Origin of the sequence: Leptothoe sp. ISB3NOV94-8A (genome assembly GCF_043421595.1) — a bacterium.
GTDB classification, from domain to species: domain Bacteria; phylum Cyanobacteriota; class Cyanobacteriia; order Phormidesmidales; family Phormidesmidaceae; genus Leptothoe; species Leptothoe turfae.
This window is the reverse complement of record NZ_JAXSQW010000002.1, coordinates 230,687-461,372: the sequence shown is the minus strand read 5'-3', so window position 1 is coordinate 461,372 and position 230,686 is coordinate 230,687. Positions and strand designations below refer to the sequence as shown.

The window sequence follows — 230,686 nt, the reverse complement described above, 5'->3', positions numbered from 1 at the left end:
ATGCATCGCCTAAAACACGGGATGAGTTCAAACGATGCATGGTAATCGAGGGGAATGCTTTCGAGCGAGCAAGGCGTTTCTATCTCTTTTGTCAGATGAGTTTTAGCAATGGTGGCGGGCGCTGGAGCAGTGGCACGAGTGAGGAGCGATTGCGCCTGGTGCAAAGCCAGGACTGTGATTATCTAATGGCCGTTTCTCAACGATTGGCAAATGTACAAATCACGCATGATTTGGCTGAGGTTGCGATCTCAAAATACGACAGTCCAGAAACGCTGTTCTATATTGATCCGCCCTACGTGCAGAGTACGCGCGGCAGTAAGGACACACGTCACATTAATGGAGCCCCCAGACGGCAGTATGCCTATGAAATGGATGATGACGGCCATCGGCAGCTAGCTGAGCAGCTGCACTCGGCTAAAGGAATGGTGGTGCTCAGCGGTTATGAGTCTGCTCTTTACGCTGAACTGTATCCCGGCTGGCGCTGTGTCAAGAAGCAAATCCAGACTCGTCAGGGATTACGGACGGAATGCCTTTGGCTTAAGCCCACTGCGGGTGAACGGATCTATCTGCCTTTATCCTTTGGCGACAAGTGTGTTTGGGCTCCTAGCTTAGTTAGAGCTGACGGTTTGATTGAGATCCATGCTCATACAAACGGGGAGCCGATCACGGCGTACCACCTCTGGAATGCTGTGACATCAAAAAACTGTCGACAGCAGCCTCCGACTACAGCAACGTCGGTAATCACTGACAGCAGTAAGTCTAAGCACCGAAAGCATAATCAGAAAGGGCAAGCTAGCGGCTGGCTGGAGACTCGCACTGGCAATCGAAAACGGAAGACGCCGAGTATCAGCTACTACTACCGGTGGGATTCTCCCCAGGGTCGGATTACCGAGTACGTAAGTACTTCAAAACTGTCTGAAGTGTCCCGAATGCTGGCGGAGAACTGCCCAGCGCTGGAGATATTGAGATATGTGGTGAAGGGCAAGAAAAAGCTTTCAAAATCAGTTCAGAGCTTATTAGGTAATAGTAGAACTGCAGGAGTGTAGACAGCTTTTTTAGATTCTATCCAGAACAAACAGAATTATTTTTGTTAATTACCTACGGATTTATTGCCATTCAAAATTAATATTCTGAGAAAACTTTTTTTCTGGTGATTCACAGAATCTTTACCAGAATTCGGGGAAATGGCTGTGACTTTTTTTTCTCAGCACTTTGCATAATATGGGAACTGAGAAAAAAAAATTTTCCATGACTGAGCAGAATTCTACCGTTGAGCCCCAGATTTGTCCGACTGTCTTGCAGGACCAGCTTGGTATTAAAAAGGATGCTTACTATGCTTATCTGAAGCATTTGGGTATCACGGCTGAGAAGGATTCTACGGGTAAGGCATTTCTGAATTCTGAGCAGGAAAAATTAATTCGAGCGCTCCGTAAGCATGTGGTTGCTGGTGGAAAGATTGAGGCTTTCAAGGTTGATGAGCAACCGACAGCGCTGGCTATTGCCGATGGAGGCGAATTGGGACAGGTCACTGAGCAACCCGTTGAGGAAATCAATCCAGCCCAGGGGTTAGATATGGAAGCGCTGTATCTGGAGGCTTCTGAGCTTTCGGCTCAGCGGCTCACGGCAGGGCAACAGGTGGTGATGGCGATGGCTAGCCGCATGACCTATGAGGATTTGCATCCTACCGCTAAGGCTAAGGTTGACCATGTGCGGACGGTCACTGTCCCAAAGTTCAATGCTCAGGAGGTGGCGGAAAACCTTCTGAATCAATGCCGCCAGCAGATGCAGGTGGCTTAGGGCAGACAACCGAGGGGTTTAAGCATGTGTGCGCTGCTATCGATTCGGGTAGCAGCGTTTTGGTACTGGCTGAGTTGGGCATGGTGGGGACGATGCCCCAGGACCTGGCCAAGCATTATGGGGGTGAGTATGAGATCGCAACCGCTATTTATAAGGGCAGTGGTAAGAAGTTTTTCGTCTCCATAGCTGAACAGTTAGATATCCCAACGACTGAGCCGAGGTACAACAAGGAGGGTGAGCCAGTTGGTGAAAAGGCAATGACCATGGATGCGCTCAAGGATGAAATCGCTGAAAATATTGGCTCTCAGACGTTGCTGATTTTCCCTGAGGCAAAGCGGTTGACGACGGGGGTGAGGTATTGGTTGGAGGATGCGATCTCAAATGGTGTAAAGGTCATCTGCTTTGCAGCGGCGAATCCTGGCCGGGATATTTTCTTGGAGATGCTGGAGGTTGAGTTAGAGCTGCCCAGCGATAAGTTGATCCGCGAGACAATGCAGGCCGAGGCGGAGCGGATGGGGTTGCAGTTGAGTCGGTCTCGGTTGGCGGAGCTGCAGCCATTGGCCGGACGGAATCCGATGCTGGCACGGAAGGTGATCCGTAATGAGCGGCTTGGATTGAATCGGGAGGCTAGCCTGCAACATACTCAGTACGTGGTGATTATGCCGATTTTGATCGCCTGTTTGATGGCGTTTGGAGTGGTGCGATTTATTGGGATGGGGACGCGGAATAAGAGCCTGTATATTTTTGGTGGTGTGGCGTTGATTGCGGGGATGACTTTCAAGCAGGTAGGCCAAGTGAGAGGGGCACGGAAGCGTTTGGGGCAGTAATAGAGATATGTGAGCTAACATTCAATCTGCCGAGCGATATAGCAGCACATGCAAGATTATTTCAAGCCTCAGAAAATAGTTGCAGACTATCTTTACTTCTACTATCGAGGCAAAAAATTCTCTGGAAAAGGGGTTACTGAGTGGAATCCTGAAACAGGGTTTGAATTAGATATATTCCTTTCACAAAATGCAGGGTTAGAAAGGGTTGAAGCAAGAGGCCTTCGTGTTTCTGAACCCTCAGATTTTTGTTCCATTCGGATTTGGACCGATGATTTTGGCTGGGCAATCGTCCCAAATTTTCCAATACAACGTTATGAAACAGATTTATTAGGATCAGGAAAGTATTTTCCCATTAGGTTTAACAGAATGTATTTTTGTGAGCCTGGAGGGAACAGCCTAGTAGCTGACACTCATTGGACCGGAAATTGCTTATTTCGATTGAAAGGAAGAAACTGTTTTTCCGATCAGATGCGTATCGAAACAAAGATAAAAGGACAACTTCTCAAATCACAAGGAGGGCAAGGTTTTCTGTATGAAAAAAACAACTATAAAGTCATAGGATATTTTATAGAAGAAGACCTTTTTTATCTTACTTGGCGTTTACCGAAGAGTGAATATACGAAAGGCCAAGCCTGGAAATGGCCCCTTGGGTTTCAAGAAGCTCTTCAAATCTGGCTTGGCAAGACAATTTCCCTTTTGAAAAGAGAAATGAACCGCAACACTCATAAATTGATTGAGTTTAGGCAAGATGTAGAAGCTCTGTCTTTAGGAGATTTTCGGCTTATTGCTGCACCTTCAGTTCAGAACGAAGCAATAATTGCATTAGCTAAGTTTTTCTGTAAGGAAGAAGTAAAAACAGAGGTAGAGGTTTGTCGCAATATTTTTAATCAAGTGATGGATGCTAATCAGCAAAGATCACAAGCCGCCCAGGAGCTACTAGTGGCAACTACATTAGAAGCAACCATTAGAACCCTGTACAATGTCCCAACTAGTGGACAAGATAATTCCCATGGTCTGGTACAGCAAAGATTAAAAGGGCAATTCAAAGGAACTTATCTATCTAAAGATTGGACTGCACACTGTGAACGAGCCCTTGAAGCGTTTAAGCGTTTGAGACTTCGTAATGCTCATCCTGATTGGTTGGACACTTTAGGTGATCCAGCCGAGGTTGAAAAGGTGAGAGAAGCAGTGGATGACATGTTGTATTTATGCTGTTTTTACGGTTACATGATTCTTGCGATAGCAGGTTTTAGAATTGAAAATCCTGGGTTTCCTACTCCTCATCAGCAATGGGGTCCATTGTTTGTTGTCTCGATGTCAGATGATCTAGATGATTTTTCTTCTTTTAAAGAAGTGTCAAAGGATAGTGGTTACCATGCAAAAATGATGGCTGCTAGGAAGCATCTAGCATTGTCGAAACAGGCATCAACAACCTCTTCTTCTGCAATGTCGGAAAAACAGTCTGATCTGAGTTCGTAACCCCTCGGATCTCAACCTAACCCCCATGCCTGGGCAACTTAGAGCTATTCAACACAGACAGCTCTAGGCCAATGATGGCGATTACCCACGCTGCGATCGCAACCGCAGGCGCTTCCTTATTCCTAGGTACAGCGGCCCCTCTACCTTTAGGGTTGGCAGTATTAGGCTCTCAGCTGCCCGATATCGATACCACCACCAGTCTGATCGGCCAAATCTGCTTTCCCATCAGCTCATGGATTGAAGACCGCTATCCCCATCGATCCATCACCCATTCCTTAGTGGCCACGGTCACGCTCACTGCGATATCCCTAGGAATAGGGTTTGCGCTAGGGGCAATAAAACCATGGCTAGCGTTGCCATTGGGTCATGTGTTGGCCTGCTTTGCCGATTGCTTCACCCGTCAAGGAGTCCAGCTATTTTGGCCGGTTCCAGTGTGGGCCATCAGCATTGGCAATCCTAAACGCAGAATCTGTACAGGTGGCCCCGGTGAATATTGGGTACTCTCCATTGCCATCGCGATTTTGGTCACTGGCCTATGGCTGGCAGGTGCAGGTAGTGTGCAAACCCAGGTAAATCAAGGTTTGGGACTGCGAGATGGTGCGATCGCAACCTATAACCATAATGCAGCCACCGCCGAGGTATATGCCGATATTATCGGCGTATGGAGTCATGACCGTACAGACGCCACTGGCAGCCATTTGATTCTCGGCAATGAAGGCTCGGAATTTATCGTCACAGATGGTCAAGGTGTTTATAAAACAGGTGAAAGTATCATTGCTGAAAAGCTCACGACTAAGGCAGGTGAACTAACACAGCGATCAACAAAGACTCTCACACTGAATGATCAAGACATAGCTACAGCGTTGGGAAATCTGATGAATTCCTATCCTGGTAACAGGATTTATCTCAGCGGTTCGATTGTTGTTGATTTTCCAGAGGAGATCCAGATTGTTAGCGACGGGCGGCAGCTGGAAATCATAGCCGTATCTGGTGAATCCGTGACGCTTATTATCACCTTAGGAAATAGGCGTCCCCTGAGCGGAGTCGAAGGGGCGCTGGTTGGGGTGTAGCTTCGACTTCGCTCAGCTAGCAGAACATATTGAGCATCCAACTATCTAGACAGCCAACTATTCAAATAGCCGACTAAACCCTCTCCACCCGCCAGGATGTTGCGCGACAAGCTAGAATCCAGGCCGAGCTAGATACCTACGGCCATCTAAAACAGCGCCGCCTGGAAGGGGGCCAATCTTGAACGTCAACCGCGATACCCACGGCATCATTACTAACAAAGACTTAAACGCCCAGGGATAGGTCCGTTAGCATAGACCCACACCCCACAAACTAACCCCATGACCAGTATCACCCTCAACCTTCCTGACACCGCCTTCTCGGCCCTACGCAAAACACCTGACGAATTTGCCCAAGAAATGCGTATCGCTGCCGCTGTCAAATGGTACGAACTGGAACAAGTTTCCCAAGGCAAAGCTGCCGAAATCGCAGGATTAACCCGTGCTGACTTTATCCAGGCACTTTCGCGCTATCAGGTATCCCCGTTTCAGTACACCGAAGCTGACTTAATCCAAGAACTCAATAATGCCGATTAAACACGTCATCATTAATGCATCTCCTCTGATCACTCTCTACAAAAGTAAACTCGCTGACCTATTGCCTCAGCTATTCGGTCAGGTAAGCGTCCCTCCTGCTGTATGGCGTGAAGTAACCGCTTGCAAAAACGACTTCGATTTCTGCGCCAATTTGACACTGGCTCCGGTGACTATACCCAAATCCGCCATCAACTGCTGGATAACTTCACCGTTGATGACATCTTTAACCAAATCGAGCAACGACGCAGTCAAGACAGCGGCATGTCTGGTTCGTAAGACTCAGCACTGCTACACAATAGTTCTCAAACCGCTATGGCAATCCCAAAACTAACGGTATCCTAGAGCCAAAGCCAACTTACGTCACGATGAAGCTGCTCGAACTAAAAAAACGAGTTTGGAACGCCTGGACCCGGTTTAACGAGGCCAGTGGTGTGGTGACGCAGTCCAAAAACTACGTTCAAGACGTCAAACAATTTGGGGACCGTCGCTATAAAGTCACCTGGATTAAGGCATTAGCTCATTTCTCTGCCCAGGTCAGCTACGAAAGCTGTTTAGATGCCTACATGCTGGTATTAAACAGTTTTAATTTCACCCCAGACCGTTGGGACTATGAATCTCGTGCCGATATTCTAGATGCGTTTTTGATGTATCCCGATGGTCTAGAGCTAATCAAAACAGGATTAGAACAACTTTTAGGATTTACACCCCAGGAACAGAACAAAGCCCATGGCTTTTTTGAATTGGTGGAAGAACGAGGCACCCAACCAGGAAGAGACCGCCTCCCAATTAGATTTGAGCGGAAACTCACAGGCGCTTATTCCGCCGCGTAAGCGGGTGGATGGGGCCCTGGTAAATCGGCGGTTTAATAAGTCGTTACAAGCTATCTTGTTGTATTCGTGGGGGAGTAAGAAACCTATGGAATATTCCTAGCAGACGTCCTCCAAAAACAGGCTGGCTGATGATTGGTGGAACACTGCTTGTTGGATTACTATCCCTAGGATTTTTTGCAGGCGCTATGCATTTTGGAATCATTTACTCTGCTGAACACACATCTCTTGCGAGTGTTCGTAGCTGTCTCTTTTGAGGATATAACACCTTTATTTTATCAGCCATTATTGGGGCGTATACCTGTTTCTCAGCGATGCGAGCGCGTCAATAAACTCTTTTCACAACAGTAGCTCTAGTCATGATTAAAATTAATCATCAGGTCCAGATACAAGAGTTGCAACAGGTGATGCGCTATATTTTGGCAGCAGCGAACAACGCTCTGGTCATCTAAATACAAAGATAGGGCGTCATGATACTTCGCAACAATTTTCTGTCAAGTTATGTCAATCAACAAAAATATGTCAGCATCCAATTTAATGACAGAGGAATTATTGAAAATTAGCGGTTGCTAAATAGCGATTGCCTCCTTATGCGACCACACCATTCTAACGTTAGTTATCAAACTAAAGAAAATATTTATTCAACTCATGTTTAATTTTACATTAGATATCTTAAATGAATTCATATACGACATAATTAGTGGAAGAAGTGCTGACAATAAAAACACATCCATTCGAACTTTGATATCTCTATATGACTCAATCAAACATATTGAAGTCAAATCAGAAAAATTACTCCTAGTATTTGAAAAATATAGCAAATCGCCTCAAAATAATTTTGACGTTTCTATGCTCAGGGTAGCAATTCGAAATTTTTCATCGGTGACATGTGACTTTTCTGAACGCTTTCGAAGAGTTGAGAGATCGCTGCCACTCTCTGCTACAGAATCAACTAAAACCTTTCGAAATATTGGTCATAAAACAGTTACTTGTAGAAGTTTAATAGAAATCACAACTCCTGATATTTGCTTTGATAGTTCATTACCTTTAGCACAGCAAAAGTATCTATTTAGGGCATTAGACTACGCAAAGTATAACTTCTCTACCCATAAGGTTCAGCAACAATGGAGTGAGTTGCTGACACAAGCAAGAGCAGAAAAGAAACCGCTTTGGAAGTTAGATGATGAAGCCTCAAAAGAGGTTAATCAACAAAAATGGACAAGTGAGTCACGCACATACTCACGGTATGAAGGTACACAAAGAGATAACACGATGCGTTACGTCGTTCCCTTGGTGAAAATTAATGAGAATGTAGTAAGAACCGTATTCGGCTTCAAGATTTTAAGTTTTACTGATATTGAGAAATTAAACCAAGAAATTCAAACTGGGAGAGAAGGATTAGAAAGTTTACGAATAAGAATAAAAGAATTAGAATATTTTCTGTCAGAGAACTACAGCATATCCGATTTTTTCTGATACTTTTTTGTAGACGGTAGTGGATAAGCCACATTTGCTAGCGGCACGGCTGTCGGAACCGGCGCTGCGGTTTATTGCGTTGCGGGATGTAGTGGTGCCGTTTTAGGGGTGGGGGGTGCATCGCACTTCCCAAAGGCCTTCTGTCCACTTAAGCAGCCGCTGTATAGAAAGGTGATGGTAGTACAGGGTAAACCTTGAAAACATGTCGAAAGACTTTCTCTGCAGTTTCCTTAACCTCGTCGTCGGTATAGCTATCAACAGGTAGGCCAGTCTTATCACTCCACAGAAAATCTTCATTCGCAAATACGGCAATCGCCTCTACAGCGAATACCTCCAATGGCTAGAAGGCCAACACCAAACCCAGCAAAAGTTAGAACCCATCAACCCAGAACCCGAAACCCCAGACCAGCGCCTGCAACGTTACCAAATGCTCTGGCAAAGTCCCACCTGCCGCAAAGGCGTCCGCACCGCCATCCAAAATCACCCCGAATGGCATCTAGAAATCGGCCCTGATGGTCCACGGTTCCAGCAGTCCAAGACCCAAGCCCCATAAAATCCCGTTATCATTTGAAAGCCACATATATCAAGACAACCGACCAGGCCAGTGCTGCGGAGTATCCCATGAATACCCAGCTGATCGACTCCCTCATCCAAGTCATTGAATCCCTCACCCCCGAGGAAAACAAGCTGCTGCGCACCAAACTCCATGCCCGCACCATTCAACAAACACCTGGCGTCTGTGGCGGCCAAGCCCGCATCCGCAACACCCGCATCCCCGTCTGGACTCTCGTCTCCTTCCATAAACAAGGAGCCGACACCGAAGAACTCCTACTCAACTACCCCAGCCTTATCCCTGCAGACCTCGACGCCGCCTGGGCCTACTATCAAGAAAACCAAAACGAAATCGACCAAATTATCCAGGACGACCTAGTCCATGGTTGATCTCTACTCCAACGAAAACTTCCCCATCGACATGGTGGTCCTCCTCCGCAATCTCGGCTACGACGTCCTCACCTCCTACGACGCAGACCAAGCCAACCAAGGCATACCCGACGCAGACGTCCTCACCTACGCCACCAAAAATAATAGACAATCCTGTAATGGAACCATCAAGAATGCTTGTTCGTCTTTCCATACAGTTGCTATTTACTGCAAAACAATGCAAAGACTAATAAAGTTTGGCCTAGCTGCTCTTGGAGTAGCTACGGCTAGTGGTTTTTCAACTCAAGCTCAAGCAGGCGTAATTTTTGATAATGCCGTGTTGGGTGATAATGGCTTCCTCGACAGGGGGAGTGTAACTAATGCGCTAATAAGCGATTTTAATTTTGGCGTTTCAGCAGCCGATGATTTCCGCTTAAGTGACGGCAACAACATTATTACGGATATTCATTGGTTTGGTACCTACAATGAAATTCCAGAAGTAGATAACTTTACGATTGAAATCTATGAGGAGGATGCGGCCCCTGGACCTACTCCCTTCTTTTCACTCAATCTCGGTGATGTGGGACGACAACAAGAGACTGAACTGAGTTGTTGCGGTCTAGCCGGCTTTGATCCTGTATTCAAGTATTCGGCTAGGATTCCAGCTTTAGAACTCACCCCGAATGATACGTACTGGCTTTCGATTAGAAATGAGAATTGGGCCTGGTCTTCTCCCTTTGGTACCCCTGGAAATGCTCATAGCCGACGGGACGGTGGGGAGTGGGTAAATATTGATTCAGAAGCAGCTTTTTTCCTGACCGATGATTTTGTGGAGGACGGTCCTACGTCTGTTCCCGAGCCTCTCGGTTTAGTTGGCATGACAATTTTGCCGTTATTAGGGCTGAGCCTGAAACGTAAAAAGTGAGTAAGGTTTCTGTTTCTGAAGACTGCTCAGAATTAATGATGTAATTCGCAGTATATGCCAGAAAATGGGGGACACTGCCGCCACCAGGGGCGTTGGCTCAGAAAGGAGATGAGTATACGACCCGGAAGCCAATATTACGGGTACGGCCCATTGACCCAAAATAATTGCGATTAGCGGACCGACACTTATTAGGACGATAAATCCATGAGCCTCCACGTATGACACGAAGGGATATTCTTTCCTCCGTATCCAGCAGCCAAGCACTACCATCCGTAGGGGCATTGTTATAGTTCTCGTGCCAATGATCCTGACACCATTCATAAACGTTCCCATGCATGTCACTGAGACCAAAACCATTGGTTACATCAAAGTGATCTACTGAAGTTGTTCCAGGAGAGTATTGAGCTTTGGGACCATATGGATATTTTTTAGGAGCACGGTAGTTTACTAGATCAGGTGTGATTTGGTCACCAAACGCAAAGCGAGTTGTTGTGCCAGCTCGACAGGCATATTCCCATTCAGCTTCGGTTGGCAGTCGATAGGAACGACCTGTATAAACAGAGAGTCGAGAACAAAACTCCACCGCGTCATCCCAAGAGACCTTTTCAACAGGTCGATGATCACCGTTAAAATCAGATGGTTCTGCATAGAGAGTGTGATGATGACGAGGCATGGCTGCCACTAATCTCCACTGAGCTTGAGTGATAGGATACTTCGCCATAAAAAAAGCAGAAATCATGACTTCATGCTGAGGGCTTTCAAAGTCAGTACGCTCCAATTCCTCATCTGGAGAGCCCATAAGGAATTTTCCAGAAGGAATCAACAGCATTTCGAGGGAGATGTGTTGCTCTTCACTAAGCGTTTCTTGATGGCTCTGTTGCTTCATTGGCCACGCAGTTAGTTTTTGCTCTACTTATATTGCTCTACTTATATTTTATCGAGAAGACATCATCGATACTTTCGATGCTGGCAAATTGTGCGGGTAAACGACGCAATCGGGAAAAACAATCCAATACCGCAGAGGATCGGTAAAAGCGATTTTTATTCGCTAGCACGGGGTATGCCTAGACAAGAATGAGATCGCTCAATGACGGCTGGCACTGTCTAGCACGCTACAAGCCATAACAGCAATCCTTAAATTCCAGTCAATGCCTAGCAAGCTACCCATCTAAAGCAGTGAGCCTGGCTTGCCACGATGTTGCACGTCAATCCATGGCCTTGATGCAAATTTCTAATAAAATCATTTTTGTCAAGCTAATTTGCAATTTGTAATAATCTGCGTTACATTAGTTTACATAAGAACAGCCACTTAAAGGACATCGCATTATGTACACCACCATTAACGAATCCGGGCAGCTCAATAACTACGCCACAGAGCCTGAAATGTATCTAGCTTCCTATCCCGCACCTGAGCAACAGCGTCGTTACATGCTCCAGGGGGGTATAGCCGTGTTACTGATCAGCGTACTGATGCTGACTGCGCTAGGCGTTAGCTAGATCACGTAAACAGTACTGATAGTCAACGTGTGATTGATAGTCAACGCTTGACTACTTCACGACACACTTTCAAGTAAGGAGACAAAATTATGTTTGGTATCTTATTAGCTGTCATTATTGTTGGTTGGGTAGCCGCATCCATTATTGGAACCCAAGCCTACTTCTTCGGAGAGCAGTCTAAGCCTATCCACGAACGCAACTGGAACTCTGAAGGCTTTGAGAATCTGGCCAAGCTGGTCACCGGTCGGGAAACTGATTTCAACGAACGTGTTTATCAATTTGGTGGTGATGCTTACACTAGCAAAGCTGCTAACAGCTAATTATGCTAATTTCAAGTTTCACTAAAGTTTAGTTTGAAGGGCATTAGCAAACAGGAGATTTCCTGGGCTAATGCCCTAACTTTTTACAGAATGTCAAACAACCTTTAATTTATGATCTGAGGTAGTCGCCTTGGAGCAATGACATTGTAGAAAAAGTGAGCCTGGCTAGTCTTATTCCTTGGACTCACTACAGTGAGTATTCTGATTAGCCATAAGGTTAAGCAAGGATATTAGGTCTCTACAGAAGTTCTTCTAACTGGCCCAAAACAACCTGTCACAGAAATTCCTCAACGATTCGTAGAGTTTGTCTACGGTGAGAGAATGGCATTACTTTTATCAACAATGCCCCTATTCAACTTGAGCTAAGTCAAGACAGTAGACATTGGGAAGGGATGGTACGCCCTGATGATCAAGGCCTTCTGGTAATGACTGACAAGCTTTCCGAGACTATTCTTGGCTTTGTTGCCATGCCCCCTGTGGAGGAGTAATAGTCGCGATATACAGGAGCGCAGGCATCACAGAGCGGGGGCAGTGCAGAGAGCTGGCGACCAGCATTATTGGGCGTAGCTCATGCTGGGAGTTAAGCATCGGGCAATGACTGTTCGCCCTTCGTGACCATGAACGCGCTCTACCATGGCAACACTCTCATACCAAAATGTAGAGCCGTGGGGGTCAAGCCAGTGGAGCATCACCCAACGATCAAACTCAAACCCTACAGCCACTAAGCCTGTACCACTGATACCGCTCCAGTCTTCATTACGCTGTAGATAAAACGTTCTCGCATAGCCGGCTGTGGTTAAAGGGGCATCCATTGTTTCAACAGTTCGCCCAGGACGTTTATCCTGCATTGCCTTAAAGATTTCAAAGCTAGGAAACATCCCATGACTATGACAAAGACCAAACCAGCTGAGGGCAAACTGACCTGACGGTAATTTTACCCCTGCTGCTATGGGTCTATTGTCCTGGAACACTTGAACGTACTCTAGATGCTGCATAGGGATAGTGCACTCCGAACTCATATCAGATTCACAAACTAGGACAGCAACACTGGCTACCCCAGTTCGTCCCAAAATGCCCATAAAGCGTCAAAACATAACAACTTGATATGAATGAGAATCAAGCTTAAGCATTTCTTTCTACTGTGCTCAATCTAGTAGCCCTCTGAATGCTGGCTCAGAATTTATGGATTGGTACCCATAGTTCACAACATCGGGTATTGCTGAACGCTATAAATAGCAATAGCTATATGCGCAGCCCATGGCTGAAGAGAGTTTTAGCCAAAATAAAACGGTATAGCTTTAATAGCTACACCGTTTTAACTGAAGCTTTGGTCTCAGACTACAGCCTTTGACCTAAATCGGATTTTTTATCTTAGGCAGCAACTTTTTCCTTGAATGCTTTACCTGCAGAGAAGGCAGGTACTGTTGTCGCGGGGATGGTCATAGTTTCACCAGTCTTGGGATTGCGACCTTCCCGCTGTTTGCGATCGCGAGGTTCAAAGCTACCGAACCCCACTAGGGTCACCTTATCACCGCCGGAAACAGCCTCCATAATGGAATCAATGGTTGCGGATACAACAGCATCTGCAACCTTCTTTGAAACACCGGCCTTTTCAGCCACAGTATCTAACAGTTCACCTTTGTTCATAGCAAGAGAAATCAATACTTCCAGGTATTTTTAGCACAGGTCCAAATCGAACACAAGTACTAAATCAACTAAAACGTCCATGATACAGAGGTTTCCGCATCATAAACGCCTTCGTTTTTTAAACTGAGCCTACATTAGCTCAAATTAAACCGGGGTTTTCTGTAAATCAGGTTTTTCTTCAGGTAATATCGCGCCTTCTACGGGGCAAACCTGCAGACAGATACCACAATCAATGCACACATCGAAGTCGATCCAGTACCAGTCAGTCCCTTTCTTATTTTTCTTGGGACCCTCGTGAATACAGGCTACAGGGCAGGCATCAACACAATCAGCAACGCCTTCACAAACGTCAGTAACAATAGAATGGGCCACGGCGCTCCTTGGAATAATTGTTCTTAAAAACGTACATTCATCCAGACAACAGACTTGAAGGATCTACGGATAAATAGTTACATTTGTTTATCTTAAAGGGCGATTGGACTGAGTGCTGGGTGAGTTAGGGTTAATCGGTCAACTTCTCTACCTTGACATCCCCTTGAGCTGATACCCATGCAATATTGGCAACTTTACATTCGGTAGCAAATTGACGTAGCTGGTCCTCGGGTAGGGATGGATCCAGGCTCAGCTCTACTCGGGTAAGGGTATCTGTCTGCCGCAGGGTTTGGGCATGGGTAATGGCAGCTGCGGCAGCTGAGTGGTTAATGGGAACCACTAGCCACTCACTCTCGGCCACTACAGCGGGTAAGTGTGGTTGCAGAATCTGTTGTAGGGTTTCACCATTGAGCACAAAGCCCACACCTGGATAGGACTTGTGGTCAGGGTGGAAGAGGCTCAGTAAGTTATCATAGCGACCCCCCTGACCTACCACTTCACAGGTATGCTCGGTGCGGACCACCGCTTCAAATACAACACCTGTGTAGTATTCAAAGGTTTGCATTAGGCTCAGATCGAGCACGAGCCGAGGCGGATTCTCTAGGGTGTTTTCCAACAGGTCAATCAGATTCTTTAGAGAGCTGACGCTCTGTCGTTGCTGAGCGCTGAGATCAAGCTGGCTAACTTTAGTCAGCACTGAACGGGGCTCCCCGCGTAAATCCATGATATTGAGGGCTAATGCCTTCAGATCATTGGATAGAGATAGGGTTTCTAAGGTGACCCGGTCTAGATTTGCGATCGCCACCTTCACCTGCTGCCGCACCCCAGGCGGAAACGGCTCTAGCAACGAGCTGGTTAAACTCGCTTCACTTAATAACAAATGCCAATGCTCCAGCCCTAATGCCTTCAGGCAATCGGCCATAATCAGCAAGACTTCTACATCGGCCAGGGAGCCGCTCGCGCCCAACAACTCTACCCCCGCCTGGTAAGCCTCGTGCTGCCCGCCCTGGCTACCCGTGGACGACCGTCGAAACACATTGGCATGGTAATAAAGCCGCTGGGGATAGTTACTAATGCGGGTAACTGCAGCCCGAGCGATCGACGCTGTAAGCTCAGGTCGCAATCCCAATCGTTCACCTCGACTGTTGAGCTCGATCACTTCAGACTGTTGAATCGCACCGCCCGCCATCAGTGTATCCATGCTTTCAACGGTCGACGTAATAATCCGTTGATAGCTCCACCGTTGAAAAACGGCCTCAATACGATCTTCAATCCAGCGCTTTTGCGCTACATCTACCGGGAAGAGATCGCGTCCACCCGTGGGGGGTTGGTAGGTCATAGCTTTACTAGCTGCGGTTTCTGAGTGCTATACCAGCTTAAAGCTTTAAGGGGATGACAGACTAGCGCTCCAAACTACTTACGTTTCTTGCCGCCAAACAAACCACCAAACAGGCCACTGCCACCACTGGGCTTTTTAGGTCCCTTACTGGGGCGCTTACCAGTCGAAGGAGCATCCGGGGGAGGATTTCGCCTATTGTAGGTATCTAGTTTCTTTTTCACATCGGCGGCCATCTCGTTATCGGGTTCTAACTCTAGCGCTCGTTTAGCGTGGATACCGGCCATTGTGAGTTGCTTACTACGCATGTACATTCGTCCTAGCTCAGCATGGCATTTGGGATTTTGAGGATGGGCTTTAACGGCTTCTCTCAACTCAATGATTGCCCTTGAGAAATTTCCCTTATACTCAAACTCCTTCGCCCGGTTGATAAAGCTTTCAATCAGCTGGGCACGACGCTCACGGGAAGACATCACCGTTACTGAGCTTTCATCATTGGCAGCCACTCCACCCTCTTGGGTGGAGGGCTGGGGGTCTTTACCCGCCTCAATTTGACCAGGAGCCCCCCCCTGGCGCATTACATAAATAGCGTTGAGTTCGCTAATCTCACCGATGGCATCAACGACATCCTCCAGGGACTCATACTGTTCAAGAGCCAACGGTTTTAGAGCATTACTATAGGCATATTCAATATTGTTACTACTGGCAACTTTCTTAAGGTGATCTGTGGAAAGTGCCAGCAAAGACGGCTGAGATTGGAGCTGCTGCCCCTTGAGTTTCAAACTCACCTTATGTTCCACTGAGGACTTTTCTTGACTGAGGACCTCATAGGCTGGGTTGACCAGCTTAGATAACAATTCGCTAGCCTGCTGCTTCTGTTCGTCAGTGGCAGTTCGCAAACTATCGGGGTGTAGCTTACGCGCAATCTTGAGATAACGCTTTCTCACCTGCTTCGCATCAGCATCTAGAGGCACCCCTAAAATTGCGTGGTGGTCGACTAGATCTAATTTGAATAGTCCGCGGTTTACCTGCATCTTTGCGATCGCTGTTTGTGACAACTTATTTTAGTTTATTCGTCTTGGCATTTAATACCTGTGATGGGATTGACGCCAAACATATGCAGATTGTGTCTAGAAAAACTCATAAATATGAAGATTAGAAATATGAAGGCATTATGCTGGCTTAAACTGCGGCAGTGGCTGTACCTTGGCCAATTCCTGAACAATCAGCTGGTGCAACGGGCCATTGGTAGCCACCAATCGACCGGAATAAATATCAAAGGGACTGCCATCATAGGCACTTAATTGTCCACCCGCTTCTTCCACTAGGACAGCGCCTGCTGCCAGGTCCCAGGGAGATAACCCCCGCTCCCAATAGCCATCCAAACACCCACAGGCCACATAGGCCAAATCAATGGATGCCGACCCTCCTCGACGCACACCCTGGGTGAGATGGGTTAAGTGACAGAATTCCGCATAGTTATTGTCACTAGTTTCTCTACGATCGTAGGCAAATCCGGTCACCAATAAACTGTCTGACAGCTGAGCCGTCGCCGATACTTGCATGGGCTGACGATTGTGGGTCGCACCCAATCCTTTGGCGGCCCGATAGAGGTCATTCAGAATTGGGTTATACACCACACCCACCGTGGGCACCCCAGCCACCAGCAAACCAATGGAAACCGCACACAGAGGGTATTGATGGGCATAGTTGGTGGTACCATCTAGCGGATCAATGGCCCAGAGAAAACGATTATCACACTGCCCAAGTTGACCAGACTCTTCGGCCAAAATGGCATGGTCAGGAAAATGACGTTTGATCACGTTCAGTACGTCTACTTCAGACGCCCGATCTGCTTCAGTCACCAGATCGCCGGACCGTCCTTTTTCTTGGACCGATGACAGATTGCCCCAATATTTCTGCAAAACAGCACCACCAGCCATGGCTGCTTCGGTGGCGACATCGAGAAAACGCCGCAAGTCTTCGGGGGCAGGGGTAGTGCTCATGGGTGGTTTTAGGAATTATGGGGTCGGGCTCTGATGCTCTAATGCGGCTCTTGGGAATCGATAAAGGCAGCGATGTCCGTCTTCGCTAATCATCGTCTAATGGCAAGCCAACCCGCACCTTACCTTTGCCAAAGTAACGGCCAAACTGCTGCTCATAGACTTCGTCTTCGTCTTGGGTTTCAACCTCTAGGTCGGTACGAGGATAGCTGACACAGAGAAGGGCATACCCTTTTTCTCGCAAAGCGGGAGATAGGCCCATGGCTTCTGGCTGATCCACTTCCCCGGACAAGATTCGCACAGCACAGGTAGTGCAAGCGCCATTCCGACAGGAAAAGGGGAGATCCACACCCTGATTTTCTGCTGTATGTAAGATGTAGTGATCGTCAGGCACTTGCGCTGTGTAATGGCAATTTTTCTGACGGTGATGGATAGAAATATTGTGAGTTTGGGTCATTGAACAAAAAAAGAAGCGGTGCCTTGCAATCGTCCCATGAAATACGTCCCACTTTCTGTTAGTATATTTTGGCTACAAGGAATTAATCCTCGTGGCCAAAATATCCCTGGAGAGATGGCCGAGTGGTCGAAGGCGCAGCACTGGAAATGCTGTAATGGGGTGACTCATTCGAGGGTTCGAATCCCTCTCTCTCCGTTGTCTAAATTTTATCTAAATTTGCTTAGTAGTTATCTGCAGGCAATTGCTGTAGACAATTGTAGGCAATTACTGTCTGTAAACAATTTCTGTCGACAATCGTAGGCAATTTCTGTCTGTAAACAATTACTGTCGACTTAGCCGATCCAACGCTAATGTCATGCCGCCAAGGGTAATGAGAATAATGCCAGGCCACTGAATTATCTGTAGAGAAGGCTGGTTAATGAGCGTGAATATCGCCAGCAGGGCAGTCACAATCGGGGTAGCCGCAGCGACTAGGGCTGTCCGTAAACCCCCCACGAGCCTTAAGCCCGTGTAGTGGAAAAAGTAACTAACACCAGCCACCAAACCTAAGGCCAAACCACCTAGCACAAACTGACCGGTGAGATCTTGAGTCACGGCCATAGGGCGTATTAACAAAATAATGCTGCTCAGGATAGCCATGATGCAGTGCTGGATCAGGCCAGCCGAGATGGGGTGGCTCTGGCGACTGTTGAGGCTATTGGTAACTACATACAAAGAAAAAGCGACTGCCGACAATAGGGCAGGTCCGGCATTAGCCAGCGCTAAAGGACGCAGAATTAACACCACACCCATGGCAATGGCCAACATTACCACGCCTCTCAACAAATTGGGGCGATCGCCATTAAGCCACCACAATAGTGGTACTGCCAATAGTGGATAGGAAAACAACAGTGGCGCTGCCACTGCTGGCCCCAAGGTCGCCGCTGCTTGAAACAAAAAAACTTGGGCAAAAAAGTAAAAGACACCGCCGCCGACCAGGGCAAAAAGTCGTGGCCTTGAGCGGATTGATTGACCAACATCACGCCAAACTGAGCGATATAGTTGGGGGGCTAACAGGGCCAAAATCGGTATCAAGATGACTAACTGTAGCCATAGCAGGGTGTTGGCATTGAAGAAATTAAAGGTGTCAAGACCGGTCAACACTAGGTCAAACGCATTGGCTCCCAGACTCAGTGCCCCCACTAGCACCGTTATTGCGCTAAAGCCGAGGGTGGCGATCCCACAGAGCACCATGCCTTTTTTTAAGGTGCGATCGCGCTTTGGTTCATCCACCAAAACGGGAGCAGGGCCAATAGTCTGGCCATCGTAGGATGGCACCACTCGACGGGTAGCACCGGCCACCTGATCAAGGCGAGGACGCTCTACATAGGCACGCCCCCCAACAACATCACTGCCATCCCTCAGGGGGCGATTATCTAACCCACTCGGGAGTGTAGTACCGGCACGGGTTGGCGCTTGCCCCAACTGATAATTGCCCAACTGATCGCTAATACGCGCCACCAGACTCTCTAGAATGACTTCCCCTTGCTGCTCCATAGCTTGCATACGTGTCAGCTGCTGAGCAATGGCGCTCTGATAGCTGCTGAGATCTTGCTGTAGCGCTCTGACACTGCGATTGAGCGTGTCATCCAAAGCATGCAGCCAGTCTTGGCTGGGATTGGGTAATTCTGATGAGTTAGTCACATAGGCATGGAGATCATCGCGGAGGTTTTGAGCGAGTACACGAGCCAGTCGTTTAGCCCAGGCATTTTGCTGAGACAACTCTCGCGTAGATAGGGCAACCTCTGACTCATTCTTAAGAGATTGATAGTCAATATAAAGCTGGTCGTACTCTACACGCAGCGCATCCAGATCGCTCATCAGGCGCTGCTTTTCCGACTGCAAATATTCAATATCTTTAGCCAGTTGATCAGCGAAGTGCCGCTGCAATGCTTGAAAGTCATCATCCAGTGATTGCAGTAGTGGGTCATTCCTGCCCTGGCTATCAGACTCACCCATGTTGCTCCCTCTTATTTATGCTTCACCGACGACAGGAACCTTTTATATGCCACCTATATATCACCCCGAGCGAAGCCATACCCTGCTTTATACCCAAGTTTCGTATTGGTGTCGACACTGTACCAGGCAACCAAAGATAACGGAACAATCGCTTTAATAAAAACGGCATCCAATCCAAAAAGCATCACAACATCTAAACTTGGGAATACAGGTCCTATTTAACACTTAGAGAATCTTAATCCTGAGCCATAACCGCAGCACATTCTAGAACTTTTGGGCATCATATTGACCGTAATAGATATGCGTAGCTTAACTAACAATCTATAAGGTCATCTTTTTTAGAATCGTTTATAAGCGCTTCTTTGCCGTGGGTTGATCCAAAACAAGTTTCATTGCAAAAGTATGGCGTATCTGTAATGCAGGACATGTAATCCAGTTTCGGAGTTGTAGGATTGATAAAATAAAGTTGCGCTATACATGCCCATGGCGTTCGGTTCAAAAGTTTAGCAAGTATTCTGAGGCAGCTGACATCAGGATGAAAAAAATCCTTATTGTTGATGATGACATTACACTACGGTCTGCGTTGACCCGCTATCTGCGAGAGCGAGGCTTTCAAGTGAGCCATGCATCCTCTGGCACGGAAGGACTAGCTTTATTTGAACAAGACCAACCCGACCTCGTTGTCTCAGATGTGATGATGCCTGAGATGGATGGCTATGAGTTCTGTACCAAGCTCAGGGAAATTCGTTCGGGTCAACTCGTTCCCTTTATTTTCCTATCGGGCCGTGGTGAATTAGATGACCGGATTCAGGGCCACTCCAAAGGTGCCGATGACTACATCGTTAAGCCTTTCCATCCTAAGGAGCTGATTGCCAAAATTGATGCTCAGCTGGAACGTTCTCGGCGCATGCATGCTGAAATTATTCGTCTGGTACAGCAGATGCCAGCGCCAGAGTCAGCTCAACCACCGCCGCCAGAACCTCTGCCGTTAACCCCTGCCGAAGAAAAGGTATTTTGGGAAGTTATTCAGGGCTTTACCAATAAACAGATCGGTGAACATTTGTTCATCAGCCCCAGGACCGTCCAAACTCACCTGAGCAATATCTTGAGCAAGCTATCGTTGGAAAATCGCTCCCAGCTAATTCGCTATGCCTTTGAAAATGGCTATCGACCCGCTTCTGACGAATCCAAATAAATAGTTATAACTAACCTGTTTTATCTTGTGCTGCTAAGACATTGTGAGGTAGCCTGAGATTTGGCTCATTATAAAAAAACGCTTAAAACAACGCCAGAGTCTGGTGTTGTAGATGCCCCAACATGACTAATGCATCCGCTGATTCTCCAACGGTTATTCCGATGGACGATGACAAAACGGCTAAGCTTGCCGAACAACTCCGCTCTAATAACTTAAAGCGCCAGTTAAGTGCCGTCACAGAATTAATCAGTGCTGGTGACTCTGGCGTTACCGTCCTCATGGGCTTCCTCAAAGAGGCTAGCGAACCCTCGGTCGCTACTGGTAAAACCTATCAGGTACTCAGCACTAGTGATTCCGTTGCAGCCCAAACCTTTTTAGCGGAAGCCTATCCCAATGGTGTTGTGCCAGCAATCTCTGACAAGGGGGTCGACTATCAGCCATTGCAAGCATTGTTGATTGCCCAAGAATTTGAAGAAGCGGACCGCTTAACGTTACAAAAGCTCTGTGAACTGGCTGGTCCGGCTGCTGTGCAGCGGAAGTGGGTTTATTTTACTGAGGTAGATAGCTTTCCTGTGGTTGATCTACACACCATTGATCAGCTGTGGCGCGTGTATTCAGAAGATCGGTTCGGTTTCTCTAAGCAACGAGAGCTGTGGCTCGGTCTCAACCAGGATTGGAACCGGCTTTGGGAAAAGCTAGCTTGGAAGTCTGACAATATTTGGACTCGCTATCCGGGTGAGTTTGTCTGGGATTTGTCAGCTCCCGTTGGGCATTTGCCACTTTCTAATCAGCTACGTGGGGTACGTATGATGGAGTTTCTGCTCTCTCACCCCGCTTGGAACCCATAAAGAACAATCGTCGCTGACTTCTATGGAACTCACCAACTGCTCGATATAGATCCTCTGGGGTATCGATTAGAAACGTGGGTCCCTGGGCTTCAAGGGCGGTGCGATCGCTAAATCCCCAACTCACAGCCGCCACCGCCACCCCTTGGCAATGGGCGGCTTCAATATCGCGTGTTTCATCACCCACGTAGAGGATCTCCTCAGGTGTTAGGCGATGACGACGCATGATACGGCGTAGGCTGCGGGCCTTACCCAGCAGGCCAATGTTGCCATAGACCTGACTGAACACCTGGCTTAAACCGTGACGTTCTAAAAATGGTCGAATGGTTGAAGGCGCATTGGAACTGGCAATCATAATGGTGTGACCATCCCCTTGTAGCGCCTTTAAGACATCACTCAAATGCTGGAAGATGTGAATCGAGTCAATGTCTTGATTCAGCTCGCGTCTGACCCGACGCATCAGAAACGGCACTTGAAACAGGGGCACATTGGATTGCGCTAATAGCTCAGCTGTACTCAAGGCACGCAGATATTTCAGTCGCTCCGGTGTCGTTTGCGGATAGCCATAGTGGCCTGCCAAGCGGTTAGTAATAGTAACGATCGTCTCCAATGTGTCAGCGATCGTACCGTCAAAATCAAAAATGAGAACGGTCACGCGGGTGTGGTGTAAAAAACAGTCTTGAAAGTAGTTAAGGAATAGCGGTGAAGTGGGGCGGTCCTATATCTATCTATGCCCAAACCTAGAATATGGCTAAAGAAAATACCAAGCCAAGATAGATGGCTATAAATCTTCCATATCCAGGGTGTCCCTTAGTCAATCGTCACCAGTGTAAATGCTCTACCTATAAATACTGTAGCCTCCGGTAAGCTTTATTGTGGTAACAATTATCCTACTGAGAGCAGTGGTGAGCTGATTTAGCCTAAGCAGGCTACGGTGTATACACAAGTCCTGGATACTAGCGTTTGCGGTTGCCTCACCCCCTCTAACTCCCCCTTACCAAGGGGGAGGACCGGAGTTTCCCCCCTTACCAAGGGGGGATTAAGGGGGGTAATGCAGGATTGTGAATCATCTTCCGAGATGTGTGTACACCGTAGGGCTAAGCAGGGGATCACTATTATCGCCAGCGACCTGAGCGAAGAATACTAATAATTAACCAAATACCCAGCAGGGTGGCAGCGGCAAAGAGGCTGGTACTCAACCATTGCAGCTGCACATTGGTTTGATTGCTGGAAATAATGGCAGCACCAATAATCAGGGCGGCAACTACTGTACTAAACGAACGACGGTTGGCCGCTTGCTCGATACTTCGCTGCACGTTAGTGAGGTCTTTGATATTGACATTCCAAGTCAGGGTCTCCTCGCTTAAGCGATCGAGCAGGAAACCAAACTGACGCGGTGCGGACAGGGACAGGTTACGAAATTCTAGCCCCGTTCGCAGTAATGCTTGCAGGGGGTCATCTCCAATCAGCTGCTGGCGGAACAGGTCGACCATTAATGGTCGAATCTCAGCAATCAGATTAATTTGAGGATTAAACTGACGGGCAACACCTTCTAAATTAGCCAGGGACTTGGTAAATAGACCTATATTGGCGGGCCAACGCAAATGATTACGGGTCCCTGCTTCTAAAATTTCGGCAAAGGCTGCCGCTGTATTGAAGCTTTGCAGAGATAAGCCATAGTAGCGGGCTAATAAGCGACTGTAGTCAAATTCTAGCTTCGCTAAATCGACATCCTGGAGCGGCTCTGCCAACTGCAGCGTGAGCTGAGCACACCGTTGGGCGTCGGAACTAACCACGGCTAATACCATCTCGGTCAACGTCGTGCGCGTACGCGGATCTAAGCGACCCATCATGCCACAGTCTAGGAGGGCAATACGACCATCGCTGAGATAAAAAATATTGCCCGGGTGGGGATCGGCATGGAAGAAGCCATCGATAAAATACTGTTGGAAAAAGGCGCGAAACAATAGCCGACTGAGGAGGTTACGGATTTCTGATGGTGCTGGATGGGTACCGATGGCAGCTGATAGAATGGGCTGCCCATCCAGCCATTGCATCACGAGTACTTTGGGCGTGGTCAGGGGCCAGATAATTTCTGGGATGGCCAGCTGATGGGTGTCAAACCAGCGACCTTTAGCCAGGTTTTGACGCAGCTGATCGGTGTAGGTGGCCTCCGTTGTAAAGTCCAGCTCGGCATTGAGGGCACTGCTAAATTCATCGGCCAGGGCAACCACGTTGTAGCGCTGACCAAACTGGGTGGTAGACACCAGCTTGGCTATATCCCGAATCAGCGCCATGTCTCTCCGTACCTGTATATCGATACCAGGACGCTGGATTTTTAGGGCGACGGGCTGACCGTTTTTGAGCACGGCTCGATGGACTTGGCCAATGGAACCGGATGCGATCGCACCATAATCCACCTCTGAAAACACCACATCTGGATCTAATTGTTCCTTAAGAAACACCCGAATTGTCGCTGCATCTACGGGTGGCACCGTCGATTGCAAAGCGCTTAGCGCTTCGATATAAGCTGGTGGCACCAGGTCAGGGCGTGTACTCAGCAACTGCCCAAACTTGATATAAACCGGTCCTAAATCCGTCAAAATATTTCGCAACACTGCCGGGGGCGGAATATCGGGTTCTTCTGAAGCCTTACCCACCAGCAAACGCCGCATATAATCCCAACCGTGGCGTAAAAACACCTCCACAATTTCACCCTGGCGGGAAATAAGATTTGGCGTTAACATGCAGCCCTTCGTTAAAGTAGTGTCGGTTTGATGCTAGCAAAGGGTTATAAGAATTATGAGTTATGAGTTATGAGTTCCCAGTTATTGGTTCGTTGAACTATCTAGTACGCACTGAAAGACGACTCGCACCCAAGGTTCCCAACGAATAACCAATAACCAATAACCAATAACAAACAACTCTCTCCTGCTCCCCTTCTAACCTATGTGGCTACGTAACCTCATCCTCATTTGCACAACGGCGTACCATATCTGGTGTTGTCGCCAAGAAGCTCAAACGCCGCCACCAGGGAAGGTTTATGACATTGGAGATTGCCAGCTCCACCTGTATCGTCGGGGACGATCACGGCCTCATCAACCGACGGTAATTTTGGATCACAGTCTGGGGGGGGTAGAAGGTTATCTGCTAATTGACGAAATTGCTGAATTTGCTGATGTCTGCATTTATGACCGCGCCGGTTATGGCTGGAGTTCTAACAGCCCCAATCCACGCAACAGCAACGAAATGATGCAGGAATTTGAAGCCTTAATGCGCCAAGCGGATATTCGTCCCCCCTATGTGCTGGTTGGGGACTCGTTGGCTAGCTACACCATGCGTCTTTATGCCCATACTTACCCCGACAATGTGGCCGGATTGATTTTGACCGATGGTCTCCATGAAGACGGCATGGCCAGACTACCTGGCAGCCTAAAGCTGATGAAAGCTGTTTTTACGGCGGGCTTTTTGATGTCGGTGGTAGGGTCTGCCCTGGGATTTATTCGAATTATGCAGCAGTTGGGACTGTTCCAGGTGATTAGCCCTCGACTCAGACAGTACAGTCAGGAGCAATTAGCCCCTGTTCTACGTTCCTTTGTACGCCCCAAACATTGGTTTACCATGGCCCGCGAAATGATCAGCCTCAATGCCAGCCATGAACAGCTACGTAAAACAGGAAATTTGGGGTCCTTACCCGTCATTAATATCAAGGCCAGCCACTTCTTTACGCCAGCACCACTCGTCAAACCCTTGCCCCTGGAAACTGCGGATCATCTCTGGACCCAGATGCATCACAATCTCATGAGACTTTCAACCCAAAGCCTCAGCTTGCCCGCCCAGAGTAGTAGTCACTTTGTTTGGGTTGATCAGCCTGAGGCCATGATTGAAGCTATTGATCGGATGTTGCTCAAGTTGCAGAGGGAGCGTCAAAGCTAGAATTTTTCTATTTTTTGAAGGTTTGTAATTCTCCACTCCCTAGTCCCCAAAGCTTGCTAAGGCGAAATAACTATGGGTTAGCGATTACAATAAAACGTGGCTGGTAATAGTTCGTTAGCCTTTACTTCAGTATCGGGGTAAAGGCGCTAGGTCATAGCTAGCCAAAGCTATATATAGTAAGCCTCTACATAGCGGTAACCTGCAATGAGTACACAGCCTGATCGAGTCTTAATTTTTGACACTACCCTACGGGATGGGGAGCAATCTCCTGGCGCGACCATGAATGTCGAAGAAAAGCTAGCGGTGGCTCGTCAGCTGGCTCGGCTCGGTGTAGACATCATTGAGGCAGGGTTTCCCTACGCAAGTCCTGGTGATTTTGAGGCGGTGCAGCGCATTGCCCAGGAAGTGGGAACCGTTGATGGACCAACTATCTGTGGCTTAGCTCGGGCGACTAAACAGGATATCGAAGCCGCTGCTCGGGCAATTGAGCCTGCCAATAAAGGTCGTATCCATACCTTTATTGCCACGTCCGATATCCACATGAAATATAAGCTCAAGAAATCGCGGGATGAGGTGCTAGCCATCACCGATGAGATGGTGCGCTTTGCCAAGGGCTTTACGGACGATGTGGAGTTTTCGCCAGAGGATGCGGGTCGCTCAGAACCAGAATTTTTGTACCAGGTGTTGGAGGTTGCGATCGCAGCCGGAGCCACCACCATCAACATTCCTGACACCGTTGGCTACCTCACCCCCAGTGAGTTTGGCGGCTTAATCAAAGGCATTGCCGAAAACGTACCCAACGTGGACCAGGCGGTTATTTCTGTGCACGGCCACAACGATCTGGGTTTGGCTGTGGCCAACTTTTTAGAAGCCGTCAAAAACGGCGCGCGCCAGCTAGAGTGCACCATTAACGGCATCGGTGAGCGGGCGGGTAACGCCGCCCTCGAAGAGTTAGTGATGGCCATGCATGTGCGTCGGCAGTACTTTAATCCTTTCTTTGGTCGTCCCGCTGACTCAGAAGCGCCCCTGACCCATATCAACACCCAGGAAATTTACAAGACCTCCCGGTTGATCTCCAGCGTTACTGGCATGCTAGTGCAGCCTAATAAGGCCATTGTCGGGGCCAATGCCTTTGCCCATGAGTCCGGCATTCACCAGGACGGCGTTCTGAAGAATAAGCTCACCTATGAGATCATGGACGCCCAAACCATCGGTCTCAACGATAATCTGATCGTGCTAGGTAAGCACTCAGGCCGTAATGCGTTCCGCACCCGCCTGCAGGAACTGGGCTATGAGCTATCGGACCAGGATTTAAACAAGGCATTTTTGCGGTTTAAGGAGCTGGCGGATAAGAAAAAGGAAATTAGCGATCGCGACCTGGAAGCCATCGTCAATGACGAAACCCAACAGGTGGTTGAGCACTTCAAACTTGAACTTGTCCAGGTTTCCTGTGGTAGCAGCGCTCGACCTACCGCCACAGTCACTATCCTCACCCCCAACGGCGAAGAATTAATGGATGCCGCCATCGGCACGGGTCCCGTCGATGCCGTGTACAAAGCCATCAATCGGGTGGTTGATATTCCCAACGACCTGATCGAATACTCCGTCCAGTCAGTGACCGCCGGCATTGACGCCATGGGTGAAGTGACCATTCGGCTGCGCCATAACCAGCACATCTACTCGGGTCATGCAGCGAATACGGACATTGTGGTGGCCTCAGCCGACGCCTACATGCAGGCCTTAAACCGTCTGTACAGCGCCACTCAAGTGGGTGAGTCTCTGCATCCACAGCGGATGGCCGTACCCGCTGGCACTGGCGTTTAGGTCAGTATTACATCACACAAATCCTAAATTACCTTAGGCTCTCCCTTGGCTGAGATTACTCTCAATGCCAAAATAGAGCCTTGGAGTTGCCGTGCGTTGATGTCATTAACGTGGCGACAACCCCAAACCCACGCAGGTAGTAGGAAAAACATGAGCCACCCCACAGCAAAAATTATTTACACCCTGACTGATGAAGCCCCGGCACTGGCCACCTATTCCTTACTACCCATCATCCAAGCCTTTACCCAAGCCGCCAACGTCATTGTAGAAACCAGTGACATTTCTCTGGCGGGGCGGATCATTGCCAATTTTCCAGAAACCTTGACAGAAGCCCAACGTTTACCCGATGCCCTGACTGAACTGGGTGCCCTGGCCAAAACACCGGAAGCCAATATTATCAAGCTACCTAATATCAGTGCTTCTATCCCACAGCTAACGGCAGCCATTAAGGAACTACAAGACAAGGGATATAACGTTCCCGACTATCCTGCCGAGCCCAAAAATGAGGCCGAAGCTGAGATTAAATCTCGCTATGCCAAAGTGTTAGGCAGCGCGGTGAATCCTGTTTTGCGGGAAGGCAACTCAGACCGCCGGGTGGCAGCAGCCGTGAAACAATATGCCCAGAAAAATCCTCACCGAGTTGGCGCATGGGCATTGGATTCTAAATCCCATGTGGCCCACATGGACAGTGAAGATTTTTATGGCAGTGAGAAATCCGTTGTCATTCAAGATGCCGACAGCATCAGCATTGAGCTAGTTACTGAAGATGGTGACATCACAGTCTTAAAAGAGAAAATGACTGTCCTGTCAGGGGAGGTGATTGACGCAGCTGTGATGAGCGTTAAAGCGCTGCGGGCTTTTTATGAAAAAGAGATTGATAGTGCTCAAAAAGAGAACATTCTGCTTTCTCTCCATGTGAAAGCAACCATGATGAAAGTCTCTGACCCCATTTTGTTTGGCCATGCTGTCACCGTTTACTTTAAAGACGTATTTGAAAAGTATGCTGACACCTTTGCCCAACTGGGTGTCAACCCCAACAATGGCCTGGGTGATGTATACGCCAAGATTAAAACATTGCCCGATGATCAACGTGCTGCCATTGAAGCCGATTTACAGGCAACCTATGGCAAGCGGCCTGATCTCGCCATGGTCAACTCCGATCAGGGCATTACCAATCTCCATGTGCCCAGCGACGTGATCATTGATGCATCTATGGCAGCTGCCATTCGTTCCTCTGGCCAAATGTGGGGGACGGATGGCCAGCTTCATGATACTAAGGCCATCATCCCCGATCGGTGCTATGCCACCATGTACCAGGAGTGCATTAGCTTCTGCCAAGAAAATGGAGCCTTTGATGTGACTACCATGGGTAATGTCGCCAATGTGGGTCTGATGGCGCAGAAAGCTGAAGAATATGGTTCCCACGACAAAACCTTTGAGATTCCTGCCAATGGTACCGTGCGCGTGGTAAGTGCCGATGGGCAAACGCTGATGGAGCATGGCGTCGAAAAGGGTGATATCTGGCGCATGTGCCAAACCAAAGATATTCCCATTCAGGACTGGGTAAAACTTGCCGTTAGTCGTGCCAGAGCAACCGGTGCACCTACCGTCTTCTGGCTAGACGAACATCGTGCCCATGATGCAAATATCCTTAAAAAGGTGAAACAGTATCTCCCCAACCACGACACCACAGGTCTGGACATCAAGATTTTGCCACCTGCGGACGCCATGCGTTTCACCTGTGAGCAGATCAAGATTGGCAAAAATGTTATCTCAGTCACCGGAAACGTCCTGCGTGATTATCTAACCGATCTCTTCCCAATTCTTGAGCTGGGTACCAGCGCAAAAATGCTCTCCATTGTGCCATTGTTAGCAGGCGGTGGTTTGTTTGAGACGGGGGCGGGTGGTTCTGCCCCCAAGCATGTACAACAGTTTATTAGTGAAGGGCATTTGCGGTGGGACTCACTGGGGGAATTTCTAGCCTTGGCGGTGACCCTGGAGGATGTGGGGCATAAAACCAATAATGAAAACGCCTTGATCTTGGCTGAAACCCTGAACAAAGCCAATAGCCAATATTTGCAAAATGCTAAGACCCCTTCCCGTAAAGTCCATGAGTTAGATAATCGCGGCAGTCATTTTTACCTGGCCATGTACTGGGCCCAGGCTTTGGCTGAACAAGAGAAAAATTTAGAGCTCAAAGCTAAATTTGCCAAGCTAGCGCAGCACCTGAGGGAAAACGAAGACAAAATTGTTGGTGAACTCAATGCCGCTCAAGGAACATCCATGGATATTGGCGGTTACTATCTGGCAGATGCAGAGAAAACTAGCCAGGCCATGCGCCCTAGTCAGACGCTAAATGCAGCCTTGACAACAGTTTAGCAGAGTACCTGATGTAGGGGCTGTGCCTGGTGCTAGCCCTTTACGGGACCAATCTAATCTGTTTCACCAGGTAAAACATCCAGGCACAACATATATGTTGAGGCTCAATCGTTTGATTTTAGAGCCACATATTTACCGTGAAATTGGCCGACGAGTAGACCATTTGAATAAACTTCAGAGGAGAGGCTTATGCGCCCTTTTCCACGTTTAGTCAGTGTATTGATAAAGCACTGCCAGACATTAGAATCAGGTGCGAAACAACGGGCCTGAACATCTCCTGTAGCAGGATTTGTATATTCCAGGCTATTGCTTTGAATAACAATACGGCTGGGTATATTCAATGTCTTCAACTGCACATGGACAAACGTCCAGGCAGAAAGAATTGCTAAGGTCGAAATACTGCCACCAAATACCGTATTACGGTGATTGATATTGGGCGCTAAGGGTGCCGATAGCAGAACACCGCTGTCATTGATGGAGGCAACAGCTACCGCCATCGCTTTAGACATGGGAATGTGTTCGTGAAGGTACTGTTCTATGGTGATGCAATCAATGGCCATATTATCTGAGGTTTAGGGCTTGCCGTAATGGTATACGGCATTGATCAGATTTTCGGGGGTACCAATATCGAGGTAATGGCCAGTTTCAAAAGGAACAGCCTCTACCCGTAGGTTATTTGCGATCGCACTCACAATCACATCCCCAATTGGCGTTTCAGCATAGTCTGGCATCTCTTTGAGCAGCATCGGAGACTGATCGCCAATCAGCGCCTGACGTTTCGTCTCAACAAACTGGTGGAGAAACTCCGTAAAGCTAGGCCGCCACACAGCAATGGCCCACATATAGGGCAAATGGGTGAGGTTCGACTTTTCATAGATGCCAGAGACGACACCATCTTGATCAAACTCAACCAGCCCCACCTTGTCAGGCTGATCCGTGGGGAACAGACCTAACACCACATCGGCTTGGGTCGTTTGTAACCGAGTTATGAGCTGGGCATAGGCATCAGCTGGGCTAAACAAGATATCGGGAAACCCCATGGCAACAATGGCATCTTTCACAAAAGGATAGGCCTGGTTGAGGCTAAAGGGCACCCCAAAGGGCACATGCACCGTCAAATAGGCCAATCGCATCTTGAGTTGGGAGCCATCACCGAAATAATTGGGAATATCCCACTTACCAGGTCGCAAAATCAAAAAGGACTCTTGCACTCCGCCTTTACCCATGGCCTCCAGCAAATATTGACAGACCACCTTAGGCCGTAGCCCTTTTTCAGCAAGGCTTTGAAAGCCAATGGGGAATAGTTCTTTGCTCATGGATAATGGACTAATGCGGCTACCCTGGCCAGCAGCGGGGAGCAAACCAATGATTCTGGGGGAATGTGCAGTCATGATAGAGTCAGCAATTTGCTATGGACACAGCGTAAACTTGCGACGTGAGATTGCGTCTCAAAGTTCTGGGGCGCAGCAATTACCTGGATTTGATCAAACTGAATGGTGGAGCGCGGCAGGGTGATCGTTTCTGTCAGTGTTTGTTGGGTAACCGCATCAAGGCGGTGATATAACAGGCTGAGATGGGGATCTAGCCTAGGCTGTGGAGCATCGGGAATGGCTGTAACCAGATCTCTCACCAACTGCGTGAAATCAACTGTCTGCTTTAACTGAACATAGAGGGTTTTGGAAAAGTGGGTTTCATAGTTGAGAGTGATGACCTCTAGCTCTATCGGTTGTGTTAATGACAGCCCTTTAACCACGGCTGTCACGGCTAGAGAGGCGGGTAGAGAACCACTGTACAGGGTCACATGGGGATAAAAGGGTTCGGTCTTGAAACGTTCTGCCAAACCATTAATCAGGTCTTGAAAATAGGTTAAATCTGGTTCTTGGGGGACTAACCAAAAGGAATAGTACGATACTGCCATGGCTCAGGGATTCATAGGAGCGATCGCATTGTGGCTGTGCGATCCTCAAGTAAACGTACAGGGCTCAGCGAAACAGTGATTGCGATCGCAATTAAACGTACAGCACTCGGCTAAGCAGCGATAAAGAACACATCAAAAATTTACGAAAAGCTCATAAAAGTAGTTGCCAGAGCCCCTTGACACTTCAGGAATCCTCCAGACCTTCATCGTAGTCATACTGTGAGTTTTAGCCTCACGCGCATTCTAAGCAAATGAAAAAATGAGATTTAACCTTTACTACTTTTACTGGTTCGCCCTTTTATTGATTACAGAGATTTATATCGGCATTTTTGTTAAAGATGACTTTATTCGTCCATACATGGGAGACTTCTTGGTTGTCATCTTGATTTATGCATTTGTGCGAGCATTCTTTAAATACTCAATAAATCTCACCGCCATGGGTGTTTTATTATTTGCGTTTTTAGTTGAGATTCTGCAACATTTCAACATTGTGGACGTGCTTGGTCTCGGGTCTTCTCGCCTCGCTAGAACCGTGATTGGTACATCGTTTAGCTGGGAAGATTTTATTGCCTATAGCCTTGGCATTATCATAGTTTTAGTATCTGAGAAATTTATCGGTCCCAGCCTCAAGAAAGAATCTCCCAGCAGTACTTGAGTTAAGAGCCCGTGTATTACATACATCATCAAAATAGCTTTACGGTCTAACACTTAAAGTATTGTCAGCATTGAGATATGAGTAACCTCAAAAAGGTAAATCACAGTTAAACGTTTGCTCAAGATAGTCCTTGGCTTCCGTCACCACCATACCCGTTCGACGTTGGACTAAATCGATGGCATCCATGTGTCTTCTGTCAGCTAGTAGTTGCTTGAGGTGTTGTTTGACAGGCCCACGTTCGGTAATCGGCAGAGGAGCAACATCAGGGTAGTGATCGATATAGTTTTTCGCCTCTTTGAGACTCCAGTTTGTCACAGTTCTTACCAGCTTAATGGCATCAATCTTGCGCCCTCGCTGCATAAACAGCCGCACACGGTCATTAATATCATGGTGGTCTATATCGAAGGATTCTATAGGGGGTGTAGGATTGCCGTTACCCATGCCCTCGGTGATAGGTAAGGGGGCCAAATAAGGAAAAGCATCTACATACTCTTTAGATTGTTTTAATCCCCATCCTGTTGTAGACCGAATGAGCTTAATGGCATCAAGTTTACGATTCTGTTGCATAAGCGTTCTTATGCGATCTTCGACGTTAGAACTATCAGCAGCCTTTGTTTCAACTGATTGTGTATCCAACGATGTTAGTTCAGAGGGTGCTTCATAGGATATTTGACGCAGCTGTGGAGTAGCTGGCGATGGACGAGATAATGGTGTTGCTGGGTTACCAGATGGGTCTTGGGGTTTGGGTAATTGATAGGTAGAGTCATCAATGGGCTCAGGGGCATTCGAGGCTTTGGTCCCCTGTTTGGGCTGTAGTGCTAGCCAAATGATGATTAGGATAAAGAGTAGTGCGATCGCAATATATATCAGTGACATAACACTCTCTCCTTCAAAGGCCTCAACAACACACATATAGCCTATATCCACTGGCTATTTTAAGTCCCACTATTAACACACAGGCTACGTATAACTCTATCAGCCCACCTGATAGTGAAGCATCAGCACACCATTGTTATAAATTTCCCTGTCAATGAGTTGCAAAGCTGTTTGATTAATTACTCCAGAAAATAGTGGAATACCGTCCCCCATCAAAAATGGGTTTACCTTCAAAATCAACTTATCAATCAGCTTCTCAGACAAAAGTGCTGTCGCTAAAACACCCCCACCACATAACCAGATCCCTTTACCCTCTTCTTGTTTTAATTGCCTAACAGTGTCAGCAATATCCTCTGAAACAAGAACAACATCTGTATGGGGACTCGCGTGCATACTACGAGAGAACAGATATTGTTTCAGATGAGAATAAGGACTGAGCACACCTTCCTGCAAACCAATTTCATAGGTTTTGCGTCCCATCAAAACAACATCAAACCATTTATTTTCAGCATGCACACCCATAACATCACGCAAATGAGAGGGCACAGTTTCGGGGAAGGAGGTAAATACTTCCGTAAGATATTCAGAATCCTGGGAAAAGCCATCGTGGGAACCATCTCTGTGGGCAATAAAACCATCCAGGCTACAGGCTACGTAGTAAGTTAGTTCTCGCATTATGCGTTCCTCCTATTAGATGCACGTCAATTGAGCTAATGTGAGCTGCACAATGTGCAGCTTAGTCAATGCACCTCCTTTAATCGCATCACCATGGCCTAAAACATGGAAGTATCCGTATTAGTGAATCGCCCTATAACAAGGCGATTCCGCAAAATCACTGATTCAATCTTCATAATCTCTCAAACATAGTGATTTCCACAAAAAATACTTCAACTTTAGTAATTTTCTTAAAGTTACTCCCCTAAAGATAGGGGAACTTTTAGATAGCCCTAAAAATTGAATATGAGATATGACAGTCTCTATAGTGCACATTATAAACACTAGCCACAGTCTATATTACAGATGCGTATAGCCCCTGCATAAAATAGCACAAGTACAATCTTCTTTAAAGATTATTCTCTGTCAAGCTATCTAATGCCTTAGCATCGCTCAAATACTTCTGTGCTTCCAAAAAAGTAGAGTCTACAAAGAGAATTAAAATTCTGCTTTGCGGTATAAGTATTGGGGGGTTTTAAAAGAAAAAGTAGTTGTAGATCGATAAACAAGGCAATTTAAAATACAACAAGCCATAGCTTTTCAGCTTCCACTACAGAACACACCGAAGCATCTTACGGGTTCACAAAAATTACTGAGGCGTTGCGTTCCGAAACATGCCCTCATGTTTTTACGCTAAACTCACCCAGAATATCTCCAGGACATGCCTATAAAGTCTTCGTCCTTGACATGCCCTAACACCAAAACAAACAAACAACGATGGGGTCAACCGTGTTAGCAAACTCATCTGCTAGCAGGGGGTTAGCAGGTCATCACTTATGATTGTACATATAGAGAATCTTCAACTACCGTTAGCTTGTGAGCAGCTATTGAGCTATCTCAAAAGTATCACAGCCATGCCATATCAACCCTTTAGATGCGGATTTACGCATCTTTATGAGATTAAGAACTTCCAAAATTTTCGCTTACTAGAAGGGGTCGCTGTTCCATCCCACAGTGATGGCATTGCCGGGTATCGGCCAATATTAATGCTGCATAACCCTGGCAATAGTTACATTGTTCGCGGGACTAGCCAAACGTTTCCCCCACAGCAGCAGGGCACCATGATTGTCTTAGATATCGACGCTCGACACGAAGTGCGCAGCAAAGACCCTAACGGCGGCTTTGGCGCTTGGGCCGGACTAGTATGGGGAAACTGTGGTGAACCCTTGCTGAAAACAGACTGGGAACCCCAAAATGTGGCAGAGCAGGCGAGAAAAGAATTTACCAACTTTTGTCACACTATTGAAAGTTAATTGATTTTGCGTTCTAAGTCAGTGCGCTAGTTAATTTCAATACTTTCAATCATCCAGTTTCCTGGTGAATGGTTAAATGTAGCGACAAAATCAGTTTCACTCCATGGGCTAACTGTATCGATAGCAACGGTTTTAATAGTCTCTGATTGATCGTCTTGTTGAGAACGGATAGTTAAGGTGACATTCTTAGCAGCTGTCAGTCCATTATTCAAGACAGTTCCTCTAATACTGTTGCCGTCCACCCGAGTACCCACTGTCCACAAACTGGAAAGAGTAGTGCCATACAAAGCCTTCACCGATGTCGTTCCTACGGAGACACTAGACCGATTACGATTGGAAAATCGTGGAGTAGCCCCTTCATAGAGTGGAGTCTGTGTTGCAATGGAAGGGCGTTTGACAATACCTTTACAGCTAACCGTTTCCTCAGGTTTAGCCCCATCTTTAAGGTGGCCATACAAATTGCGTCTTAATTCTACAAGTGTCTGACGTTCATCAGGGGTAATCGTTGCAGACGCAATTAACGTACTCGATAATTCTATGGCCTCATACCAGTCTCGATGACAGATAGCTTCTCTCAGATTATTTGGAATCTCTACGTCTAAAACCGCAGCATCAGCACTTTCGGCAGCAGCAGCAGTACCAGCTAACGCTAATAATGAAACAAAAACAGTCGAGGCTTTCATAGTAGAAGAGCTGGAAGAACACTACTTGCTTAAGCATTCAAAAGAACGCAGCAAGCACAGGATTAAGTCTATGAAGATACGATGTGATTGCTGCTTTACGTTCGGAATTGCTTCAAACATCAGCATTGCTGACGCTCGGGATAACTTTAAATGTGAGATACCGTCAAATAGCAATGGATCTAACCGACTCATCCCCTAACTCAGCAATCACAAAAATCTTGTGCACCATCGGCGTGCGCCCCGTGATATAAATATACCCGTAAAACAGCCTAATAAGTTGATAGCGCATCCACTTTTAGTACTGTAACGCTTAATTGCTCACAAGGAAGTTCTATATCACGAGCAGTCTAGGCAAAATCGCTCTTTGCTTACATATCCTTGGCCTACCCTTAACTAATTATTGGCGATTCAACTCTCCATAACAAGAATGTTTGTTAATAGTTCAGCCCTCAGATTAAGGTTCAAACAGTGGAGTGATAGGAGTCCCCGTTAGGGAGATAGTTGGCTCAAGGTCACATAGTCTAATCATCGCTTCCCAATGAGAGGGAAAATCTGGATCGATAAATGTGATTTCAAATCCACCCCAATAGTAGGTGGGTTCACCATTGGCGTCTTCTCTAAAGGTGTCGCAGCGTAGGGAAGAAGACTCTTGCACCCAGTAACCAGAATAGGAACCTCGGCCAGTATACACTCCAGCTAAACCATCTATAAAAACAGTACCGAAACCATCACCATAGGTCCAGATAGCAGTTCTATTTCGTTCGTCTTGATAGATAACGTCATATTCTTCTGTAGACCATTTTTCGTCAGCTATAGCTTTGTGGGGCAACAATGCAGTAGACAGCACAAATGCAGCAAGAAATATAATGCTCTTTTTCATCATAGTGACCTCGATAGATGGCGCAACCAAGCCTAAGTCAATAGGCAGGCAACTGTGGATAATTTTAGCTGTCTTTTGCTAAGAGAATGCAAACTATTGTTGTCAAACATCCCTCCACCGTCCAAATCGAGAAGCCTTACGAGCAAGATCCAATGCAGAATACATCAGCAAACTGGAGGTTGGCTTACAAGAGCTAGAGGAGACAGGTTACTGGTTAGAGAGTTTCCCATATTAGAGATAAAAGCTGGCCCTTGGCTAATAGAAGAGGAACCCGTGATGCCTGATGTAATTTTGGAAGCAGTATTAAAATCTTGTAGAGAGTGCGATCCCACAGCATAGTGTCTCAGTTTTTGGGTTGTCACTCAACAGCAGTGATCAGGTGGGTTTAAAAGCACAACACCCAACCGTCTTCCTGAGGAACATCCTTTCTAATCGTTCGCTAGGACTTGGAGATACGTCTTGTTGTTGGTAATTACCCTTTGAGCATCTTACTCAACAACTTCAGCATGGCTCCCAAAATGTCAGCGATAGGATGTATCAGCTTGACCCGTTGGGTGTTGGGTTGAACGAGACAGAATATGCAACAGCGTTACCTCTTTGTTGTTTTCTCTAGCTGTTTTATCTGCCAGGGAAGCGATGTCATTTCGCTTCAATATCAATATAGCCTGCCTTGAATTCTGTGGGTGTTTTGTAGACCAAAGTTAACAATCTCAGGAAAGAAACGGGGCGCTATGTATCTCCCTGGCTTTGCGAGAAGAGTCGTGTTTAAAGACTTTAAAAGCACAACACCCAACCGCCTTCCTGAGGAACATCCTTTCTAATCGTTCGCTAGGACTTGGAGATACGTCTTGTTGTTGGTAATTACCCTTTGAGCATCTTACTCAACAACTTCAGCATGGCTCCCAAAATGTCAGCGATAGGATGTATCAGCTTGACCCGTTGGGTGTTGGGTTGAACGAGACAGAATATGCAACAGCGTTACCTCTTTGTTGTTTTCTCTAGCTGTTTTATCTGCCAGGGAAGCGATGTCATTTCGCTTCAATGACAATATAGATCATTGTGTTGCCGGTTAGGGGCTTGTAGACCAAAGTTAACAATACCTGAGAGTGTATACTTCTCTCTTTAAGGAGCCCTGGAGTTACCTCTGGGTGAGATTTTGGGTTGTTTTTGCAGGAGGTTAAACCATAAACTTACTCCTGGTTAAGAGATGCAGTCATGTCAGGTAAAACAGGTTTTTGTATAAAATATGTAACCTTCACGAATTTTGATTAAATCACTGATCGATCGGCAGTCTTTTGTGGCACATGCTTCCCGCTGATTGCGTCTTGTTCCATTTCTGCTACGTTGACTATCGATGGAAATGGAGAGGTTCTATGGGTGGAGTCGTCGCGGCGGGCCATGGGAAGACGGCAGCGGCTGCTGTAGAAATGCTGAAGCAAGGGGGCAATGCTTTTGATGCAGCAGTGGCGGGGGTGCTGGCCTCCTGTGTGGCTGAGTCGGTGCTGACATCCCTGGCGGGCGGTGGCTTTCTACTGGCCCATACAGGAGCGGGTGAGCATGTACTTTTTGATTTTTTCACCCAAACGCCTGCTGATAAAACTTTGGAGCATCCGCTAGATTTCTATCCCATCTGTGCAGATTTTGGCGATACGGTGCAGGAGTTTCACATTGGCTTAGGGGCCATGGCTGTGCCAGGGGTGTTGAAGGGGCTGGTGCATGTCCATCAGCGCCTGGGCCGATTGCCCTTAGAGAAGGTCGTTGCCCCAGCCATTTATCTGGCGCGTCGGGGTGTGGTGGTCAATGGGTTTTTGGCCTATGTATATGGTGTGCTTAAGCCTATTTTGCTGGCAACACCCGGGGCGCGAGCGATGTATGCACCCCAAGGTCAGTTATTGAAGGCGGGGGAAATATTGCATATGCCTGCTTTTGCTGATGCCCTGGAGCGTTTGGTAAACCAGGGTATAGACGCCTTTTGGCAGGCCATGGCCGCCCAGGTGACGGCCTCTAAAGGTGGGTATCTGGCGGTTGAGGATTTTGAGCGATACCGGGTAATAGAGCGTCAGCCATTGTGCCTTGACTACCATGGCACTCAGTTACTGACCAATCCGCCACCCAGTGCTGGGGGTGGGCTAATTGCCTGTTCATTGGCGCTACTGGCTGATTGTGAGTTGGCAGGTTACGGTAGCCCTGAGCACCTGCGGTCTCTCAGTCAGGTGATGCGATTTACCAATGTAGCCCGTCGCGATGGCTATGATGCGCGACTCCATCAGTCCTGTGTGGCGGAAGAGTTTTTGTCGGCGGGGCATTTGGATCAGTATCGGGGGCAATTGGCGGATGCGATCGCATCCCTACAGTCGCCCGTTGCCAATAAACTTGGCAGCACCACCCACCTCAGTGTGATTGACGATGAGGGCAACGCCGCCAGTGTGACCACGTCTAATGGTGAGGGCTCCTCCTATGTGCTGCCGGGTACCGGCATTATGGTCAACAACATGCTGGGCGAAGAAGACCTCAATCCCCATGGCTTTCACCAGTGGACGCCTGACCAACGCATGTCGTCCATGATGGCCCCCACCATGGTGCTGCGCGACGGACATCCTTATTTAGTGTTAGGGTCTGGCGGCTCCAACCGCATCCGCACCGCTATTCTGCAAGTGATTTCCAATCTGGTGGACTTTCAGATGCCCCTAGAAGCCGCTGTCGCTGCTCCCCGTATCCATTGGGAAAATGATGTATTTCACCTGGAGCCAGGATTTAATCAAGCGCTGCTAACCCCAATTATTGGCGATGCTAAACCACTCTGGTGGCAGGCTCAGAACATGTTTTTTGGGGGAGTCCATGCCGTGGGTCTGGATGAAAATGGTGTGCTGCACGGTGCCGGAGACAGTCGCCGCAGTGGAGCCGTAGCTGTGGCACAATAGGCTATTGGTCAAAATTTTTGCCTGAATTCCAGTATTTTCTTGAATAGACCCCATGGATAAGCGTCGTTATCACATCACTACGTTTGGTTGCCAGATGAATAAGGCCGACTCTGAGCGCATGGCTGGCATCCTCGATGACATGGGGATGAACTGGACAGAAAACCCATTGGAAGCGGATGTGGTGCTGTACAACACCTGCACCATTCGTGACAATGCCGAGCAGAAGGTGTATTCCTACCTGGGTAAGCAGGCAAAGCGTAAGCAGTCAGACCCCAATGTGACACTGATTGTGGCGGGTTGTGTGGCTCAGCAAGAGGGGGAAGCGCTGCTGCGTCGCGTCCCTGAGCTGGACCTGGTGATGGGGCCGCAGCATGCCAACCGTCTGAGTGACTTATTGGAGCAGGTCTTTAGCGGTAATCAGGTGGTGGCTACCGAGCCGGTCCACATTATGGAAGACATCACCAAGCCCCGACGCGATAGCAAAATTAGTGCTTGGGTAAATGTCATCTATGGCTGTAACGAACGCTGCACCTACTGTGTAGTACCCGGTGTGCGTGGCATTGAGCAGTCCCGCACCCCTGAGGCTATCCGAGCTGAAATGGAGCTGCTGGGTCAGCAAGGCTACACCGAGGTAACGTTGCTGGGCCAAAATATTGACGCCTATGGCCGTGACTTGCCCGGTATTACCCCTGAGGGCCGCCGTCAGAATACCCTCACAGACTTGCTTTACTACGTCCATGATGTCCCCGGCATTGAGCGGATTCGCTTTGCCACCAGCCATCCCCGCTATTTTACAGAGCGTTTAATTAAGGCCTGTGCTGAGCTGCCCAAGGTATGTGAACATTTCCATATTCCTTTCCAGTCCGGTGATAACGATGTACTCAAAGCCATGGCACGGGGCTACACCCAGGAGAAATATCGCCGCATTATCGACACGGTGCGTCGCTACGTGCCAGATGCGGCCATCAGCGCCGATGCCATTGTGGGTTTCCCCGGGGAAACCGAGGGGCAGTTTCAAAACACCCTAAAACTGGTGGAGGACATCAGCTTTGACCAGCTAAATACGGCTGCCTATTCCCCTCGCCCCAATACGCCAGCCGCCCTATGGGAGAGCCAGCTAGACGAATCCACTAAGAGCGATCGACTGCAACGGCTGAATCATCTGGTTTCCATCAAAGCGGCTGAGCGGTCCCATCGGTATGCAAATCGGATTGAACGGGTACTGATTGAAGATGTAAACCCCAAAAATCCCCACCAGGTCATGGGTCGGACTCGCACCAATCGTCTGACATTCTGTGGGGGGGATATCAATGAACTCAAGGGCAAAATTATCGAAGTAAACATTACTGAAGTGCGGGCCTTTAGCCTCACAGGGGAACGGGTAAACGTGTTGGTCGAGGCTTAATCAACTTCCGTTTGTACGAAATTTTGCATCTGAGTTTGAAGTACTAACTTTGGGAATGATCTCAGCGTCTACAGGTAACTTCGGAGGATGTGATGCGAGCTTTACTTCAAAAGTTATTCAATCGGCAGCCCAATAGTGTTAACCAGATGCAGCGCGAGACTTTAGGCAAACGGCCATGGATGCTTTGCAAGAACTGTTGGAGTCTGATGGCGTGGCCGAGAGCGAGTCAAAGTTTATGGCGGATGTTAGAAAAGCATTGACTATGTGAACTCGCTAACTCAAACCATGCTTCCTCGTGTTTATATTCGGTCCCCGGTCGATGATGATTGGTCAACGCTGCTCGATCTACATCAGCGTAGTGCTGACTACCATTCTCCTTGGGCGGAACCGGCCAAAAATGAGGAAGGATGTAGGCGCTATATCCATCGCTGTCACACGGAGCCCTTTGAAGGCATGCTGATCTGGCATGCCGTTGACCATCGCTTGGTAGGGGTGGCCAACTTAAGCCAGATTTTTTACGGCAGCTTTCAAAATGCCTATCTGGGCTATTACGGCAATGTGGACTACGCGGGTCAGGGATTGATGACTGAGGGGGTGAAGCTGGTGCTTAACCATGCCTTTAATTCCCTGAAGCTTCACCGTATCGAAGCGAATATTCAACCGGGCAACACAGCGTCTATTAAGTTGATCAAACGATTGGGATTTGCCCATGAGGGATTCTCACGCCAATATCTAAAAATCAATGGAGAGTGGCGCGACCATGAGCGCTGGGCATTGACGGTGGATAACTGGCTGCGGTAATACCGTTGTGTGATCACTCTCAGATACTTGGATATCAGAATTTGAACTCAGGGGCACCCTAATCAGGGTACGGAACACTATACGGAATACTATTTATTATAAGGATCCTGACGATGGTACAGACCAGTACTAGCCTGCCTGCACAGTTACAAAACCGTAATTACACATTGATCTATGCCCCTACTCAGTTAAAGCGTCTGGGTATGACCCCTGGATTTGACCAGCGATGGCAACAGGCTCGCCCCCAGGTTTTAGAGATTGCTGCACAGTGTCACAGACTAGCACCCAATGGATTAACGGTGTATCGAGGTACAGGCGATACTTTTCAGGCCCACCAAAATGTAAATGTTGAGAACTTTCAGTCCCTGATGGATTCGGCCCCCATGCCAGAGCAGGTGGCGTTGGCTCCAGTCTTACAGACGGTGTTTGATCGGTATTTTGATGAGAAGGCGGCGGGTCAGCAGCCTGCAAATGGTGAGATTGTTTTGATTCTGATGGACAATGAACCCACGGATCGGCTTGCGATCGCAAAACAAATCGTAGCCGCCTCCCAAAAGCTTGACCACAACAATGAGCTGGGCATTGGCTGGGTTCAAGTGGGGGATGACTACATTACTAAAGGGTTTTTAGTGACCCTAGACAACAATCTTCGAGAGAAAGGTGCAAAATTTGACATTGTTGATCACAAGATAATTCAACAGATCGCCTCAGAGGACTTGGTCACATTCCTGATGGGTGTGTTGACGGACTAGTCGTGATGGCGTTTGCACAAATATAATCTCTTTTTTCTTAAGACTCAGACCTGAAACTCAGGCCTAAAACTGAGGTCTATAGTCCAACAAGAAATATAGGCCATCTTCTTGTAGTGAATCGCCTGTATTATCCACATCCACTAGGGGAATACCATAGTCAAGCCGCATGGATAGCCAGGGACTGACGGCCCAACGCACCCCTAACCCCAAACTAGCCAGAAAGGCGGGATCGGGATCGGGGATTTCATTGTTCCAGCCCACTCCAGCTTCAAAGAAAGGCGTCAGTTGCACCTTATTTGGGTCTTTGGTGATCGGAATCCGCAGCTCAATCGAACTGGTAATGGCATTATCAGTGACAATTTGGTTTTGGCTGTAGCCGCGTATGGTGCTAATGCCGCCTAAGCTAAAACGCTCAATGGGTAATAGAGCATCTGGTGTCAGTTGAGCACCGACCCGGGTCAGCATCAAAAATCGAGGAGACACCTGCTTAATCCACTGAAACTGGCCTAGCCAACTAAAGAAACGACCATCAATGCCAGAATCATTGACGGTGGCATCAAACAAGTCTAACCCCACACTAAATTGAGAGCGGGCTGCTAATACTTGAGACTGACTGCGTTTCACCCAGTCTTGATAAAATCGAACCGCACTGACCTGAGAGCGCCCATCTTCAGGACCCAGGGAGAATGAAAATGGAATGTCGTCCAGAATAAAACTGCGGCTACGTTTCCAATCAAAATCTAAGCCCAGCGCAAACTCTTCTGACGGCGTACGCACCAGGGGCTGACGAAATCCAGCGGATAATGTTGTGGTTTCACTGCGAATGTCGATATCGCGGAAGGCATCCTGCACAATGCGGCTATCGCTGTTGCTGGCCCTCAGGCGCAGCGTACCGTCCTGGGCATTCACCGGAACAGAATAGCTCACATCATATAGGTCAAGACCTTCTGTCCTGCCATAGCTAGCATTGAAGCGATCGCCAATACCCAACGGATGACTAACAGACAGTCCTACATTAATACCTTCAGAGCCAATGCTAGGAGAACGATAGTTATCGCCAGCGAAAGAGAGACCAAATGTGTCAGCTTCTTCTAAATCTAAAATTAACAAGCTTTTGCCAGGACCATTGCCCGCTGTTAATTCTGCATTAACCCGCTGTAGCATCGGGTCAACCTGGAGTAACTGTAGCCCTCTCTCTAAATCTTGTTGTCTAAAAGGTGACTCCATGGCACGGGCTAGGCGATCGCTCACATACCCCTTCCGTAAACGATCTAAGCCATTGATCTGGAGTTCTTCGATTTCTCCTTCAATTACCTGAATCTCGACACTACCATTGGTCAATTCCTGATTGTTGGGGACAAATGCGCCAGACGTAATATAGCCTTCGTCCAGGTAGAGTTTGGTGATTCGCGATCGCAAATTAAACAAATCCGATAATCGAATCTCTTGACCTAAATAACAATCAACCTGCTTAGCAATTTGATCTGCTAGCACCGTATTACCAACCACCCTAATCTCAGTAGCCAGAAACGACAGTTCTGAGGTCTCAGCTAAGGGTGGACAGATATCTAAATTTAAGACATTTGGCGGATTGACAGATGGCTGTTCAATTTCTATTGGAACCTCTTCTGGAGACGATGGAACCTCTTCTGGAATCGTCTCTGGAGACGGTAGTGATTGCTCTTCGGGAGATGGAATATTGGGTGGAGGCACAGGCTGTGCAGGGTCAATCGTCTGCGCGGTAACCGATATACCGTAACTCGTAATGGCTAAACAGCTAAAGATGGCGAATACTATGGGAGGGCTATGCACAACCGTATTTGTCCGTACTAAGCAGGATGAATCGTTGCATATCATACGATATTCGCAAGATATGAGCTATTTAGGGGCCTACTATTGTTGAAAAAATTGATGTAATACCTCTATTAAGGGGGGAGCTGGATTTTAGTTAACAGCGCAAGCAGCTCCCAATCGAATCTGTTATGCTCAGATGCCACGGAACTTATCTCACGGAACTTATCTGAACATTGCCGATTTATGCCAGGAACGCTTCTGTTTTGGACAGCAATCGTTTCAGGATCCTGAGCTGACTAGGGGTTTCAATACTTCTATCGTTGCTACATAGCAATGAGATAACTCATTCTCATTGGTTGCTTCCCCGGCCTTACCCATGAGAGAAAATAAGGTTAAAAAAATCTTGCCAGCTCTTATCATGATTGCTGGCATGATTGCACTGTGCTGTGTTGTTTATGCAGAAATATCAACAGGAGATGTGGCTATGTTTCTTGTCGATACTGATTGTTATGATGCCCCATTAATTAGTCGGTAGAGCCCTCAGGTGTTTAAGGGAAAATTATCACTCATCCATTCATCTCCAGCCCCAACCTGGGTCTTTATTTTTGTGTAGTTTCTTAAGGTGACATACAGCCATATATCTGGAGAATCATAACGACGTATTGCAAAAATGTCCCGTCATGCCCATGCCCAAAAGACATCTGATACCCTGAATAACAAACTCGCTTTTGCCTTTTATCCCCAGCTGTTTAAATGCGTTGCTCTGGTTTACGGTTATCTATCCATCGTGTCTATATAGGGCTATGTGCGTTGAGCTTGTGCGTGGCCCTGTGGCTAGGGCATCCGTTTACGAGAGCTGCCCCCATTGCCCAGGCAACGGATGCACGTCAGCTGGTGCAAACGGGGGTTGACTACTATCAAGCTGGTCACTTTAGGGCAGCCATTGACCCTTGGCTTGCGGCCCACAAGGCCTATGCAACTACGCAAGACTTACCCGCCTTAGCCATTGTTAACGAGAACCTGGCACGGGCTTATCAACAAATGGGCCGCACATCGGCAGAAATTAGCCATTGGCAACAGGCCATTGATACCGTTCAAACCCTTGGGGATCGCCAGAAATTAGGGCGATTAATCACTGAACAAGCCCAGGCCCATAGCCGTTTGGGTCAACACCGCCGAGCGATTTCCTTACTCTGTGGCACTGCCTTTAACCAGGGAGATTGTAAAACTGGCAGTGCGCTCCAGATAGCCATTGCATTAGAGGATGGTCTTGGTCAAATTACAGCTTTGGGGAGTTTAGGCGAAGCCTATCGTTCGAGTGGCAATACAGAGGCTGCACAAACCTACCTCACGCAAGGATATGCCTTGAGCCGTGAGATGGGTGAACAATCATTAGAGGCATCACTGCTTAACAGTTTAGGGAATACCTATGTGAACCTGGCTTTGGTAAATTATCGCCGAGCAGAGGAAGCGACAGAGCGCAAAGCTACAAAACGAAGTATCGCTGTATTAAGGGCTAAAGCTGACGATTTCAACGGCCAAGCCATTGCTTATTTTGAAGAAAGCTATGGGCTAGCCACTGGGCAACAGCGAAGCGCAACAGAGTTATTGACGTTGCTGAACCTGATTTCAGCCTATGAAAGGGCGGAGGATAACCATGCTGTTGACCGCTATCGTCAGTTGGCGCTATCGAGTCTCAAGCAGTTGCCCGATTCAAAAGCAAAGGCATTTGCAGCCATTAGACTCGCTGACTTGTTAGATCCGTTAACTGTACGTCAGTCCCAGGCAATTTTAAGCCGTGAACCGCTTTCTGCGGTGACCGAGAAGGAGGCTACGGCACTGTTGGAACAGGCCTTAGCCATTGGCAAAGCAACTGAGAACCCCAGAATTACATCATTTGCCTTGGGGAAACTAGGTACCTTAGATGAACGGGCTAAACGCTATGAAGCTGCGATCGCAAAAACTCAACAGGCCCGTTTAGCGGCGGATCAAGATCGGGCTGCCCAAGATAGCCTGTATCTTTGGGAATGGCAGTTAGGTCGCATCTACACAGAATTAGACCAGCACCGTGAAGCAGAACAGTCTTACAGTCAGGCCGTTGCATTATTAGAAGAAATCCGTAGTGATATCTTGAATGCCAATCGCGATCTACAGTTTGATTTTCGAGATACGGTAGAGCCGATCTATCGGCAGTATGCTGCTCTAAGTCTGGAAAGTGTGCCTAAAGCAGTCACCCTAAATCAGGATGACGTTGCCTTTGCAGAGTTAGAAAAGGTATTGACCACACTAGATTCTCTCAAGGTGGCGGAGCTACAGAGTTACTTTGCCAATGACTGTGTGATTGTGCCTGCCGAAGTGCGAGCTGATGCCGTGGGCCAGAGCCATGCAACGGGGGTTGTGAGCACCGCACTATCTGATGATCAGCTCACGGTGATCATGAGTCTTCCGGGAGGAGCCCGAGAAATTGTGCAAATTCCAGTTGCTTCAGCTGTGGTCGAGGATCAGGTCAATGAATTTCGCCGTAGCTTAGAACTGGGGGCACGGGACTATAGCTTTAATACCGAGCCAGCCCAGCAGCTGTATCAGTGGCTAGTTCAACCGTTTGAGACAGATTTAGCAGATGTAAAAACCCTGGTCTTTGTCAATGATGGACTGCTGCGTAGTGTGCCGATGGCTGCCTTATACGACGGCAGTCAGTTTTTGATTGAAAAGTTTGCAGTGGCGACAACCCCGAGTTTGACCCTGACTACGCCAGAAAAATTAGAACGCCGTGGGTTAAACGCCTTACTGGTGGGGGTGAGTGAACCCTCTGAAGTGCCCCAGCGACCCTTTGCTGCGTTACCTGCCGTAGAGCGAGAGCTGGACTTACTCTCTAAGCAGCTACCCAATACAAAAACGTTATTAAATGACAAATTTTCTATTGATACGCTGCAGGCGGCATTAGTCGCAGACGATTACCGGATCTTGCATATGGCTACCCACGGTACCTTTGGCTTTGCACCGGAAGATAACTTCGTGGTGGTAGGCGCTAAGGATGCAACGGAGCAATACAACGAGACTCTCACCATTGGACAATTGGATCAGTTGATTCGGAATGTCAATGACCCGACCCGAGAGCCCATTGAATTATTGACCCTCACAGCCTGTGATACCGCTATTGGCGGTAATCGGTCTACGTTAGGGCTGGCCGGTGTTGCGGTGCGGGCCGGTGTTCGTAGTGCGGTGGCCACCCTATGGGCCGTCAGTGATGATTCCACCCCTGAGATTGTTTCGATGTTTTACGATCAGCTGCAACAGCCAGCATTAACTAAGGCTGAGGCTTTGCAACAGGCCCAGATAGCCATGTTAAAGTCAGGCGATATTTTGAAAGCCCACCCCTATCGTTGGGCTCCGTTTATCTTGATTGGCAATTGGCTCTAAGGGCTGGTTTTAAAAAGCTGGCTTTAAGGCAAAAGCTGGCTTTAAGGCGCAGTCGCTGCGACGATTTCTAAAATGTCTTGACGGATCTGATCTGACTCTGGTGGCAGGGACATGGCTAAGTCGGTGAGCAGACCGCTGCGGGTTTCTTGTTCGCCTAAGCTTGTTGCTTGGGCAACCTGTGCGATCGCATCGTACCAAACCCCAGCCTGTCCATAGGCTACGGCTCTTTCAGTCGCTGTAGTAGCGGTTGCCAATGCCTGAGAGAGATCAACAGTATCAGGGACCACCTCAAACGACAGCTCCTGTAGCATCGCTTGGGCTGGATACTCAGGATTACACTCAATAATCACCTGCCAACGATATTCCACACCCGTTGATAACGTAGCTACCGAGGGAGGTAGCTGATGGGTCATAAACCCAGCACTATAGGTGAGGCTGCTCTCATAGATGGGAATGGGAATATCGTTCTCATCTGGGGCCAACAGGCGAAAAATAATTGGAAACGTTGCGTCGATTTCAGGTAGATGCCAGACAAATACAGGAGACTCAGATGTAGTACGACCCAAAATTGTATCGGGAGTATTGGGTCCAAAGATGGTAAATGCTGTGGCCGTGGGACCTAAGCAGCCGCCACGACGAGTGCCTGTAGACGTGCGGGGAGCCGATGTGGGCGTTGGATCCGTAGGGGGACGAAAATACGTGCCAGTGGAGGTAATAATGGAATCCCTGTCGATGTCAGCATCATCAGGCGGTGTGAATTCAGCTTGAGCGTGATGATAAGTATCGGTTTCTACGGTGTTAAATTGCGGAGCCCCATCGCTTACAGGTGATAAATACCAACTACTAAGGATAAAAAACGACGTAAACCTTAGCAATGCAGAACGATATTGGGGCGCAATCATAGTCGTAGATGAACTGACCTAAGCAACTAAACGATTTCAACTCTGGGCACACAGTGCTGACGTTGAAGATGTTTGCAGTATTTCCAGAGACGGATACTCCAATACACCAGGGTAATGATTAGCAAAGCTGTACTTAACCACTCTAACCAAACCCACTGCCAACCTAAACGAGTCAGTGTAAAAATTGCAATGTCATCCACAAAGTTTAACAGGAGTAAAAATCCTTTTTGAATTAGATCACTTAAACTGTCGATTTGCATGGCCTTAACTTCCTTACGTCGTTGACTTTACTGTACGGAAGCTGCTGACCAGACACATGCAAGAAACCAGACAAATTCGTTGCCAAGTTTGTCTAACTTCGTGGCAGAAATATGCAACTATCGGCTACTTAAGGCAACCATCGTTGCCAAAGAGGCCGATAAATAGGCCAGCGCAGCTCACAGCAAACACCCTTAGGTTTGTGGTGGGTGCGGTTGAATGTGCCATTGAGACTACGGGCTAAGGTTTCTGCTTGTTTAGTGCCATACCCTCCTAACGTCTTGGGTGCAGACGGTTTAAGGCCGCTCCCATTATCGAGGACGCGAATAACATTGTTGCCATCCTTTTGACGACAGTCGATGGTGAGTCGGGTTGTACCGTGAGCGTATTTCTGAATGTTGATCAAGGCTTCTTCTAAAAAGCGTCCCAAATTTCGTTTTTGATCAATACTCAACTGCTGATCGTCCAGGGGTTCAAAGGCAACAATTTTCAGTATGGGTTCAAAAAACTCTCGATGGCGCTCTAGGGTGATTTGGTATGCTTCGCGCAGTAGCTCGTCTAAGGGCATTTGCAAATCAATGGATTGTTGCCCGGTTAATACCAGCTGGCCTGTGGGCAACAATATTTCCTGACGCATGGTGTCATAGATGTCGCGCAGTTCCCGATTCAGGGTGTGTAGCTCAGGGCGTAGGGTATCTGGGGCTGGCTGGCTTTCTGGCCAGGTGCTGATCATTTTGGCCAGGGTTTGCAGGGGGCCATTGTGAATGGTGTTGTAGGTTTGGTTAATCAGCTTTTGACGATCGTTGAGTTGCGATCGCAACTGAGCCTGGGCTTGATAAAACGGGTACAGTACAGCCGCATTCAATAAAAATGCAGCCACGACGGGGACAACGGGCAGCCACCAGCTCGTCAGCAGCAGCCCGTAGCTGACGAGTAAAATAACGCCGCTGATGACGATAATCACCAGAAAATGCACGGCTGGTTTCCGTTCCCATTGGGCCAGAATCATACCGCCTAAGCCACTGCCCAAAATTAAAAGATATTCAATCCCATCTGGCATCCCACGCAAAAAAGGTCGACCGTCGATGACGGCACTCAAAATTTGGCTAACTGCATGGGCCTGAGCATCCATACCAGGCACCAGGCTGGGAGTAACCCCCGCAATGGCCGCTGAGCTGACAAAGTCCTTAACACTTTCTGCCGTGTAGCCAATGAGCACCAGGCGATCCTGTATTAGCGTTGCTTCTACCTGACCCGCCATCAGGGCTTTATAGGTGATTTTTTCAAACGGTTGAGTCCCCGCTCGAAAATTGATTAAGGTTTGATTCCCGCCTCGATCGGCACGAATATAGCCCCCTGTGTTGCTCTGAAAGCGAGGAATTTCTGTTGATCCAAATCGCATGGTTTCAGGATCGCGCATGCCATTCTCGACGCTGAGGCCATCGTTAGCCAAATAGGAGGACACCAACTGAATGGTGAATGAAAATTGATAGTTTCCCGCTTTGTCGGCTGCCCCTAAAAGGCTCCGTCTTAAGAAACCATCTTGATCGACGAGGGCATCGGCAAACCCTACCTGACTGTCGGGTAACGATGGGGGCGGTGGGACGGTGGCCCGGGGATCGATTTTGTGAATGCCAACAATATTGTCGGAAGATTGTAGCGTTTGGGCCAAAGCTGTATAGCCATCACCCACCGGCTGATCCCGGAAAATATCCAGACCCACTACGCGAGGGCTATAGGATTGCACAGTCTCAAGAAATTCTGATAGGGCTTGATCCGAGATGGGATAATCAAGGGCTGTTTGAATGTCTTCTTCGGTAATCGCAAGTAAGGTAATGCGCGGGTCAGGGGCTTCAGCAGGCCGCCATTTTAGACTGAGGTCTAAGGTTTTCCACTCTAGGGGCTGCAGCAAACCCAGTAGTCTTGTCAAAACAATGAACCCAGTGATAGATAACCCTGGCAAAAGCCTGAGTTGCCAACTAGGAGAAGACCAGGAGACTTTCATCGGTAACTACACTCAGTCCAACAGACCCATCTGACGGGCCTTATTGTAGGTTTGGATGCGAATATTGGTGCCTTCATCAGGATAAACGCCAAGGGCATCCTGCACTCTAGTCCAATAGTGACGGACGGTTCTTTCCGCCACATTCATTTGCTTGGCAATAGCTTTGTCAGTTAAGCCGTTGGTAAATGCTAGCTGTAGCACCTGCAACCATTCGGGTTTGACCTCGATACCCAATCGCATTTCGGGGGGGGTGTAGAGGAGTCCATTCAAAGCCCAGTCAATTTTAATGAGCATTTCAGAACTGGATAGACTTTTGTCGGCAATGGTGAAGCCAGCTTGGTGTTTGTCAATCATGGACTTGAGCCGCACCAGGCTTTTTACATGGGCACTTTGTATGACGAAGTGGAGTGTAGGATGATTTTGCAGTAGCGATCGCAATAAATGTAAGCCCGTCTCAGTCTGGGCTTTATCTCCTTCTCGTTCAGGAATTGATAAATCCATCACTACCAAATCAGGCTGAACATCCTGGATCAAAGCTTCAACCCCATCTGCTTGACCCGTAGTTGCAATGTGCGCATCCGGATATTGAGCTTTTAATACACGGCAGGTGCCCTCTAAGACCGAATCGTGATCATCTACCACCACAAATGTCTTTGTAGATGCTTGAGCCATGTTCCAGTGATCTCCTTGGAGTTACCCATCCTTTATATAGACAAGTGGCCTATCAAAATTAGTTAGATTGTAAAATAAAGAATACGATTAACCCCAGTGCTGCTGGCATCCACACGGTAATTACGACTGATTTAAGTCAGATGTCCGTGATATTTAACATCATGGAGTACCCATTTCAGTCACTCAAATTAACGGTTAGTCATCTGCTGGCCATTGCAGTTGCCCTTTGAAACCGAATTTATCAGTGACAACCTCGAAACGACCTGCTGCTAAGGTATGGAAAATTTCCTTAAGATGTTTTATCTCGGGGGTATTTATCAAAGATTTGCCATCCATAGACGGATAGCCGGGGTATTTCAAGGTCAGAGTGTATCGCTTATGGTGATGCTCTAAGCTTATGGAAAGCTGCTGCGTACAATTTTCCATAGGTATCAGTAATTCAATCAATCCCGTAATCACTGAGAGAATAATCTGATTCTTGTTAAAGGATTGTTCCGGCCAGTCTGATAAAACCTCTAGCTTTACGCTCAGACCGGGTTGAGTGCATTGCCAATTTTGTATCATCAGCTGTAGTGCTAAAGGAAAACTGTCAGCAATAAACGGTGGAGATAGCTGATTACTCAGTTTTTCTAAGTCAGCGTAAAACAGTTGAAAGCGTTCTAACCATTGTTCAGCTTGTTCTGCATCGGGCTGGGTTGTTAACGTGGTTTCTAAATAGCGTCGAAAGGCAAACGTTTCTTGTAGTAAGTTATCCCGAATGGATTCTGCCTGTTTATGGAGTCGGGCGATTTGTTGATCGTGCCACCACTGCCAGGCTTGACGTTGACGTAGCCATCGTTGAATGAAGAGATAGAGTGCGGTTGGCCCTACAAGTGCTTTTATCACAAAAACCTCAACTTACTGATGTAACTCTTTGTTGCGATCGTAACGAGCCCACAAACCTATGATGTTCAGCTTGTGCCCAAGCTCAGTGCTGATTTGAGCCAAGCCCCATTGCCTGTTTCTGCCATGGCCGCTGTCTATTTGTGCCTATGACAGCTTTCTCATCCATAAAATCAATGGTCATGACAAAAACAATAGATGTTTGCAACGGGTGCATACAACGTTTTATTGAGTGACATCTGTCCGTAGCATCGGGCATCAAAAAGCCATGGTAGATTTCTGTTACTGCCGGTTACTGACTTGTGTATGTCAAGCCCTCAATTATATTGGTCCTGCCTGCTAGCAGCGGTTGCAGCCCTTTGGAGTGCGCCAATCCAGGCACAGCTCATTCCAGATCAAACCCTAGGGGCAGAAGGTTCTGTTGTCTCAACTGACGTGTTGGTAAAAGGTGGTCTCGCAGACTTAATTGAGGGAGGTGCTGCACGAGGTCCAAATTTATTCCACAGCTTTGATGAGTTTACGGTCGCTAACAATCAGCGAGTTTACTTTGCCACCCCAGCAGAGATTGAATCAATTTTAAGTCGGGTGACTGGCAACAATCGCTCCGACATTTTTGGCACGTTGGGTGTGGATGGCAGAGCTGATTTGTTTTTAATTAACCCCAATGGCATTGTGTTTGGGCCAGATGTCAGTTTAGATGTGACCGGCTCATTTTATGCAACAACAGCGGCGGCGGTTGATGTTGGTGAGGGTGTGTTTAGTGCTGTTATGCCTGGGCAAAGTCAGCTGCTAGCCGTTAGCCCCAGCGTCTTATTTTGGAACCATCTAACTGATAACTCAGGCGATATCACCAACCGTGGTCAGCTAACAGCGGGTGCAGACTTAGTACTGGCAGGCCAGAATTTGGATCTGGCAGCTCAGGTGGCTGGTGTGGGAGATGTCTCGCTGTTAGCCACCGATATCGTTAAAATTCGAGATACGGCAGACAAGCCATTTATTGCCCTGGCAGGCGGAGATTTGTTAGTGCAGGGCAACCAGCAGGTGGATATTGTTGCGTTAACCCACCCAGACAGTCAGTTATTTTCCTATGGCAATATGGTGCTGCGCTCACCAGGACCCGTTAATGGTGACGCCTACTTTTTTAGTGGTGGTAATTTCCGTATTGAGGACTTAGACAATACTCCAGGTAATTTTAGCAGTCCAGTTGACCCCATTATTCGTAGCCTTGGGGATGTTGAGTTTGATAGTTATAGGGGTAGCTCGCTACATATTCTAGCTGGAGGTTCAGTAACGTTTACGAGTGCAACTATCATAGCTCCCGACCCAGGCACTGCAGGTGTCGATTTTTTGCAAGAAACCATTGAGCTGTCTGATGGAACAATTGTTGAGGTGGATGGTAGTGCACAGCCAACCATTGATATCAGAGCAGGCCTTAGACCAGATGCTGTAGGTGTAATCCCTGCTGAGAATCCATCAGGTCAAGGGATCTTCGATTCATTTGTTGATAGTTTACTTTTGCCAATTAATCCTGTCATAACAGCTAATCCATCTAGCGCTGACATTGAGATCGGGAGTATCAATATTAGTAATCAGCCAAATGGAAACATATTGCTGACAAATCGTTATGAACCAAACACGGCACTACCTGGTGGCGATATTCAAGTTATTGGTAATGACCCAACAGGACTAGGTTTTGCCAAGTTAGGTCTTAGAATTATATCTCCAGATAGTGGTTCCATATTTTTAGACTCACGCAACAATATTACCGTCACTGATACAGATATCACCATATTAGGTGCACGTGGTACTGGAGATATTGTGCTAGTAGCGGATGAAAGTGTCATCTTAGAAGACCTTAGTAGCTTTCTCTCATCAGGCATTTTCAACAATATTGACGTTGGGGAGCAAGGAACAGCTGGAGATATTAGAATTACTGCAAGAAATCTATCGGTGCTAAATGGCGCACAGATAAATAGCAGGCTATTGGGTAATGGTGAAGCCAGCGATATCACTCTCAATATTGAGGATACCGTTCTATTAGAAGGACGGTCTGCCAATCCAATTCTTAGACAACCTAGTGGGGTTATTAGCGGTGTTAGTTCAGGGTCTCAAGGACGTGGTGGCGAGATAAGAATTAATGCTGAAAACTTACTTGTACTTAGTGGAGCACAAATTAGTGCCTCAACTGTTGGTACGGGTAATGCGGGTAATATCCACTTAGAGGTTGAGGAAAATGCTCGCTTCGATGGAATTGACTTTCTAACTAGTGTCGATAGTGGCGTTTTTAACGATGTTCAACAGAATAGCCAGGGGCAAGCTGGTGATATTTATATTAAAGCCGGTAATTTTGAACTTCTCAATGGTGCAACGCTGCGCTCTTCTACATTTGGCATAGGAGATGCTGGAAATATCACTCTCAATATCCGTGAAACTGCTCGATTTGATAGTGATGATTCTGTTATAAATTTTAGTGGAATCTTTGCAAATATTCAATCTGATTCCCAGGGCCAGGCTGGCGAAATCCGCATAGAGGCAAATGATTTAGAGGTTCTCGGCGGCACCATATTATCCGCTTCTAACTTTGGCGGTCTTGGTAATGCAGGCAACGTTATTTTCAATATTCGTGACAACGCTCGATTTGATCAAGCAAGTCAAGCTACAAGTGAATATGCATCAAATGCTCCAGGTCGGGGTGGAAATGTGATGCTGAGTGCAACAAATTTAGACGTTCTTAACGGTGCAGTCCTCAGCACAAATACTTTTGGAAATGGTGATGCAGGTGATGTAATTTTAGATGTCCGTGAAACGGTTCGGTTTGACGGTAGAGACCCTGATCCCATAGGTAGAAGTAGTGGAGCTACTAGCATTATTGCTTTTAATAATGCTAGTAATCTTGTTGGGATGGTTAATGGTGGAGATGTACGGATTAATGCGGGTAGCTTAGAAGTTTTGAATGGTGCTGAAATAAGTGCCGATGTAGATGGTATAGGCAATGGAGGAGATGTTGTTTTAGATATTCGTGGTACTGCTCGAATCGCGGGGAGTTCCCCTCTTACTGGTGTTGCTAGCGGCGTATCTAGTGCTATTACAACAGATGGACAAGGGCAGGCTGGTAATGTTGAGCTTAAAGTTACTAACTTAGAATTACTGGATGGAGCTCAAATTAGCAGTGGTACACAAGGCATAGGTGATGCAGGAGATGTTATTTTAGCTGTTCGTGAGACCGCACGAATTGAAGGTTTTGAAAATCGTCGTGGACCTTTTGGAACAGGCATTTTCAGCAGTGTCGATGATACTGGCAGAGGTCAAGGTGGCAATATTCGACTTGATGCTAACAATCTAATTCTGAATGGAGCCCAGATTGTCAGTGGAATTAGAGGAAGAGGAGATGGAGGAGATATCACTTTAAATGTTCGTGATACTCTGCGCTTAGAAAATAATGATCCTGCCACTAATGCACGTAGTGGTATTTTTAGTAGCTCTATTTCTACCGCAGTAGGTAGTAGTGGTGATATACGAGTCATATCTGACAAATTAGAAATTTTTGACAGTTTGATTAGGGCTAGTAGTGAAGGTGATGGAAATGCTGGGAATATATTCATTATCGTACAAGATGATATTCAAGCTCGTAATGGATCGATAACAACAGATTCTGCATTTAATGCAGGAGGGCAAATTCAAATCTCTTCGAGCAATATTTTTCTATTTGAGAACAGTGATATCCAAACGTTTGTTAACTCTGGTGCAGATGATGGGGGAGATATTGAGATTATCGCTGATGCGTTAGTGGCTTTTGATGATAGTGATATTCTTGCCTTTGCCGCTGATGGGAGAGGTGGCGATATCGATCTAAGTCGCACTGCATTCTTTGGTGAAGACTTTCAGTTTGCCCAGCCAGGTACAGATCCAAGTACTTTAGACGGTAATGGTCGAGTAGATATCAATGCAACAGGGGGGATTGCTTCAGGAACTATTTCTCTAGCAGACGTCAGTTTTATTGAAAACAGCATTACCGAACTGCCAGACGAGCTAGTCAATCCTGAAACTCTGGTTGCCGCCAGCTGCATCGCTCGCGGTAGCGATATCGGTAGCAGCGTGGCCTTTACTGGTAATGACAGCCTACCCCAACAACCTGGCAGTGCTCAAATCACCTACAGTCTTAGTACCGTTCAGCCCATAACAGAGACGATAGCTAATAGTACTTCTATTGCTGAACCACAAAGCCTTTATCGTTTGACTGATGGACGTTTAGTTATCAGTCGTGATTGTCATGATTAGCTGATTAGGATGTTGCCTAGCCCTTACAAGAGGTATGAAAATATCATTAAAAACACTACATTTAACTCTCTGGTTTATTGCAAGTGTGAGTCTCTGGCAACAAGCAATTGCTCAGAATAACATTCTACCTGACAATACTCTGCCAATAGAAGAACAATCTCAAGTTTTAGATACTCCTGTTAATACACCCGGCTCGCCCATTGATACGTTACGACTTATTCAGGGTGGTGCCGAGCGAGGGCAGAATTTGTTTCATAGCTTTTCAGCATTTAATATTGCTGATACTGAGGCTGCTTATTTTATCACGCTTAATCCAGATATTGAAAACATTATTTCACGCGTAACAGGGAATGATACGTCAGATATTTTAGGTTTATTGGGAGCTGTAAAACTTGACAGTTCTTTTATGAGGGAAGTAGTAGATTTATATTTCATCAACCCGAACGGAGTGTTTTTTGGACCTGCATCTGAGTTAGATGTTACTGGTGCATTAATAGTGAGTACTGCCACTGACCTACAGTTTTCAGATGAGGGTATCTGGGGAACTACCAACGCAATGGCTCCTTCATCTCTATTGGTCGTTGATCCATCGGCTTTTTTGTTTAATGATCCTGGAATTAATGGCTCCATTACAAATTTTGGTGATTTACAAGCGGTTCCAGGCAATAAGCTTGTTTTTTTAGGGGGTGATATTAACTTTAACGGTGGTAGCTTGGTTGCTCCTGGAGGCGAAGTTGTTATAGGGGGCATAAAATCTCTTGGAACAATTAGATTAAGTGAAGTTAATAATGCGTCTCAGCTAGACTTTTCTGATAATGCGCAACTATCAGATATTAGTCTTATTGGTTCATCCAGAGTTGGTGGAAGCCAATTTTTTATTGAACCAGACGGAGGTAGAATCCTGGTTAGAGGAGATGACATTACTCTCGATGATGCCTCGTATATTTTCTCTTTTATTTTTGGCCAAGCAGATGGTCATGAAATTGATATAAAAGCCTCTGAATTAAACTTGTCTGATTTTTCTTACATTGAAACGACTCTTATATTTAGTTCAGCTACGGGCGGTTCAATCAATATTGATGCTTCAAACCTAACGCTTGATAATTTTTCGGAAATAAGCTCCGAAGTACTTGGAGATGGCAGATCGGGTGATATTAATATTTCATCAGAGACTGTTGCTATTAATGGACAAAGTTCGATCTCAACTTCAACCTTTGATTCAGGGAACTCGGGCAATATCTCAATTACAGCTTCAGATGTTAATTTGCAAGGAACAACTGAAAATGGTCGATTCTCTAGTGGTATATTTTCGCGGGTTAGTTCCAGAGGCACAGGAGACGGAGGTGATATTTCTGTCGAAGCTGATCGTATTACCATCGTAGATGGTGCAAAAATATCAACAGAAGTTCTTGGTGATGGTCAGGGCGGTGACATTTTTGTTAGTGCCGATGAGTCACTACGGGTTTTAGGTAGATCAAGTTTTGGCCTAACACCCAGTGCCATCTCTGCGAGAACGGAAGGATTAACAGTAGAGGCTAATGCTGGCAGCTTAACAATCTTGACACCAAAGCTAGTTGTGACGGATGGCGCTCAATTATCAGCGTCTACTTTTGGCCCAGGTAATGCAGGGGAATTATTGATTGATGCTGAAGAAATTAAGTTGAGTGGTACATCAATTAATGGATTCCCTAGTGGAGTATTTGCCCAAAGTAATAGGAGTACAGGTAATAGCAGCGATATTTTTATTGACTCTCATGTTTTGGAAATACTCAATGGAGCACAAATATCTGCGGCTGCTCTGGAGGATGGAATACCAGGAGACATCATAATTTTTGGTGAAGATATTACCGTAGATGGAACATCTTCATTTGATCTACCAAGTCGTATTCTGACTCAAACTGATGGTAGTCAGGATGCCGGAAATTTAACCATTATCACTGATAAATTGTCCATAACTGATGGCGGTGAGATCTCTGCAGGGACGGGGTCTGATAGTGAAGGTATGGGTGGAACTATTCTGATTGAGGCTGATCAACTTTTAGTATCTGGCCGATCATCTAGTGGATTGCCTAGTAATCTATCAGCAGCTACCCTTGGGCGTGGTCAAGCGGGTGATATTGAAATTTATTCTGATAACGTGATTGTTGCAAATGGTGCGTTTATTAGCTCGCTCTCATTAGATCAAGGTGATGCTGGTAATATTTTTTTAGATTCTAATTCACTAGTATTACTTCTTGATTCATTTATATCTAGTCAAAGTGTTGGGACTGGTGATGCCAGTAATATAACAATTAACCTCTCAGATACTTTATTTATGGTCGATGGTAGTATCAGAGCCAGTTCATCTCAAGCGGCAGGGGGTATTATCAACATTAATGCTGATCGTGTTCGCTTAATTGGTGATAGTGATATTCAGACTAATGTCGATAGTGGTGTGGATGATGCTGGTAGTATCACCATAGAAGCTGATTCTATAGTAGCCTTTGATGACAGCGATATCCTTGCTTTTGCTGCTGATGGTCGTGGTGGTAATATCACCCTTAAAACTAATGTTTTCTTTGGTGAAGACTACCAACCTAATTCACCAGCACCTTTCGATGAGAATGATCGTGTTGATATCAATGCTACCGGCAGCCTAGCATCAGGCAATATCTTACTGCCTGATGTCAGTTTTATTGAAAATAGTCTCAATGAATTGCCTGATGAGCTTGTTAATTCTGAAACGTTAGTCGCTAATAGCTGTATCGTTCGTGGTAATGATACGGCCAGCAGTTTTGTCTTGACTGGCAGTGACGGGTTAGCCAGTAATCCCAGGTCAGATGTAGTGATCCCACTCTCTCTTGATACTGTTAAACCGATTGCTGATAGTGCAGAGTCATTTAATGGGTCCATACTATTAGAAAGCTCTCCTATCTCTGAACCTAGCGGTGTTTATCAACTAGCAGATGGTCGTCTAGTATTGAGTCAAGAATGTCGCTAAACATTTTGATGTTATTTTGAAAAACGGCTAAAACTATCAGGACTTAGACTTGATGATTGGAATATCCCAACTAGACATAAGTAAACTGGTTGGAATTTGCTAAATTCAGCTGAGAAGCACTTACTCCTTGGATAATACCAATTAGATCATTAACAAAACTGATGCCTGCACCACTAATACCATCGACTCGCACATTAGAAATCGAGTAAGATGCAGCGCTGCCCATCAGCTGGATCGTGTCTGCAATATCGCCAGCAAAATCGTAAACATCAAAATCTTGGAGTACCGCATAATCACTGCGACCTCGGTCATTGTAGAAAACACGACCACTCCCATTTTGACGTTCTCCTAAGACAAAGAGATCTCGATCAGTTGTACTGCCGCTAACTAAAGTATCTCGTTCACCAGTACCCTGGGAAAAATGATTAGTTCCATTTAAATAATCATTACCAGTCCCACCATTCACTAAGTCATTTCCATCACCACCTAACAACACATCGTTTCCTCCACTGCCATAGAGGCTATCATTTCCTCGCATGCCCACTAGTTGATTACTCACAGCGTTACCAATGAGATAATCAGCCCCATCACCAGTAAACACATTCTCAATGCTGTTAACATTAACTGCAATGCCATCTATAAACCCATAGCCAACTGCTAAGTTCACAAAGGTACTAGAGTCTATGGCGGCTGAATTAATGGTATCTATTCCCAAGCCTCCATTAATAGCCCGGCTATGCCCCAACCTGCCAGCATAATCAGAATACTCTTCAGTAAAGATAAATGTGTCATTGACTGAAGTCGTTTTGCCATGAAAAGTGATATCAACATCGTTAATGGTTATAGGAGATGACAGTGAACTGTCGGCATCAAATAGTTCTAATCTCCAGGTGCCAGATGTATCTTCTCCACGAAATGCATGGGAATAAAAACTCCAGCGACCTGTGCCAAACCCCCCAGAAGAGAGACCGTTATTTTCACCACTATTCTGGATCAGCACACTAGATGTCCCATCAGGTGAAATTAAACGCATTGATAGATCACCAAGGTCATCCCATCGGGCAAAGCTTACGTCTACTTCGACAAATTCAATATCGATATTAGTGGCAACTGTTTGACTTAATGCAGTACCGCCAGTATTAATCGTGACAGAGGTATCTAAGAAGTCTCGAAATATGGCAATATCATTGGCGCTCGTTTGGGGGGTATTGAACCAGGTCTCAGCGAGACGTACGGCTGCTTTTGCATCGACTAAGCCAAAGCCATAATCATTGGAAAAATGTAAGCCGCCACCATTCCAATTAGTTGCTGCATTAAAGTTCCATGCATATTCTTCATCCCCACGAGTGCCTGTGCCAACGGCAGAGCCAACATGCCGAGCAGAATAGGCTAAAATCTCTTGGACATCTCGCCATCCTAACCATGGATTTGCTTCAAGCATAAGTGCTACGACGCCAGACACCATAGGAGCTGCCGCTGAAGTGCCATTAAAGTTAGGTCTATAATCACCTGGAGTCTCACCGCTTCTGCCAGTTCGATCTGTGGTTACTACTTCTCCAGGAGTGCCAAAAGCAGATACCAACACTGAAGCGCCATGGGTACTATAGTCAGAAATAAATCCATTCTGATCAACGGCTGCAACTGAAATAGTATGGGGATTGGCATTCCATGAGACAGCGTTGGTATCGTAATTGAGAGCCCGTGAGTTACCGGCTGACTTTATTAAAATTGTGCCTAGTCCATTACGTCCTGCTACGACAGCATTGTCTATGGCGGTATTGAGTGCAGCCATAGTGGCAGGGTTGAAGGGCCTATCAAAGAAGTTAAACTCGCCCCTTCCTGTTCCTAGGCTCAGATTGACAATGTCAGCCTCACGATTTCTGCCGGATGTTTGTCGTAGACCAGACGTATTATCAATGGCAAGCGCTAGTTGTCCAATAAACCGATTAGAGATTAACCCATGGGTCTGAAAACCAAACAGAGTTGAATTGTAGGCTATGCCAACACCACCGATACCATTGTTCGCATTAGCTCCAATAATTCCTGCTACTGCAGTTCCATGGTTTTCGCCATCTACGCCAGTTGGGTCTGTATCATTATTATCAAAATCCCAATCCTTATCAATAGAGTAGTTTTCATCTAAATCTGGATGCGATCGCTGCACAGCATCATCAATAACCGCGACATCAACTCCAGCGCCTGTGTAGTCATCCCAGACATCAACTACATTGAGGTCAAGTAATCCGGGGGTTATGTTCTGAAGATGCCACTGAGTTGAGAAGAGAGGATCAGATGGAATTCTAGCCATGATATTTTTTGTTTTGAGAGCAGTAGATAGAATTTTTTTGTCTATCTGTTTATAAGTTCACAATAAATCTCCTTAAATGTAGAGATATGGAGACTTTAAGTCATTCCTTGTGAAGAGATATGCCATCGTGATTGCATAAACCTGCAAAGCCAATAGTCTGCGTCCTTACATGTTTATGTAATGCCCAAAATTTATCTCAATGAAGACCAAATGAGAAAGACGATACATCTTGTAAAAAGACTAAATCTAACGGACCTACATCCCTAGGCACCACGGTAACAGTTGGTGATTTCGAAACAAATGTAGATGTGTGATTTCTGGGACACAGATTAGCATGCTACATTAATTAATGCGTCACCATTGCTGTTGTTTGATATAATCCTAATTTTTGCACCAAGTCTGTAGAAAACTTGGAGACTGGTCGTTTCAACTCTTGGTTAAAGATGTGTTTCAGTTCTTCATATTGTTGTTTAGCAGAAGCATAGTATCCTCTGGCTACATATACCTTGATTAAATCAAGATGTGTACGCTCGCTATAAGGCTCTGTGCTAACAGCCAGGTGAGCATAAGCAGTAGCTGCAGAAAGCTTCCTCAACTGCAAACAAACTTTAACCAGTTGATGCAAGACCGCTAAATATAGGGTATGTAGATGTTGACGTTCTGAGAGTATCCAATTATCTTCGAACCGACTTAGGAAGATACCGTAATCTTGCTGGATAACTTGCTGTAAATAAATTAATTTTTGCTGAAGCGTACTACAATGATTGGCCTGTTGAATGAGTGTTTTAACGTTTAAGATATCGACATCAAAGTGACGAATATTTAACTTGAGCTTATTTCCTTGACAGATAATGACTGGCTCTTTAGCAGTAAAAAACTCTTGGCTTAAGGCATTTAATGCTATTTGTAGCCTCTGCCTTCTTTCCTCAAGGCTTACATCAGGCCACAAAATTTCTGCAAGCTTTACACAAGGATGTGTTTGCTGGTGAAAGTATAAAAGGTAAGCTAGCAATCTGATGGCTTCAGGTGTTGTCAAGGATTTTGTAACATTGGTGGAGTCTTTTATCTGAAACTCTCCCAGTAGCTTTACTGTCCAAGTGCTCATATCGATGTCACCCCATAAACTATGAACGATTACCTCAAACTGTATAAAACTCCTGTAAGTAGACCGTTGCTGATGTTGCCCAACCTGTATGCAGTTTTGTGTAAGGCTACTGGCCAAAAATGTCATTGAATGTCACAATTCAGCATTCATTTCTAGTGATTAGAAACGGTAGCTTGCACTAAAGTAAAAGCCATCATCTTGAATATTGTCGCCACGATCATCGAGGTCGATGAGAGGTAGTCCATAGTCTAAACGCAGATTTAGCCCATCAACTGGTTCCCACAATAAACCTGTGCCAATACCGGCTAGAAAGCGCTGAGATGCCTGCGGGTTTGGATTATCGTTGTTATTCCAAACTACACCTATATCAGCAAAAGGAATTAACTGTAGAGTTGATTTCCCTTTTTGATTGCGCTCCAAGGTGATCCGGTCTTCCACAGATAATCGAAAGCCATTGTCACCTGTACGCACATTCTGACGATACCCACGTAACGACTCACGACCGCCAATCACAAATTGCTCAGAGGTTAAGAGGCTATCAAATGCTAGTTGTAAATCACCTCGAATGACTAATAGATGGTCATTATTGAGGCGTTGTAGACGTTGAATTTGTCCTAGCCAGCTGAGAAATTGTCCGTCGGGTATATTATCTCCATTTTGAGTTGCATCAAAAATTTCAGTCCCTAAACTAAATTGGGAGCGTAAGCTCCAGATGCCTTGAGAGTCGCGCTTTAAATAATCTTGCCCAAATCGAAAGACGCTAGTACGAGACACACCGTTATCATCAGCTCCAATGCCGATTGGATTAGGCTGACCCAGGATAAACGTTTGGCCATCACGATAGTCAAATGCTAGCGATAATGCAAATTCCTCGCGAGAGTTACGAACTATGGGCTCACGCCAACTGATCTGATAGAACTCATTTTCTCCTTCTAAATCCAGCTGGTCAAAAGGAGATTGTGTTAAGCGAGTATCTCCCCAACTTCCCCTTAATTGGATTGCACCATTTCTAGGACTCACTGGTAAACGATAGGTTACATCCCAGAGTTCAGCTCCGCCTGAAAAAGAACGACCATAATCCAGTTCTAAACTGTCCCCTATTCCTGTGATATTACGATAGCCGAGCTCAGCTTCAATACCTTCGCCACCAACGCTAGGAGGTAAATCGTTGTTGATACTGAATTCTCCATACAATTGATTGGCTTCATCCACAGTGACTCTGAGGATACTTTGGCCAACTCCACTACCAGCCTCAAGCGTTGCTTGGATATTCTTAAGAAGAGGGTCAAAACGCAACAATCGTAGCTGATCTTCCAATGCAAAATAATTGAGAGGAGTGCCAATTCCTAACGTAAGTCTACTGCGAATGTAAGATGGGTGTAAGTGTTTGATCCCCTCGATGACAACATCTTCTATCACGCCCTCGACCACTTGTATCTGGACGATGCCATTTTCAATAGATTGCTCTAGAAGGACAGCTTGTGATGTCAAATAGCCTCTATCTTGGTAAAGGCGAGTGATTTGCTGAGTAACAGCTTGCAAGTCCTTTAAAGATACCGAATTGCCAATGCCAGATTGGATAACCCTATCTAAATCTGCTGTCTCTATAACTGTGCTGCCGAGAACTTCAATTTTCTGTATGCGAAAAGTTATTTCCGAATCTTGAGATTCTTCTGAAGGCAAACGCTCTGTTTCAGGAAGTATTGGCTCGTTTGATGAGTTGTCCAATGAATCAATATCTGGCAGAGATTGCGGAAAACGTTCATCAGGAGATGGTTGTTGAGCAAATTGATCGACCTGCTTCTCTACATTACCTGTACTCAATAGTGCAGGTAATGTAGTAGCTGCTGCTGGAGGTACTATGAATAGAATAGTTGCCAGACTTCCAGGCACCCAAATAAGTTTGGACAAAGCCATTGCATTTCCCCATTTTAATGTGAAATTATTCGATTGATTTAACTTTTATTGTTGGTTTAGCTGCTCGAAATATTGCTCAAATGGCAGTCTTTGTTCAGGTTCTAAAATCTTCCAAATAGCCAAATCACGTTCAAATTCTGATGTTGCTAATTCGGATCGTAGTGATTCAACGTTTTGAAACTGGGTTGTGACTTCAGCTTCAGTTGCAGCTTCACTCACTAATAGGGTGTCAAGCGTATCTGTAGCTGCTAACCATTCAGAATATAGCTGTCTTATCTGAGGGCTATAGTCTTCGCTCACTTCATTGAGCTGAAAAATTTGAGCGTCAGTAAGTCCTAAATCTAAAACTATCGTGGACGAGCTTTGTGCCATTAGAAATGGCTCGCTGTCCTCTTTGAAAGATAGTTGAGTTTCTGCGGATGCTGATATTTGTAAGGGCAAGCTAAAACCCAAAAGAAATAAGCCTGAAATGAAAAAAATAAAACGCATGTTAGTGATTACTTGCAGAGATATATTTCAAACGAAGAAAATAAAGTGATAGGTTAATTGGAATTTAGGAGAAGCTCAGCTCTCCACCTCTCCATCTCTGCATCTCGGATTGCTTGGTCAGTCAATCTGGCAGATTGTCGCTGTCGCCATTCGATAGAGCTTTCATTTTGGGCGATCTCATTGAGTGCCAATGCTTGTAATCCAGGGTTTCGCGCTAATCCAGCCGCTTCACCAACAATTCTGCCAAGAATAGTGTTGTTACCCCCAAAACTTTGAACAATTGAGTTCATGGCTTCGTTCACTGTACTTGTATCTGTTAACGGGCCTGATGCAGGTGCTCCTGTTATAGGATCGGTAATTGCAATACTACCGCCACCGTCAATCACCAGTGGAGCTGTACCACGACTCAGACTAAACGTGCTACCGTTGAGAACGTTGCCGTTGAGGGTGATTTGACCATTGGGTTTTGCATCTAGTAGACGCTCAATGGAAATGCCATTTGTCGCTGTAATATTAATCTCACCTCCTTGCCCAGTTAGTGCAACGGTTTCAACGGTAGATGCACTAAAGGAGCCATTAGTGGCATTAACAATAATGGCTCCACCATTCCCCGTTATTCCAGCAATTGTGCCTATACCGTTGAGACTGATATTGCCATTCGTTGCTGTTAGGTTGACATCACCACCACTGCCCGATGTTGAGAGTAAACCTGTTCCAAATGATGAGTCAATAAAGCCTGCCGTAATATCAGAGGCGGTAATCGAAATATTCCGTGCATTAGCATCTATGGTGTCATTGGGAGACATTGAAAAACTTCCTCCTGCTTCAAAGCTGATAGTCCCTGCACCAGGTTGAAACACAAGGGTCCCTAGCGGTTCAATTGTAATATTGTTGCTGGCTTGAATCACTACATCTGTTGAACCAGGCAAAGCCGAAATCTCGACTTGAGAAATCGTGCTTGGTCCAGCATCTCCTGCTAACACTTGCCCCGTAAAGCCAGTGCTTGTATTACCTGCAGTAATGGTAATGTCAGTTGGATCGAGCAATAATTCCCCTACTGTCCCATTTACGGCTGTTGTATCCACATCACCTGTAAAAATTAGACGATTAGCTCCAGAGACTTCGACAAAGCCTCCATCACCATTGTTATTACCACCGCCAGCATTAATCTCACCGTCGAAAGCTGTTGTGCCGTCGGCCCAGATAATGACTTCGCCTCCATTGCCACTATTAATGGCGCTAGCCGATACTTTACTGCCTGTATCAACAAGTGTGTTAGTGGCAGTTGGCATTGAACCTTGACCTCGATACTCGCCACCAATTAAGGCTGTGCCGCCGCCTGTAGCGCCAGAAACATCCACCGTCGCGTCAATCAGGGCAACCTGTGGGCCAACCACTTGTACTGTACCTCCTGCACCGTTGCTAGAGGCTGCACTAACCGTGCCGCTCACAACGGCAGTGCCTGCTGAATTGGCACCAGCTAGTGTTACCTGGCCATTGGCATCAACGGTTACCTGGGTCGCTAATGGTAGTTCTCCACCGGTAATTAGCGGTGCAAAGGAATCAATGCCTGCATTACTTTGCCAGGCATCAGCGTCAACACCTAGACTCATCACCGCCCCTGCTTGAGAAATGATCAGTTGTCCCCGCTCTGGAACAGCGGCCAGGGTGACAGTGCCTCCAGGAGCATCAACGGTGCCTATATTAATGATGCGATCGCCAGCTAATGTAAGTGTTTGTCCATCGTTAACAGCGAGCTCACCTGAATTCATCACTGTCCCAACTGTAGCTGTATCAAAATTGAGACTTGTGGGGCTACCCATTAAACCAGAATAATCTGCATCACCGATCGCTTCAAAGACATCATCACCAAAGCCAATGCTGTCAGCTGTTGTAGCAACAAAGTCAGCTGGCACATTAATTTGTGCTGTGTTGCCAAAAATAATACCTGCAGGGTTCATCAAATATAAATTGGCGCTACCACCACTGACTTGAACAGTCCCGTCAACAATGGATGGATCGCCGCCTATCACCCTACCAAGAATATTTTGGAGAGCCGGATCAGCCATAAAGTTAGCGACTTGTTCGGTACTTAAGCCAAAATTCTCAAAACTGTGGAATAGATTAGCTCCGTCTCCCGATAAGCTTCCACCAGAAATATCAAATTGGTTGCCATCAGAGAGAACAGTTGTCCCTACTCCGTCATCAGCGCCTGTAATAGATTGGCTGAATCCACGTTGAGTTGTAAATAACAAGCTACCTAAAGTGAGTGCAAATGTAAGGCAAAGATGCTGTCGTTTCATAGTCGGTAATTCTCCTATGGCTGACGATTGGACATGTGAATCGCAAGTATCTAGGGATATTACTGAGGCCTCATTACAAAGCCATTACAGCAATGTCATGTATCCATTACATAGCCCAAACTGTTTTGCAATGTCGCGAATAAAATCAGATATTGGTAAGTTGAGCTCTTGTTGAAAGATTCGCTTGAGTTCTTGATATTGTGAGCGTGCAGCGATTGGACGTCCCATAGCCATATAAGTCCTAATCAGATCTGCATGGGCTTGTTCGGCATAGGAATCTGCTTTCACCGCTAAATGTGCGTAGGCTGATGCAGCGGTTAATTCATTGAGTTCCAAGCAGCTATCTACGAGTTGATGCAGCGTGTCCAAATATATAGTTTGCCAGTAGTGACGTTCAGGCATTATCCAGTCGTCATCATATTGAGATAAAAATGTGCCATAGTCTCTTTGCACAACTTTTTCCAGAATTTTTAACCGTTGGCGAGAATCTGTATAATTCTTTGCTTCGTTAAGTAATGTACTGATTTGCCAAGTGTCGGTAATGAAATATTGGGCGTTGATTTGAACGGTATCACCATTGCTGATAATAATCTCATCCTGTGATGTAGAGAGCTTTTGTCGCAATGAATGTAGTGAAACTCGTAAGCTATTGCGCCCGTTTTCAGGAGAATTCTCAGGCCACAGCATGTCCACGAGTTGTTCGCGAGAATGTCTTGTTTTATAGAAGTAGACTAAAAAAGCCAACAGTTTTGCTGTTTTTTGAGTGCGGAAAGATTGTATTACGCCAGCATAATTCTTTACCTGGAATTGCCCCAGTAGCTGAAGAGTCCAAATGCTCATCTATTTTGATGACTCCATCGGTGTCAGTTATGGCACCAATGTAAAAACTAAATAACACTGTGCCTTTGCTGGTGATTGCGAATGTTCTATGCACTTTTCTGCAAGATTGGTGGTTGAAAAGTACATCACATATCACAGATAGATTACTTGATTTATAGGTGGAATCTTTCTACCTTTAGAGCCAAAGACATTGCTGGGTCAGGGATTCTAGGGGCTGCCGTATGTGTATTTATGGTTACCGTTATTGGACGTTAGGTGCCTTACATAGATTGTTTGGACAGTTTGATATTGCACTAAACCACTACCAAAAAGCATTAGCTATATTTCGTAATACAAATGACATCCTCAACATGGGTAGGATGCTGAATTGTATTGGTGGCTTACATGGCTCTCAAGGTAATGTTGATTGTCGAAAATGGTTCTGTATGGAAGCTATTCGAACGGTTTGGCAGTTGCAACATGAAATTGCTGCAATTCCAGCACTCGCCAATGTAGCCATGGTCTATCACCATCAAGATTGTCATCGTTTAGCCATAAAGTTGCTAAAACAGGTGTCTGAACGTTGTCAGACAATGGGTGATTTATTGAATGAGGCGATTACTTTGATCTACATGGGGCAAGTGTATGCGGCTTCTCAGCAGTATTTGTTTGCGATCGCATGTCATCAAGCATCGCTAGAAATTCTGCAAAACTCTCTTGCCCTGAAGCACCGTGAAGAAGCCGTTTGTTTGACGGTACTTAATTTATGCTACGCGGCCAGGCTCTATCAGATGACTTACCACTCGGAGGCGGCTGAGCAAAACTATCGACAAGCAATGTATCTGCTGGAAAGAATTGAGTTGAATGAAGGCCACTATCTATTATTAAATCGGCCATCAAAAGTAAGTAGGTCAGCATAATCTTTCTGTTCACTCGCCTTATACCCATCTCAATCGAGCATCATCACAGCGAAGGGAGCGTCAAGGCCTGTATCTGCTGCTTACCTGGAGTTTACTTGTTACAGTGAAGACGCATCTTAATAAATGTCTTTTTCATGAGTCAGACTATTTCTAACCTACCCTTGCCCCCTGGTGATTTTGGCCTGCCTCTAATTGGCGATACGTTAAGCTTTTTTCGCGATCCAAACTATGGTAAAAAACAACATAAAAAGTATGGACCGATCTTTAAAACCCGTCTGTTAGGCAGCCCTACATTATTTGTTCAAGGAGCAGATGCCAATCAGTTTATTCTAACCAATGAGAACAACTATTTTGTAGTGAGCTGGCCGCCGAGTACAAAAGCGTTATTAGGAAATCTATCCCTGGCATTGCAAACGGGGGGCGAGCATCAAAATCGACGCAAACTACTAGCCCAGGCGTTTATGCCCAGAGCCCTGTCTGGCTATATTGATACGGTCCAGTCGATTACTCACGCCTATACAGAAAAATGGGCGGAGTCAACTACGCTGATCTGGTACCCAGAACTGCGTAACTATACCTTTGATGTGGCCTGTAAGCTTTTAGTGGGTTTAGATCAGGGGGCACAAACTGATCTAGGACATTTATTTGAAACCTGGTGTGCAGGTTTATTTTCGATTCCTTTGACACTGCCCTGGACTCGGTTTGGTAAAGCCAAAAAAGCTCGTACCCAATTACTTCTACTGTTAGAAGAAATTATTCGTAAACGACAACAAAGCCAACATTTGGGCAATGATGCTTTGAGCTTATTGGTTCAAGCAAAAGATGACGATGGTCATAGCCTGAGCATAGATGAACTTAAGGACCAGGTATTACTGCTCTTATTTGCAGGCCACGAAACGCTGACATCGGCTGTTGCCTCTTTTTGCCTATTGGTGGCGCAGCATCCTCAGGTCTTGGCGGCATTAAGGGATGAGCAACAGACATTTGATCCTCAGCAGCCCATCACCTTAGATGTCTTAAAGCAAATGCCCTATCTAGAGCAGGTACTACAGGAAGTATTGCGGCTGATTCCTCCTGTGGGCGGTGGTTTTCGTAAGGTGCTAAAAACCTGTGAGTTTAATGGTTACCAAATTCCTAAAGGTTGGACGGTGCTCTATGAAATTAATCAAACGCACCTGAATCCTACAGATTATGAGGCTCCTGATGATTTTCGACCGGAGCGCTTTGCTAAAGGGGAACAGCCTAATAAGTACAGCTATGTGCCGTTTGGCGGTGGGATTCGTGAATGCCTTGGGAAGGAGTTTGCCCGCTTGGAGATGAAGCTATTTGCGGTGCATTTGCTGCGGGGCTATGGCTGGGAATTATTGCCTGATCAAGATTTATCCATGGTGGTGGTGCCAACGCCGCACCCTCGCGATAACCTGCGGGTACAGTTTGGGCGGATGTGAGGCTTGTCAAGAGGTCGCTAGAAACGGTTTCTTTGCTTGTAGGGTTAGCCCTCACCCAAAATCCCTCTCCCTAGGGAGAGGGATTTTGAGATAATTTACTCGTAAATCCAGCTCTTAGCGCAGGATTCCCAATTGGCTAGCTCTTCGTCGGAGAACCATAGGGCGATCTCAGTCTGAGCTGTTTCGATGGCGTCGGAACCATGGATAATATTGCGGCCAATGGTAACGCCGTAGTCGCCACGGATAGTTCCAGGGGCAGAACTAATGGGATTGGTGGCACCGATCAGGGTGCGGGCAGAACCAACGACACCTTCACCTTCCCAAACCATAGCAACTACGGGGCTAGAGGTGATAAATTCCACCAGGCTGCCAAAAAAGGGACGCTCTTTATGAACGCCGTAGTGCTTTTCTGCCAGTTCACGGGAAACGGCCATGAACTTCATGCCTACTAGGGTAAATCCCTTAGTTTCAAAGCGGCTGATGATGTCGCCGACCAAACCACGTTGAACACCGTCAGGCTTGATCATGATGAAAGTGCGTTCCACAATTTTGCTCCTAACAATACATCTATTGAGTTAATGGGGTCACTAGACCCTTGGGTAAGGATGTGACCTACACTACGCTCAGCAGTAGGCAACTATGGTCTAACCAACCATAGGGACTATCTACTCGGCAATAGAGCCAGATCTAGGGTATATCCCTTTGTGGTCATTTTACGTGGGCACCTTTAAAGATCAGGTGTGATAGAGATTAAATCTGTGCATGGGCATGGGGATTTTTTGGGGAGTGGGGAGTGGAGCACAGGGAATAGTGGTGTAGCCTGTTGCCTCTAAATCCACCTGCCACCTACACAAGTTCTTTAGCTATGGAAATTAGCCAAGCGGCAATGAGGCTGATCCAAATGGCGAGTTCTAGTTTGGGGCGATGGGTGAGTATATGCCTCCAATTTGGCCAGGTATCAAGTTGAAAATTTTTCCACCAGGCGATGATGTGATTTTTCCAAAGTCGAGGACTATCTTGGGGGCGAAATTTCCACGTCATCATGGAGAGTAACAAGGGCGTGCCACCAACTTTTGCATTCATCAGAAGATGAATGGCGATCGCAACCACCATGACGACCCACGATACCAAATGACCGTAATACCAAAAATGCTTCAGCTCTCCGTTCGGCAGCCATTTTTCATCCATCATTTTGCCGCTAAATAGGGCAAATGTGAGAGCTATCAGGGTCAGCGTATTGACAAAGCGACTGAGGTTAACCCACCAAATAGGCTGACCAATTTTCTGAGTCAACGTTGTTAATGCCTCGGGCTGTACCAGGCGATGTTTTCCACGGTTAAACGCGTAGAAAACAAATGCTGGAAAGATCAAGAGTGTATAAAGTCCGAAGGTGCCATGGATCCCTTCAATCGCTTTATAGGCTGGCAGTGGAATCGTGCCCCAACGACCATCGTACGTGTTATAGGTCCAAAAAGCAGTCAGGATTGACAACACTAGAAATGCCCCAGTGAGGCCGTGTAAAAGGCGTAGGAGAAAAGGTTGATAGGGGGAAGTGGGCTTCATGGAAGCTTTAAGGGGAGGGCTTACACGTTGGCATAGTTTCAGTGACACTCAATGATAACAAAATGTTCCATAGATGAATATCAATGAGATTTTTAGGGGATCTCTATACTACGGATGTTTCTCTTAAAGTTTCTGGTTTACTTTGAATAATTATTTGAAGCTCAAGTATTTATCTGGTGAAGTTGTTACAAAGCCGTTCACAAATAAACGGATTGCCATCAACAATGGTGCCAGTAGGTAATAACCATAAGTGTTATTTTTGCTGGTTTGCAGAGTGAGTAATCTGCGAAAATGGTTGTTTTTGTCTCTTTTTGGCCGATAAGCCCCCCATAGGCCTTTATAGAGAAGCGTTGCATCCAAACAGTTTTAACAACGAAGTTCTTGGACTGAAGTTCTTGAACTAAATCCTACTGATTTTTTCCCTGTATTTTCCTATATTATTATGCCTTCTGAATTATCGAGTGCTACACAGGCTGGATCGTCTGCTGCTTCCGAGATATCTATTCAAACAAAACAGCAGCAGAGCCTAAATCAAACGTTGATGGGATGGCTGCAATTAAATTCGTTTGGTGGTCGTCTGTTTTGGATGATTATGGTAGGTGCCCTAACGGGTATCGGCGGCATGGCATTTCTCTTTAGTGAGATGATTAAGTATCAGGCTGAGGATCAGGTGCGGAGTACCCTGGATGGTAAAGTGAATGCGATCGCGTCGGTGACCGCAGCCGCTGAAACGTTGGCCAATAGCCTGGGCATTAGTGCGACTACGCTCCATGAGCGGCAGGCACAGTATGCAGATACCTATCGGGAACTGACGCTACAGCTCTTTGAGCGCCGTCCAGAGTTTATCGTGGGTCTTGGGTTAGGGCAGCGAGAAAATGGACTGATTGTGGATCAGTCCTGGTTATTTCCCTACTATTGGGTGGATGCTTCAGAAAACGAGCCTGCGGTTAATCAAACTATTCGCTATGAAGACTTTGCCGACGGTGAGGGCGAGTTTTATCCGAATAGCCAACGGTATCGAGACTACTTTGTTCCCCAGACGACTGTCTGGACAGAACCCTATGAAAACGCTGCCAACCAGTTATTGACCTACTATGTGCCCCTATTTGCCAGTAATGGCCGCTGGTTGGGTACAACCCTGGTGGACATTGACGGACAGTATTTAAGCAATCTTCTCAATCAGCCTGTTTTTCGTCAGCAGGGACATTTTATATTGGTGACCCGTGAGGGGAATATCGTTGCCGACCCGGCCAATCCTGAGAACAATCTAAAAACCTATCAGGATATTCCTGAGTTAACGGCTATCTGGCCGCAGATGAGCCTCAATGAGACCGGTTTCTTAGAAGGAGAAACTGGATACTGGGCGTATGCGGTTGTTCCTGAGCACGATTGGTTAGTGTTGGGGTATGTCCCTTACTCAGCCGTATTTAACCGTATTGCTCTGATTACCCTGGCAGCGACAGTTATCATGGTGGCCCTGCTGTCAACAGCAATTTTCTTGGCAGTTCGCAGCCTCAACCGTCGCCTCAGACCCGTTCTGAATCAGTGCAATCAACTGGCTAAGACCGATGCTACATTGTTGGCTCAATGGGACGGGCAAGATGATCTAAATCAGCTGTCCCTCGCTTTTTTCAATATGCTAGAGCAGCTCAATTTAAATGAAGAAACAATCCGTCGCCATGCGCTCAAACTTGAAACAGAGACGTCCCGATCTACTCAAGTTTCTGCGCAGTTTACAGAATTCACAGCCCTCTTGAATCGGTTGGCGGGTGAACAACAGATACTGATGCGTGATTTGCAACAACTGATGGCCGATATTGCTAAGAGTTCCCAAACAATTGATATTCAAGTAGATGCCATTAACACCATGGGGCGTGCACTAAATAGTGAACTGCGTCGGATACCAACCCATTCAACAGAAACATTAGCATTGGTAGAACAACAGGTTGGTGCTTTGACCCGTGTCCTGGGCCATGGGGCTAGTGAACAGCAGTCCGAACAGTTACATACGCTGATAGAGCAACTGACGAAGAATATTGTTACGCTCAAAGCATTGGAACGCCGCTGGCCGTCTATAGATAACCTACAAAAACAAATGGGACATATTACCCAGGCCAGTGGGGTGGCGATATCAGAGTCTCGTGCTGTGGTGGATTCCTTGCAGTCGATTGCCCCCATGTTGTCAGATATTGAGCAGATCTCAACAACATTGTTGAAACGGGTAGAAGGTGTAAATTAAGCCCCAAAGGCGATCGCAGTCATCATGTTCCCCGACAGAATATAGTTGTTGATTTAAATGTATTTTGTCGGGTTTATTTATTTATATGATGAAGTCGCTCATTCTCTAACACATATGGTGATCTAGTGAACCTCAATCTACAAGAGTTATGAACTACTATGGGGAATGGCCAAGGGTTTGCTCTGTGGCTTGGATCTGCTCTATAGCCTCATCTATATAGAACTTGTTATTCAACGCATATGTGTTCCTTTAAATTGCCAACGTCTAAGCAGTCAATTTCACCGTTTAAAGAACTCCCACGTACACCCCAAAGTTATCAGCCGACTTTAGTGGATAAGGCTAAAGGATGGTTCAAACTAAATTCGTTTGGTGGTCGTCTGTTTTGGATGATCATGCTGGGTGCCCTTGCTGGCATGGGGGGCATGGCATTTCTCTTTAGTGAAATGTTAAGACGTCAGGCAGAAGACCAGGTGCGTAGCAGTATTGATAGTAAGGTCAATGCGATCGCATCAGTTACAGATTCAGCTGAAACGCTGGCCTATAGTTTGGGTGTCAGCGCCACTACGCTGCATGAGAGAGGGGCACAGTTTCCTGATACCTATCGCGAGTTGGTGCTGCAGCTGTTTCAGCGTCGCCCAGAGTTTGTGGTTGGCTTGGGGCTAGGGCAGAGCAAAAATGGCATCCTGGAGGAGCAGCCCTGGTTATTCCCCTACTATTCAGCGATTAAGTCTGCGGAGTCGACATCGTTTGATCCAGACGCTATCCGCTACGAAGACTTTGCCGATGACGTTGGCGAGTTCTACCCTGACACTGATCGCTACCGCGATTATTTTGAACCCCAGACCAGTGTGTGGACGGAGCCTTATCAAGGGGACCAAAATCGGTTACTGACTTACTACTATCCTCTGTTCAATTCTGAAGGTCGTTGGTTGGGCACTAGCCTGGTGGAGATTGACAGCGCCTATTTAGGGAATTTGCTAGATGATGTGGTCTTTCAACAAGCCGGATATTTCTTGCTACTTACCCAGTCAGGCCAGGTGATTGCCGATCCCACCAACCCAACGGCTGAAGCCCAAACCTACCAAACTATTCCTGGGCTGGAGGCTATTTGGCCGCAGATTGACACAGAGGCACCGGGCTTTTTGAAGACCGCTTCTGGCTACTGGGCCTACGCTACGGTGCCTGGCCAGGACTGGTTACTGTTTGGTTTTGTGCCTTATAAAGCGATCTATGGTCGGATTCTACGCATTGCAGCTGTGACGACTGGGTTAATGGTGTTATTGCTGGCAGTGGTGGTCTATCTGGCCATTAGAAAGTTAAACCAGCGGATCAAACCCATCCTGCTGCAAGGCAAACAGTTTGTGGGTACCCATGGAAATTTGCTGGAGGAAGTTGCGATCGCTCAGAAAGACGAGCTAGAGCAGCTATCGGTTTCCTTCTTTAACATTCTCAACCAGCTCAACATGCACCAGGAGACGATTCGTCGTCATGAAGAAACCATTACCCAAAGCTACTTTCATGCTGATCAACTGACTGAGAAATTTTTAGCGTTCACAGCGCAGGTGGATGAAGAAGCGCGTGAGCAACAGGCGTTGATTCAAAAGGTGCAGCAGCAGTTGGATGAGCAATCTAATCAGTATCAGTCTATAGACAGACGATTAGATGCCCTATTTAGCCTGGCTCAAACCCTGGGGGGATATCTGGAGAGTATGCCGTCAGAATCGGAAGCAAACCAGATATTTGACATCCTAGATCAACGGATTATGGCGCTGACAGGCTCTGTCAATCAGTCAGCTCAGTCGGCAGACAAATCCCAGTTTCAAGCCTTGATCGCTCAACTGATTGCGGATGTGGCCAATCTTAAGGCGTACGATCGCCAGCGTCACTCCTTAGAAAAGCTACATCATCAGACGAGCAATCTGACCCAATCTAGACAGGCAACTATTGCCAACTCGCAAGCGATGGCAACTGCGGCCCAAACGATTACCCAGATCCTGACGGAAATTGATGCGATCACCGATACCCTCAACCGAGATGCTCAGCAAGTGTCAGAAATGCTTTGGGGCGATCTACAGCAGGGTAGCTTAAAGCTGCCTGGTCAACCGGACATATTGGCTCGGTCCCAAGAGACTGCATTGCCGCCAGCGGTTGATCCGCTAGCTACGGAACATTATGGGGTGGCAAATTCATGGCAAGAGGGAATGGTTAATGCGGTCGAAAAAGCAGGCTAGCTGAATGTCGGTTTGAGCCACCTGCGGTCGAAAAAGCAGGCTAGCTGAATGTCGGTGTGGGCCACCTGCGGTCGAAAAAGCAGGCTAGCTGAATGTCGGTGTGGGCCACCTGCGGTCTCCTAAATTCGCCTATGATTAGACTTGGCGCAGACAGGGAGTACTTGCAGATGATTAGATGGCAGTGGCTGAGTCTCAAACTAGTCGGAATGCTCGTTGCGATTTCACTGCTACTAACGACGTTGCCATCGGTTGCGATCGCAGAACCTGGCGTCGTCAACTACACCCTGACCGACCTCACCGGGCGCAATTTCGAAAATGCCAATTTAGCGGGTACATCCTTAGCGGCAGCGGAGGTGCGAGACGCTAATTTTCGAGGTGCAGACCTCAGTGCCACCATTTTGACCAAGGCAAAATTTATCCGTACTGACCTAACCGGCGCTAACCTGTCAGAAACCTTTGCCGACCGGGTAGAGTTTACGGGGTCTGATTTAACCAATGCCGTTGTTACTGACGCCCTGATGACCAGCAGTACATTTGCTGACGCAACGATTACGGGGGCAGACTTTTCCTATACGATTCTGGACCGATTCCAGGTGAAGTACCTGTGCGAACGAGCTGACGGGATGAACCCAGTTACAGGTGTGTCAACACGGGAAAGTCTAGGTTGCGATGGGTAGCTTTACCTGACTTCTCTCATCTCATACATTTGGCGTAGTTAAAATCAGCCAAATGTACTAGGCAAGTTCCCTACGTAGGCGCGTGGTGGGATGCATATTTCTTTTAAACCAACCGTATTTACCGCAATAGAGGTGGCAAGACACTATTGCAATAAAAAGACTCGCCCCTTCACGCAAAGATGGCGAGTCTACGATAGCGAACATGTCAACGAAATGCGCTTGTTATTAGCGTAAGTCTTGACAGCCCTGGGGCCAATTGGTCAAAGGTCTAATAGCCATAACGCCTAGTCTGCTGCGTAGTGCATCTCAGCCTGAAAATCGAAGGAGGTTAAACGTTAAAAACAAGGCAACCCATCAGGAATTTCAAGGGCGAGAGAGGGGATGTTTTTATGAATTTGAAAGACTGCGTGTTTACACCCAAATTTCCTTTAGACGCTTGCATATTGACAAAAAAATGTTGATTCTAGATAAGGACACAGGTATTCATGATCAGCATAAACACCACAGTTCCCAGGTGAAGTAGGAGTGGATTCAGGATGTATACATCGCCTCCTTCAATAGCGAGCCACCAGTCAAAATTGGCATCTGCTGACATTCGCCAGCTGTGCCAAGCGCAAATTGACCGCCTAAGCGAGAAGTTATCAGCTTTAGACGTTTGGCTAGTTCGTTGGGATCAGCTTGAAAATAGGCGCGATATGATGTCTTATCGTCGCCATCATGTGATAAACAACGAAATTACATCGTATCTTGAGCCAGAGCGCTGGATTACTAAGAATTTGCCGTTTTTAGAGCTGATGCCCCTATCACTCAATTCAAGTGATTCCTGTGCCTATGTGTGTGGTTTGCGTCAAACAGAAACTCAATGTGAGTATCTACTGTTGTGGACCGAAAAGCATATTTCCCATCCACAGCAGACCTTAATTAAGGAGTACGCGCAGCTACTCCAGCAATATCTCATTTTGTATCAAGAGAACCTGCGTCAGCAGGAAAAGATTCAGCTATTAGAGCAGACATTGCAACAGGCTGACCATCAATTGCGTAATCCCCTCTCTTTGATTCAACTCTATGCAGAGACCCTTGCTTTGGGTGCTGAAAACGAAACTCAAAAGGCTCAGGCGGACTGTATTCGTCGAACGTCTGAGACGCTTTTAGCCCATTTAGTAGACTTACTCAACTGTGGTAAACAAGCGTGTCTGAAAAAACGGGACCATGACTTACTCACCTTGTTGAAAAATGCACTCTCCTTATTGCAACCGCAGATTGAGCAAAAGCAGTTGAATATAGCGTGCCCTGGGCAATCTATTTCTGTTGTTGTTGATGGTTGGCAGTTTGAACAAGTTTTGCAAAACTTGCTTGACAATGCCGTGCACTTTAGTAATACGGGCGGGACTATTACCGTTGATTGGCAAATCGCTGACGAGGCGGTGTTGGTGACTGTCAGCGATCAGGGGCCTGGTCTGGAAGATGTGGATATCTCTGAGCTGTTTAGACCGTTTTACTCACAACGATCTGGGGGGACTGGGTTGGGACTGGCGATCGCAAAGAAAATTATTTTGGACCATCAGGGTAGTATTGGGGCTGAAACTCTCCCCCAGGGAGGGGCTCAATTTTCGATTTTTCTGCCACGCCCATAACTTACTTGTTTTTTGAAGGCTCACTTCATATGTTTTTCAGTATTAGGTACATTCTCAATGACTGATGCTGTTTCTGTTTTATTAGTTGATGACAATGTTGACTTTAGGCAAGGTTTGCGTACCTTGCTGGGGTTTTATGTCGATGGGCCTGCTAAGTTTGAGGTCGTGGCAGAAGCTGCATCGGTGGCGCAAGCTATTGAGATGGTTGAGGCCCATAATCCTGTCATCACGCTGCTAGATATGGAGTTAGACCAGGGGACTGGCATTGAGGTATTACGGCAGCTGAAAACCTTGGGGGCAGATACGCGCGTACTGAGTCTGTCGGCCCATCGAGAAGATAAATGGATCTTTCAAGCTATGCAGGCTGGAGCCAAGGGCTACGTCGCCAAGGATAAGCTAGGCAGCCAGCTCTATGAAGCCATACGAACAGTACTGCAGGATGAAGTGTATCTTGATCCGGCGTTAGCCAGTGGTTTTTTTCGGTTATTTCATGCCACTTCCAGCCCTCTGCCTCAAGTGTCTGAAGATATTCACTTAACAGAGCGAGAACAGGATGTGCTGCATTGGCTGGTGCAAGGGGCCTCGAATGAGACGATTGCAAAACAGTTATATATCACTGTTGCAACAGTGAAAGCCCATCTGACGGCCATTTTTGAGAAGCTTAAAGTGCGTAGCCGAACCCAGGCAATTGTCAAGGCGATCAAGCTGGGATTGGTGAAGGCTTAGGTTGGAGAGTTGTGAATTTTGAGTTGATGATGGTTTAACGGGTGTGAGCAAAGTAGATAAAAAGTAGATAATGATGACTCAACACTGAGCCTTTAAAACTCAAACCGTCTTCTTGCTATCCGTGCATTCTACTTTTTACAATTTTCTATCTCGACTGCGACGCTCTTATCAAAACTTCCTGAGCTTGCTGGGGAATACCCCCCGGCTCGTGCGGCTAGTATGGTCGGCGTCTCCAGGTTGGCTGATGCTCAGTATTAGCATCACTCTGGTCAATGCGTTAATACCAACGGCCCAGCTTTATGTGAGTAAGCTGATTGTTGATCAAGTGGTGTCGATTCTGGCCAGTGATACGTCTGGTTTTACATCTTATCTGTTGTTCCTGGTGATAGCAGGATTTAGTCTGTTGCTGTTGCAAGAAGTGCTGAATAAACTCAATAGCTATGTGAGCCGAGTGCTGAGCGATCAGTTTTTGCTCCATGCCAATGTGCAACTGTTACAGCAGGCGATGCGCCTGGACCTGGCCCATTATGAATCACCTGAGTTCCATGATGTGCTAAATCGGGCGCAGCAAAGTGGCAGTAACTATCCGTTGCGGGTCGTGGAGCTACTATCTCGGCTGTTAGGTTCCATTACCCGGTTGGTGGGACTGCTGGCATTACTATTGCGGTTTAGCTCTGGTGTGATGGGCCTGTTGTTACTCAGTGTGTTGCCGACTTTCTGGGTGGGTATTCGTTACTCCTATCGGCGATTTTGGATGAATCGTCGCCAAACACCGTCTCGTCGTCTGTCAGACTACTTTTACGAGATTCTCACGGCTCCTCAGTATGTCAAAGAAGTGCGGCTGTTTAACCTGGGACAACATATGGTGGAGCAGTACCGCACGATTCGTCATGAATTTAATCAAGAGTCACGGCGGTTGGCGCGGCAGCAGTCGCTAGCCCAGTTGAGCACTGAACTGCTGGGCGCTATTGGATTTTATGGAGCCTATGGTTTAGTGCTATGGCAAACGCTACAGGGGATGGTGACCCTGGGCGATCTCACGCTATACACAGGTGCATTTCAACAGGCCCAGGGATTAATTGAGTCCACTCTCCTGAGTCTTGCCACCCTCTATGAATACAATCTCTACGTGTCACAGTATTTTGAGCTGTTGGATATCTCTCCCCAGGTGGTCAGTCCTCGTCACCCTAACCCCTTTCCCAAACCCATGGAACAGGGGTTGCGGTTTCAGGATGTGTACTTTACCTACCCAGGGGCAGAACAGCCCACATTACAGGGGATTAATCTGACGGTTGCCCCAGGGGAGTGTATTGCACTGGTGGGGCTGAATGGCTCTGGGAAGACAACCTTATTAAAACTGCTGACCCGTCTTTACGACATTGAGCAAGGGCAAATTATCATCGATAATATTCCGTTGCAAAAATTTTCTCTCAGCGAACTGCGTAGTCAAATTGGCATTATGTTTCAAGACTTTGCACGCTATGCCTTGAATGTACAAGACAATATTGGATTTGGTAACTTGCCCCAGCGACAGAATATTGATTTAGTGGCTCAAGCCGCCCAGGGAGCTGGTGCCACCGAGGTGATTGAGCGGCTAGAAGAGGGCTATCACACTATTCTTGGCAAAATGTTTTCAGGGGGTGTGGATCTTTCCGGGGGGCAGTGGCAAAAAATTGGTCTGGCGCGGGCATTTATGAGTGATGCCCAAATTTTGATTTTAGATGAACCGACAGCGGCGGTGGATGCGATCGCAGAGCATGATCTTTTCCAGCGTTTTCGGCAGCTGACCCAGGGCAAAATGACCTTCCTGGTCAGCCATCGGTTTTCCACCGTGCGCATGGCTGACCGCATTGTTGTGTTAGAGCAGGGGCAAATCATCGAAGTGGGCACCCACGACCAGCTCATGGCCCAACAAGGGCGCTATGCTGAAATGTTTGACCTCCAAGCCGAGAGCTATTTGGGTGAGGCAAAATAATCCAATCGGCCCCAATGTCGGGGCGTTCCATGGAATGCCCCGACATTGGGCGATGCCCTCGCCCCGTATAATAAATTCCCATGGAAATCATCTTTGTCCTTGTCGACCCCGAAGAACCGGAAAATATTGGCGCAGCAGCCCGTGCGATGCATACCATGGGCTACAACGCTTTACGTTTAGTACGACCCCAGGCCGATTACCTGGGGGAAAAGGCCTTTGCCCTGGCCCACGGCTCTCAGCATGTGCTCAAAACCGCTCAGGTATATGAAAATCTGGGGGATGCGATCGCAGATTGTGACTTTGCCTGTGCCACCACCGCCCGCCACCGCTACGAAAAACACCACTACACCTCCGTGCGAGACCTCCCCACCCATCTGCAAGCAAAGGGAGAATGGCTGCATCGAGTGGCCATTGTTTTTGGTGGGGAGCGCTCCGGACTGAAGTCTGCCGATATTGAAGCCTGTGATCTGCTAACAACCATTCCCCAGCATCAGCTACAGCCGTCCTTGAATCTCGCCCAGGCCGTAATGGTGTATAGCTTTGTGCTGTCAGCTGAGCAGACCCAGGTACAGATTACGGATCAACGGCTGAATAGTGAGCCGATGCCTGCTGCAGAATATGCCAGCCTTAAACAACTGTTACAGCAACTAATGAAACGGGTGAGTTTACCAGAACGCTATCAAAGCTATGTCATGCATGGTATTGCCCGCTTAGACCGTGAGGATCTCTATGTTATCCATAAGCTGAGATCGGCGTTCAACCACGCCTTAGATCAGGCCCTCACTGGGCAAGAAACCCCGTAAAAATTAAGGGCAGCAATATCAACAGAAAGCCAATAAACAACAGCGTTGCCGGGTCAATGTCAATGACAGGAGGCTTCTTAGACATGGTTCTGATGGTGATGATTTAATGATCTGAGGGTACTGCATGTTAGCTGTCCTCAACAATTCATCTGTTGGCATGCCCATGGTCTGGGGTGTTGACGTCCCTAGTTAGCAGGTGATTTATGAAAAACTACGGATAAATTTGGCCCAGTTTTGCCACCTTGATCCATGATGGAATGGTCTAGGAGTGAGACATTTATGGTGCATCAGAAAAACGGTCTGCTTAGCGATGATGCCTTAACCCGCCCCTGGGATGGGGCCAGTTATGAGTGTTCAATTGCGGTGATTGGGGGTTCAACAGCTGCCTATATGGCTGCTTTGACCGCCCTTAAGCTCAAATTAGATGTGTGTTTGGTGCAGCCCCAGCGAATGGTGGGGGGCCAGTTTACCGCCCAGGCATTGCCCGCATCTGACGATGGGGACCTACTGCGCCACAAGGCCGATCTGACCACGCTGAATGGAGAAGAATTTGCCATTTCCAAAAGCCAACGCCTGTTCCGTCGACGACAGCGACAGTTACAGCCTGTGGCCGGTCAGATTGTAGAGGATCCAGGCGGCTCGTGGGTATGCCCCCTCTCGACTACCCCAGTGGCGGCGTCAACGGCCTTAAATGAAAAGCTATTGCCCTATCTAAAGTCCGGCAAGCTCACCCTAATTCCCTATGCTGAGCCCACTTCATTAGTGCTGGCAGCGGCCAGTAACGAGACGAGTGTGCGCCGTGTGACCGGGGTGATGTGTCAAGACACCAAAACCAAGCATGGGTTTACGGTGTATGCCAAGGTCGTGGTAGAAGCCACTGATTTAGGCGATCTGCTAGAGGTGGGCGATGTACCCTCACGGGTGGGACAAGAGGCCCGCAGCGAAACAGACGAAGCAATTTTGCCAGAGGACGCCCGACCCCAGTGCCAACAGTCATTTACCTTTGATGTGTTAGTGGAACGTACGCAGCCTGGAAAAGGGGTGCCCATTGGTATGCCAACAGAATACGGACGGGTACCATGGCTCAACCTGCAAGAATTTACTGGAGACTTTTGGGTTCGCAAAAACACAGTTTGGAAAAAACGCGATTTCTTTAATGCATTTGGTATTTTTCGCTATCGTCGCTTGTTACGACGTTCTCTGTACAAAAAAACAATCTCCCCTGGCGATGTGGCCGTGATTAATTGGGGAACATCGAGCCACCCGGAGCGGGGTCAATGCTGTGGTAATGACTATCGCACTGGCTACCTGGTGGGGCTTGATCGCTCAGAGCGACAACAACAGATTGCCCGGGCACGTACCCGAGCGCAGGCCTATATTCACTACTTGCAAACCAATGGCTCACCTGATCTCAAACCCCGAGGAGATCTCACCTGGACCAAGGATGGCATTGCCCTGGAACCCTACATTCGAGAGGCCCGTCGAGGCATTGCTATGACCACCATTCGCCATGAAGACGTGGCTGCTAGCTTTTTTCCGAATCAGGCACGTGCCCGTACTTTTAACGATACACTGGGCATTGGTCAATATCACTACTTAGACCTCCATGGCAATCTGGTGGATGGTCATGTGAGCCCTACCGGGAAAGATGTCATTGCCTTACCCTTCACTTTACCAGCGGGGGCACTGGTTCCTATCAATACAGATGGCTTAGTTTTATCAGCTAAAAGTATTGGCACCACCCACATTACCAATGCCGCCTATCGGATGCACCCGGTGGAATGGGCAATTGGTGAGGCCGGTGGCTTTTTGGCAGCCTTTAGTGTGTGGACTGGAAAACAACCCCGTGAGATTGTTCGGAATGAGTCCTTATTACGCAAGCTACAGGGCTTTTTGACCCGCAATGGTATTCCCATTGTATGGTTTGATGATGTAGCCCATACGGACCAAGATTTTGAAGCCATTCAGGTAATGGCAGCGGCGGGAATCGTCAATAGCGAGAATGAGAAAAACCTGCATTTTCGCCCCTATGCCAGCGTTAGCCGTGCAGTTGTTTGTACAGCCTTAGTTAGTCTCTTAGGGCTAGAAAAAATCACTCCAACTCAGCCATCTTTCAGGGATGTGCAGCCTGGCCAGCACTGGGCCTATAGCAATATTGAAACCCTTAAGGCCAAAAATATGGTGGCGGGTGTGGGGCGGGGGCGGTTTGCTCCAGACCAGGCCATGACTCGTCAACAGCTGGGCTTCTTAGTCAAAAAAGCAATGCCTAAGCACCATGAAGCCGCCTTTGCCGGTACGCCAAGGGATCGGCGCATTGTTCAGCGTCGAGATCTCTCACGGGTATTGTATGCGTTATTGAAAGCTAAGCTCGCGATCTGAACATTTTTTTGACAACAGGACTAGTTGCGCCTTTGTGACGACTAATATCGGCCATTTGCCCGTACTGTTGCCCAATTGAGTGTCCTAAACTCAATGTATAGGTCATATAGCCAGAACGAACCATGCCAACTGAACAAATGACAATTTATGTACCCCCTCGGGTAAAGAAGGCAATCAAGCAACTAGCCTATGATAAGGAACAGTCTATGAACACAGTTGTTGTTGAGGCGCTAGAGTTGGCAATTGCCGCCTGGTCCGCTCAGAATGTTTAATAGACAACTATCGTAAACATGCCATGTAAGCTTAATCCTGGGCTCAGCCAACAACTCTGGGCCTAGTTAAACGACACTATTGTGCTCAGCTAGCAACAAACTCGTGCTCTACAAGCAAGAGCAGGGAATAAAAGAGATGCACCCTAAATGGTTTGTGTCCTGCTCATAAGAGCTGCTTGTTGGTATGTACACCCTGAGTCCGAGCTCAGATAGCTTACTAAGCTTTTTACGCTTGTTCTCAATCATAGGAGAAAATGATCTCCTGTGAACCCTCATGTCCGTTATTCTGAGCATTCTTTATGGTTGCCTAAAGTAACCAGACATAATATCTAGTAATTATGAAGTGTTACTAAGGGATTTGCTGTTGATGCCATTGGTGAACATTCTCTTGTATCGCTGCATATTCTTCGGCGGACATTTTATCCAGGTTCTTGAGAATAAAGTTCATCCGACCCTGTTTTTGTAGTACGTCTCGATGGCGAGCGACAAAATCCCAGTAAAAAAGTTAAATGGGCAAGCGTCGTTGCCGGTGCGTTGCTTAGGGGTATACTGACCCCCTTTACAATAGTCGCTCATGCGATTTATATAGTTGGCTGAAGCGGCCTAAGGTTTGGTAGCTAATATGCTGCCGTCAGCGAAAAGACCAATGCCGCTCACATGGGTCTGCATCATCTAGTCATAATACCCAGACTCCGACGGCCATAAAATCCTTCGCTCTTTTGTATACATTCTTTAACTTATGGTGTTTGGATGAGCACGCGCTAGTATTTGCGTAGTAATAATCCGCGAATTTAAAGTTACAGTTTGCGATGCGCGTATACAAAGCGGGAGGTTGATCCTATGGGTGCATCTGATGCGGCCCCCTGTGTTTTACTAGTGGAGGCCAATGAAGAATTGGCCCAGGATGTCAGTAACGATCTGCGTGAGTCCGGTTACATTCCGTTGGTCGCGACCACGATAGATTCAGGCATTAAGGAAGTTCAAACTCGTCACCCGGCGCTGATTGTGGTCAATCGGATGTTGGCGGGAGAGTCGGGATTAGATCTGTGTCAGCAGTTGCGATCGCAAGGTGATCGTACCCCCATGCTGCTACTGATGGCTCGCGACAACCTGGACGACCGGGTGGCCTGTATTGAGTCTGGGGCCGACGATTATTTTCTCAAACCCTACCGCAGCGATGAATTTCTAGCCTTGGTCAGCGCGTATTTACAGCCCAGTGAGTACGGCGTTGAACAGCTAGTGTTTGGTGAGCTCACCCTCAACATCACCAACCGTCAGGCCATGCGCAGCAGCCGGGTCATTGACCTGACCATGAAAGAATTTGAGCTGCTCAAATATTTAATGGAGCACCCCCGCGAAGTCTTGACCCGCGAACAGATCCTAGAAAACGTGTGGGGCTACAACTTCATGGGTGAATCCAACGTGATTGAAGTGTATATTCGCTATTTGCGCTTAAAAATCGATGGAGAAGGCGAAAAGCGCTTAATCCAAACCGTTCGCGGCGTTGGATACGTATTACGTGAAACGTAGGGTGGACAAATCTGGTAGGGGCATACTCTTGTGGGTGCCCTGAGGTAACCGGGAGCCCAAGGGACACAGCAACGTAGCCCACAAAAATTGTGATGTTCATTAGAGGAAGACAAGCGTGGCCGATTGGCATAAGCAGCAATATTTTCTGTTACCCGCTCTATGTTGTCTGCTGCTGGCCTGTAGTAGCACAGAACCTACAGCTTCCTCTGGCACTTCTGTGACAGACGCTGCCTCTGATTCCATCGTACTCACTGGACCTGGCCAAGTGCTTCCCATTACCGCTCAAGCGACCATTGTCGGTGAAACCTTTGACTTAGAGGTGGCTGCAACCCCGCGCCAGCAACAGCTAGGTCTGATGTTTCGCGAGGCTCTACCCGATAACCGAGGGATGTTATTTCCCTTTAGTCGACCACGACCTGCCCGGTTCTGGATGAAAAATGTGCCCGTGGGGCTGGATATGGTGTTTTTATATCGAGGCGAAGTGCAGGGCATTTTCGAGGCCCCGCCCTGTGGGGCAGACCCTTGCCCTACCTATGGTCCAGGCAATCTGCTGGTGGACAATGTCATTGAGCTACGCCTGGGTCGGGCAGCGGAGTTGGGGTTAAAAGAAGGTGATCAAGTTGAGATCACGTTTTTGACGGGGGAATAGGCTTAGAGGTTTTGTCAAAAGGCAAACTTGGTTGGAGGCCCCCACCCCCCAATAATGGGGGCTTCAGCAATTTAATTTCCTTAGGATTTATCATCGTTAGGGAACTCAAAGCCCCCCAACATATAGCCCAAGGGGCATTCAAGAAAGGGGGATTTAGGGAGCCTGGACAACTGAAAGCATTAGCATTTTGCCGAGACCATTGCTCTACCGCAATACCTGGCTTGCCGCCGATACGCCGCTGCCGGGGGCAAAGCCTTCATACCCGAGGATTTGTAGCGTCGTTTCTAGGGACGCGATGGTGGTGAGGATGTCGCGATCGCACACAAACCCCAAGTGTCCAATTCTGAAGATCTTGCCCTTCAGATGGTCCTGACCGCCTGCTAGAGCAATGTCAAACTGCTTGCGCATAGTGGACCGAATATCCTCAGAACTGACAACGTCACCAGGGATGACGGAAGTGACTGCGGGGCTGCTGTAATCATCGGGAGCCAGCAGTGGCAGCCCCAAAGCCTTCATTGCGGCGCGGCAAGCCTGCTTCTGACGTTCGTGGCGAGCAAAGATATTTTCCAGTCCTTCTGCCTTCATCATTTCCAGAGCGGCCTGGAGGCCAAAGTACAGGTTAACCGGTGGGGTAAAGGGCGTGCTGTTTTTGGCAAAGGATTTCCGGTACTTACCCAGGTCCATATAGAACTTAGGCAGCGTAGCATTCCCATAGGCAGCCCAGGCTTTTTCACTGACGGAGACAAAACCCATGCCAGGGGGGAGCATAAAGCCTTTCTGAGAACCGGAAGCAACCACATCTAGACCCAGCTCATCCACCTTCAGATCGTAGGACGCCAGACTGGTCACAGCATCGACAATGATGATGGCTTCACCATGGGCTTTGACGTGCTCATTGATAGCTTCTACGGGGTTGAGTACACCGCTGGACGTTTCGCTGTGGGTGACGATGACGGCCTTGATCGCCTTGTCAGTATCGGCGGTCAGGGCTGCGCCAAAGTCCTCCGGCTTTAAGGGGACACCCCAGTCTTCTTGAATGACTTGTACATCCAGGCCAAAGGCTTTAGAAATTTGGGCCCAGCGATCGCCGAACTTACCGTTACTACCTACCAGGACTTTATCGCCAGCGCTGAGGAAGTTGATAATGCCTGCTTCGACAACGCCGGTACCGCTGGCGCATAGGGTTAAGACTTCATTCTTGGTTTGGAATAACCACTGAAGACCTTCGTTGATTTCGCCGATGATTTTGCTAAAGTCACCGCTGCGGTGGCCGATGGGGTGTTTGCCCATCGCTTGGAGGACCTTTTCGGGCACCGGTGTGGGACCCGGAATCATTAGCATTGCTTTATTATCCATGGGGTTGGGAGAGCATATCAAAAGTGCATTCCCCAGAATCGCATAAGTTCTGACGTACCTTGCCGCATTTTTGATGTGTTGTAAGGTTTGGGTGCGATCGCAAACGGCACAATCGACGTTGTCCCTTGAGTGGACAGCCATCAATTAGCGCTAGGTTTTGAATCTGGTGCGGGATTATGGCCCCTGACCGATCTTTGAATATATAAGCGTTAGTGGAAGATGACGTACCGTCAAATTGACTTGTTGCAACTTGAAATAGTCAGCAAAATATAGGGATTGCTCCCCCTAACATCGCCATGGAAACTACTTTGCAACAGCTGACGGCTCAACCTTTGACTGCTGAATTGTTTCGGCCCTTTGGGCAGGTGCTACGCCCCCAGTGGGATGGTAAATCCTATGACTCTGAGGAGGCCCAACTAAAACTGGACGGGGGTATTCCGCGTTTTTACATCATGCAGCTAGAGCGTAAAGGTAGGCGGTTTGATCAGATTACGCGGCATTTGGCCTGTACACAGTGTTTGGGTTCGCTGGAGGGAAAAGAGTGGCTGATGGCAGTGGCTCCTGCCTGTGAGGGCAGTGCACCAGACCCGGAGCAAATTCGAGCGTTTAAGATTCCTGGAGATTGTTTTATTAAACTTGAAGTGGGCACCTGGCATGCAGGACCTTTGTTTGAGACAGATGTGATTAATTTTTATAACCTAGAACTAAGTGATACAAATATTGTGGATCACGATACGTGCAATTTGGCCGAGAGGTTTGGAATGAGTTTTGAGATTACCGGTTAGGCTGAGCGGAGTCGAGGCCTAAAGAGGACAAAGACCATAATGCCAACAGGTTCTAATTAATCATGGTTGCTGTAAAAGAGAATTTCCCTCAACTTACACCTGAAGAGTACTTGGTCTGGGAGGAGAAGCAGCTAGAGAAGTATGAATATATTGATGGTCAGGTGTATGCCATGGTTGGTGGTACGGTCAACCATGGTCGTATTGCTATCCGCTTTACCTCTATGTTTGATACTCATGTGGACAGTGGGGGCTGCATCACCGGCAATTCTGACATTAAGATCAATATTGTTGATACTAAGAATTACACGTATCCCGATGCCTGCGTTACTTGCGATGAACGCGACAGGAGTACAGACAAGTACTTTACCTATCCTTGCCTAATTGTAGAAGTCTTGTCTGATAGCACTGAAGCCTATGATCGTGGTGGCAAGTTTAGGCTATATCGTAACAACCCTGTTTTACAGGATTATTTGTTGGTCAGTTCCATCCGGATGGAGATGGATTTGTACCACAAAAAAGAGACAGGGGAATGGATAATTCTAAATTACAAGAGAGGGGATGTAATTGAGCTAAAGAGCATTGGGCTAAGTTTTCCGATTGAGAAGGTTTATCGAGGTTTGGTGTTGACTCCAGAGGCCGAAGAACTGTGAGCAATCATTAACTCCGCAAAAAGTATTCTTCGAATAACGGTGTTTGGCGCACCCTGCGATGGCCTTGTCGCTACACATTGCGGGCACTGGTGAAGCATTTGCCCCGTTAGTAGACTATTAAAAGCTTTTCGCTAAACACCCTATGGTTCGCTGGTTTAACACAACAGGTCCCTGTGATACCGAGATTCACTACACCGTGACATCCAGTAGCCGTCTGCCAAATCTAGAACGCCTCATCGCTCAGCGCAACTATTTCGTCCTCCATGCCCCCCGGCAAGTGGGTAAAACCACCGCTATGCTTGCCCTGGCTAAAAAACTAACCGACTCAGGGCAGTATGCCGCCCTGGTCGTCTCCGCAGAACTAGGGGCTCCCTTTTCAGACGATCCAGGAGTGACCGAGCTAGCCATGCTAAACAGTTAGCGCGGCAATGCCCACATGCACTTACCCAAAGATTGTCAGCCGCCATCCTGGCCAGAATCATCAACGGGGCAACGCATTGAAGCTGCTTTAACAGCTTGGAGTCAGGCGATTCCAAGGCCGCTAGTCCTTTTTATCGACGAAATAGTTTGCCAATGATTGCACCCACCTGGCTGACGGCAGCAGGCCAGCTGGATACTAAAGCGCTGCTAGATGCATTTTTAGCTTTTTGGCGACAGCATGGTGAACCGTTGCTCAATAGTGCGGCGTATCACGAAATTGCTCCCCATCTGGTGCTGATGGCATTTTTACACCGGGTGGTAAACAGTGGGGGCACATTGGATCGCGAATAAGCCATTGGTAGCGATCTCATGGATCTTTGCCTATGTTATGGCGATGTCATCCTGGGTATTGAGCTAAAAGTATGGCGAGACAAAAAGGCTGATCCTCTAGAGCAAGGTTTGGAACAGTTAGATCACTATTTGACCCGCTTAGATCAAGACCACGGTTGGCTAGTGATCTTTGACCGTCGTACTCAGGCACTCCCCATGGCAGAACGTTTAGCCACAGAAACTATACGGTCAAATGGGCAGCGGTCAATTACCATCATTCGAGCGTAGAGGTTAGAGTAATGAATCGGGTATACCAAACCTGATCACCCCATAGGGTTTCGCCTATAGTAGCCTTATTATCGATAAAGTAGTTGTCGGGATTAGTGTTTGGCGAGCAAGCGCTGTTAAACAAAACCCTGAGAGCGACTATTCACCCCCAGGGAACAGGTGCGTTGCAGCAGCTAGAGCTGTTTTGCCGTGACTCTAGCTGCGTAACGTAGACTACCCAATTGGCAGTCTATGTCCTATAGTACGATCATGCCGCTCACTTATGCGCAGATAGTACTAACGCCCGGCCAAGTGCTGGGCTTTTTCTTGTCTGCCTGTGCTTCACGCCCTACAAAAAGACTCCAGGGCTTACTCGTTCCTAAGGGGCAGGTGTGCTATGCAGGTTTTCCGCAGGCTTCAGTCCCGATTGTCGGGATTAGTGTTTGGCGAGATTCCATTCCGAAACTGATCGTTGACCTGGTTTAGGTTTCAGTCCCGGTTGTCGGGATTAGTGTTTGGCGAGGATACGGTCAACGGTGGCGGGTCTGACTGGATGACTGTTTCAGTCCCGGTTGTCGGGATTAGTGTTTGGCGAGCTATAATTGCCTGAAGGGTTTTGCGAGCCTCAGCTTCAAGCGTTTCAGTCCCGGTTGTCGGGATTAGTGTTTGGCGAGGCGACGCGTGTATCCAAAGGGCGTGATCAATGTTCACGTTTCAGTCCCGGTTGTCGGGATTAGTGTTTGGCGAGTACTCCCTGAGGGTGAACATACCGAAGAGGTTTACGTTTCAGTCCCGGTTGTCGGGATTAGTGTTTGGCGAGAACTTATTAAAACCCTGCATACTACACCGTATATGGTTTCAGTCCCGGTTGTCGGGATTAGTGTTTGGCGAGGTTAATCCAGTTTTTCAATGTTGCAGCGGTGTATTGTTTCAGTCCCGGTTGTCGGGATTAGTGTTTGGCGAGTTTCCCCAGACGCAAAAGCGGTCACATCTCCCGAAGCGGTTTCAGTCCCGGTTGTCGGGATTAGTGTTTGGCGAGACTGTTGCCTCTTGGGACTCGTACACCAACTACTTACGTTTCAGTCCCGGTCGTCGGGATTAGTGTTTGGCGAGCAGGGCACCAAAGGCCAATGCCGTCGCGCTAAGGCAAAGGTTTCAGTCCCGGTTGTCGGGATTAGTGTTTGGCGAGAACTGGTCTATCGTTTCTTCATTGGCTAAGTCTAGGGGTTTCAGTCCCGGTTGTCGGGATTAGTGTTTGGCGAGCACAATTTCCCCTAGTCTCGCCAAAGCTTTCAAAGGTACGTTTCAGTCCCGGTTGTCGGGATTAGTGTTTGGCGAGAGAGGGAAGGATATTTTAAGGATTTTTATAGCGATGTTTCAGTCCCGGTTGTCGGGATTAGTGTTTGGCGAGAGGAGTCGCTGGTCGGTCTTGCCAAAACTCGATCTTGCTTCGTTTCAGTCCCGGTTGTCGGGATTAGTGTTTGGCGAGGAGCAGGGAGTAAAAGCGATTAGAGACAGTGAGTTGTTTCAGTCCCGGTTGTCGGGATTAGTGTTTGGCGAGATGAGAGAACCTTTTTTAGACGGGCCAACTCACAGGTTTCAGTCCCGGTTGTCGGGATTAGTGTTTGGCGAGATGAGAGAACCTTTTTTAGACGGGCCAACTCACAGGTTTCAGTCCCGGTTGTCGGGATTAGTGTTTGGCGAGCATCGACTTCGGAAGAATCCACGAAGTACATTGTATTAGCGGGTTTCAGTCCCGGTTGTCGGGATTAGTGTTTGGCGAGTTCGATATATAATCACGCCGTTTAATATGGTTGTAAGTTTCAGTCCCGGTTGTCGGGATTAGTGTTTGGCGAGTTAGGTAGAGAAATATTTCTATGAAAATTTATGAAGTTTCAGTCCCGGTTGTCGGGATTAGTGTTTGGCGAGTTCTTGTGCCTAGGAGAGTTTGGATAGTTTAGAAAGGTTTCAGTCCCGGTTGTCGGGATTAGTGTTTGGCGAGAACTCTCTATCCAAATCAGAAGACACTTCAGAAATAGTTTCAGTCCCGGTTGTCGGGATTAGTGTTTGGCGAGAACCTCAGAATCGCTCAGGAGCGCGTTTATGGTCGGTTTCAGTCCCGGTTGTCGGGATTAGTGTTTGGCGAGATCGAATAGTGTAAGTTTTAGCGTAGTCAATGAAAGAGTTTCAGTCCCGGTTGTCGGGATTAGTGTTTGGCGAGTCCATTACAGATTAATCACTCCATAAACAAGCATAGGTTTCAGTCCCGGTTGTCGGGATTAGTGTTTGGCGAGCACCATTCCAATGTCTCTTGTGACAAATCATCTAGTTTCAGTCCCGGTTGTCGGGATTAGTGTTTGGCGAGGAAATGTCAGCCTGAAAGGTGAATCAAAGTACAAGGTGTTTCAGTCCCGGTTGTCGGGATTAGTGTTTGGCGAGAAATAGACCGTCGAAGTGTAGCACCCATCCAAAGAAGGTTTCAGTCCCGGTTGTCGGGATTAGTGTTTGGCGAGCTACTTCGCCGCTATGTTTATCACAACAATCAACAAGTTTCAGTCCCGGTTGTCGGGATTAGTGTTTGGCGAGCGAGCTGTCCCTTGCAGGTAAACCCCAGTTAGCAGTTTCAGTCCCGGTTGTCGGGATTAGTGTTTGGCGAGCTGTGTCACAATCAAGCAGACACAGAGTAACGGGTAGTTTCAGTCCCGGTTGTCGGGATTAGTGTTTGGCGAGATTCACAGCCGGATGGTGACCCAAACATTCCCAACTGTTTCAGTCCCGGTTGTCGGGATTAGTGTTTGGCGAGCTGCTGGTCCTATCTCTCCAGGTCAGCACTTTGCATGTTTCAGTCCCGGTTGTCGGGATTAGTGTTTGGCGAGTCCGTAGGCCCAAACGTTTATCAGATAAGGCTTCTACCTGTAATTTTGGCAAAGGTCAAAACCAAGCAGTAGATTTATCTGATTGCGATCGCAACCCATCCATCTAAGAAACCTAAAACTATTCAATTATCAAGGTTCTAGCCATTTGGCAAGCCCCAAGGGATTTTGCCCTCACTTCAGTTTGCCAAACAAATCAGAAATCAGGCATTAGCCATTTAGAAAAATTAGCATCACAGAATAATAGCCGTCTCCTGACGCGGTTGCTCAGACCCATAGGTAATCGTCCGCTTAACGGCTCCCGAATCCAAGACATAGACTCTAACAGAATCCTCATCTGGCTTGATCAACGTCTCTACTTGAGTCTGTAACTTAGCAAACTGCATAACTGTCAAAAAACACTCAAACACACTGTACTGAGTCCAGGTACCATAGCCAGATAAGAGCTTATGCAACCGATTACGGCGCTTATTAGCAGCTTTAGAATCAGGTAGGTCGTAAATAATTAGGTAAAAGAGCGTTGTCATTATCGCAACATCAAACCCTTATACTCAATTCCCTCTTGCAAATATTTAGCCAACACTCTTGCCTGTAAAATAATTGCCCGTCGATAGCTACACCGATAACCAAAAACAGGATGCTTAAACTCATCATTCATTTTACGATCAAAAGCCTGCAAAAACGACTTGCGACCATTATCTGATAACCGATAAGCCCCCAAACTCTCAGTAAAATCTTTTTGTTGAATCGCACGATTGTTGATTGCTGCTAGAACCAAGTTATCAGCGATCAACGGACGAAATTCTTCCATCAGGTCTAGCACCATAGCAGGCTGGCCATGATGAACCTCATGAAGATAACCAATATAAGGATCAAGGCCAGCAATATGAACCGCTGCCGTAACTTGACTGCGTAAAAGCGCATAGGCAAAACTCAACAACGCATTGACCGGATCAGTAGGCGGTCTACGATTGCGTCCTGTAAATTGCCAGGACTTGTCTAACATGTTTGCCCAATTTGCAAAATATTCGCGAGCCGCCAACCCTTCTATCCCACGTACTTTATCCAAGGTTTTCTGTTGAGCAACCATGCCCTTGCGTTGTTTTAGTGGATTATCTTTTTGGCCATGGCGATAAAGCACCGCATACTGGTTATGGATTTTGGCAGTAATCATTGCCTTCACCAAGAGTAACCGTTGCTCAGTATCGCGATACATTCCATACTGAGCAAGCCGTAGCTGACCATTCCGTGAGTGGCCAGGCAATGCAGCCCCCAAATACTTACCAAAAGTCGATAGATAGTGCACTGGCATGCCTAACTCTAAGGCATACATTAAAGCATAGCCCGTTACCTGGGGATTGCCCATTAACACTACCTGCTCTACAGTCTGAGCAGGAATCGATTGTTTTTTCCACGAGCCATCCTCTTGTTTGAGAACAACATTGAAAGCTTCGTACTTTTTGCTAAGAACAGCGTCTGGTTGAGTAATATAAAGAGAAGACATGGTAAAAATTAACGGTGGACACTAGCTTGGAGAGATTTGGTCTCCATCGGAAGACAAATTTCCTGAAGGCTGCATGCTTGACATTTTTTGCGATGATCGATGGGGGCAGGGATCGATTGAGTAACAGCTGCTTGAGCATTCGCGATCGCACCCTCAGTCGCCTGTCTTAACTCTTCAGTAAAGGGCACATGTTCACGTCTACGATTAGCATGATAAAAAATCTCGCCATGGTCAATCGTTCGACCTGTGCGTTCTTCGATGCATAGGGCAGCGGCACAGAGCTGAAAGTGATCGCTAAGGTGTTGGCCCATACGACCTTTTTTATATTCGAGGGGAACAAGCTGACCATGGGTTTCTTCGACGGCATCGATTTTGCCGGAGACCATCAGACGATCGCTCCAGACCCATTGTTGTTGGTAAATGCGCGTATCGCCTTCTTGGCGAATAGTCTCTTCATCAATGTTACGATGGAGGTGACGACCCATAACAAGATGGGCATTGTCTTGCATTTCGCCAAGTTCGTATTCAAGATAAAAACGACGAGGACAATATTCCCACGCATTCAGGTATGCGAGGGGAAGATAATGTTTATTCATGGTTAGGGTGAAAGGGCTGCGACTAAAATACGCATAAGATCGTCTAAGTCTTCAGGAGCACGATAACTATCAAGCCCCTGCTCGATATGTTTAGTGTTACGGTCGAGCTGACCAAATTGCCAAACTGTTCCGGTTGTTATAGCTCCAAGTAAAATCGATTGTTCTGGGGTTTTCTCCCATTGATCCAGGGCGATCATTTCTGCAACAAGCTGGGTAAATCCGTAGTCTAAATCTTGGCGCTTTGCTTCGATAACAAGTAGTTCTGTTTGGGTTCTGAGTAAATAGTCTAGATAACCTTGAAGTTGGGTACTGACTTTAATGGGGTATTCGATCCGTAACTGGGCTTTTGTGTAATGGACTAACTCGGATACCACACGTGAAATTAGTACTTCGCGTCTTGAAGTTTCGCTGGCCAGGTTTACATAGGGTAGGATTTCTTCGATGCGATCGCACAGTTCCTGAATCCGGTCTAGTCCACCTGGAAAGCGAGGTAGGTCCAGCCGTTTGCGGCTCAAGGTATAGCCTAGCTCCTGGGCCAGTTCATCAGCCGGTATCTTCAGCTCAAAGATTTTGCTAAAGGTATAAGACTGATCGGGCTTAAGCACCTGAGTCATGCTGTACTCCTTGACTTGCTGTGGGCTTGATCTGGTTTCATTATCGTTGTTTAAGACGGGTTTGGCCCATACCCATGGCGGTTTTACGGCCTACGCCTGCAAAATAGGCAAAGTGGGCCAATATATTGGCAATCCGAGCTTGCTCTGGATCGGGAAAGTTATATTTAACCCAGCCAACTGAGCCGATTTGGGGACCTCCTTCCATTCGAATGGCTTTGGTTTTAAGGTCGTAGGCGGCAACCCAACCATTCCATTGGATTTTGGGAAAGGCTAAGGCTTCTGGGGCAAAGGTGTTCCAGCGTTTGAGGAGGCTACCGAAGACGCTATGGGCTAAAGGAAAGGGTTGAATGTGTTGGTCTTGTTTGAAGCTGGTGGGAGAGAGAAATTCAAGGGTAATGTCCTGACCAAGACTGGGGGCTTTCGCTAAAAGTGAATACTGGGAAGAGCCGACATGAGGATGACTTCCTGGCATGGCATATATTGCCTTGATGGAAAACGGGAAATCTACCATGACAACTTTCCCTAGTCCATGATTTTCTAGTCCCTTTAGTAGGGGTGAAATCAGGTCTCCATGCAAAATGCCTGCTCTTAAGGTGAATTCATCACCCGCCTTGACAAAGTTTTTTTTACGGCGATGCCCAATCAGCCCTGAAATACTCAGGGGGGCTCCCTGGATGTTATGCACTTGACTACCCAACTCAGGATCCGCATTACTTAGCCAGGTCATAATCTGAGCATGGGTGGCACGGTTTAGGTTTCTGGGTAAGGCACCTTGTTTTGATGCGACTAGTTGTATTGCGATCGCATGCAAATTATCTGATTCACTAAGCTGTGGCAGCATATCCAACTCCATAGGCTAAATCAGCCGGTAATTTTTTTCCGTCAGGCAATTGCCAGTAGTTTCCTTCTAGCTGGGCCTGACTCACGAGGCTCACAGGTGGCATCACAATGCGGTCATAGAGCTTTAGCTGGGTCTGTGGTGGTAAATCCATAGGGTTCAAAGGATGAGTACAGATGAAGGTTCCTTGTTTTCGCTCGATATCAGCCAGAGGAAAATATTGCACATGGATTTTCCCGGCCCATTTTCCTAATCGAATCCATTGCGGTAGAGTCTTTATCTCTAGCGCTTGAGGTGAGATTAAATACGTGCGGTAGGTACTCCCCACCGCTAACTCTTTGGCACGACCAAAATTGATCGGATAGTTACGCTTGGCTCCTTTGGCTCCAAACTGTTTAGACTGGCCATAATAAGTAACCTGAGCCGCCTTAAACGTATTCACTTGATAGCTCCATCGCATTGGTTTTGCAGGAAAGAGATACAGACCTGAATCATTCAATTGCAATAGATTTTGCTCATGGTCTGGATCGAGATAGCCTGGTTTTTGAGCTGTCTTACCCTGCATTCGATAAGGACGGGGAATGTGAGTTTCTGAGAAAAAGGCATAGGTTAAAGCCCAGTTGTGTAAATACTTCTCAGTCTCATAGAGTGTCCCCATCTCACGGGTGGCAAAAAACACATTGTCATGGAGTGTGAGATTGCATTGATAGATATGCATGTCGTTTACTCGCTATTTCTTCTTTTTGCCTTTGGCCATTGCACCATAGGTTGTGGCATAGGCAGTGGTTTGCTCATATAGGGTCTGAAGCTTCTCGCTAAGTTGAGCTTCATCCTGATAAATGACAGAAACCTCTCCAAGTAACTGGGTTAACTTATCACCAAGAATGACTTGATTCTTACGCACAGGTTCATTCTCTAATAGTGGCTCAATTTGTTCAGCTGCACGTTGGCAGAGTGTGTCAATCGGTGCTGATAGATCTGACTTACTGGCATCGTATAGGGCTTGGGTAAAATGTAAGTTACTGAATATTTCACCATCAGTAAACGCAATACCAACAATGTGATTCTTGACCGTTCCAGTTCGAGTCTCTTGAGCCCCATATCGTCGCGTACGCAGTAAATTACCTAATACATATATAAAGCCCTCTAAAGTCGAATCCTTCAGAGTTTCAACCGTTGGAAAGGTGACTTCAGGCAAAATATGGTCCAGCTCATTAATAGAACTCCGCATCTCACCCTTTTCACTCATGGTTCCACCTTCAAACGGTGCATTAAAGGTAAAACTCTTATGGGAGGTTTCGTAAGGGCTTAATGAAAAAGCAGAGTCAGAATAAACCTTAGATCTTTCAGAGCCACTATCACCAATGGCAAAACCGTAAATAATACAATCTGGACAGTGTTTGCAAGAATCTTCACCATTATATTCACAATATTTTTTATCAGCTTTATCTGCACTGGTCAGTTCTAAGGCTCTTAGCAATTCTCTACCAGCTAGCCGTTCCGGTGTTGTTTGTTTCCGCTTGAACATGACTAAACGACTAATTGTCTCTTTAGTTTTAGCACCAGCCTGTGTCCTTGCTGTATTTAGCACACCGTCCGTTTGGAAAACTGGAAATGACTGACTATGACGTAGCATCAAAAAGTGAATGTATTTACCAGAGGCAAGACGGGGGAAGGCACTATGAAATTCAGGCTTTAACGTTTCGAGAATAGACATAACACGAAGTTCCTTGGATGAATTTTGATGGGCTTCTTTGGACAAAATTAGGCTGCTGATTCAGTTTCTGATTCCGCTTTTTGCTGTGTGTCTTCTAAATCCAACATTCGATATGCGAATTCAACGCCAGATTTGATTCTGTTTCGATTTTCCTGAAGTAAGGCAATATCTCTTTTATATTGTTCCTGAAACAAGTTCTTGACGCAGGTCGTCATAAATTGCTGGATTGCCTGTAGTTCCTCAGTTGTTCGATTTGTAGTATCTTTCGACTTATCTACCCATATTGGTCTGGTATAAATTTCCTGACGCTTAATAGCATCTTGAAGCTGACCAGCACCTTCCAAAATTAAGTCTGCGTCAGGAATGTCAGGTGGGACCGATAAAATTGTGTCTAGTGCTTTTGTGAGAGGAAGCAAAATTGCATGACTGGAGGTCTTATTATTAACTTTAATTTTGTAAAACTGTCGATATTCTTGGGCTAAACGTTCTATAAGGGATATCTGTTCTTCCATGATGGCATCTCCTTGAGACCAAAGTTGAGCATATTTCCAATAGCGTTGGGCGTCGTCTGGTGTAGGGTCACGTTTTCGTTTACGACAGCCTGATTCCGCCAGCCTAAATAGGTTCAGCACGTTACTCATTAGCTGTCGCACGGTGTCTGGCAGGGCACGCCAGCGTGGATCTGGTTTGTCAGCCTGATTCTCTAAATGGACACTGTAGGCGATTAGTAGGCGCTGCATAAAATCATCTATTCGCTGAATACGTCCCTGGTGGTATTCCTCTAGGTGAATAGAATCAGGTAAATTGAGAACACTCCAGAAGTTAGCAAGCCCATCTAATTTGATAGATTCTCTAAAATCACTGTCACTTCTATATAGAGGCGTTTGGCTAGCTGTGGCCACAACCTTAATACCTAAGAACTTGGCAATTAAAAGAGATAGAAAAGCAGGCTCTGCCCAAGCATCGGTGTGAGTTTTACCCCGTGTAGTGGTATAGCTGATACCTAAGAAAGGTAAGTCTTGCCCAGCATATTTTTCGTCATTAAATCGCCCCTCCTCAGCCTCTGTCTCCGAAAGCCATGGAAACTGTTTTAGTGCGTTGATATCTAAATCGTGCTCAAGCAAGAACTTATGTAATTCCCAAAAATTCACTCGTTTGAGGTCATTGACTAATACACGCACTGCCTGGGCTACCTGAGGCGAGTATACATAAGCAGGGTACATATATAGGAAGATAGGCTGCTGGTCTTCCATTTTGCCAGAGGGTACAGCCCATTTTGACTGCCGTAAAAGCATTTCCAGAGACCAGATTTTGGAAATGCCTCGTTTGATTTGTCCACCCCCCAATGGATTCTTATTACTGTATTGCTGAGGCTTAAAAAGAACTACAGAGTCCATCTGATCTTCTGAGATAAACTCACCTGAACTTAGAGAGCAAATGGGCTGCTTGGAGGCTTTGGTTTTAGCAATGGTATAGCGTTCTAGTTCCTGCTGAAATGATCCTTTTGTATTATCCCAACCCGATATTTCAAGATACTGATCGAGATAACTAAGAAAGGCATCTTTAGTCGGATTAACAGTTCCTGGTAATAATTGTTTCTCTGTTGCCCAGTCAGCAAGGGCTGTAACGAACTCCTCTAATATTTCAGAAAACTGCTCTGTGTCCAATGGTTGATGTTTCAGAACATATTCAGCGGTAGCTCGGTACCAACCATAGTTGACACCACCTTTTTGTACCTGAGTTTGTTCAGGTGTTATTTCATCCTGAATGTTTAGCCACTCTAGTACCCATGGTGTGAATTCAGAAATTTTACTAAAAAATTCCTTTTGAACAAGACCAATCAGCTCAGCTAAACGGTCACTGCGAATATCAGCCACCGCACCAAGCCGTTCTCGCTCAGTTTCACTTAGTTCTAGACTGGCAAGTCGTTTTGGTGTTGCTGGGGCTTTTTCATTTCTGACTTTAGCTATAATGACTTCTGGCAACCCTCGAATAAGTTGCTCAGGGGGAAATAGCTCTAACGTTTGAGGTGAAACCTTCACACCTTTACCATCACGTTTGAAGCCAATATCTCCTCCTAACATGGCTCCAGAGAGTATTGCCTCAACAGAGTTCCATAGAGCATGTTTAAGATTGTCAGGTTCTGGCACCTCTGTTTCTGTGGGGGCTAAGTACACAGCCCCTTGAGCAAAATACAAGATAGGCTGCCAGTCTTCTTGTGCAGTAAAGGCTAAAACAGCGTTGTGGATACCATTACTTAAAATACCTGTGACATCCCGCAGGCGATGATAAACAAGCTTCCCTGATATACCGAGGCTATCTAAATGATCCTGCAGCCGATCACCACGGGTTGTTGTGGCGATTTCAGCAGGATTAGTCATATGGACTGCCACATCACCAAAAGCAAGTAGTGGTCGTAATGGATTGAGTAAACGGCGATTACGTATGTTGAAGTCTGGCCAGTTTCGTGGGGCTAAATTAGTGCCATGTTTGCCCTGAGTATTTTGAGCAAGAAATCCAATTTCTGATACATAATCTTGCCACTCAGTCCAAAAACTTCCAAAATCTAGCATTTTTCCCATTTCGTGACAAAGCGCCAGGATACTATCTACTTCATAAGCTTTGGGTGGATCGTCTTCTTCCCCCTGGCAGTACTTGTTATAATCGTGCAACGTTAAGCCCAGGCACAGCAACCGTTTTTCGGCATCAGTTAAATCACTGTCTGGCAACAATGGAATGAGGTTCCAAGCGGTTAGCAAACCATTGAGGACATGTACGAGCAAGCTCTGATCAGCACTGTTTGACCATCGTTGTGCTGTTTCTTCTGCATAGGGATGTTTTTTACGTGTTAAGCGATCAAGGTGGACCTCATAGGACCCACCTAGGGCAGTAATAGAACCAAACTTCTGCTCCATTGCAGGCAAAACCGTATCAATGAACTGTCGCAAAATAGGATCAGTATCAGCAGCGAGGGTGTTAATTAGCAGCGTTTGTAATAGAGTTGCCATAACAGTTTTGGAAAGAGTGTGTAGGACTGTATTAGAAGAAAAGAGAACCTGCCTGTCGACAGAACTTTGTCAGTCGATGGTGTTTTTCAAAGGCTTTTAGCAGTAGTGCATCTTGATTAAATGCACAGGCATAGGCTTGTTCAGAAGCATCTGTCAGGTGATGTAATCCAAAGAGGGGACTGAGACGCAATGCTTTTGCAATATCCCAATGGAACTGACGTTTTCCTAGTGGTATTAGGAAAGCTAACGTTGGTTTTTGACTGAGGGCACGAACAACTTCAATTTGAGGATGATTCTCGATTCTCAACCCTTTAATCTGAATTAGATCGCAACATTTTAGTTCACTGCTATCTCGATTACATCGCAGTTGAATGGGCAAACGTTCATCTAGCCAGTACTGAACTTTAATGTAGACCTTGGCATAGCTGAAAAACTCTTCTCCATATCCAGCTTTATCCGCAGCCGTTAAAAAGTCAGATTCTTCGATGATTTCTACATGCGTATAGGGCAACAGCCTGAGCAAATCATAAGTGTAAAAGCGATGGTCATCCCATACAGCTGCTTGTAACGTTGTGCCACCTCGAAATCTCAAAAGCTCTTCCTGGGTAGCTTTGCCAATAGAGTCATTGCCCATGGCATGCCAACATTTGCGAACACCCTCTAACTTGGCTTCGCTATAGACTGGGATGAGGGCAGAGAGGATGCGATCGCAAATCGGTTCCATCACCTTGGCAGACTCACTCACCTGTTTAATCTGCCAGAGCATTCCTTGAGCCTGTAATGCACCCCACTGTTGACGATATTGCTCAAACTCCTTCGGTTCTTCAAAGGCAGAGCGAATCGCATCATTAAGCATTTGTCGCTCAACGACCTGACCCTCATTTAAAGACTTTTCAAGTCGCGAATAAATCCAGGGTGCATGACCAGGCAACAAACAAAAAGCATGATACCCCTGAAACCCTTGATGACGTCCTAAACGTCCTAGCCGTTGGATAACTGTTGCCGAATTACTACTCTCAAAAATAAGCAGGTGAATCTTAAAATCAACACCCACATCCACAGCAGATGTACCCACAACAAGAACAGGATGTGGAGAATCTTTTAATTTTTCCTGCGTCTTGCGCCGTTCTTGACGATCAATCCGTCCACTGATTTCAGTAATTTCAAAATTATCAGGTAGCAACGTCTTCAATAGACGAACAACCCTCCCTGCCTGGGCCACAGAGTTCAAAATCAGCAGACCACGACCGTTGGCTTCAGCAAGCAGTAAATTTTGGAGTAGCCCTACATTATCCTGTAGCCAATCTAAGATTCCTTGCTTTGGTTTTAGTTTTACAAACTCCAGCTCTACAGGCTGTAGTATCGGTCGATACCCCGTCCTAGCTTCGCTAGCGTACTGCCCAGAAATAGACTTCACCTTAAACCCAGAGGCTTCTAACTGCTTAATAAATGTTGTCTTTGGGGTTGCCGATGTAAACAGAAACTTACGCTTTCCCTGGGCAGATGCCCGTATAAAACAGAGACTGTTGAGCACAGCCGATTCCTGATGGGGGCCAAAGATATGAAACTCATCAAAGACCCAATAATCAGGAAATGTGGCCATCAACATGGGGAGTTCCGCATTGTCATAAGCGGCATTGCGATACCGAAAATGCAGCATCAGATGCAACAGGTCTGGATTCGTTAATAAAACGGGTTTATGTTGAATCGCTAGTTCTAATTCTCGAAAACGATTTCTGTCATTGGCCTTTACCCGACGAGCTAACTCCTGGCCGTAAAGCAAATCAATTCGTTTTTGAGCATTCAGTCCAAATTTTTGGTGATAATCTTGCTGCCCTCGTAGCTGATCTTCAACTAGCTCATTGGTTGGGTATAACCCCACCATGCGATATTGCGAATCAAGCAAAATGGGCAGAGTTGCGGCCAATGATTTACCATCACCCGTCACACTCGTATTAAAAATAATGTCAGCTTCACCATCAAAAACGGCTGCTGCCGTTTCTGCCTGATGACTCGATAGGGGACAGGTGCAATCATCCATCGGTTGAAAATCAGACGATTTGTCAGTTACTCGGCATGATTGCTGGCAACCTAGGGGACAGGCACCAAAACCTGCATTCACTTGTGAATAGAGTGGTTTGACTAGAATCTTCATGGCACTCATCCTTGCTTGCCATATCCTAGACCCTTTCTTAAAATAGATAATGCCATATATTGGCTCTATCTAAATTTATTTTAGAACTCTCTAGTTATTCTGGGAGTCAAAGCGATGCCAGCAGGATTTAATCAACTGAAATTTGCGATCGCAATTCTTCAAAAACTTGCAGAGAAACCATATTTTCCTAAAACCCTCAGTGAGGAGCTGTATCAGTTTTTAGAGGAAAATGGCCAATCCACAGACGACGCAACGCGTAAAATCAGCCGCATGATAGGGAAAATGCGTGACTGTGGCTTTGAAATAAAGAGTGCTCCCAATCGTCCTTATAAATTAGTTCAATCTAACTTTCCAGTTATTCTCACTCCGCATCAACGCGAAGCACTAGCTCTAGCCGCCTACATCCTGAATGACATGGGATTCTCAAGCCAAGCTAGCCAGATACTTCAAATCTCAGGCTTCGAGCAAAGCCAACTACCATCACAGGTAAAGGTCAACTTTAGCCCTCCAGTAGACTACGGAGAAGATCGCCTAGACACCGTTGTCCAAACCCTGCAAGACCGTTTCCAAAAACATCGCCGTTACACCATTCGCTATCGCAGTAGCAGTGGCCAAGAACGTCCCTGGGATCTAGACCGTTCAGAATTACGATTACACAATGGAGTCCTTTACTTATTTGCCTATGCCCCTGACTTTTCAGCTCGTCATCATGATGTCGAAAAAAATCAAATCTTTCGAGTAGATCGCATTCTCACTGTAGGAGCAGCCTCCAATATCCCCTGGGGCAGATTGACATTCCCATCCATCGACTTAACCTACCGAATGACCGGACCACTCGGCAGATATCAACCACGTCGAGCCAATGAAACAATAATCAAACGAGATTCTGCCAAAACTTCCCAATGGGTTGAGATCAGCACAACAGAAGAGTCTTTATTTTGGTTCCGCCAGCGTCTACTCCAGTATGGAGAGAACATACGGCTTCTAGCACCAGAATGGTTTGTCAAAAAGATAGCAGCTGAGATGCTCCGCTCTGCCCAGAATTACCAGACTAATTGAACTAAGTTTCATGGAACAGAAAATTTCTCCCACCAACAATGGGAGTTTTGGATTTCTGCCACTACTGGTGGCAGATTTAGAATTTCTCGCACCATTATCGCGAGTTTTAAACAGGCTAACCGCCAAGGGGTGATGGATTGCCCGAAACAGCTGAATAGCTAAACCTCATCCCCCAAGTAACTTTGCATAAAAGCGTTTGCTGATTCAGGATTCAGAGTCTTTAACGCCCTAACAATCTCAACTACCGTTTCCGCCGTCGGATCACGTTTTTCATTTACCCAACGGTAAACATTGTTGCGCTCCACATTCATCGCAACTGACAGACTATATTGACTAATTTCATAGGACTCAAGCACTTGCTTGAGCGCCTTTCCCGCTTTTCCCATGGGCACATCCTGTCAGAGGTTTTCACCCCCGTAAACAGCCCAATGGTTGACAGTCGTCCTAGTGGTCGTCTAATTTGATTCTAGACATCCAAATGGACGACGTTGCCATGTACACCAGCTTTCTGGCTACACCCGCTCTAACCACTGAAATAACCACCCCTGAGTCAGCCCTCCAGCTCTACTCAGTCCCAAAACCTGACCGCGAGCCCGTCAAAATCCTTATCATCGGCTCCCAGGCAGCCGTCAACACCATCATCCACAGCCTCCACCATCACCACTTCGCCGAACCATTTGAGTGGACCCAATTCCTCCCCACCGATCGCCCCATCCAACCCCAACCCGGCGAATCTATGCGAGCCTTGGTGAAATACCTGCCCCGTTAGTAAATTATTGACTAGCCGCACTAACATCTACTATTAGATACTTGAGTAGGTTCCTGTTGCTCATCAATCGACGGCTTCTTCTCATAGAAAGTAAGCCCAACTCGATTAATATGAGCAATCACATCAGGATTCTCAATATGGCTAAAAATCGATAGGTCAAACAGATATGGCAACAGCAAATCGTCTAGCTGATGTTCGATAGCCAATAACTGTTCATGGGAAATATCCCTACCCATTAGGGTCAAATCAATATCCGACCCTGGCCGATAATTACCTTTGGCTCGTGATCCGTACAGGACAACCCGTTCAATTTTAGTGAACTGTCTTTTATATTTTCTGCAATAGCTTGAGCCGTTGCCTGATTATAAGTATGACTAGTCCGATTTCGCTCTCTAATCATATCCATCCAGCTTCCACCATCTTCAATCAGACCCACATTAAAAGCAAGACGGGTGGCATCCCGTGAGCCATAAATGTTCTGATTACCTTGATACTGCAAATAATCTTTTAAGACATTCCAGGCTAGCTCATGGGCATATTTAAACGACTGGATTAGCCCTTGCTCTTCCAGTTCATTCAATTCACCCTTATCAATAAACTTGGTAAGCTGCGCCAGGGCTCTCTCGTAGTTGGCAAAACGCTGCTTCCATCGCATATCTGGATCTATCATCGGTTAGCCTATCTACCCAGCATTAAATTTCGTTCGGCTCAATCCCAAGGGCGGCTAATCGCTCTTCTAAAGCTTTTGCTCGGCGCTCTGCCACATTGTCTTCATTGGCTCAGTGCTACTTCACCCTCATCACAGCAATAGCTCACCGCGCAGAACCGAGACGGCCTTCCCACTGATATAAATTCGCTTTGGTGTGCATTCTACGTGTAGTACGCCACCACGGGGTGATGCTTGGTAAGCGACCATGGTATCTTTGCCCAGTTTTGCTTGCCAATAGGGGGCTAAAGAACAGTGGGACGAACCAGTCACCGGATCTTCAGGAATACCGATGGCCGGTGCAAAATAACGGGAGACAAAATCGTAGGGAGAGTCTCCAACACTGGTGACAATGACACCTTGGTAGGGTAATTTTGCGAGCCTATCTAAATCTGGGGCGAGGTTAGCAACAGCTTGATGCGATCGCAACTCTACCAAATAATTCACATCATTACGCGCCCCATGGACAATATCCGCATGGTTCATGGCCGCCACCATAGCTGGAGAAATAGATGCATCATGGACAGGCTGAGCTGGAAAATCTAGCTGAATGAAATTACCGTTGCGAGAGGCCAACAGCTCTCCGCTCTTGGTCTGAAAACGGGCTGTAATGTCAGGCGATAGGTGTCCTTCACTCCAAAGTACATGGGCACTGGCCAAGGTGGCATGGCCACATAACTCAATTTCATCCGTTGGTGTAAACCATCGCAAACTATAGTTACCCTCATCTTTAAGGGCATAGAGAAACGCCGTTTCTGACAAATTCATTTCCTTGGCAATCTGCTGCATTAGAGATTCATCCAAAGGGGTTTCACTCACACATACGGCAGCTGGGTTACCGCCAAAGGGGCGATCTGTAAAGGCGTCTACCTGAATGACGGGCTGTTTCATCGGTTAGCTGTTAAGGGGACCTGTGGGAAATAGTATCGCGCTGTGGGTAGGGATGGCGGGGAACGGAAAAAATGACAATCATAAAAAAAAAAGGCCTGGTTTTCTTTTTTGAGAAAACCAGGCCTCAATCTGACCTAAACAAAGTTGTCATTAGAATAAACGAGAATGGGGCACTCCTTGATCATCAAAGCTGCTTAAAGGCCTAAAATAGTTCTAACTGATTTCGGAGCGCTGTAGCACGATAGTCATGGCCTGTCGCTTCATTCATTTGAAGTATCTCACTGGCAATGTCTGTTTGCGATAGATAGGCATCCCTGCGCTGGGCATAAAATTCAGCAATGTCAGGATTGAGATTAATGGCACGGGTGTAGGTTGAGCGCGCACCTTCATAGTCCTGACTAATCTGCTGTGCTTGAGCCTCTAACAACAACCGCTGAGACACGGTTGCTGTTTCTACGGTCATTCGATAGCGCACCGTCGATGGCGAGGTTGTCTCAGCAGCTGCAACATCAGTGTCTACGGCGAATTGAGGCTCAACTTCATAATCAAACAGAGGCTCAATCTCGTAGCTCATCGGAGTACCCTTATGCTCACCGGGTAGGGTCAAAACAACAAGATGACTAATCTGTGATTTCTGTGTGGGATCAACCGTGCGATAGCTCACCTGGTTCTCAACAAAAAGAGGCGTATGCTTGCCAGCAACATAAACTGCAACACGACTAACAATACCAGGATTGTTATTGGCTAACTTGAGTTTAATCGCCACCGTTTGCCCCACTTCAGCCGTCAGCTGATGCCTTAGGGGTTGGTAAGTATCCTCTGTTACCAACTTTGTTTCTGTTGCACCGGCCTGTAGCAGCACCTCGGCTGATACGGGCATGGCTAATCCCAGCAATACGCCCATCACACCTAAACTACTGACTATGGACCGCATGTTGGCCTCCTAAGGAACACTGAAGAACATTGATATGGATTACTCCACATGGTAAAGCTACCGTTCCAGAACAATCGGGACGGTATTTGAAACTACATAGGAACTTTATGGCAAAATTTTATGGTACCCAGGAACCTTTGTAGAGCCGTTCCATGGAACGTCCCTACATGATTGCAACGACCCTTCATTTGCATCATTTACTCCGTTAGCTGTAACCCATTCTTACAAACCGTTGCGAATCGTTTAGCGATACCCGTGTCTGATGAAGGACTCCCATATTCTGAGGGTTGGGCTCCCCATCATCGGGACATTGCCCTAACCCATCCCAGAATCTTTCCACCGGAGCGCTGTCTATGAAACTGGCCTATTGGATGTATGCAGGTCCCGCCCATATCGGCACCTTGCGTATTGCCAGCTCATTCAAAAATGTCCATGCCATCATGCATGCCCCACTAGGGGATGATTATTTTAATGTCATGCGCTCTATGCTGTCTCGTGAGCGAGATTTTACGCCAGTAACGACTAGCGTTGTCGATCGTCATGTATTAGCGCGAGGCTCTCAAGAGAAAGTTGTCGATAATATTACCCGTAAAGATAAGGAAGAAAATCCTGATCTGATTGTTCTCACACCGACCTGCACCTCCAGCATTTTGCAAGAAGATCTGGCTAACTTTGTTGAGCGCGCTCAGATGGATGCCCAAGGTGATGTCATGCTAGCAGATGTGAATCACTATCGCGCCAATGAGCTACAGGCGGCTGACCGCACGCTGCAACAGATTGTTGAATTTTATCTAAAGAAGGCGGCCAAGCAGGGAGACTTACCTGTAGAGAGAACGGAAAAGCCGTCGGTCAATATCATCGGCATTACCACCCTAGGTTTTCACAACAACCATGATGTGACCGAGTTAAAACGGCTGATGGCAGACCTGGGGATCGAGGTCAATGCCGTAATTCCTGAAGGTGCTTCGGTCCATGACCTTAAGAATTTGCCCAAAGCCTGGTTTAACCTGATCCCCTATCGGGAGATTGGCTCACTCACTGCCGAATATTTGCAGCGTGAGTTTGAGATGCCCTATGTGGATATTACGCCCATGGGTGTAGTCGAAACGGCCCGCTGTATTCGTGCAATCCAAAAACTCTTAAATGAGCGCGGTGTTGCTGCCAATTATGACCAGTTTATTGATGACCAAACTCGGTTTGCCTCACAGGCGGCCTGGTTCTCTCGCTCTATCGACTGTCAAAATCTGACGGGCAAACGCTGCGTTGTCTTTGGTGATAATACCCATGCTGCGGCCCTCACCAAAGTTCTCTCGCGGGAAATGGGGCTAAAGGTGGTATTAGCGGGTACTTATTGCAAGTATGACGAAGCTTGGTTCCGCCAGGAGGTGGAAGGGTACTGTGACGAGGTGCTGATTAGTGAGGATAATGGTGCGATCGCAGATAAAATTGCCCAGCTAGAACCCGCCGCCATTTTTGGTACCCAAATGGAACGTCATGTGGGCAAGCGTCTCAACATCCCCTGTGGGGTGATTGCTGCTCCCATCCATGTCCAAAATTTTCCCGTTGGCTATCGTCCTTTCCTTGGCTATGAAGGCGCTAATCAGCTAGTCGACTTGATCTACAACTCCTTTACCCTGGGCATGGAAGATCACCTGCTAGAAATCTTCGGTGGTCACGACACCAAGGAAGTCATCACCCACACACTGTCTGCCGATGCCGACTTAAACTGGACAACCGATGGCCTCACCGAGTTGAAACGCGTTCCAGGGTTTGTCAGAGGCAAGGTCAAGCGCAATACTGAAAAATTTGCACGCGAGCAAGGCTATACGGAAATTACGGCTGAAGTCATTTATGCGGCCAAAGAAGCGGTTGGGGCCTAGAAATCGTGTAGGGATGTTCCATGGAACGTCCCTACACAATTCACCGTAAAATATCTGAGCACCAGGATATTAGACCAGAGACTAGCCGCAATGCCAAATGCAGCCAATCAACGCGCCCAAGCCGCCTTTCAATTGGGGCAACAGGCCTTTGAGCGGGGCCGCTATGCCGATGCCGTCAACGCCTTTGAACAGGGCATCGCTGAGCAACCGAGTATCGCTTTAGAGGGTGAGTTAAAACTATGGCTCGTGAATGCATTAGCCGCTTCAGATCGGCGTCAAGAAGCCATTGAGCTATGTGGCAAGCTGGCCCTGCATCCAGACTTGGACGTCAGAAAACAAAGCAAACGGGTGCTGTACATTATCCAGGCTCCAAAACTACAGGCTAGGGAAGAATGGCTCACTAAGATCCCAGATCTGGCGACCCTGGAAAGTAGCGAGGAAAAACCCTGGCAACCCCGTCCACCCAAGCCCCGTCGCCTCAAGCCACCACCGCCGCCCCTGCCCCTCAGTGAAGTTAATACTGAAGATAATGGCTTTGTATGGTTTGCCTTGATGGGTAGCGCCATTGTACTGGGGGGGCTTTGGTGGCTAAGTTAAGACATCTGATCGTTCGACTACTGGTGATTACAGCCCTATCCCTGGGGTTAACAGGCTGTGTCGATTATCAATTGGGCATACAGTTTGGCAGTCAAACCCACGGTGTTTTAGTCCAAACTCTGCACCTTGACGATCAGTTTGTTGCCCTCAATAACAATGTCCGGCAGCAGTGGCTGGAGATTTTTATCGAAGAAGCTAAAGTCTTTTCAGGCAAGGTAACCTCTCTAGACGATGGCGCACTCCAAATACGCATCGACTTCTACAACGGTGCTGACTTAGTGCAGAAATTTAATCAACTTTTTGCCGAAGATGGACTGATGACCCAGGTGCCAGGGGCTCCACCTGTACTGGCCCATTTGGACCTTACCCAACAAAATTGGGGTGTAGCTCTGCTCAATCATCTCCAGGCTGACATTGACCTGGGTGCCCTAAAAGCCGATAGCGCCATTGGTGATGGTGGAGCCTTAGATCGCTGGCGCACCTTAACCCTCAGTTTTCAGTTAGGGTCCCTGGGTAAAACCCACCAATGGCCCTTGAAACCCGGCCAGGTGAACACCATCGACACCACATTTTGGCTCCCTAGCCCGATTGGAATTGGGGCTGTGGTCATTGCCCTGATCTGTGCTGCTGGCTATGGGGTGCGGTATGGATTTAATCGAAGGTAACGCCTGATAATTTTAGGGTTTGATCAAATAATGCCAGCCTGACAGTCTTTTAATAAATAAAAATGTTCTCCCGATTCTGACTGTCCTGTAGTAGCCTGTACCTGACCTATATAAAACACGATTTGAGGTGACTGCTATGCGGCAGATTAACTTTGTCGTTATCTTTGTCATTTGCTTAGCCCTCGTACTGTTTGGCATTGAGAATACAGAGTCCGCTACTATCCATGTTGTGCGTGGGGTGAATATTGAAGCACCACTGTGTATCGAGCTCATGATTTCTCTGGGTGTCGGTGCGGTTCTCGCCTGGGTATTTAGCGTGTGGGTGCAGGTACAGGGATATTTCAATATCAACCCTCAAGTCCAGCAGCGGGAAATGCGCATTCAGCAGCTAGAAGAAGATGTCGAGCGCTATCGAGTGGAACTGGAAGACCTACAGCCCATGCTGCCAGGTGCTGCCAATAAAGATGCTGGTACTGAAGAAGCGGTTGCTTAGGTAGGCGTCGCTAGCAGGCGCGTCGCTATGCGGGTAGCCTGGGCGTTGCCCTACTCACATGAGGTAAAAAGGGACGTGAACAGGGCAATGGGATATTTCCCACCCGGCTCAGGTCTCTTTTTTCATTCTCGATAAATAATTGGTTGATCTAAACCTAGTGCTGTAGAACATTTGTTCAATGGTCATTTTTTACTCGTTTCTAAACCGGTCGATGGGTCTTTGTAACTGAATTGGACAGTTTTTTTTGAATTTTCAATTCTTCTAAGCTATAGTGCATCTGTTCACGCTAGATGTAGCGTCAGCTAATAGTAGCGTCGGCTAAATAAAATACCAGGCTGTATTTATGGCTAATTCTTTAGCTCAACGTGCGATCGCATTTCTGATTGACCTTTCCGAACGCGGTGAAATTGATCCGTGGGATGTCAATGTCATCGACGTGGTTGACCGCTTTCTCAAAAGCCTCAAGGAGCAAGCGCCCATCGCCCATAACGGTCGGTCGCCCTACGAGAAAAATCTAGCTGAATCAGGTCAAGCCTTTCTTTACGCAGCAATGCTGGTGCTACTTAAGGCCGACACCCTCATTCGCGCTGAGATTGAAGAAGAGGTTGATGAGTTCGAAGATCCTGAAGAAGCGTTTGAGCCCCAAGGCTACGCTAAACGCCTGCCTCCTAATTTAGAGCGCTACATCCATCGTCGGGCGGTGGCCAACCCACCGGAACAGCGTCAGGTCACCCTCCAGGAACTGATCTCCCAGCTGGAAATGATGGCCGTCGCCATGGCTAACCCCACCCCCCGCAATCGTCATCGCGGTGCTAAGCCCCATTCCAAACGCAAGGCCATTAGCACCATTGCCCAGCTAGCCCACCAGGAAAACCTATCGGAAATTGCCGACGCTCTTTCCTCCTTCCTAGACCGATATTGGGAAGAACTAGAAAGCGCCATTGAATGGATGGACTTTGAGCGCCTCTTAGAGCATTGGGCCCATTTTCGCCCCGATGTTTTAGGCGGTCCCATTACCACAGAACTAACCGACGAAGACTATCGCCATGAAAAAGTTGGTGTTTTTTGGGGGCTGTTATTCTTATCGTCCCAATCTAAGGTAGAGCTGGCTCAAGAACGATTTTATCGCGACCTTAAAGTGAGACAGCTAAATGAGGCCACCCTGAAAGATGTTCCGGCGTATGTACTACCTGATTAGGCAAGACAGATTGAGACAGATTGATTGATATTGCATTTAGCCACATGTCCGTAGTAAAGTACATTTGGCTAGTGTCAGGCGATGTCATAAATCTACAAAAATCAATATTTGTCCGGGGCTCTGTAAGGCATCAATGAAGACCATCAATAAGCGTGGGTATACTATAAACATGCTTGCTACTATCTTGACATTGCCGAGCTTTTACTTGCTTGCAGGTGTCAGTTTTTGTCGGTAATGGCAAATTTTAGGAACTTACTTAAATTTGTCTTTCGATAGCTCTTGTCAGTTCGTGCATTTAAGCCACGTGCTTGTTGCCGTTGCAGGTTATTTGCAGCTGCAACGTTTTTATTTTTACCTCTTACGCTGTTAGTTAAGGAATAGAGAGAGCATTTATGAAAGCCATGATCTTGGCCGCAGGGAAAGGTACTCGTGTACGTCCCATCACGTACACCATTCCAAAGCCGATGATCCCCATCCTGCAAAAGCCAGTGATGGAGTTTCTATTAGAATTGCTAAAACAGCACGGCTTTACGCAGGTTGTGGCAAATGTGAGCCACCTCGCAAATGAAATTGAAGGCTATTTTAGAGATGGTCAACGCTTTGGTGTTGAACTGGCCTATTCCTTTGAAGGTCGCATTACCAATGGTGAGCTAGTGGGCGATGCCCTGGGCTCTGCTGGTGGTATGCGTAAAATTCAGGACTTTTCACCGTTTTTTGATGATACCTTTGTCGTTCTTTGTGGTGATGCACTCATTGACCTGGACCTCACTGAGGCGGTTCGGCAGCACAAGGAAAAGGGCTCCATCGCCACCATCGTGATGAAGTCGGTGCCTCTAAAGCAGGTGCCTAGCTATGGTGTGGTGGTAACTGATGATACGGGTCGTATCAAGTCTTTCCAAGAAAAGCCCAAGGTCGAGGAAGCTCTCAGCACCAGTATCAACACAGGTATCTACATTTTTGAACCTGAGATCTTTAAGTACATTCCCTCCGGTCAGGAGTTTGATATCGGTGGTGACCTGTTCCCCAAGCTGGTGGCAGCTAACGAAGCGTTCTACGGTATCACCATGGACTTTGAGTGGGTGGACATCGGTAAAGTGCCTGATTACTGGCAGGCCATCCAAGATGTTCTGACTGGTCAGGTAAAAGGTGTTGGCATTCCTGGTCAGGAAGTAAAACCTGGTGTCTTCACGGGTCTGAATGTGAAGGCCAACTGGGACAAGATCACCATCGAAGGTCCTGTGTACATCGGTGGGATGGCTGAGATTGAAGATGGTGCCACCATCATCGGTCCTAGTATGATCGGTCCTAATTGCTGCATTTGCAGTGGTGCCCTGGTGGATAAGAGCGTGATCTTTGAATATTCACGCATCGGTCCTGGGGTGCGCCTAATGGACAAGCTGGTGTTTGGTCGTTACTGCGTGGATAAGACCGGCGCATCCATCGATATGCAAGAGGCTGCCCTCGACTGGTTGATTACGGATACCCGTCAAGCAGTGCTGGCTGAGCCTCCCATTGAGCATCGTGCCATTACTGAGCTGCTCAACGAAGCAATTGTATGAACGTTTCGTTTTAACCAGAGTTAAGAACACGTTACCCCCCCGAGTGCGATCGCACTCGGGGGGTGCTTTTTGTCTATCTCATCTCCCAGGCCTAATCTCCCAGACCTCATCTCCCAGACCTAATCCAGGCCTAATCTTTAACGGGCACACCGTAGCGCGCCGACCCAGCTGCAGCGATGGAAATCAAGACAATGGCAATGAGCGATCGCACCGTTAGCGTTTCGCCCAAAACTAAAAAGCCAGAGGCTGCCGCCAACATCGGCTCCACACTCAGTAAAACGCCAAACACATTCACCGGTATCCGTCGTAGAGCCACCAGTTCCAGGGCATAGGTGGCCGAAGAGAGCGCGGCCACAGCCAGGCCAGTCACCAGCAGACGTCCATCCAACAACGCTGTACCCGCCGCACTGATGCCAATGGGCGTCAATATACAGGTACCAAACACCATGGCCCAAGCCAATCCTTCTATGCCGGCCACCACATTCCCCGTTGCTGCCGCCAGCAGGATATAGCCAGCCCAAGCCATCGCTGCTAGACCGGCAAACCCTAACCCCAGAGGGTCTAAGCCGCTACCCTGCAAAGGTGCCAGCAAGATTATCCCCAAGGCTGCCAGGGTTACCCACACCACATCTAACCAGCGTCTCGACTTGATCACCGCCAGCCCCAATGGTCCAATAAACTCAATTGCCACCGCCACCCCTAATGGGATGCGGTCAATGGCCAGGTAGAAAGACGTATTCATTAACGTTAAGACACCGCCATAGGCCATCACTAAAGGCCAGTGTTTACGGGTCGCTTGCCAGCCTGGACGCCACAGCACAAACAACAACACTGCCGAGAGGGCCACCCGTAGAAATACGGTGCCCAAGGGACCCGCCAGTTCAAATACAGACTTTGCCAGGGCAGACCCTAGCTGCACCGTCACACCCGCCAAAATAACCAGCGTTGGCGCTGGAATGCGGTCTGCCAATGATTTCATGAATTGTCGTAATAAGAGTAATGAACCGTGGGGTTAATCGTATATCTGCCTGGTGACGGACTCTTATTCTATGCTTGATGCCAGCCTAGGCAGCAGACGACTGCTGGCCCGCATTATTTTGGTTGTTTTCTGGGGAGAGTCTGTTTTCTGAGGCAACCTTACACAATGCCAGTAGCTGAGCTGGGGAGAGCCGCCCCTGTAGGTACAGCAACCAAACGCGATCGCACGTAACAGCAGTTTTTTCTTCCATAGTGCACCTTCCAGGAACTCACGGGGTCATCTCATCTACTCTAGCTAAGCCTCCGTAAATGGAAGGTTGAGACGTGCCAAATGCTACACCGGTCGATATGAAACCAATGGAGCAGATGCCTATCGTTTCCCAAATGGGCCACAAGAGTTGTACTCGCTGTTCCTGAATTGTTGTTGTTCAGATAGCCGAACTGCTTATAAAATTAGGTGTTCTAAGATTGTTTGTTAATTTTCCAAGAGAGCCATAGCGAGCCAACAATGCCAGCAAAGTGAGAAATCAAGGTATTGATGGTTGCTTGCACTAAAAACACATCCAGCGGTTCCACAGCCAGGGTGGGGTTTGCCACCGCAATGCTCGACTGGGGCTGAGAAATCACCTTTAGCATTAGGCCACCCACGACACCGCCAGCACCCAGCAAACCACAAAACATCCCTAAAACACTGATGATTAAACCTGTGGCAATCATCTTGGCCGCATTCTTAGGCTTCGGCCTTAAATCTGGGTTGCTAGATTTGAGCCTATGGGCAAAGCGTGTGTATTGAAACGCCCAGAACACACCTACATACACCGCAGCTAAACCGACGGCAGCCAGAAAGAAACCGCTGCCTGCGGCAGCATTCTCGGCACCACCGCGATTACTGACCGACTGTAGCCCCAACAAAGACGTGACAAATAACAGCGTGGCAATCACACCACTCACTATTTGCACCCAGAAGCTAACCCAGCCTACGAGGCGAAAATTGTTAGCAATCCGACGGACAGCTGGGGGTAAAGAATAACCAAGTTCACCGGTCATAATGTATTCCAGAAGCGTCTACATATCTTAGGCATTCTTGAACCAATTGGTAAACCTTGCTTGAACGTTACACTGGCCCAGCACAGATCCAGCACCCTTAATGCCTTAGACCATAGATCATAGCTAAGGCTAACCGTTAGTCCGTAGGCAGATACTTCTCCAGTAATAGCTTCAATTTATCTTTTGTCGTTGCAGGTGCCATGTCCAACGGCGTAATCACAGCATACTTCAGAGCGGCATGGGCTTCTGACGACGGTGGATTCTCTGTTAACCGACGCACAACATCACGAATGACAAGCTGGGCATTGACAGCATTCTTTTGTAAATTACCGATCACCATTTCCACTGTCACATTGTCATGATCGGGATGCCAACAATCGTAGTCAGTCGCCATGGCTAAGGTGGCATAGGCAATTTCCGCCTCCCGCGCCAATTTTGCCTCCGTTAAATTGGTCATGCCAATTACCGTCGCCCCCCAGCTGCGATACAGATTAGACTCTGCCTTTGTAGAAAACGCAGGTCCTTCCATACACACATAGGTGCCACCCCGATGGAGTGTCACCCCATCCAGGTCTAGACTTTCGACAGCATCACCTAGAATAGTCGCCAGATTTTTGCAAACCGGATCCCCAAAAGCGATGTGGGCAACGATGCCATCCCCAAAAAATGTAGCCGCCCGATTTTTTGTCCGGTCAATAAACTGATCCGGGATGACCATATCCACCGGTTTCACCTCTTCTTTTAGAGAGCCCACCGCCGATGCCGATACCAGATACTTCACCCCCAGACTCTTCATCGCGTAGATATTTGCCCGAAAGGGAAGCTCCGTAGGCATCAGCCGATGGCCCCGACCATGACGTGCCAAAAAAACGACGGGAGTACCGTCTAATTTGCCGTAAATAAAGGCATCGGAGGGGTCACCAAAGGGGGTATCGATTGTCATCTCTTCGACATCGGTCAAGGCATCCATTTTATAGAGACCGCTGCCGCCAATAATGCCAATATCTGCCTGCACCATAGAGATCCTGTTCTGAAACTGCGTTGAGTTACTCGCACGCCATAGTACAGGAGTGAGACCTGCTAAAGCCGATTTTTTGGGATCTGTTTATAGATGAGCGATGGCTAAGTTGCCTGAATAACGGCTGCTGGTAAGAGAACTTTTTGGGGTTGAAAAAGAAGCCAAACGCCAGAGCTATCAATACTTATTGCTAATTACCAAAAACTTCCCCTCCAAGGAGGGGCTCCGGGGTGGGTTGACCGCTTACGCCATCGGTCGAAACCCACCCCGTCTAACCAGCACCTCTCCCGAGAGGGGATGACCTTAGATGTGGTTGTCCTTAGGGGAACCAATCCCTATGCCATGCCGACTAGCTTCTCGCTTAGCTCCCACAGACGACGCGCTTTCACATCGTCTAGAGCCTCATTCGACATTTCCTGCACAAAGGACTTACGGCCCTCCTGCTGGCGGTTACCCCAGCTCCAGTAGTAACCCGATTGCTCATAACCAGGATCAGCAGCCACAGCAGCAACGCGATCGCCAGCGACGGCTTCGGTCACATAGCCCTTGGTAATGTTCTTTTGGAACCAGGGGAAAATGGTCCGAAATGCTGGGTAGTGGTTGCGGAAAAGTTGGGTTTCGGCAACGCAACCAGGATAGAGAGAACTAAATACAATATTGGTAGACTCGCTATAGCGACGATGCAGCTCGCGCATGGTTAGCACATTGCACAACTTGCTGTCTTTATAGGCCTTACCGGGCTTAAACTTTTTGCCATTGGCCATGGTGACCGGTGCTTTGAAGCCCTGCTCGAAACCTTCAAGGTTACCCAGGTCTGGTGGTGCAGGGAATGGGATCTTGCCGCCTAGTTCCTTGGGATTAGCAGTTACAGTACCCAGGATGACCAGACGAGGATGGGACGATTTTTTCAGGTCCTCCAGCATCAGGTTGCACAGCAGGAAGTGCCCCAGGTGGTTGGTTGCCATGCTCAGCTCGTAACCGTCTTCGCTACGCATGGGTTCCTTGAGCAGTGGTAAATAGACAGCGGCATTGCAAACAAGGGAATCTAATGTTCTGCCACTGGCACGAAAGTCTTTTACAAAGCTACGTACACTATCTAAACTGGCCAAGTCTAACTTGATAATGGAATAGGAACCATCGGGCATACCGACTTCCTTTGCCACTTTTTCAGTTTTAGGCAGATTGCGACAGGCCATTACCACGTGCCAGCCTCTATCAGCCAAAGCCTTTGCTGCGTATAGGCCAACGCCGGAGGAGGCCCCGGTAACTACCGCCGTTGATTGCTGAGATTGGTCCATGGGTGTTGATGTCTAAAAGCGAGTCTAAAGTGGTTTTGATCCGTTAAGTACCCTAGGATCTCATACGGTTGAGCGCTAATAGCTATCTGAAATAAACCTTAAGCAATATGGGGCTAGGTTAGGGCTTATGGAGATATATGAAGTAATGTTACGGCTTCGAAGATCGCACTTTGGGTCATAGGATACAAAATACGGGAGATAGACGTTTTCTCCGATCTCCCGTATGCGTTTATTCAGAATGGCTGTTGTATCATACAGGTAGCCCTAAGCTTCAATTTGGATAACATTTAGGCGCTTGCACTTAAATTAAATAAGCACCCCATTATTCCATCACTCATCCACCCATCTATAGCCCCAACCTGGGTCTTTATTTTTGTGCAGTCCCCTTAACTCTTAGGTGATCGTGCAACTTTGCCGCCAGAACCACCGGTAGCGCCCCAAGACGGGGAAGAACCTTTGCCTTGGGTCTTGCAAAAGGTACCTTGAAATCGTTCGGGATCGCCAAAGACCAGTTTGGGCTGATGTTCGACTTTTTGTTCATTTGGTTCCTGTACCAAGCCCAGAGCTTGTAACGCCTTAGGGGTCCAGGGTTTACCCATAAACATAAACATGCCGGGGGAGTTAGAAATGGGCAGGTACATATGGCAACGGCGTTTGGTATGCCAAAAACGTTGTTGTTTCATGACAATGCGCTGTAGAAGAACGGAGAAAGATTTGCGGGCAATAGAAAGTTAAAGAGGCTAGAAATATACGTAAAAGTGTTGATGCTAGGAGAAAAATAGTCTGAGATAGTTAAATGATTACAGACTATTTTCTAGCAGGTAGCACTAGCGTTTGCTTACCCAAATCAGGGCCAGCATTAACAAAAGAAAGAATTTTTTTGATAAATATCCAGCAGGCAACAACAGCTATCGAATTCGATAGTGTTGGTTGGCGATCTCGGGCTTCCCGGGGCAAGGAAGTTGACTAAGCCGGTGGTGATTAATTGGACATAATCAGGTAAGCTGACTATCTAAGGTTGATAAATGCTATTTGTGATACAACCTCGTATGAGACTTTCTATCCGTTCTACTCTTCGTACAGCTACGGGTTTACCCGGATGTTTTTTCAAGTTTTTTACAAAGCCCTAAAGCCTTGCCCTATAAGCATTTGAAGTTTTAAGTATAAAGATATACTGAGGTTTTTGCAGAATCACTGAAAGTTTCTTGACGTGAACGCGCAAGCAATTCTTTACAGGGGGCTGATATTGAAAGATTGTAGTTCACTGGTTCCCCGTTGAACCATCTCACAGTTTCAGCGCATCTTAACTATGAAAGGACCGGTTGGATATCCAGCCGGTCCTTTCATGGGAATGGTTTAGGGTTCAATCAATCATGCCCTAGCGAAAAGCTAGATAGTGGAAAATCGAACAACAACATCATCAAAGTCTCGATCACCAAGACCCGCTTGATCTTCGATGCCAAAGGCGTTGTCACCCAGATGTTTAATGTGGTCGTTATTGCCAGTATTAGCACCACTGTGACTAAATACGACTTCGTCCACAGTTGGGTCTATGCCATCAATAATGACAAAGATGCCCAGGTGCAGACCGCCAGTGAGGGATGCTTCAAAGGTATTTGTCTGACCGTTAGTACCCGATAGGTTGATGTTTAATCGGTTTGCGATCGCAGCCTCTTCATACCCTACATCTCCAGGCATCAAGGTTTGTCCTGTGAAGGTATCGATAATTCCACCATTGGCAAAGTCAGTGGTGTAAAAATCAATCGTATTATCCATTGCAGCCTCTCGATATACCGAGAAGCTCATGGCAAGTTCGGAGGATTGAGCGGTTAAATCAATAGACTGAGCATCGTTAACCAGCAGGTTTGTATTCACAGTTGCAGTGGCCAACTCAACACTCAAGCTGACACCATTGCTAAAGTCTAGTAGTACTTCAGAATCAGACACTGAGCTTGATGTTGCAAACAGAGTCTGACCATTATCTCGAATAGCAAACTGGAGTTGTTCACCGGGATCAATGCGATCGCTATCGACCGTAAACAGAGGCAGCGTATTCATGGCTAGCTCGTTATAGTTCAGTAACGAAAACTGGCCAATGGGCTCTCCAAAGTCCGTAGGCGATGTCCCAGCACCAAAAACCATAACATCCTTAACCTCAGTTATCGTCCCCTGGAGAAACGTTAACCGAATAGTGTTGTCATTACCTAGTTCCGTCACTTCCACCCCGTTGGTGGACGGCAAGACCGTGAGTAAGCCGTTCAATGGAGGAGAATCATCATTGCCATTGTCAGGACCAGCCGTGGGCGGCTCTTCTGAAGGCTCTTCAGGGTCTGGATTAGTGACTGGTACCTCGGGGTCAGGCACAGGCGGCTCCGGCACCACAGGCTCTTCTTCTTCCTCCACAGGGTCCGGGAGTTCCGGCTCAGTAATTGTATACACCTCGTCAATGGTCGGTTCGCGCAAAGTTAACCCATTGCCCACAATATCCGTAATGTCTGGATTCCCAGCCAAGTCAATGCCAACGATATTGTTAGGTGGGGCACTCGCATTAACCGTAACAGAAATTTCATAGCGAGTGCTGTCTATGGCAGTCACGGAATCGATGGTGGCTGTTGGATCCCCATTAATCACAAAATCTTCTAGGCCAACGTTAGTCACCGCCTCACTAAATGTGACCTCAAAGACCACTGTATCGCCGCTAACAACTTCATCGGTAGGAGTCTTGCGACGAATGCTCTCTAGTACAGGCGCAATCTCATCAACAACCTCGGGTGGTTCTCCCAACCGTTTCACAACAGCACCTTTAACAATAGCTCCCTCAGCGTCAAAAGTCTCTCGATAGAGAACATAGGGAATATTGTTAACATCAAATTCAAGATCGGGAAAGTTCATTGGTCCAATGGAAAACCCACTGTCCCCCAGATAAACCCAAGTGTCATTCTCTAGAACTCTGACCGAAACCTTATCTTTCTTGGCTTGATCAACAATGGCCAGATGTAAAACATTATTGTTGTCAAACTCGATATCAGGGTGAAATCCACCTGCGGTGGAGGCATTATTGTTGCCAACCTGCACCCAATCAGTGCCGTTAAACCTTTCTACAATGGCTTTATTCCCTTCACCATTGCCCCGGGCGCGATAAACCACATAGGGCACATTGTTGTTATCAAACTCGATGTCGGGCGCGTAGGACTCTGCCCCAATCGAAAATGCCTCTGTGCCAACAACGCTCCATTGCCCATTGATAAACCGTTGTACAGTTACCCTATTGGTGCGGCCACTGGCCGAAAGATACGCAATGTAAGGAACACCATTACCATCCACATTCAGATCAGCGGCCTCAATTTCACCACTCGAAAATCCAGGCTGGCCAACATTTACCCAAGTAGTACCGTTAAACGTTTGAACAGTGGCTCGTCCATCCTGGTTTCTATCGGTGTAAGCAATGTAGGCCCTATCCCCATCAAAGGTGAGGCTAATATCTTTCAAACCACCTGCAGAAAACCCAGGTCTGCCGACATAGACCCAGTCATTCCCGTCAAACTTCATGACAGAGGCCCGGTTTCTGTTAGCGCTATCTTTGAAGACAACATAGGGCGTATCGTTAGAGTCAAACTCTAACCCTGCAAAACTTGCATTACCGCCAGGAAACCCTGGTGTTCCCACAGTTATCCAGTCGACACCATTAAACTGCTTGACCGTAAGTTTTAAGTCGTTGCCACCATCCTGAAAAATGATGTAGGGCCTACCTTGACTATCCAGTTCAATATCAAAGTCATTGGCAATGTCTTGAGAAATGGCACCAGATCCCACCTGAGTCCATGCCAGCGTGCCTTGATAGCCCTGTAGTGTTTCTGGTGTAAACAACGAGTTAGCAACAGGTAACCATTCACCATTACCGAGCACTTTGGCGCTAGCAATAATTGTAGCTGACGTGATCTCGGTAAGGCGCTGGATAAAGTCTTGACCCACATTGTCCTGGGCAACATTACAGGCCATCAGGGTAAGCTTAGCCTGGTTAGTCGAGGCAAACCACCGCTCTAACTGTTGTGCATAATCGTCTAAGTTCTGTAGCTCTAGTGTGGCCGATCCAAGACCCATGCCACCAGGGAAGCCATGGCCAATTAGGGTGAGATCGTGGGTTGGATTTTGCTGTAGAAATGTTGTAATTTGCTCTATGCCATCACGCTCTTTCGTCAGCACATAGGCTTGAACATTGGCCTGTAAACCATCTAACAGTAAGTTTAGGTTATCAATGTGTGGATCAAAAATAACAGTCTTTGGAGTAATAGATGTTTTTCCACGGCGGCAGGCCACCGATACGCGTGGGTTGACCACATCAACAATACGAGTGTGGGTCAGCACATTTAGTAGTGGCATAGATTAAAAACTTGGGTTAGTATTGAGTTGAACCGTCTTTGAAAATGAAAAACATAAAGCATGAAAAGACTGTTTTGATGTGCAAAAACACACCACCTTTACCCAAGGTAGATAGAGCTTTTCACGTGCTTTATGTTTGGAGATGCTGATCCTTGTGCTTTGAAATTAAGAATAAAAACAGAATTTATATCTGAGAACCCGGTAGTAACAAGTTCTACAGCGTCTTAATATAAAGACATAATTATTGTGAATTTAATATTTAAAGCCAGGACATCTACAAGTAGAAAAACTTGATGAAATCTTTTAGATCAAGGCACAATAAGGCAGTAGCGGATTTTTGTGTTGTGTTTTTGGTCCTATAGTCGCTAAAGTTAACAACATGGCTCGGTAGATTTTTGCTGGTGTTTACCCTGGAGTGCTAAGGGGTTTCAGGTAGAGTCATTGCACGCAACGACTCTACTACACGCCGAATTCCCTGTACTACATCCAGAAAGGCTTCGTCCTGATCATCCCATCGAGTCACTGGCTTTGCATCTTTGGGTAACGCCTGTAGCTTCTCAAATGGTGTTCCTTTAAAGTCCACCGGCTTCAAAATGATAGGAATCACCCGCGCAGTCCCAGCCTTGTGACGTTCCATGGCCTGCACCAGTTCAATATCATGGATATAGTTTGATGCCATAAACCAAGGTGTCACCAACAACAAAATAATCTGCGCAACTTCCAATTCAGATTTGATCGCATCATCCCATTCTGTTCCTGCTTCAATCGCCCGATCTTGCCAGGGCTTAATCTTCTTTTGTCGCGTTAGTGCCGACAAGTGAATCTCTAGTTCTTCTTTAAGGCCCTCATCCTTATGGGAATAGGAAATAAATACACCTAGCGGTTCATTTAGATCAGGATTGGTCACGGGTGGAGACGCTGGCTGAGTTTTGGTTTTCACATTCCCCTTCAACAATACTGGCACATCCTCATCCCCCGTACTATTGAGCGCCATTGCCACCTTGCCTGACTCAAACGCAAAGTCCACCGACTCCCCAGCCCCCAGCGCATCATAAAACCCTACTGAAAACTCAATCGCAGCACGGTCACCCATAGCGTCACTCATGCCTATCACATAGGGTATATGCTCCACAATTGCCTGTGCCTGCGCCTGCGAGTAACACCCATTTAGTAGCACACAGTTAATCGGCGATTTCTGCCCGATCAGCTGAAACAAACCTGCTAAAGCAGCTCCCGACACCAGCTGACTATTACCCGACACATCCTCAAAATACAGGCCTGCATCGCCAGCACCATGCCCAGAAAAATGAACGATCTGCGGCGATTCTTCTAGCATCGCCCGCTGCAAATCACGAGGACGTACAGCCCAGCGTTGCACAATCTCAAACTCATCACGATGACTAGCCCGTTGCAGTCCCTCACTAATATCCCGAACTTCTTCACCTATCCGTAAACGTGCAGTATCATTCGGATTCGCCGCAAGCATCAGGATTTTAGGCATTGATAGAGCATGGAGTAAGTCGCTCTTAATATAGCCTGTTAGTTTTAGCCAGTCAGTTACTAGACACAGAAATTCGGAATTTTAGCCAAAAAAAATCTGCAGAGGTCAAGTCTATCTGCAGATTTTCCCTCCTCGGAGGGGGCTGTAATCGGGGTGGGTTAAACGCCTGTTCCCGTCATTTTTCTCTCATATACAGCCATTTGCTCACCATCATTTGGACCCTTCGGAGGCTTAAACTGTTCGCTTAAACTCTTCACGATGATGTACAAAATCGGCACCACAAACAAACTCAAGAAGGTTGCCACAAACATGCCGCCAAATACCGCTGTCCCCAACGACTGACGGCTGCCCGCGCCCGCACCTGTTGCAATTACCAGTGGGAAAATACTACTCAGTGTGGAAATTGCAGTCATCAAAATTGGTCGCATCCTTGACTGAGCGGCTTCTAACGACGCCTTGACAATGGGTAACCCCTGGTCCCGCAGCTGATTGGCAAACTCCACAATCAAAATCGAGTTCTTACTGGCTAAACCAATCAACATTACCAAACCAATCTGGCAATATACATCGTTCGGTAATCCCCGCATCGACTGAGCCAGCAACGCCCCAAATACCGCTAGCGGTACCGCAAAGAGAATAATCACCGGGTCCACATAGCTCTCGTACTGGGCTGCCAGGACCAGGAATACAAAGATAATCCCCAAGCCAAAGATAATCGGAGCCTGACTACCCGATTCAATCTCTTCTAATGCACTGCCCGTCCACTCATAGCCAAGGCTGGCTGGCAATACCTGAGCGGCGACCTCTTCCATGGTGTCAATGGCCGCACCAGAACTGACACCAGGTGCCGCCGCGCCATTAATTTCAATAGAGCGGAAGAGGTTGTAATGGTTAATCGTTTGGGCTCCAGTGGTCTCACTCAGACTCACCAGACTACCCATGGGAATCATCACGTCATTGTTAGAACGGACATAGAGTTTGTTGATATCGTCTGGAGCTGAACGATATTGCTGATCGGCCTGAACATATACCCGATAGGTGCGTCCCTGCAACGTAAAGTCGTTAACGTAACGCGACCCGAGATATGTCTGCAATGTGCCAAAGACTTCGTCGATGTCCACATCCAGTGCTTTAGCCTTATCGCGATCGACATCAATCTCAATCAGAGGAGAGTTCGCTGCATAGGTGCTAAACACTGCATTGAGGTTAGGGTGTTGATTGGCTGCGCCCAGCAGGCCAAACATGTTTTGCACCAGGGTATCGATGGTCAGATTGCCACGTCGATCCTGTAGTTGAAACTGGAAACCGCTAAAGCTGCTTAAACCTTGAATAGAGGGTGGGTTTACCGGAAAGACACGCGCTTCAGTAATGCTGCTAAATTCGCCAAAAAGCTGACCAATCAAACTAAAGGATGTTATGCCCGGTGGTCGCTCTTCCCAAGGTTCTAGCGTCGTGAAGACGACACCGTTGTTAGCAGTGTTACCGTTAAAGCTAAATCCACCCACAGCAAATGTGGCTCGTACACCGTCCTGGGCCAAAATGGTTTCTTCCACCTGACGCATGACCTTACTGGTCTGGTTTAGGGAAGACCCCTCTGGACCCTGGATCAAGGTAATGAAATACCCCTGGTCTTCATCGGGTAAAAACGCTGATGGCACACTGTTATATAGCCAGCCGGTCAATACCAAAGATGCTACAAATGCTGCTAAAACAAAGACTTTGAACCGGTTGAGAATCTGTAGGGCACCGCCATACTGGGCGCGTATATTGTCAAGTAAACGGTTAAAGGGATTGAAGATAATGTCTAGCCAGCCGTGGCTGCCGGTATGTTGGCGCAGCAGCAAACCGGCCAGGGTGGGGGTAAGTGTCAGGGCGTTGAAAGTGGAGAGTGCGATCGCAAACGCAATGGTCAGTGCAAACTGCCGATATAGCGCCCCCGTAGTCCCTGGGAAAAACGCCACCGGAATAAACACCGCCATCAGCACTAGGGATGTGGCAATCACCGCGCCGGTCAGCTCCCGCATCGCCTCCACCGCCGCCAGCCTCGGCGACATGCCCCGATTCTGAATCTTCGAGGCAATATCTTCCACCACCACAATGGCATCATCCACCACCATCCCTGTGGCCAGGGTGAGACCAAACAGCGTCAGACTGTTGATGGAAAAGCCAAAGATTTTAACAATGGCAAAGGTACCGATCAGAGCCACCGGAATGGTAATCGCCGGAATAAGCGTCGTTCGCCAGTCCTGGAGGAAGAGGTAAATCACCAGCACCACCAGACCCACTGCCTGAACCAGCGTCCAGACTACGCGAGCAAGAGACTGGCGGACAAATTCTGTCGTGTCGAAACCAACACCGTACTCCATGCCCTGGGGAAACTCGTCCGCCAGCTCTGCCATCACATCTCGTATACCCTGGGCCACCTGCAAGGCATTACTGCCCGGCAGTTGGAAAATACCAAGACCTACCGATTCATTGCCATTAAATCGCAGGAATGTGTTATAGCTTTCTGCCCCCAGCTCAGCTCGTCCCACATCCTTGAGTTTTACCAAAGCGCCATTCTCTCCGGTTTGAATGACCAGTTCTTCAAACTCAGAGACTTCCTGTAAACGGCTGACAGCCCGCAGGTCAATCTGGAAGGTTTGGTCTTCCGGTGAGGGAGGCTGACCAATTTGACCCGCACCCACCTGAATATTCTGTTCTTGCAAAGCCTGGACTACATCATCAGCCGTCAGCTCTCGTCTGGCCAAACGCTGCGGATCTAACCACAGGCGCATCGCATAGGTACGTTCGCCAAAGATAACCACATCCCCAACACCGGGCACCCGTCGCAGGGCATCCACAATGTATAAATCGGCGTAGTTACTTAAAAACACACTGTCAAACGTGCCATCCTCTGAAAACAAACTCATGCCCAGCAGAATATTGCTGTTCTGCTTGGACACGACCACACCGGTCTGCCGCACTTCTTCCGGTAGCTGGGGCTCTGCCAGCGACACCCGGTTTTGCACGTCGACGGCTGCAATATCCTTGTCGCGGCTGGCGTCAAAGGTGACGACAATATTGCTAATGCCGCTATTACTACTGTTGGAAGAAATATAGCGCATCCCTTCCACCCCGTTAATCTCCCGCTCTAACACGGTGGTGACGGCTTTCTCAACGGTTTCGGCATCGGCACCAATATAGGTGGCCGTTACATTAACTTGGGTGGGACTAATGTCTGGATACTGGGCAATGGGCAGTGTAGGAATGCTCACCGCACCAATCAACAGAATGATAATGGCGCAGACGGTGGCAAAAACAGGCCGCTTAATAAAATAGTTGACCATGGAAAGATGCCAATAGGGTGGGGGGTAGGGGCTGGTCTTGTATTGTTAATTGCTTAGGCAAAAAAGGCAACGTAGGGGCTGGTCTTGTACCTACCCTAGACGTATGGGGTAGTCCTGTACTTCCCCTGGGCGGAAGAGGAATTGAAATGATCCAACAACAGACTTAAGGAGATACACCGGCCTCAGCCGCTTCTTCCTGGGGAGTAATCGGCACACCGTCCTGCAAATTTAATAGACCAGTGGTCACAATCTCTTCTCCGGCGGAGAGACCCTCTAGCACTTGAAAGTTGTTGCCCTGCATAGCGCCCAATGTAACTGGTCGTAGCTGAGCAACCGGTCCCTCAATGGGGGGCTGCCCATCTTCTGGCGGTGGTGCATCAGCTGCTACATAAACAAAGGATTGTCCCCCTAAACGGGTAATGGCCGTCGCTGGAATCAATAGACCAGGACGTTCATCTAAAATAACGCGCACGTCTACGCGCTGGTTATCCTGTAAATTGCCTGCTAAATTCGAAAACCGAGCCTTTGCCAATACGGTTTGGGTTGAGACATCTGTTTGAGGTGAAATGAAACTTAGAGCACCAGTAGCCACGGGTTCGCCAGCACCAAAGGTCAGTAGCTCCACCGGCATGCCCAGTTGAATGTCACCGAGCTGTTCAGCAGGAATATCTATCTCCAGCTCCAGCACTTCATTTTGGGTGATGGTGGTCAATGTCCCCCCCACTTGCACATAATCCCCCAGTTCCACTGGAATATCGCCAACCACACCGGCAATCGGTGCGGTCACCGTTTTATCCAGCAAGTCTTCACGGGTGGCCTCTGCAGTGGCTTGGGACTGTTCTAGAAATGCCTCGGCCTGGCTCAGACTTGCCTGAGCCGCCTCAATTTCCTCTGTGGCAGCCTCTAAAGACGCAATGGCCGCGTCGCGATCGCGTTCTACCTCATCCAGTTCCTGCTGTGACTGAGCCCCTGCCTCCACAAGACGTTGTGTACGCCCAAATTCAGTGTTTTGTAACTTCACATCTGCTTCTATGCGAATACGCTGCGCCACCAACGATTGCAGTTGAGCCCGAGAGTTATCCCGAGCCGATTGCGCTGCACTGACACTGGCCAACGCTGCACTCAGCTCAGCTTGAGAGCGATCGGCACTCAGCTCCATAATGGGATCACCTGCCGCTATCTGATCACCGGATGAAACATAGATGCGAGTAATCCGACCATCGGCTTCCGGCTGTAGCACCACTCCTGCTTGGGCGTCTAACGTGCCAACAAACGTAGCCTGATCGCGTAACGTTTCTGGCCGCATCTGTTCTATTGTGACAGGAACAGCACCCCCCATGGGCATACCCGATGGTCCGCCACCTCTACCTAACAATAGCCACAGTGCAAAGCCTCCTCCAGCCAACACAATCAAAGTTGCCAGCCAAATCAACCAGTTACGCTGACTTGGGACCTGAGATGACACAGAGGAGGACTGCATGGAGGATGTCTCTAATGCTGTTGAAGAACCAGAGTGTGAAGTCATAAAAGCTAAAAAACTGACAGGAGCCGCTAGCAGCGATCCTTGGTCGATAGTTCCATATTATCGAACTTTGACAGATTCAAACCGAAGTTCGGATAATGTTCAGACAATAAACAGGTGGAAAAACAATTGGATCACCTAAGGACCAAAAGACAAACCATCGTTCAATTTAACGGATGCCCCATGGCATTGAACAATTACAACAACGTTGTGTTTAAATTCTCTTGTGGGACTAAAAATAGGCTAGAAAGTAACTCTCAAAAAACTCCGTACAACAAAAAACGCGACTGGTGCAGGTTGAATAAGTCAAACGCCTAGTAAACGCTGTACTAGGGCCTGATATGGTCCACCATAGCGCATATCTATTTTTTTATGGGGCGTGTTTTTTTGATGGAATCCCATGAGTGGCATTCATGATCAGGATTGTATTCAGTCAATGCTGGTGGGCCAGGGATATTAGCGATCTCACAGTTAATTTTCAGGCAGTCAGGGCCGATTTTTTAGGTGTGTATCATGTATTACCGATATTCCCCTGACAACATCTGCTGCTCGACCACCTCAATTTATAGACCACCTCAATTTCTAGTGGGCTCTAGCTACTCAAAAGAAGATGCCTATTCCTCTGGTGATGATTACTTTCTCGATGAGCGTCATTTAGTGCAAAAACGTTCAAGACAGGCCTAGTTAAGCCGATCTAAGCTTTGGGTGATCTTGCATTAGATATTCCCATGACTATGGTCTCTAAGCTGACCCAGCGTCCCTGGCATGAGTTTTGGGCGGGGGCTCGGCAAACTATCCCCCTGATCGTCGGCGCAATTCCGTTTGGCATTATCTTTGGTACCCTGGCTCAGTCCAGCGGACTCTCCTTTGGGGGGGCGATGGGTATGTCAGCCGTTGTCTTTGCTGGTTCGTCCCAGTTTATTGCCTTGGGGCTGTTGGCAGCGGATACCCCCATCGGTATTATCATTCTGACGACCTGGGTGGTCAATCTGCGACATCTGCTCTATGCTGTCAGCCTTGTTCCCTATGTTAAACACCTCAGCCAGGCGTGGAAGTTACCGTTGGGGTTTTGGCTGACTGATGAAAATTTTATGGTGGCCATCCAACGCTATCGCCAGGATGATCCATCCCCTCACAAACATTGGTTTCAGTTGGGCTCAGCTCTGGCTATGTATGTTAACTGGCAGCTTTGCACCCTGCTGGGGCTGACACTGGGTCAAAGCATTCCCAATGCCAGTGCCTGGGGTTTGGACTTTGCCATGGTCGCCACCTTTATTGGCATGACAATTCCCTATTTAACGAATCGACCCATGGTGGCTACGGTTGTCACGGCAGGCGTTACGGCTCTGCTCGCCCGAGGCTTGCCCCATCAATTGGGTCTGATGGTCGCTGCGATCGCAGGCATCCTTGTGGGTGTCCTACTCGAAAACTACTCAAAGAAGCTCAAAGAAGAACTATGACGAACGAAGTACTACTGCTGGGCGGCATGACCCTTGTCACCTTCTTGATCCGCTACCCGCTCCTCGCCATGAGTGGTCATATTACCTTGCCACCTCGACTACTGCAGGCCCTAACCTATGTCCCTCCGGCGGTATTAACTGCCATTATTGTCCCCAGCGTCCTCATAGAAGGCGGTAACCTTTGGCTCGGGGTGGGTAATCCGCGTCTGATGGGTGCTCTAGCTGCGTTAGGGGTGGGGCTTTGGAAAAAGAATCTGCTGCTAACAATTCTTGTCGGCATGGGAGTCTTTTTGTTGTGGCAAACTCTTTTTAGTTGACATCGCAGCATAGGCGTATGTTATCTCTGGGCAGGCACAAGGCACTGCCCCTACAGGGTTTTCGGGGTGGGTCTCCTCTCAACTCGCTCTAATTTCACAACTTCAGCTATGCCATTTTTCACGGTCCAAAAGACGCTGTAATGGCTGACCTGCATATTCCAGCGCTGCCCCTCTCGGCCATCTTTTCCACGTTCATATCCTGGACGTGGATCCTGCGCTAGGGTCTCTTCAATTAAACGGCGTAGTTTCTCTGGTTCAGGCTCTAGGCTTTCAATTAAAACTGATTCAGCGTTGTTATTCCAGCGCACTGGCAACAATATTTGCTGCTCCACCGTCCAGGCTCCATCAGCTGTGGGAATTGCATCTGCATAGGGCACATAGGGTTTGACATCAATAACCGGCGTACCATCTAAAAAGTCTCCTCCCTGCACCTGCAAACGCAATTTTCTCTTCTTTTCAGCCATTCCCAACAGTTTGACAGCACTCATGCCAATGGCATTGGGGCGGTTGGGGCTACGGGTGGCATAGACGCCAACACTCTTATTACCCCCTAAGCGTGGGGGTCTCACCAGGGGCTTAAAATCACCGTAGGATTGCCCATGGAATATAAACAAAACCCACAGATGAGAAAACTCCTGGATGCCCCGCAGTGCTAATTTATTCTCTTCTGTAGCCTCAAAAACAATATCTGCGTAGGCCGACTCTACCAACCCCGCCTGCCGAGGAATGCCAAATCGATCGGGATAACAAGATTGAATATAAGCTATGGGGGTAAACGTAACCTCGGCAACCATCAGACAGCGGCATCAAACACCTCCCAAGCATAATCGATGTAGGGGCGTTGCATGTAACGCCCCTACATTGCCTAAGTTCACGCCCTTAAATTGCCCCCGTCATTACCCGCACACCCGAAGGGTCAGGGTCCGTTTGACGGCCATCAATGGTGACAAATAACTCTGTGGTTTTTACCCCCTCCGGTGGTGTTTCATTGGGGGTAAATCTGACAAATATAGAACCATCGTCTCCCGTATTAAACTCACCACAGTAAATAACTGTTCCGTTCTCTAACGCTAACCACATCCGATAAACTTCGTCTGGTGGCAGCGGTGGCAAATCGCCTAATGAGACAATCACCTCTTGCCAATTACCGGGGGTAAATAATAGTGTGCCAGCCGCGTTGGTGCCATTGCCCGTCAACGCAATTAGCCGACTGTTGGGCTGTTGTAAAATGGCAGCCACTCGATCTTCTTCGAGCTGTTGGGCCAGTTGCTGCCGTAGTCTTAGATTGTCAGTGGCTAGGGCTAGGGTTGCGATCGCAGCCAGCCCCACCAAAATTTTCCAAATAACTCCCTTAGAACCCTGGGGCAAAACAGGTGCCGTTTCAAGTGGCTCAGAGGGTACTAAAAACCGCTCCCGTAAACTTTCCGGTGGCGATATCTGCGTTAATCCTTGGGGCAGCAGCTCAAAACTCGCCTCCAGAGAATGCAATTCTTTCAAAACTGCCGGATCATCAAGGGCCAGCTGCTCCACCTGCGCCACCTCTTCCGAGGTTAAGTCCCCCAGCACATAACCTGAGAGCAACATATATTTTTCTTCTGGCAACGGACCGGGCCTGTTGTTGCTCATCATTCAACCACATCCCCTAATCGCTTCCTCAGTTCAATGAGCCCCTGACGCGCTCGCGTTTTTACAGTTCCCAAAGGCATATTTAACTGTCGAGCAATATCTGCATGGCTAATGCCCTGATAAAAGTTCATTTCTAGAACCTGACGCTGCTGATCTTTAAGTTGTGAGAGGGCTTGTCGCAAGGTTTCTTGCTGTTCTGATAAGGTGGCATTTTCCAGGGGCGTTATGGTGCGATCCGGTAAGGATTTTAATTGCTGTAGAGAACGCTTTTGGGTACTGCGCTTAGCAATTCGATCTAAGGCTCGCGAGCGAGTCACCAGGCTTAGATACGTACTTAAGACAGACCGATTAGGGTCATACTTATCCTGTTTCCAAAAATTAAAAAATATTTCCTGGGTGAGGTCTTCAGCTTCAGCGGGTTGTTTTAAAAATCTCAAGGCAACCGTATAAACTAAGCCACCATAGCGATCGTAGAGAACAGTAAGTGCTTCCTGGTGTCCAGCTCTCAAGCTACGAATTAACTCACTATCAGAAGCATCTGTAGAAAAACGAGCCATGTATTAGGGTACTGGGGTAATTGACCGCCTACCTAACGAGTATATAAAAAGGACCACACCCCAAGGGACATGATCCTCATCTCAGTTTAAACCAATCCAAATAAAGGACTAGCCCACTGAATTAGCCCAATCCTTAGCCCAGTTCAAGTGCTTGTGCACTTCTTCAAGGGTGGCTGCTTCGGAATAGAGACGCAGTACTGGCTCGGTGCCACTAAAGCGAATCAATAACCAGCTGCCATCCGCCAGGGTGAACTTATAACCATCAATGGAAAGCACATCACCTACGACCTTACCGGCAACTTCAGTCGGTGTAGCATTTTGGAGTTGGTCCAGCAGCTTAGCCCGCACATCCATATTAGCCAGGGGCAAGTCAATCCGATCATAGGCTCCTGTGAAACCAGTCTGCTGGCGTAAAGCCTGGTGCAGCTGACCAAAATCTTTACCACTTTTCACCACAGCCTCTAGCAGATACAGCGCCGATAACAGCGCATCTCGCTCAGGAATGTGATGGCCATAGCCAATGCCGCCAGATTCTTCACCGCCGATTAACACCTTAGTTTCTAGCATGCGATCGGCAATGTACTTATAGCCAATGGGCGTTTCATGCACCGATAGGCCATGGAGCTCAGCGACCTTTTGCATCAGGTTAGAGCCGCTAATGGTTTTGATCACTTCACCCTCAAAACTACGGCGTTCCTTCAGGTGCTCAATCAAAATAGGAATGAGTACCTGGGAGCTCAAAAACTCGCCCTGGCCATCCATGCCAGCTACCCGGTCACTGTCACCATCGAAGATAATACCGACCGTCAAACCTTTGCCACCAGACTGGTAACGCTCTTTGATGGCCTTGTAGAGCTTGGGAATATACTTGGGCAAGGGCTCAGGAGCCCCCCCTTCAAACAGAGGGTCTGCGTCGCCATTAATTTCATGGATGGGCATGCCAAGGATTTTTTCAAACCCGCCTGCAGCAGAACCATGCATCACATCTGCAAACAGCGTTAGCTGGCCATCAGCAATGGCAGAGCGAATAGCGTCGATGTCCACCATGCCCTGAAGTGCTTGACAGTAACTAGGCCAGGGATCAAAAGATGTAATTGTGCCCGGCTTATCAGCCACGGGCTTCCCCTGGGGCAGCATCGACTCTACTTTCTTAGTGACATCGGGGGAAACGGAACCGCCAAATGCACCTTTAACCTTTAAGCCAGAGTAGGCAGCGGGGTTGTGACTAGCCGTGATCACAATGGCACCCAACGCGCTTTTTTCGTGAGCCGCCCAGCTAAAGGCAGGGGTGGGTGCAAAACATTCAGATAACAATACGTCGTAACCAGCCTGGGCAATTGCCTCAGCGGCATGGCCTGCAAATTCAGGGGATAGAAAACGGCGGTCGTAACCCACAATCACTGTACGGCTGCCGTTGCTGCCGAAATAGTCTTCGAGAACTTTAGCGGACAGAGCGGCCACTAGCTCAACACGCTCAAAGGTAAAGTCGGCGGCAATCATGCCACGCCAACCATCTGTACCAAACTTAATCGATTTACCTACAAATACCGATGGAGATAATGCGGTTGCCATAATGATTTCAGTAATGCCACATCTAAGGAATTCACAGATGCTAAGGGAGATCCTGATCCCCTCAGCAGTTTAAACAGTGCCCTTAGCAAATGCCAGAGGGGAAAGCCCCATAACACAGTATTTTTCGAACCTAGCCTTACTGAAATAGACTGACGAGTGCTCTGAAGAGTTGCCTAGACAGCAAATTTGAGCAAATGCCGCAACCACGGCAGCATTAGTAGGTATAGCTCGCTACACAGAGCGTCCTTATACAGAAAGTCCTTCAATGGTAAATGGCGCATCGGCAAAGAGCTCGATCATGGCGATATTACTCATATTCTCTAGTTTTAGAATCTGGAGAGGTAGCAGGGCCGTTTCTGAGCTATTGGGCCACCGGAAGGCCTTATCGCTGTGGATTTGCAGCACCTTGCCGCCACTTTCTAATACCTTGAGCACCATGGGTTGTGTGCAACGACCCCAGAGGCAGAAGGAGTCGACGTCGTCGTCTAGGGCGATGGACAAGCGGTTGTCATTACCCGTTGGCATGATTATCCGCTCTCCTACTCGTGCCACAAACCTGGGGTTAGAAGGGATCAGTGCGATCGCACATCCAAAACTCACCCCGGCAAACTGGCTTGTTACCATTTCCAATGGCTTCAAAACTTGAAAATCAAACCCCGTAGGGACATTAGTTATGTTCAGTACATCTGCCTCTAATGCATCGGCAGTGGGTGAACAGTCAATATTGAGAGCAAACACGGATGGTCTCCTAAGCGGTTAACTTTCGCTACATTGGCAGACTCAGTAATTCCTTACCTGTCTGTATCAAATCGCAGCGCATAGCAACAGCAACATGAATAGTGTGTCAGTAAAGTGGGAACAACTCACACCCTTAGGGTAAGGATGCACATATGAAACCAAATTGAAACGTTAGATATATAAAGAAACTAACGAACATAGGCTTAGAACCTTGAAAAATCAGTAAAGCCCTTGGCAATCATAGTGCATATCTCAGATTTACTACGTTTCCCTCTAAGTTATGCCTATTAGCATGAACTAATAATTCACTCTAAAAGTGAGTGTGATAACCTAGTTTGGTAGCAGTAATAACCTGTAGCAATAATTCAGGTATAAATCACTTGAATTAGCGATTGCTTAAGGTGAGCTGAGACGGGATGTAGCGCAGTTTGGTAGCGCACTTCGTTCGGGACGAAGGGGCCGCTGGTTCGAATCCAGTCATCCCGATTTTGTAACTGATCAACTGGCATGTGCATGCGTACTAAGAGTTGCCAGACAGCTGGACTGCTAGTTCAGCTGTCCTAAAAAAATGGAATAATCTAGCCGACAAACCCATAACTTCTGATATCCATCCAGAAATAGCTACAGATTTTGTCATATCAATCACAAACACTCGCTCACACATTTAACTAGCATCCCTATCAACGCTAGTAAGTCTGTTCAATCAAACCCTGATGTCTCGATACTTGAGGCAGTGTAGTAATATCCCCCAAAAAACTGGTAGTAACTACTACCTACGCAGGACATGTAGATATCACCAGTAAGCCAGCAACATATATTTATGTTGGTAGTGGGTATTGCGCTAATAAAAGCGTCATACCCATAAATTTAGCATCCTCAGCAAAAAAATGAGTAAGCTGTGTTACTAACCCCTCCAACCATATATAGCGTAAGCTCAGAGCCTCAAATAATAAGGTTTTTATTTGCACGACAATTGGCGTACGTATCTCTGCTAAATGCCTAGCTTTAGTGACCATTGTAACAATTGTCCCTGGTGAGTTTCACTATGGTCCAAAATTTTGAGCTGCCAACGTCCATGTATCCCAGCGTTCATCAACAAACTTAAGGCAGGCGTATTTTCAAAGGTATAGGTCTTGCGTAACTGGGTTTGTCGCCCCAATGTACGTCCTTGCAATAACACGGATTTTCCTGGGGGCGACATCACTGCAATGGACAGATCTCCCAAAAAGCCATGGCGAATCTCTACATAAATTTGAATATCTTGCAGCGTCCCTCGCTGATTGATCGTAATCCCAGCCTTCTGCATCGCGGTTCTATCAGCTGGGATAGTTAAGGTAACGGCACTTGTCCGTTCAATCACCTTGCTGAGACGGCGATGGGCCAGATGCCGATCTTGAGCTGCTTTAACTGCCTTGTAAGCATTCACTTTCCCATAGCCAAACCATAGAGAATGGCCACGATTGTCGTAGCTGCCATAGGCCAATCCCAGCTGAGGATCAGGCGTTTTGTCTTCAATTTTGTCGGCAGTATCTTGCAAAATTTGCTTCACCTCACCCGCATCCAAGTCTGGATTGGCTGATAGCATCAAGCCCACCACGCCTGCCACGACAGGACAAGCACTCGATGTACCACCAAATGAACTGGTATAGCTGGTCCGGCTATACCCCGTCCTACCTGTGCGATCGGCGGTGGTCATGCCCAAACCAGCAAACGATCCGTTCACTAAAGGCCCGGTTTCCACCTGTCCTACATCTGGTAACGCCATACTCGGCGGTCCATTATTGCTGGGTGCTGCCACAGAGACATGTTTGCCCCAATTGCTGTAGACGGCTTTCTGATTCAAGCTAGTGCTGGCTGACACTGTGATCACATCCGGATGCATTGCAAACCCACCCAGCCATTGGGTCACTCCCCGTAAGGCATTTTTAGGCCAGCCGAGCTCACGCACCTTGCCGTTTAACGGTCGGTTGGCATTGCCAGCTGAAAACAGCACCACACACCCTTTACCATTACGTCCCTTGGTAGCAGCGCGATTAATGGCATTACGCTGGCGCAGCGACAGGGGGAAATAAACCGCTGCGGGGGACCAGCTACAGGAAATCACGGATGCGCCCCGACTAACTGCCCCTTCAAACAGCTGCTCGATCGATTCATCGTCGAGATACCCAGTCGTTTGAATCGGCATAAAGCTACAGCCTGGAGCCACCCCCACAACACCACTACCGGTTTCTTCTGCCACGGCTAAGCCAGCCACCGCTGTACCATGATTCTCATGGGCCTGACTAGGCATGGGTAAACCATCACGATGCTTCAGATCGGACGGAGCAACTAATTTCCCCATGCCTTGTAAATCTGGGTGGTTGAGATCAAAGGCATCATCGGTTACCGCAATCACCACTGAGCGGCTACCCCGAGTAATGTCCCAAGCTTTTTCTGCATCAATATGGGACTTTGAAGCCAGGCCACGTCCCCCTTGATGCTGTAAATGCCACTGTTCACTATAAAGCGAGTCTTTGGGCCGATATAGGGGAGCTGTAGACACGACCACATTGGGCTCAGCCACTAACACCTGAGCATTACGCATCAGGCGATTGGCTAGTTTAATCGGATTCTCGGCTGCTGCCTTAGTGACCCGAAAAATATAGGTACGTTCGGTCCCATCCAATCCTTTTTCGCGGATAAGGCCTAGCTCCCTTGCGAGTTCGTCAATGGTTCTTAAAGGGAACTCAGTCGTAAACTGTACAGTGAGCTGATCCAGTAAATAAATATGGGTCTTAGGACTGGCCGCTAACTCATATACATGACTGGCAAAGCGTATGCTGTCCAACTGGCGCGCCATCTGTAGAGCGTTCTCTAGCTGCTGACGATGCACCTTCAAGGCTATGAGCTGTCCCCGCGCCACTGATTTCACAGCGAGGGGACGCCATTCCTGCTTAAGGTGCTCCAGCAAACTCGACTGTTCTTCCAAGGTTTCAATCCGAATTGTCAGCCAGTTGTGCACCTTATAGAGCAAGAGTTCCTCGCCACCCCGTTGCAAAATCACCCCTGCTTGCTCTGGGCTAACCCCTTGTAAGCTTTCTCCTGTAGTCATTTCAGGTACTTCACGGACAACATCCACTTTGACAATAGGCACAATGCCTGGAAATCTAAAATCTGTGTATTGATAACCTCTGTAACGATATATTAGGGTTCTAAAACCTAGATCCCTCTGTGAACCAAATCGTTACGCTTTGTTATCCCGCCTTGTCATCAATTGCCTTGTCATCAATTTAGTCGGCCCCATGGTTTCTTTATCACACATTGTTCAACCTGGTATGTTCTCCTTTTTAGGAGCAGCCGCTAGTTTTGCTCTGTTGGCTCCTGTTGCCCCAGCAGCCTCCATAGCTACCTCAGACGCCACGGAGACTTTATCTTCCCCCACTCTGTTGGCTCAGGGAGACATCGATGCAGGCTTAGGAATTGCACCTGGGGAAGGCCTCATGGCAGAGGCAGAAGCCGCCATTGAGAGTCAGGACTATGATCTAGCCGTCCTCAAACTTCAAGAAGCCAGAGAAATTTTAAACCAAACGTCCAACAGCTACCAAAATATTGCAGCAGCCTTTACAGGGGTGGACGCAGACATCAGCAGTAGCTTGCGCATCAGTGCCCGTGATGCCGCCCAGATGCGTGATCAGGCCACCTATAGACAGGCTCTGATCTATCGGGCCCAGGGGCAGGCAGAATTGGCCGTTCCACTGCTAGTGGAAATTGTACAAAGCCAGGGGCCTAACCGCGATCTAGGTCTGGATGGCTATCAACAATTGTTTGAACTGGGCTTTGTCAGCCGACCTTATCGCCGCACAGGGTCTGAAGATCCCAGTAATGCCGTTGCCAACGTCGCCCGACCCCTGAATCAAGGGGATAGTCCTACGGGGATTCGTGCGGCTGAACTTTTGATTAATGAAGCGGATGCCGCCTACGCTGCTGCTGACTACGCCACTGCGGTGGCGCGCCTACAGGCTGCAAGGGAAACCTTAAATCAATCTTCTGGTTATTATCAAAGTCTATTGACCACGTTCTCAGGAATTGACCGTCGCGTTAGCAACGAGATGCGTCAACAAGCCCTGGAGGCAGCGGAGCTTAGGGATCAGGCCTCCTTAAAACAAGCGCGTGCCTATCAAGCACAACAGCAGCCTACGTTAGCTATTCCCCTATTAGTGGAAGTACTTAGCAGCCAAAACCCCACCCGTGCTCTGGGACAGCAGGCTTACGATCAGCTCCTTGAAATTGGGTTTGTCGCTCAGCCCTACATTGTCAATGAAGAGACGGCAACCTCCTCTGAGCAATAAGTGCTCATAACAGCTATCTCCATCTTACGTACATCGATTGGCCATGTACATGGATTGGCCGAGTAGGGTGAACCTAAGTCAAGATAGTTAGGGTAGGCAGTGTCTGCTGTTCACGTTTAATGTTGAGCATCACCCACTGTCTATATCAAGCAGCTTCGAATTTTTCTCACCGACTTTTTCCTATGATTCCTGCCAACCAAGTAGAGCAACTGATTAAAGCAAAGCTACCCGATGCCCAGGTAACCATCCAGGATCTAACGGGTACTCAAGATCATTATCAAGCCACGATCGTCTCCACCTCATTTGAGGGACTCAATCTCGTTAAACAGCATCAGCTGGTGTACGGCAGCGTTAATGCAGCGATGGTAACGGGCGATCTCCATGCGCTGACCCTTAAAACCTTTACTCCTGAGGAGTGGGCCCAGCAGGGTTAACACAATGGGACAAATCGTTCGATAAGATTACATAGAACAACTGGCGTTGCTGATTCTTAAAAGGACTCAAGCTCAAAAGGTCTGGCCAATAGCATGTGTCCCCACAGCTTTACCCTGTAAATCAGCGACGTCAAACAGTTAGCTTAGTTATTGAGTGCTATAGCCATGTCTCCAGAAGTCAAAGAAAAAATCGACAGCTTGCTCGCATCCAACAAAATTCTTGTGTTTATGAAGGGTACTAAGCTGATGCCCCAGTGCGGGTTTTCCAACAATGTTGCCCAAATTCTTAACTCTTTGGGTGCTCCTTATGAAACCATCGATGTGCTGGCAGATTACGACATCCGTCAGGGCATTAAAGAATATTCCAACTGGCCAACGATTCCCCAGGTTTATATCGGCGGTGAATTTATTGGTGGTTCAGACATCATGATCGAACTCTATCAAAGTGGCAAGCTACAGGAAATGGTTGAAGTCGCTTTGGCATCTTAAATAATAGAAATAGGAGGGCATCGCTGATGGATGTCCTCCTGAACGCTAAGAAATATTTGGCAAAAAATTCCTAGCTAAACATTAACGATAGTCATGTTCGGGCTGGGGTTGTGCTGTAACGAAGTTTGAGGAATCAAATAAAAACCGATTTACTTCATCCTCTAGACGATGGATCAAATAGGGCTCTAGGGCATCCGAATGACGGAGCGCTGCTAAATACCCTTCGAGATAGCGTCGTAAGTCGTCATTACGGTATCCACGATTCCACTGATCCACTAGGGCATCGGTAATTCTCTGGTAGTAGCGAATTGTTTTTGCATCTTGAAGCATTGTGTGTGGGCCTCCTCTAAACCGCTTGATCGGGACCTATCTGCTAGCGCTGTGGATGAGTCAATAATGGGGGGCTTGCTAGTCGACTTTCTGCTAAATAACCGACATTTATCCGATGGAGACGAATCACCGATGTAGTGACGGAAAAACAGTTGTAAGAATTAGAATTGCAGGGGGTAGATACAGCTATATTTATTCTTGCACTATTTATTCCAACGCTCAGGTTTATGTAAACTTTTTTTGTTTTTTCAGTATTCTTTCTAAGATTTTATCAGCTTAATTTGAGCCATTATTCGATCCTTTGCAAATTATATAGAGTTGACTAACGGGTTTACATTGCTAACTGTGGTGGTTTCGTCTCTGTAATAGTTGCATTATGGATATATGAGTATCTACCCAAAGACCAGATATAAATACGGACGCATCATCAGCCCCGTAGCCGCAACTACAAAATATTCTTGAGGTCTTTGATACTCTTCTACGAGAGTGTTATGAAGCCTGGGCTTCTCAATTAGCTGTGGCCTCTACGTGTATTCAAATTATTGAGGGTAATCCTCACCTGAGATCGCTACTTAGTTGGCATCTTCAACAGGCAGGCTATCGAGTGAACCAGTCTGCTGACATTATGCGGGCTAAAGAAACCTTTCAAACGGCCCAGCCTAGCCTGGTGATTCTGGAAACAGAGCTGTCGGATGGTAATGGTTTAGAGCTTTGCCAATGGTTACAGCAGCGAGGGCGTCCTCTGGTGATGATCCTATCTGCTAAGTCAGGTGAGCCGGATGTGGTGGCAGGGTTACAGGCCGGAGCCGATGATTATCTAAAAAAGCCCTTTGGCATGCAAGAGTTTTTGGCGAGGGTCGAAGCACTGACGCGACGCAATCGTAAAATCACGGCCCCTGCGTCGTTGACCTATGGCGATTTGAATATCGACTTAATACAGCGTCGGGTGCGCTTTAAGGAGCAGTTTATTGACCTGACACCCCAAGAGTTTAGTTTGTTGTATGTGCTTACCCAAGCCGAAGGATCGCCTTTGAGCCGGGCTGACTTACTGCGACGGGCTTGGCCCGATGCCATCGATAATCCCCGCACGGTTGATACCCACGTGTTATCGCTGCGTAAAAAAATTGAGGTGGATCCCCGCCAGCCAAGTGTTATTCAGACCGTACGCAATGTGGGGTATCGGTTGAATATTGAGCGGTTGCATACGCATAACCATCATCCGGTGGGTGTAGGTGTGGCTAAGGCCGTCAATGCGGTTTGAGGATATCTCAATTAAAAATTGTAGGGACGTTTCTACGATTTTTCATTCCAATCATCATCCCAATCGTCTTCTTTTTGGGCGTTTACAATTGCTTGATTTAAACGCCCCCAATCCACCTGCCTAACCGGCTGGTAGCTTACCAGTTTGCCCCCCTGCACATATAAAACATGGGTGGCCCAATCTTTCATAAGTTCTAGCTGGTGGTTGACCATGACGACAGCGCTGACCTTGTCTAGGGTGGCGAGATAGCTGAGTAAGTACTGGGCGTAACCGGTATCTTGGGCAGCGGTGGGTTCATCGAGCAGTACGATGTCAGGTTCAGTGGCCAAAGTGCGTGCGATCGCAACTCGCTGGCGCTGCCCCACCGATAGTTCCACCGCCTGACGACTTAACCAATCTTGGGGAATTTTTAACCGCTCTAGCCATGGCTGTAATGTACGTCTGGCCGAGGCGGCACCGACGCCACGCAGGCGAGCCGGGTAACACAGACTTTCTTCTACAGACTGGTCCAGTAGCGTACTATCTTGCATTACCAGGCCGACTTTGCGGCGCAGGTCTACCACCGAATACTGGGTCAGAAGTTGCTGTTGATAAGTAATCTGACCGTCACTCGGATCGCTGAGACGGTTCATGAGTCGTAGCAGTGTGGTTTTGCCTGCCCCCGATGGTCCGACAATGGCGAGGCGAGATTTGGCTGCGATCGCAAACGATATGCGATCCAACAATAGACCCATACCCACATTGGCCCGCAAAGACACGTCGGTAAATTCTAGGACGGCATGACTGCTGTTCAAAACACATTACCCAGGCTAATCGACTAATTTATGTCACACTACACCGCCGTGGGTGGCTGTCCACACAGCCCAAGCGTCCATCAACAGCAAAAAGACTGTCATTACCAGCAAAAACAGGTACATCCATGGCTGCGCCAACGGTGTTACATCCTGAGTATCAATCCCAGTTTTTGCTTCCACCGTACGCACCAGTCGAGCAAACCCGACCACCCGCATTGGCAATAAATAAGCTCGGTCAGCGGCTGCAGTAATAAAGTAATAGACCGTGCCATTCTGTCCGGTTGAACGTGGCTTTAGAGCTTTAATCTCAGACCATTGCAAAGACCAACCACGCCAGGGCAGCGGTGACACCAGGGCAATCCCCTCGTCGGAGGTTTGCACCTGTTCACTTAACCCTGCCCCCAGAAAAATCGCCCCTAGTAATGCTAGAACAACCAATATCCAAGGTTTAACTGGTGCATCCGTTGCCTGAGCCAGAAACGGCAACGGTAACAGTAGCGCCACATAAAAACTCAGTAATGTCACCTTAATGAGTGGTGAAATACGAAACCGGTCAATAGGCTTATCCGCCGAAGACATAGGTATAGAGTCAAAAGCCACGAAATTTTGAGCGTAACATTAGTTCAAAGAGTCTGGTTGTTGTGCTGCCATCCACGGGTAAACCATAGGTCATATCCCCTAAGGCAAATACTGCTGCACCACATCCCAACCGCTGTAGCTAACCGCCGCAAACGCAACGAAAAGTAAGGCATTGAGTGTCACGTGCAGGGTACGAGCCCAGGGGCGGCTGGAAATCTGAGTAGCAGCCGCTAATGACGCTAGCACTAAACTGACAACTGACAGCCCGGCCCACAAATGCCAGGAATGTCCCAGGTTGCCATGCTCGCCCAACGTGCCAATGATGCCAATACTCAGCAATAACAGCACTAAAGCAACCAGTAGCCCGCCCAGCATAAAATGCATCACTCTCACCCAACTAAGCTGAGGCTTGTGCTGAGTGCGTGCATACCAGACAAGGCCACCCGTCATTAGCAAACCTCCATACACCGTGACAGAGAGCCCCATAGACCAGGCCGCAATACGCCACAACCAAATAAACGATGGCAAGTCCATGCGCACTACCCTAAACTCTAAAGGTTCTGATAGTTCTGAGCCTATCCAGAAATATCAGAACCTTTGTAAGCCTTACCATAGAGCAGTACTGCTAGGCCAGCTCAATCACCTGCCTAAGAGCTAACTAAACCTGATGTACAAGCCTGCCTCTAGCCCGCTCAACTGTGACATACCAAACGTGACGACTTAAAAACTTGAGGCAACGATTTAACCAATTGCTAGAGACAGCGTCACCATTAGCGTTAGAGCCTAAAAGCCCAACGCATATGACGAGTACTAACCATGGACCGGCTGCATCGCATTCAAGGCAGCTGACGCCTCACTTTCTAAATCCAAAGCTGAGCCAAGACTCTCGTCACCCACTGTGTCTTCTGCGTTATCAATCCTTAGACGCGAACAGGGAACTGTATCTTCCAAAATAGAGCTTGCCATGGAGCCAGAATGAATCTCTAATTGCCCATCAATATGCGATTCAAACATTAATCGTTGCCCTGGAAAAACAACACGTTCAAAATACCAATTTGAAATATTTGTAATTCTAGCTACCTGAATCCTACTAGAGTCATTCACATAGCAACATAAGACTGTTTTCGTATCATCAAAGGGTACGGGATCGAGTATTTGTGTCATGGGAGGAGAAAAGAGTGTGGAGGGATGCCAACAGTATCCATAACACTAACATTTAGTGATCCCCAACAACTGTAAAAGCTGCTACCGATGAGGTTTTCAGAAAACTTTACACATTCAACATAAGGAGCTTTGATGGTTTATCAGTTTTATTACTATCTGCGAATAAAAAACGTAATTATTTTAATAATGAACAATTAAAAGCAATGAAATAAGATATTCCAAAACTCAGCCTATTACTCTTAAAACACCCAATTATTTTTATTTTTTTAGCTAATGTAAGGGAATTCACGTACTACCTTTATGAGTTTATATGAGCTTAAGAAGTGTCACTAAATGTTCAGATAAGATGACATTTATATTGCTTTAATCGATACAAAAAAATCACTAGTGGATTGAGAAGTTAAATTCCTTGCTACCTGGTTTTTCAATCCTTTGCCTTAGACACCATGGTTTTGGGAGTGTTGGTCACCTTGGGGGATGTACGGCAGCGATGAAATCTCAGAACAGCAATGTTATCGTAACGATATGTGAAAAAACTGAAAACTCACTTCATTTTTTTACGCTACGTAACATTAGGCAACCAGTGCAGTAATGGCTAACCGCGTTCTATACGTCCGACTTCCGTGTAACCCTATTTTTCCCATCGGGGTTGTGTACTTGGCAGACCACCTTCACAAGGTCTTTCCCGATATAGAGCAACGTATCTTTGATTTGGGGACATTCCCAGCCCTGGACTTCGGCTCAGCACTAGATCGCTGCATTGATAATTTTCAGCCTAACGTTTTGGTCTTTTCTTGGCGGGATATTCAAATCTATGCACCGGTTGGTGGACGTGGCGGCAATCCATTACAAAATGCCTTCGAGTTCAACTACGCCCGCAACCCCCTAGTTAAGATGCGTGGGGCCCTGGGGGGAGTGCGAATGGTTGCCACCTACATGAATGAACTCTGGCAAAATACTGGCCTGATTAAACGAGGCTTTAAACGGGCTAAGCGCTACTGCCCTGATGCAAAATTGGTGGTGGGTGGTGGTGCTGTTAGCGTTTTCTATGAGCAAGTCGCCTCATGGATGCCTAAGGGCACGATTGTTTCCGTCGGTGAAGGCGAATTACTGCTGGAAAAATTAGTTCGCGAGGAATCCATCAGTGGTGAACGCTGCTACGTAGTTGGTGAAACAGAGCCCCGCGAACGTCTCATTCATGAATGGCCAACTGCTATTGAGAAAAGCGCGTGCGATTACGCCTATATCGAAAAAATCTGGCCTGAATTTAACTACTATCTCCAGGAAAACGATTTTTACATTGGCGTTCAAACCAAACGAGGCTGTCCCCATAACTGTTGCTACTGTGTCTACACCGTTGTAGAAGGCAAGCAGGTACGCATTAATCCATCCGACGAAGTCGTTAAGGAAATGCAACAGCTATACGACCGTGGTATCCGTAACTTCTGGTTTACCGATGCTCAATTTATTCCGGCTCGTCGCTTTATTGACGATGCCGTTGAGCTCCTACAAAAAATCATTGACTCAGGTATGAAGGATATCCACTGGGCCGCCTATATCCGGGCTGATAATCTCACACCTGAGCTGTGCGATCTGATGGTCAAAACCGGGATGAACTATTTTGAGATTGGCATTACCAGTGGCTCTCAAGAACTGGTTCGTAAGATGCGCATGGGGTATAACCTACGTACTGTTTTGCAAAACTGCCGCGACCTTAAAGCCGCCGGGTTTAATGATCTAGTTTCGGTTAATTACTCCTTCAATGTGATCGATGAGCGGATGGAAACCGTACGCCAGACCCTGGCGTATCATCGTGCCCTAGAAGCAATTTTTGGTCGCGATAAGGTAGAACCCGCAATTTTCTTTATTGGTTTGCAACCCCATACCCATTTAGAAACCTACGCGTTTGAGAACAATCTTCTCAAGAAGGACTACAATCCGCTGGCCATCTATCTCCCCTGGGTTGCGAATAAACTGCTCTGGAATCCAGAACCCCTGGGTGCTTTCTTTGGCGATGTGTGCTTGCAGGCTTTTCGTCAAAACCCCAACGACTTTGGTCGAGAAGTGATGGATATTTTGGAGGACCGTCTCGGTCTGGCCCCGCTGGAAGAAGCGTTAACAGCTCCTGTGAAACCAACGTTAGTGGATAAGCAACCAGAACTCATCGCTCAATAGTCTCGATAGTGTGGTTATCTTCAAAGTTGGATTCACTGTTGGGTATGCAAAAAGCCACCAAAGTAAATCATTAAGCAAATGTTAGGATCACTAGGCAGGAATTGACGGAGTGCCATGGTAGATAAACCAATTCTGAAGAAAGATCGTCCCCCAGAGGATAGGGACCGTAAACCTTCAGAGAATAAGGAAAGAGCTAAAGGCAAAGGCAGAGGTAAGGGCAAGGGTAAAGGCAAGCGCGATAAGGACGATCGGAAAAAGCCGCCTATCAACCCAGCTTTGATGCGAGGTCCTAAACCCACTCAGAAAGTTGAGCCTGAGCCTGAACCTGACGTTAGCGAAGAGGCTTCAGAAACTGAAGCTACAGAAACTGAGGCTACAGAAACTGACGCAGTAACTGCTGAAGCCGCCACCGATGAGGCTGATAAGGCTACTGCTGAAGTTGAAGCTCCTGTAGCAGAGTAAGGCTGCTCCCTTCAATACCAGAAGGCACCTGGTGGGCCACCAGGTGCCTTCTGATATTTAGCTCATAAAAATTTTTCAAACCCAGTCAAATCGCTACCAACGACTGGTTTGAGATGTCCATAAAAGCAAAAAAACTCCCCAGTGGATTACTCCACCGGGGAGGACATCAGGGTGCATCTACCAATTAGGTCTTCTAAGAAATGGACAGTGGTCAGGAGAAATCCCATAGTGTTCTGGCTACAACTTTGCTGTGATTCGCCACCAGCAACTTGGTGGCAGCAGCAGTTACTATCAAACATGGTCACACTGATTCCATAACGTACACATGCTTTTTTCCTGGTCCCAATCCTTACGGCAACTGCCCCTCGTGCAAAAAAGGATGGCCAGTCTATTGGCATTATCGGTACTGATTACTGGATGCCAACAACCTGTACAGCCTGTGTCATCCACTGATTCTCCCCATGATGACTCCCTTGAAGAGTACGTAGCTCCTCCAGAGGTGTTAACGCTGATTTATGGTCGGGCTCCTGTTACCCTTAATCCTCACTTAGCGACTGGCTTCCAAGACTTCGAAGTGGCGCGTATTATCTATGAGCCGCTGGCCAGCTATGGCCCTGATGGGGAGCTTATCCCGGTTTTGGCGGCTGAAATCCCCTCTCTAGACAATGGGGGTGTTAGTGAGGATGGCCTCTCCGTTACCTGGAAGCTGAAAGAAACCCTGCGATGGTCAGATGGAGAAGCCTTAACTGCTGAAGATGTCGCTTTCACCTATAAATTTATTGCTAATCCCACCGTTGCTGCGGTTACGGCTCAGTACTACCAAGATATTGAATCGGTAGAAGCCACTGACGACCATACGGTAAAAATTACGTTTAAACAGCCGACAGCCAGCTGGCAAATGCCGTTTACTGGTCTAAATGGATTGATTTTGCCAGAACATTTATTCAAAGATTTCAACAGCCGTAAGGCTCGGGAAGCTCCAGCTAACTTTCAGCCGGTGGGCACTGGTCCCTATCGCTATTTGACTGAGGCCAATGGTCGTTTGTTGTTTGTCCCCAATGAGCTTTATCGTCAGCCTGTGGGGGGCTTTAAGCGCATCGAAATTTTGGGTAATGTTCCGCCCTATGTGGCTGCCCGCGATGTCCTGCGAGATGGAACAGCCGATTTTGCCCATAATATTCAGCTAGAGTCAGCGGCCTTAGTGGATTTAGTGCAAACCGGTGAAGCCGGTGGGCTCGTGCTTACCTTTGGTAGCCAGGTGGAGCGCATTATGTTGAATTTTGCTGATCCTGATCAAGAAACTGAGGCTAAAGAACGCGCGAGTAAGGAATTCCCTCACCCAATTTTGCAAGATGTGAGGGTCCGACAGGCGATTGACTATGGCATTGATCGACAGGCCATCGTTGACCAGCTCTATGGAGATTTGGGGATTCCCACCTCTCAGTTATTGATGGCACCAACGCCTGCGGAAAATGAGCTGATTGATTTTGAACATGATGTGGAGAAGGCCAAGGAGCTTTTGGAAGAAGCCGGTTGGGTCGATAGCGATGATGATGGTATTCGCGATCGCAACGACCAACCCCTACAGCTACTCTTCCAAACCTCCATCGGCACGATTCGCCAGGCCACCCAAAGTCTTGTCCAAGAGCAGCTAGCAGCCATCGGCATTGACATCTTGATTGAGCGAGTCCGCACTGAGGATTTTTTCTCTGCTGACCCAGAGCAAACCAACAGCATCAACCATTTCTATGCCGACATGCAGGAATATGCCATCGGCAATGACATCCCTGATCCTACGATTTACATGGGCTGGTGGACCTGTGACAACATTGCGGCACTGGCCAACAACTGGCAAAAACCCAACAATGCCCGCTATTGCAATGCAGAGTACGACAAACTGTGGAATACGGCCCGCCAGGAACGTGATGCCGATAAGCGCAACGAACTATTTCGGCAAATGGATCAGATGTTAGCGGACGATGTGGCAGTGTTACCCATTGTGCATCGGGCGCTCTCCAATGCCGTTAGCTATCGTATTACTGGCTATAATTTTACGCCCTGGGATGCAAGTACCTGGGATATTGCCAACTGGCGACCCGTGGAGTCTGTTGAAAATAATGCAGACATGCCTTCAGAGGAAGCCAACAGCAAAGATATAGATATTATTGATAGTCAGGACGTAGAACAATCCTCTGAAGAATCCGAACCAGACAACGAATCAGAAGATCAAGCCCCTTAAGGAACCTCTTGAGCTTTGACATCTATGACCACGCCTTCGTCATCATCTTCGTTGGCCGGGGTCTGCTCGTCAACCATATCCTGATCAGAGGAGCTGAAGGCCCCCTGAAATAGATAAAAAACTTCGGTCAACAACAGAGTAATTAAAACCCCATCGTCAATCCAACCGACAATGGGAAGCAAATCGGGAGAAATATCAAGGGGACTTAATATGTAAGTCAATGTCCCAAAAATAATCAACCAGCGATATTTAGGATTGCGTAAGCCGCTGCGATATAAGGCGTAAAACGATTCAACCAGTTGCTTCATAGAAATCTTTAACGCATTATCTAATGATGCCATTTCCCTTAAAAAGACGAGATCATAGGGAAAAAAATTCAGCTTTACTCAATACTGATGCTATGAAATGCTCGGCTTGCTAGTTCATTGGCCTTTGCTTGATAGGGAATACTATCAGCTTATGAGCCTGTCGTTCTGCTTCAGTTGTTTTTACCTATGGGGCTATTGAGTAATCCCAATGTGGGCAGTACTACGGCTGGAGTCTATGCAACCATACTCAAGCAGCTAGAAACAGGCGGTCAGGGGCAGTTTGTCAGTAGCTTTGGCCCCAGGCAGATAACCGGCATATCATTCGCTACATCCTTACCCACTGAACTACGGAAACGAAGGCTGAACAAGCCTTCGCCGTCTTTCTCCGGCAATAACTACCAATCATAGAAGAATTTCATATCTTGCAAAGATTAATTGAGTTCTTATTAAAGTTGCACACTCTGGGTTGTTGATACCTGTTCATTTGAAATAAGTTGGCAATATCAGGCGAGCACATCATCTCAAACTACTGCTTTTAGATGTCTACCGTTGCTGCAGTAAACGCTTTTATATATTCATCACCTCACAGGCAAATCTACCCTACAGATCAGCAAGCAGCTGTCTAAGCGCCTAAACATTCCTTAAAAACAGTCTTATGAAACCATTGTCAGCCCTAATGGGGGTGGTCACTGGTGCGATAGTGACCACGCTTGGTATGACTAGTGCAGCTTTGGCTGTCGATTTTTCCCTCCGTGGCACATTCGCTCAAGATGATGATGTACAGCTGTTTGATTTCAGCATAGCTACAGAATCAGCAGTCACCCTCAGAACTTACTCTTACGCAGGTGGTACTCAAGCAGATGGAACGTTCATTGATGCAGGCGGTTTTGATCCTGTGTTGTCTTTGTTTGATGGTGACGGGAATTTTATCTTCTTAAGTGACGATGATGAGTCTGGCACAGTTGCTAATGACCCTACCACTGGTAGGGCCTATGACGGCTTCCTGGATATTGTGCTAAAGGCTGGCGACTACACACTGGCATTGACGCAGTATAACAACTTTAGCAACACCACGAACCTGGCTGATGGCTTCAGACAGGAGGGTAATGCCAACTTCACCAGTAACTTTGCACGGTGTACAACTGACAGTATGTTTTGTGACTTTACTGGTGATGTTCGTACCAATGAGTGGGCATTGGATATCCTTGGTGTCCTACCCCCATCAGAACCTGATGAGGGAGAACCTAATCCACCGACTCAGGTACCTGAGCCTGCAACCACATTGGCATTTGCTTTAGCCGGTGTAGGTGCACTTGTACATCGCCGTCGCCAAACGTAAATTCACCTCCCAATCATGCCGTTGCTGATTCATTCTGTAGTCAGCAACGGTATTTTAGCGATGGCTGATTTAGGGGATAAACCGGTCTAGAGCCATTGCTATTGAATGGTATCTCACAACTACAGTCATCCTGAGGATCAGCAATGCCAGATTTTATATAGTAGCCTTGCTTTTGTCTGGCCTGAAACTCTGCTCCGTAGCATGTGCCAATGGATATCGCTCAAGGAACTAATATCACAACTCAGCGGCATAAAAACCTACCACAACAGTTTTTACTATTGTTGCTAATCTCTTCTGTTTTTCTCTAACGATTTAAATACAACACTGCATTATTTTTTGCAACAATAACAGTGTTGTTGACTCTTTTTATTCAACCGCCAAAGAAACTCGCTTACCACCAATACCCCGCAGGTCTGCCAGGAGTTTCGCCACATCGGCATAGGGCAATGTTCGATCTGCCTTGAGCATGACAAACCCGTCTGGGTTTTCGGCAAAATAGCTTTGGATAATAGGAGCCAATGCTGGAGTTGTTATCGGCTTATCTTCATAAACTGCTTGGCCATCTTCTCGCAGACCGATTACCAATGGCTCAATCTTTTCAACTACCTCTTCATCTACACCAGAGACTGCCTGGGGCAAACTCACTCCAAAAATCTGTACACCGCTGAGTTCCATGGAGATGATGACAAAAAACGTCAGAACCGTCATCAACACATCCATCATCGGTACCAGATTTACCTCAGGCACTCCAGAATTTCCATGACGAGATCGTAAGCCCATCTTCTACTCCTCCTCCTCAGCTATCCTCTAACGCCAGAGAGACCTGGTCACCACCGACCGCACGCATATCTCCTAGAAACTGCATAACGTTCTCATAGGGCAGCTCCTGATCCGGTACCAGATAAACCGTCTTATCAGGATTCTTCTGCAGGTAGTTGTCAATCTCTAATGCTAGCTGTGTACTATCAATCGGCTGGCCATTGAGCGAAGTTTCCTGATTCTCATCCATCTCTACAATGAAAATCTCATCAGCAGAGGGTAACTGGTCTGGCGGCACATCCTCTGTCTGCTCTGGGGGGAGTTCTACTTCAATCAGCTGTTCACTGCCCAAAGAAACCGAAATCACCACAAAAAATGCCAGCACACCCATCATTACCGTGAGCATCGGCACCAAATCAATGGTGGGGATTTTACTTTCTCGGCGTTTACCTAAGGGCATGGAGGTTTGGATGGGGGTATCAAGATACAGTTGGGGGGTAGGTCTTGGTTATTGGGTCTTGGTTATTGGGTCTCTAATTCAGTAGAACCGAAACAAATTTGTTTGAGGCCGATAACAAATAACGAATAACAAATAACTAAATTATGATTGATAGGTTGCTGAGACTGATGGCTCTTCAACAGAGTGACCATTCTCTGAGGCTAACAATGCAGGCTCGTACCAATTTTGACGATAGATTAGCTCTAGCTCGTTACCAGCTTCTGAGAAATAGTCAGCCTGTTGGCTCTGGAGAGAGACCAAAATCCGCAGCACTAGCAGCGCTAAAATCGCGACCACCATGCCGGCGGCTGTTGTGATCAGCGCTTCACCAATACCCGCTGCGGCTTCACTGGCTCCTTCACCGCCGCTGCTGCCGCCGATATTTAAGCTGTAGAAGGTGGCAATTAGACCCGTTACCGTACCCAACAGACCTAGCAGTGGCGAAATGGCAACGATGGTTTCTAGTAGTTTTTCACCCTGGCGCATTTTAACGAATTCACGATCCGCCGCTGTTTCCATGGCCAGGCGGAAGGTTTCAGGGGAGGCGTTGTTTAACCGTAGGGGGGCAAACAAAAACCGGCCAATGGGGGTATCGTGGTGTTGATTTGCGATCGCAGCTGCCTCATTTAAATCCCGTTTAGCTGCATCCAAAACATCGCTGACAATTTTGCCTTCACGGCGTAGCAGATCAGACCAAAAACGTGTCCGCTCTAGAGCGCATGAAATTGTTAGCACCGAAGCTCCAACAATGGGTACCATCACCGGGCCACCCTTAGCTAGAAAATCAAATACAGTTGCCATAGCCGAATTTCCTGGATTACGTTTGCCTGTCCGGTCTGCCGTTTACCGATTGAAACTATTAAAACGCGATTCAAAAATGTGGATACAAACTGAATGCAGCGCCGCCGAATCTACGGGCGATCCCCTTCATTCTCCCCTGTCTCTTCACCCGCCGCACTCGACTCAGTGCCAGGGTTCGATGCCGTCGTCGATGTATCTGGGGGATCTTCGTCTGCTGTTGCATCATCTGGGGTAGCTGCGGGTGTGGCGTTACCTTCAGTCCCTGGCTGGGGTGCAGCAGTTGGGATTGCTCCAACGATCACCTCTTGCCATTCCAAATTGCTTTCGCCGTTGACTTTGACCAGCACTGACTCGACTCGACCCGCAGCTACCGTGCCAGCACCCACTACGTCACACTCAAATGAATCGCCTCGTTTATTAATGCGATATGTATCGCGACAATCCACGGCTAAGCTTTTCCCCACCGCTTCCCTGATATCCTCTTGAATTTTTTCCTCAAGGGATACCAAATTAATGATCACCTTAGAACTGGGCACATCCCACGCGATCGTGCCCTGATCATCCTGCTGGATCACATTAATGGTGAACTGGCCACCATCTGGCAGTTCACCGACACAGCGAAAATATGCTTCCGCCTGTTGCTTGACACGATTTGGACAAATTACATCCTTCAGGGTAAGCCGCCGCCCTTGGCGCTCAATGTTATCCTGGATATCTGTCTCTATCCGAGACATATTCAAATGTCGTGAGCAACTGCTGAGAAGAATTAACCCTAGCAGTGCCCCCAACCGAACGATGGCGACCATTCTGTGATAACGCAAATGTTGACCAAGATTCACTATAACGGGGGCTCCCAGATGCCAGGTAAAGGACCGGTTAAGAGAACCTAGAGTGATGGGGGAAAACCCTGAGATTCTCCTCAAAATCGATACCTACACCGTTCCGAGATAGAGATGTTCCATGGAACGTTTCTACATTAATAACCTATCCCTTCATCTGCCGTATTAAATGCCTTAGTTCCGGCAAAATCAAAGTATCCATGGCCAGGGCAACACCATTGCTGGAGCCCGGTAGCAAAAATACCAGGGTAGATTGATACACCCCGGCAGTAGCCCTAGAGGCAATGGCTCTAGAGCCAATTTCAGCATAGCTAAGGTGACGAAAAATTTCGCCAAAGCCAGGTATTTCTTTTACTAATAGGGTTGCGATCGCATCGTATGTGGTATCCCTGGGGGCGATCCCAGTCCCTCCATTACAAATAATGACATCTACGGTCGGAGCCAGGCGCTTTACTAAGCCAGCTATTTGATCCGGCTCATCCTTCACCAACCGATACGCTTCTAATCGATGGCCTGCCTCTCGCAGTTTGACCTTAATCAGCTGTCCACTTTTATCAGTGTCAACCGTACGTGTATCACTGACAGTAATGACACCGCAGATAGCTGGGGTGAAATCTGGATCGGGATGGGGGGTAGCCATGGATAATAGTCAAAACGTCGAGAAGAGCAATCTCTACAAAACTCAAAACTAACTCTTCGTAAAGCCTAATCCTTTCTCTTCGGCATAGCGATTCATAAAGCGCATAAACCGATCCCACTCATCGCGGCTCTTAAGCAGTATACGTGCCTCTAAGCCAGCTGGTGCGCCGTTGATAAACTTGGCGTTTACTTCGCGGCTGGTCATCATGCCTTCTTCGTCTACCAGGTAAAGACCCGTTACCTCAAATCCTTCTTCCACGAGGGCCTTGGGTTTATCAAAGTAGAACGTAGCAGTGCCATCTGAACCGTCCTTAGCACGGGTGAGCCGCACGTCTGGAATGACTTCCTCAGCTACACCCTGAGCAAATTGGATTTCTGCCATTGCGCTGTCCTCTAACTAAATGACTATGGGCTATTTGTTAAAAAGCATTAAGCTCCATCATCCCATCATATGAGTGTTGTTTAAAACACTCTTTGAAAATCCTCGTCCATAGGTACTGATGTAGGGACGTTCCATGGGATGACCCTACATCTGGGGGTGCACCTGGTAGTCAGACAAGATGGGGGGCATGCGCTTTCGCAGCACTAATCCTTGATAAACCATAGCGGCCACTTCACCATAGGTGGCCACCTGGTTAGGGGATAGCAGGTCTAGGTCAGGATAGTTAAAGACTAAACCAAGTTTGGTGGCGATTGCGATCGCGCTTTCTGCATAGCGAGGGACCTGGGATTTATCTTGATAACGTGCAAGCAATCCAGCCGTATCTTTAGCGGTAAGCTCTAAGCCACTAACCAGAGCCAGCAGCACCTGAATTTTTAAGATGGGTTGCTCTGGCGCAAAGGTATAGTCGGGAAACCCTGAGAGGAACTTGGCGCGATAGGCGGTGTGGATGGCCTGGGATGCCCAGTGGGATGAAGGTACATCACGAAACGCAACCGGGTAACGTTTTGGTTTCGGAGCAAAGGCAGCCACCACTAAACTGGCAAACTGTGCACGGGTCATGGAGGCGTCGGGAGCACTGGTCCGCTCTAGAAAATTGTGCGCCTTGAGGGACTGCCAGAAGTCATCGGCCCAGTGGCTGTGGGTGACAATTGTATTGCTGGCAGCAGCCACACTATTACTAACGGCGGTTCTGGCTGGCTCCACAATATATGGAGACGTCAGGGACTGCATCCGACCTAGATTGGCCAGGCACTGATAAACCAAAGCCGTGGTTTCAGCTCGAGTAATGGGCTGCATCGGTCGCAGTTCTGCCACATCAGGATAGTTCACCACGATGCCTTGACGGGTAGCAATGGCAATTTCCTCAACGGCATAGGGGGGCACCTGGGCGCGATCTCGATATACCCCGAGTTCGGATGCCATACCCTGGCCCAGTCGCAAACCATTAATCAGGGCCACCAGGGACTGGGCTCGGGTCATGGGATCATTGGGCCGAAATGTATTGTCTGGAAAACCAGCGATAAAGCCCTGGGCCTGAGCCTGATAAATCACTGAACGGGCCCAAAAATTAGAAGAGACATCCCTAAAGGGCTTAAACCGGCGATTGTCCCCGTCACTCGCAGGAAATGTCGCCATGACCAGAGCAGCGAACTCGGCTCTGGTCACCAATGCATTGGGGCGAAATGAACCGTCAAAAAAGCCTTTGACGAGTTCTGCTGCGGCCATGGCATCCACAAAGGGGGCGGCCCAATGCCCAATCACATCGCTAAAACGGCTATCTAAATTGAGGGTTGGGGGGGCAGGGGATTCCGGTGTCGGGGGGGCAGGTTGGGGGGGCACTTTGCCTAATAGCATTGCTGGCACAGCTACCGGATCGGGAAGTTCACTGGCCACATAGCGAACGGATCCTTTAACTCGATTGGGGTTGATATGATTACCCGCACTGGTTAAGGGTTGCCGACTCTCGTTGCGGATATCCCACTGGCCATTGTCTCGAAACTCATTTTCGCCCAGGTCCTGACTCTGGCCTACATCGGGTTGCACGGTATCCTGTAGCCATAATCCCGACGTTTCGTTACGCCGAATGTGATTTTGCCGTAGCACTGGCCGAGCGGCACGGGACAGAACAATGCCCGCTTTGTTATTCACCACCTCGTTATCAATAATTAGCGGTGCTGCTTGATCGCTAATGGCCACCCCATACCCTGTCTGTTCAAAGCGGTTTTGTCGGACTTCTCCTTTAGACCTGCGCACCATAAACAGACCGCTGGCCTGATTTTCGGTGAATTCATTGGCCAGTAACACTGGTATGGCAGTCCCGGTGGCAAAAACACCATCACGCCCGCACCCCTTAAATCGACAGCGGGTGAGTAACGCTGATCCAGCTTCTAGCCACACCCCTATACCTTGCGATTGTGGGTTCGTCACTGTGACATTGCGGATCTGGGAGCGGTCCTCTAACTTCATCGTGACGGACATGCCCCCAAATTCTTCCGTTGCCAGCACCCCTCCACCTCGAATGGTCACGGTGCCATGAATACCCACAACGGTTACTCCAGAGGCCACAATCAGCGGAAACGATTCGCCACTACCATAGGTGCCCGCTTCTAGCTGTATGGTGGTGCCAGAACTGGCGCGATCCAAAGCCTGGGTCAAGGTTTTGAACGGCGATTGGCGAGTGCCATTACCTTGGGCACCGCTGGCATGATTGACATATAAAACAGAGGCAGTAGCTTGCACCATGGCCACTAGACTGATTGATTAACCCACTCAGGGTAAAGGTAAACGCTAACGGTTGACCTATGATTAATAATTCTGACTGAAAAATTTATCTTCGTTGTAGTCTATTTCCGAGTAAATCAGCACGTTAGCGTCTCTGTCTTCCCAAAATGGCACTTGCGATGCCTAAACTGCCATGCTTATTGTTATCGCCATAGCTAATGTTGCGATCGCGATTCTCTGCCTTGTTCTCACCTGGCATGTCGCTCGGTTTGGTCACCAGGTTGCCCAGCTCAACCGAAATCTCCAACGTTGGACAGTACTATTAGAGGACAACTTGGCCCAACAAACCCTAGCCTTTACTGTACAACGCACCAACCTACGGCAATGGCAGCTGATTCATCTGAAATGGCAGCTACAACAGCGACGTCTCATTCAAACTGCAAAATTCCTACAGCGTGTTTGGCTGATTAGCCAACGTCGCCACCGCTTCTAACCCCTCACGCCCCATTCCCTGCTCCCCACTCCCCGCATTCCCCATGGCTCAACACAACTCCGATCACTTCCTCAGTGGCCTGCTGGCTGGTACCGCCATCGGCACCGTCATCGGTTTACTGATCGCTCCCCGCAGCGGCAAACATACCCGTAGGGTTCTTAAAAAGTCAGCGGATGCCGTGCCTGACATCATTGAAGATTTATCCACTAGCCTGCAATTCCATGCCGATAGGCTGTCCAATACTACGTTGCAAAATTGGGACAGCACCCTGGAACGACTGAGAGAGGCCTTAATTGCTGGGCAAGCTGCTTCTCGAGAAGACTTTGCTCAAACGGTGGTCGAGTCCAAGCGTGACTGATCCTTTAATTTGGCTAGGGTTATCCATTCTGCTACTAGGTTTCGGTCTAGTCGCATTGGTGTGTGTGTCCATTCCTGCGTTGATTGGCCTGGCGAGGGCTGCCCGCAGTGCTGAAAAATTCTTTGATACCCTTGATCGCGAGTTACCCCGCACCCTAGAGGCAATGCGTCACACGGGTGCTGACCTGAGTGACCTGGCGGATGACATGACCGATAGTGTCAGCAGTGCTCGTAATATTGTTAAACAAGTGGATCAAAGTCTCAGTGATGTGCGTCTGCAGGCGTCTCAGGTAAAACGCTCAACTCGCAGTGTGGCTGTCGGCTTTAGGGCCGCCTGGCGGGTCCTCACCAAACCAGCTAATGCGCGTAAACGTAAACGACGACCACCACCACCCAAACCTGTTGAGCCGCCGCATCCCCCCTCATCCCAAGTCCAACCAACATCGCCCCAGCGCCCTCCCAGTAATACGTCCGAGGATCGCTTTCCTGGTCAATGATTGACGGAAACCGGGCTTCTTCTCTACATTAAAGATAGGTAAATAAGTGTAAACATCATGACCGTACGCTTTAAGGATTGGTTGCAGGCTTCCTTATTAGGGGGGCTGTTGGTTTGTTGTATTGCATTCGTCACAGGGATCACGGCACCAGCTGCGTATGCTTACAACAATCCAGAACTGCTGCCAGATGAGCCGACTATGGTCATCGACCTAGCAAGAATTCTGACCAATTCTCAGGAAGAGTATTTGAATGAACATTTACCGGAGTTTGAGGCTGAGACGGGTTGGAAACTTAGGGTTTTAACCCAGTTTGATCAAACTCCAGGACGTGCTGTCAAAGATTTTTGGAACTTAGACGATAAGAGCATTATGCTGATTGCCGACCCACGGGGAGGCAATATCCTTAACTTTAGCGTTGGTGATACGGTCTATTCACTGTTGCCCAGAGTCTTCTGGATTGAGCTACAAACTCGCTTTGGTAATCAGTTTTTTGTACGTGACAACGGTGAAGATCAATCCATCATGCAATCCATTGCATCCTTAGAAACTTGCCTCGCTCGCGGTGGCTGTTCAGTTGTGCCTGGCCTACCTAGAGAGCAATGGATTTTAACCCTCATTACATCCATCCTTGGGGGGGTTATCTGTGGCTTTGCTGCCCATCCCCGCAAAGAGGACCAGGTCTTTTCCTGGCAGTGGATGCTGATTTTCTCACCCCTGTGGGGCATGCTGTTCATTGCGTTTGGCATTGGCCCAGTGGTTTCTCGCACCCAGGACTGGCTACCCCTGGTTCGTAACATTGCTGGTTTTATGATTGGTGCCCTGGTTGCATTCTTGAGCCCTGCGTTTGCCAACTCATCAGCCAGTGGGGAAGCTTAGAGCGGTTTTACCCGTCTACCCTTGGGCAATTCTATGAACATGTCATAGCTGAGTGTGCGCTCATCTTGAGCACTGGTGACAATTCCGATGCTTTTGATGGCTGAGACCATTGGGCCTTCAGGTAGTTTTGGAAAAGGCAGGGTGCCTTGCAAATCCTTCAGGCGATCAACATCGATAAAGAAATAACCACTGTTTTCATCAGGGGAAATGTCTAGAAGGGTCTGGAAGGCTCGATTGGTTTGGATAGATTTAGACGGTTGAGGTGCGATCGCATCCAACACCTCTGGGCCAACGCCAAAAAAGGTGACATCGTTATCCAACCAACCATGTCCCATGGCAATGCCACCGTAATAAGACACCAACTGATTAACGGGTTGCTCCGCATCCAAAGGTTTCACATCAAAGCGAAATCGACTGGTCATGACTTCATCCAGTTGCTCCCAGGTGGCCTCAGCTGCCTGACGATCGGCGACCTCTGCCACTAAGGCTAGCTGTCCCATGGGCATGGGTGATTCCGCTGCCGTGCTTGGCGGTAACAGGCCAAAGGCAACTTCACCTGACAGCCAGGGCAATATATCATTTTCAAAATCCAGTCCCGTTTGGTTCTTGAGACCCTTGGTGAGGGAGCCCGACGAGATCGGTAACAGGGCATTTAGCTGCTCAGCTTCGCTAAGGGCCTGCCAAAATGGACCAATGCTGCTGGTGGACAACATCAGCACGGTTGAGTCCGGTAACCGTTGGGGCGTCATGGACTGGGTGTTGATCATATCGACATAAATTGGCTGATCTTCCGGTCCTAGCCAGGTTGAGGCTTCAATATCCAAACCATTGGGCAATGGCTCTACAGCGGCGACTAGGCCATTAATACTGGGTAAGCTATCACTGCCCAAAAATGTCTTGCCTGCCTCAGGGATATTGAGATACAGCTGGACTAAGGCAGAGGGCATCTGTACATGCTTAACGGCTTGGCGATAGGCATCGCTATTGAGCATCGAAGTCCCACCATCAAAGCTATCGATCACAGATTCAATACCGTTAGCACCTGACGCTAACACCAGCCATTGGTTACCTAAAACGGTACTCTCAAAGGTCTCACCTGCCGTAGTTTTAATGGACTGGATGCCAACACCGTTATAGTCACGGCCAACCCAAGTAGTGCCGTCCCGTGGCTCTGCCATCAGTTCCTGGGCTTTATCTGGATCAGCAATGGGCACAATCAGCACCATCTCCGCAGCTGCCTCGCTATCACCGGCCTTGGGCAAAAAGACAAGGGTTACCTGCTCACCAATCCAGGGTTGAATGTCGGTTCTAAAGCGATAGCCGTTGGTACTGAGGATGCGATCGCGCCAGGTGGTTAAAAATCGATCCAATGCTTTTTGTGACTCAGGTGTCCCCAGCTGTCGTAAACGAGTCCACTGGGTTGCATCCGTTGACAGCGTTAGGGTTGCCAGGGCATTACCGGGCACAACTTCCATCCCCGTTGGTAGCTTGACACCCGTAGAGAGCCGCTGACCAAGCCGCAGATAGGCCGCTGCCCCACCCAGTATCAGTAAAACCGCCGTACTAACTGTGACCAACAAAGGAGGCCGTTGCTTGAGAACCATGGACCAGCAAGAAACAAACAACGCTTGCTAATCTACCATTGGTTTACAAAAACGGCACGGGTGGGTTGGCCCAAAAAATCTAGGGGCGTTTATTCGGCGTCGCTATCGGTGCTCTTCTTTTTACGGGTTGTCGACTTACTCTTAGCCGTCGTGGACTTCTTAGCCGCAGCCGTAGTCCCGCTGGCCGTACTGGCCTTTTTGGTGGTGGATTTTTTAGTTGTCGCCTTCTTAGTTGTAGTCTTCTTAGCCGTCGTCTTTTTAGTGGTGGACTTTTTGGTCGTCGTTTTACGACGGGTTGTTTTTTTCTTAGTAGCTGCCTTCGCCGCAATAATCTCTAAGGCTTCTTCCAAGGTAACGTCCTCAACCTTCTTACCTTCCGGCAATGAAGCATTGACCTTTTCGTACTTGATATAGGGACCGTAGGGGCCATCGTAAATGTTGATGGGTTCTTCCGACTCAGGGTGCTTACCCAATTCCCGCAACGGTTTAGCAGCTTTACGCCCTCGCCCTCGCTTAGGCTGTGCCAAAAGTTCCAGGGCTCGCTCCAGGGTCACGGTCAGAACGTTATCGTCTCCTTTCAAAGAGCGATAGTCCTTTCCTTCCTTACCTTGATCGTGAACCACATAGGGGCCAAAGCGACCCAAGCTGGCTTTGACCTTGGCACCAGTCTCTGGGTGCATCCCCAACAAACGCGGCAGAGATAGCAGTCCTACAGCCGTTTCTAGATCCACAGACTCACGCGTTACCCCCTTGGGCAGTGACACCTGTTTAGGCTTTGGATTCTCTTCTGTCTTATCTCCCAGCCGCACATAGGGACCGTAGGGGCCAATCAGAGCATAAATGGGTTCACCCGTTTCAGGGTGCAAACCTAGCTTTTCCGGACCTTCTGTTTTTTGCTTGAGGAGGACCTGTACCTGCTCGTCGTTGAGATCCGCTGGACTCACATCCAAAGGAATAGAAGCCCGTACGGTTTCATCGCCCTCTTCTTCACTGATGGCCTCAATGTAGGGGCCATACTTGCCGATGCGAACCTTGGCACTGAGATCAGCTAAGTCAACGGTGCGGGCCTCAGCGGGATCAATCTGGCTTTCTCTGGTCTGTACCTGCCCCGCTAGACCCGTATCTCCAGAATAAAAGTCCTTGAGGTACGGTAGCCAATCTGCTTCACCCATAGAAATTTCATCCAGGGTGCGTTCCATGCGGGCCGTAAATTTAACGTCCACCAGATCTGGAAAATGTTGATCCAGTAGCTCGGTCACCGCAAACGCTGTAAACGTAGGCATCAAGCTATTATTCAGCGGATGCACATAGCCTCGGTCGATAATGGTACCGATGACTGATGCATAGGTACTGGGACGCCCAATACCCTCTTTCTCTAGGGTCTTAACCAATGTGGCCTCGGTATAACGGGCCGGTGGCTTAGTCTCATGGCCAATGGGCTCTAGCTCGGTGCAGCTTGGGGTATCTCCCACCTTCAGGGGCGGCAGGGTCACTTCACGATCCTCAAGGGCGGCATTGGGATCATCCGAACCCTCCACATAGGCCCGGAAAAAGCCTGGAAAGTCAATTCGTTTGCCAGTGGCCTTAAACACCGCATCATCCACTTCTACGCTGACGGTGATATGGGTTTGGCGAGCATTGGCCATTTGGCAAGCCACTGTGCGCTTCCAAATTAAGTCGTAAAGGCTAAGTTCACGATCCTTTAGCCCGGTTTCCTGGGGAGTACGGAAAGTACTACCAGCGGGGCGGATTGCTTCGTGGGCTTCCTGGGCTCCCTTGCTCTTGGTGGCATATTGCCGGGGCTGAGGGCTGAGGTACTCTTTACCGTACTTTTGCTCCACACAGGTTCGAGCCGCTGTAATTGCCTGCTGTGACAAATTTACCGAGTCAGTACGCATGTAGGTAATAAACCCTTTTTCGTACAGAGATTGGGCCGTACGCATGGTGTCACGGGCAGACAGGCGCAGTTTGCGGTTGGATTCTTGCTGCAGTGTGGAGGTGGTAAATGGCGGAGCTGGTTTGGGACTAGAGGGTCGCTCTTCCAGATTAGATACGGTCCAAATGCTGGCTTCCAAGCGCTGTTTTAATGCCTGGGCTTGGGTTTCATCCAAAAGCACCACATTGCGTCCAGCAGCAATTTGTCCGGTGTTTTCGTCAAAATCACTACCCGTAGCAACACGAGTACCACCCAGGCTAACGAGCTTAGCCTCAAAGGGGTTGTCAGCCTTCTGGAGTGTGGCCTTGAGGTCCCAATAGGAACCTTGCTTAAAGGCTCTGCGATCGCGCTCCCGTTCCACCAGTAGCTTGACTGCCACCGACTGCACTCGACCAGCGGACAGACCCCAGGCAATTTTTTTCCACAGTAGTGGAGATAGGGTATAGCCCACTAAACGATCCAAGATTCGTCGAGTTTCCTGGGCCCTTACTAGCTGATCATCAATATCACGACAGCTTTCGAGGGCAGCCTGAATCGCGTCTTCGGTGATCTCATGAAACACCATGCGCTTGGTGGGCACCTTAGGTTTTAGTAGCTGTAATAGGTGCCAGCTAATGCTTTCCCCTTCGCGGTCTTCATCCGTAGCCAGGACTAGCTCATCGGCTTCCTTTAGGGCATCCTTCAGGGCCTTAACAACCTTCTTTTTATCCTTGGGTACCAAGTAAAGAGGTTCAAAATCCGCCTCTACATTCACACCCAGCTGTGCCCATTTCTCGCCCTTCACGCTGGCGGGAATCTCACTTGCCGATTTAGGCAGATCGCGCACATGCCCCATGGAGGCTTCTACACGGTAGCCTTTGGGCAAATAGTTGCGAATTGTTTTTGCCTTTGTAGGTGACTCAACAATGACAAGTGTGGACATACAGCTGAACTGAAAGTAATGGTCGAACTACGTTTAATTGAAAATTTGTCAACACCCTGATATCCAAGGCACTAACAAATCTCAAACCGCGTCTAGCGAAACGCTTGAACACTAGAGAGAATGCCCGATAAGTGGGCAATGACGACGGTTTTTTATTGGCTAACTATACATAACCATGGCATCTAGCTCAGAATTTATCAGAGGGAAGCGCCGAGGGTTAGTGACAAAAGCCGTACCTGCATGTTCGCAGAGCTTTTCGTACAGTTGCCTTTATATATCGATAGATCGAAATGGCGAATTTCGTCCACCTCTGAATTAAGAAAAGGCTTTTATTTCATGACCATTGCCAGGGGGGTAAAACTAACCCCATAGGGCCAAATTTGGCCTATAGCTATCGTCGAGGCATTAATTTGGCTGGTTGTGGCTCCATTCATAAAAGAAATCTAGAGAAATTGAAAAAAGTGTTTTCTTTAGAAAAATTGGGACCCCAGGCAGGTCATCTGAACGAAGTTCCTCTATGGTTTACATCCATAGAATTTAATCTGATTCAGAAAATTCCCTTTGGGAAACTACAAGATGAGCGAGAATACTAGGGTAAGATCCCAAATGGAAATACCGAACCACAGCACCAATGGACGTTGTCAGCCTCGCTGCCCAATTAAACACAGGTAAAATCCTGCCTGAACTGATCATCATTGCGACGATTGTAGTGATTTTGGTAGGTGATTTGATTGTAGGCCGAGCGTCATCGCGCTGGGTCCCCTATGTCTCTATCGGCGGTTGTTTGGCTGCCGTTGGGGCATTAGCTCTACAGTGGGACACAGGCAATCCCCTCGCCTTTTTTGGAGAGTTTAACAGCGATGCTCTCAGTATCGTATTTCGAGGCATTATCGTTCTGTCAGCGGCTGTGACCGTCCCTATGGCTATCCGCTATGTGGAAAAGTCAGGCACAGCCTTAGCTGAGTTTTTAGGGATTTTGCTGACCGCAACCCTGGGGGGCATGTTTCTGGCGGGTGCCGATGAGCTTGTCACTATTTTTGTGTCCCTTGAAACCCTAAGTATTTCGTCATACCTGTTGACGGGCTACATGAAGCGGGATCCGCGCTCAAACGAAGCCGCCCTGAAGTATTTGTTGATTGGGGCAGCGAGCTCAGCCATCTTTTTGTACGGCATTTCCCTGCTGTATGGTCTGTCGGGTGGTGAGACCCGGTTGAGTGCGATCGCAGCCAACTTAGCGTCCAGCACTGGCAATAGCTCCATTGGTCTAGTCGTTGCACTGGTATTTGTCATTGCCGGTATTGCCTTCAAGGTAGCCGCTGTGCCCTTTCATCAGTGGACCCCTGACGTTTATGAAGGCTCACCTACACCTGTGGTAGCGTTCCTATCCGTTGGCTCTAAGGCTGCTGGCTTTGCCCTAGCAATTCGCCTTTTAGTCAGCACATTCCCCCTAGTGGAAGACGAGTGGCGCTTTGTGTTTACTGCTCTGGCGATCCTGAGTATGGTGCTGGGCAATGTGGTGGCTTTAGCCCAGACCAGTATGAAGCGGATGCTAGCCTACTCATCCATTGGCCAGGCAGGCTTTATGATGATTGGCTTGGTCATCGGTTCCGATGCAGGCTATGCCAGCATGATTTTCTACCTGATGGTCTATCTGTTCATGAACTTGGGTGGATTTACCTGCGTCATTCTCTTTTCCCTCCGTACGGGTACAGACCAAATTAGTGAATATGCCGGGCTTTATCAAAAGGACCCCCTGCTTACCTTATGCCTGTCACTGTGTCTGCTCTCCCTTGGCGGTATTCCACCGCTAGCAGGGTTCTTTGGTAAGCTTTATATCTTTTGGGCTGGCTGGCAGGCCGGTGCTTACAGTCTGGTACTCATTGGTTTAATTACCAGTGTGATCTCCATCTATTACTACATCCGCGTAGTGAAAATGATGGTAGTTAAGGAGCCCCAGGAAATGTCCGAATCTATCAAGAACTATCCACCGGTTCGCTGGGATTTGCCAGGCATGCGTCCGTTACAGCTGAGTTTGGTGGTAGCCGTAGTGGCCACTTCCCTAGCGGGGGTACTATCTAACCCTCTATTTACCCTGGCTAACGACGCTGTCACCAAGACCCCTTTGTTACAAGCGTCTCAGGTGGAGAACGTTGGCGAGATTGCCAACACAGTTGCTAGCCCTGTGACGGCTACTTTTCCAACCATGCTTGAGAATTCTCTTTAAAACTTAAGCATCATTGCGGGTCAGGGTTAGAGGTTTTGCGTTCAAATCCCTCTAGTCCTGACCAATGGTATGAAGCCTATGCATTGGGAACATAACGGAGCTGCGAATCCGATTGTCTTCCAGTTTTTCTAGGATGAACTCACCGCCCAAACGGATCATCAGGGACTGACAAATCGCCAGATTTAAACCCGGCGGTCTATCCAACGGTGATTCTGCTAAATGATCCCGCTGATGATTTCCTTCGCTCAGCGCTTTGATGATAGCTTCATCTACATCGCCATCATCCGTAATTGACAGCTCAATCCAATGCTGTTCAAGGGGACGGCTCCAAACATCTACCCGACCTCTAGCTGGCGAACGTCGACAAGCTGCTGAAATAAGTTCATACAAAATAAACTCAATCTTCTGCATTTCACCCTGAAGGGCCAGGTTGCTATCGCAGTGCACCTGCGTCCAAAGCTGTTTCTTTTGCACCTGAGTTTGCACCCGCTTCATTAGACGGTTGAGTAAACCAATCAAGGGCACCTTGCGAGGATCGGACGCCATTGCCCACCGTTCTCGGCCTGTCAATCGTAATAATTCTTTTTCCATGCCTGCCAATCGACTTTCAACCGCATGGAAATAAGGTTGTTCGCTGATCTCAGGTAATTGTTTCAAATTAGCCAGCTGACGGCGCGACTCTCGAACCTGCCGCCGAATGTCATCCATGTGGTGGTGCTTATACCAATTCAGCTCTGTGAGCTGACTTTTCTGTTCGCGCAAACGATTGGTTAGCAATAAATGACGCCGACACCAGGCCAACTGATGTACCAAAACCGCTAGCATACTCATTTGTTGGTCAGAAAAGCGACGATCACCATGATCAGCCAGCACCATCGTCCCATTGAGCGTATGCTCTGGTGATGTCCTGAGAGCCACTACCAACAGCTGAGCATGGGCCGGACACCGCAACCATTGGCGAGTGACATCAGGCAGATCTTCAAATTCAAGCTGAATCACACCATCGGTTTGAATGGCCCAGTTAATCACAGCATCGCTCTCCACCAAGATCGGTGGATTATCCTTAGCTGCAAACTGCTGCTCCCGGATCACAGTGGAAGCTAACCGGGCTTCCTTTTGGCCATTTTCCCAAACGATCAAGGCCACCAGCGGCAAGCGTAAAAGCTGGCTAACGTGATGGGTGGCCGCCTGCTGAAGTTGCTCCACATCAAATGTACGCTGTAGGTTACGCAAGCCCCACTGCATGGTTTCATTCATCTGGGATTGCTGCTGAGCCTGTCGCTGCAAGGACCACTGATGCAAAACTAACCCAATTTGTCGTCCAACTGACTGCAGCAGATCCTGCTCTGTTTGATTCCAGCGTCGGCCATGGCTATCGGTCACCACCAGCACCCCTTCTGGAGCCTGACCGGGCGAAAGATTACAGGCCATCGCCGACTTCATCCCCATCTGTAAGAACTGAGGATGCCACGCTCGCAGCTTCAGATCGTTATCTAAATTTTCGATACAGACTGGTGCAGACTTTCGGGCTAGGAGCTGCCAATCAACGTCGTGAAGTGAGCGCCACATTCCCTGAGTGGGCTTGCTTTGGGTGCCATGGTGCTGATAACCCACCTCAAAACCACCACATTCTAGATCGGGTATAAGCACCAGTAAGCCATCAATTTCAAGGGTGGCAATCAGTTGCTCAGCGCATTGGGACATGACCGACTGCCAATCGCGATCGCCATGGATACTTTGGGCAATACCTACCGACAGCTGATGGTTAGCTTCTAGATCGGCCACCCGTTCCTGCAAGACCGATGTGGGCATCCCCAAGCTGACCACTTGAGCTGCTGCGGTTAAATAGCGTTTTTCTGGCACACTCCACTGACGGGGTTGGGTGGACTCCACCACCAAAAAACCCAGCAAGTCTCCCTGCATTAAAATGGGTGCCACTAATAAAGAGGACTTGCCAAAGGCCTGCTTCAGAGGTTCAATGACGGCCTCAGGATGAGAAAAGGTGTCTTCGCCAATAACAATCACATCACCACAAGATAGGGCCTGATAGACCTCTTGATAGCCACTGGCAGATAGCTGGGATACTCCAGGTTCTTGAGTCGCATAGGCATGGCGATTGTGGCCACCATTAGCTACCCGATGCCAGAAAAAGCGTTGTTGCGGCTCAAACCAATACCCACGGGTACGACTAGCCCCCACAAATCGGTGAGTAGCATCCACAATCGCCTGTAGTCTGGGCTCTAACTCTTGAATCGTCTCCAATTTAGCCAACAGCTGAAAGAATGGCTGGGAGGGACGTTTTTCTAGCTGCTGATAATAGTCTTTCTGATATCTGTGCAAGATGGTCGCAATGGTGGTGACCAAAATAGAAAACGTCTTTTTCTGCACACCAGATTTTAGAGACGCTCCCCGCCGACTGGCACCCAACAATAAAATGCCTAGACACTCATTCTGCCGCTGAATCGGAAAAATAATGGCGTCATGAATGCCGAGGCGCTTAGCAATGGCTTTCCACTCACCAGCCCGATGGGATTCTTGTAAATCATAAACAGCCGCCGGAGCACCTCGCTCTATCACCTGCTGCACGGCATCATCAGTCTGAAGGTTTATCTTTTGCCATAAAAAATTCTTACCGCTACCCAGAACGGCCATTTGAGTTGTCAAACTCTGGTCACCGGCATCATAGAGGCCAATCCAGGTGAGTTCATTGGGATAAAGCTGCTGCATATAGTCAGCAAGCTCGGTCAATTGGGTATCAACGGTATCCTGATCCCATACATTCTTGAGAACCTGACCCAAAGTGGCCAAATGCTGTTCACATGTCGCTGGGGGTATGGGGCTAACCATAAAAACTCAGATTTGGGAAACAGGCTACTGCCTGAATAGTAACGATGGAGGATATAGCTTAATTTAAGCTAGCCTGGCTCTCTAAAACATGCTATTTAATCAAATTGCTTAGGAAAATGAGTCACCATCGCGGCTCAAGCGGAATAGCTATATTGCAACAGGACATGGGTGGCATCAATCTATCGTTGACATTAGTTGGCTCTATCGTAACGGGGTCTAACGCTACTTATTGCCGATGGTTAAAAAGTCATACATCATGACTATCGTTCATCACAACTACCTAGTTATATCAGCAACCGACTCAACTAGCTGCTAACCCTAAACCAAATCAATCAACGCAACTAGTTTTCAAATTCAACGATATAATCCACAGGGCCATTTAGAAATATTGTTCGTGCTGCAAGACATCTATAAATCTAGCTTGCTTCCGTCGTTATTTCAGCACTTGAAAGCCGATCCAGAAGTGGTACATCACCAGACCATCAAGACATTGGCTTGGATAGCTGAACCACCCACCACCGCCCCCTACTGGACTCAACCTTTACGACGCTTTGCCCAGGCCTGGTGTGAAAATAGTTGCCAGGTTACTTCGCTGCGCTTGAGTCAGCAGCTATGGCAGCAATCTTTTGCCAACCCCCTGGGGTTAGCAGCTGGTTTTGATAAAGATGGGTTGGCAGCTGCTTGTTGGCCTTTGATGGGGTTTGGCTTTGCAGAGTTAGGGACGGTTACGTGCCATGCCCAGTCGGGTAATCCTAAACCTCGTCTGTTTCGTCTGCCGCAGGACCAGGCAGCTTTAAATCGCATGGGGTTTAATAATCAGGGCTCGACAGTACTCGCGGAACGGCTTAAGGCCTTACCCCTAACACCTGACTTTCCCAGGGGCATTAATTTAGGCAAGTCAAAGGTGACCCCCCTAGAAGAGGCGGCAGGTGACTATTTGCAAAGCTTTCAAAGATTGCAGGAGCACGGCAATTATTTTGTGGTCAATGTGTCGTCACCCAATACACCTGGGTTGCGATCGCTCCAAGCTAAATCCCAACTCGAACCCATTCTTGCCACCCTACAAACCGCCAATACTCAGCAAAAACCTCTGCTAATCAAGATCGCTCCAGATCTAGCCTGGGAAGACATCGACGATATTTTAGACCTGGCCCAGCAGCACCAGTTGGCAGGAATTATTGCCACCAATACCACCATTGCCAAGGACAAACTGGTGACCAAGCGTTTAGGCCAAACTGGCAATCTGGTTGTTGATGAAGCTGGCGGTATTAGTGGTGTTCCCGTCCGTCAGCGGGCAACTGATGTCATTCGATACATTTATCAAAAGACCAACGGACAACTTCCCATCGTCGGCGTAGGGGGTATTTTCACCGCTGACGATGCCTGGGAAAAAATCACCGCAGGCGCATCTTTATTGCAGGTATACACTGGCTGGATCTACGAAGGTCCGTGGATGGTGAAAAATATCCTACAGGGCCTATTGACCAAGCTCGACGACCATGGCCTAAATTCCATACAAGAAGCCATTGGGCTACATACAGGACACCCCAGCACGTAGGTTGGGTAGAGGCACGAAACCCAACATTACCGATCCCCCAAGGCAATTTCTTTCAAATACCAAGGAATACATCATGGGATGAATGAACATGAAAACCTTGATCGTTGCAATCATGCTTGTGGGAGGGTTAAGCCTGGTTGGCAGCATTTATTGGATTTCGAAATGTATCAATCTTGACACAGTCACCTACGGTGATTCAGAAGCCGCAAATTACAACTATTACTTACGGCAAACTGGGAAAATCCTGCAAAAACCAAAACAGCTCTGTGCAAGCGTTGACATTCCGTCACACATAAGAAAGTACGATTGAGAGATAATCCAGCCCTACAGAATCTTATCTAAGCCATACAAAAGCGACTTCAACGGTAATACCTTACGAATACTCAACAACACACCGGGCATAAAACATACCCGATCCATCGCATCGTGACGCAGGGTATACACCTGGCCAGGGGCACCAAACATCACCTCCTGGTGAGCCACCAATCCAGGCAGACGCACACTGTGGATGTTAATGCCTTCCTCCGTAGTGCCACCCCGTGAACCCTGAAGGGTTTCAGTTTCATCCACTTGAGGTGGGTTAAAGGACGGTTTTACTTCCTGAAGCATTTGAGCCGTTTTAATCGCCGTACCGCTTGGGGCATCGGCCTTGCGATTGTGATGCAGCTCAATGATTTCCACATGGTCAAAATACTCAGCCGCTTTCAGAGCCGCCTGCTGCATCAAAATTACCCCAATGGCAAAGTTAGGAATAATCAAACAGCCGACGCTGGCCTTTTCTGCAAACTCCGCTAGCTCAATAATTTGTTCAGATGTTAGACCAGTGGTACCGACTACAGGCCTCACACCATAGGCAATAGCTGCTCGCACCTGCTCATAAATTTTGGCTGGGTGAGTCACATCTACCATCACCGCATTGCCTGCACTTTGGGCCATCACCAGGGTGGCTTCCAAATCCGTCGTCACCGGTATTTCCAATGGACCACAGCCTGCGATCTCACCAATATCCTGACCAACGGCCTCAAGCTTACGATCCACGGCACCCACCAATTGCATATCATCGGCACCGGCAATAGCCTTGACAATCTCACACCCCATCCGGCCCATGGCACCATTAACTACGACAGGAATTTTCGACTGATTGCTCATGATGGTTCTGAGACGGAAGTACAGTCAGATATCTTACAACCGCAGTATGTAATTTTGAGTTTTGAGTTCTTAGCTTTGAGGTTCAAGTTCAATTGATTTCCGAGGCTACTGAGGTTTCAAAGACCTAATTCCAAACTTAAAATTCAAAACTCTACCTTCAAAACTCCCTCCTGTGGGGTCGTAATCGTTAATAATTAAGGCTGTTCATCACGCTGGAGTCGAAGCGGATGCTGGCAAATCTATTGGCGGTGATTGTTGGATTAGGTAGTCTAGGGTTTTATTTGGCAGCTTTTATTCTGCCAGAGGTACATCGTCGATCAGACTTTTTCTGGAGCGGTGTCGGCATGTTTTATGCCGTGGTGCTGTGGTATTGCGCCAGGCAAATGAGCGGCGCAGTACTGCTAGGGCAAACAGCTTCAGTTGGTCTACTGATATGGCTGGGATACCAAACTCTACTGCTCCGTCGCGAAACCACACCGACCGCACAGCAAACCCCCATCCGATTAGGCAAATCTGAACGCAGTCGCCTTAATGGCAGCGCCAGTCGTCCCATTGCCAAAGACTATGAGTTTGTAGAAGATGGCGTGGAGGATGCAGTCGATCAGGATGCCGATCCCAACAGTCCCATCTTGATCAAGCCGACGGCAGATGAATTTGCGCCCAAAATAGTTGTCCCTGCTGCAATTCCAAAGTCCCACATCGAGAAAGAAGACTCTCTGGAAGAAACCCTTCCAAAGGCGGAGAACCCACCTATTTCTCAAACAACCAAAAAGCGAGAAATACCAAATCCCATTGCTGCTGTCGGTATCTTCGTAGGCTGGCTTAAAGAAGTTGTCACGCCGAAAAAGAAAGAACCCAAACCCATGATTGAGCTGCCACCCAGGCCACCGTCCATACCTAAAGCGGACACCTTGTCAGCAACAACCGACATAGCTAACATAACCAATATATCCGATACATTAGAGACCGATACATTAGAGACTTCAGCTAGTGTTCCTGATGGTGACCAGCCAACCCCTCAAGAAGAAACTCTCGACACCTCACCTTCCCCTTCTTCAGGCACAGCAGCTTCAGCCAGTCTAGAACCTAGGGGCACAGATACTGAAGACAGCAACTGGCCTGATGATGACTTTTGGGACTAGTTTTCTCTAACTAAAATCTCTTCAATTTCCATTAAACAACAACCCGCACCTCAACAAGCTGTAGAGATGTACCAGATATTTGCGAAGACGTTATAAAGTCTCTTTAATATTAAACTTCATATGAGATTTACATAGACGTTTCTTAAGCCCTGCATGCCCGTAAATCGAACCATTTCTAGAGCTAAAAAATATACCAATCTCTCACGGACACAAACCATCTAAAAATGTTCCCCACGACTCAAACAGTCTGGCTTTACAAAGCTTATACCCAACACAATAGTCGTAAAACTTTATGAACCACCAGAGGAAAATACGCACATTAGCGTAATTATTATTTAAAGGAGCTTAAATACGAACATTCACTGTGTTCTTGTAGATTATAGTCAAATTGTTTACAAGAACGATTAAACAAGCCCGAGTATAGACAGTAAAAGTCATGAGAGCTGAAGTCGCTATCCCAAATGTAATTGTTTCCGAACTGGATAAGAAGATCCAGTTCGTTAAACAAAAGCATTTGACTGGCATCCTAGCGATTGAAAGTGACATGATCCATCAATGGCGCTTATATTTTTTGGCGGGGCAGTTAGTCTGGGCAAATACGCGTACCCATGCAAAGCGTCGCTGGTGTCGCCAGTTACTGCAACATCGTCCTGAGTTGCTCAAAAATGGCCTGAGTGCCTATCCCGCTGATTGGACCTATAGTCGGTTAGCTAGGCTAGTTATCTGTAAGAAATTCAATCGGCAGGTATTTTCACATATCGTGTCCGGGTGTATCTCAGAAGCGTTGTTTGATCTTCAGCAGCAGGGAACTTTAAGCTTTCAACAAACTGGGAAAGGATTAAGATATCGCATCAAATCTCAAAAAGCCTGCGATTTCTCCTATATAAATTTGCAAACCATCGGTATATGGGCCCAGGCAAAGCACAGGTGGCACCAGTGGGAAGAAGCCGGTCTCACCGCCATAGGTCCTAACGATGCTCTAGTGATACAAGACTTAGCCTCTCTAGAAGATCTAGCATCACCGCGACTCTTCAAATTATTGAGTGCGTTGGCCAATGGTCAGCAAACATTGCGAGATATAGCATTGAAGGCTAACCAGCCGCTACAGCCATTTGTGATGTCGATTTTGCCTCACATTCACAATCAGTCACTGCGGCTTAAGTCTGTGGAAGATAAGATTCCTCGTTCGGTAATCGCGCATCAAGAGGATGTTGTCTTTAAAATAGCGCAGGCAATTATCCCTAAGGACGCCAGAATTGTTTATGTGGATGACAGTCTGGCCAACAGTCAAACAATGGCAACCATTGTTGAAGCGGCGGGCTTTCGCTATAGCAACATTTCCGATCCGCTTGAGGTATTGAAACAGCTAGTTAAGCTCAAGCCAAAAGTAATTTTTTTGCAGCTGACGATGCCCGTGGTAAATGGTTACGAACTGTGTGCTCAAATTCGTCGGATATCAGGCTTTAAGGATACTCCCATTGTGATGGTAGGGAGTGAAAATAGTCTGGCTGAACGCATGCGGGCCAAGATGGTTGGGGCCTCGGAATTTGTGAGTAAACCAATTAAGCCCAAAAATGTGCTTAAGTCATTGATTGAACTCAACATGATTTGAGCAGTGCTGTTGAGAGACTATCTTTAAAGGCAGGGTAGCTCCGCTGTACTAGACAGATTGACATCAACCAGCTAAGACACCGTGTCACATGTGGTGGTAACCACTAAACTACGTCCAAGTTAGAACTTGTAGCTTCTTGTCAAGAAACACTACGGTTCTGAACTTGGACAATATGTATTCATAGGTCAGGCCCCAGCAGGCTTTGTATCTAGGATTTCCAGTGGCTGCTCAACGTAAAAAAACTAAAACTATTGAAGCTATAGGAAGTTCTAAGGCAGAATGACTGGAGCGTAGTAAATCCCCTTAGTTTTTTCCTTACATCGTGACTGACCCCAAAAGCGCCGACGCTAAGAGCTATAAGGACACCGTCCTACTGCCCAAGACCGACTTTAGTATGCGGGCCAACGCTGTTAAGCGTGAGCCAGAGCTGCAGGCATTTTGGGATGACAGCAAGATTTATGAAACGCTTTCCCAGGAAAATTCTGGGGATGTCTTTGTACTGCATGATGGACCGCCCTATGCCAATGGCAGTCTCCACATGGGCCATGCCTTAAATAAGGTGCTGAAGGACATCATCAATAAGTATCAGCTGCTGCGCGATCGCAAAGTCCGCTATGTCCCCGGCTGGGACTGCCACGGTCTACCCATTGAGCTAAAAGTACTGCAAACCATCGACCGCAAAGAGCGAGCCAATCTGACACCGCTGGAGCTACGCCAAAAAGCTAAGGAATTTGCCCTGGACACCGTCGAGAAACAAGCCAAGGGATTTCGTCGCTTTGGCGTATGGGGCAACTGGGAAAAGCCCTACATGACTCTGCAGCCTGAGTATGAAGCCGCTCAGCTAGACGTATTTGGTCAGATGGTCCTCAAAGGCTACATCTACCGAGGGCTGAAGTCTGTTCACTGGAGTCCGTCGTCACAAACCGCCTTAGCAGAAGCTGAGCTGGAATATCCCGAAGGCCATACCTCCCCCAGCATCTACGTCGGCTTCCCCATGGTGAGCGCCTCAGATACCGCAGAAAAAGCACTTTCCCCGTATCTCGATAATCTGGGTGTCGCCATCTGGACCACGACACCCTGGACAATTCCCGCCAACGTGGCCGTAGCGGTCAACTCAGACCTGGTTTACACCGTGGTAGAAGTCGCCTCCGGTGCCCCTTACAAATACCTCATCGTCGGTAAGGACCTGGTGGAAACCCTGGCCAATGTATTTGAAACAGACCTGACCCCCAAGGTCGACATCAACGGTGCGGACCTGGCAGGGTCTACCTATTACCATCCGCTCCACAGCAAAGAAGACAGCTTCAATCGTGAAAGCCCCATTGTGATTGGCGGCGACTACATCACCACCGAATCCGGTACTGGTCTGGTGCACACTGCACCCGGTCACGGGATGGAAGACTTTGGCGTCGGTCAAAAATACGGTCTCCCCATCCTCTGTCCAGTGGATGAGCGTGGTAATTTCACCACTGAAGCCGGGAGCTTTGAAGGTTTGAACGTTCTAAAAACGGCTAACGAAGCACTGATCAAGGCACTGACCGAAGCCAATACGCTTCTGAAACATGAACCCTACGTCCACAAGTATCCCTACGATTGGCGAACTAAAAAACCCACCATTTTCCGGGCTACTGAGCAGTGGTTTGCCTCTGTGGAAGGGTTCCGCGATGAAGCCCTGAAAGCCATCTCGGATGTGCAGTGGATTCCGGCCCAGGGCGAAAACCGGATTACACCGATGGTGGGCGACCGTTCTGACTGGTGCATCTCTCGTCAGCGCAACTGGGGTGTGCCCATCCCAGCCTTCTACGATGAAGAGACTGGTGAAGTATTGATGAATCAAGAAACCATTGCCCATGTCCGAGGTATTTTCGCTGAGCATGGTTCTGATGCTTGGTGGAGTATGCCCGTTGAGGAACTACTGCCCGAGAGCTATCACAACAACGGCCATACCTATCGCAAAGGCTTCGACACCATGGACGTATGGTTTGACTCAGGCTCTTCCTGGGCAGCAGTCGCCGATCAGCGAGATGCCTTGAAATATCCGGTAGACCTATACCTGGAAGGCTCTGATCAGCATAGGGGTTGGTTCCAGTCGAGCTTGCTCACCAGTGTGGCTACCCATGGCTGTGCCCCCTACAAAACTGTACTTACCCATGGCTTTGCCCTGGATGAAAAGGGCCGCAAGATGAGTAAGTCCATCGGTAACGTGGTGGACCCCTATGAAATCATTGAGGGTGGCAAGAACAAGAAACAGGATCCGCCTTACGGTGCTGACGTACTACGGCTGTGGGTCTCCTCAGTGGACTATTCCTCCGATGTCCCCATCGGTAAAAACATCCTTAAGCAGCTGGCGGATGTGTACCGCAAGATTCGTAACACATCCCGATTCTTGTTGGGCAACTTGCATGATTTTGACCCAGCCAAAGATGCTGTTCCCTATGACCAGCTGCCCAGTTTAGATCAGTACATGCTACATCGGATGACCGAGATCTTTGCTGAGGTGGAGACTGCCTTTGACACCTATCAGTTCTTTAAGTTCTTCCAGACGGTGCAGAATTTCTGTGTGGTGGATCTCTCCAACTTCTATCTGGATATTGCTAAGGATCGTCTCTACATCAGTGATGCGGCATCTCTCCGAAGACGTAGCTGTCAAACGGTACTGGCAGTTGCCCTGGAGAATTTAGCCAAGTCCATTGCCCCTGTGCTGTGCCACATGGCAGAGGATATCTGGCAGTTTATGCCCTATGAGACCGGCACTAAATCTGTTTTTGAAGCGGGTTGGTTAAAGATTGATCCGCAGTGGAAAAAGCCTGAACTGGCGGATACCTGGAACCAGCTGAGGGAACTACGGGACGAGGTGAACAAGGTGCTGGAACAGGCGCGTTCTGCAAAAGATATTGGTTCGTCGTTGCAGGCGAAAGCGCTGATCTACATTGCTGATGATCAACTGAGAGAACAGTTAACGGCGATGAATCCCAGTGATGCGATCGCACCCAATTCTAGCCATGTGGATGAGGCTCGATATTTGTTCTTGGTGTCCCAGGTAGAGGTCTTAGACAGTGTTGATAGGCTGAAGGACATTAAGTATCGCAGTGAGTCGGATGCCTTTGGCATTGGCATTGTGGATGCGGATGGGAAAAAGTGCGATCGCTGTTGGAATTATTCCACCCATGTGGGCGAGTCGGCGGAGCATGAGACCATCTGCGAACGTTGCGTAGAGGCATTGGATGGCAAGTTCTAACCCTGAGCGATGATCAAGGTATAGTCCGGTTAGCTTGACTACAGATGCCGTATAGCAAATTTAGCTTACAGAAAGTACAGTAAGAGTCTGGCCTCAATGTTCATGAAGCCATGCGTTTCTTACCACAGTCGGAAAAAACAATCTATGGCTGTGTTACTAACGGTGAACTCTGGAAATTTCTCAAGCTTCAGGGGACTGATTTGACCATTGATTTAGAAGCCTACTGCCTGGAACCACTAGAACGTTTGCTAGGTATTCTGATCTATTTGGCCTGTGAGGAATAGGAACATCAATATCTCCTTACCAGACCTTAGCCATCGGTAACGTAAATCCAGGTAATTCTGGATCGCCACTGACCGCATCAGGGTTTTCAAGTATTTGAGGAGTTTGACCAGGTTGATAAATATGAACGGTACGGTGCTTGCGGTCAATCAACCAGCCCAGGGATACACCATTATCGATGTATTCCTGCATCTTACTTTGTAGACCACTCAAGGTATCGCTGGCTGACCGTAGCTCGATGACAAAGTCTGGTGCAATCGGGGCGAAGGAAGCTTTTTCTTCGTCGGTTAAGGTGTTCCAACGGTCGGCGTTGATCCAGGCGGCATCGGGTGAGCGGGTGGCTCCGTTAGGTAGGGTGAAGCCTGAACTGGAGTCAAAACCGAGGCCGGTGCCATCCTGCTCTGCCCATATGCCTAATCGAACGGCTAGGTTAAAGTTACGATTTCCCGTATCTGAAAAGGCGGGAGGCATAATCACGACATCCCCTGTGGCGGTGCGTTCGATGCGTAAGTCGCGGTTGGCTTGGCAAAAGGCGTAGAATTCTTCGCGGCTCATGGGGGCAACCGTAGGTAGTGATACGGTTAAGGGATGGGTTTCGGTTTGGATGAGTAGGGTGGTGGTCATGGTTATGAGCCCTCATGCCAAGCAATTATGTTTAGATTTTAGCTTGCCAATAGGTTGGGGTTGTTGGTTCTTGGTTTTCAGTAGTTTCTCAATTTTTTAGATTATTGGGTGGATGGCTGGGCGATAGCATTGCGGAGGAGGGTAATCATTTCTGTACGTATTGGCCAGATTGTTGTGCGCCGTGGCATAGGACGGATCGAGGTCAAAAGGTATATCTCCCCTGTAGTGCTTTTAACCGTCCTTCCAGACCCGTTTGCACATTCACCATCGCCCCCAACAAATCCATCTGCGACCGCCGCAACATTGCCAGGACAAAGGTAAGCTGCTTATCTGGCAAGGGTCTTCGGGGTATCCAAACAATGTTTTAGAAACCGTTCACAAGTCTCTTTAATCACCCGATCTCGCTCGCTAGTTTCTCCATCTTTTCTCGGCACCGGAGCCCCAATTTTAGTGATGGGCTTCCCCTTTGCACACATCGCCGCCACCAGATCCATCACAAAGGGAATACCTAAACGAAACTCTGCAATGGATTTCGCTTCACTTTCGGCTAAAGATGTCTTACGATATTACTCTTCGCCATCTGGCTCACCGCTGGCAGGCTGCACTTCTTCTTTGGTGACTTCCTGCACCTCGCTGACCTCAAAAATTAATCGAAACGGTCGGTTCATGCGATCAGCTACATATTGCTCAAGTAATCCCACCTGGGTAGGCGTTACCGGCTCTACGCTATACACCGTCAACCGCACCTCCGGTGGGCTGGGCAACCAATCAATATCAAGGTCGATCAGCTCTAACCGTTGAAACGTGACTGTGCCATTCACCAATGCATCGCGAACACTATCTTCGGCTCGGTTCTGGCGCACTAACTCCACCAAACTCAGGGCCAGTGGAATCACTAATGCCCCTGTGATGATTAACACATATCGCAACGACTTACGCGCTTTTTGAAACGGTGCATACCCTGTTAGCCAAAAGGCCAACATACAGGCCAGGGTAATACCGATCAGATTGGTCACATACAGTAAGGTCGCACCCTGACTCAGGGCCATTTTTCCCTGGGCTAACCCTAACCCAATCACACAGACTGGCGGCATTAAGGCCACTGCGATCGCAGTTCCCGCCAACGTACTCGATATCTTCGGCTGCACCTTGGCAAATCCGCTAATTCCACCTGCCGTAATTGCAATGCCCAGATCCAGTAGCGTTGGTTCTGATCGCGCCCACACTTCCGAACCATATTCCGAGAGACCTAGCATGAAGCCTAGAGCCGTGGATAGTGCGATCGCAAGTATCGTACCCACTCCCAGCGCCTTGGCACCTTCCGTAATCAGCTCAATATCACCTTCCAAAAAACCAAAGGCCATGCCCCGAATCGGTAACATCAGCGGTGCCACCAGCATTGCCCCTATGATTACCGCCGCACTATTTGAAAGGAGACCCAGCGTCGCAATGATACAGGCACCAATGGTCATGACCACATAGTCACGATTTAGCTCTGAATCATCCATGAGGCTATCGCGCATGTGCTTTAGCGCCATGGGGGATACTCGTCGCCCACCAAAATAGCGATTCGTTACCGTTTTCAGCCCGTCTCGTACCATGGTTCGCTTCGGCGAAAACATCTATGCAACCGTGTTCAGACTATAGCAAGTTCCTTAGCAAGTTCCTTCAATGTTCATCGTGACGATTACGTACTGTAGAAATTGCATACCCTAGAAAATCTGCCATCCGGCGCAGAAAAATACGCGATTAGACGTCATTAAGGTTATTTGTTTCTGAAAATGTCGATGGGATCAGAAGTCGACCGGTACCCTGATCAATGTGAGGCATTTGTTCTACTCACTTGTGGTATTCACGTAGGAAATTTTCATGGGTTTTCTAAAACGTATCTTTAAGCAGGACAAGCCTGCAGGCGCTAGTATTACCGCTGGTCGTCGCCCTGGTGCCAAAAAAGCTTCCACCCCTAAAAAGACTGCTGCTGCTCCCACTGCCGCTGCTGCCAATAACGCACCTTCATCTTCACCCGCAGCAGAGAACGAAATTCCACTGTGCAAAATTGGCCTCACAGGTGAATTTGATGAAAGTGGTCTAGCTAAGCGGGTCACCCTGGCCTTTGATGAAGATTCTCAGCTGGATGATGTCGAAACTCTATGGGTAGCGCAGCTCAGCAGCAAAGTAGTGCTCAAGGGCAAAGTTCCCAGCCAGGCTATCCTCGACAAAATGATTGCTGTTGCTAAAGACGTTGATGGTGCCACTGCCGTTGACACTAGCCAGGTAGACATTGGCTAATTTGAGCCTTTAAAAATTTTCAATTCAACAGAGAAGGGGGTGAACCTGGGTTCACCCCCTTCTTTTCATTTTTATCTAGGTGTTAATCTTAAAAGCTTTAGTGAGCTCCAGATTTTTTGCTAAACAAAACCAGAACCGTTTTGACAATTAGCTTAATGTCATAGAAGAAGCTCCAGTTTTCCTGATAGCGCAGGTCTAACTTAATCACATCCTCAAACTTAGTGATGCTAGAGCGACCGTTAACCTGCCATTCTCCAGTCATTCCTGGCTTGACATTTAGACGTTGCCACTGGCCAACTTCATATTGCTCAATCTCATCAGGTGTGGGGGGTCTTGTACCCACAAGGCTCATATCCCCCTTGAGCACATTCCAAAATTGAGGAAACTCATCTAAGCTGGTTTTGCGAAGGAAACGCCCAATCTTAGTGATTCGGGGATCGTTTTCATTCTTAAATAGTGGGCCTTCCACCTGGTTAGAGACCTCGCTCTTACGAGATTCGGCATCCGTTACCATCGAGCGGAATTTCCAAATCTTAAACCGCTTACCTAGCCAAGAGCAGCGGGTCTGAGCAAAGAAAATAGGACCTCCATCATCCAGCTTAATAATGATTGCAACTGGTACACAAACCAGAGCAGTCAAGAATAATCCTACAAAGGCTCCTACGATGTCTAGCGTGCGTTTTGCTTTGGAATTTACTGAAGGATGAGTTTCAGGTAAAACCTGATCTTCAGGATTGGAATCTTCCTCAGCAGCAAGGGTAATGTCAAATACCTTATCTAGTTCAGTTAATGACAGCACCATCATGACCTGGGCGGGTACATTGACCAATCGCAACCTGGCACCTTTAGCCGCACATAGGCGATGGCAAATCACCAAAGCGCCAATGCCACTACTGTCAATAAATCGGGTTGCCGAAAAATCCAGTACCAACTCAGATAAATCAGGCTGCTCGGCAAAAAGCGTCTGACACTGCTGCTTAAATGCTGTTGCTTCAGCTACTGCCATACTGATGGGCAGCTGAATAGTTTGAAACTCCGATTGGACCAACGCTGACATAGGAGAGGATGTCTTAACACTATCGACCATAATCTAATAGCAATATTTACAACAGACTAGTAGAACAATCGGCAACCCTAGATTGCCCAAAAGTTCCATCAGACGGGTTATCTATATACTGTTCGCCTTGTTTAGCCTAACGAATAAACATCGAGTGATTACTCACGCAATTCGGCATTTACTCGGTAGCCACCCTCTGCTCTAACCAATTTTAAGTAGTAACAACAAAACCCGACTTGATAAAAGGTAGTGTCTACAAAATCAATATAAACTTGCCCTTAGATTCGGTAGTTTTCTTCACAATGGGAGTTACTTTTGCATCACAGTGGAGGACGTGTCATTACTCAGAACGTTAATAGGCCGATGTCGATACCTATCAATACATGGTGAATCGTTAACTTTCCAGATTAAATCTACTGCCATCTCTGCAATGTTCTTGTAAAGCAGGTATTCTTGATGCTAGATACAGAGGTATGATTGCCTTTTAGAGGCATGATTACGCCATATATAGCGTCGAGCTTGGAGTAATTCCATGGGCAATCGTAACCAACCCTCCCTACTGAATGACGAGGTTCAGCGGGCCGTTAGTCAGTCTCGATTCCAAAACTTACAGTCTCAAACTACCTTGAGCCATAGCGAGCTCGTTGCTTGGAAATGTAAAGTTGCTACATTTCAGATGTCCGTACAAGCGACACCCATAATGGAGCAAGCTTGTTTGTTTGAAGCAGCTCGTGATCCTGGCGAGGATATCGATCCGTTTACTTTACCTCAGCAAAATACGGAATTTTGGCGCTGGCAGTTTAGTGATGTGGGGGTGGCAGCCCTCTATTTTGTCATTGATTACAAAAGTGAGTTGCTGTTGTATGTGGGCGAAACCGTCAAATCAAATCAGCGTTGGAAAGGGGAACATGATTGTAAACGCTATTTAATGAACTATCGCCATGCGCATTATCATCATGGTCTTGACAGCCAGTTAGGTATAGCGTTTTGGCGTCATGCTCCTGCTGAACGCCGCCCTCGCCAGGCGATTGAATCAGCTCTCATATATAAGTGGCGCTCGCCATTTAATAAGGAAAATTGGAAATTTTGGGGAACTCCTTTTATTGGTGAAGGTGGCTAATCTTCAGGTAAGGGGGGAACTCCCTTTATTGGTGAGGGTGGCTAATCTTCAGGTAAGGGGGAGAGTTTTGATGGTGATGTTTTTAGTTACGAACAATCTCAAGCCCAATATCAAATACTCGCCCGATGACATCTTCTATGGGGGGATCGGTAACGGTTAAATCATGGACTGGCAATTGGGCTAACACTTGGGATACGGTTTTGGTCAGGTCTTCTCTACGCACTAAAAGAACAACTTTGCAACCATCGATAGACTGAATTTCACCATAGGGTTCTAAAGAGGCAGCGGGAATTTCTTGGGCAAGCTCAGCAGTCACTTCACGATAGGGGGCAAACTGCTCAATCAGACTGTTCAAAGACCCATCATAAATGAGTTGTCCTTGATAAATGAGTAAAACGCGATCGCAAAGCGCCGTAATATCAGCCATATAATGACTCGTTAGAACAATGGTTGCCTGGTAACGCCGGTTATAAGCCTGCAAAAAATTTCGCACCGCCATTTGGGCATTGACATCCAGTCCCAATGTGGGCTCATCTAAAAACAACACCTGAGGATGATGTAATAGAGCTGCTAACATTTCAGCCTTCATCCGTTCTCCCAAAGATAACTTACGGACAGGCTGTGTAAGTTTATCGGTCAGGTCAAGCATCTTAGACAGTTCATGGATGCGATCGCGTAGCTCTTGGTGGGATAGCCCATAGATCGCCCCATTAATCCGCAGTGAATCTAGGGTCGGTAAATCCCAAATTAGTTGCTGCTTTTGTCCCATGACCAGAGTGATGTGCTCCAAAAAAGAACGCTGACGCTGAAAGGGGATCTGCCCAGCCACGCTTACCTGGCCAGACGATGGATAAATTAATCCGGTCAGCATTTTTAACGTTGTGGTTTTACCGGCTCCATTGGGTCCCAAAAAACCAACCACTTCCCCTGGTTCTATGGAGAACGATACATTATTGACAGCCTTGACCTGACGATATTGACGCTGGAAAAAGTGACGTAATGTTCCAGCTAGGCCAGGTTGCTTAATGGCCACTGGATAGACCTTGGTTAGGTTTTTCACTTCTATAGCAGGCATAGGTTCTGTAACATAGTTAGTAGCAGGTTAGTAACAATGAGTCTCTAGCCAATGAATTCTGGTGTGGACTCTTTATATGATGCAGCTTATATGATGCAGCAACAATCTGATTTAAGCTGGCGTATTGCAGGCTGCTAAATATTTTCCGTCAGCATCGAAAGTCGATGTCGGTGTGAATACTAAGCACGACAACAGTCAACTACACAGAAGAAAACCGATAAATCAGCGGATAGAATACCTCAAAGCATTGAGCACCTCTTCTAACTTACGGTCAGGCGCAGTAGTGTCTATTTTTGATTTTTTTCAAAACCCCTAGTCACTGATAGGACAATTGAACTACAATACATTTGTCCTATACGATGTTGACCCATGGCTGTCCGCAAACCCCACGGAACTGTACTCAGCTTCATCGAAGCGTACTGGCGCAAACATCAGAACAGCCCTACGGTGAGAGAAATTACCACCGGTACAGCTCGCTCCCATGGCAGCATTCAAAACAGTCTGAAATGGTTAGAGCGAAACCAATATATTACTCGTCGCAAACGTACATCACGGGGTATTAAGGTCGTTAACTTCGAAGCCTACGACATTCCTCCCACTGAACTATCAGAGTTAGAAGGAATACCCATTCGCGGTGAAATTGCAGCCGGTTATTGCCACGAGCCTGCTACAGAAGACCATGGGTATCTCAACATTGAGTACAACGGGCGTAAGCCCAACGATTATGTCCTGAAAATTTCAGGAGATAGTATGGTGGGTGCCGGTATTCCTGATGGAGCCTATGTCGGCATTCGACCTGTAGCTGATGATTACCAACCTGGGCCTGGTGAGATTGTTGCAGTTTATGTGGAAGGCCAAGGTGCTACCCTAAAACATTTTTTTCAAAAAGAGTCAGTGGTTGTTTTAGAGGCTGCCAATCCTAAGTATGAGCCGCTGATCTTTGATCTGGATGATTGTGAGTTACGGGTGCAAGGGACTCACATTTTTACCCACTGGCAGTCAACAGCGCTTAGTTAAAAGACAGATAGGTTCACCCTAAACGCTGTCTCTTTTCTAGAACTGATCGATCAATTTTGTATCAGAAAGAACTTTGTATACTGTAATTTTTTGAAGTTATCTACCGACAGGTGACTATTCTGTCCATAAGTTCATCCATGGGGTCCTTAATGGTGTAAATATGCATTGGTAATGCTGCAAGCCATGGCTGGAATGACCGTATAGGTGGGTTTTAACTGACTATCAGGTAGCCACAATAGACATGTTGCATTGTTATGAACTCCATAAGATGTGAGCAGGTTTAATCAAAAATTCTGGATTTGGTAAATTGCATGGGAATTCTATAGGTATAAGTTTCTTCGTCACTGATGCAGACTTCCCCCGGTCTGTATCCCTTTAGAACCATGCATCCAATCTTGAAAGACTGGTTACAGAACCTTGGCTGCCTTGTCCCCCTCGGCTTTTTGGGCCTTTGCATGGCCTTCATTACGCATTGGGTATCTACAGAAACAGGCCCAGCCAGGATAGTGATTGTATGGCAAGCCAGAATTCTAGAAGGTCAGTATTTCGATAAGGTCACGATGGCGGCTTTCATTTTGCCCGCACTCATCGGCGCATGGCTAGTATATGTTAGCTTCCGTCGATTTTTGACAAGACTCGGCGTCTATGATCGGCCAACAAATGCAGGCTTTAAACGTCCCAATGAGAAAATATATCGCTGATTCGACTGAACGCGATTGCTGATTTAGGAGATGTACCGATCTAGAGCTATGGCTATTTACCGGTGTTTCATACCTAAAGTCATCCTAAGGAGCAGCAATGTCGACTGAACTAGTGGAGGGTGGCTACCCTACCTTTATCATTCTTAATATTATCCGTTAGCCAATGATGGGACCAAACAGGCTGAGTGAATAGCTTAGCCATGGTTGTACTGTCGACCGGCTTAGAGAAGAGATAACCCTGGCCTAATTGGCAGCCAAATGTTCTCAACTGCTGTAGCTGTAGATCTGTTTCAATGCCTTCGGCAACAATATCCATTCCTAGGGTATTTGCCAGGGTGACAATCGCTTGGAAGATACCGACATGTTTGGGATCTTGGCCCAGCTGATTCACAAAAGCTCGGTCGATTTTAAGGGTGTCGACGGGAAACTGAGTGAGATAACTCAAAGAGGAATAGCCTGTACCAAAGTCATCGATAGCCAGTTGGATGTTTTGCGATCGCAATCTCTCCAGAATAGATGCAGCTGATTTACTACTCTCCATAATGGCACTTTCGGTAATCTCAAGTTGTAAGTTCTCAGGTTGCAGATCTGTGTCTGCTAACATCTGTTGAATGCGTTCTACCAGATCTGGTTGAGCGAACTGGCGTACCGAAAGGTTGACGCTTACCTTTAATTGCTCTAAAGACGGATGCTGCTGTTGCCACTGACGGAACTGTTCGCAAGCCTGACGCATCACAATTGCGCCTAAAGGAACAATTAATCCAGATGATTCAGCTGCTGGGATAAACTGGATCGGTGAAATAAATCCCTGTTCAGGATGTTGCCAACGCACCAGTGCCTCCATGCCTCGGATTTCTCCAGTAGCAAGAGAAACAATGGGTTGATAATGAACAATAAACTCCTGGCGGTCAATAGCCTGTCTGAGATTACTCTCCAACTGCACCTTTTCCAATGCCTGATCGTGCATGTGGGCATTAAACACACAATACGCTGCTATATTCCCCTCCGTCCTCCCTGGTAAAGTTAAACCTTGAGAATAAGCCTGAGAACAGGCAATGCTAGCATCTCGCAGAATGTGATCCGCTCTAGAATACTGGGGTTGTCCTAGGGTTATCCCCCATTTTGTTTGCAAGAAGATCTGATGATGATCAACAATAAACACCTTTGATAACTCTCCCTGAACTTGTTTAGCCATGGCTAAACAAGTTTGCTGAGCAATCTCCCGGTTAGCTGCAAGGCCCTTTAGTAACACCACAAATCGATCACTCTCAATTCTAGCGATTACTGCCTGGTCAGAGAAACCATGGTTAAGGCGATGTGCCACCTGTAACAGTAGATGGTCACCCACTAGGTGGCCAAATGCATTGGTAATACGTTGAAAGCGTTCACACGTTAAACTCAAAACGGCATAGGTTTCCGATAAAAATTGGGTTTGGTCCATAGACTGTTCTAGGACTTTGACAAATCCAGGTAAATTTAAGCAATCCGTAAGCCGATCGTGGGTGGTTTGATAAATCAGCTTTTCTTGCACTCGCTGACGTTCAGCCATCTCTTCCTGGAGTTGAAGGGTGCGTTCCACAACCCGCTGCTCTAGTTGTTCATTGAGCACTTTTATCTCAGCCTGGGCCTGTTTAAGGCTTAAATGGGTAGAGATGCGGGCTAATACTTCCTCAAGTTGGAATGGTTTTGTGACATAGTCAACACCGCCAGATTCAAATGCTTTTACCTTATCGAGCGTCTCTCCCATAGCGCTGACAAAAATAACTGGAATCTCTTGAGTATTTTGACAACTTTTCAGCTGACGACATACGGAATAGCCATCCATATCTGGCATATTAATATCCAACAAAATCAGATCGGGCGGTAAGGATTCAATCGCCTTCAGGGCTAAAGCACCGTTGATTGCGCAGCGAACCTTATACCCTTGATTGAGTAATATGTTAAATAACAGTTGAAGATTTTGAGGTGTATCATCAACTAAGAGAATATTGCTGGTCATGCTAATTCCTTGTAATATTAAGAGTTAAAATGAACACTTGATACCATTAAATGAGATAGATTGACCCTTCTAGGTCAGTCCTAAAATGTCAGTCGTGTAATTGGTGATCTTGTCAAACCTAAAGTTAGTGACCCAAGTGTGTAATTGCATAGCCAATTCATGGTGACTGTCCATGATCTGTTGAATCAGAGTGGAGGTTTTCTCATGATCGAGTTGAACAGCCGCTTCATGTATCTGTGTCAGCCAGTCTTGAGGCATAGCAGCTATCTGGGCACGAATATCCTCAGCTGAAACCGCTTTAAAAGGGGGGATTGCGTTCTCAGCGGTTGCTGTGGGAGCATCCCCTTCATCAGGATGTAAGTCAAACGCGATAGACTCAATAGATGCCTGACCAGATTCAATCTTTGCCATTTCCAGAATGTCATTAATCAGTGATAGCAAATGCTCCCCACTGTTATTAATAATTTCAAGGTTTCGCTTTTGGGCAGGCGTTGTGTCACTCTCATAGGTCATTAGCTCACTAAAGCCTAAAATGGCATTTAATGGTGTTCTCAACTCATGGCTCATGTTGGCTAAAAATTTACTTTTTGCTTTATTTGCAGCAATTGCCTGATCTCTTGCCTTAGCAAGTCCCACCAAGTTTTCCTGAAGTTGATCAGCCATACGATTCAATGCTCGCCCCACCTGACCAATTTCGTCGGGATATCGAATTTGAATGCGCTGACTGAGGTTTCCTTCTTCAAAGCCATGTGCAAACTTTCTTAGGGACTTTAAAGGCCCATGCACCTGTCGGTTAAATAATAAAATTGTTAAAACAGCGAGTAACAAACTTACCGATAGAGCTGTAATGATGCTATTCACAGCAGCTCTGAAACCTTCTGAGCGCACTCGTTGAGTCGAGAATCCGATGTGTACTTCTCCTAGGGGTTGCCCATAGGATGCAATCGATACTTGTTTTTTATGCACAAGTGGCAATCGATCAACCGTTGCTAGTAAAGTTAGAATGTCATCCTGTGGCGTGTCAGTATTCTGTATTACAGACTTGATCAGAGGATGTTCATGATTGAGGTAACGAGTGAGCGCTTTGCCATTCTGGTTGATAATGACGCTATAAACAACATCAGTTTCTTTAGCTGTCTGTTGCATCAACGTTTCTAAATAGAGAAAGTCGAGATTAAAAATAGTTTCCGGGGCAATATCTCGAATAAAATTAGTATTACTTTGTACCTGCTTATGCAAGATCTCCATTTGTCGCGCCTGATTGCGCTGTATTTGTAGTAGGCTAAAAATTAGTTGCACCACCAGCACAAAAGAACTAACAGTCGTCAGATAGCGTAATGACACACTATTTTTAAACTGACGCATTAACCACTTACACAGATCCTTCATACTGGTCGAATCTGATAACAAATAAATGTAATATCTGTGATAGTAGTCAATATTCTGTTGATAAAAATGTGGTCATTACTCAACTGGAGCAGCATCCCAACTTTTGAGTTCTAAGGTCTCCACCAAGCGATTTAATGAGTCATAATTGACTGCTGGGATGAAGCTATCTGCTTTTAGTGTTGTTAAAGCAGGGTGATCAATCGGCAGTCTGAGGAGGGCGGCTTGCATTTGTTCAGCCAGCTGAGGATCGGTACTTGATAGGGCTGCGATGGGCCATTCAGGATACAGCTCGGTTGTATGTGGATAAAAGAAGTCATCGTCTGCCGCATCAATAACCCGTATTTCACCCAAATCGTTAAGCAGTCCTTTATTGACCATTTTCTCTAGCTGTCCCGTGCGAATAAAGCCCACATCGATTGTTCCATTAAGCACAGCGAGAACAATATTATCTTGGGATTTGTTTTCCACAAAGCTGCTGAACTCTTTATGGGGATCAAAGTCGTTTTGCAACAGGTGATAAATCTGAAATGTACATCCTGCTGCTGCTGTTTGAAAATTAACACAGGCTGCTTTTCGGCCTTTCAGGTCTTGGATAGATGTAATATCACTATCAGCATTGACGACAATCAGACCGCTAAACTGAGCACCGGTTTTAGGGCGAGTGTGGGTCACCAAGAACTCAGTGTCATAAAGTCGCTGAATCTGTACGGCAGCCAAGGGATTATTCGTAGTGAAATCTAATGCTTCTTCTGCAACCTTAGTGAACTGACTTTCTTGAGATAAGATAACTAGCTCAACAGGTCGACCAATCTCAGTTGATAGATAATTGAGCAGGGGGCCGTAGCGCTCGTTTACAGAGACCGCACTGTCAATGGCTAATACTCCAAAGTATACGGGGTCTCCGGTTACAGGAGCAGCATTTTGTGTTGGTTGGGTATCCGTAATCTCCACATCTGTGGAATCAAGCACAGGCGCACCGCAAGCTATTCCCAAGCTCAGTAAAACTAAAGGCACTACCTGCAAACGAATACACCTGGAGAGGGTAAAGCGCATGGGTTGGAAATGAATACGAACGACAGAGGTTGGCAACAAACTGAGTGATAAATCAAGCTGCCCTATTATTAATAGTGCCTCCGGCGTTTTGCAAACTAACAGGGAGGATGCGATTAAGGCCAGGACTTATTTTTGAACGGTAGCTAGCACAGGTACAGACTCTAGGCGAGCAGGCCAGAGCCAGTTACAGAGGGGAACGAGGTAGAGATACACCGCAAACGGAATGAAGCCCGGACCAGCCATCAGTAATGTGGCGGGGACTAACCCCGCAATGTTCCAGGGAATCATGGGTGCCAGCACAACGGCTGTGTTCTCTAGGTCAATGGCTACTTGCTGGGCGTTATGGCCCTGTTGTTTATATTGACGCGATACCAGCTGATGGGTAAGTAAAATAGTAATGGTTTGGGTGCAGCCAAAGGCTCCTGAAAGCAGGCTAATTAAGGTTGTGCCCGCAAAGAGAGTACGCTGTTGTTGCGCTATGCGTAACCAACGTCCTACACGGTCCAGGCTGTGGGTATTGCTCAAGAGTCCTGATAGGGCGGTTGACAATAAAACAACAGCACAAACTTTTAGCATGGGCCATAAACCGCCGCCCAACAAAATAGTATCTAGTTCGGAACTAGATTCCAGTCGAAAACCCCATAGGGTAAAGCGGAGAATATCTGTAAGAGAATAGTGTTGCAGACCGATCGCTAAGATAACGGCCAAGCCCCAACCTAGACTGATCGTAAGTTTTACATTCACGCGTATCGCTGCCAGTGCCAACACCAGTAAAGCCGGAACAAGTGTTACACCATGGAGATCAAACGTAGCTGCAATTTGTCGACTAATGTCGGACTGTTGAGAGATTTCTAATGGATAGAACCAGGAAAATATGCCATAGGTCAGTAACGTTAGTGATAGGGGCAGCAGAGACGTTAACAGCATTTGTTTCAGATTCTGGTAAATGCGTGTGTCAGTAACTGTTGCGATCAAATGGGCACTGGAAGAAAGCGGAGAACACCGATCACCCACATAAGCTCCGGCAATAATGGCCCCAGCCACCAAATTAAGCTGGGGCATACCGCTGCTGCGGGCCATGATCATCAAGGCTAAACCAATGGTGCCAGCAGCCCCAAAGGAGGTGCCAAGTAAGGTGGATACTAATGCGGTCAAGATAAAGGCCGACAGTACAAAGTAGTGGGGGGCAATCAGCTGGGTGCCGTAGTAAACAAGGGCTGGTACGGTACCCCCAGCGAGCCAACTACTCATGAGGGCACCAATGAGTAGCAAAATGCTAAACACAGGCCAGGACTGTCTAGCTCCTTGCCAACAGAAACGTAGGAGTGTCAGTAGCCCATAGCCGCGATGTAGGTGGATAAGGATGAATAGTACGATCGCACCCGCCAATGGCCACATTAGCGCTATTCCCTGTAGTGCACTGATCAACAGCAATGCAAATGCAGCTAACAAGCCAAATACAATATCCATAGAGGCATCCAAATATTGGTTGATTTACCCATCCCATCCATTATGCGTCTGACAGTTCTCAGCTTTGCCAGGCTCTAACGGTTTTTTTTGCGCAATCGGAGAATTTTTAGATAGATTTATTGCCTTAAATCAGCAACCGCTAAGCTTTTTCCCAGCCTATTCATAATTTCGTTGACTATAATGCCTCTGCTGGCAGCTTAGCCCGCCTAACAACATCAGTATTAAATACATGAGCCTGTCTGACATTGTCACCAATGCCTATGACTTAATCCTATGCATCATTGCCCTTTATAGCTTCCACAGGCTACTAATTATCTGGCGGTTCTACCATTATCGACATCAAGCATCGCAGCCGCAGCAGTATTACACCGACGCCACGCTACCAAAAGTCACCGTCCAACTGCCCATCTTTAATGAAATGTATGTGGTGGAGCGACTACTAAAAGCTGTTGGTGAGCTGAACTATCCGATCGACAAATTAGAAATCCAGGTGCTTGACGACTCAACGGATGAAACTCAAGAGGTCTGTCAGCAACAGGTAGAGCAGCTCAGACAACAGAATCTGGATATTCATCATATCCATCGCCAGCAGCGGCAAGGCTTTAAAGCAGGAGCCCTAGCCCATGGTTTAAACCTGGCAAAGGGGGAACTTGTCGCCATTTTTGACGCTGACTTTGTTCCACCACCAGACACATTGCTCAAAATGGTGCACTATTTTTCAGCCCCCCAGGTGGGCATGGTGCAGGCTCGCTGGGGGCATCTAAACCGTGGCTATTCTCAGCTAACGGAATTACAGGCGCTGATGTTAGACGGACACTTTGTAGCCGAGCAAACCTCTCGCAGCCGCACAGGCTGTTTTTTTAACTTTAATGGCACCGCTGGCATTTGGCGGATCAATGCCATTAGAGATGCAGGCGGTTGGCAACATTCTACGGTTACCGAAGATTTAGATCTGTCTTATCGAGCTCAAATGCAAGGGTGGCGGTGTATCTACTTACCAGATATCAGGGTACCTGCAGAGTTACCCATGGAGATGAATTCATTTAAATCCCAGCAGTTTCGCTGGGCTAAGGGATCTAGCCAGGTGGCAAAGCTGCTATTGCCGTCTCTTTTACGGGCTGACTTCCCGGCCCATATTAAATGGGAGGCCTTCTTTCATTTGACCAACAACTTCAACTATCTGTTGATGTTGCTGATGCTTCTACTCTCTTTGCCATATCAGCTCTATGTTATGCCTTACCGTTGGCAGTATGCCATATTCTTCTACGTACCACTGTCTTTAGTAACCTGCATTAGCTTAGTCAGCTTTTATTTAATCTCCTTACAACAGCCCAGGAAAAAGCTGTTTTCCTGGGATATATTACGGAACCTGTTTTTACTAATGGGCGTAGGCATTGGCCTTAGCATCAATCAGTCCCTGGCTGTGTGTGATGGTCTGTTGCGTAACAATAGGGATTTTATCCGCACACCCAAGCATGGTGTAATTGGCAAAAAGGAAAGCTGGATCGACAAGAAGTATCGAGCGGCTAAAAATTGGGTGCCCTATTTAGAGCTGGCGATGATGGTGTATTTGGTGCTGACGATTGCGATCGCATTCACCAACCACCACTACTTATCGCTTCCTTTCTTGGTGCTATTCCTGACAGGCTATGTCTACACATTCAGCCTGAGCGTGTTTCAAACTCGTTAGTCGCTAAGCTTAGTCACCGCCAGCCGTAGCCCTAACAAAATTAATAACGCTCCCGTTACCCGCTCTAACCAGTGAGATACATCCATTAACAGCTGTTTTACCCATCGCTGAGAAATTAATAATGCTAGTAAAGAGAACCAAACAAGGGATTGTAATGCCACGGTGCCACCATAAAGAGCCTGAGCTGCGAATGGTGTTTCTGGCTGCACAATTTGAGTGAATAGGGCTAAGAAAAACAGTGTAGCTTTGGGGTTTAGTAAATTGCCAAACAACCCCAATCGAAAAGCAGCAAATGCACTGACAATCCGTCGATTATCTTGTAGAGATTCGGTTCTGACAGGTTTGGCCTGTAGAGATTTGATGCCCAGGTAAATTAGATACCCAGCCCCCAGCAGCTTGAGCCCATTGAATAACAAAATGGATTGGGAAATCAGCGCGCCAATGCCAACCAAACAGTATGTGGCGTGAATAGTATTCCCCAAACCAATACCCACTGCCGTATACACGCCAGCTCGCCGCGAATAGGCTAAGCTACTCCGCAATGTCAGCGCAAAATCGGGTCCAGGGGTGATAACAGCCACCAAACCCATAATAAATACCGTTAACCATCCTGCCCAAAATGCCATCACACACCTGCAATGTAACTCAAGCTTTAGGTTAAGGCAAAGCAGAATCAAGTGCTGGATGCATTAATACCAAACTCAAATAAGTAGGTGGCCAGAACTATTCAAGAGCCCAAAAGCTATTAGACAAGCATCTTAGCGATCTAGAGCTGCGTTTACTTCTGGCCACCTACTTAGCAGTCAAAAGCGCTCAAAAAGCTTGGGTATCGAATGCTAATGAATTTTTGACTAACATGTTGCCTTACTCATCAGAAAATCGAGTAATCACAATATATGAATCCTGGGTGGCAGAGTAGTTATTTTTTGCAGTTTTCTTCAGAAATGCTAGCCCTTGATCAAACATCAATCTATACTTTTGGCCATCTTGCTTCTTAATCACTAAACTTCGAGCATGAGGAAAATGGAATCGACTACGCCGTGGTTGAACTTTCGTATCAACTACAGCACCTTGAGATTCAAGCACCTGAAAATGCATCTTTAAATCAGACTTTCGTTGTTGAGTAGGGCAAGTTCTATAGTCATTGTTATTTTCCCGAACACTAATTGATACCTTAGTTGTTGAACCAACGCTCGGAACTTGGAGTAAGTCTGATAAGATTTCTGCCTTATCTTTGTATAAGTAACGGTCAGTGTAGGTTACTTCTATGAGTGGACTGCCAGTCAAAAGTGTTAGTAGTCCTAACTTTTGACGTAGCTCATGAAGACTAAGATTTTGCCATTCTCTTTTGACTTCTGGAAGAATAATAGTAGTGTCAGGATCATGTAGTTCTGATGCTGCAATTAAGGTAGAGCCAGATCGTAACTGCTGTAATCGTTCTAGAACTACTTTTCCACCTTTCTTACTACGTGTCTGTAACCATTGCCAGACATTGTTTGAATCATCGTGACTCAGTCTCAAACCCAAGTAATGGTCCTGAGCTGTAACGATACAAAGTTCTGGGAGTAACTCATCGTGGGATTGGTATATTTTCAAACGGCCTTGATCGCTCCACTGTGAAAGGCGTCTTCTAAGCAGGCGATTTTGATCTGATATAGCCTGTGGCAAATCATGGATAATTAGTTCTGGAACACCACCATTCTGCTCAGCTGAGCGGACAATGCTTTTTAAGCAGTTTAACCAGGATAGTGAGGAGCCTTGTTTGAGTTTATAGGTATCGATTAGCTGAGGAAGATAGAGAATAGAACCTTTACCTGCCAGGTTGAGGACTGTAGGTAATTCGTCAGCAATAGCTGTTAGGCTAGCTCGATGAGAGTTAGGTGCAAAGTCTTTCAGCTCATTGTCTGGCGCTACCTGGTCTACAATAGGCTGGAGAAAATCGGAGACGAGTTGACGATCTAGCTCCTCATGAAAAATTTGGTTGTTATAGGTCTTCAGACAGTCATAGCAGCTACTATCACAGGAACAGGTTGCTGTTAAGTGATAGGCCTTTTCAAGAATGTCTTGAAAGTTTTCGGCTATTTGAGTACTGTAACCAGCCCCTCCAGGTAAGTCATCATAAATGATAATTTCAGCTTGACCGTCTGCCACAGGTACAAACAAACCATCTAGCTCTTCTCGACGAACATCAATTATTTGTGCTGCTGCTGCCAACAAAGCATAGGTCAAAGAACGCCAAAATTCTTTGGAGGCATCTTGATCATTAGAGATTTGCCCACTTCTGAATAACGCATTAGGAGATGTAGAACGTTCGAATTTGATTTTAACTAGGTCACTATAAAACTCGTGTCCTAGATGTATAGAAACCCCCTTTCCCGTACAGTTCTTACCTAGTATTGGATGTTTATGTGATTTACGAGGTGTTTTTTCTTTTCTTGACTTCTTACCTTTCTGGTCAGTATGAGACTCTGTCAAATCGCGACCACAACTCTCACAAATCCGAAAATAAAAAGCGCCTTGATTATAATTGCCCTTATTTGCTAGGAAAAAATGACTGTTCCGACTAGTTGTTAGTTGACAAATGCCTTCTAACGAAATCGTTTCAAGCTGTTCTCCTTCCTTCGCCAAGAAAACTTGCGATGTTGGCTGCCGAGTTGGCTTTAAATAGGGAGCTACATCAGGCGTCTGAGTCCAGTCAGTAATAAAAGCTTGCGGAATACGATACTCTTTGACTTGCATATCGCGAGGATTAGGTGAGTTACCGCAAATAGGACACTTATCGACGAGGTCAGCATCACTGGAAGGTGATTCAAAATGATTACAATTTTTGCAAACCCAGTAGAACTTTTTCTCTAGCTTATGAGGACTTAAGACCCCTACACTTTTATAGACTCGATCATCCACAATAACATCCTGCCCTGGAGCGTATTCTCCTAAAGCAAGACGACGATCTCTCTCCAAACGATGTTTTCCTTGAGAAGACTTGTGAAAATCACTTTTTTCGGTGAGTAGTCGCACAACATCAATAGGAAAACCATAAATAGGTAAAATGGCAGCCTGAACAAGTTGCTCATGAAGACGGCGATTAAGAACCTTTTTGAGTTCAATTTCAAGACTATCCCGACTTCGTTCGAGCTGACGTCGCTGATCACGATCACGATTTTTCTTCGCAACGTCTAGTTCAGCCTCTACATCGTCTAGGAGCCCGACTAAATCATTCCAATGGCTGAGCTGATCTTTTTCAAAACGATCGATTTCCTCATAAAAATTGTTTCGGAAGGCAGCACAGGTGTTAGGGCTGTTCAACCTAGATAACCATGCCTGGCATATGCTTTCAGCACACTGACTCTGTAGCCATCGTCTTAGCTCAGAAATCATCGCTGTTGGGCTAGCACAATCGTTTCCTAGAGGTTGAAACTTATCTGAGAGGTCGAAGAAACCAGCTATAGTAACTTTTTCAGTGCCAATACCCTCCTGAGTTTCTTGCAAAAATATAGCAATTAGTTCGGCTCTAATGTGGCGTTGCTGGATCTGTAGATTGCTCGCATCGATCTTAGGGATCTGGTTACTACCTGCAATCAGCTCTTGAGGCTGCTCAAAGTAAAACCTATCATGCGGGCGGCGCTGACCATACATTAGGGTTACGGCTACACCATCCGTTCGACGCCCAGCTCGCCCAGCTCGTTGTTGATAGTTGCTTACGTGAGGAGGGAAATTCCGCAGAACAACAGCCTGTAGTTCGCCAATATCAACTCCCATTTCTAGGGTGGTCGAGCAGCTTAGCAAGTTGATTTTACCTTGTCGGAAATTATTTTCGCGCTTAGCTAATTCTTCTGTGCCTAGCTGAGCTGTATGCTCCTGAGAGCGTAATGGTAGAATCCCTCTGTTCTTGATGATATGTTGTTGAGCGTGCTGATTAGCTGCTGCTTCAATTTTCTCATGCTCATATTTTCGCAGTGTACCTTCACATTTGAAAGCTCGGCAGACTCTCAGATTAATTGAAGCTTTCGCTTCGAGGGCTTCTGATAAATCAGGAATATGGGCAACTTGCTGGCAAAAATCGCATTTATACCAACCTTCTTGAGTTTTCCATAAGGTCAGTAAATCCCAGTTAAGGTGATAGCTTCCCTGAAGAGCTGCAGGCACAAAAATACCTTCTGATTCTAACTGCCTGAATAACCAAATAAAGTCTTCTTTAGTAGGCTGATTGTTATCTCTGAATGAACGTTTAAAGTACCAACTGATCCGAGTAAGTTTATCTGAGCAGAAAGCAAATGAGCCACGAAATTTATTCTGCATCTCCTTATTTCTTTCCAGAAAGAGGTAGATTAATGTTTTCCCCTGAGTATTAACCATAGGTCGTCTAGACCCTACGACCCCACCTGTTTCTGGGAAATAGCTAGAAGCCCCATAGATACTGACTGTTCCTGATCGACGGATGATATTAATAAGGCCAGTTAAAAAGATACGGACTTCGCCTTTAGACATATTTAACCGCTCAGCAACAGCCTGGATAAGAGTATCGGAAAATTCTAAATGGCACGCTAGTAAGGCAAAAGCCTCTAATGAAGAACGACGAGCATAAGCAACTGCAAATTCTTTTAGTAAAAGTTCCTTTGCCCGTTTTTCTGCCCTATCTTTGCAGTCTCTAGGGTTCTTAGGAGTATTATCGACATCATCACGGCTCACATAGCTTGTGTAGTTTAGCTCTGACGTTCTATCAGGATGAGGAATCGGAATTTCTAAAAAATTGTCTCGAAGTTGATTCGTTACTTGCCCTACCGAAGCACTCTCTTGTTGATCTTTGACCTGATTAAACGCCTGCCAAATCATTTGACGATAAAGGATCTCTGTATGGTTTCGCTGAAAATCAGAGGCAAAGAAAGCAGCATCCTGACGTCCATCAGAAAAGGTTAACAACTTACGCTTAGACGATTGCATTACTGAATTTTCCTCAGGCAATAGCTCAAAAAGGCTATCGATCATCGCTTCTAAGGGGGCGTCTGTATAAGCTACAAGCCTTCGAATTGCATAGGTTCGACTAGTTCCATACCCACAAGCAATGCATTTTCGTAAATAGCAACCATTCAGTTTTTCGTCATCTTTTTGTCGATGCCAAGCCAGCTGATATTCACTGCTACCATGAACTGAGGATTGAAATGGTTTATCTGCTGGTTTTCCTATCCAGCCATTCCCTTGTTGTAGAATCGTGAGAGTTTTAGCATCGCTATTCTCATATGAGTCGGAGAGTTCATTCTCTTCATCTTCTGTACTGTTAGAGATGTTGGCTAATGTAGTGGTGTAAATACGTTCTTGCTGCTTTTTATCTTTCAATGCCTTATACGTCCTTGGCAGTGGTAAAAGTTGACCTTCTCGACTGAGCTGAGTCAATACATACTCCTGACCACATTGGGAACAACTACCTACCTCAAGAACAGGCGAATGACATCTATCACAAGCCTCTTTACTATTAAGATAAATGTTACGACAATCTGTATTAATGCATTGAAATAGACCTTCTAAGCTACGGAACAATAGGTGTAACCGCACAGGTAATAGCGGCAAGTCATTATCGTTAAATCTTGCAAGAGTCCCAAGCTGCAATAGGTTTGCTAATGCTTGCTCAGAAATTTGGGTAACTTTCTCATCAATTTCGCCATCTAGGCTTAAGGGCAAATCAAAACCCCATAGATTTGTAGACTGGAAAACGTCTTCCCAGGGATAGGGACGGTTACTAAGGAAATCAATTAGCCGATGAATTAGTGGGTGTTGCCTCAGTGCAAACCACAGCAGCTTGTGTATATCACCACCTGCTTTATTCAATGCTTGATCAAGTCGAATCTTAGGAACAATGTAAGATAATTCATCTATCCAAAGCTGAATATCTGCAGTCAGCTCCGGCAGTTTCAGCTCACTGAGATATTCCCAAATGTCCTCAGCCTCAAAATCAGGCAAAAGTGTATATGGCTCACCCAGGCGATCAACAGCTGCTTGACGTTTGCCACGAATGATTTCATTGAAAGGTTCATCAAACAGAGTCTTGGCAAACTCAAGAATTTCTTGATTAGTCTCTTCTTTTCCTAAACTAGCACTAGTAGCAATGCAGCGAATTTGACCACTTTCTTGACTCAGAGCAGCTTTGAAACGCTTTAGAAGCATCGAAACTTCAGTCCCGGTTGAGCCATTGTAAGTATGGGCTTCATCTACGATGAGCAACTTAAACACTGGCGAGGAAGCAACAAATACATCATTGCGCTCTTTAGGGCGAATGAGCATATGCTCTAGCATAGAATAATTAGTAACAAGAATATGCGGTGGCTGTTCCCAAATTTCCTCTCGTGAAATAGCTTGAATTTTCTGAATTTTTTGAGCAGCTGCATCAATCAACTTTTCAGGCGTACTAAAATTTTGTCGATTTTTTTGCTTTTCATCCTCACTAAAAAGGTCTAGGAGTTCTTGCCTGTCATAACTCTGCAATTCCGACAGGAGAATATCTTCAGCCTCTTTAGGCTTACGCTCAGTTCGACTTGTATAAAATCCAAAACGAATAGTTGGCTGATCAGAATCTTGGCGACAAAGCAACTTACGTAGTCTTTTAACCTGATCATTGACAAGGGCGTTCATTGGATACAAGATAAGTGCCCGAACGCCCGAATCATAAAGCTGTTCTTGCTCTTTGAGGAGCATATCCATCATTGAAATTAGAAAACATTCAGTTTTTCCAGAACCAGTCCCTGTAGCAACAACAATATTTTCATGTTGTTCAACAACTGCTTCAATAGCTTCTTGCTGATGTTTATATAGTGGTCTGCTACCCTTAGGATCTGATGGGCTCTTAGCGGCATCAAACAAATGAATCATATCTGAATGAAGTTTGCCAGAGTCAACTAAATCAGCAACACTACTTGCCGAATAGTAAGGCTGTGCCCCCTCTAAATAAGGATGTTGCCATACCATTCCTGGTTTTTCTAATTCTTGCTTGAGGCGTTCTCGGAGTTCCTCATCTCGTAAAGGATAAGCCGTCATCAGATGACGAATAAAGTCCTCCCGAGGTTGCTTAACAACAGCTATAGGATCAAGATACGAATGATTAGCCATGGCATGTACTGCGAGGTTAAACTAAACAGCAACCCAACTGTTGTAGGGCTTCAAGAATGAGTGGTTGATTAGTAGGTTTTATGAAGCGAGTTCGTTTATGCTCAAAATCTGGCTCTGACAAAGCCCAAATCCATTTTGCATAGACACTAGGCAATGACGTCTGCCTTAAATGGAGTAGCCCTTTAGATTTATCCCATGCAAGTTTCAGAGGACAGTCATGGGCCCGATCTAGCCAAAATGCTGCTAAATAAGCAGTGTCTGGCTCAAGCTCATAAAATGATTGAGAATCATACCAAAGGAAATTGCCCGAGTGCAGTCTAAGTAAACTAGGAGTTGATGGCGGCTTAGATACAACTTGCCAACGCTCATGCTGCGTGGCATTAACTTTCGGACAGTAACATTGAATAGGCTGCTTTGAGTTAGTCTGTCTAAAAGGATTATCTGCCCAAGGTACTCTGAGTTCTGCTTCAGATATTGGACGAGGTTTAGGTAAACGATCCACCTGTTGCGATAGGGTAATTAACCGAACACCCACATGAGCTAAGCAGCCTTGAATATATTGCAATCTATGAACTCTTGGTCGAATAAGCACTTCATATTGATCTTGATCCGTCTCTAGAATTTGATGTGCTAAAGGCAAATATGCGCGATCACCTCGAAAACGGACACTCCTGACATTTTTTTCATCTTTAGTAAGGACAGCTGGCGGTGCCATACAGTAGCGCTTTCCAATACCCTCTAGAATTTCACCTTGAGCTATCAGTTCACTGAGCGAGGTCTGAATTTGCCTAGCAGAGAACTCATAGTTATGAGGGGTCGGATAACTCTTTAGTAAATTAATGAGCTGTGTTCTAGTTAGTGCTTGGGGTAAATTTGCATTATGTGGATGACGATGATTACTTAAAACTTGAATGATTGGCTCGAACCAGTTCATACCTCATCCTCCAACATTCGTTCAACATCACTGATTTTGAGTGGCCGTCGTTCAATAGACTGAAACCCTTCCACCTGGCGAAGCAGATGATTGATTTCTGCAAGTTTTGCTGCACTTTCTACCTGCAGCAAAATTAAGTTCTTATACTCCTCTCGACATTTTCGAACCGAAAGTATATGGGAAACATCAGATATATTCTGATGACGAACGTTGTCCAGGCAGGTAAGAAATATTTTTTGTTTGCCTGCACGAAGTGTAACTAAATACCATTTATCTGAACGAGATGATTTCTCAGTAGATGTGGTAGCTGGAAAATTTTTCTCTTCAGGATTTTCTGGAACAGGCTCAAATTCTGACTCTATCGTTTCGTTAGTCTTGGGCTTAGCTCTATCTCTCAATAAAACAAGTTTTTGAATTAAAAGCTCCTTGTCTAACCAATCAGGTAAGTGATTTGGCAGGTTTTCTAAGGCTGTAAGACCTGACTCAAGTTGCGATAGACACAAATCCAAAGACAACTGATCCAATGCCTCAGTAAATGTATTTAGAGGCTCATTATCTAACAATGTATAGCAATAATTCTCGATTGCATCTCTATTTTGTATTTCCTGCTTCTGTAATTTGTCAGGTAATTCAGGTTGATCATCCCCACACCACCACCCAAGAGGAGTCAAGGCATGTGAGTATTTTAGTTGCAAGTAATATATGCCAGATGATTTTGGCAGCAAGACTTCTGATCGTCCTGTTGCAGTAATAGACATCTCCTCGTCTGGTAATGTCGGTAACAATAAATTCCAACAAAGCAGAGTCGCATCTACATTAAGATGTGAAAAGACAATGGATTTCTCAGTCAGTTCCCAGCTTATGGATTCATCAGGATTGCCGTAAGAGAGTACGAGTTCGGTAGGAAATCCTACTCGTTGATAAGCAAGCGTATATTGCTCAGACTCTGGTAGATGACCATAGAGGGTAGCTACACCAAACGTTAACTTACCTATGGAGTCAGCTTGAACAGTATATGTAGTATTATCTTCAGCACTCCTCAGATAAAATGTAACTGTTTCCAAAGGCCATAATCCGTTGATCCCTATGTCATCTGCCCAGAATTGATCAGTCGTTTGAACTTTAGCGTTTTCACCGTCAGAAACTACCGGAACGGAATGGTTAATTTTTATTGGGGGATGCTCAGGCGGATCATTAAGCTGATGTGGCGCTTTAACTTCAAAGGAATATCCCCACTCTTGCGTATCAGTCCACACCTTCATTTCATAGACATCAGCTGTATCAATCTGACTATCAAGTTCAATAGATATAGAATGTTCACGTGAACCTACTTCTACCAACTGGCGAGCTACAATAGCTTTCTGTGTAATACTCTCGATGAGTAAATTGACTGTTTGATTGTGTGTGTTAGATGGATATTGAAGGACCGGTTTACCCAAATAAACTGGCTTTTTACCGCGTAGCTTAGTGCCTTGCAAAATAGGAGACTGATCGTCTGAACTTTGCCAGATAACTTCTATTGATTTTTCACTGTCCGAGGCAGATAAAGAGATAGATGATCGTTGTTTAATTAGCTCAATTTCTTGTCCTATCCATCCGTGCAAACTAGTAGGTAAATATTCATCCCATATTTCAATACCTTCTCCAACTTCTAGAAGCCAGTCCTTTGGCACGAAGCAGATAATAGATGTTGTACCAGCGATAACAGGTGAAGATAGAGTCAAAGGAATATGTTCACCTGTGTTGAAATCAAATACTAAACACGGAAATTCAGAATCAATACCAGGTTTTTGCCAGGTTAAGACCTGATGGTGCAGATGATTCTGCAGATGCCATTCCCATAAAAGTTCTTGTGAATTTACAACTGTAGAGAGTTCTGGGATCTCTAAATCACCTTTATAAGGAATGATACCTTCCCATTGACCTTCGGTAATTTGACAAAATGTACCTCGAAGATCTCTCCAATCTTTTTGCCAAAGCTTTTGCTCTGGTAGCACCAGCTGAGTATTAAGAGTTTCGATATCTAACTGTAGGGATAACTCACGCTGCCGTCTACGTAAGCCTTGTTTACCTTCAGAAGGTTTAGGGGTTAATATCTCAGCGACTGTACTCCAATCACGCAGGAAGAAGCTGGAGGGCAAATAGTAATCATTTAGAGCAGCCTCTCGATGTTCTGGGTCAAGTAAAGCTTGGGGAGAATACCCTTGTTGTTCTAGTTGCTGGGCAACCATTGCAATCCCTCTAACAAGCTGACCAGATAAGGCAATCTCACCTGATTGCTCAGCACAACTAACTTTCAAGAAATTATTCAAGGTTCCCCATGAAGCATGTTTTGACAGGGAATGCTCCATTAGAGCCTGAGATAGTTCTTGCTCATCACTATGAGCAAGTCCCCACCAACCATAGTCATCAGAGACCTCTTGTACTAACTGTGCAAAGTGATTTAGATTGTGCTTGGGGATACCACTCTGTAACCATAGGGTAGATACATAGGTATATCCGCTCTGACTTTTGATCAAACCTAACGTATTAGTCCCATCCGAAACAATTCGACGTAATGTTTTCTCAATAGCCTGTCCTGATGGTATATCTAACCGCTCACAAAAACCGTCCCAGAAGCGATCTTCAGAATAGTAGTAAGCATACTCAGATAGGGCTAATGTTAAAAGTTTTAGCCAGTTTTGCTGAGGCTCATCAAATTCTTGATAAAGGCAATTGTAAGTCAAACTTTTCAGCCGTCTTAAATTCTCTCCAATCACCTGAAGTAAGTAGTTACTAGTATCTTTATCAATACCGACACTACCCAGAAAACGAAAGCCTAGAGGTCGATCTGCATGTTGCCATTTCGGCAAAATCTCATTCTCCCAAAACTCTTGACTGTGGTTAGCATTCTTAAGATTAAAATTAAGTCGAGAATACCCCTTATTTGAAGTAGATTGAGCTGCCTCCTTTTCCTCTGAAATTGATATTTCAGGATTGGAAGGCTTCTTGATAGGAAGGGATAAAGCATCCGGATTCATCTCTACCGGAATTAAGTCATCTGCTATTCCCGGTTGCTCATCAGAAGTAATAGAAAGTTGATCTGCTATTTCCGCCTGTATATCTGACGCACCTTGTAACTCGTTTAATGCTTTGAGCTGATCTTCTGTTTCTGTTATTTCAGCAGCTAATTGTTCTTTCGTAAATTGTAAAGCACTGATATCAGTCTCTAATTGAAGTCGTAGATTAGAGAGTTGTTCAATCAATTCGTTAAGTGCACGCTCTTCTGCTTCTAATTCACTGGTCCTTGTAGTCAACCCTTCTATAAAATGCTGTGATTCTCGAATTTGGCTCTGTCTTTGGAGAGATTGATCCTCAAAGTCTTGACAGTTTTTTTGCTCAGTCTCACGCAAAAGATTGAGCATGTTATTTAATTCTTGCCTCTGTTGCTCTAACTGTTCATTATCGAGCCTAAGATTTTCCGTATGATTTTCTTTCTCTAATATTTCATTATCAAGTTGTGTTTTTTGCTGACGAAGCTCCTCAAGTTCAATATCTAACTGCTGCTTCTGCTCTTTTATATTATTGAAATCTTGGATAACTTCGGTCCGTTGTTGAGTCAGTTGCTTTAATTGAGACGTCTTTTCAGTATGGGATTGAGTGAGATTCTCATGTCGCTTTTCCAGAGTCTCAATTTTCTCTTGAAGTGATGAAAAGTTATCGGTCAAAAGCTTTCGCTGTCGCCAATCAAGTGCTAGGACACCAATACTAGATGCACTTGTACTAGCTCCACCACCTACCAGTGCCTTTCGTACATCACGATTAACCGCATAATTGATGCCAAAACTCACACCAAAGACAACTGAACTGAAGATAAGCCATTGCTTAAGTTTCTTATGTTTCAAATTTGACATGGCGAAATCTACAGTCCAATGAAATTCGGCAAATATCTACGAATGATGAGTGGCTGCATCCTGATACCACTTTTTTGCTTGAAACTAAATCCTTAAACCAAGACTAGCGAACTATTTATATAGTGACCAGATATAGCCAATATTTTTAGATCTCCCAATTTATTGGGGTAACCCAATAGGAGCAGACATTTCAGCTATTTATCTACAAATCAGATAATATTGCCTTTAGTTTGGCAATTTGAATGCACTATGCATCGCGCTCGCATCCCAAAGAGATACAACAGCCCAAAAGCTCTAAAACGCTTGCTAATGCTTGTACTGACTTTGATTGAACATCCTGGTGTAGGAAGCCCAGACGCAGCTACAGAGACATCAGCTGAACATCACAATGCGTTACAAATACTTTGCGATCGCATGCATGAGTTGGCAAAAAGCAAAGGTATAGACTTTTCTTGCTCAGCTAATACTATTCGTAAGGATCTTGGATTTCTAAGACAATGGGGCATCTTAAGCCCACCAATGTATCGTTGGGGATACTTCCTAGGTACGGGTCTTATGACGCGCGGGGAATTGCGTACTGCATTGAATGCTCTAGCTGCCCAGGCAACACACCAAAAAGAGCCTCAGGTTAGACAACTCTATGAAAAGCTAACTCGACGAATCAAAACTATCGATCCTTATGGTGAGCTTTTATACCCTGTACGTACACAGTTCAACCAATCGATTATCTATACTGATCCAATTGAAATGATGTCTGATGGGCACTATAGACCAACTTTAATACATGAAATCAAACAGCTAGAGCAATCGATTTTAACAGGCGAGAAAATTCAACTTTGTCACTCAAAAAGTCCATATAGCAACCGCCCGCGCGGATACCTCTGGGTTTACCCACTACAAATCATCCACAATAATATTGCTTGGTATCTTCTATATGAACATTTTTCTGATCAACATCTAGCAATTACACGATTAGATCGTTTTAGCGATCACTATAGAAAATCAGATTCTGAGAGAAGAGGTATTGCTGTTCAGCAGAAAAAACTAAAAACAGCGCATCAACTTCTTGCAACTGGTTGGGGTTTATTTTTAGGAGACCTACAAGATCAAAAGCTAGAGTTACAAGGCAAGCTGAGTTTTACCAAGGTTATAGTTAGGTTCTTTCCTCCAATTTTACGATTTATTCTCGAAGGTGAACACCGACACCAAAGTCAAAAAATTATCAAAGGCCCTATGAAAGATGGTGTCTTAAGCTATGTAGATTATGAAGTTAGCCTTCCTCCGAGATCAGTCAACGAATTTAGCCGCTGGGTTTATGGATTTATGGGAAATGCACAATTTATCGAGCCGAAAATATTGGCACAAGAACACCACAACGCTGCAAGACTAATATTGGATCGATATAGCTTCAAAACTGAGAATAGAAATATCAAATCTCAGTAACCACCCAAAATTCCCTTGCGTTTTGCCTGGCGCTCAGCCCAGCCAAACACTAGTAAACCAATCCCAAAATAGGCCGCACCATTAATTAGGGCAATACCAAGCAAAGATATATCCAATCCTTCTCCACGAGCCATCAGATCGCGCAGTAACCCTGTGCTTGGCAACATCGGCAAGAAATTTGCAACTATCCGAGCACGACCGCTCCATTCTTCAGTGGGGGCTGCCAGGAGGAACAATAAAGCAAACTGAAAGATTGGCAAAATCTGTTGCACACGCTTAAAAACCAATGCGCAGGACCCCATAACAAAAGCAAGACCGTAGGCTGCCATCAACAGTGTGAGCAATGGAAAAACTAGTCCTAACGGAAACGATAGTTGGCTGCCGGTAATGCTCATCAGGATAAACAGGATGAGGACAATGATGGTCATTCGTAGGGCTAGACTTGCGATCGCACGTGCAAAAAAGATTGTCGGGGCCGCAAAGGGTGACAGAAAAATCTGCTCTAGAGTCCCGGTCTGAGCCTCAGCCTGAATATTAAACGCAATGTCATTGACGATATATAGCGCCAGCGTCCACAGCACATAGCCCACCACGACAGAATCTAGACGATCACCAAAGTTGATCGCCGGACCTGCCATGTATTGTGCACTCACAAACAGACCGTAAAAAACTGTGGTGATAATAATTATCCCGCCAATGATCTCACTGGGGTAACGAATGAATTGAATCCACGTCCTTTTTAATTCGCCAATAAGTAGGTTAAACATGCAGAATCTATATGGGATAGGCATTTCTACATGATGACGGATAATGAAATTTAGCCCAAGGATTGAGTTGAATCGTCAGTTTGGGAACTGGTAGTCGATAAGAAGATGCTTCGAGATCGCATCATATTGGACACCTGACCGTCCTAACCATTCCACAATCTTACCTAAAGCAATACATAGCACCCTATTACCCGTACTATCATCCCTATGGTTGACCTTCATTCGGAGGATGCAGCCCTGCCAATAGAAGCAGTCGCCGCAAGTTGATGACACCGGGGCGGTTGAGCTTTAATGCTTCTATCGTTGCCCGCCCAATAGCGGTTAACCCAAGCCCGTTAAGGTAGTCGGCACTCCAACCAAAATGATTTGACCAGGGCTGCTGACGCGGATGAAATAGGGCAACTCTAGTCTGACTTGCCGGGTCAATAGCATCCACTTTGGTGTATTTATGACCATTGCAGCCACCGCAGGCCAAGGCGAGATTCGTTAGGGCTGTTTCTCCGCCTGTAGATACCGGAATAATGTGTTCCATGACAAAGGGTTGTGAGGCGTAGTCCATAGAGCTTTTGCAATATTCGCACCGTCGCTTGGCCCGTTCGATGATCTGGCGCTGCTGTTCTGCAGAAATATAGGCGCTAGGCATGAACCGGAGGGGGCTCAATGTCTAGCTGGGCCATGAGATCGGGCAGGGATACCTGACGCAACTGAGCCAGGGTCATCAGGGCTTCCAGGCGTTTGGCGTCGGCCTGCTCAACGGTGTCAATCAGGGTCAGTAGGTTCTGGTGTTCGTCTATGGAAATGGTTTCTGCTTGTAATTTTGCCTGTAACTGGTCGTAGCGCTGTTGGATTTCTGGTGGTAAGCCCTGGTTAATTTGTTGGAGTAGTTCAGTTTCTTGGACTGGCAGGCTACTCACTCTACGCTGGGCCAGCAGCTGGGTAACTTGCTCAGTAAAGCGTTCCAGATCAGGCGTTTCAAGCTGAGCAACACCAGCCAGGAGCTGATCCAGGTCAATGTTGATTTGGGAGGTGACTTGAACCGATGTCATGGGCTGAAATTTTGACAGAACGTTTTGTTTACACCTCAAGCCAAGTGATCCAGAACCCGAAATTAATTTCAAAGCTACTTTTGATGATATCTATGATCGTGCTGGATATAGCTTCCATATTAATTATCAGCCACCAACCAAACCAGCTTTAAAAAAGGAAACCAGCAATGGGCTATTGAGAATTAGTGGTGAAATAGCCGGTGCGTTGATGTGAGCCTTTTGGCAGATTTTAAGTTAATCCTTCGGAAAAATATCAACTTTAGTTGAATTTTTTGCAGAGAATCACAGCTAGAGTCTGACTGTGGGAATAGTCTGTATTTGAGTACAAGCAAACCCTGGGCAAACCAGTATGCAACCAGAGCAAAAGGCCCGACAAACCATAGACGCCCTGCTGATAGCGGCAGGCTGGCAAGTGCAGGACTACCTCAGTCTGAACCTGGGGGCTGGTGTGGGTGTAGCTGTTCGGGAATATCCGCTGGCCACGGGGGGCTTTGCCGATTACCTGCTGTTTGTAAACCGCAAGGCCGTTGGGGTGATTGAGGCCAAGAGTGAAGGGACTACATTGGGCGGTGTAGCAGAACAGTCGGCAGACTATTTGGAGGGCATTCCTCCTCGACTGCGGTATGACCGCCAGCTGTCTCCCTTTGCCTACGAAAGTACAGGCACTGAAACGTTTTTTCGGGATGCGCGAGACCCAGACTATCGTTCTCGGCGAGTGTTTGCCTTTCATAAACCGGAAACCTTGGGGGAATGGCTGGCCCAAGCAGATACGTTACGATCTCGACTGCGCCAGTTGCCCTCACTGATGACCGATGGTCTGCGGGATTGCCAGATTGAGGCCATTACCAACCTGGAACAGTCCTTTGCCCGGTCTCGGCCCAGGGCCTTAATCCAGATGGCGACGGGGAGCGGCAAGACCTACACGGCGGTGAGCTTTGTCTATCGTCTGATTAAGTTTGCTGGGGCCAAGCGTATATTGTTTCTGGTGGATCGGGGAAACCTTTCTCGGCAGGCGTTTAAGGAGTTTCAGCAGTATGTGCCGCCGGATGATGGGCGCAAGTTTACGGACCTGTACAATGTGCAGCGGATGACCACTAACAGCCTGGATCGGGTGAGTAAGGTGTGTATTACGACGATTCAGCGGCTGTACTCCATGCTGCGGGGTGAGGCAGAACTGGATGAATCGTTAGAAGAACAATCGCTGTTTGAGACGGGTACGGACCTGGAACCGCCCAGGGAGGTGAGCTACAACCCCCACTTTCCCATTGAGGACTTTGATTTCATCATTACCGATGAGTGTCACCGCTCGATTTATAATCTGTGGCGGCAGGTGCTGGAATATTACGATGCGTTTTTGATTGGCCTGACGGCAACGCCCTCGAAGCAGACCTTTGGCTTTTTTAATCAGAATCTGGTGATGGAGTATGGCCATGAACGGGCCGTGGCCGATGGGGTGAATGTGCCCTACGATGTCTATCCCATTCGTACCCGGATTACGGAGCAGGGTAGTACTGTGGAATCGGGCTTTTTGGTGGATAGGCGCAATCGTAAGACCCGTGCTGTCCGTTGGGAAACGCTGGACGAAGACCTTAACTATACCGGCAAAAAGCTCGACCGGGATGTGGTGGCCGTCGACCAGATTCGCACGGTTATTCGCACGTTTCGAGATCGCCTTCCCGTTGAGATTTTCCCCGGTCGCACAGAGGTTCCGAAAACGCTGATCTTTGCCAAGAATGATTCCCACGCGGAGGACATTCTGGAAATTGTGCGGCAGGAGTTTGATAAGGGTAATGAGTTTTGTAAAAAGATTACCTATCAGGTCAAAAAGGCGGAAGACCTGATCAACCAGTTTCGCAATAGCTACAATCCGCGCATTGCGGTTACGGTGGATATGATGTCTACCGGGACGGATATTAAACCCCTGGAATGTCTGCTGTTTATGCGGGATGTGAAGTCGCGCAATTTCTTTGACCAGATGAAGGGTCGGGGCACTCGCACCATTCCCGATACGGACTTTCAGGCAATAACCCAGGGGGCACAGCACAAGACCCACTTTGTAATTGTGGATGCGGTGGGGGTGTGCGATCGCGATAAAACCGATTCTCGCCCCTTAGAGCGCAAACGCTCGGTGCCCTTTGACAAGCTCATGCTGGGGGTGGCCCAGGGGCATCAGGATTGCGATCTCATCACGTCTTTAGCAGGACGCCTAGCCCGGTTAGATCGCAAGCTTTCCGATACCGACCGCAGCCGGATTGAGGCCACAGCGGGACAGCCCCTGAAGCAGATTATCAATGGCCTGTTGGATGCAACGGACCCGGATCTGCAAATTGAGCGGGCTAAAACCCAGTTTCAGACAGGAGCGCCAACGGAAGCGGAGCAGGAGCAGGCGGCAGAGATACTGACAGAGGAAGCCTGTTTGCCCTTTGATTCGCCGGAGCTGCGTCAGCTATTAAAAGAGCTACAGTCTGATGCGGAGCAAACCATTGACCGTGTGAGTGCGGATGAGTTAATTTCTGCGGGGTTTGATGCGGCGGCACGGGAGCGGGCAGAGTCGTTGGTGCAGAACTGGCGGCAGTTTATTGAGGACAATAAGGACGAGATTACCGCACTGCAGATTTTGTATAACCTGCCCTATGGTCAGCGGCAGCTTTCCTATGATCAGATTCGGCAGCTAGCGGAGGCGATTCAGAAGCCGCCCTATCGGTTTAGGGCAGAGCAGCTGTGGCAGGCTTACGAGCAGCTGGAAGTGTCGAAAGTTAAAGGTCGCCCGGAGAAAATTTTGACCAACCTGATTTCTCTGGTACGCTTTGCTATTGGCGAAACAGATGTACTGGAACCATTTGGGGAGGTAGTAAATCGGCGATTTGAAACGTGGTTGACTCAGCAGGACTCAGCAGGACGAGGGTTTTCGCCCGAGCAGCGAGAATGGCTGGAGATGATCCGCGATCATATTGCCACAAGTTTGAAGATTGAGTCGGAGGACTTTGAGGATGTACCGTTTAATCAGAAAGGTGGGCCTTTGAAGGCAGTACAACTGTTTGGAACAGAATTACCCACGATTCTGACAGAATTGAATCAGACCTTAGCGGCATAGCTGGGCGGTATAGAACAGTCAGGCGATGAAAGAACAACAGCGGTTAGCGTTGACATCTGAATATTTAGAGACTGTCTTAGAACGAATTGAGACGATTCTGTCTGTGCTGGCCAAGCATGACCGCGCCTCGTTTTTGGCCGATCCGCTGATCTCATCAGCAGTGGAGTTTAAGCTGTCTCGGCTGGCCGTGGAGCTAGAGCGAGTTTCTAAATATTTTAGACAGAGTTGCCCAGCGGTAGATTGGCAGACGTCGATTGACTTTGGGAATCGTTTGGTGGATGAGTATTATGCAGTGAGCGCTGATGGGGTATGGGAGTTTGTTCAGAACACGATACCTGAGCTAAAGGCTCAGCTGATGGGGATATGGCCCAGGCTGGATGACTTTGTGAGGGCTGGGTTAGAGACATTGGCTCAACAGGAACCAACCAACCAGGTTCAACCAGCGGCTTACAGGCTGGATGATATTAAAGTGATGCTACAGCAGCGGAAGCCCCAGATTCAGGAGCAGTATCACATTGCTGAGCTGGGAATTTTTGGATCCTATGTGCGGGGAGAGCAAACGGCGGCTAGCGACCTGGATATTTTGATTGAGCGACCTGAGGGGTTGCGCTTGTTTCAGCTGTTGGAACTGGGCGATCAGCTCAGTGATGAGCTGGGTGTGAAGGTAGACCTGGTAACGAAGCAAGGGTTAAAGCCAAAGGTGAAAGAACGGGTGCTGGCTGAGGTGGTTTACGTATAACCCAGCGGGAGCTATCTGAGTTTTTGAATGACATTTTGAAATCCCTTGGAGCCATTGAGTGCTGGGCTGTCTTTGGCAGAGTTTGCTGAAGCAGAGGATGAACAACTTTTAATTTTGAAAAATATTGAGATTATTGGCGAAGCGGTGAAAAGTATTCCCCAGGAGGTCAGAGAGCAGTATACTCAGATTCCTTGGAAGCAGATTGTTGGTATGCGGGATCGTTTGGTGCATCAGTATTGGAATGTGGATGTGGAGTTAGTTTGGGATACGATGCAAACGGATTTACCTTTGTTGAAAGCGGTTATTACTCAAATTAGAGAAGAATATGGCAATTAGATCTGTATGCCTGAGTTTTATTGGATCGCGTCGGAGGATTTTGAGGATGTGCCGTTTAATCAAAAAGGGGGCCTCTGAAGGCGGTGCAGTTGTTTGGCCAGGATTTGGATGAGATTTTATCAGAGTTAAATGAGGTATTGGCAGCTTGAACCAGCGTTTAGTAAATCTCTCAAAGAAGATAGGCAGCGATGACTGATCCCAAAGAGGTCTTATCTGCTAACTGGGAGTGGATTGCACTTGGGGAGATTGCAAAGGTTATTGATCCTCAACCTAGTCACAGAACTCCACCAAAAGTAGATAATGGCGTTCCTTACGTCAGCATGAAAGATATCAAAAACGGCACAATCGATTTTCAACACGCGCGAAAAGTCTCACCCAAAGTTTTAGAAGAACATATACAAAGGTATCAACTCAAAGTTGGTGATTTTATTTTTGGGAAAATTGGCACTTTAGGGAAACCAGTCAAACTTACTAAACCATTTAATTATACTTTGTCAGCTAATGTTGTTCTCGTTCAACCATATGTAGATATAGTATTGCCAGAATTAGTTTTTTATTACTTAGACAGTCCATATATAAGAGAAATTTTAAAGAAAGGTAGTAAAGCAACAACTCAAGCGGCTTTTGGCATTCAGAAAGTTCGCAAAATACTAATGCCTTTCCCTCCCCTCGAAGAACAACATCGCATCGTCAACAAAATCGAGGAGCTTTTCACCCAGCTAGATGCCGGGATTGACCTGCTAAAAAAGCTCAAGGTCAAACTAAAACGCTACCGTCAGGCAGTGCTAAAGGCGGCGGTGGAGGGCAAGCTGACCCAAGACTGGCGTGCAGCCCACCAGGATGAGTTAGAACCTGCCTCGGTGCTGCTAGACCGCATCCTCAAAGAACGCCGCGAAAAGTGGGAAGCCGACCAGTTGGCAAAGATGGAAGCCAAAGGCAAAGTTCCCCAAAATGACAAGTGGAAACTGAAATACAAGGAACCTCCTGCGCCAGATACGAAAGCGTTACCAGAGTTGCCAGAGCACTGGACTTGGACCAGTATGGATTGCTTAGGCAGCATCAGTGGAGGAGTAACTAAAAACTCGAAGCGTAAACAGTTTCCTCTTCAAATGCCGTATTTACGTGTAGCAAACGTATATTCAGGAGAACTGCGTTTGCAAGAAATGAAGGAAATTGGTGTCGCCGAAACAGAAATCGATAGAGTACTGCTTCAGGCTGGTGATTTACTGATTGTTGAAGGGAACGGAAGTATTGACCAGATTGGCCGAGTTGCAATATGGGATGGGAGTATAGAACCGTGTTTGCATCAAAATCACCTGATTAAGATTCGCTTTTCTCCAACTGAGATAGGACAATATGCTCTTCGGTGGATGTTATCTATCAATGGACGGAAACACATTACACGTGTAGCAAGCTCAACCTCTGGTCTGCATACACTAAGCCTTTCAAAGGTGGCCTCAATACCTATCCCGTTGCCCCCTTTATCTGCACAAAAATTCATTGTTGACGAAATCGAAAAAGAGTTTTCAATTATCAATGCAATAGAGCAACTCCTCGATAAAAATCTCAAGCGTGCTGAAAAACTCCGTCAAAGCATTCTTAAAAAAGCCTTTGAAGGCAAACTAGTACCTCAAGACCCCAATGATGAGCCAGCATCATTACTCCTAGAACGTATCCAGGCGGAAAAAGCACAGCAGGAAGCAAAAAGTAAAAAGCGAAAAATAACGACTAAGAAAAAGAAATCTCGAAAAACGACTAAAACAAAACAACTAGAAATCACCGATGGGTCGAATGAGGGGCAGGCGTCATGAACCACAAATCATTAGGCATCAACCGATTTCTCAAGAGAGTAGCCCAAAACTTTGACAAATGGATTGGCCCAGTCGGTTTTATCCTGGGTGTTACCTTTGCCGTCACCATCGGCATCCCCACCGGCATTGACATTTACCAAAACTGGCAAAACCTCGACCCCAAAGACCGCTCCCAAGCAGGCATTACCCTGATTCAAACCGTAGCCACCATTGTTGGCGGCATCGCCATCTTTTGGAATATCGTCCTCTCCCGCCGTCAGCTAGCCGCCTCCCAAGAACAAAACATCACCGAACGCTTCTCCATCGCCGTAGAACAACTGGGCCACGAACAAACCGCTGTACGTATCGGCGGCATCTATACCCTGGAGCGCATCGCCCAAGACTCTCCTCGCGACCACTGGAGCATCATGGAAATCTTAGCCGCTTTCGTGCGCGATCAAAGAAGCTTAGGGGCTGATAAAAAAATAGCTGAAACCCCGCTCACTTATGACAAAGATATTGAGTCAGCGATCATGATTATTGGTCGACGCAACACCGATCTCGATCCAGAAGGATTATCTCTCTACTTTAGCTATTCTGATCTTAGGGGTATTTCTTTTTATAAAGATGACCATAGCAATGCAAGATTCGTCTGCTCTGACTTGAGAGAAGCTAACTTTTATCGCTCAAATTTACGAAATGCTCGTTTTTGGAAAGCGATACTGACCAACGCTAAATTCAATAAAGCCAACCTAAATGGAGCTAGCCTTGAAGAGGCCGACTTGAAAGGTGTTGACTTTAGTAATTGCCTTCTAGAAGGTGCGAATTTGAAAGGAGCTAACCTCAAAGGTACTTGCGGTTTAACTATTGAGCAAATTAAGTCAGCACACAACTGGCAAGCTGCAATCTATGACGATGAATTAATGGTGCAATTGAGTATAAAGGTTGGCACGCCAGGGAATAATCCAGATGATCAAAGTCTAGAAACCCAGAATCAGGAGAGCTTGTAGAGCATTACTCTGCCCATGCCCACCGCTGCTGACTACCAAGCCAGAATTGAAACCTATGACCGGACGGAACTGCTTCAGTTCTGGCAATCGATCCAAGATCGCAACACCCTCGATTGGTCACCTGGCAAAGCCTTCGAATATTTCATTCTACGTGCCTTTCAACTCGAAGGAGCAGACATCACCTATCCCTACGGTGTCCAACTAAGCGACATGACCTCGCAGTATGCATTCACTGACGAAAACCAAACCGTCGAGCAAATCGACGGTGTTGTCTATTGCGATGGTCTTACCTGCTTGATCGAAGCCAAAGATCAGACCGAGCCTCTCAACGTCGAGCCCATCGCGAAAATGCGCAATCAGCTACTCCGTCGTCATGCTTCTACAATTGGAGTAGTCTTCAGCCGCAGCGGGTTCACACCACCCGCCTCCATCCTGGCCCAGTACCTCAGCCCTCAAATGGTTTTACTCTGGAACGGCAGCGAAATCACCTACGCTCTAGAACAAGGCTGCATGAGGCAATCATTGCTCAAAAAATATCGCGTCTGCATCGAAAAAGGTAAACCCGACTACGACCCCAGACCGGAGGAAGCCAAAACCCTATGACTAAAGCATATATCGTTGTTGAAGGACCGTCTGATGCCGAAATCCTCCGAGCACTGCTAGATGAAACGCTGTTAGAGGATGTCAAATTTATCAACGGAGAAGGCAAGTATGGCGCAGAAACCATGGCCCGCAGCCTTCTACTAGATCGGTATCTCCCCGTTTTACTAGTTATCGATGCCGACACCAGTAACTCCGACGCCATCCATAGCTATCAGCAAGACCTGGAATTTTTAACCCGCAGTGCTGCGGTGGGTACCCCCTATAAAATTTTGCAAGCCATACCAACGATTGAGGCCGTCTTCTTACAAGATCGCCCCCTGTTTGAACAACTTATCGGTCGTCAATTCACTGACTTAGAATGGCAACTCGGCCAAAAGCAACCCAGAGAACTATTAAACCAACACCCTGAAGGTGCTATTCAGTTTATCCAAACTACTCTCAGCCAGCTAACTGAGCAAACACGTCAGACTCTTCGCCAGCATTCCCTAATCCAAGACATCACCACATTTCTTACCACTCAGGTCCACTCATCTGATAGAGTCGCCCGTACCGCCAGCTAGTTGCCCCTAATGCCTAACGAATCTGCCTCTATCGTCCAAAAACTCTGGAACTACTGCAACGTCCTCCGCGACGATGGCGTCAGCTATAGCGACTACGTTGAACAGCTCACCTACCTGCTGTTCCTCAAAATGGCCGACGAGCAAACCACCCTGCTCGGCAAAACTGCCATCATCCCCAAAAAACACAGCTGGCAAACCCTACTAACCAAAGCCGGAACACCCCTAGAAGACCATTACCGTAAAACCCTCGAAACCCTCGGCAAATCCCAGGGACTCCTCGGCGTCATCTTTTGCAAATCCCAAAACAAAATCCAGGACCCCGCCAAACTCGAACGCCTGCTCAAACTCATCAACGAAGAAACCTGGATCGGCCTTGATACCGACGTCAAAGGCGACATCTACGAAGGCCTCCTCCAGAAAAATGCCGAAGATACCAAAAGCGGTGCCGGTCAGTACTTCACACCCCGCCCCCTGATCCAGGCCATGGTCGAAGTCATGCGCCCCCAACCCGGTGAAACCATCTGCGACCCCGCCTGCGGTACCGGCGGGTTCTTCCTCGTCGCCCACGACTACCTCACCAAAACCTACCCCCTGGACAAAGTCCAAAAACGCTTCCTCCGCTACAACACCTTTCGCGGCAACGATGTCGCCGACAGCGTCGTCCGTCTCTGCGCCATGAACCTCTACCTCCACGGCATCGAAGGCAAAGACAACGAAACCATCATCGTAGCCAAAGACAGTTTGCTGTCTCACCCTGGCGATTACTTCAAAATGGTGCTCACCAATCCCCCCTTCGGCAAAAAGAGCAGCATCACCATCTTTAACGAAGAAGGCAAAGCCAAAAAAGAAACCCTTACCTACGAACGCGACGGCTTCTACGCCACCACCTCCAACAAACAGCTCAACTTTCTACAGCACGTAAAAACCTTGCTAGAAATGCATGGCAGAGCCGCTGTTGTTGTTCCTGACAATGTTCTCTTTGAAGGCGGTGCAGGCGAAACCGTCCGCCGTGAGCTCCTGCAAGAGTGTGACGTCCACACCCTATTGCGTCTGCCCACTGGCATCTTCTATGCCCAGGGAGTCAAAGCTAACGTGCTATTCTTTGACCGCAAACCCGCCAGCGATACCCCCTGGACCCAAAAACTCTGGATCTACGATCTGCGCACCAACCAACACTTCACCCTCAAAACCAACCCTCTCCGCTACCCACACCTGCAAGACTTTATCCAGTGCTATAACGTTGAGAACCGTTGCGATCGCAAAGAAACCGAACAATTCAAAGCCTTCACCTATGATGAACTGGTACAACGGGACAAAGCCAACCTGGATATTTTCTGGCTTCGTGACGAAAGCCTGGAAGACGCAGAGAACCTGCCTAATCCAGACGTTTTGGCCTTAGAAATTGCAGAAGACTTAGAAACTGCACTAGAGTTGTTCTCCAGCATTACTGAACAATTAGGAGAAGAATCGAGTCAAATGGTGTAACGACTCCAAAATAAACTGATCTAAGGTTGCATGTCAGATAAAGCATGACTTTCGGAACTGAATCCACGTTCTTTTCAGCTCGCCGATGAGTAGGTTAAACATGCAAAATCTATATGGGACAGGTTGTCTATATTTTCCTGATAATCCCACTCGCCTCCATAATATGACGCAAAATCAATCATTGAAAGTGGCTACAAATTCAACATCTTCGTATAGGGATGCCATGGAAAACCTTATATCTACACTCATCAGTTTAACCTCATCATCCTTACCAAACGGATGCAACACCCATAATCCTGACTCATTTTTCCGAAACACTTCAACCTGTTGCTGAGCTTGACTTACCAAAACATACTCTCGCAATGTTTCCAGATGTCGGTAATGCTCAAATTTTTTACCCCGATCCTTAGCCTCAGTGCTCTCTGAAAGAACTTCAATAATTAGAGTTGGATATTTTTTAAAGTATTTAAACTCTCGATCACGCTGATCGCAGCTCACCATCACATCAGGATAATAATAGTGATTGACCGCATCGATCTGAACTTTCATATCAGATCCATAGGTACGACAGTTGCTACCTCGCAAAGCACTTCGCAGTAAGGACGTAATATTAATTCCAATGGTGACATGCTCATCGCTGGCACCCGCCATCGCATAAACATCACCATCATGGTATTCATGTTTAACCAGGCTTGATTTCTCTGCCTCAAGATAGTCTTCTGGTGAAAAATAATTAGACTGCTTGATGGCTACCATGGCAATGTTGTCTCAGATAAAACCGATCCATTGTGGCCTACGGGCAAACCAAGGGGCAAACCTTGAATTTGAATCACAAGCCTGATGATAATTATAGCGATTACCGATTGAGTTCAAAGTCTATTAAATCCTAACCCTTTCTCTGTTCAAAAAAACTAGCTAAACTACCGACCGGCAAACGAAAGGGAGCGTAAGCAATCGTCCAACCATCTCTCATTAGGCTGTTGCGCATAACATCATTGTAGAAGTCTTTTGCAGGCATATACTTATTTAAAGTCCTTATTTTGTAAGGTAAGTCGGTAATTCTGCGGGAGCGCTATCGCCAACCATCAGTAGCATTAAGACCGTGCAGCGTTTGGAATGCGTGATCATATCTGCACCATAGCACTGACATCAGGGTTAAACATGAATACTGGCGATCGCCTATGAAACCATTTTTGTTGCTCATTGGTTGTACCCTAAGCAGTCTGGCTGTTGTCCATGTTGCCTGTGCGGGTACCTTCAACCAGGGTTGGACCTACAGCATTGATGCGGCTAATGACGGGGTTGGGGGTGATGGCTATGGCCGCTTAACTGATCACAGCAACAGCACTCAAGATATACCCGAATCATCCCCAATGATTAGCGTGCTCGTCATTGGTCTGTTAGCAACCCTTGTTCATCGCGATTATCGTTAGCATCACGAATCAACGACAGAAATACATCGGTCAAATCAGCCCGATCTTGTCGAATCTCTCTAATGGGTAAAGGCCGAAGAATATCTAGTAATTCATAGAGGGCCTCGCCTGGAAAATGCACCTGATTATCATGCACAGTACCGCCAAGGTGCACAATTTTCTGGGTGCGCCCAACATCAATGGGTTGGCCACAGTCAATACGATAGGTTGTTCCAGAAAACTGTTGAATTAGGGAGAGTGTGGGTTGCTCTGTAATAATTTGGCCTTGACGAATAATGGCAACCCGATGTGAAAGTTCCTCAGCCACATCTAACTGATGGGTAGTCAGTAAGATAGCGCAACCCGCTGCCGCAATATCTCGCACTAGGGTTTTCACAGTTTCACTAGCTTCCACATCCAGTCCCAGTGTGGGTTCATCTAACAATAACAGTGTAGGCTGATGTACTAAGGCAACTGCGATCGCAAGTTTTTGTTGCATCCCTCGCGACAGTTTTTGCACAGGTGTTTTACGTTTTTCGATGAGACCAAACTGTTCCAACAGTTGTTCACCGCGCTGTCGTGCCAAACGCCGAGGTACCTGCCGTAAACCACCAAAGTACTCAATATTTTCTAAAGGTGTTAACCGCCAGTAAAGATTACGGTTACCTTCTAAAACGGCCCCAACGTGTTTAAGTGCGGCTGACTGACGATGGGGATCTAAACCATCAATGCTGACCTGCCCAGCGTCAGGTCGCACCAGACCGCCAATCATCTTGATGGTCGTTGTTTTGCCAGCACCGTTGGGCCCTAAAAACGCCAGCACCTCACCGGCACAGATACGCAGCGAGACATCCCGCACTGCCTCAAATCTTCGCTTACCGCGACCATAGGATTTCTTCAGGTGTTGAACATCTAGGGTTACGCGGCTATCTAACTCGGACTGAGGCCCCATTAAATCCATAGGCAAAGAAAGCGTCATTAAGCGTTACTCCATCCACTTGTTTGCCGTCAGCATTGCCAACCCATGGATATTTAAGATTTTTTAATCGACAACCTTATCGTAACGCGAACAGTACACCGTTGCAGCGCTTAGGAAATTAGGCCACACCTGCATTAGCCAGCCCATGCTGAACACTAATGAAAAAGCTCTGGCAGTAATACCAGAGCCCTAGAGGAGCATATCGATTCTCGATGAGCTTGACGTAATGAGCTGGGTAACAGCAACCGATTAGTTAGATCCAACCAGAAGAATAGGGGTCGCCTTCATAGGGCTGCACACCAATAGTTGGATAGGCATCATCATTTGGACCGAAAATACGAATGGCTGCGCCAAAAATATAGTCAAAACTAGTCGCTAACCAACGAAGAACATGCATGATTCCTAACCTCTCAATGAGTATTAACTGGGGTGGGAAATATGTAGATACCTCAAATCAAGTCATTAGCTTTTAGTTAATTCAGCAACCTGAAGTTTGGGGTATCACTAATTGTGGCTAAACAAGGAAACGAGAGTTGCAAAAGATCAGTTTTAAGGAATAGTAATCTAGAGCAATGGAACTCTTTTACTATAATTTCTTGACCATTTGAACTGTTTGTATTCTAGGGTTCCAGCTCCACGTTAAACAACGGTAAGCAAAGACTTGAAAGCATTGTTCATATTACTTATCAAGCATTGATAGCAAGTTCCATAGTCGGTATTGATAGAATTAACAGTTAGAAATCTTGGTGGTTACAACTCTTGAGAGCTATTTTTATGGATGCAATCTATCCTTTATGTTGATTATATTTTTATTTAATCTAAAGGATGCTATATCCTATGTTTTGCCCAAGCATTGTCGCTGTCTAGGGGCATAAACGATCTTTAAAAACTTAATATTTCTCAATTGATAGTTTTTTTAGTAACTACAGAATTTTTTAGAATCTTTGAGTAATAAGTAATCGATAATAAAGGCACGATTGTTTACCCCCACGCCGTCCGTGTATAGGAGAATAGTCGCTATGTTTCAACGAATTTTAGTAGCTTTAGAGGGCAGTACCAGTAGCCGTAACGTCCTGGAAGAAGCTATTGCTTTAGCCAAGGCCAACGCTCGACTAAACCTTGTTACGGTCATTCCACCTATGGATATTGGCTATCCCGAGCCTATCTATTTAAGTATGGAAGGCATGCAGGGTGTTTGGACCAGCGAGTTATATCAAAGTCATATAGTTAGCTGGCAACAGCGCAAACAGGAAATTGAACACTGGCTGCGATCGCAAACGGAGTTTGTCCATCGCCAGGGTCTCAAGGCAGAATACGATTGCCCGCTGGGTACCGCTGGTACGGCCCTATGCGAGGTCGCAACCCGTTGGCAGGCTGACCTGATTATCATGGGTCGCCGCGGTCGCACTGGCTTTAGTGAGTTGTTACTGGGTAGCGTCAGCAACTATGTTATGCACCATGCCCCTTGTTCAGTGCTAACGGTCCAAGGCATTGGTCAACAAGCTATGGGGCATAGTGCTAAGGGGACTCCAAGCATTGCCACGCCTAGTATTACACCAAAAAATACATAGGCATCGATGGGTAAAACGCCAGCAAGATATCTGAAAGGGGGGCTATTAAGAGAGGTCTATTAAGAGGGGGCGATCAAACGTGAGCGGCAAGGTTTATCTCTTGGGCGCAGGGCCAGGCAATATCGACTACCTGACTGTGCGGGGACAACAGGTACTGCGGCAAGCGGACTGTTTAATTTACGATGCCTTGGTGGATAGGCGACTCTTGTTGCAGCTATCTCCTGTATGCGAAACCATCCATGTGGGCAAACGCGGCGGTCAGCCTAGTACACCCCAGACTAAGATCAATCAGTTACTGGTCACCCACTGTCAACAGGGGAAACAGGTGGTGAGGCTCAAAAGTGGTGACCCGTTTATCTTTGGCCGTGCAGCTGCAGAAATTCAGGCCCTTAAAAGCGCCAGCTGCAATTTTGAGGTGATTCCTGGGGTATCATCGGCGCTAGCAGCTCCTCTGCTAAATGCCATTCCATTGACCGATCCAGCTCTCAGCCATGGGTTTGGTGTTTTTACCGCCCATGACCTGCAAGCCCTTGACTGGGCTAAGGTGGCCAATTTAGAAACCTTGGTTTTTCTAATGGGTGGGCGACATCTGGGGGAAATTTGCTATCAGCTGCAAATCCACGAACGACATGGTGATACCCCCATCGCCATCATTCAATGGGCTAGTCAGCCGCAACAGCGATGTTGGCAGGGGACCTTGCTCAACATTACCCAGCTTACAAAGGGTGAACGGCTATCGCCCTGCATTATTGTCATCGGTGAGGTGGTACGCTTGCGAGAGTTTTTGCATCCGCCGATGACGACTAACAATCTATCCCAGGACAAGCTGTCCCTAGATGACAAGATAATTCTCGTGACTCGTGCTGTGGGACAATCCAGCGCGTTTACTCAAATGCTCAATCACCAAGGTGCCACGGTGATTGATATGCCTGCGTTAGAAATTCGACCACCATCCAACTGGACTGCATTAGATCAGGCATTGGGAAACTTACAGCGGTTTGACTGGCTAATTTTAACCTCTGCCAATGCTGTTAATTTCTTTTTAGATCGGTTGTTAGAGAACAAGTACGATCTGCGGCAATTGGCCCATCTGAAACTGGCCGTTGTGGGTAAAAAAACGGCCAAGATTTTGACTGAATGGGGGTTAAGATCTGATTTCATTCCAGCTAATTATGTGGCTGATGATCTGGTAGAGAGTTTTCCGGTGCCTGTAGATGGCTTAGAGATTCTGTTTCCAAGGGTAGAGACAGGGGGGCGAGATATTCTGGTTAAAGAATTCTCCAGTCAGGGGGCCATCGTCACAGAGGTGGCTGCCTATGAGTCGGGCTGTCCTGAAACAATGGCTGTTGAGGCCGTAACAGCTCTGCAGCAAGGTCTGGTTAATGCTGTCACGTTTGCCAGTTCTAAAACCGTGCGACATTTTAAACAGCTGATGATGGCTCAGTTTGGTGAGGGGTGGATAACATATATGGAAGGGGTTGCGATCGCATCCATTGGTCCCCAAACCACAAAAACTTGCCTGGAAGACCTAGGACGCGTAGATATTGAAGCCACGACTTACACCCTAGAGGGTCTGACCGATGCCCTAGTCGCCTGGGCTGATGCCCCATGAATGGATCGATAAACCAGCGCATCATTGGTCTGACCGGAGGCATCGCCACCGGTAAAACGACTGTTTCTGACTATCTTGCCACCACCCACCGCCTGCCTATTCTTGACGCCGATGTTTATGCCCGTGAAGCAGTGGCCATCGGCTCTCCCATCTTGTGTACCTTAGCCCAGCGCTATGGGAATGACCTTTTGCTCGCTGATGGTTCCCTCAATCGTCCACAGCTGGGCACCATTATTTTTAATCAGCCCGATGAGAAACAATGGGTTGAGCAGCAAATCCACCCCTTTGTCCGCCAGCGATTCAACCAGGTGCGTCGTGAGTATCCTGCTAATCAAACCCTGGTCTACGCTATTCCACTGTTATTTGAAGCTAAACTAACCCATCTAGTTAGCGAAGTCTGGGTAGTTGTTTGTAACCTTGAACAACAAAAACAGCGACTGATGTCCCGTAATTCACTTTCCCTAAGTGCAGCAACAGCACGCATTAACCATCAGCTTCCCCTCAGTGAGAAAGTCGCCCAGGCTGATTGGGTGCTCGATAATTCTAAGGATAGAAAATGTCTCTACCAGCAGGTTGATGTAGCGCTATTGTCTACCAAATCAACAAAACCGTAAATCAACCCTAAGAATCACAAACCAACGTCACAAATTTGCAGCACCCCATAACTGTTGCTCCACACTAGAAGTTCCCTACAACTGAACCGTGAGATGACTATGAGCGACTTTACCGATTTTCTTAAACATAAACAGGCCTACATTGCCATTGGCGAATTCCAACCCGGTCGTTTCTCTGAGGCCCGACAGCTTTATGAACAGGCTGTTGCCACCTATGGTAATGGTGATGGCTTTCAAGGAGCCTATCTTTTCCAAGAGCCAGGCACCGATAGAGGCATTGCCGTAATTTTGTGGGACAACGTCGAAGATATGGATGCCCATCAGAACCCTACCTATCAAAAAATTGTTAGGGAGCTATCCGGTCTATTTGCCGCACCACCAGACGTAAAGTTCTACGAAGTTTGCAGTGAAATTGGCTTAATGGGTCAGCTTGCCCATGCCGTTGTTGCTTAAACATAGACAACCCCAACAGGGCCCCGAAAGTTCATAATGCTAGATTGCCACTGGCGCATTTATCTGCAGTACTTGCTTAAGCCGAGCTAACTTGCGCACTACCTGTTTCAGATTATTCCAATCGCCAGTGGCCCGCAGTAAACGGGCAGCTGTTTCTAAGTCAGCAATTGCCTGCAACACCTTACCCTGTTTTTGATAGACTGCGCCCCGGTAGCAGTAGGGCAGTGCTAGCTTAGGCTGTCGCTCAATTGCTAAGCCAAATTTTCCCACCGCCTGGCGGAGCTCTCCCTGAAATTGGAAAATTCGCCCTTGATAAAAGTAAGGAATAGCACTTTGGGGGCAAAGCTCAGAAGCAGCGGCCAGGTCATCCAGGGCACCATCATAGTCCCGAATATCTATTCTCAGTACGCCTCGATTACAGCGAGCGGCAAACAATCCAGCGTTCAAGTGAATGGCATCGCCAAAGTCCTTAAGTGCTCTGGCATAGTCATTCATCTCCATCCAGGCAACACCACGACAATTGTAGGCAGCTGCACTAGGGCTACTGGCAATCACATGGGTAAAGTCGTCAATTGCTCCGGCAAAGTCACGCATATCGTAGCGAGTAATGCCGCGATTAAAGTAAGCACCGGTATCTTCAGCGTTAATGACAGGATTCTCAAAACGCTGAATCAGGGGCTGAATCACACCGAGATCAGCCGTGTGCAGTTTAAGCTTTACGGTGGGAAAGAGACTGGTTTGGGTAGATAGGGCCTGCATACCAATCAGGGCAGAGGTGGAATCACACACCATAAAGTTCTCGGTGGTACCCAAAACCTTAAAAGAAAACAGATCTGGATAATCTTGCTTGAGGGGTAATAACTGGTTAAGGGCATGTTTTAGCTGACGATGGCGAGCGTTACTTTCACTCCAACGTTGGCTAATGCTGCGTAGTAAGGGATGCTCACGATTCTCTCCTTGGTGGCACCAGCCAATATCCAAGCGACAGTTGCGATCGAGTACTTGACGTAGTTGCTGTAGCAGATCGGCATCAAGGTTAACACTGTCAGCCCAAGGCCAAACCAACACAACTCTTTTCTGAGCCTTGGCCAAAAGTTGTTCTAGGGCCCGTCGACTATTTGACTTACCTTCCACATTGTCAAAGTCGAATAGCCACTGACTCTCAGCCGCAGAGGACAGTGATGTTTGGAATGGCTCCAGGGTTTCAGCCACCGCCTGTAGCACCGTTTCGGTGATGGTGCTCATTTGCTGATCCGTAGCGTCTAAACGCTCTTGCAGTTGGGCAAAGACATCACCTGTTGGATTGTGCAAGGGACCTAATGTTTCAGCCACAGCCTCTAACACAGAGTTAGTTACTGTGCTCATTTCTTGCTCTAAGGAATCAACCCGCCGTTGTAATCGCGCTACCGGGACTGATGGCTCATTAGTAAAGCTGGGAGCTGCCTGCAGCATGGCTGACTTATCAGCCTGTATTTCCTGCAATCGAGCTGATAGTGCCAAAAACTCATCCCGAGAGACCATATCTGAAACCGTTTTAACCAGCTCCTGCACCTCGGCTTTGAGTAACGATTGGCGCTCATCAGTTGTGAGCTGTAGCACCTGCTGTTTCAAATATTGAAGCTTGTCATTTAGGCCAGAATAATTATTCTTTGTATCTGCCCCAAAGACTTCCAGATGAACTCGCAACTGCATCAACTCAGCCTTGAGCTTTGTCACCATCGACTCGGCTGTCTCAAGGCGGCTGGTGTCTGCAAGTTGCTGACAGCGAGACCTGACATCCTTGAGGTTAATCCCTAGCTTGGTGCAGTGATCCTTCAGTTTCCCAATGTCCTGGTGCAGCTCCTGTAAGTCTGGAACTTCTTGCTGTTCAATTTTTTCCAGCAACATGTTCCGCGTGTATTCAAATAACTGGGATAAACTCAGAATATCTTGCTGGTTCTGAGCAACGACTGACTGCCGCACGGCCTGAAGCTGTTCATGGGTGGGCACATCTTCCAGTTGCTCTTGCATATCGTGCAACCGATTATCTAAGGTGCTGTTGACCGACAACATCACTGACTCGCTCTGGGAAAGCCTCGATTGTAGCTGTCTGCGGCTGATTAACCCTAAACCAGCTAGTAGTGACAAAGGGGCCGCAGCTAACAGTGCCTGTTGTGTAGCCATGGAGGCAACTGTTCCAGCACCAGAGCCTACGAGCAGTGCGTATTCAGTCCAATTAAACCAGCGATCTTTATTCACAGGGGTTGCCGAATGGGTTACGAAAAAAGCAGTCCGTCTAAGATGTTGGACTGCTTATTACAGTATTCATCCTGGCCATAGACCCATCAGGAGATTAGTCAAGTCTTTAAGTGTCAACAAATGATGAAATCGTCTCAGTATTTACTCGGGCACGAAAAAAATATTTCAAGCTCAAGCTCTTTACAAATAAGAGCTTGAGCAGAGACTTCTACGCTGACTTACAGGAAGCGAATAATAAATGGGTATTTAAAGGCACTATCAGGGTTACTGAAACTTCCCAAAATTGCGAGCACTGGCATAACCCACTGAAAAATTAGTAGGGGAATGACAAGCAGCCAGCCAATCAGGATCGATACCAAAATACCTACGACAAAACTATAGATCCAGATATTCAGGTGAAAGTTCAAGGCTTCTTTAGAGTTTTCCTTCACAACTGGGTCATCAGAAACAATCCAAAGCGCAGCAGGAATGCCAGCTGAAAATATTAGCTGACTTAGAAAGATGGAGCCATGGGCCAGGGCTGACAAGACTTTGCGCTTATCGCTATCAAAGGTTGCATCCATGATGTTTACGTTTCTTTTTTGCTGTGACTTTATAGTAGTCGATAGTCTCAAGGTATCCGTTAGGGAAAACCGTAGTCGGTGACAGTCAATGAAGCGGACCCATTATTTCAGGGCAATTACACCTGATCAGACGGTAGGATTGCAACGCATTTACATGCAGTTGCAATTATTTACAATAGGTAAGCCCTTCTAAGGTCGTGCTCCCGTTGCTACTGGCTGGTTGTCTAATCTTCTTTACGGGTGGGTAATGTCGACTCGCCCGTACACGGTCTACTGATAACGCACACCTAAATATTGGGACAATTTATCCAACAGCTCATCGCGGCGAAATGGCTTGCTGACAAAATCATCGCAACCAGCTCCCAGGCTTTTTTCTCGATCTTGAGCCAGAGCACTGGCAGTCAGTGCCACAATAGTAGGCGAAGAGATATTGGCCTCTTGGCTTTTCTGCCGAATTTGGCGAGTGGCTTCGCAGCCATTCATCACGGGCATTTGCATATCCATCCAGATGAAGTGGGGGTGCCAACTTTCCCAGAGAGCAACGGCTTCTTGACCATTGGTGGCTTCACGGATCTGAAATCCTAACGATGTCAATAGTTTGTTGAGTAACTTACGACTAATCGGCTCATCATCAGCAATTAATATGCGTAAAGGTGCTTGATCCGCAGCCAGACTACTGACATGGTAGGCAGGGGGGGGGTGATGCTGAAGGGACGGTTCTAGACTGGCTGGAATATCAAACTTAAATATTGTTCCTCGGTCTAAAACGGAACTAATGGTAATTTCTCCTCCCATTAAATTAACCAGCTGCTGGCTAATGGGTAAGCCCAATCCTACCCCGTCTAAAAAAGTTCGCCCTACTTTACCTTGGGTAAAAATCTCAAACAGAGTAGACACTTCCTCCTGAGCGATACCGGGACCAGTGTCTTCTACTGCAAAGTGCAACAGAAGTTGAGACTGTTTGCTCATGGTGCCTGAAAGGCGCAGAATAACAGTGCCGGCCTCAGTAAATTTAATTGAGTTATCTAATAGGTTAATTAATACTTGTCGTAATTTGCCTTCATCCGCCGTCACAAACTGGGGCACATTAGGGGTTCGTTCAAAATAGAGTTTTAGCCCCTTAGCCATGGCCTTAGGCTCTAGCATGGCTTTGAGCATATCCAACAGACTGTACAGGTCTACGTTGGTTTCATGTAATACAACCCGGTTAGCT

Annotated in this window: 197 protein-coding genes, 2 tRNA genes, 7 pseudogenes and 1 CRISPR repeat array (2 of these 207 cut by a window edge); of the genes and pseudogenes, 98 read left to right on the top strand and 108 right to left on the bottom strand. The window is 47.2% G+C overall.

What is annotated here, in order from left to right:
* The 10 genes and pseudogenes from SPB21_RS32545 to SPB21_RS32500 all read left to right on the top strand — a co-directional run.
* A protein-coding gene (locus SPB21_RS32545) for a DNA adenine methylase (protein ID WP_499869166.1) crosses the window boundary here: on the top strand, nt 1-1,046 show its 3' portion. It extends 295 nt beyond the left edge of the window; the window shows 1,046 of its 1,341 coding nt (coding positions 296-1,341); the start codon falls outside the window, past its left edge; it ends in the stop codon at nt 1,044-1,046.
* A 202-nt stretch (nt 1,047-1,248) separates the two neighbouring features.
* On the top strand, nt 1,249-1,797 hold the full coding sequence (locus tag SPB21_RS32540) for a hypothetical protein (protein WP_499869164.1): 549 nt from the start codon (nt 1,249-1,251) through the stop codon (nt 1,795-1,797).
* Entirely contained in the window at nt 1,770-2,624 is an 855-nt protein-coding gene (locus tag SPB21_RS32535; protein ID WP_499869162.1) for a hypothetical protein, read from the top strand. Before SPB21_RS32540 ends, SPB21_RS32535 begins: the two co-directional genes overlap by 28 nt.
* Before the next feature lie 48 nt (nt 2,625-2,672).
* Entirely contained in the window at nt 2,673-4,103 is a 1,431-nt protein-coding gene (locus tag SPB21_RS32530; RefSeq protein WP_499869160.1) for a hypothetical protein, read from the top strand.
* A 71-nt stretch (nt 4,104-4,174) separates the two neighbouring features.
* A complete protein-coding gene (locus SPB21_RS32525) occupies nt 4,175-5,173 on the top strand; it encodes a metal-dependent hydrolase (RefSeq protein ID WP_499869158.1) in 999 nt (332 codons plus the stop codon).
* 279 nt (nt 5,174-5,452) lie between these two features.
* Nucleotides 5,453-5,707: a UPF0175 family protein gene (locus SPB21_RS32520; RefSeq protein WP_163696468.1), complete on the top strand. Its 255-nt coding sequence runs from the start codon at nt 5,453-5,455 to the stop codon at nt 5,705-5,707.
* Nucleotides 5,697-5,774, top strand: a pseudogene (locus SPB21_RS32515) (DUF3368 domain-containing protein); the annotation flags it as partial. The gene SPB21_RS32520 and the pseudogene SPB21_RS32515, both read left to right, overlap by 11 nt.
* A 53-nt stretch (nt 5,775-5,827) precedes the next feature.
* Nucleotides 5,828-5,983 carry a hypothetical protein gene (locus SPB21_RS32510; protein ID WP_499869183.1) on the top strand — a complete coding sequence of 52 codons (156 nt, stop codon included), beginning with the start codon at nt 5,828-5,830 and terminating at the stop codon, nt 5,981-5,983.
* Between the two features lie 89 nt (nt 5,984-6,072).
* Complete coding sequence (locus SPB21_RS32505) at nt 6,073-6,537, top strand: hypothetical protein (protein ID WP_163696473.1); 465 nt, start codon at nt 6,073-6,075, stop codon at nt 6,535-6,537.
* A gap of 645 nt (nt 6,538-7,182) precedes the next feature.
* Nucleotides 7,183-8,010 (top strand): hypothetical protein, encoded by an 828-nt coding sequence (locus SPB21_RS32500; RefSeq protein WP_499869156.1) that lies wholly within the window; start codon nt 7,183-7,185, stop codon nt 8,008-8,010.
* Nucleotides 8,011-8,158: 148 nt separating this feature from the next.
* On the opposite strand, the gene SPB21_RS32495 is transcribed toward SPB21_RS32500, so the two are convergent.
* Nucleotides 8,159-8,347 carry a hypothetical protein gene (locus SPB21_RS32495; RefSeq protein WP_163696477.1) on the bottom strand — a complete coding sequence of 63 codons (189 nt, stop codon included), beginning with the start codon at nt 8,345-8,347 and terminating at the stop codon, nt 8,159-8,161.
* A 43-nt stretch (nt 8,348-8,390) separates the two neighbouring features.
* The gene (locus SPB21_RS32490; RefSeq protein WP_163671299.1) at nt 8,391-8,561 is read right to left on the bottom strand and encodes a hypothetical protein; all 171 of its coding nucleotides are present in this window, start codon (nt 8,559-8,561) and stop codon (nt 8,391-8,393) included.
* A 70-nt stretch (nt 8,562-8,631) separates the two neighbouring features.
* Between SPB21_RS32490 and SPB21_RS32485 the strand changes: the two genes are divergently transcribed.
* Together SPB21_RS32485 and SPB21_RS32480 are read left to right on the top strand one after the other, a co-directional pair.
* A complete protein-coding gene (locus SPB21_RS32485; RefSeq protein WP_499869181.1) occupies nt 8,632-8,952 on the top strand; it encodes a DUF433 domain-containing protein in 321 nt (106 codons plus the stop codon).
* Complete coding sequence (locus SPB21_RS32480) at nt 8,945-9,856, top strand: DUF5615 family PIN-like protein (RefSeq protein WP_499869155.1); 912 nt, start codon at nt 8,945-8,947, stop codon at nt 9,854-9,856. Before SPB21_RS32485 ends, SPB21_RS32480 begins: the two co-directional genes overlap by 8 nt.
* Nucleotides 9,857-9,953: 97 nt before the next feature.
* Here the strand turns inward: SPB21_RS32480 and SPB21_RS32475 are convergent, their stop codons facing one another.
* On the bottom strand, nt 9,954-10,742 hold the full coding sequence (locus SPB21_RS32475; protein WP_499869153.1) for a formylglycine-generating enzyme family protein: 789 nt from the start codon (nt 10,740-10,742) through the stop codon (nt 9,954-9,956).
* 440 nt (nt 10,743-11,182) lie between these two features.
* Between SPB21_RS32475 and psb34 the strand changes: the two genes are divergently transcribed.
* A complete protein-coding gene (gene psb34, locus SPB21_RS32470; protein WP_163671300.1) occupies nt 11,183-11,353 on the top strand; it encodes a photosystem II assembly protein Psb34 in 171 nt (56 codons plus the stop codon).
* A gap of 89 nt (nt 11,354-11,442) precedes the next feature.
* The gene (locus SPB21_RS32465) at nt 11,443-11,673 is read left to right on the top strand and encodes a photosystem II protein, Psb35-related (RefSeq protein ID WP_163671301.1); all 231 of its coding nucleotides are present in this window, start codon (nt 11,443-11,445) and stop codon (nt 11,671-11,673) included.
* A gap of 554 nt (nt 11,674-12,227) precedes the next feature.
* On the opposite strand, the gene SPB21_RS32460 is transcribed toward SPB21_RS32465, so the two are convergent.
* The 7 genes from SPB21_RS32460 to SPB21_RS32430 form a co-directional block, all read right to left on the bottom strand.
* Nucleotides 12,228-12,668: a hypothetical protein gene (locus tag SPB21_RS32460; RefSeq protein ID WP_499869152.1), complete on the bottom strand. Its 441-nt coding sequence runs from the start codon at nt 12,666-12,668 to the stop codon at nt 12,228-12,230.
* A gap of 376 nt (nt 12,669-13,044) precedes the next feature.
* On the bottom strand, nt 13,045-13,332 hold the full coding sequence (locus tag SPB21_RS32455) for an HU family DNA-binding protein (RefSeq protein ID WP_431732058.1): 288 nt from the start codon (nt 13,330-13,332) through the stop codon (nt 13,045-13,047).
* A 132-nt stretch (nt 13,333-13,464) separates the two neighbouring features.
* Complete coding sequence (locus SPB21_RS32450) at nt 13,465-13,692, bottom strand: ferredoxin family protein (protein ID WP_163671302.1); 228 nt, start codon at nt 13,690-13,692, stop codon at nt 13,465-13,467.
* Nucleotides 13,693-13,822: 130 nt separating this feature from the next.
* Nucleotides 13,823-15,031 (bottom strand): ATP phosphoribosyltransferase regulatory subunit, encoded by a 1,209-nt coding sequence (locus SPB21_RS32445; protein WP_163671303.1) that lies wholly within the window; start codon nt 15,029-15,031, stop codon nt 13,823-13,825.
* A 74-nt stretch (nt 15,032-15,105) separates the two neighbouring features.
* Complete coding sequence (locus SPB21_RS32440; protein ID WP_499869151.1) at nt 15,106-16,062, bottom strand: J domain-containing protein; 957 nt, start codon at nt 16,060-16,062, stop codon at nt 15,106-15,108.
* A gap of 138 nt (nt 16,063-16,200) precedes the next feature.
* On the bottom strand, nt 16,201-17,034 hold the full coding sequence (locus SPB21_RS32435) for an inositol monophosphatase family protein (RefSeq protein WP_499869149.1): 834 nt from the start codon (nt 17,032-17,034) through the stop codon (nt 16,201-16,203).
* A gap of 85 nt (nt 17,035-17,119) precedes the next feature.
* Nucleotides 17,120-17,488, bottom strand: coding sequence for a 2Fe-2S iron-sulfur cluster-binding protein (locus SPB21_RS32430; RefSeq protein WP_006518716.1), 369 nt, complete (start codon nt 17,486-17,488; stop codon nt 17,120-17,122).
* A 108-nt stretch (nt 17,489-17,596) separates the two neighbouring features.
* On the opposite strand from SPB21_RS32430, the gene SPB21_RS32425 reads away from it, so the two are divergent.
* Nucleotides 17,597-17,683: transfer RNA gene (locus SPB21_RS32425), tRNA-Ser, on the top strand.
* Nucleotides 17,684-17,809: 126 nt separating this feature from the next.
* On the opposite strand, the gene SPB21_RS32420 is transcribed toward SPB21_RS32425, so the two are convergent.
* Nucleotides 17,810-19,486 (bottom strand): DMT family transporter, encoded by a 1,677-nt coding sequence (locus tag SPB21_RS32420; RefSeq protein ID WP_499869147.1) that lies wholly within the window; start codon nt 19,484-19,486, stop codon nt 17,810-17,812.
* A 535-nt stretch (nt 19,487-20,021) separates the two neighbouring features.
* Here SPB21_RS32420 and SPB21_RS32415 point away from each other — a divergent pair.
* Together SPB21_RS32415 and SPB21_RS32410 are read left to right on the top strand one after the other, a co-directional pair.
* Complete coding sequence (locus SPB21_RS32415; RefSeq protein WP_163671307.1) at nt 20,022-20,681, top strand: response regulator transcription factor; 660 nt, start codon at nt 20,022-20,024, stop codon at nt 20,679-20,681.
* Between the two features lie 122 nt (nt 20,682-20,803).
* Nucleotides 20,804-21,529, top strand: a complete 726-nt coding sequence (locus SPB21_RS32410; RefSeq protein ID WP_499869145.1) for a GUN4 N-terminal ARM-like repeat domain-containing protein — start codon at nt 20,804-20,806, stop codon at nt 21,527-21,529.
* Here SPB21_RS32410 and SPB21_RS32405 read toward each other — a convergent pair.
* Both SPB21_RS32405 and SPB21_RS32400 read right to left on the bottom strand, forming a co-directional pair.
* Nucleotides 21,465-22,181 carry an HAD hydrolase-like protein gene (locus SPB21_RS32405; protein WP_163702948.1) on the bottom strand — a complete coding sequence of 239 codons (717 nt, stop codon included), beginning with the start codon at nt 22,179-22,181 and terminating at the stop codon, nt 21,465-21,467. The two genes, SPB21_RS32410 and SPB21_RS32405, sit on opposite strands and share 65 nt — an antisense overlap.
* Before the next feature lie 460 nt (nt 22,182-22,641).
* Nucleotides 22,642-24,273 (bottom strand): ABC1 kinase family protein, encoded by a 1,632-nt coding sequence (locus tag SPB21_RS32400; RefSeq protein ID WP_499061917.1) that lies wholly within the window; start codon nt 24,271-24,273, stop codon nt 22,642-22,644.
* A gap of 202 nt (nt 24,274-24,475) precedes the next feature.
* Here SPB21_RS32400 and SPB21_RS32395 point away from each other — a divergent pair, with 202 nt between their 5' ends.
* From SPB21_RS32395 to SPB21_RS32385, 3 genes are all read left to right on the top strand, one after another.
* Nucleotides 24,476-25,462: an alpha/beta fold hydrolase gene (locus SPB21_RS32395; protein ID WP_499869144.1), complete on the top strand. Its 987-nt coding sequence runs from the start codon at nt 24,476-24,478 to the stop codon at nt 25,460-25,462.
* Nucleotides 25,463-25,666: 204 nt separating this feature from the next.
* Nucleotides 25,667-27,286 (top strand): 2-isopropylmalate synthase, encoded by a 1,620-nt coding sequence (locus SPB21_RS32390; RefSeq protein ID WP_163671312.1) that lies wholly within the window; start codon nt 25,667-25,669, stop codon nt 27,284-27,286.
* Between the two features lie 150 nt (nt 27,287-27,436).
* Entirely contained in the window at nt 27,437-29,665 is a 2,229-nt protein-coding gene (locus SPB21_RS32385; RefSeq protein WP_499869179.1) for an NADP-dependent isocitrate dehydrogenase, read from the top strand.
* Nucleotides 29,666-29,769: 104 nt separating this feature from the next.
* Here the strand turns inward: SPB21_RS32385 and SPB21_RS32380 are convergent, their stop codons facing one another.
* From SPB21_RS32380 to SPB21_RS32370, 3 genes are read right to left on the bottom strand one after another with little or no spacing between them, the layout of a single operon-like run.
* Complete coding sequence (locus SPB21_RS32380; RefSeq protein ID WP_163671314.1) at nt 29,770-30,225, bottom strand: YiiD C-terminal domain-containing protein; 456 nt, start codon at nt 30,223-30,225, stop codon at nt 29,770-29,772.
* A 12-nt stretch (nt 30,226-30,237) separates the two neighbouring features.
* Nucleotides 30,238-31,056, bottom strand: a complete 819-nt coding sequence (locus SPB21_RS32375) for a nucleotidyltransferase family protein (RefSeq protein WP_163671315.1) — start codon at nt 31,054-31,056, stop codon at nt 30,238-30,240.
* Complete coding sequence (locus SPB21_RS32370; protein WP_163671316.1) at nt 31,053-31,583, bottom strand: 2'-5' RNA ligase family protein; 531 nt, start codon at nt 31,581-31,583, stop codon at nt 31,053-31,055. The genes SPB21_RS32375 and SPB21_RS32370 overlap by 4 nt, the downstream gene beginning before the upstream one ends.
* A 259-nt stretch (nt 31,584-31,842) precedes the next feature.
* Between SPB21_RS32370 and SPB21_RS32365 the strand changes: the two genes are divergently transcribed.
* Entirely contained in the window at nt 31,843-32,238 is a 396-nt protein-coding gene (locus tag SPB21_RS32365) for a ribosomal maturation YjgA family protein (protein WP_499061919.1), read from the top strand.
* Nucleotides 32,239-32,325: 87 nt separating this feature from the next.
* Here SPB21_RS32365 and SPB21_RS32360 read toward each other — a convergent pair whose 3' ends face one another.
* Nucleotides 32,326-33,114: a ribosomal protein L7/L12 gene (locus tag SPB21_RS32360; RefSeq protein WP_499869142.1), complete on the bottom strand. Its 789-nt coding sequence runs from the start codon at nt 33,112-33,114 to the stop codon at nt 32,326-32,328.
* A gap of 99 nt (nt 33,115-33,213) precedes the next feature.
* Entirely contained in the window at nt 33,214-33,789 is a 576-nt protein-coding gene (locus tag SPB21_RS32355) for a dihydrofolate reductase family protein (RefSeq protein WP_499061921.1), read from the bottom strand.
* An 815-nt stretch (nt 33,790-34,604) separates the two neighbouring features.
* Here SPB21_RS32355 and SPB21_RS32350 point away from each other — a divergent pair.
* Complete coding sequence (locus SPB21_RS32350; RefSeq protein ID WP_499869140.1) at nt 34,605-35,081, top strand: hypothetical protein; 477 nt, start codon at nt 34,605-34,607, stop codon at nt 35,079-35,081.
* 26 nt (nt 35,082-35,107) lie between these two features.
* Here SPB21_RS32350 and SPB21_RS32345 read toward each other — a convergent pair whose 3' ends face one another.
* A complete protein-coding gene (locus SPB21_RS32345; RefSeq protein ID WP_163671321.1) occupies nt 35,108-35,764 on the bottom strand; it encodes a hypothetical protein in 657 nt (218 codons plus the stop codon).
* 454 nt (nt 35,765-36,218) lie between these two features.
* The gene (locus SPB21_RS32340; RefSeq protein ID WP_499869177.1) at nt 36,219-36,644 is read right to left on the bottom strand and encodes a hypothetical protein; all 426 of its coding nucleotides are present in this window, start codon (nt 36,642-36,644) and stop codon (nt 36,219-36,221) included.
* A 124-nt stretch (nt 36,645-36,768) separates the two neighbouring features.
* Between SPB21_RS32340 and SPB21_RS32335 the strand changes: the two are divergent.
* The 5 genes and pseudogenes from SPB21_RS32335 to SPB21_RS32315 all read left to right on the top strand — a co-directional run.
* Nucleotides 36,769-36,864: pseudogene (locus tag SPB21_RS32335) on the top strand (four helix bundle protein); the annotation flags it as partial.
* Between the two features lie 1,153 nt (nt 36,865-38,017).
* Entirely contained in the window at nt 38,018-39,565 is a 1,548-nt protein-coding gene (gene ggt / locus SPB21_RS32330; RefSeq protein ID WP_499061924.1) for a gamma-glutamyltransferase, read from the top strand.
* Between the two features lie 52 nt (nt 39,566-39,617).
* Nucleotides 39,618-40,970, top strand: coding sequence for a tRNA (N6-isopentenyl adenosine(37)-C2)-methylthiotransferase MiaB (gene miaB / locus SPB21_RS32325; RefSeq protein WP_499869138.1), 1,353 nt, complete (start codon nt 39,618-39,620; stop codon nt 40,968-40,970).
* A gap of 285 nt (nt 40,971-41,255) precedes the next feature.
* Nucleotides 41,256-41,771 (top strand): GNAT family N-acetyltransferase, encoded by a 516-nt coding sequence (locus tag SPB21_RS32320; RefSeq protein WP_163696533.1) that lies wholly within the window; start codon nt 41,256-41,258, stop codon nt 41,769-41,771.
* A 113-nt stretch (nt 41,772-41,884) separates the two neighbouring features.
* On the top strand, nt 41,885-42,523 hold the full coding sequence (locus tag SPB21_RS32315; protein ID WP_163696531.1) for a vWA domain-containing protein: 639 nt from the start codon (nt 41,885-41,887) through the stop codon (nt 42,521-42,523).
* A 63-nt stretch (nt 42,524-42,586) separates the two neighbouring features.
* Here the strand turns inward: SPB21_RS32315 and SPB21_RS32310 are convergent, their stop codons facing one another.
* A complete protein-coding gene (locus SPB21_RS32310; protein ID WP_499869137.1) occupies nt 42,587-44,335 on the bottom strand; it encodes a ShlB/FhaC/HecB family hemolysin secretion/activation protein in 1,749 nt (582 codons plus the stop codon).
* A gap of 358 nt (nt 44,336-44,693) precedes the next feature.
* On the opposite strand from SPB21_RS32310, the gene SPB21_RS32305 reads away from it, so the two are divergent.
* Both SPB21_RS32305 and SPB21_RS32300 read left to right on the top strand, forming a co-directional pair.
* Nucleotides 44,694-44,852: a hypothetical protein gene (locus SPB21_RS32305; RefSeq protein ID WP_499869135.1), complete on the top strand. Its 159-nt coding sequence runs from the start codon at nt 44,694-44,696 to the stop codon at nt 44,850-44,852.
* A gap of 287 nt (nt 44,853-45,139) precedes the next feature.
* Nucleotides 45,140-47,737 carry a CHAT domain-containing protein gene (locus SPB21_RS32300; protein WP_499869134.1) on the top strand — a complete coding sequence of 866 codons (2,598 nt, stop codon included), beginning with the start codon at nt 45,140-45,142 and terminating at the stop codon, nt 47,735-47,737.
* 41 nt (nt 47,738-47,778) lie between these two features.
* On the opposite strand, the gene SPB21_RS32295 is transcribed toward SPB21_RS32300, so the two are convergent.
* From SPB21_RS32295 to SPB21_RS32275, 5 genes are all read right to left on the bottom strand, one after another.
* The gene (locus SPB21_RS32295; protein ID WP_499869133.1) at nt 47,779-48,639 is read right to left on the bottom strand and encodes a DUF928 domain-containing protein; all 861 of its coding nucleotides are present in this window, start codon (nt 48,637-48,639) and stop codon (nt 47,779-47,781) included.
* A gap of 26 nt (nt 48,640-48,665) precedes the next feature.
* Complete coding sequence (locus SPB21_RS32290) at nt 48,666-48,899, bottom strand: hypothetical protein (protein ID WP_163671332.1); 234 nt, start codon at nt 48,897-48,899, stop codon at nt 48,666-48,668.
* A gap of 128 nt (nt 48,900-49,027) precedes the next feature.
* Nucleotides 49,028-50,902: a sensor histidine kinase gene (locus SPB21_RS32285; protein WP_163671333.1), complete on the bottom strand. Its 1,875-nt coding sequence runs from the start codon at nt 50,900-50,902 to the stop codon at nt 49,028-49,030.
* A 12-nt stretch (nt 50,903-50,914) separates the two neighbouring features.
* On the bottom strand, nt 50,915-51,574 hold the full coding sequence (locus tag SPB21_RS32280) for a response regulator transcription factor (RefSeq protein ID WP_163671334.1): 660 nt from the start codon (nt 51,572-51,574) through the stop codon (nt 50,915-50,917).
* Between the two features lie 195 nt (nt 51,575-51,769).
* Entirely contained in the window at nt 51,770-52,459 is a 690-nt protein-coding gene (locus SPB21_RS32275) for a hypothetical protein (RefSeq protein WP_499869131.1), read from the bottom strand.
* Between the two features lie 303 nt (nt 52,460-52,762).
* Here SPB21_RS32275 and SPB21_RS32270 point away from each other — a divergent pair, with 303 nt between their 5' ends.
* Both SPB21_RS32270 and SPB21_RS32265 read left to right on the top strand, forming a co-directional pair.
* Nucleotides 52,763-56,734, top strand: a complete 3,972-nt coding sequence (locus tag SPB21_RS32270) for a two-partner secretion domain-containing protein (RefSeq protein WP_499869129.1) — start codon at nt 52,763-52,765, stop codon at nt 56,732-56,734.
* A gap of 34 nt (nt 56,735-56,768) precedes the next feature.
* Entirely contained in the window at nt 56,769-59,714 is a 2,946-nt protein-coding gene (locus tag SPB21_RS32265; RefSeq protein WP_499869128.1) for a two-partner secretion domain-containing protein, read from the top strand.
* A 70-nt stretch (nt 59,715-59,784) separates the two neighbouring features.
* On the opposite strand, the gene SPB21_RS32260 is transcribed toward SPB21_RS32265, so the two are convergent.
* The 6 genes from SPB21_RS32260 to SPB21_RS32235 form a co-directional block, all read right to left on the bottom strand.
* Entirely contained in the window at nt 59,785-62,022 is a 2,238-nt protein-coding gene (locus tag SPB21_RS32260; RefSeq protein WP_499869126.1) for a S8 family serine peptidase, read from the bottom strand.
* Between the two features lie 346 nt (nt 62,023-62,368).
* Complete coding sequence (locus SPB21_RS32255; RefSeq protein ID WP_499869125.1) at nt 62,369-63,127, bottom strand: AfsR/SARP family transcriptional regulator; 759 nt, start codon at nt 63,125-63,127, stop codon at nt 62,369-62,371.
* A gap of 159 nt (nt 63,128-63,286) precedes the next feature.
* Complete coding sequence (locus SPB21_RS32250) at nt 63,287-65,044, bottom strand: ShlB/FhaC/HecB family hemolysin secretion/activation protein (protein WP_499869124.1); 1,758 nt, start codon at nt 65,042-65,044, stop codon at nt 63,287-63,289.
* Nucleotides 65,045-65,089: 45 nt separating this feature from the next.
* Entirely contained in the window at nt 65,090-65,416 is a 327-nt protein-coding gene (locus SPB21_RS32245) for a Spy/CpxP family protein refolding chaperone (RefSeq protein ID WP_499869122.1), read from the bottom strand.
* A 170-nt stretch (nt 65,417-65,586) separates the two neighbouring features.
* Entirely contained in the window at nt 65,587-67,836 is a 2,250-nt protein-coding gene (locus SPB21_RS32240) for a two-partner secretion domain-containing protein (protein WP_499869120.1), read from the bottom strand.
* An 84-nt stretch (nt 67,837-67,920) separates the two neighbouring features.
* On the bottom strand, nt 67,921-68,676 hold the full coding sequence (locus tag SPB21_RS32235; protein WP_499869119.1) for an AfsR/SARP family transcriptional regulator: 756 nt from the start codon (nt 68,674-68,676) through the stop codon (nt 67,921-67,923).
* A 359-nt stretch (nt 68,677-69,035) separates the two neighbouring features.
* Here SPB21_RS32235 and SPB21_RS32230 point away from each other — a divergent pair, with 359 nt between their 5' ends.
* Both SPB21_RS32230 and SPB21_RS32225 read left to right on the top strand, forming a co-directional pair.
* A complete protein-coding gene (locus tag SPB21_RS32230; protein ID WP_499869117.1) occupies nt 69,036-69,575 on the top strand; it encodes a tetratricopeptide repeat protein in 540 nt (179 codons plus the stop codon).
* Nucleotides 69,576-69,709: 134 nt separating this feature from the next.
* Nucleotides 69,710-71,023, top strand: coding sequence for a cytochrome P450 (locus SPB21_RS32225; protein ID WP_250565238.1), 1,314 nt, complete (start codon nt 69,710-69,712; stop codon nt 71,021-71,023).
* A gap of 95 nt (nt 71,024-71,118) precedes the next feature.
* Here SPB21_RS32225 and ndk read toward each other — a convergent pair whose 3' ends face one another.
* Nucleotides 71,119-71,568, bottom strand: coding sequence for a nucleoside-diphosphate kinase (gene ndk, locus SPB21_RS32220; RefSeq protein ID WP_163671341.1), 450 nt, complete (start codon nt 71,566-71,568; stop codon nt 71,119-71,121).
* Between the two features lie 301 nt (nt 71,569-71,869).
* A complete protein-coding gene (locus SPB21_RS32215) occupies nt 71,870-72,586 on the bottom strand; it encodes a cytochrome b/b6 domain-containing protein (RefSeq protein WP_499869116.1) in 717 nt (238 codons plus the stop codon).
* Nucleotides 72,587-73,028: 442 nt separating this feature from the next.
* Between SPB21_RS32215 and SPB21_RS32210 the strand changes: the two genes are divergently transcribed.
* The 9 genes from SPB21_RS32210 to SPB21_RS32170 all read left to right on the top strand — a co-directional run bounded on the left by SPB21_RS32210 (nt 73,029) and on the right by SPB21_RS32170 (nt 85,522).
* Nucleotides 73,029-74,825, top strand: coding sequence for a PDC sensor domain-containing protein (locus SPB21_RS32210; protein WP_499869114.1), 1,797 nt, complete (start codon nt 73,029-73,031; stop codon nt 74,823-74,825).
* A gap of 239 nt (nt 74,826-75,064) precedes the next feature.
* Entirely contained in the window at nt 75,065-77,056 is a 1,992-nt protein-coding gene (locus SPB21_RS32205; protein ID WP_499869113.1) for a PDC sensor domain-containing protein, read from the top strand.
* A gap of 167 nt (nt 77,057-77,223) precedes the next feature.
* Entirely contained in the window at nt 77,224-77,733 is a 510-nt protein-coding gene (locus SPB21_RS32200) for a pentapeptide repeat-containing protein (protein ID WP_163671345.1), read from the top strand.
* Nucleotides 77,734-78,269: 536 nt separating this feature from the next.
* A complete protein-coding gene (locus tag SPB21_RS32195; protein ID WP_499869111.1) occupies nt 78,270-79,367 on the top strand; it encodes a sensor histidine kinase in 1,098 nt (365 codons plus the stop codon).
* Nucleotides 79,368-79,424: 57 nt separating this feature from the next.
* Nucleotides 79,425-80,093, top strand: coding sequence for a response regulator (locus SPB21_RS32190; protein WP_163700080.1), 669 nt, complete (start codon nt 79,425-79,427; stop codon nt 80,091-80,093).
* A gap of 121 nt (nt 80,094-80,214) precedes the next feature.
* Nucleotides 80,215-82,068 (top strand): ABC transporter ATP-binding protein, encoded by a 1,854-nt coding sequence (locus tag SPB21_RS32185; protein WP_499869110.1) that lies wholly within the window; start codon nt 80,215-80,217, stop codon nt 82,066-82,068.
* Between the two features lie 80 nt (nt 82,069-82,148).
* Nucleotides 82,149-82,871 carry an RNA methyltransferase gene (locus SPB21_RS32180; protein ID WP_499869109.1) on the top strand — a complete coding sequence of 241 codons (723 nt, stop codon included), beginning with the start codon at nt 82,149-82,151 and terminating at the stop codon, nt 82,869-82,871.
* A 279-nt stretch (nt 82,872-83,150) separates the two neighbouring features.
* On the top strand, nt 83,151-85,250 hold the full coding sequence (locus SPB21_RS32175; RefSeq protein WP_499869108.1) for an FAD-dependent oxidoreductase: 2,100 nt from the start codon (nt 83,151-83,153) through the stop codon (nt 85,248-85,250).
* Nucleotides 85,251-85,372: 122 nt separating this feature from the next.
* Nucleotides 85,373-85,522, top strand: coding sequence for a hypothetical protein (locus SPB21_RS32170; protein ID WP_499869107.1), 150 nt, complete (start codon nt 85,373-85,375; stop codon nt 85,520-85,522).
* A gap of 349 nt (nt 85,523-85,871) precedes the next feature.
* On the opposite strand, the pseudogene SPB21_RS32165 reads toward SPB21_RS32170, so the two are convergent.
* Nucleotides 85,872-86,194: pseudogene (locus SPB21_RS32165) on the bottom strand (cryptochrome/photolyase family protein); the annotation flags it as partial.
* Nucleotides 86,195-86,362: 168 nt separating this feature from the next.
* On the opposite strand from SPB21_RS32165, the gene nblR reads away from it, so the two are divergent.
* The gene (nblR, locus tag SPB21_RS32160) at nt 86,363-87,052 is read left to right on the top strand and encodes a response regulator transcription factor NblR (RefSeq protein WP_006518405.1); all 690 of its coding nucleotides are present in this window, start codon (nt 86,363-86,365) and stop codon (nt 87,050-87,052) included.
* Between the two features lie 115 nt (nt 87,053-87,167).
* On the top strand, nt 87,168-87,701 hold the full coding sequence (locus SPB21_RS32155) for a DUF192 domain-containing protein (protein WP_499869105.1): 534 nt from the start codon (nt 87,168-87,170) through the stop codon (nt 87,699-87,701).
* A 204-nt stretch (nt 87,702-87,905) separates the two neighbouring features.
* Here the strand turns inward: SPB21_RS32155 and SPB21_RS32150 are convergent, their stop codons facing one another.
* Nucleotides 87,906-89,057, bottom strand: a complete 1,152-nt coding sequence (locus tag SPB21_RS32150) for a pyridoxal-phosphate-dependent aminotransferase family protein (RefSeq protein ID WP_499869104.1) — start codon at nt 89,055-89,057, stop codon at nt 87,906-87,908.
* 296 nt (nt 89,058-89,353) lie between these two features.
* On the opposite strand from SPB21_RS32150, the gene SPB21_RS32145 reads away from it, so the two are divergent.
* From SPB21_RS32145 to SPB21_RS32135, 3 genes and pseudogenes are all read left to right on the top strand, one after another.
* Complete coding sequence (locus SPB21_RS32145; protein WP_499869102.1) at nt 89,354-89,842, top strand: ureidoglycolate lyase; 489 nt, start codon at nt 89,354-89,356, stop codon at nt 89,840-89,842.
* A gap of 62 nt (nt 89,843-89,904) precedes the next feature.
* A complete protein-coding gene (locus SPB21_RS32140) occupies nt 89,905-90,492 on the top strand; it encodes a Uma2 family endonuclease (protein ID WP_499869100.1) in 588 nt (195 codons plus the stop codon).
* A gap of 142 nt (nt 90,493-90,634) precedes the next feature.
* Nucleotides 90,635-91,530 (top strand): annotated as a pseudogene (locus SPB21_RS32135) (hypothetical protein).
* A 393-nt stretch (nt 91,531-91,923) separates the two neighbouring features.
* A CRISPR array of direct repeats spans nt 91,924-94,385; the repeat unit is 37 nt; unit sequence GTTTCAGTCCCGGTTGTCGGGATTAGTGTTTGGCGAG.
* A gap of 230 nt (nt 94,386-94,615) precedes the next feature.
* On the opposite strand, the gene cas2 reads toward SPB21_RS32135, so the two are convergent.
* The 9 genes from cas2 to cas3 are packed head-to-tail and all read right to left on the bottom strand — an operon-like array spanning nt 94,616 to nt 104,814.
* Complete coding sequence (gene cas2, locus SPB21_RS32130) at nt 94,616-94,909, bottom strand: CRISPR-associated endonuclease Cas2 (protein ID WP_163671356.1); 294 nt, start codon at nt 94,907-94,909, stop codon at nt 94,616-94,618.
* Nucleotides 94,909-95,886: a type I-D CRISPR-associated endonuclease Cas1d gene (gene cas1d / locus SPB21_RS32125; protein ID WP_499869099.1), complete on the bottom strand. Its 978-nt coding sequence runs from the start codon at nt 95,884-95,886 to the stop codon at nt 94,909-94,911. Before cas1d ends, cas2 begins: the two co-directional genes overlap by 1 nt.
* A gap of 8 nt (nt 95,887-95,894) precedes the next feature.
* Nucleotides 95,895-96,482, bottom strand: coding sequence for a CRISPR-associated protein Cas4 (cas4, locus tag SPB21_RS32120; RefSeq protein WP_499869097.1), 588 nt, complete (start codon nt 96,480-96,482; stop codon nt 95,895-95,897).
* Between the two features lie 2 nt (nt 96,483-96,484).
* Entirely contained in the window at nt 96,485-97,096 is a 612-nt protein-coding gene (locus SPB21_RS32115; protein WP_499061951.1) for a hypothetical protein, read from the bottom strand.
* 40 nt (nt 97,097-97,136) lie between these two features.
* The gene (gene cas6, locus SPB21_RS32110; RefSeq protein ID WP_250565576.1) at nt 97,137-97,937 is read right to left on the bottom strand and encodes a CRISPR system precrRNA processing endoribonuclease RAMP protein Cas6; all 801 of its coding nucleotides are present in this window, start codon (nt 97,935-97,937) and stop codon (nt 97,137-97,139) included.
* Entirely contained in the window at nt 97,921-98,652 is a 732-nt protein-coding gene (gene cas5d / locus SPB21_RS32105) for a type I-D CRISPR-associated protein Cas5/Csc1 (protein WP_499869095.1), read from the bottom strand. The genes cas6 and cas5d overlap by 17 nt, the downstream gene beginning before the upstream one ends.
* Nucleotides 98,653-98,664: 12 nt before the next feature.
* Nucleotides 98,665-99,651, bottom strand: coding sequence for a type I-D CRISPR-associated protein Cas7/Csc2 (gene cas7d, locus SPB21_RS32100; RefSeq protein WP_499869093.1), 987 nt, complete (start codon nt 99,649-99,651; stop codon nt 98,665-98,667).
* Between the two features lie 47 nt (nt 99,652-99,698).
* Nucleotides 99,699-102,659, bottom strand: a complete 2,961-nt coding sequence (gene cas10d / locus SPB21_RS32095; protein ID WP_499869092.1) for a type I-D CRISPR-associated protein Cas10d/Csc3 — start codon at nt 102,657-102,659, stop codon at nt 99,699-99,701.
* Between the two features lie 31 nt (nt 102,660-102,690).
* Nucleotides 102,691-104,814 (bottom strand): type I-D CRISPR-associated helicase Cas3', encoded by a 2,124-nt coding sequence (gene cas3, locus SPB21_RS32090; protein WP_499869091.1) that lies wholly within the window; start codon nt 104,812-104,814, stop codon nt 102,691-102,693.
* Nucleotides 104,815-104,928: 114 nt separating this feature from the next.
* Here cas3 and SPB21_RS32085 point away from each other — a divergent pair, with 114 nt between their 5' ends.
* The gene (locus SPB21_RS32085; protein WP_499869090.1) at nt 104,929-105,873 is read left to right on the top strand and encodes a helix-turn-helix transcriptional regulator; all 945 of its coding nucleotides are present in this window, start codon (nt 104,929-104,931) and stop codon (nt 105,871-105,873) included.
* 158 nt (nt 105,874-106,031) lie between these two features.
* Here the strand turns inward: SPB21_RS32085 and SPB21_RS32080 are convergent, their stop codons facing one another.
* The gene (locus SPB21_RS32080) at nt 106,032-106,259 is read right to left on the bottom strand and encodes a helix-turn-helix domain-containing protein (RefSeq protein WP_163696305.1); all 228 of its coding nucleotides are present in this window, start codon (nt 106,257-106,259) and stop codon (nt 106,032-106,034) included.
* A gap of 92 nt (nt 106,260-106,351) precedes the next feature.
* Between SPB21_RS32080 and SPB21_RS32075 the strand changes: the two genes are divergently transcribed.
* Nucleotides 106,352-106,642: a hypothetical protein gene (locus SPB21_RS32075; protein WP_499869088.1), complete on the top strand. Its 291-nt coding sequence runs from the start codon at nt 106,352-106,354 to the stop codon at nt 106,640-106,642.
* Nucleotides 106,643-106,662: 20 nt separating this feature from the next.
* On the opposite strand, the gene SPB21_RS32070 is transcribed toward SPB21_RS32075, so the two are convergent.
* The 4 genes from SPB21_RS32070 to SPB21_RS32055 all read right to left on the bottom strand — a co-directional run bounded on the left by SPB21_RS32070 (nt 106,663) and on the right by SPB21_RS32055 (nt 109,173).
* Entirely contained in the window at nt 106,663-106,938 is a 276-nt protein-coding gene (locus SPB21_RS32070) for a nucleotidyltransferase domain-containing protein (protein ID WP_499869176.1), read from the bottom strand.
* Nucleotides 106,884-107,312 carry a nucleotidyltransferase substrate binding protein gene (locus SPB21_RS32065; protein ID WP_499869086.1) on the bottom strand — a complete coding sequence of 143 codons (429 nt, stop codon included), beginning with the start codon at nt 107,310-107,312 and terminating at the stop codon, nt 106,884-106,886. Before SPB21_RS32065 ends, SPB21_RS32070 begins: the two co-directional genes overlap by 55 nt.
* 129 nt (nt 107,313-107,441) lie before the next feature.
* Nucleotides 107,442-108,239: a PhzF family phenazine biosynthesis protein gene (locus tag SPB21_RS32060; RefSeq protein ID WP_163671369.1), complete on the bottom strand. Its 798-nt coding sequence runs from the start codon at nt 108,237-108,239 to the stop codon at nt 107,442-107,444.
* A 202-nt stretch (nt 108,240-108,441) separates the two neighbouring features.
* A complete protein-coding gene (locus SPB21_RS32055) occupies nt 108,442-109,173 on the bottom strand; it encodes a tetratricopeptide repeat protein (protein ID WP_499061960.1) in 732 nt (243 codons plus the stop codon).
* Nucleotides 109,174-109,526: 353 nt separating this feature from the next.
* Here SPB21_RS32055 and bchB point away from each other — a divergent pair, with 353 nt between their 5' ends.
* From bchB to SPB21_RS32025, 6 genes are all read left to right on the top strand, one after another.
* The gene (bchB, locus tag SPB21_RS32050) at nt 109,527-111,053 is read left to right on the top strand and encodes a ferredoxin:protochlorophyllide reductase (ATP-dependent) subunit B (protein WP_163671371.1); all 1,527 of its coding nucleotides are present in this window, start codon (nt 109,527-109,529) and stop codon (nt 111,051-111,053) included.
* Between the two features lie 90 nt (nt 111,054-111,143).
* Nucleotides 111,144-111,650, top strand: a complete 507-nt coding sequence (locus tag SPB21_RS32045; RefSeq protein WP_490795379.1) for a tetratricopeptide repeat protein — start codon at nt 111,144-111,146, stop codon at nt 111,648-111,650.
* Entirely contained in the window at nt 111,638-112,315 is a 678-nt protein-coding gene (locus SPB21_RS32040) for a DUF3153 domain-containing protein (protein WP_163671373.1), read from the top strand. The genes SPB21_RS32045 and SPB21_RS32040 overlap by 13 nt, the downstream gene beginning before the upstream one ends.
* 136 nt (nt 112,316-112,451) lie before the next feature.
* Nucleotides 112,452-112,808, top strand: coding sequence for a lipopolysaccharide assembly protein LapA domain-containing protein (locus tag SPB21_RS32035; protein WP_163671374.1), 357 nt, complete (start codon nt 112,452-112,454; stop codon nt 112,806-112,808).
* A 343-nt stretch (nt 112,809-113,151) separates the two neighbouring features.
* The gene (locus SPB21_RS32030; protein ID WP_163671375.1) at nt 113,152-114,006 is read left to right on the top strand and encodes a segregation/condensation protein A; all 855 of its coding nucleotides are present in this window, start codon (nt 113,152-113,154) and stop codon (nt 114,004-114,006) included.
* 392 nt (nt 114,007-114,398) lie between these two features.
* Nucleotides 114,399-115,565 carry a nucleotidyltransferase family protein gene (locus tag SPB21_RS32025; RefSeq protein WP_163671376.1) on the top strand — a complete coding sequence of 389 codons (1,167 nt, stop codon included), beginning with the start codon at nt 114,399-114,401 and terminating at the stop codon, nt 115,563-115,565.
* Between the two features lie 130 nt (nt 115,566-115,695).
* Here SPB21_RS32025 and SPB21_RS32020 read toward each other — a convergent pair whose 3' ends face one another.
* The 10 genes from SPB21_RS32020 to SPB21_RS31975 all read right to left on the bottom strand — a co-directional run bounded on the left by SPB21_RS32020 (nt 115,696) and on the right by SPB21_RS31975 (nt 130,596).
* Nucleotides 115,696-116,544 (bottom strand): EamA family transporter, encoded by an 849-nt coding sequence (locus SPB21_RS32020; RefSeq protein WP_163696299.1) that lies wholly within the window; start codon nt 116,542-116,544, stop codon nt 115,696-115,698.
* A gap of 85 nt (nt 116,545-116,629) precedes the next feature.
* Entirely contained in the window at nt 116,630-116,794 is a 165-nt protein-coding gene (locus SPB21_RS32015) for a hypothetical protein (protein WP_499869082.1), read from the bottom strand.
* Between the two features lie 211 nt (nt 116,795-117,005).
* Nucleotides 117,006-117,590 carry a DUF3611 family protein gene (locus SPB21_RS32010; protein ID WP_163671379.1) on the bottom strand — a complete coding sequence of 195 codons (585 nt, stop codon included), beginning with the start codon at nt 117,588-117,590 and terminating at the stop codon, nt 117,006-117,008.
* Nucleotides 117,591-117,726: 136 nt separating this feature from the next.
* On the bottom strand, nt 117,727-118,608 hold the full coding sequence (locus SPB21_RS32005; protein ID WP_163696296.1) for an S-methyl-5'-thioadenosine phosphorylase: 882 nt from the start codon (nt 118,606-118,608) through the stop codon (nt 117,727-117,729).
* A 335-nt stretch (nt 118,609-118,943) separates the two neighbouring features.
* On the bottom strand, nt 118,944-119,906 hold the full coding sequence (locus tag SPB21_RS32000; RefSeq protein ID WP_163671381.1) for a protochlorophyllide reductase: 963 nt from the start codon (nt 119,904-119,906) through the stop codon (nt 118,944-118,946).
* Nucleotides 119,907-120,292: 386 nt separating this feature from the next.
* Complete coding sequence (locus SPB21_RS31995; protein ID WP_006518424.1) at nt 120,293-120,589, bottom strand: hypothetical protein; 297 nt, start codon at nt 120,587-120,589, stop codon at nt 120,293-120,295.
* A 706-nt stretch (nt 120,590-121,295) separates the two neighbouring features.
* Nucleotides 121,296-124,286: a DUF4347 domain-containing protein gene (locus SPB21_RS31990; RefSeq protein ID WP_499869080.1), complete on the bottom strand. Its 2,991-nt coding sequence runs from the start codon at nt 124,284-124,286 to the stop codon at nt 121,296-121,298.
* A 418-nt stretch (nt 124,287-124,704) separates the two neighbouring features.
* Nucleotides 124,705-125,787: a TIR domain-containing protein gene (locus SPB21_RS31985; protein ID WP_499869078.1), complete on the bottom strand. Its 1,083-nt coding sequence runs from the start codon at nt 125,785-125,787 to the stop codon at nt 124,705-124,707.
* 158 nt (nt 125,788-125,945) lie between these two features.
* On the bottom strand, nt 125,946-129,116 hold the full coding sequence (locus SPB21_RS31980; RefSeq protein ID WP_499061964.1) for an efflux RND transporter permease subunit: 3,171 nt from the start codon (nt 129,114-129,116) through the stop codon (nt 125,946-125,948).
* A 163-nt stretch (nt 129,117-129,279) separates the two neighbouring features.
* A complete protein-coding gene (locus SPB21_RS31975; RefSeq protein ID WP_499869076.1) occupies nt 129,280-130,596 on the bottom strand; it encodes an efflux RND transporter periplasmic adaptor subunit in 1,317 nt (438 codons plus the stop codon).
* Nucleotides 130,597-131,151: 555 nt separating this feature from the next.
* Between SPB21_RS31975 and SPB21_RS31970 the strand changes: the two genes are divergently transcribed.
* Genes SPB21_RS31970 through SPB21_RS31960 form a run of 3 tightly spaced genes read left to right on the top strand, consistent with a single transcriptional unit; the run spans nt 131,152 to nt 132,415 of the window.
* Nucleotides 131,152-131,322: a hypothetical protein gene (locus SPB21_RS31970; protein WP_499869074.1), complete on the top strand. Its 171-nt coding sequence runs from the start codon at nt 131,152-131,154 to the stop codon at nt 131,320-131,322.
* Between the two features lie 44 nt (nt 131,323-131,366).
* Nucleotides 131,367-132,098, top strand: coding sequence for an AzlC family ABC transporter permease (locus SPB21_RS31965; protein WP_499869072.1), 732 nt, complete (start codon nt 131,367-131,369; stop codon nt 132,096-132,098).
* Nucleotides 132,095-132,415: an AzlD domain-containing protein gene (locus SPB21_RS31960; protein ID WP_163671387.1), complete on the top strand. Its 321-nt coding sequence runs from the start codon at nt 132,095-132,097 to the stop codon at nt 132,413-132,415. The genes SPB21_RS31965 and SPB21_RS31960 overlap by 4 nt, the downstream gene beginning before the upstream one ends.
* Nucleotides 132,416-132,465: 50 nt before the next feature.
* Here SPB21_RS31960 and tsaA read toward each other — a convergent pair whose 3' ends face one another.
* The 5 genes from tsaA to SPB21_RS31935 all read right to left on the bottom strand — a co-directional run bounded on the left by tsaA (nt 132,466) and on the right by SPB21_RS31935 (nt 136,908).
* Nucleotides 132,466-133,209: a tRNA (N6-threonylcarbamoyladenosine(37)-N6)-methyltransferase TrmO gene (gene tsaA, locus SPB21_RS31955; RefSeq protein WP_499869070.1), complete on the bottom strand. Its 744-nt coding sequence runs from the start codon at nt 133,207-133,209 to the stop codon at nt 132,466-132,468.
* Between the two features lie 85 nt (nt 133,210-133,294).
* The gene (locus SPB21_RS31950) at nt 133,295-134,044 is read right to left on the bottom strand and encodes an anti-sigma factor domain-containing protein (RefSeq protein ID WP_499869068.1); all 750 of its coding nucleotides are present in this window, start codon (nt 134,042-134,044) and stop codon (nt 133,295-133,297) included.
* On the bottom strand, nt 134,041-134,598 hold the full coding sequence (locus SPB21_RS31945) for a sigma-70 family RNA polymerase sigma factor (RefSeq protein WP_163671390.1): 558 nt from the start codon (nt 134,596-134,598) through the stop codon (nt 134,041-134,043). The genes SPB21_RS31950 and SPB21_RS31945 overlap by 4 nt, the downstream gene beginning before the upstream one ends.
* A 108-nt stretch (nt 134,599-134,706) precedes the next feature.
* Entirely contained in the window at nt 134,707-136,170 is a 1,464-nt protein-coding gene (locus SPB21_RS31940) for a phosphoglucomutase/phosphomannomutase family protein (RefSeq protein ID WP_499869066.1), read from the bottom strand.
* 246 nt (nt 136,171-136,416) lie between these two features.
* The gene (locus SPB21_RS31935; RefSeq protein ID WP_163671392.1) at nt 136,417-136,908 is read right to left on the bottom strand and encodes a hypothetical protein; all 492 of its coding nucleotides are present in this window, start codon (nt 136,906-136,908) and stop codon (nt 136,417-136,419) included.
* A 412-nt stretch (nt 136,909-137,320) separates the two neighbouring features.
* Between SPB21_RS31935 and SPB21_RS31930 the strand changes: the two genes are divergently transcribed.
* Nucleotides 137,321-137,394, top strand: a tRNA-Pro gene (locus tag SPB21_RS31930).
* A gap of 332 nt (nt 137,395-137,726) precedes the next feature.
* Here the strand turns inward: SPB21_RS31930 and SPB21_RS31925 are convergent.
* On the bottom strand, nt 137,727-137,924 hold the full coding sequence (locus SPB21_RS31925; RefSeq protein ID WP_163661796.1) for a hypothetical protein: 198 nt from the start codon (nt 137,922-137,924) through the stop codon (nt 137,727-137,729).
* On the bottom strand, nt 137,900-139,999 hold the full coding sequence (locus SPB21_RS31920; protein WP_250565490.1) for a S8 family serine peptidase: 2,100 nt from the start codon (nt 139,997-139,999) through the stop codon (nt 137,900-137,902). The genes SPB21_RS31925 and SPB21_RS31920 overlap by 25 nt, the downstream gene beginning before the upstream one ends.
* A 190-nt stretch (nt 140,000-140,189) precedes the next feature.
* Here SPB21_RS31920 and SPB21_RS31915 point away from each other — a divergent pair, with 190 nt between their 5' ends.
* The 3 genes from SPB21_RS31915 to grxD all read left to right on the top strand — a co-directional run bounded on the left by SPB21_RS31915 (nt 140,190) and on the right by grxD (nt 142,159).
* The gene (locus tag SPB21_RS31915) at nt 140,190-141,236 is read left to right on the top strand and encodes a hypothetical protein (RefSeq protein WP_250565973.1); all 1,047 of its coding nucleotides are present in this window, start codon (nt 140,190-140,192) and stop codon (nt 141,234-141,236) included.
* 182 nt (nt 141,237-141,418) lie between these two features.
* Nucleotides 141,419-141,670 carry a BolA family protein gene (locus tag SPB21_RS31910; RefSeq protein ID WP_163671395.1) on the top strand — a complete coding sequence of 84 codons (252 nt, stop codon included), beginning with the start codon at nt 141,419-141,421 and terminating at the stop codon, nt 141,668-141,670.
* A 165-nt stretch (nt 141,671-141,835) separates the two neighbouring features.
* Entirely contained in the window at nt 141,836-142,159 is a 324-nt protein-coding gene (gene grxD / locus SPB21_RS31905; RefSeq protein WP_006518443.1) for a Grx4 family monothiol glutaredoxin, read from the top strand.
* An 81-nt stretch (nt 142,160-142,240) separates the two neighbouring features.
* On the opposite strand, the gene SPB21_RS31900 is transcribed toward grxD, so the two are convergent.
* Complete coding sequence (locus tag SPB21_RS31900; protein WP_163671396.1) at nt 142,241-142,489, bottom strand: DUF6761 family protein; 249 nt, start codon at nt 142,487-142,489, stop codon at nt 142,241-142,243.
* Nucleotides 142,490-143,006: 517 nt separating this feature from the next.
* Here SPB21_RS31900 and SPB21_RS31895 point away from each other — a divergent pair.
* Nucleotides 143,007-143,750, top strand: a complete 744-nt coding sequence (locus SPB21_RS31895) for a winged helix-turn-helix domain-containing protein (RefSeq protein WP_163671397.1) — start codon at nt 143,007-143,009, stop codon at nt 143,748-143,750.
* 32 nt (nt 143,751-143,782) lie between these two features.
* Here the strand turns inward: SPB21_RS31895 and SPB21_RS31890 are convergent, their stop codons facing one another.
* The 4 genes from SPB21_RS31890 to SPB21_RS31875 all read right to left on the bottom strand — a co-directional run bounded on the left by SPB21_RS31890 (nt 143,783) and on the right by SPB21_RS31875 (nt 146,287).
* Nucleotides 143,783-144,544: an ABC transporter ATP-binding protein gene (locus SPB21_RS31890; protein WP_499869063.1), complete on the bottom strand. Its 762-nt coding sequence runs from the start codon at nt 144,542-144,544 to the stop codon at nt 143,783-143,785.
* Nucleotides 144,545-144,577: 33 nt separating this feature from the next.
* On the bottom strand, nt 144,578-145,123 hold the full coding sequence (locus SPB21_RS31885) for a hypothetical protein (RefSeq protein WP_499869061.1): 546 nt from the start codon (nt 145,121-145,123) through the stop codon (nt 144,578-144,580).
* A 99-nt stretch (nt 145,124-145,222) separates the two neighbouring features.
* The gene (locus tag SPB21_RS31880; protein WP_499869059.1) at nt 145,223-145,657 is read right to left on the bottom strand and encodes a DUF4079 domain-containing protein; all 435 of its coding nucleotides are present in this window, start codon (nt 145,655-145,657) and stop codon (nt 145,223-145,225) included.
* Between the two features lie 276 nt (nt 145,658-145,933).
* On the bottom strand, nt 145,934-146,287 hold the full coding sequence (locus SPB21_RS31875) for a DUF1830 domain-containing protein (protein ID WP_490795774.1): 354 nt from the start codon (nt 146,285-146,287) through the stop codon (nt 145,934-145,936).
* 591 nt (nt 146,288-146,878) lie between these two features.
* Between SPB21_RS31875 and SPB21_RS31870 the strand changes: the two genes are divergently transcribed.
* From SPB21_RS31870 to SPB21_RS31860, 3 genes are all read left to right on the top strand, one after another.
* On the top strand, nt 146,879-148,462 hold the full coding sequence (locus SPB21_RS31870; RefSeq protein WP_163702606.1) for a photosystem II high light acclimation radical SAM protein: 1,584 nt from the start codon (nt 146,879-146,881) through the stop codon (nt 148,460-148,462).
* 114 nt (nt 148,463-148,576) lie between these two features.
* Nucleotides 148,577-148,924: a hypothetical protein gene (locus SPB21_RS31865; RefSeq protein WP_499869057.1), complete on the top strand. Its 348-nt coding sequence runs from the start codon at nt 148,577-148,579 to the stop codon at nt 148,922-148,924.
* Between the two features lie 379 nt (nt 148,925-149,303).
* Complete coding sequence (locus SPB21_RS31860; protein ID WP_499869055.1) at nt 149,304-151,163, top strand: peptide ABC transporter substrate-binding protein; 1,860 nt, start codon at nt 149,304-149,306, stop codon at nt 151,161-151,163.
* Here SPB21_RS31860 and SPB21_RS31855 read toward each other — a convergent pair.
* Nucleotides 151,160-151,471: a YkvA family protein gene (locus SPB21_RS31855; protein ID WP_163671405.1), complete on the bottom strand. Its 312-nt coding sequence runs from the start codon at nt 151,469-151,471 to the stop codon at nt 151,160-151,162. The two genes, SPB21_RS31860 and SPB21_RS31855, sit on opposite strands and share 4 nt — an antisense overlap.
* A gap of 186 nt (nt 151,472-151,657) precedes the next feature.
* On the opposite strand from SPB21_RS31855, the gene SPB21_RS31850 reads away from it, so the two are divergent.
* Entirely contained in the window at nt 151,658-151,879 is a 222-nt protein-coding gene (locus tag SPB21_RS31850; RefSeq protein WP_499869053.1) for a hypothetical protein, read from the top strand.
* A 247-nt stretch (nt 151,880-152,126) separates the two neighbouring features.
* Nucleotides 152,127-152,810, top strand: coding sequence for a DVUA0089 family protein (locus tag SPB21_RS31845; protein WP_163671407.1), 684 nt, complete (start codon nt 152,127-152,129; stop codon nt 152,808-152,810).
* Between the two features lie 366 nt (nt 152,811-153,176).
* Here the strand turns inward: SPB21_RS31845 and SPB21_RS31840 are convergent, their stop codons facing one another.
* The 7 genes from SPB21_RS31840 to SPB21_RS31810 all read right to left on the bottom strand — a co-directional run bounded on the left by SPB21_RS31840 (nt 153,177) and on the right by SPB21_RS31810 (nt 159,033).
* Nucleotides 153,177-153,590: an ExbD/TolR family protein gene (locus SPB21_RS31840; protein ID WP_163671408.1), complete on the bottom strand. Its 414-nt coding sequence runs from the start codon at nt 153,588-153,590 to the stop codon at nt 153,177-153,179.
* Between the two features lie 16 nt (nt 153,591-153,606).
* Nucleotides 153,607-154,029, bottom strand: a complete 423-nt coding sequence (locus tag SPB21_RS31835) for an ExbD/TolR family protein (RefSeq protein ID WP_499869051.1) — start codon at nt 154,027-154,029, stop codon at nt 153,607-153,609.
* A gap of 141 nt (nt 154,030-154,170) precedes the next feature.
* On the bottom strand, nt 154,171-154,869 hold the full coding sequence (locus tag SPB21_RS31830; protein WP_163671410.1) for a MotA/TolQ/ExbB proton channel family protein: 699 nt from the start codon (nt 154,867-154,869) through the stop codon (nt 154,171-154,173).
* Nucleotides 154,870-154,979: 110 nt separating this feature from the next.
* Nucleotides 154,980-155,675 (bottom strand): DUF4333 domain-containing protein, encoded by a 696-nt coding sequence (locus SPB21_RS31825; RefSeq protein WP_163671411.1) that lies wholly within the window; start codon nt 155,673-155,675, stop codon nt 154,980-154,982.
* Nucleotides 155,676-155,853: 178 nt separating this feature from the next.
* Complete coding sequence (locus SPB21_RS31820) at nt 155,854-156,348, bottom strand: MogA/MoaB family molybdenum cofactor biosynthesis protein (protein WP_163671412.1); 495 nt, start codon at nt 156,346-156,348, stop codon at nt 155,854-155,856.
* Nucleotides 156,349-156,396: 48 nt separating this feature from the next.
* Nucleotides 156,397-156,729 carry a photosystem II reaction center protein Psb28 gene (gene psb28, locus SPB21_RS31815; RefSeq protein WP_163671413.1) on the bottom strand — a complete coding sequence of 111 codons (333 nt, stop codon included), beginning with the start codon at nt 156,727-156,729 and terminating at the stop codon, nt 156,397-156,399.
* A gap of 144 nt (nt 156,730-156,873) precedes the next feature.
* The gene (locus tag SPB21_RS31810; RefSeq protein ID WP_499869049.1) at nt 156,874-159,033 is read right to left on the bottom strand and encodes an S-layer homology domain-containing protein; all 2,160 of its coding nucleotides are present in this window, start codon (nt 159,031-159,033) and stop codon (nt 156,874-156,876) included.
* A gap of 172 nt (nt 159,034-159,205) precedes the next feature.
* Here SPB21_RS31810 and SPB21_RS31805 point away from each other — a divergent pair, with 172 nt between their 5' ends.
* Genes SPB21_RS31805 through SPB21_RS31790 form a run of 4 tightly spaced genes read left to right on the top strand, consistent with a single transcriptional unit; the run spans nt 159,206 to nt 161,235 of the window.
* On the top strand, nt 159,206-159,505 hold the full coding sequence (locus tag SPB21_RS31805; protein WP_163700687.1) for a hypothetical protein: 300 nt from the start codon (nt 159,206-159,208) through the stop codon (nt 159,503-159,505).
* A gap of 43 nt (nt 159,506-159,548) precedes the next feature.
* Nucleotides 159,549-159,863, top strand: a complete 315-nt coding sequence (locus SPB21_RS31800; RefSeq protein ID WP_163671416.1) for a YtxH domain-containing protein — start codon at nt 159,549-159,551, stop codon at nt 159,861-159,863.
* Nucleotides 159,856-160,359: a hypothetical protein gene (locus SPB21_RS31795; RefSeq protein WP_250565872.1), complete on the top strand. Its 504-nt coding sequence runs from the start codon at nt 159,856-159,858 to the stop codon at nt 160,357-160,359. Before SPB21_RS31800 ends, SPB21_RS31795 begins: the two co-directional genes overlap by 8 nt.
* A 57-nt stretch (nt 160,360-160,416) precedes the next feature.
* Entirely contained in the window at nt 160,417-161,235 is an 819-nt protein-coding gene (locus tag SPB21_RS31790; protein WP_499869047.1) for a TPM domain-containing protein, read from the top strand.
* Here SPB21_RS31790 and SPB21_RS31785 read toward each other — a convergent pair.
* Together SPB21_RS31785 and topA are read right to left on the bottom strand one after the other, a co-directional pair.
* Nucleotides 161,232-162,839, bottom strand: coding sequence for a DUF3352 domain-containing protein (locus SPB21_RS31785; protein ID WP_499869045.1), 1,608 nt, complete (start codon nt 162,837-162,839; stop codon nt 161,232-161,234). The two genes, SPB21_RS31790 and SPB21_RS31785, sit on opposite strands and share 4 nt — an antisense overlap.
* Before the next feature lie 89 nt (nt 162,840-162,928).
* Nucleotides 162,929-165,697, bottom strand: a complete 2,769-nt coding sequence (gene topA / locus SPB21_RS31780) for a type I DNA topoisomerase (RefSeq protein WP_499869043.1) — start codon at nt 165,695-165,697, stop codon at nt 162,929-162,931.
* Between the two features lie 631 nt (nt 165,698-166,328).
* Between topA and SPB21_RS31775 the strand changes: the two genes are divergently transcribed.
* Nucleotides 166,329-167,921 (top strand): NAD(P)H-quinone oxidoreductase subunit N, encoded by a 1,593-nt coding sequence (locus SPB21_RS31775; protein ID WP_163671419.1) that lies wholly within the window; start codon nt 166,329-166,331, stop codon nt 167,919-167,921.
* 51 nt (nt 167,922-167,972) lie between these two features.
* Here SPB21_RS31775 and SPB21_RS31770 read toward each other — a convergent pair whose 3' ends face one another.
* Complete coding sequence (locus SPB21_RS31770; RefSeq protein ID WP_163671420.1) at nt 167,973-170,768, bottom strand: GAF domain-containing protein; 2,796 nt, start codon at nt 170,766-170,768, stop codon at nt 167,973-167,975.
* 394 nt (nt 170,769-171,162) lie between these two features.
* On the opposite strand from SPB21_RS31770, the gene SPB21_RS31765 reads away from it, so the two are divergent.
* Entirely contained in the window at nt 171,163-172,326 is a 1,164-nt protein-coding gene (locus SPB21_RS31765) for a quinone-dependent dihydroorotate dehydrogenase (protein ID WP_163671421.1), read from the top strand.
* Between the two features lie 324 nt (nt 172,327-172,650).
* On the opposite strand, the gene dapB is transcribed toward SPB21_RS31765, so the two are convergent.
* Entirely contained in the window at nt 172,651-173,475 is an 825-nt protein-coding gene (gene dapB, locus SPB21_RS31760) for a 4-hydroxy-tetrahydrodipicolinate reductase (protein WP_163699368.1), read from the bottom strand.
* A 227-nt stretch (nt 173,476-173,702) separates the two neighbouring features.
* Between dapB and SPB21_RS31755 the strand changes: the two genes are divergently transcribed.
* The 4 genes from SPB21_RS31755 (at nt 173,703) to SPB21_RS31740 (ending at nt 179,751) form a co-directional block, all read left to right on the top strand.
* A complete protein-coding gene (locus tag SPB21_RS31755; protein ID WP_499869041.1) occupies nt 173,703-174,617 on the top strand; it encodes a Ycf66 family protein in 915 nt (304 codons plus the stop codon).
* Nucleotides 174,618-175,053: 436 nt separating this feature from the next.
* Entirely contained in the window at nt 175,054-176,229 is a 1,176-nt protein-coding gene (locus SPB21_RS31750; RefSeq protein ID WP_499869039.1) for a response regulator, read from the top strand.
* Between the two features lie 394 nt (nt 176,230-176,623).
* Complete coding sequence (ileS, locus tag SPB21_RS31745; RefSeq protein ID WP_499869173.1) at nt 176,624-179,467, top strand: isoleucine--tRNA ligase; 2,844 nt, start codon at nt 176,624-176,626, stop codon at nt 179,465-179,467.
* Nucleotides 179,468-179,577: 110 nt separating this feature from the next.
* Nucleotides 179,578-179,751, top strand: a complete 174-nt coding sequence (locus SPB21_RS31740; RefSeq protein ID WP_499869038.1) for a hypothetical protein — start codon at nt 179,578-179,580, stop codon at nt 179,749-179,751.
* A 16-nt stretch (nt 179,752-179,767) separates the two neighbouring features.
* Here the strand turns inward: SPB21_RS31740 and SPB21_RS31735 are convergent, their stop codons facing one another.
* The 3 genes from SPB21_RS31735 to SPB21_RS31725 all read right to left on the bottom strand — a co-directional run bounded on the left by SPB21_RS31735 (nt 179,768) and on the right by SPB21_RS31725 (nt 181,974).
* A complete protein-coding gene (locus SPB21_RS31735) occupies nt 179,768-180,373 on the bottom strand; it encodes a Uma2 family endonuclease (protein WP_490792973.1) in 606 nt (201 codons plus the stop codon).
* Between the two features lie 202 nt (nt 180,374-180,575).
* The gene (locus tag SPB21_RS31730) at nt 180,576-180,710 is read right to left on the bottom strand and encodes a hypothetical protein (protein WP_499061986.1); all 135 of its coding nucleotides are present in this window, start codon (nt 180,708-180,710) and stop codon (nt 180,576-180,578) included.
* A 229-nt stretch (nt 180,711-180,939) separates the two neighbouring features.
* Nucleotides 180,940-181,974 carry a TIGR00341 family protein gene (locus SPB21_RS31725; RefSeq protein ID WP_163669668.1) on the bottom strand — a complete coding sequence of 345 codons (1,035 nt, stop codon included), beginning with the start codon at nt 181,972-181,974 and terminating at the stop codon, nt 180,940-180,942.
* 268 nt (nt 181,975-182,242) lie between these two features.
* Here SPB21_RS31725 and SPB21_RS31720 point away from each other — a divergent pair, with 268 nt between their 5' ends.
* On the top strand, nt 182,243-182,662 hold the full coding sequence (locus SPB21_RS31720; protein WP_499061987.1) for a phospholipid-binding protein: 420 nt from the start codon (nt 182,243-182,245) through the stop codon (nt 182,660-182,662).
* 97 nt (nt 182,663-182,759) lie between these two features.
* Here SPB21_RS31720 and SPB21_RS31715 read toward each other — a convergent pair whose 3' ends face one another.
* On the bottom strand, nt 182,760-183,719 hold the full coding sequence (locus tag SPB21_RS31715; RefSeq protein ID WP_499061989.1) for a sugar transferase: 960 nt from the start codon (nt 183,717-183,719) through the stop codon (nt 182,760-182,762).
* A gap of 532 nt (nt 183,720-184,251) precedes the next feature.
* On the opposite strand from SPB21_RS31715, the gene SPB21_RS31710 reads away from it, so the two are divergent.
* The gene (locus tag SPB21_RS31710; RefSeq protein WP_163669680.1) at nt 184,252-184,839 is read left to right on the top strand and encodes a GIY-YIG nuclease family protein; all 588 of its coding nucleotides are present in this window, start codon (nt 184,252-184,254) and stop codon (nt 184,837-184,839) included.
* An 82-nt stretch (nt 184,840-184,921) separates the two neighbouring features.
* Here the strand turns inward: SPB21_RS31710 and SPB21_RS31705 are convergent, their stop codons facing one another.
* Nucleotides 184,922-185,914 (bottom strand): ABC transporter ATP-binding protein, encoded by a 993-nt coding sequence (locus SPB21_RS31705; protein ID WP_163703235.1) that lies wholly within the window; start codon nt 185,912-185,914, stop codon nt 184,922-184,924.
* Nucleotides 185,915-186,283: 369 nt separating this feature from the next.
* On the opposite strand from SPB21_RS31705, the gene SPB21_RS31700 reads away from it, so the two are divergent.
* Nucleotides 186,284-186,931 carry a LexA family protein gene (locus SPB21_RS31700; protein ID WP_163669684.1) on the top strand — a complete coding sequence of 216 codons (648 nt, stop codon included), beginning with the start codon at nt 186,284-186,286 and terminating at the stop codon, nt 186,929-186,931.
* Nucleotides 186,932-187,386: 455 nt separating this feature from the next.
* Nucleotides 187,387-187,632 (top strand): hypothetical protein, encoded by a 246-nt coding sequence (locus tag SPB21_RS31695; RefSeq protein WP_163669686.1) that lies wholly within the window; start codon nt 187,387-187,389, stop codon nt 187,630-187,632.
* A 109-nt stretch (nt 187,633-187,741) separates the two neighbouring features.
* Here the strand turns inward: SPB21_RS31695 and SPB21_RS31690 are convergent.
* From SPB21_RS31690 to SPB21_RS31670, 5 genes and pseudogenes are all read right to left on the bottom strand, one after another.
* Nucleotides 187,742-188,548: pseudogene (locus SPB21_RS31690) on the bottom strand (putative bifunctional diguanylate cyclase/phosphodiesterase); the annotation flags it as partial.
* A 171-nt stretch (nt 188,549-188,719) separates the two neighbouring features.
* A pseudogene (locus SPB21_RS31685) lies at nt 188,720-189,631 on the bottom strand (GGDEF domain-containing response regulator); the annotation flags it as partial.
* A gap of 69 nt (nt 189,632-189,700) precedes the next feature.
* Nucleotides 189,701-191,020: a histidine kinase dimerization/phospho-acceptor domain-containing protein gene (locus SPB21_RS31680; protein WP_499869034.1), complete on the bottom strand. Its 1,320-nt coding sequence runs from the start codon at nt 191,018-191,020 to the stop codon at nt 189,701-189,703.
* Nucleotides 191,021-191,095: 75 nt separating this feature from the next.
* On the bottom strand, nt 191,096-191,989 hold the full coding sequence (locus tag SPB21_RS31675) for a phosphate/phosphite/phosphonate ABC transporter substrate-binding protein (RefSeq protein ID WP_499869032.1): 894 nt from the start codon (nt 191,987-191,989) through the stop codon (nt 191,096-191,098).
* A gap of 210 nt (nt 191,990-192,199) precedes the next feature.
* Nucleotides 192,200-193,543, bottom strand: coding sequence for a Na+/H+ antiporter NhaC family protein (locus SPB21_RS31670; RefSeq protein ID WP_499869031.1), 1,344 nt, complete (start codon nt 193,541-193,543; stop codon nt 192,200-192,202).
* 229 nt (nt 193,544-193,772) lie between these two features.
* Here SPB21_RS31670 and SPB21_RS31665 point away from each other — a divergent pair, with 229 nt between their 5' ends.
* Nucleotides 193,773-195,233 (top strand): glycosyltransferase, encoded by a 1,461-nt coding sequence (locus tag SPB21_RS31665; RefSeq protein WP_499869030.1) that lies wholly within the window; start codon nt 193,773-193,775, stop codon nt 195,231-195,233.
* Here SPB21_RS31665 and SPB21_RS31660 read toward each other — a convergent pair.
* From SPB21_RS31660 to SPB21_RS31645, 4 genes are all read right to left on the bottom strand, one after another.
* Complete coding sequence (locus SPB21_RS31660) at nt 195,230-195,859, bottom strand: LysE family transporter (RefSeq protein ID WP_499869029.1); 630 nt, start codon at nt 195,857-195,859, stop codon at nt 195,230-195,232. The genes SPB21_RS31665 and SPB21_RS31660 overlap by 4 nt on opposite strands.
* Before the next feature lie 238 nt (nt 195,860-196,097).
* A complete protein-coding gene (locus SPB21_RS31655; protein WP_499869028.1) occupies nt 196,098-202,331 on the bottom strand; it encodes a DEAD/DEAH box helicase in 6,234 nt (2,077 codons plus the stop codon).
* A 16-nt stretch (nt 202,332-202,347) separates the two neighbouring features.
* A complete protein-coding gene (locus SPB21_RS31650; RefSeq protein ID WP_499869027.1) occupies nt 202,348-203,265 on the bottom strand; it encodes a hypothetical protein in 918 nt (305 codons plus the stop codon).
* On the bottom strand, nt 203,262-207,158 hold the full coding sequence (locus tag SPB21_RS31645) for a hypothetical protein (RefSeq protein ID WP_499869026.1): 3,897 nt from the start codon (nt 207,156-207,158) through the stop codon (nt 203,262-203,264). The genes SPB21_RS31650 and SPB21_RS31645 overlap by 4 nt, the downstream gene beginning before the upstream one ends.
* Nucleotides 207,159-207,407: 249 nt before the next feature.
* Between SPB21_RS31645 and SPB21_RS31640 the strand changes: the two genes are divergently transcribed.
* The gene (locus SPB21_RS31640) at nt 207,408-208,601 is read left to right on the top strand and encodes a helix-turn-helix transcriptional regulator (RefSeq protein WP_499869024.1); all 1,194 of its coding nucleotides are present in this window, start codon (nt 207,408-207,410) and stop codon (nt 208,599-208,601) included.
* Here the strand turns inward: SPB21_RS31640 and SPB21_RS31635 are convergent.
* The 3 genes from SPB21_RS31635 to SPB21_RS31625 form a co-directional block, all read right to left on the bottom strand.
* Entirely contained in the window at nt 208,595-209,368 is a 774-nt protein-coding gene (locus SPB21_RS31635) for an ABC transporter permease (RefSeq protein WP_163697995.1), read from the bottom strand. The genes SPB21_RS31640 and SPB21_RS31635 overlap by 7 nt on opposite strands.
* A gap of 205 nt (nt 209,369-209,573) precedes the next feature.
* Nucleotides 209,574-210,011, bottom strand: coding sequence for an HNH endonuclease (locus tag SPB21_RS31630; RefSeq protein WP_499869023.1), 438 nt, complete (start codon nt 210,009-210,011; stop codon nt 209,574-209,576).
* A complete protein-coding gene (locus SPB21_RS31625; protein WP_499869022.1) occupies nt 210,004-210,414 on the bottom strand; it encodes an STAS/SEC14 domain-containing protein in 411 nt (136 codons plus the stop codon). The genes SPB21_RS31630 and SPB21_RS31625 overlap by 8 nt, the downstream gene beginning before the upstream one ends.
* A gap of 31 nt (nt 210,415-210,445) precedes the next feature.
* Between SPB21_RS31625 and SPB21_RS31620 the strand changes: the two are divergent.
* The 9 genes and pseudogenes from SPB21_RS31620 to SPB21_RS31580 form a co-directional block, all read left to right on the top strand.
* Nucleotides 210,446-210,628, top strand: a pseudogene (locus tag SPB21_RS31620) (DUF4058 family protein); the annotation flags it as partial.
* Nucleotides 210,629-210,763: 135 nt separating this feature from the next.
* Nucleotides 210,764-213,508, top strand: a complete 2,745-nt coding sequence (locus SPB21_RS31615; RefSeq protein ID WP_499869020.1) for a type I restriction endonuclease subunit R — start codon at nt 210,764-210,766, stop codon at nt 213,506-213,508.
* Nucleotides 213,509-213,533: 25 nt separating this feature from the next.
* Nucleotides 213,534-214,247 (top strand): nucleotidyltransferase domain-containing protein, encoded by a 714-nt coding sequence (locus SPB21_RS31610; RefSeq protein WP_499869019.1) that lies wholly within the window; start codon nt 213,534-213,536, stop codon nt 214,245-214,247.
* Between the two features lie 45 nt (nt 214,248-214,292).
* Entirely contained in the window at nt 214,293-214,583 is a 291-nt protein-coding gene (locus SPB21_RS31605; RefSeq protein ID WP_499869018.1) for a HepT-like ribonuclease domain-containing protein, read from the top strand.
* 188 nt (nt 214,584-214,771) lie between these two features.
* Nucleotides 214,772-216,394: a restriction endonuclease subunit S gene (locus tag SPB21_RS31600; RefSeq protein ID WP_499869017.1), complete on the top strand. Its 1,623-nt coding sequence runs from the start codon at nt 214,772-214,774 to the stop codon at nt 216,392-216,394.
* Nucleotides 216,391-217,383 carry a pentapeptide repeat-containing protein gene (locus SPB21_RS31595; protein ID WP_499869015.1) on the top strand — a complete coding sequence of 331 codons (993 nt, stop codon included), beginning with the start codon at nt 216,391-216,393 and terminating at the stop codon, nt 217,381-217,383. Before SPB21_RS31600 ends, SPB21_RS31595 begins: the two co-directional genes overlap by 4 nt.
* Before the next feature lie 15 nt (nt 217,384-217,398).
* A complete protein-coding gene (locus SPB21_RS31590; protein ID WP_499869013.1) occupies nt 217,399-217,986 on the top strand; it encodes a restriction endonuclease in 588 nt (195 codons plus the stop codon).
* Nucleotides 217,983-218,546 (top strand): hypothetical protein, encoded by a 564-nt coding sequence (locus SPB21_RS31585; RefSeq protein WP_499869011.1) that lies wholly within the window; start codon nt 217,983-217,985, stop codon nt 218,544-218,546. Before SPB21_RS31590 ends, SPB21_RS31585 begins: the two co-directional genes overlap by 4 nt.
* Nucleotides 218,547-218,555: 9 nt before the next feature.
* Nucleotides 218,556-220,031: a type I restriction-modification system subunit M gene (locus SPB21_RS31580; RefSeq protein ID WP_499869009.1), complete on the top strand. Its 1,476-nt coding sequence runs from the start codon at nt 218,556-218,558 to the stop codon at nt 220,029-220,031.
* 174 nt (nt 220,032-220,205) lie between these two features.
* Here the strand turns inward: SPB21_RS31580 and SPB21_RS31575 are convergent, their stop codons facing one another.
* Both SPB21_RS31575 and SPB21_RS31570 read right to left on the bottom strand, forming a co-directional pair.
* Nucleotides 220,206-220,787 (bottom strand): Uma2 family endonuclease, encoded by a 582-nt coding sequence (locus tag SPB21_RS31575; protein WP_163669732.1) that lies wholly within the window; start codon nt 220,785-220,787, stop codon nt 220,206-220,208.
* A gap of 130 nt (nt 220,788-220,917) precedes the next feature.
* Nucleotides 220,918-221,049: an element excision factor XisH family protein gene (locus tag SPB21_RS31570; RefSeq protein WP_163669734.1), complete on the bottom strand. Its 132-nt coding sequence runs from the start codon at nt 221,047-221,049 to the stop codon at nt 220,918-220,920.
* 163 nt (nt 221,050-221,212) lie between these two features.
* On the opposite strand from SPB21_RS31570, the gene SPB21_RS31565 reads away from it, so the two are divergent.
* Nucleotides 221,213-221,464: a hypothetical protein gene (locus SPB21_RS31565; protein WP_499869007.1), complete on the top strand. Its 252-nt coding sequence runs from the start codon at nt 221,213-221,215 to the stop codon at nt 221,462-221,464.
* On the opposite strand, the gene SPB21_RS31560 is transcribed toward SPB21_RS31565, so the two are convergent.
* Together SPB21_RS31560 and SPB21_RS31555 are read right to left on the bottom strand one after the other, a co-directional pair.
* On the bottom strand, nt 221,421-222,422 hold the full coding sequence (locus SPB21_RS31560; RefSeq protein WP_499869006.1) for an ABC transporter ATP-binding protein: 1,002 nt from the start codon (nt 222,420-222,422) through the stop codon (nt 221,421-221,423). The genes SPB21_RS31565 and SPB21_RS31560 overlap by 44 nt on opposite strands.
* A 253-nt stretch (nt 222,423-222,675) precedes the next feature.
* The gene (locus SPB21_RS31555) at nt 222,676-222,819 is read right to left on the bottom strand and encodes a hypothetical protein (RefSeq protein WP_163669737.1); all 144 of its coding nucleotides are present in this window, start codon (nt 222,817-222,819) and stop codon (nt 222,676-222,678) included.
* Between the two features lie 622 nt (nt 222,820-223,441).
* Here SPB21_RS31555 and SPB21_RS31550 point away from each other — a divergent pair.
* The 4 genes from SPB21_RS31550 to SPB21_RS31535 all read left to right on the top strand — a co-directional run bounded on the left by SPB21_RS31550 (nt 223,442) and on the right by SPB21_RS31535 (nt 226,672).
* The gene (locus tag SPB21_RS31550) at nt 223,442-223,993 is read left to right on the top strand and encodes a universal stress protein (RefSeq protein ID WP_499869005.1); all 552 of its coding nucleotides are present in this window, start codon (nt 223,442-223,444) and stop codon (nt 223,991-223,993) included.
* 79 nt (nt 223,994-224,072) lie between these two features.
* Nucleotides 224,073-225,605: a uroporphyrinogen-III C-methyltransferase gene (gene cobA / locus SPB21_RS31545; protein WP_499062003.1), complete on the top strand. Its 1,533-nt coding sequence runs from the start codon at nt 224,073-224,075 to the stop codon at nt 225,603-225,605.
* Between the two features lie 8 nt (nt 225,606-225,613).
* Nucleotides 225,614-226,219 (top strand): dephospho-CoA kinase, encoded by a 606-nt coding sequence (gene coaE / locus SPB21_RS31540; protein WP_163671821.1) that lies wholly within the window; start codon nt 225,614-225,616, stop codon nt 226,217-226,219.
* A 99-nt stretch (nt 226,220-226,318) separates the two neighbouring features.
* Complete coding sequence (locus SPB21_RS31535) at nt 226,319-226,672, top strand: putative quinol monooxygenase (RefSeq protein WP_163669743.1); 354 nt, start codon at nt 226,319-226,321, stop codon at nt 226,670-226,672.
* A gap of 39 nt (nt 226,673-226,711) precedes the next feature.
* Here the strand turns inward: SPB21_RS31535 and SPB21_RS31530 are convergent, their stop codons facing one another.
* The 3 genes from SPB21_RS31530 to SPB21_RS31520 all read right to left on the bottom strand — a co-directional run.
* Nucleotides 226,712-228,910 carry a hypothetical protein gene (locus SPB21_RS31530; RefSeq protein WP_499869003.1) on the bottom strand — a complete coding sequence of 733 codons (2,199 nt, stop codon included), beginning with the start codon at nt 228,908-228,910 and terminating at the stop codon, nt 226,712-226,714.
* 218 nt (nt 228,911-229,128) lie between these two features.
* Nucleotides 229,129-229,473 carry a DUF4870 domain-containing protein gene (locus SPB21_RS31525; protein WP_499869001.1) on the bottom strand — a complete coding sequence of 115 codons (345 nt, stop codon included), beginning with the start codon at nt 229,471-229,473 and terminating at the stop codon, nt 229,129-229,131.
* 270 nt (nt 229,474-229,743) lie between these two features.
* On the bottom strand, nt 229,744-230,686 hold the end of the coding sequence (locus SPB21_RS31520) for a CHASE2 domain-containing protein (protein WP_499868999.1). 1,472 nt of this gene lie beyond the right edge of the window; only the last 943 of its 2,415 coding nucleotides appear in the window; the start codon falls outside the window, past its right edge; it ends in the stop codon at nt 229,744-229,746.

Excerpts from the sequence above, each read along its gene's own strand:
- SPB21_RS32540 (WP_499869164.1), top strand. The coding sequence starts at position 1,249 with ATGACTGAGCAGAATTCTACCGTTGAGCCCCAGATTTGTCCGACTGTC.
- SPB21_RS32535 (WP_499869162.1), top strand. The coding sequence starts at position 1,770 with ATGCCGCCAGCAGATGCAGGTGGCTTAGGGCAGACAACCGAGGGGTTT.
- SPB21_RS32530 (WP_499869160.1), top strand. The coding sequence starts at position 2,673 with ATGCAAGATTATTTCAAGCCTCAGAAAATAGTTGCAGACTATCTTTAC.
- SPB21_RS32525 (WP_499869158.1), top strand. The coding sequence starts at position 4,175 with ATGATGGCGATTACCCACGCTGCGATCGCAACCGCAGGCGCTTCCTTA.
- SPB21_RS32520 (WP_163696468.1), top strand. The coding sequence starts at position 5,453 with ATGACCAGTATCACCCTCAACCTTCCTGACACCGCCTTCTCGGCCCTA.
- SPB21_RS32505 (WP_163696473.1), top strand. The coding sequence starts at position 6,073 with ATGAAGCTGCTCGAACTAAAAAAACGAGTTTGGAACGCCTGGACCCGG.
- SPB21_RS32500 (WP_499869156.1), top strand. The coding sequence starts at position 7,183 with ATGTTTAATTTTACATTAGATATCTTAAATGAATTCATATACGACATA.
- SPB21_RS32490 (WP_163671299.1), bottom strand. The coding sequence starts at position 8,561 with ATGGGGCTTGGGTCTTGGACTGCTGGAACCGTGGACCATCAGGGCCGA.
- SPB21_RS32485 (WP_499869181.1), top strand. The coding sequence starts at position 8,632 with ATGAATACCCAGCTGATCGACTCCCTCATCCAAGTCATTGAATCCCTC.
- SPB21_RS32480 (WP_499869155.1), top strand. The coding sequence starts at position 8,945 with ATGGTTGATCTCTACTCCAACGAAAACTTCCCCATCGACATGGTGGTC.
- SPB21_RS32475 (WP_499869153.1), bottom strand. The coding sequence starts at position 10,742 with ATGAAGCAACAGAGCCATCAAGAAACGCTTAGTGAAGAGCAACACATC.
- psb34 (WP_163671300.1), top strand. The coding sequence starts at position 11,183 with ATGTACACCACCATTAACGAATCCGGGCAGCTCAATAACTACGCCACA.
- SPB21_RS32465 (WP_163671301.1), top strand. The coding sequence starts at position 11,443 with ATGTTTGGTATCTTATTAGCTGTCATTATTGTTGGTTGGGTAGCCGCA.
- SPB21_RS32460 (WP_499869152.1), bottom strand. The coding sequence starts at position 12,668 with ATGCAGCATCTAGAGTACGTTCAAGTGTTCCAGGACAATAGACCCATA.
- SPB21_RS32445 (WP_163671303.1), bottom strand. The coding sequence starts at position 15,031 with ATGACCTACCAACCCCCCACGGGTGGACGCGATCTCTTCCCGGTAGAT.
- SPB21_RS32440 (WP_499869151.1), bottom strand. The coding sequence starts at position 16,062 with ATGCAGGTAAACCGCGGACTATTCAAATTAGATCTAGTCGACCACCAC.
- SPB21_RS32435 (WP_499869149.1), bottom strand. The coding sequence starts at position 17,034 with ATGAGCACTACCCCTGCCCCCGAAGACTTGCGGCGTTTTCTCGATGTC.
- SPB21_RS32430 (WP_006518716.1), bottom strand. The coding sequence starts at position 17,488 with ATGACCCAAACTCACAATATTTCTATCCATCACCGTCAGAAAAATTGC.
- SPB21_RS32420 (WP_499869147.1), bottom strand. The coding sequence starts at position 19,486 with ATGGGTGAGTCTGATAGCCAGGGCAGGAATGACCCACTACTGCAATCA.
- SPB21_RS32415 (WP_163671307.1), top strand. The coding sequence starts at position 20,022 with ATGAAAAAAATCCTTATTGTTGATGATGACATTACACTACGGTCTGCG.
- SPB21_RS32410 (WP_499869145.1), top strand. The coding sequence starts at position 20,804 with ATGACTAATGCATCCGCTGATTCTCCAACGGTTATTCCGATGGACGAT.
- SPB21_RS32400 (WP_499061917.1), bottom strand. The coding sequence starts at position 24,273 with ATGTTAACGCCAAATCTTATTTCCCGCCAGGGTGAAATTGTGGAGGTG.
- SPB21_RS32395 (WP_499869144.1), top strand. The coding sequence starts at position 24,476 with ATGTGGCTACGTAACCTCATCCTCATTTGCACAACGGCGTACCATATC.
- SPB21_RS32390 (WP_163671312.1), top strand. The coding sequence starts at position 25,667 with ATGAGTACACAGCCTGATCGAGTCTTAATTTTTGACACTACCCTACGG.
- SPB21_RS32385 (WP_499869179.1), top strand. The coding sequence starts at position 27,437 with ATGAGCCACCCCACAGCAAAAATTATTTACACCCTGACTGATGAAGCC.
- SPB21_RS32380 (WP_163671314.1), bottom strand. The coding sequence starts at position 30,225 with ATGGCCATTGATTGCATCACCATAGAACAGTACCTTCACGAACACATT.
- SPB21_RS32375 (WP_163671315.1), bottom strand. The coding sequence starts at position 31,056 with ATGACTGCACATTCCCCCAGAATCATTGGTTTGCTCCCCGCTGCTGGC.
- SPB21_RS32370 (WP_163671316.1), bottom strand. The coding sequence starts at position 31,583 with ATGGCAGTATCGTACTATTCCTTTTGGTTAGTCCCCCAAGAACCAGAT.
- SPB21_RS32365 (WP_499061919.1), top strand. The coding sequence starts at position 31,843 with ATGAGATTTAACCTTTACTACTTTTACTGGTTCGCCCTTTTATTGATT.
- SPB21_RS32360 (WP_499869142.1), bottom strand. The coding sequence starts at position 33,114 with ATGTCACTGATATATATTGCGATCGCACTACTCTTTATCCTAATCATC.
- SPB21_RS32355 (WP_499061921.1), bottom strand. The coding sequence starts at position 33,789 with ATGCGAGAACTAACTTACTACGTAGCCTGTAGCCTGGATGGTTTTATT.
- SPB21_RS32350 (WP_499869140.1), top strand. The coding sequence starts at position 34,605 with ATGATTGTACATATAGAGAATCTTCAACTACCGTTAGCTTGTGAGCAG.
- SPB21_RS32345 (WP_163671321.1), bottom strand. The coding sequence starts at position 35,764 with ATGAAAGCCTCGACTGTTTTTGTTTCATTATTAGCGTTAGCTGGTACT.
- SPB21_RS32340 (WP_499869177.1), bottom strand. The coding sequence starts at position 36,644 with ATGAAAAAGAGCATTATATTTCTTGCTGCATTTGTGCTGTCTACTGCA.
- ggt (WP_499061924.1), top strand. The coding sequence starts at position 38,018 with ATGGGTGGAGTCGTCGCGGCGGGCCATGGGAAGACGGCAGCGGCTGCT.
- miaB (WP_499869138.1), top strand. The coding sequence starts at position 39,618 with ATGGATAAGCGTCGTTATCACATCACTACGTTTGGTTGCCAGATGAAT.
- SPB21_RS32320 (WP_163696533.1), top strand. The coding sequence starts at position 41,256 with ATGCTTCCTCGTGTTTATATTCGGTCCCCGGTCGATGATGATTGGTCA.
- SPB21_RS32315 (WP_163696531.1), top strand. The coding sequence starts at position 41,885 with ATGGTACAGACCAGTACTAGCCTGCCTGCACAGTTACAAAACCGTAAT.
- SPB21_RS32305 (WP_499869135.1), top strand. The coding sequence starts at position 44,694 with ATGAGAGAAAATAAGGTTAAAAAAATCTTGCCAGCTCTTATCATGATT.
- SPB21_RS32295 (WP_499869133.1), bottom strand. The coding sequence starts at position 48,639 with ATGATTGCGCCCCAATATCGTTCTGCATTGCTAAGGTTTACGTCGTTT.
- SPB21_RS32290 (WP_163671332.1), bottom strand. The coding sequence starts at position 48,899 with ATGCAAATCGACAGTTTAAGTGATCTAATTCAAAAAGGATTTTTACTC.
- SPB21_RS32285 (WP_163671333.1), bottom strand. The coding sequence starts at position 50,902 with ATGAAAGTCTCCTGGTCTTCTCCTAGTTGGCAACTCAGGCTTTTGCCA.
- SPB21_RS32280 (WP_163671334.1), bottom strand. The coding sequence starts at position 51,574 with ATGGCTCAAGCATCTACAAAGACATTTGTGGTGGTAGATGATCACGAT.
- SPB21_RS32270 (WP_499869129.1), top strand. The coding sequence starts at position 52,763 with ATGTCAAGCCCTCAATTATATTGGTCCTGCCTGCTAGCAGCGGTTGCA.
- SPB21_RS32265 (WP_499869128.1), top strand. The coding sequence starts at position 56,769 with ATGAAAATATCATTAAAAACACTACATTTAACTCTCTGGTTTATTGCA.
- SPB21_RS32260 (WP_499869126.1), bottom strand. The coding sequence starts at position 62,022 with ATGGCTAGAATTCCATCTGATCCTCTCTTCTCAACTCAGTGGCATCTT.
- SPB21_RS32255 (WP_499869125.1), bottom strand. The coding sequence starts at position 63,127 with ATGAGCACTTGGACAGTAAAGCTACTGGGAGAGTTTCAGATAAAAGAC.
- SPB21_RS32250 (WP_499869124.1), bottom strand. The coding sequence starts at position 65,044 with ATGGCTTTGTCCAAACTTATTTGGGTGCCTGGAAGTCTGGCAACTATT.
- SPB21_RS32245 (WP_499869122.1), bottom strand. The coding sequence starts at position 65,416 with ATGGCACAAAGCTCGTCCACGATAGTTTTAGATTTAGGACTTACTGAC.
- SPB21_RS32240 (WP_499869120.1), bottom strand. The coding sequence starts at position 67,836 with ATGAAACGACAGCATCTTTGCCTTACATTTGCACTCACTTTAGGTAGC.
- SPB21_RS32235 (WP_499869119.1), bottom strand. The coding sequence starts at position 68,676 with ATGAGCATTTGGACTCTTCAGCTACTGGGGCAATTCCAGGTAAAGAAT.
- SPB21_RS32230 (WP_499869117.1), top strand. The coding sequence starts at position 69,036 with ATGCTGAATTGTATTGGTGGCTTACATGGCTCTCAAGGTAATGTTGAT.
- SPB21_RS32225 (WP_250565238.1), top strand. The coding sequence starts at position 69,710 with ATGAGTCAGACTATTTCTAACCTACCCTTGCCCCCTGGTGATTTTGGC.
- SPB21_RS32215 (WP_499869116.1), bottom strand. The coding sequence starts at position 72,586 with ATGAAGCCCACTTCCCCCTATCAACCTTTTCTCCTACGCCTTTTACAC.
- SPB21_RS32210 (WP_499869114.1), top strand. The coding sequence starts at position 73,029 with ATGCCTTCTGAATTATCGAGTGCTACACAGGCTGGATCGTCTGCTGCT.
- SPB21_RS32205 (WP_499869113.1), top strand. The coding sequence starts at position 75,065 with ATGTGTTCCTTTAAATTGCCAACGTCTAAGCAGTCAATTTCACCGTTT.
- SPB21_RS32200 (WP_163671345.1), top strand. The coding sequence starts at position 77,224 with ATGATTAGATGGCAGTGGCTGAGTCTCAAACTAGTCGGAATGCTCGTT.
- SPB21_RS32195 (WP_499869111.1), top strand. The coding sequence starts at position 78,270 with ATGTATACATCGCCTCCTTCAATAGCGAGCCACCAGTCAAAATTGGCA.
- SPB21_RS32190 (WP_163700080.1), top strand. The coding sequence starts at position 79,425 with ATGACTGATGCTGTTTCTGTTTTATTAGTTGATGACAATGTTGACTTT.
- SPB21_RS32180 (WP_499869109.1), top strand. The coding sequence starts at position 82,149 with ATGGAAATCATCTTTGTCCTTGTCGACCCCGAAGAACCGGAAAATATT.
- SPB21_RS32175 (WP_499869108.1), top strand. The coding sequence starts at position 83,151 with ATGGTGCATCAGAAAAACGGTCTGCTTAGCGATGATGCCTTAACCCGC.
- SPB21_RS32170 (WP_499869107.1), top strand. The coding sequence starts at position 85,373 with ATGCCAACTGAACAAATGACAATTTATGTACCCCCTCGGGTAAAGAAG.
- nblR (WP_006518405.1), top strand. The coding sequence starts at position 86,363 with ATGGGTGCATCTGATGCGGCCCCCTGTGTTTTACTAGTGGAGGCCAAT.
- SPB21_RS32150 (WP_499869104.1), bottom strand. The coding sequence starts at position 89,057 with ATGGATAATAAAGCAATGCTAATGATTCCGGGTCCCACACCGGTGCCC.
- SPB21_RS32145 (WP_499869102.1), top strand. The coding sequence starts at position 89,354 with ATGGAAACTACTTTGCAACAGCTGACGGCTCAACCTTTGACTGCTGAA.
- SPB21_RS32140 (WP_499869100.1), top strand. The coding sequence starts at position 89,905 with ATGGTTGCTGTAAAAGAGAATTTCCCTCAACTTACACCTGAAGAGTAC.
- cas2 (WP_163671356.1), bottom strand. The coding sequence starts at position 94,909 with ATGACAACGCTCTTTTACCTAATTATTTACGACCTACCTGATTCTAAA.
- cas1d (WP_499869099.1), bottom strand. The coding sequence starts at position 95,886 with ATGTCTTCTCTTTATATTACTCAACCAGACGCTGTTCTTAGCAAAAAG.
- cas4 (WP_499869097.1), bottom strand. The coding sequence starts at position 96,482 with ATGAATAAACATTATCTTCCCCTCGCATACCTGAATGCGTGGGAATAT.
- SPB21_RS32115 (WP_499061951.1), bottom strand. The coding sequence starts at position 97,096 with ATGACTCAGGTGCTTAAGCCCGATCAGTCTTATACCTTTAGCAAAATC.
- cas6 (WP_250565576.1), bottom strand. The coding sequence starts at position 97,937 with ATGCTGCCACAGCTTAGTGAATCAGATAATTTGCATGCGATCGCAATA.
- cas5d (WP_499869095.1), bottom strand. The coding sequence starts at position 98,652 with ATGCATATCTATCAATGCAATCTCACACTCCATGACAATGTGTTTTTT.
- cas7d (WP_499869093.1), bottom strand. The coding sequence starts at position 99,651 with ATGTCTATTCTCGAAACGTTAAAGCCTGAATTTCATAGTGCCTTCCCC.
- cas10d (WP_499869092.1), bottom strand. The coding sequence starts at position 102,659 with ATGGCAACTCTATTACAAACGCTGCTAATTAACACCCTCGCTGCTGAT.
- cas3 (WP_499869091.1), bottom strand. The coding sequence starts at position 104,814 with ATGAAGATTCTAGTCAAACCACTCTATTCACAAGTGAATGCAGGTTTT.
- SPB21_RS32085 (WP_499869090.1), top strand. The coding sequence starts at position 104,929 with ATGCCAGCAGGATTTAATCAACTGAAATTTGCGATCGCAATTCTTCAA.
- SPB21_RS32080 (WP_163696305.1), bottom strand. The coding sequence starts at position 106,259 with ATGGGAAAAGCGGGAAAGGCGCTCAAGCAAGTGCTTGAGTCCTATGAA.
- SPB21_RS32075 (WP_499869088.1), top strand. The coding sequence starts at position 106,352 with ATGGACGACGTTGCCATGTACACCAGCTTTCTGGCTACACCCGCTCTA.
- SPB21_RS32065 (WP_499869086.1), bottom strand. The coding sequence starts at position 107,312 with ATGATAGATCCAGATATGCGATGGAAGCAGCGTTTTGCCAACTACGAG.
- SPB21_RS32060 (WP_163671369.1), bottom strand. The coding sequence starts at position 108,239 with ATGAAACAGCCCGTCATTCAGGTAGACGCCTTTACAGATCGCCCCTTT.
- SPB21_RS32055 (WP_499061960.1), bottom strand. The coding sequence starts at position 109,173 with ATGCGGTCCATAGTCAGTAGTTTAGGTGTGATGGGCGTATTGCTGGGA.
- bchB (WP_163671371.1), top strand. The coding sequence starts at position 109,527 with ATGAAACTGGCCTATTGGATGTATGCAGGTCCCGCCCATATCGGCACC.
- SPB21_RS32045 (WP_490795379.1), top strand. The coding sequence starts at position 111,144 with ATGCCAAATGCAGCCAATCAACGCGCCCAAGCCGCCTTTCAATTGGGG.
- SPB21_RS32035 (WP_163671374.1), top strand. The coding sequence starts at position 112,452 with ATGCGGCAGATTAACTTTGTCGTTATCTTTGTCATTTGCTTAGCCCTC.
- SPB21_RS32030 (WP_163671375.1), top strand. The coding sequence starts at position 113,152 with ATGGCTAATTCTTTAGCTCAACGTGCGATCGCATTTCTGATTGACCTT.
- SPB21_RS32025 (WP_163671376.1), top strand. The coding sequence starts at position 114,399 with ATGAAAGCCATGATCTTGGCCGCAGGGAAAGGTACTCGTGTACGTCCC.
- SPB21_RS32020 (WP_163696299.1), bottom strand. The coding sequence starts at position 116,544 with ATGAAATCATTGGCAGACCGCATTCCAGCGCCAACGCTGGTTATTTTG.
- SPB21_RS32015 (WP_499869082.1), bottom strand. The coding sequence starts at position 116,794 with ATGGAAGAAAAAACTGCTGTTACGTGCGATCGCGTTTGGTTGCTGTAC.
- SPB21_RS32010 (WP_163671379.1), bottom strand. The coding sequence starts at position 117,590 with ATGACCGGTGAACTTGGTTATTCTTTACCCCCAGCTGTCCGTCGGATT.
- SPB21_RS32005 (WP_163696296.1), bottom strand. The coding sequence starts at position 118,608 with ATGGTGCAGGCAGATATTGGCATTATTGGCGGCAGCGGTCTCTATAAA.
- SPB21_RS32000 (WP_163671381.1), bottom strand. The coding sequence starts at position 119,906 with ATGGACCAATCTCAGCAATCAACGGCGGTAGTTACCGGGGCCTCCTCC.
- SPB21_RS31995 (WP_006518424.1), bottom strand. The coding sequence starts at position 120,589 with ATGAAACAACAACGTTTTTGGCATACCAAACGCCGTTGCCATATGTAC.
- SPB21_RS31990 (WP_499869080.1), bottom strand. The coding sequence starts at position 124,286 with ATGCCACTACTAAATGTGCTGACCCACACTCGTATTGTTGATGTGGTC.
- SPB21_RS31985 (WP_499869078.1), bottom strand. The coding sequence starts at position 125,787 with ATGCCTAAAATCCTGATGCTTGCGGCGAATCCGAATGATACTGCACGT.
- SPB21_RS31980 (WP_499061964.1), bottom strand. The coding sequence starts at position 129,116 with ATGGTCAACTATTTTATTAAGCGGCCTGTTTTTGCCACCGTCTGCGCC.
- SPB21_RS31975 (WP_499869076.1), bottom strand. The coding sequence starts at position 130,596 with ATGCAGTCCTCCTCTGTGTCATCTCAGGTCCCAAGTCAGCGTAACTGG.
- SPB21_RS31970 (WP_499869074.1), top strand. The coding sequence starts at position 131,152 with ATGTATTACCGATATTCCCCTGACAACATCTGCTGCTCGACCACCTCA.
- SPB21_RS31965 (WP_499869072.1), top strand. The coding sequence starts at position 131,367 with ATGACTATGGTCTCTAAGCTGACCCAGCGTCCCTGGCATGAGTTTTGG.
- SPB21_RS31960 (WP_163671387.1), top strand. The coding sequence starts at position 132,095 with ATGACGAACGAAGTACTACTGCTGGGCGGCATGACCCTTGTCACCTTC.
- tsaA (WP_499869070.1), bottom strand. The coding sequence starts at position 133,209 with ATGGTTGCCGAGGTTACGTTTACCCCCATAGCTTATATTCAATCTTGT.
- SPB21_RS31950 (WP_499869068.1), bottom strand. The coding sequence starts at position 134,044 with ATGATGAGCAACAACAGGCCCGGTCCGTTGCCAGAAGAAAAATATATG.
- SPB21_RS31945 (WP_163671390.1), bottom strand. The coding sequence starts at position 134,598 with ATGGCTCGTTTTTCTACAGATGCTTCTGATAGTGAGTTAATTCGTAGC.
- SPB21_RS31940 (WP_499869066.1), bottom strand. The coding sequence starts at position 136,170 with ATGGCAACCGCATTATCTCCATCGGTATTTGTAGGTAAATCGATTAAG.
- SPB21_RS31925 (WP_163661796.1), bottom strand. The coding sequence starts at position 137,924 with ATGGTCACTAAAGCTAGGCATTTAGCAGAGATACGTACGCCAATTGTC.
- SPB21_RS31920 (WP_250565490.1), bottom strand. The coding sequence starts at position 139,999 with ATGACTACAGGAGAAAGCTTACAAGGGGTTAGCCCAGAGCAAGCAGGG.
- SPB21_RS31915 (WP_250565973.1), top strand. The coding sequence starts at position 140,190 with ATGGTTTCTTTATCACACATTGTTCAACCTGGTATGTTCTCCTTTTTA.
- SPB21_RS31910 (WP_163671395.1), top strand. The coding sequence starts at position 141,419 with ATGATTCCTGCCAACCAAGTAGAGCAACTGATTAAAGCAAAGCTACCC.
- grxD (WP_006518443.1), top strand. The coding sequence starts at position 141,836 with ATGTCTCCAGAAGTCAAAGAAAAAATCGACAGCTTGCTCGCATCCAAC.
- SPB21_RS31900 (WP_163671396.1), bottom strand. The coding sequence starts at position 142,489 with ATGCTTCAAGATGCAAAAACAATTCGCTACTACCAGAGAATTACCGAT.
- SPB21_RS31885 (WP_499869061.1), bottom strand. The coding sequence starts at position 145,123 with ATGTCTTCGGCGGATAAGCCTATTGACCGGTTTCGTATTTCACCACTC.
- SPB21_RS31880 (WP_499869059.1), bottom strand. The coding sequence starts at position 145,657 with ATGGACTTGCCATCGTTTATTTGGTTGTGGCGTATTGCGGCCTGGTCT.
- SPB21_RS31875 (WP_490795774.1), bottom strand. The coding sequence starts at position 146,287 with ATGACACAAATACTCGATCCCGTACCCTTTGATGATACGAAAACAGTC.
- SPB21_RS31870 (WP_163702606.1), top strand. The coding sequence starts at position 146,879 with ATGGCTAACCGCGTTCTATACGTCCGACTTCCGTGTAACCCTATTTTT.
- SPB21_RS31865 (WP_499869057.1), top strand. The coding sequence starts at position 148,577 with ATGGTAGATAAACCAATTCTGAAGAAAGATCGTCCCCCAGAGGATAGG.
- SPB21_RS31860 (WP_499869055.1), top strand. The coding sequence starts at position 149,304 with ATGGCCAGTCTATTGGCATTATCGGTACTGATTACTGGATGCCAACAA.
- SPB21_RS31855 (WP_163671405.1), bottom strand. The coding sequence starts at position 151,471 with ATGAAGCAACTGGTTGAATCGTTTTACGCCTTATATCGCAGCGGCTTA.
- SPB21_RS31850 (WP_499869053.1), top strand. The coding sequence starts at position 151,658 with ATGGGGCTATTGAGTAATCCCAATGTGGGCAGTACTACGGCTGGAGTC.
- SPB21_RS31845 (WP_163671407.1), top strand. The coding sequence starts at position 152,127 with ATGAAACCATTGTCAGCCCTAATGGGGGTGGTCACTGGTGCGATAGTG.
- SPB21_RS31840 (WP_163671408.1), bottom strand. The coding sequence starts at position 153,590 with ATGGGCTTACGATCTCGTCATGGAAATTCTGGAGTGCCTGAGGTAAAT.
- SPB21_RS31835 (WP_499869051.1), bottom strand. The coding sequence starts at position 154,029 with ATGCCCTTAGGTAAACGCCGAGAAAGTAAAATCCCCACCATTGATTTG.
- SPB21_RS31830 (WP_163671410.1), bottom strand. The coding sequence starts at position 154,869 with ATGGCAACTGTATTTGATTTTCTAGCTAAGGGTGGCCCGGTGATGGTA.
- SPB21_RS31825 (WP_163671411.1), bottom strand. The coding sequence starts at position 155,675 with ATGGTCGCCATCGTTCGGTTGGGGGCACTGCTAGGGTTAATTCTTCTC.
- SPB21_RS31820 (WP_163671412.1), bottom strand. The coding sequence starts at position 156,348 with ATGGCTACCCCCCATCCCGATCCAGATTTCACCCCAGCTATCTGCGGT.
- psb28 (WP_163671413.1), bottom strand. The coding sequence starts at position 156,729 with ATGGCAGAAATCCAATTTGCTCAGGGTGTAGCTGAGGAAGTCATTCCA.
- SPB21_RS31810 (WP_499869049.1), bottom strand. The coding sequence starts at position 159,033 with ATGGTGCAAGCTACTGCCTCTGTTTTATATGTCAATCATGCCAGCGGT.
- SPB21_RS31805 (WP_163700687.1), top strand. The coding sequence starts at position 159,206 with ATGCTTATTGTTATCGCCATAGCTAATGTTGCGATCGCGATTCTCTGC.
- SPB21_RS31800 (WP_163671416.1), top strand. The coding sequence starts at position 159,549 with ATGGCTCAACACAACTCCGATCACTTCCTCAGTGGCCTGCTGGCTGGT.
- SPB21_RS31790 (WP_499869047.1), top strand. The coding sequence starts at position 160,417 with ATGACCGTACGCTTTAAGGATTGGTTGCAGGCTTCCTTATTAGGGGGG.
- SPB21_RS31785 (WP_499869045.1), bottom strand. The coding sequence starts at position 162,839 with ATGGTTCTCAAGCAACGGCCTCCTTTGTTGGTCACAGTTAGTACGGCG.
- topA (WP_499869043.1), bottom strand. The coding sequence starts at position 165,697 with ATGTCCACACTTGTCATTGTTGAGTCACCTACAAAGGCAAAAACAATT.
- SPB21_RS31775 (WP_163671419.1), top strand. The coding sequence starts at position 166,329 with ATGGACGTTGTCAGCCTCGCTGCCCAATTAAACACAGGTAAAATCCTG.
- SPB21_RS31770 (WP_163671420.1), bottom strand. The coding sequence starts at position 170,768 with ATGGTTAGCCCCATACCCCCAGCGACATGTGAACAGCATTTGGCCACT.
- dapB (WP_163699368.1), bottom strand. The coding sequence starts at position 173,475 with ATGAGCAATCAGTCGAAAATTCCTGTCGTAGTTAATGGTGCCATGGGC.
- SPB21_RS31755 (WP_499869041.1), top strand. The coding sequence starts at position 173,703 with ATGCTGGCAAATCTATTGGCGGTGATTGTTGGATTAGGTAGTCTAGGG.
- SPB21_RS31750 (WP_499869039.1), top strand. The coding sequence starts at position 175,054 with ATGAGAGCTGAAGTCGCTATCCCAAATGTAATTGTTTCCGAACTGGAT.
- ileS (WP_499869173.1), top strand. The coding sequence starts at position 176,624 with ATGCGGGCCAACGCTGTTAAGCGTGAGCCAGAGCTGCAGGCATTTTGG.
- SPB21_RS31740 (WP_499869038.1), top strand. The coding sequence starts at position 179,578 with ATGCGTTTCTTACCACAGTCGGAAAAAACAATCTATGGCTGTGTTACT.
- SPB21_RS31735 (WP_490792973.1), bottom strand. The coding sequence starts at position 180,373 with ATGACCACCACCCTACTCATCCAAACCGAAACCCATCCCTTAACCGTA.
- SPB21_RS31725 (WP_163669668.1), bottom strand. The coding sequence starts at position 181,974 with ATGGTACGAGACGGGCTGAAAACGGTAACGAATCGCTATTTTGGTGGG.
- SPB21_RS31720 (WP_499061987.1), top strand. The coding sequence starts at position 182,243 with ATGGGTTTTCTAAAACGTATCTTTAAGCAGGACAAGCCTGCAGGCGCT.
- SPB21_RS31715 (WP_499061989.1), bottom strand. The coding sequence starts at position 183,719 with ATGTCAGCGTTGGTCCAATCGGAGTTTCAAACTATTCAGCTGCCCATC.
- SPB21_RS31710 (WP_163669680.1), top strand. The coding sequence starts at position 184,252 with ATGGGCAATCGTAACCAACCCTCCCTACTGAATGACGAGGTTCAGCGG.
- SPB21_RS31705 (WP_163703235.1), bottom strand. The coding sequence starts at position 185,914 with ATGCCTGCTATAGAAGTGAAAAACCTAACCAAGGTCTATCCAGTGGCC.
- SPB21_RS31700 (WP_163669684.1), top strand. The coding sequence starts at position 186,284 with ATGGCTGTCCGCAAACCCCACGGAACTGTACTCAGCTTCATCGAAGCG.
- SPB21_RS31695 (WP_163669686.1), top strand. The coding sequence starts at position 187,387 with ATGGCCTTCATTACGCATTGGGTATCTACAGAAACAGGCCCAGCCAGG.
- SPB21_RS31680 (WP_499869034.1), bottom strand. The coding sequence starts at position 191,020 with ATGAAGGATCTGTGTAAGTGGTTAATGCGTCAGTTTAAAAATAGTGTG.
- SPB21_RS31670 (WP_499869031.1), bottom strand. The coding sequence starts at position 193,543 with ATGGATATTGTATTTGGCTTGTTAGCTGCATTTGCATTGCTGTTGATC.
- SPB21_RS31665 (WP_499869030.1), top strand. The coding sequence starts at position 193,773 with ATGAGCCTGTCTGACATTGTCACCAATGCCTATGACTTAATCCTATGC.
- SPB21_RS31660 (WP_499869029.1), bottom strand. The coding sequence starts at position 195,859 with ATGGCATTTTGGGCAGGATGGTTAACGGTATTTATTATGGGTTTGGTG.
- SPB21_RS31655 (WP_499869028.1), bottom strand. The coding sequence starts at position 202,331 with ATGGCTAATCATTCGTATCTTGATCCTATAGCTGTTGTTAAGCAACCT.
- SPB21_RS31650 (WP_499869027.1), bottom strand. The coding sequence starts at position 203,265 with ATGAACTGGTTCGAGCCAATCATTCAAGTTTTAAGTAATCATCGTCAT.
- SPB21_RS31645 (WP_499869026.1), bottom strand. The coding sequence starts at position 207,158 with ATGTCAAATTTGAAACATAAGAAACTTAAGCAATGGCTTATCTTCAGT.
- SPB21_RS31640 (WP_499869024.1), top strand. The coding sequence starts at position 207,408 with ATGCATCGCGCTCGCATCCCAAAGAGATACAACAGCCCAAAAGCTCTA.
- SPB21_RS31635 (WP_163697995.1), bottom strand. The coding sequence starts at position 209,368 with ATGTTTAACCTACTTATTGGCGAATTAAAAAGGACGTGGATTCAATTC.
- SPB21_RS31630 (WP_499869023.1), bottom strand. The coding sequence starts at position 210,011 with ATGCCTAGCGCCTATATTTCTGCAGAACAGCAGCGCCAGATCATCGAA.
- SPB21_RS31625 (WP_499869022.1), bottom strand. The coding sequence starts at position 210,414 with ATGACATCGGTTCAAGTCACCTCCCAAATCAACATTGACCTGGATCAG.
- SPB21_RS31615 (WP_499869020.1), top strand. The coding sequence starts at position 210,764 with ATGCAACCAGAGCAAAAGGCCCGACAAACCATAGACGCCCTGCTGATA.
- SPB21_RS31610 (WP_499869019.1), top strand. The coding sequence starts at position 213,534 with ATGAAAGAACAACAGCGGTTAGCGTTGACATCTGAATATTTAGAGACT.
- SPB21_RS31600 (WP_499869017.1), top strand. The coding sequence starts at position 214,772 with ATGACTGATCCCAAAGAGGTCTTATCTGCTAACTGGGAGTGGATTGCA.
- SPB21_RS31595 (WP_499869015.1), top strand. The coding sequence starts at position 216,391 with ATGAACCACAAATCATTAGGCATCAACCGATTTCTCAAGAGAGTAGCC.
- SPB21_RS31590 (WP_499869013.1), top strand. The coding sequence starts at position 217,399 with ATGCCCACCGCTGCTGACTACCAAGCCAGAATTGAAACCTATGACCGG.
- SPB21_RS31585 (WP_499869011.1), top strand. The coding sequence starts at position 217,983 with ATGACTAAAGCATATATCGTTGTTGAAGGACCGTCTGATGCCGAAATC.
- SPB21_RS31580 (WP_499869009.1), top strand. The coding sequence starts at position 218,556 with ATGCCTAACGAATCTGCCTCTATCGTCCAAAAACTCTGGAACTACTGC.
- SPB21_RS31575 (WP_163669732.1), bottom strand. The coding sequence starts at position 220,787 with ATGGTAGCCATCAAGCAGTCTAATTATTTTTCACCAGAAGACTATCTT.
- SPB21_RS31570 (WP_163669734.1), bottom strand. The coding sequence starts at position 221,049 with ATGCCTGCAAAAGACTTCTACAATGATGTTATGCGCAACAGCCTAATG.
- SPB21_RS31565 (WP_499869007.1), top strand. The coding sequence starts at position 221,213 with ATGAAACCATTTTTGTTGCTCATTGGTTGTACCCTAAGCAGTCTGGCT.
- SPB21_RS31560 (WP_499869006.1), bottom strand. The coding sequence starts at position 222,422 with ATGACGCTTTCTTTGCCTATGGATTTAATGGGGCCTCAGTCCGAGTTA.
- SPB21_RS31555 (WP_163669737.1), bottom strand. The coding sequence starts at position 222,819 with ATGCATGTTCTTCGTTGGTTAGCGACTAGTTTTGACTATATTTTTGGC.
- SPB21_RS31550 (WP_499869005.1), top strand. The coding sequence starts at position 223,442 with ATGTTTCAACGAATTTTAGTAGCTTTAGAGGGCAGTACCAGTAGCCGT.
- SPB21_RS31535 (WP_163669743.1), top strand. The coding sequence starts at position 226,319 with ATGAGCGACTTTACCGATTTTCTTAAACATAAACAGGCCTACATTGCC.
- SPB21_RS31525 (WP_499869001.1), bottom strand. The coding sequence starts at position 229,473 with ATGGATGCAACCTTTGATAGCGATAAGCGCAAAGTCTTGTCAGCCCTG.